Here is a 230686-nt window from a genome sequence, read left to right as displayed (position 1 = left end):
TAACGCACGAGAATTGCAATCACGTTTTGCCTACCGTATCGTAAAGGCGCGTTGGGCTGGAAAAAGCCACGGCAAACAATACCCCATCACGCTGCGCATCGTCGGTCATGATGATATAGGAATTGTGACAAATATCACCTCCATTATCAATAAGGAAAACGATATCCTGCTCCGTTCCATCAGCATCGACTCGCACGACGGGCTGTTCAGCGGCATGATGACCGTAATGGTAGATGACACTTCAAAGCTGGAATCATTAGTAAAAAAGATAAAGACAGTAAAAGGAGTAAAACAGGTAAACAGAGGATAAACCCATCCCAAGCTTAAAAAAAATGAATGAACTGCATAAACGACTAAAAAGCTTTACATACGCCTGGAAAGGCGTATGTAGTTTTTTAAGTAAGGAACACAATGCCTGGATACATTGCACAGCCATCATCGCCGTAACCATTGCAGGCATCCGGTTGGAAATAACACGCACCGAATGGCTTGTCATCCTCCTGTGCTTTGCAATGGTACTGGCTGCCGAAGCATTCAACACAGCCATAGAACGCCTGGTAAACCTGGTATCCCCGGACTACCATCCTGTGGCCGGAGACGTAAAGGACATAGCAGCAGGAGCCGTACTGATTTGCGCCATATTTGCCGCCATCATAGGGTTGATAATCTTTGTCCCTTATTTTTAAAGGTGTTAATTTACCATTTATTTCACTAACAGTTAAAGACCTTTTATAAAAAAAACAGTAATTTAGCCCCGATAATTTTTAAACAGTGGAACTAATGAAGAAAATTTTGCTTTCAACATTATTGTTGATTATAGGGTTAACCACATACGCAGCCGTATGGCAATCTCAAGGAGAAGCAGAAATAACCTTTGAGAAAACAACACATAATTTCGGTTCATTTCCCGAGTCAAGCCCGAAAGTTACCTGTGTTTTCAAATTCAAAAATTCGGGAGATGGTCCCCTAGTCATCCATCAAGCGATTGCATCTTGCGGATGTACTGTTCCCCAATATCCTAAAGAGCCCATCAAACCGGGTGAAAGCGGACAGATAACAGTGACTTATAATGGAGCCGGCAAATTTCCGGGACATTTCAAGAAATCAATCACTATCCGCACAAACGGGAAAAATGAGATGACACGTCTTTATATAGAAGGTGACATGACCCCGAAAGGCACAGCTGCCGAATAGAATTCTCACATCATAAGAGAGAGGATGTATCAAAACAAAAGAAGATTCGAGTTTGATACATCCTCTTTTTATATCCGGAAAACACTGCCCCGCCTGCCTGTATGCAAGTAAAAACAAAAAAATAAGAAAAAAAGAACATTTTTCCCCAATAATAAGCCACTCTTATTCTGATTAAAATAACGTACTTTGCAGCAAATTTAAGAGAACAATGACAAACAAGCTATTATTCTTTGTCCTACTGGCCCTCTGTTTCAGTGGCTGTGACATGCTGGAAACCCATCCATACGATGTACATATTACAGGAGAAAGAGAACTGAACAACAAAAACATCCAGTTGATAGAAAACAAAATGCAAGGCAAAAAAACAATCCGCTTTGCCATGATCAGTGATACCCAACGATGGTACAACTCTACCGAGGATGTTGTAAAAGCCCTCAATGCCCGTGGTGACATAGACTTTGTCATTCACGGAGGAGACCAGTCCGACTTCGGTGTCACAAAAGAATTCATATGGATGCGGGACATATTTAACAAATTCCAGATGCCCTACGTATGCCTTTTAGGCAATCACGACTGTCTGGGTACAGGTGAAGACGCATACAGGGCCATTTATGGAGATCCCAACTTCGCCTTCACAGCCGGAAATGTACGCTTTATCTGCCTCAATACCAATGCGATGGAATATGATTATTCGGAACCGGTTCCCGATTTCAACTTTATAGAAAATGAACTGAACAACCTGTCGCCTGAAATAGAAAAAACGGTATTCGCAATGCACGTAAAACCTTTTGAATTTGTATTCAACAACAATGTAGCAAAAATCTTCCAACTATACGTCAACCAGTTCCCCAAAGTCCAGTTCTGTCTTTACGGCCATGAACACAAATTCGCAGTAGATGATCTATTCAACGACGGAGTTCTGTATTTCCAATGCCCCTGCATAGACAAACGCATCTACTTATTATTCACCATTAAAGAAGATGGAACCTACGATTATGAAACAGTTGAATTTTAAAAAGATATTTCTGAACCTATTGTGGCCACTATTGCCTTTTACGGCACAAGCCCAAGAAAATAATACACTTTACTCCATCTTATCCAAAGACAGCATACTTGTCCCCTCTCCTTCCGTTCAAAACCAAGAGGAAGATATTGTAACCCAAATGCCAAACCGGCACCATAAATACGACAAGCGCGTACACCGTTACAGGCGTGCGTGGGAAGCTTTGATCCCCACCCACACCAAATTACAGTACGCCGGTGGAATGGGCCTGTTATCCTGGGGCATAGGCTGGGATTATGGAAAAAGAGGCCAATGGGAAACCGATCTTCTTTTGGGCTTCATCCCCCGCTACTCATCCAAACATTTCAAGATGACCATGACCTTGAAACAGAATTATATCCCGTGGAGTATCTGGCTGGGCAAAGACTTCTCGCTGGAACCGCTGACTACCGGAATCTATTTCAACACCGTATTCAGCGATGATTTCTGGACAAGCGAACCCGAGCGCTATCCCCGTGGATACTACGGATTTTCCACCCGTATCCGCACCCATATCTTTCTGGGACAACGCGTCCGTTTCGACGTGCCCGAAAAGTACCGGAAGTTCTCTAAAAGTATCACCGCATTCTACGAAATCAGCACATGCGATTTATACGTTGTCAGTGCGTTCAACAACAGTTATTTGAAACCCGATGACTATCTGAGACTATCATTTGGATTGAAATTTCAGATATTCTAATCAAATCATGAGGATGTTTCTCTATTTTTTCACTATTTTTGGGCATTTATTATGATAAATTTCAAAAATAATAACATAGAGAAACATGAAACAAGAAGAAGAAAAATCGGTTGGATTGCCCGATAACGCGTTCCGACCTCTGAAACCGGGGGAACAATATCACCCCATCATGTCACCAAACAAAAAATATCCCGAAGTAAACCTATGGTCTGTGCTATGGGGTATCGCCATGGCGGTATTATTCTCGGCGGCCGCAGCTTACCTGGGATTAAAAGTGGGACAGGTTTTTGAAGCCGCCATCCCTATCGCCATCATCGCCGTAGGTGTATCGGGAGCCGCCAAGCGTAAAAACGCGTTAGGTGAGAATGTCATCATCCAATCCATCGGTGCCTGTTCGGGAGTCATAGTGGCAGGAGCCATCTTCACATTGCCCGCCCTTTATATATTGCAGGACAAATACCCCGAAATGACAGTCAACTTCTTTCAGATGTTTGTCAGCTCACTGCTGGGAGGTATTCTGGGAATCCTGTTCCTCATCCCCTTCCGTAAATATTTCGTCAGCGACAAACATGGCGAATATCCCTTCCCCGAAGCCACTGCCAGTACGCAAGTGCTTGTTTCCGGCGAGAAAGGCGGAAGCCAGGCAAAGCCATTGCTTTTTGCAGGGCTAATAGGAGGTCTGTATGATTTCATTGTAGCCACATTCGGCTGGTGGAATGAAAACTTCACCACCCGCGTATGCGGCTGGGGTGAGATGGTTGCCGAAAAAGCCAAACTGGTGATGAAAATAAACACCGGTGCGGCAGTATTAGGCTTAGGCTATATTGTCGGCTTGAAATACGCGGCTATCATTTGTGCCGGTTCATTAGTGGTATGGCTGGTTATTGTTCCGGGTATGGCCCTGTTGTTCGGCGATCAAGTGCTGAATGCATGGAATCCGGCCTTGACACAAACCATTAGCGAAATGTCACCCGAACTTATATTCAAGGAATATGCCAAAAGTATCGGTATCGGTGGTATCGCCATGGCCGGTGTGATCGGTATCGTGCGCTCATGGGGCATTATAAAGAGTGCTGTGGGACTGGCCGCCAAAGAGATGGGCGGCAAGAAGGTGGAAGCAAACGTCATCCGCACGCAAAAAGACCTTTCCATGAAAGTGATCGCCTTCGGTTCCATCTTCACCATCCTGCTGATCTTACTGTTCTTCTTTTTTGATGTGATGCATGGAAATGTATTACACAGCATTGTAGCCATCCTGCTCGTAGCCGGCATTGCATTCCTGTTCACCACCGTAGCCGCCAACGCTATCGCCATAGTCGGCACTAACCCAGTATCGGGAATGACACTGATGACACTGATACTTGCCTCGGTAGTAATGGTTGCCGTTGGACTAAAAGGCGCTACCGGCATGGTTGCCGCACTGGTTATGGGTGGTGTGGTTTGTACGGCACTCTCTATGGCAGGCGGGTTCATCACAGACTTGAAAATAGGTTACTGGCTGGGCAGTACTCCTGCCAAACAGGAAACATGGAAATTCCTCGGCACACTGGTATCGGCAGCAACTGTGGGCGGCGTCATCATGATCCTGAACAAGACCTACGGCTTCTCCACCGGCGCATTGGCAGCTCCGCAGGCCAACGCGATGGCAGCCGTAATAGACCCGTTGATGAACGGTGTAGGCGCTCCCTGGCTGCTTTACGGAATAGGCGCCGTACTGGCATTGGTGCTGACCTACTTCAAAGTACCCGCACTGGCTTTTGCGCTGGGTATGTTCATTCCACTGGAATTGAACCTGCCGTTGCTGGTAGGCGGAGCGGTGAACTGGTATGTCACTACCCGCAGCAAAGACGAGGCGGTGAACGCCGAACGTGGCGAGAAGGGAACTTTGCTGGCATCCGGATTCATAGCCGGAGGCGCATTGATGGGGGTTGTCAGTGCCGCCATGCGCTTTGGCGGTATCAATCTGGTCAATGAAGAATGGCTGAGCAACCCGTTGAGCGAAGTACTGTCAATAGTCGCCTATATCCTCCTGATCATATGGCTGGTTAAAGCCAGTATGCATATCAAGAAAAAATAACCCTTTTTCAAATACCGTGAAAATAAAAGCTATATGAAACGAATCTTACTAATGAGTTTACTTGCAATCTCTACCGCATTGTCTGCCCAGAAACCTGTAGAGTTGGAATTATGGCCCGATGGCGTCCCCAACTCCAACGGCATCACCACCCCCGAGCAGAAATTAGAGAACAACCGGATTTCCAATGTCAGCGAGCCTACCCTTACCGTTTATCCGGCAGCCAAACCGAACGGACTGGCCGTCGTGGCTTGTCCCGGAGGGGGATACATACGCCTGGCAATGAATCACGAAGGGCACGATATGGCAGACTGGTTCAACGCACAAGGCATCACATACGCCGTATTGAAATACCGTATGCCAAACGGACACCATGATGTACCGTTGAGCGACGCCCATCAGGCTATCCGGCTGATGAGAGAACACGCCAACGAATGGCATATTCAAAAAGTGGGTATCATGGGGGCCTCTGCAGGCGGACATCTGGCCAGTACGGCAGCCACCCACTATACAGCCGGAACGCGTCCGGATTTTCAGATCCTGTTTTATCCCGTCATAAGCATGGATCTGTCCAACTGCCATAAGGGCTCACGTGACAATCTTTTAGGAAAAAGCCCGTCAGAAGAGCTAGTGAGACTTTACTCCAATGAACTGCAAGTAACAGGCGACACTCCTCCCGCCTTCATCATGCATAGCAGCGATGACGGAGCTGTACCCGTCAGCAACAGCGTGAGCTATTACCTGGCGCTGGTAAAGAATAAAGTCCCTGCTTCCCTCCACACCTATCCTATCGGCGGCCACGGCTGGGGCTTCCGCGACAGCTTTACCTATAAGCGCCAATGGACGGGAGAATTAGAAAAATGGCTGAGAGAAATACTGTAAAAAAGCAAGGAGGCGTGTCAAAACAAAAATGACTGCTCCTAAAAGTTACAGATAGTAATTATAACACTTAAAAGGGTCGTATCAAGCTCTGTATGGAGTAATGATACGACCCTTTCTTTAGTCTTTTAGGATGCTCAATTTTCAGATTATAAGTTCATATTTCCAAAAACTGAATTGGGACACACCCACTTTCTATTTCCAATAAACACCTGCATCTTTATCTGCAAAAGACAAAAAAACAGGCATTCGTTTCTCTTATCGCTTATTTTCTTGCGCCAAGCTGAATATCCAAGTGATACAAAGCCACATCACCACCCAGCTTGATCTTGTCCAAAATACCTTGAACGGTAGCTTCCTCTTCCACCTGCTCGCGTACAAATCCCCACAAGAAATCCTGAGAAGCCTTGTCCTTTTCAGCAGAAGCAACATCTACCAGTTTGTCAATCAATTCGGAAACATGGCATTCATGCTTGTATACATGCTCGAACACATCCAGCGGAGAGGCCCATTCCTGAGGAACAGCATCCACAGCCCCCACCTTGGCTTGTCCGCCACGTTTCATCACATATTGCGCCAACATATCAGCGTGATCATTCTCCTCATGAGCCTGCGCTTTCATCCATGAAGCAAAACCTTCATAGCCTTTCGCAGCGAAAAAATAAGACATGGAAAGATAAAGATTGGCCGACCACATTTCGGCTACAATCTGAGCATTAATTGCGTCTTGTAATTTTTGTGAAATCATAATTCTTTTATTTTTAGTTAAATTGTAACTGTTGCAAATATATAATTTTTCTAGCGATTAACACTATGTCTGTCCACCTTTTTATAAAAATTATATTTTATCTCATCCAAATCTTTGCGGTTCAAAAGAAAAGTCTTACCTTTGCACCCGCTAATACGGGTTATTAGCATTAATTCAAATCATTAATTATAAAAACATTATTTAGAAATGGCAACTAAAATCAGATTGCAAAGAAACGGACGCAAAAGCTATGCGTTTTATTCAATCGTTATCGCAGACGTAAGAGCTCCACGTGATGGTAAATTTACTGAAAAAATTGGTACTTATAACCCTAATACCAATCCTGCCACAGTAGATTTGAATTTTGAACGCGCACTTCATTGGGTAATGTGCGGTGCACAGCCTACTGATACAGTACGTAACATCCTGTCAAAAGAAGGTGTTTACATGAAAAAGCACTTGCTGGGGGGTGTTGCCAAAGGCGCATTCACAGAAGCAGAAGCTGAAGCTAAATTCGAAGCTTGGAAAAACAACAAACAATCCGGTCTGGCTACTTTGAAGGCTAAACTGGACGAAGCAAAGAAAGCTGAAGAAAAAGCTCGTTTGGAAGCTGAAAAGAAAGTAAATGAAGAAATTGCCAAGAAAGTAGCTGAAAAGAAAGCTGCTGAAGCTGCTGCCAAGGCTGAAGCAGAAGCCGCTAACGCTCCTGCTGAAGAAGCACCTGCTGCTGAAACTACTGAAGCTCCTGCTGAAGCATAACTCATTTTACTTCAAAAAGAACAGCTCCTCTGATTATATCAGAGGAGTTTTTTTATGCTCTTATCCGAAGAATCAAAGGGAGTTTATCTCATCTTCCGAAAGTCCGGTAACTTTTGCGATTTCAGCTATGGAAAGCCCGGCATTCTTTAAATTTCCTGCAATAGTTTGGGCTTTCATCCATTCACCTTTCGCAATGCCTTCCTCCATCCCTCTCGCAATGCCTTTCTGAATAGCTGTATCAATCACATTGTTCCAATCTCTATATACTTTCAAACTCTCCTCATAGGCATAAAGGTTCTCTTTTGAGAACTGAGCAATTTCGGCAGCCTCAAACAGCCGGTTGAACACACGTTCCTGAAGGGCAGTGGGGCGTTCCATCAAACGGGCCAGATTCTTGAGCACAAACATCCATTTATCAAACAACGTATCCAACTCCTGCTCGGTTTTATGGAATTTGGGCATTTCCAGATACACAAAAGTCAGTTTGTCAAAAAACACTTCATGAGTAGTTGTATCCATCAGCTTCACTTCATGGCGGAAGCTGGAAGACGAAACATCATCCAAGGCAAAATTCAAAATACCGATCACATACACCGCTTTCAGTTCATAGTCCCAGATTTCCCCTTTAATAGCCTGTTCCCTGATAGGATAGGTAGCATAGTAAATACTCCGGTCCTTGAAAAACTGTTGCTCCCCTCTCTGCATTTCTATCAGAATCTTTTCTCCTTTTTCATTTTCACAATAGACATCAAAGACAGCCCGGCGGTCAGTCTCTTTGCTGCCCAGATGCTCTGTGTTCAAGTAGGTGACATCCTCAATGACCTGCTTGCCGTCGAACAAGGCATTCAGGAAGCCAATAAGAATTTCTTTGTTCAAGTCGGTTCCAAACAATAATTTGAATGCAAAGTCCGTATAGGGATTTACATATCTTTCACGCAATCCTTCACTACACATAAGCGTTTGATATTTAAAGTTGTTTTAACTCTGTTGAAAGCAGTTCAATACAAAGGAACGAAAAAAAAGCGGATTTCAAGAAAGTTATCTGCTAATAAATTGTTAATGTTCCAATATGTCACTCACCTCTATAGGGGGAAAGCGTTTATACAAAGACGGAAATAACTGTATAAAGAGTTTCGTAATAAAAAAGAAAAAGGGCTGTTCCGCCGGTCAACTCCTTATGTTTTTAACTTACAGTCTGTAAATATTCAAAGAAATATCATTCAACAGATTTAAGATCATTACTTTTCTACCCCCCAAAATGAGTTCACATTCTCTACTTATAAACTGTAAGCAACAATAAAGAAACGTGTCCAAAAACTAGAATGACTGCTCCGAAAAGTTACAGATAGTAACTATAACACTTAAAAGGGTCGTATCAAACTCTGTATGGAGTAATGATACGACCCTTTCTTTAGTCTTTTAGGATGCTCAAATTTCAGATTATAAGTTCATATTTTCAAAAACTGAGTTTTTGACACCCACTTTATTTATCTTCAAGTTTAAAACCTTATTTTGTTACTTCAGGTTCACCTTGCAGTTCAAATTTAGCATTTCCTAAACCTTTGAAAGTATAAGTATAAGTAAATGTTTCAAGCCCATTATACACTTTTGCAGAAATGACATAGAAACAATCAACCCCACTTACTTGCGCGCCGGCTGTAGGATACTCTGTTGCCAAGATCAGTTCAATACCCTCCTGAACCATAGACAACAAATAAGTCTCAGCCTCTTTATCATCTGCCGGAACCACCCCGTCGGGGTCATTCGAACGGCGTTTAGCCAACTGGATATTGAAGTTTACATAATAAGAGCTGCCACCGAACCAGTATTCCGAGTTTCCATATTTGGCATCCATATACCCGGCATCCTTATTCGCTTTCACCCAATTTTCCAAAATCAAATAATCTTCGGAAGCCAATGATTTCGTTACCGTCGGATCAAACAACCACTCGGTTCCATTATGTACAAAATTCACTTTTTCTTTCAGTTCAATATTGTTATTCAGAACCCATGTACCCTCCTTGAACAAATACTCGTCCACCTCCATCGTCGTTACCTTATTATAATATTTGTACATGACGGCTTTTGAATCCCCTTCCTGGGCATATGGAAATTTCTGAGCCAGGAACTGGGGCAGATAATTCTCCGGAGCATCCGAAGTGCTGAAGTTATCATGACTGCCCGGGCTTCCCATAGCGTCATAATCGGCAGGAGTCACTACAACCAATCTGCTATCTTCTTTAACCTTCCAATCCGTTCCGTCAAACTGATACAATGCATTATAAGGCTTTTCATTCGTCGGAGCCAATACAGCCGATGAAATACTTACATTATCGAGCTGAACAGTCGTGGTTTTCGCCTTGGGCCCCTCGCCTACATAGCGGAACGCAACATAAACGCTTTTGCCATTGTATGCCTCCAGACCGGCTTTCCCTACATTCACAAAATTATCATTGTAACCGTTGGCAGGTCCTTCAGGGAAAGTAAACTGGTCTTTCACGCTAGTCCACTGTGCCATATCAATCGAACCATTTCCCGCATATGTATCGGAAACCAATACATCCAGACAATCCGCATTATAGTATCCGAACTTTATGTCGAAAGACAGTCCGGCATCTTTGCTCGTCACTGCTACTGCCGGAGAAACAAGCCAAGTATCCACCTCACCCTCAAAGCCATTGGCCGAGAATTGTGCGTAACCATTACTACTATAGTTTTTTCCCTGCCATTTTCTATCGCCTTTCAGAGTCACCTGCTCCCAGCCTTCCAACACGATATCCTCATTGGCCGTAACCGACTCAAAGTCCTGAGAGTACAAGTCCTCCCCTGTAAATTCAGGATCAACATCGTCATATTTGTAATCTACCAGCACAAGATCACCTTTTGCCGCATCCTTATACTGACCGGCCAGCCACTCGGGCAATACGGTAGCCGGAGCATGTGCCGGAGCCAGGAACTTCACGGGAGAGCCTTCGCCCCACAGGGCCTCATAATCCTTATCACCCAAAGAAGTATTAGTTACTGTCCTATACTCCAGTACGTAATCGGAAGGAGTATTCTGATAGTTATAGGTCACTCCTACCGAAGAGCCTTTCCCCCATGAAGGCAACATCTTCGCGATGATGGAAGGAACATACTTCTCGGCCGATGCAAACTCGTTCAAAGCCTTATCCGTCTTGACGGCATTCGCCAATGCTTTTTCAGCATCCGAAGTGGCAGCCTTCGCCGCCGCAGAGCTGATCGTTTCGTAATCGGCATCAGTCAGTACATATTCCGCCATCGTCTGGGTGTTCGTTGTACCTTCCGCATCGATTTCATTATAAATATCGTCCATGGGATCACATGCCGCAGCAAAGAATCCCAACAGAGACCATGCAATTAAATTATATTTTAACTTCATATTTATTGACTATTTTAGAGATTAAAAGATTACTTTAAAACCGGCAGACCATGTAGTACCGAAGCCGTAATATACCAATGCAGTTTTCCAGTCATGGTTCGTACCGTCCTTGGCATCGGCTATATATTCCGTATTAGTCAAATTATATACATTACTGTATACGATGGCACGGATATCTTTGGTGATATTGAAACGATAGTTCATACCCAAATCAATCGTACCATAATCCGGCAACTTCCAGGAGTCAATACCGGCGTCTGCTTCATTCACCCGGTTCTGAGGATCGAAGTCTGCATAGTTCTTGCCGAAGAAGTTGTAGTCGGCCGAGATTTTAAATCCTTTGAACGGTTCCCAAGAGGCGCTCAATGCGGAAGTGAGCTGTGCGGAGTTACCCACATGGACATCTTTCAGATAAGCGTCGTATGTTCCGATAGGATTATTCGCTTCATCATACATAGTGAAATGAATATCATCTTTCCATTTCCAATCGCCTAAAGAGAACATACCTTTCAATTCAAAGGACTTGACAGGACGGTAAGTCGCTTCCAGTTCCACACCCATGTGGACTGCGTCCAATCCTGTAAGGTTGGCATATTCCTGACCGATCTTACGGCGCAAGGACTTATCCATCCATTGAGTGTAATAACCATTCAATGCAATATTGACCTGTTCCGTGCTAAATCCATAACCCAATTCGAACGTAGTAATCTTTTCGTAGGGTACATCCTTTTCGGGAGCTGCCGTATTGCTTGCAAAGACAGAGTTGAAGAAAGGCGCGCGGGTAAAATATCCTGCATTGACAAATACATTGTGGTTGTCATTGAACTTATAGTTAAAACCACCCTTCACGCTCCAAGGCAGAAAATTCTGAAGGCTGGACACTCTGTCCAGTTTATCCGCACCCGTGGCAGAGTATCTTGAATCCGTACCACCACGGTCATCGTATCTATAAGCCTCTTCGGTCAATGATGCCGACAGGAATCCCGACCACTTATCGGTATTATATTCAGCCTGTGCAAAAACACCGCCCCAGAATATCTCTCCAATGCTATAGTAATTGAACTTGTCACCCACTTTCAGCAGCTGGTTCTTGGTTTGGAATGCCAGCGGCGAGGTCTGCAGATAGAACTCACCACCCAGCAAATCATCAATTTCCTCTGTATGATACCCTTTATAGTAACGTAAGTCAATACCTCCCGTAAGAGTCAGGTTCTCAGTCAGATGATTCTTATAGGAACTCAGCATGCCATACCAGTCATGGTCATTGACAGCATTGGTAAAGATCACCTGCGACCCGTTCTGAGAAGCCGCATTGGCAGCCATAGCACGCTCGTAATCAAACAATCCGTCCGGAGTCATCATCGCACCGTCTTTAGGGCGGCCGGTGTTGTTATCAATAGTCAGCCAATTGCTCATCGCACCACGGGCACGGCGTCCTCCACCTGTAGCCATAGAGCCATATAGAGAAGTGGTCAGTGTCGATTTCTCGTCGATAGTCCAGTAATGGTTCAAAGAAACCTGAGGTTTATGGTAATAGTTGTATCCGTATCCCCCACCTATCAATTCACCGTTGATGTAACCGTATCCATTATTGAAGCGTCCGCCATCGGGGCTGTTCTTGTAATCCTCGATATAGTGCATGGTGGAACGTTGGTTATGCCACTGGGGAGCTCCGAAAGCTGTCAATGACAATTTATGATGATCGTTGATTACCTTCGAGATATTTCCAAAATAAGTCCATCCTTCATAATTGGTACCTTTCACGTAACCATCTCCCGTATTCAGCGACCCCATGAATGTAATAGCCCATCCGTTGTCCATCAATCCGGTAGAGAAAGAAACCGAATACTTGCGGAAACCGTCGTTACCGATACCGAAATAAGCTGATCCGCCTTTCTGGGCTTCGGTACTTTTAGTAACCATATTCATGGTTCCTCCCACAGAAGAAATACCTAAAGCTGACGCACCCAAACCACGCTGTACCTGGATAAACTGGCTCACATCAGACAAACCGGACCAGTTAGACCAATAAACCTTACCGTTTTCCATGCCGTTGATGGGCACACCATTGATCAGCACGCCCAGGTTGGACGAATCAAAACCACGCATATTGATACGGGAATCACCATAACCACCGCTTTCACGGGTTACATACACCGAAGGAACTGATTTCAGCAATTCGGGGAATTCCAGATTACCTATTTTCTCCTCTATCTTGGCCAGTTTCACGTTAGAAATAGGAATAGGGGTCTGACGGTCACTCTTTATAATAGAGGCAATAACACTGACCTCACCCAAACCAATAGCATCAGGAGACATCTTGACCTCACCCAAGTCTATCGTATTGCTTCCTTTTACTTGATGCGTAATTTCGTTGTACCCCAAGTACTTGAATATAAGAGTAGCCTTGGAAGAGGTAAGTTTCAACACAAAGTTACCGTCCATATCCGTTACAGTACCCAGTGTCGTACCGCTGACCGATACAGTGGCACCAATCAATGGCTCATTGTTCTCGGCATCTACTACTTTACCTTTTACTGTTCCTTGCGCAACAGCCGTAGCAGTGAAACAGATTGTCAGAACTGCCAACAGGAGGAAATGCTTTAGATGATTTCTCATAATTTTGTCTTTGATTTAAATTAATTAGTTAGTATTTCATTCCCAATAGGAAAGACAAAGATAAAACTTTAATTCATATAAATTGCATTTATATTAGACTATTTAAACGAAAAGGGTACTTTTTAGGCGGAATATGACAATTATGTTAAGAAAGGGACAAAAAGCCGCCTCAGGAGAGGGGAAAACTGCCCGGAAGTTCCAGAGCAACTGCCACATGATTACTGTAGGGGGCAAATGGGCCGTGACCGGCCGGTCCGGACAAATCAGGCCCGCCCCCTACAGCAAGACAACAGGTCATTTTCATTCAGACTCTCTCACTTCCCCAATGACAGAGCAAAAAGAAAACGAAAAAAACAGCCTTACAGGATATCCTTATGCTGCTTCATCCTCTCCCTCAGCGCCTCCAGCTTCTCGGCCTGTTTCTTCAGCTCGTACGCCTTTTCCTCGGCTGCCTCTTTCCGCTTCCAGTTATTGATATAGGCATCCACTCCCTCCTGCACTACGCGGCGGAACACCTCCTCGCCCTTCGCTTTCAGCAGATGGTCGGCAAAATGAATATAATAACTCACTTTCAAATCCACCCCCTTTTTAGGGAGGCGTAAGTATCCGGCCCCACATGCTCATCTCCGAGAACACGCACCTTCGTTATCTTCAACCGATTCATCAATAACTCTAAAAACTCTCCCAATTTGGGGAAACTGCACTCTGCATTAGACATTTTAAATTTGTTTTAAGTTGTAAAATATTAAATAAACCTCTTTTTTTTCACGTTACTTCACAATGGGACTGAAAGAAGAAAAAGCAGGATGCCTTTACAAGAGGTTACGGGCACGTTTCCACGATGCAACCCATTAACACGGCCCGTGCATAAGCTACTGATTGCCAATGCCGGAATCTTTATAAAAACGGTATTCCCCACGATAAAAAGTCTTTTGTCATACTACCTTTCCGGCCTCTCGCAGCCGTTACACCTTCCATCCCGTCATTTAATCCGTTCTTCCTACCTTCGGGAAGAAATTCAGAGGACGCAAAAAAAATGCGGATGCAAAATTAATACTTTTTTAATAAAACGAATCATGAATCAAGAACGTAAACTATCTTTTTTCCTTCCCCCCATCTCGCCGGTGAAGGACGCTAACGGGAAAAACGTGACGCCTACCACGCTCGTCCCTCACAAGGAACTGACCTTGGAGGAAGTATGGAACATAGTCACCGGCAGCCCGCGGCTGAAGAAACTGACCGAAGCCGCAGCCGCCGCATACGGTGACGAGAAGGAGTACCGCAGGCTGAAACAGAGCACCCTGCCATACGTCACCCCCTGCGGAACTTTCAGCTACCGCCGGAGCGACCGGCTGCTGGCTCCTTCGGGATTGAGCATACTGGATCTGGATCATCTGGACAGCCGCGAGGAGGCCGAAAGGATGCGCCGGCAGTTGTTCGACGACCCTTTCCTGCTGCCCGAACTGGTGTTCGTAAGCCCCGGAGGACACGGCGTGAAGGCTTTCGTGCCCTACGATCTCGGCCGGACAAGCGACGTGAAACAGAATGCGGCCGAGAACATCTACTGGCTGATGGAGTACGCCCGCCTGAGGTATGGCGACTGCTCGGACAAAGACAAGGGCAAAGGAGTGGACTACTCGGGCAAAGACCTGGTGCGGGCCTGCTTCCTGTCGCATGACGAAAGGGCCTTGATGAGAGTCAAGACGCCCATGGGCTAATGTGCCAATCCCCATGCGGAACAGAGCGCGGCCAACGGGCATAGCAGCACACGGGCCAACGGGCCGCTTATTCAGAATCATTCAGAAACGAGGTATTCTTATACCGAAACCAAATTAACATAAAAAGGAATATGAATCATTACAAAAACAATCTTTTGGAAGAACTGCACCGCCTGACGGAGGCGGTACAGGCATCACACGCGGACATCGCGCCCACCTATCTGGAATACACCCAACTGGCATTTGCCATCGCCACGGACTGCGGCGAGGCGGGCCGTGCGGATTTCATGAGCCTGTGCAGCCTCTCGCCCAAGTATGACAGTGCGGCGGCGGAGAAACTGTTCAGCAACGCCCTGCACACCTGCAAGGGCGACATCCACCTGGGAAGCGTGTTCCACCTGGCGGAAATGTGCGGAGTGAGAGTCGCCCCCTCTCACAAAAACGCAGACGCAGACGCAGCAGACGCAGGTCCTTTTTTCTCACACACGTGCGCGCGATATAATAAGGTGGAGAATGAAGAAAAAGAAACAGGAAAAAAGAAGCACGAGGAAGAGGAAAAGGAAATGAAGGGAACGGAACCCCTCTCTCCCCTACCCTACTTTCCGCAAGATCACGACTGGCCCGAACCGCTGAAGAGCATCCTCTCCTTTGCCAAGACCCCGGCACAGCATGATGTGCTCCTGCTGGGAGCAATGACGGTGCTGGGCGCCTCACTGTCGCACATCGTACGCTGCAAGTACGGGGACAAATGGCAGTATCCCTGCCTGCAGACCTTCATCACGGGCCATGCCGCCGCAGGGAAGAGTGTACTGGTATGGGTACGCAAACTCATAGAGCCCATACACGAGGAAATACGCCGGCAGGTGGCGGAGAGCATGAAAGCTTACCGCAAGGAGCTAAGAGCCTACGAAGCGCTGGGGAAGGCACGCAAGGACAAGGAGCCGCCCGTGGCGCCGCCCAACCGCATGTTCATCATCCCCGGCAACAACACGGGCACGGGACTGCTGCAAAACCTGATAGACTCGGACGGAACGGGGATTATCTGCGAGAGCGAGGCGGACACCGTATCGACGGCCATAGGGACGGAATTCGGCAACTGGAGCGACACGCTGCGCAAGGCGTTCGACCACGACCGCCTGTCCTACAACCGCCGCACAGACCGGGAATACAAGGAAACCACCGCCTGTTACCTGTCCGTACTCCTCTCGGGCACGCCCGCACAGATAAAGCCGCTCATCTCCTCGCCGGAGAACGGACAGTTCTCGCGAAACATATTCTATTACATGCCCCGTGTAGGCGAATGGAAAGACCAGTTCGGCGAAGATGAACTGGACGTGGAAGCAGAGTTCATCCGGATGGGACACGAATGGAAGGCCAGCAGGGACGAGCTGAAGAAGAAAGGACTGTTCACCCTGAAATTCACCCAGCAGCAGAAAGATGAGTTCAACGGGCACTTCAGCGCCCTGTTCTACCGCTCTTCTCTAGTGACGGGCGAAGAGATGTCTGCTTCGGTGATGCGTATGGGGACCATCCTGTGCCGCATGATGTGTATCACGGCGCTGCTGCGCAGTCTGGAAATTCCCTCGCTGGCCGTACCGGATCCCACTATAAACCCCGAAAACCTGAAGGACGGTATCATCACCCGGCATAACCTGTCCATCACCGATGAGGACTTCCGTGCCGTGCTGGCTTTGTGCGAGCCCCTGTACCTTCATGCCACGCACATACTTTCGTTCCTGGACAAAAGTACGGAACTGAACAGCCGGGGAATAGCGGACCGTGAGATGCTGTATGCGGCCCTGCCGCAAGAATTCACCAAACAGATGGTGATGGAGCAAGCGGAGAAGCTGAATATCCCGGTCAACACCGCACGCAGCTGGATACAGCGCCTGAGGGAAAAAGGCGCGCTGAATATGGTGATGGTGAAAGGGAAAGGAGTCTACTCAAAAAAACAAAGGTAACAAAGAAAACATGCGCACATGCATATATAAGGTACGTGCGCGTGTGTGAGAAAAAAGGACCTGCGTCTGCTGCGTCTGCGTCTGCGTTTCGCATCTCCGGTTGTGATGCCGGTATTCCCGTGGATCTTCCAGTGCTCCCGGAGAATCCCCGGCATTCCCGTGGATCTTCCAGCATCCTCAGGGCTCCCCCAACGCCTCTACGATAAGTTTCACCTCAAGGGGCAGGAAAGTGTGTGACAGCTCATTGTATCCGGCAGCCCGCATCGCCCCCATCAGTCCCGGCTTGCGGTCTATCCAGCGCATCAGTTTGCGCCGTGCGGCACTCTCGGTAATATCGGGACTGTAGCACAGGGCCAGTTCGCTTTTCCCGTAACTTCTTATCTGAAAATTCTCCATGTATGTTCGTTTTGTTTTGATACAAATATACCCTTTTTCCGGCAGACCGTCAAACATTATGAACAGCGAATCGCGTCAAATCGCGTCAAATCGGACCATTCCGCACCCTATCGCACCTTATCGCGTCATTGCCCTTTCCGCACATCGTATCTTTGTAATGTCGGGACGATGAAGGCGAAAGATCTATAATCTTACAGCCGTAAGATATAGCATCTTACACGTGAAAGATAGGGTTCTTTCAGCGGTCGGTGACCAGTGGCTGACTTCATCCTCCGGCAATCGTGTTTCTTAATTCTCAATTATCAACTTTTAATTTTAACAAACTATGGTAAATTACAGTATCGTTATGCGTAACAATCCGATGGATGCGGATGCCGCAAAAAAGGCTTACGCCAGTGCACAGTATGCTGAAGTGATGGACATCAACCGCTTTGCCGAGCACATCGCCAGCCACGGCTGTGTGTACAAGCGTGCGGACATCGTGGCCATCCTCACCATGGCAGTGGACTGTATGCGCGAACAGCTTCTGGCAGGGCAGAAGATACAGCTGGGCGACTTGGGGGATTTCTCCATCAGCATCAACAGTATAGGTGCCGAAAGCTCAGCCGCCTACAACCCTGCCATCCACGCCAGAAAGCTGAATGTGAACTGGAGTGCCGGAACACGTTTCCGGAATCTGCTGGAAGATGCCGTGTTCAATCTGGTGGCCACACGCAAGGCGGCCCGACTGGTGGTGAAGGCGCTGAAAGCCGGAAAGACCAATGTGGACCTTACCGGAGAGGCGAAAGAGCCGGAAAACGGAGGACAACAGGCCTGACGGCCCCCCACCAGTACGACGGAAGCAAGGCACGATGCTAAAGGGCTGAATGTGCCCTAATGACAAGCTGTTTTCATTGGGGCACAGGCCCTTGGCTTCCATTGTAATTCATTTATTATCAACCCACTAAAACAAAAATCCCATGAACTTGAAAACAAAGAAAAACACCTGGACACTGATTCTGAAAGTAATCATCACCGTAGCCACCGCCCTTGCCGGCGCGCTCGGACTGAACGCCTGCATCTGATGATCATGAGAACCATCACCTTGATTATTATCCACTGCTCCGCCACCCCTGAGGGGCGGAGGCTGGATTTTGAGACCTGCCGCCGGGACCACATCCGCCACCGGGGCTTCACGGACATAGGATATCATTTCTATATCACCCGCGACGGAGAGATTCACCGCGGACGCCCCTTGGAAAAGGTGGGAGCGCATTGCAGGAACCACAACCGGCATTCTATCGGCATCTGCTATGAGGGCGGACTCTTGGCGGACTGCACACCTGCCGATACGCGTACTCTGATGCAGAAAGGGAGTCTGCTGGCATTGCTGCGCGAGCTGCGCCTCCTGTTCCCCAAAGCATTGATAGTGGGGCATCATGACCTGAATCCCGTGAAACCGTGCCCCTGTTTTGATGCTGTGAAGGAGTACCGCTTTTAAGGGAAGCTTTTACCAAAGATAGGATTTCTAATGAGAACTGTTTGTTTTCAAAGAGGCTTCTTCAAAGATAGCGTATCCAAGGATGATTTTACCAAAGATAGCGTTTCTTTCCTCCGCTTTGATTTCCTGCTTCTCCATTCAACTAATCTTTTCATTTAACAATAATAAAAATGAACCATCTGATAAACCAACTCATGACCGTGGACAAAGCCTTCTACCGTCATTATCTGGAAATGCTGCTCACCCTGAACCGCATCCAAGCCCTCACCCCCTGGCAGATGTCCATGCTGCTATGGAGAGCCAAGATTTTTCATATACAGGTGCTCTATCCCGAACTGCTGCGCATCAGCCTGTGCACGGAGCAGGAAAAGGACGAGATACGCTTTATGAAGGGATGGAAACTGAAAGAGCTGGAGAAAATAATGCCTGCATGGCAACGACGGCAGTGCGAGGAGATCAGAAGAGAACGGTGGAGAGGCTTTTAGTGGTCAGTGTATATCCGGAACGCAATGCCACGCAAAATGCTCTTGTTTACGAGCATTTTACGTGGCATTGACGTATGTCCTTAATTCAATCGGTTGTAATATCAAAGTTCCTCAAATATCTGATATTGAATATTACATTTTGTAATATTATTATCTAATGTACTACATCCATTATCGGGTTCTAAATTATCAAACAGAGATTGTGATGCTTCATCTTTCTTCTTTCGCTGTGAAACATAATCCCCAAGAGGTTTAGTCCCATTCTCAAATCGATTTTGAATAATTTTTATCGCTTCTTCCCCAATATCAACACCTATCCATTGTCTGCCAAGTTCTTCAGCAGCTACTAAAGTAGTGCCAGAACCAGCAAAACAATCAAGTACAATATCTCCGGGATTTGAGGACGAATTGATAATTCGCTTCAACATATCAATATTTTTCTCTGTAGGATAACCAGTCAAATGAGTATTTTGATTATTCACATCTAAAAAGTCCAACCAAATGTCCTGAACAGCTATCCCCTTACTTTGATCCAGATAAACTTTTCTTCTAGGATTACCATTTGAAGACCAATAAATTTCACCTCTAGCATCCATCTCATCAAGTTTATCAGGTGTATATTGCCAATGCTTTCCTTCAGGTGGCATCATTCCACGCCAAGGGCCACCCGTAGCTCCATTACGAGTACCAGGTGCATGACATGGAACTCTTTTGTGGCGTCGTCCTGTTCCTTCTTCTATAAATGGATATTCTTTAAGTATTTTCTCGTCATCCCACTGCTCATAAGGTCTATTCCATTTTGCGGAATCGGATTTTGTGTAGAAGAGTATATAGTCAGATATGTTCCCATAAGTCGTTCTTGTGAAATTTTTCGACTTACACTTCTTACGGGTTATCATCCCCCTAAAATTCTTCTCGCCAAAAATTGAATCCATCAAGATTTTTATATGAAATACCATATTGCTATCTAAATGAACATAAATTGAGCCCGAAGGAGATAATAATTTATGCATCAGAATAAGTCTGACTTCCATAAATTTTATATACCCCTCGGTGGTAAAATTATCGTTATATGCATGTTTTGAATCTCTCGTTTCAAAAGCACCACCTGTATTATATGGAGGGTCTATATATATCAAGTCAATTTTACCACATACACTTTCATCTTTAATAAGACTATTAAGTACATCTAAATTATCAGCATGATATAGCCTTTTGATTAAATCTCCACTATAATCAGTTGTGCACCTAAACCGAATTTGGTCTTGTGGAACAAGTGATATAGATGATATCGTTGAACACGTATTTGATGTTATACCGACTGCCATTCTTTAAAAGAATTAAAAATTCAACCATTCTTCTGTTAAACGCTCATCAAGCATTCGAAGAGTCAAAACCATTATTCTATCTGAATTGATTTTTTCTAATTTTGAATAATCATCCCACATAGAACCTAGTAATAAACCAGGTCCATCATTTAGAAATATAACTTTTGTTTTAAGTCCTTTTGAGGATGTGTATGCTAAAATTTCTTTAGCACAATTATTATATCCACCTGTTCTGTCATCTTCTTGTGCGCCACCTCGGTCACTATCATATCTAGCTAAACCAATAGCTAAAACATTTTTATTATTATCTCTAATAACAAAATCAACAGGTCTTGTAGGGTTTGGATAATCAGAAAAAACATTTTTCAACTGAACATCAGCTCCTGCTCTTTTGGGACCCTCTATGGTATAATTTGGAAATTTTGACTGAAACATATCGAAAAAAGTTTCTGTCAATGAATATCCTTTTTGTCCTCTATCTCTATATTCCCAAAGTATTGCACATAACGCTTCGTCTGGTAGCGGCCTTTCATTAAATTTCTTCTGCACAACATTAATTGGTCTAAAATCTTTCCCGAAAGTTACGCAAACCATCGGAATCTTATTCTTTGATTTAAGCATCTCAACAGAAGTATCAGGAGAAACGTATTTTCTGAATACGCGAAGTAATTGAATTCTCATCCAAGTTTGTGTTAGCTTTGTTATCTCTTTAAGAAGCATCTCTGAAGAAGGAGAAACTTTAAGAAGTTGACCAAAATATACTAACACCGGCTTATATAGTTCACATGCTTGAACTAAAATATCAGGATAAAATGCACCATTTGCCATAGTGATTTGATTTGGTGCGTCATTTTTATAATCTTCAAACAATTTCATTGTGCTAATTATTATTTACTATGAGACGAGAAAGAAAATTGAAGCAGGAGAACCTATCTTCTATACTTCTTCAAACGCCATGATTTAGTTTATTTTTTAGAAGGAACTAATAATTCTCTTACATCCACTGTTAATATGCTGGCAATGTCATATAATACAGGTATAGGAGGTTGCACCTTATTGGTTGCATATAGATCAACCATATTGAAACTTTTTCCCAGCATATGTGCTAATGGCTAATGCCTTTCACTTCTAAAAACTCCTTGATTCTATTCATGAGATTCTTTTTTGCTATCGTTTTGCAAAGTTACACAATTTTATTGGGTAAACGGCAGAAAAGGAATAGAAACTATGCCGAAGCCACCGATTTTTGGAGTCATTTGTATCTATATTGGCTCTCAAAACGTATATTGTGCTGATTTTAAGGTATAGCAAGCTATTCCTTGACAAGTGCTTTGTGGTTTTAGCCATATTCCGAAAAGACAGTTCAAACCCATAAAAATGTCTGTATTCTGTTAAGTTTCTGTTAAATCTTCACAATGGCTTGCAGCATGGGCTTGTCATATTCGTCTACCAGAATGGCAACCATCTGCCCCGTCTGCTCGTAAGCACGTTTTATCACGCCTTTGAAACGGAGGGCGAGGGTACTTAATTTATTCTTAATTCCAAGTTTTTTCAAAACAAGGAAGAATACGCATACAAAAGAGGCGCACCTTCATGGGTACGCCTCTCTATCCTGTTCCTGTATTGTCTGATACAGGCTATTTCACTTAGTTAAAGATATAACGGACACTGAACTGTATGGAATACGTAGAATTGAAACTGTTCAGATTGGAATACGTATCAGTCAGTTTCTTTCCTCCGTTCTTCTGGAACTGGTAAGCACCACTCTTATAACTCAACAAGGAAGTATTGTTCACCGTCTTATAAATTCCCCAGTCGCTGTTCAGCAAGTTCAGGAAGTTCTTGATATCCACTCCGAACTGCAAGGTATTGCGCTTGCCCCCTACATTGAGGAAGAAATCCTGATTGAACTTCAAATCCAGCTGATGATGCCAGGGCATGATGGCTCCTCCGCGTTCGGCATACTTGCCTTTACGGCCTTTCAGGTAACTGTCCTCATTAATGTAAGCCCAGAAATCATCGCGCTGCTCCTTGGCGGAATAAGTCACCTCACCCGTCTTGCTGTCAGTATAATCGGCGAAGTTCCACTTATCCAGCGCCTCACGGGATGCCGGAATGTACAGCAAGTTGTTTGAGCCGTAATCGCCTACAATGTTTCCGGTGAATGTATAGGAATAACGGGCGGCGGAATATCCTCCGGCATAGCCCATGTTCATACCCTCATAAATCAAAGACAAGGAGGAAGCGAAATTCTTGGCGTATTTAATACGGTAAGCGGCGGAAGCCAGCACACGGTTGGGCGATACATACGTACCATAGCCGGTCTCCGTGTCATTGTTTCCGTTGACAGAGTAACGGTTGTTGTAATAAGCCGAGTTCACCTGGTCGCCGATGCCGTCGCCATACGACTTGGCATAAGAACGGGTGTAGGAAGCGGAAAGATGCAGGCCGAAATCAAATGTCTTGGCCAGTGAGGCGGTGAGTGAGTAATAATAAGCGCTGTTTCCCGCATTGGTGATATAATAAGCGTCCGTCTTGTTCGAATTGGAGTACTCAAACATTCTGCGGACATCACCCGGAGCTATCTCCTGCTCTCCTTTAAACTTACGTCCCAGGTTGGTCACAGTAGCCGGATTGAACTCTTTGCTGAAAATACCTTCCAACGTAAAGTCAATATCTCCGGGAAGTTTTGCATCCAAAGCCAGTGAAGACTTCCAGGTGGCGTTCATCTTCAGGTCGCGGTCAATGATGGTGGCTCCGGAAGGTGCGGCGGGATCAGTAGCTGCCGGCAGGTTCAAGTTAGGATCTTTCAACATATCGGCCACGCTGGTGTGGAAGCCCGGCTGTCCGTACTTGGCATCCTTCTGCTCGTTATAATAATAAGTGCTTTGTCCGCAATTGGCATTACCTACTGCCGAAACCAGCCATACGAACGGCAGACGGCCGATGAAGTAACCGCTACCGCCGCGCAATACATACTTACGCTCGCCTGTAAGGTCCCAGTTGAAACCGATACGGGGGGAGGCGGTCAGCTGGTAGGATGAAGGCAGCTGGTCTGTGGCGTAATGATATCCGTCAAAGTCAATCTGTGCAAAATTTTTGTTATAGTTGTTCTTCAGCTCCGGATAAATGGGCAGTTCGAAACGCACCCCGGCAGTCAGTCTGAAGTTGTCCGTGATATTCATCTGGTCCTGCAGATAGAAAGAAAGCTGCTGGTACTTCATGTTCGCCAGGAACTGGGAACCGTCCCCGGTGTTGGAATACGTGATACCGAAAGCAGCCGGAGCTCTGTTGTTCACAAAATCATCCCAGGAGGAATAGACATAATAACCGCTTCCCGCCTGCATGAATCCGTTCACTGCCTTATTGGACTCAAACTGGATACCGCCCATAAAGTTATGGATACCGCTGGAGAAATTGAACTCATCGGTAATGACAAAAGTCTTCACCTGGCGCAAGTTCCCTTCTGTAAAGGGGTCCGGACCGAATGAGGTGTACAGCGAGCCTTGGTCAAGGATGTCCACCGTAGGGAATGTCCCCCCTTCGTATGTACGCGGTTCGTTCTGATAAGAATAAGTGAAACGCAGGGCGTTATTGATAGCCCCCCACTTTGAGTTCCATTCGGAAGCGATGGAGGTGAAGTTCTGTTCCTGCATATAGCGTGAGCTTTCAAAGTACAGACCGGTGTTTGATGTACGTCCCGAACTGCTCTTGCCCGCGCTGCCGTCTACTCCGCCCGGATAAATGATTGAATCTTTAAACGGGGTGGTGGAAGAGGAAGGGCTGGAGGAATACTTGGAATGGGTATGGGTGAAACGGAAATTAATCTTATTGTTGTTGTTGATGTTCCAGTCCAGACGGCCCATGATCTTGTAAGAAGGGGTTTCCAGAGAGTATCCCTGATAACGTCCCGGATTGTAGTTGTATTTTTCCGACAGGTATTGGCTGATGTTGTTCATCCCTACGAAGGTACGGTCGCCTACCGTTGTGGTGTTCTCGAACGGACGGTGCACAATGCCGTTGGTGCTCCATTCGTCATTGGCGCCGCTACGCGCTATGCCCGACGGGCCTGCCTGCACATTATCCTGATATTCGCCGTTCACGAAGAAGAACAATTTGTTTTTAATGATCGCACCTCCCAGAGAAGCTCCGTAGGTGGTGCTGTGGTCACGGTTGCGGGTCAGTTCATAGTCCTCTACCTTGTTTCCGGTGAGGTGGGTATTGGAAGTGTACATATAGGCTGTACCTTTGAACTCATTCGTACCACTCTTTGTCACGGCGTTGATGGCACCTCCTGTAAATCCGCTCTGACGGACATCAAAGGGGGTGGTGGAAACGGAAATCTGTTCCAAAGCATCCAGAGAGATAGGCGAACCGCCTGCCGGCAAGTTCGAGCCGATACCGAAGGCATTGTTGAAAGCGGCTCCGTCCACAGTGACATAAGACTGGCGGTAGTTACCTCCACCCACTGAGAAACCGCTACCGATATTGGCTCCCTGAGGGGTCAGACGCATGATATCGTTCATGCTGCGGCTCACTGTAGGCACTTCCGACATTCTGGCCGCATCGACATTGGTTACCGCTCCGGCGCGGTCTGATTTCATGTTGCTGCTTTTGGAAGCGGTAATCACCACTTCATCCAATAATTCGGTAGATTCCTTCAAGTTCGCATCCAATACGTAATTCTCTCCCAACTGGAGGTTGATGCTCTTGTAAACCACTGATTGATAACCTACATAAGAAACTTCTACTTTGTAAGGGCCGCCGGCACGCATGCCCTGGATGGAATAACGGCCGTCCACATTGGTAATGGCCCCATAATGGGTGCCGGACGGTTCGTGAATAGCCTGAATCGTTGCGCCGATAATGGCTTCATTGCTTTGATCAACCACCTTACCACTCATTGACGAAGTGGTGACCTGGGCGTTAACAGCAGCAGCGATTACCAACATAACCACCGCAAAAAAAGATCGCATTCTTTTTACCATAAACTTTTTAATTAATTAATATTATAATTAATGTCTTAAAAGACGTTGCAAAGATAGCTAATAGAAACGATATACAAGCTACAAATCGGTTACAATTTACAGTGACTGGTCTGGTTTCTTCCGCTATCCGCGCCCCAGAGAGAGTACACAACCCAAGAGGGTTCAAAACTTAATTCTAGCCAAGAAAGAGGTTTTGATTTGAAACTTGAACCTCCTTAAAGGCAAAAAAAAGAGTCGTATCATTACTCAAAACGGAGCTTGATACGACTCTTTCAGGTCTTGTAATTACAATCTGTTACTTTTCGGAATGGTCATTTTAGTTTGGACCTTATCAGAACAGGGAGACCCCCATCAGTCTTCCATCAGCTTGCGGTAGCGCACCCGTTTCGGCTCCTCATTGCCCAGACGCTTCATCTTGTTCTCTTCGTATTCCGAATAAGATCCTTCAAAGAAGAATACCTCGCTGTTTCCTTCGAAAGCCAGGATATGGGTACAGATACGGTCCAGGAACCAACGGTCGTGGCTGATCACCACCGCACAACCTGCAAAATCGTCCAGACCTTCCTCCAGCGCGCGCAGCGTGTTCACGTCAATATCATTGGTAGGCTCGTCCAGCAGCAGCACGTTGCCTTCTTCCTTCAGTGCCATAGCCAGATGCAGGCGGTTGCGCTCACCACCCGAAAGCATTCCGCAAAGTTTCTCCTGATCGGCTCCCGAGAAATTGAAACGGCTGAGGTAAGCACGCGCGTTGATATCCCTGTTGCCCAGACGGATCAGCTCGTTTCCACCGCTGATTACCTGATAAACAGATTTTTCCGGGTCAATATCCTTATGCTGCTGGTCTACGTATGCCAGTTTCACGGTCTCTCCTACCTCGAAAGTACCTTTATCTACGGTTTCCAGTCCCATAATCAAGCGGAACAAAGTAGTCTTACCGGCGCCGTTAGGACCGATTACGCCGACAATGCCGTTAGGGGGCAGCATGAAATTCAGGTTATCGAACAACAGCTTGTCACCGTAAGCTTTCGCCACTCCTTTGGCCTCAATCACCTTGTTGCCCAGACGGGGACCGTTCGGAATAAAGATTTCCAGTTTCTCTTCCTTTTCCTTCACATCCTCGTTCAGCAGCTTGTCATAAGAGTTCAGACGGGCCTTTCCTTTCGCCTGACGGGCTTTGGGAGCCATGCGCACCCAGTCCAGCTCGCGTTCCAAGGTCTTGCGGCGTTTGCTTGCCACTTTCTCTTCCATCTCCATACGTTTGGTCTTCTGTTCCAGCCAGCTGGAGTAATTTCCCTTCCAGGGGATTCCTTCGCCACGGTCCAGTTCCAGAATCCATCCGGCTACGTGGTCCAGGAAGTAACGGTCGTGGGTTACGGCAATCACCGTACCTTCATATTGCTGCAAATGCTGTTCCAGCCAGTCGATACTTTCCGCGTCCAAGTGGTTGGTAGGCTCGTCCAGCAACAGGATATCCGGCTTCTGCAACAGCAGGCGGCACAAGGCCACACGGCGGCGCTCACCTCCCGAGAGGTTCTTCACCGGCTGGTCTTCGGGCGGACAGCGCAACGCATCCATGGCGCGTTCCAGTTTGCTGTCCAGATTCCATGCGTCCGTAGCGTCAATGATGTCTTGCAACTCAGCCTGACGGGCAAAGAGTGCATCCATCTTCTCTGGGTCCTCATAGTATTCGGGAAGCCCGAACTTGTTGTTTATTTCTTCGTATTCCGCCAAAGTGTCCACAATGCTCTGCACACCTTCCATCACTACCTCTTTCACTGTCTTTTCATTATCCAGATGCGGTTCCTGTGCCAGATAGCCTACAGAGTAGCCCGGCGAGAACACCACTTCTCCCTGATAACTTTTTTCCAGTCCGGCGATGATTTTCATCAGCGTTGACTTACCTGAACCGTTCAGACCGATGATACCGATCTTAGCACCGTAAAAAAAGGATAGGTAGATGTCTTTCAATACCTGTTTGTTCGCCTGGAAGGCTTTGCTTACGCCTACCATCGAAAAGATAATCTTTTTGTCGTCTGCCATATTCTTTATATTATTAATTTATTTAAGTTGCTATATTTTTACTCCGACAGCTGGATAAACCAACATTTGAAATCATCATCCTACTGTTTTTCCTCCATTTTTCTGTAATACCACGGATGTGTAAAGAACTCATACATCAGCAAAAGAGTGACACAGATACCGATACATATCCAATAAATAGTATCAGGATGACTTTCGGTCCACATATTCTCAAACAGAAAACCACTCAGCATACCTACTTCCCACATCAGCTGATAAGTATTGTTTCCCGTACCCCGTTCGCAATGCATCGGCAGACTAATCATCTTTATAAAAAACCGTGACACGGTAGTACCGATCCCCGTGCCCAGTAATACACCGGCTATATAACTGTTCATCAAGCTGTTGGAAAAAGCAAGCAACAACAGTCCGCCTATCATCGCGGCCTGCCCCAGCTCCACCTCCGAACGGCCGGAAGCATAGGAAAGCACATAACGCAAAAGCAACAGGGAGATGATAAAACCGATCAGGATGCAAATGTAAAACAACTCATTGTAAATGTGTGCTATCAAAATGCCGAAAACAGCGGAAAACATCATCATATTCAGTGCCGGCCACAGAGTACGAGGCAACAGAAAACGGTCCAACGAGAACCATGAGGTGCGCAGCGGAGCACGGAAAGGGACATCCACCGCCAGAATCAGAAGCAAAGCCAGTGTGCCCAAAGCGACACAGGTATAAACAACATGGTGAAAATTCCAGTAAGGATAAATGTAAATTCCCAACGCAAGACCTGCCACCATTCCAAAACGCCCCACCCACGAAAAGGCGATATTCGCATCCGTGCGGCGGCGTGAGGCGGTGACGTCAATCACCAGCGTGCTACCCGTAGTCATGGTAATGACACTGAACAGCCCCCCCTGGACAGCCCGGACCAAGGCTATGAACCCTACAGTCGCAACGTATGGATACAGCAGGCTGGACGCCACGAACAGAAGCATCGCGACCAGACAAACACTTTTACGCTTGAACGTATCGATAAGATAGCTGTTGAACGCTCCCGGAAGAAACATGGCCAGTCCGAAAACAGCCACAGCCGCTCCTGCTTCCGCATAGCTGCAATACCAGTGCCGCACCATCCATAAAGGCAGTGCGGGAAGCATCATGTATAGCGAGGCATAAAGCAAAAAGTTCGAAAGGGATAGCAGAACCATATTCCCGGTCCACAGTTTTGCTTTCTCATACGGAAAGAAGAAGTCATCATACATATCAGCAGAAACTTTGTTAATATTGTTCGTCTTCGTTAGGAAAATCACCTTTTTTCACATCATCCACGTATTGCTGTATGGCTCCTGTCATAACAGTATGCAAATCGGCATAACGACGGAGGAAACGGGGACTGAAACCGTTGGTCATACCCAGCATGTCGGATACAACCAGCACCTGTCCGTCCACAGCGCCTCCGGCTCCGATGCCGATAACGGGGATAGTCAGTTCCTTGGCCACACGTTCCGCCAATGATGCGGGGATTTTTTCGAGCACCAACGCAAAACATCCCGCCTCTTCCAGCAGATGCGCGTCACTCAGCAGCTTTTCGGCCTCTTCCTCGTCCTTGGCACGTACAGTATAAGTTCCGTATTTATTGATAGACTGCGGCATCAGTCCCAAATGTCCCATGATGGGAATACCCGCAGCGATGATTTTCTTTACCGCATCAATGATTTCTACGCCACCTTCCAGCTTCAATGCATCGGCATGTGTGATCTTCATCACTTTGATCGCATTGGTCACCGCTTCGTACTCGGAAGTCTGGTAAGTACCGAAAGGCAAATCGACCACAACGAGCGCGCGTTTCACTCCACGAACCACGGATTTCCCGTGATAAATCATCTGGTCAAGGGTGATGGGAAGTGTGGTCACATTCCCCGCCATGACATTCGAAGCGGAGTCTCCTACCAGTATGACGTCGATGCCTGCGCCGTCTACAATCTGCGCTGTCGTGTAATCATACGAAGTAAGCATAGAAATCTTCTCGCCTCTCTGCTTCATTTCCACCAAACGGTGTGTCGTTACTTTGCGTGTATCGCCTGAAATATATCCTGCCATATTTACTTTAATTTATAAAAAACGGCTGCAAAGGTAGATGTTTTAGTTGACATTACCTCATTATATCCTTCATTTTTTCGAAACTAAATCCATTAAAGTCCTGAATAACAGCCTTTGCCTTATCGCGTATCTGCTCTTCAGGGTTGGTAGTAGCCAATCCTATCACGGTCATTCCTGCCCGATTTCCTGCCTCAAGCCCGTGAAATGAATCCTCGAAAACCACACAGTTCTCGGGCACGGTATCAAAGACAGTGGCTCCTAATAAGAAACATTCGGGGTCTGGTTTGGAACGAGTGAACATTTCGGCTGTGAGGATACGGTCCACACTTTGTTTCAGTTCCGGATGTGCTTTATATGCGTTGTTCATCTTCATTTCATTTGAGCTTGTGACTATCGCTATCTTTACCCCGTTGGCTCTCAGCTCCTTCATAAAGCCCTCTACGCCCGGGATATAATTAAATAACATATTTTCTTCAAATTTGTTCAAATCTTCTGTAATTTCACGCTGAACGTCTTCCATTCCAGCGAAATATTTGTTATAAATTTGTGTCAATGTCTGCCCTTTTATCATCCGGCCGAACTCGGGTATCTCAGGATGGTATTTCCGTCCTTGTTCATTCCAGAATATACTATACTGAGGTTCCGTATCTACCACCACCCCGTCAAAATCGAATAAAGCTGCAATGCTTTTTGTTGAATTCATATTACTTTTAGTTTGATTTAACGCCGCAAAGGTCTGAATAATCCTCCATATTCCTAACTTTGCAAAGCTTAAAAATAATAAAAACGCGAATGAAAGAAAACAACCCGCACATACTGGGTACAGAAAAGGTAGGAAAGCTGCTTTTAGAGTACTCTATCCCTGCTATCATCGGAATGACACTGACGTCACTGTATAATATTATTGATAGCGTATTTATCGGGCACGGTGTGGGGGCCATGGCTATCTCGGGACTGGCTATCTCCTTTCCGCTGATGAACCTGCTGGTGGCATTCTGCACATTGGTCGGAGTGGGTGGGGCTACCATATCGTCCATCCGTCTGGGACAGAAGGATACGGACGGCGCCGAGAAGGTGCTGGGAAACGTAACGGTGCTCTGTGTGATAAATTCTATTTTCTACGGAGGCATCACCTTGCTGTTTCTAGACCAGATTCTGTTCTTCTTCGGGGCAAGCCATGACACGTTGCCATACGCCCGCGACTTTATGCAGATTATATTAATAGGAAGTCCTGTCACCTATGTAATGATCGGGCTGAACAATATCATGCGTGCCACCGGTTATCCCCGAAAAGCGATGCTGTCCTCCATGCTGACAGTGGGGTGCAACATCATTTTGGCTCCTGTCTTTATATTCTGGCTCGGCTGGGGAATCCGCGGAGCAGCCACGGCAACCATCCTTTCACAGTTTGCCGGCATGATATGGGTGCTGAGCCATTTCATGCAGGAAAAAAGTTATATCCGTTTCAAGAAAGGGATATTCAAATTAAGAAAACGGATCGTAGAGAATATTTTCAGTATCGGCATGTCGCCGTTCCTGATGAATGTCTGCGCTTCGGCCATTGTCATTATATTCAACAAGAGCCTGCTGCTCTACGGGGGCGATCTGGCTATCGGAGCATACGGCATATTAAACCGTCTGCTGATGTTGTTTGTAATGGTTATCATGGGACTGACTATGGGGATGCAACCGATTGTGGGCTATAATCATGGGGCACACAAATTCGGCCGGGTGAAGCAGACGTTGAAATATTGCATGATTGCAGGGGGGTGCATCACTTCGCTGGGATTTGTTTTCAGCGAACTTTTCCCTAATTTGGTTGTTAATATGTTTACAGACGATAAAGAACTTACAGCATTGGCACGCACTGGGTTGCAAATCGGAGTCCTGATGTTTCCTTTCGTGGGAATACAAATTGTGATTTCCAGTTTCTTCCAATCTATCGGGAAAGCGAAAATTTCTATCTTCCTCTCCTTGTCCCGCCAACTGTTGTATTTATTGCCCTGCCTGCTGTTGCTGCCTCATTGGTGGGGACTGAACGGCATTTGGCTCAGTATGCCTGTATCCGATCTTTTAGCATTTATCACAGCCTGCCTGATGCTGGCACATCATATTAAAAAATTAAACAAGATCACAGAAGTATGATATTTAATGCAGAAAACATTCTCTTGATAGGTTCTATCCTATTGTTCGTAAGTATTGTAGTGAGCAAGACCGGCTACCGGTTCGGAATCCCTACGTTACTTGTTTTTTTATTGGTCGGCATGCTGTTCGGAAGCGACGGCCTGGGACTCCAATTCCATGATGCGGGCGAGGCACAGTTCATCGGCATGATGGCCCTTAGCATCATTCTGTTCTCAGGGGGTATGGATACCAAATATTCGGATATCAAGCCTGTATTGCCACAAGGCATACTGCTTTCCACCTTCGGCGTGTTGCTTACTACTATTTTCACCGGATTCTTTATTTATTGGATTTCCGGATTCTCGAATGTCAGCATTACCATGTCCCTGATGACGGCCATGTTGCTGGCGGCTACCATGTCCTCTACGGACTCTGCTTCCGTGTTCAATATCCTGCGCTCGCAAAGCATGAACCTGAAACATAACCTCCGCCCGATGCTGGAACTGGAAAGCGGAAGTAATGACCCTATGGCGTATATGCTTACTATCGTCCTGATACAATTCATCACATCGGCAGGCATGGGGGCAGACGATATTCTGATTTCATTCCTGATTCAGTTTGCTGTGGGTGGCGCCTCAGGATTCCTGCTGGGAAAACTGGCGGTAGTAATCATCAACAAGATTGACTTGAAGAACCAGTCGCTCTATCCTATCTTGCTGCTGAGCTTTATTTTCTTCACATTCACCATGACCGACCTGTGTAAAGGAAACGGCTATCTGGCTGTCTATATAGCAGGAATGATGGTGGGTAACGCACGCATTGTAAACCGTAAGGAGATCGCTACTTTTATGAACGGCATGACCTGGCTCTTCCAAATTATCATGTTCCTGAGCCTGGGATTGCTGGTGAATCCCCATGAAATGTTGTCCATCGCCATACCGGCAACCTTGATCGGCATTTTCATGATTGTACTCGCCCGCCCGCTCAGTGTCCTGCTCTGTCTTCTTCCCTTTAAAAAGATGAACATCAGCTCACGGCTGTTTATTTCCTGGGTGGGATTACGCGGAGCAGTACCTATCATATTCGCCACTTATCCGGTAGTGGCTGATGTGCCGGGATCTACCCAGATTTTCAATATCGTATTTTTCATTACCATATTGTCTTTAGTGGTTCAAGGAACGACCATTTCATGGATGGCCAAATTACTCCATCTGGATACACCACTGGAAAAAACAGGAAATGATTTCGGAGTAGAGATACCGGAGGAAATCAATACAGACCTCCGCGATATCGTACTGACGGAGGAAATGCTGGCAAAGGGAGACAGGCTGATGGATATGAATCTGCCTAAAGGTATGCTGGTGATGCTGGTAAAAAGGGGGAACGAATTCATGATCCCCAATGGCTCTCTGCAACTGCATGCCGGTGACAAACTGCTGATTATCTCGGAAAGCAAAACGAAATAAAAAATTTGCCCATGTGCCCACGTGCTGCGCTATGGTCCCGCATGGCAATTGGCACATGGGCAAATTCGCACATTATTCAACTGAGCAACAGCATGATATTCAATGCGGAGACAATCACCGCAATGGTATAAAGCACGAATGAACTCCACCGGGAGTTGGCATATTTGCCCATCACCCGTTTGGAAGAGGTCAGTCCTACTTGCAGGAACACCGTGAAAGGTAGCTGGATACTCAGAATCATCTGAGAGATGATAAGTCCGTAAAAGGGATTCTCAATAAAGAAAATAAGAACCAATGCTATCCCCAAAGAAATCAAAATACCTACCTTGGAGTGGATATCCTTGATATGATAAGACTCACCGAAAATACCCGCAAAGATAGAACCTGCCGCCATTCCACTGGTTATGGTGGAGGAAATCCCCGCCATCAGCAATGCCAGGGCAAAAATGATTCCGGCATGGCTGCCCAGCAATGGGTCAAGCAACGACTTCGCCTGCTGCAACTCTTCCACCGGAGTCCGGGTACGGAAGAAAGTAGCGGCTGCCAGTAAGATCATGGCACTATTGATAGCCCATCCCACAATCATGGAGAACAAAGTATCATAGAACTCATATTTCAATACTTTACGAATGGAACTCTCGTCCTGCTTGTTGTACTCGTGGCTCTGTATCACCTCTGAATGCAAGAAAAGATTATGCGGCATAACCACTGCCCCAAGCACACTCATGATAATCAGCATACTGCCTTGGGGTATGTCGGGAACCACCCAGGAACGGACCGCCACAGGCCAGTCAATATCTACCAAAAACAACTCATACAGAAACGAAAGGCCGATTACGGATACAAAAGCAATGATGGCTCTTTCTATCTTTTTATATGAATTGGAAAAAAGCATAATGACGACAAACATCGTAGTAAGAACAGATCCCCAGGCTATGGGAATTCCTAAAAGCATCTGCAAGGCAATGGCTCCTCCCAATATCTCCGCCAGCGAAGTGGATATGGAGGCCAGTACCGCGCTGCCCAAAATGGGACGGGATATCCACTTGGGACAATACTGCGTGGCTGCTTCACTCAGGCACAATCCCGTCACAATGCCCAGGTGGGCCACATTGTGCTGCAACACAATCAACATAATGGTAGACAGGGTCACCACCCACAACAACGCGTAACCAAATTCGGAACCGGCTGCAAAATTCGAGGCCCAGTTTCCCGGATCAATAAAACCTACAGTAACCAGTAATCCGGGACCAATATATTTAAAGAAATCAAGACCACCCAGATAACGCTTGTGGTCCGTACGTTTTAATTCATCTATAATGCGAGACATGTTTTACTTTTTTTGTTTGCACAAACTTACTAATAAAAAACAAAAATCCATTTGCTTTGTTCAAACTTATAGTTTACTTTCGCTTCAAAATACCGATTTATAATGAAAAGAGAAACAGTTATAATAGCGGCCCTAGGCATCCTTACTTTGGCAGGATGTAATAATAACCACCGTTCACAAGTCCGTAAATTCAAACAGACAGCCGAAAAGACCAACCGGTCCTGCCCCACACGTATGAACGAAACGATTACACTGGACAGCACCCGTTATAATGAGAAAGATAATAGTGTGAGCTATTTCTACAGTGTTACAGGAGAACTGGACAACGCCACTTATATGAACACCCATTATGCCGCCTTTAAACAAGCCCTGCAGAATGCAGTAGACAACTCGGTGGAAATGGAAGAATACCGGAAATTCGGTACTTCCATCCGCTATATCTATTATTCGGGATCAAGTAAAAAGCAACTGGCTGCATTCTCCTTCAATTCCCCCAAATAGATTCCGTTTCAGCCCATCCGGATGCATGATACCACGCTATGGAAGACTTGAAATAATTGTTCCAAAGCAAATATTTGGGAGTGGTGAATGAATTGGGGATATACATACCCATTCCACTGTAGCTATCCCCATCTATTCTGTACAAGGATGAGGTGGGATCATGAGTATAATCTGTATAAATGACCGTCTTCTTTAATTGTTGCGTAAAATCGTCTGGAGCCATTCCTCCACACAATTTTTCAATAAACTGTAACATATCATAGGCATATCCTTTGAAGTTGCTGCTGCCTTTGCCATATTGCTGCAAATCAGCTATATCCACGTTCTTCAGGCTATCCTGATTGGACAAAATCACACTTCTGACCGCTTCCGCCAAACCTTCCATCTGATTGCAATCCACTGCCGAAATGGTTCCCCAACCATTATAGTTATAATAATCTATATAATCTTTACAGATTGGCTTCAAATACTCCTTGATCGCATTTTCATACAAATAAGGCATCACACTTGCATAAGGAAATCCGGCTGCCGGTATATCAAGTACAGAAGCGATGCAATATTTGGCAGCATCCTTCAGCTCATAATACACTTCGGCACACCCCATCATACACGCATCAAACAAGACAAAATCAAACTTTTGAGGATTTACCGTACGCAGCACTTCCGCCAATTCCGGTATCAACGCTGTGTCACTGGAATACCGGCCGCCATCTTGACCTATAGAACGGGTGCCGGTAATAGTGGGCAACCATCCTGAACCGTGAGAACCAAAGATTATTCCATAACTTTCCGACGGATAAACACTCATCATATCACCTATCACTGTCTGCATGACGGTTTTCTCCGTCGATGTCTGAGGGGAATATTTTTTTCTGATATTGCCAATACTTATCAAGTCGTGAACCGACATGTCCTGATCCGCGATCATCGCATTGACCGCTTCTTTGGACATACTGTTGATCCCCCCTTGACCATTAGTCACATATTCAACGATACAAGGCTCCGGCCAACTGATATCCGAAGCCTCACCATCCCAATATACCAACAAAGCAGCCGAATCCTTCATAGCCTGAAGCCCCTGCATCATCGTCCGAATATTATTACGCAAATTGGAATTCAAGCTGTTATCCGCCCAAAAGAAAGCCAGGACCGTTCTTCCGGCATGTTGCTGAGGAATCACGATTGTTTCCTTCTCGCAAGAGAAGAAAAAGCAGGCTGTTAAAAATATAAATAGAATCTTTTTCATAAGAAAAGGATCACTCTTCCGGTTTCTTGAACTTGAATGCATTGGGGTTCACTTCGCGAATCAGCAAGGTCTTTCCTTTTTGATACTTGATCTTCATCTTATTGATGGTCTTCTGCAGTTTCTTTCTGCTGTTCGAGAAATAAACAAAGCAAGTGCGGTTCGTCAGCCCTTCCTCGTTTTCCAAATAATTTTTCAGCTGATAACTGTATTGTGAGCGTTCCGGCAACATCTTATTCTTATCCAGCCTTACACTGTCCAGCAATTGGATTTCCGTGAAATAAACCAATGAATCTGTAAACGATGCGGATACACCTACTATATAAACGGATTTACCTTTACTTCCTTTCAATGAGAATGCCGAGCATACCATCAGTACCAATAATAAAGAGCACAGAATCTTTATGGATTTCATAATTCTAATTTTATAATTTTATTAGAGGACAAAAATAGTTATTTACGGACAAATACGAAAAAGTAATAGATTAATTAACTATAATAATTTGCTGATGTGCCCATTACCATGTGGCACATAGCGCAGCCAATGGGCATTATTGGTATATTATGAACAAAAGCACAAGACGGGAGTAACCTTCCATCTTGTGCTTTGTTTTCTTTTCGGAAACCGAATCTTTCTTACCCTAAATAAGACTTAAGCAGCTTGCTACGCGAATTTTGTCTCAATCTTCTAATGGCTTTCTCTTTAATCTGGCGTACGCGCTCACGAGTGAGGCCGAATTTATCGCCGATTTCTTCCAACGTCATTTCCTGCGTATTAATACCGAAAAACATCTGGATAATATCCTTCTCCCTTTCGGTCAGCGTAGAGAGTGCTCTATCAATTTCCCTCGCAAGTGACTCATTAACCAAGGAACGGTCTGCCATAGGCGAGTCGTCGTTCACAAGCACATCCAACAAACTGTTGTCTTCTCCTTCCACAAAAGGAGCGTCTACAGAAATGTGGCGTCCTGAAACCTTCAACGTGTCCGAGATTTTGTCTACAGGTATTTCCAGTTCATCGGCCAGTTCTTCCGGAGAAGGACGACGCTCGTTTTCCTGTTCGAATTTAGAGAAGGCTTTGCTGATCTTGTTCAACGAGCCTACCTGATTCAACGGCAAACGGACAATACGTGACTGTTCTGCCAATGCCTGGAGAATAGACTGACGAATCCACCATACGGCGTAACTGATAAACTTGAAGCCTCGGGTCTCATCGAACTTTTCAGCTGCTTTAATCAATCCCAGGTTGCCTTCATTAATCAAGTCAGGAAGACTTAACCCCTGATTTTGATACTGCTTGGCTACAGACACGACGAAACGCAAGTTGGCACGTGTCAGTTTTTCCAATGCTACCCGGTCGCCTTTACGGATACGCTGAGCGAGCTCTACCTCTTCCTCTACAGTAATCAGGTCTTCACGGCCTATTTCCTGTAAATACTTATCCAGAGATGCGCTCTCTCGGTTAGTGATACTTTTGGTAATCTTTAATTGTCTCATTCTCTATAAAACAAATTTGGGATGCAAATTTACAACATTAAATGGAATACATCCATTTTTGTTTGAAAAATATTAGCTAATAAATCAAAAAAGACTATCTTTGTCCTTCTTTTCCTAAATATTTTGCGAAAATAGGGTTATATCTTTCTCTTTATTGATCTTATCAGCTTACTTAATAGAGATTATTCCATGATATAGCGTAAGGATGGATCCTGTCAACAGCTCTTATCTTATCGTGAAACAGAATTGATTTATGTCCTCCGTTTTCCGGCCGGACGGGAACGCAAACACCTATGACGCAAATTAATAGTTACACGACTCTACTATCGGATAAAAACATACTAAAAATCAAACTTGTGTTCCCATCATCCCCGAAATTCCGTTTACAATGCTTCTTTCCAGCATATCAATCCTGTTTGACTATAAAATCAGGATGCACGGAAGTGTCCCTTACCGTGCATCCTCTAAACTTTACCTATTGAAACTTTCTACCTTAAAAATATCCTTATTCCTGTATCAAATCTACTGCATAGTTCGCACGTTTACCTGACGGGAACATACCGCTCAAGAACAATACCTGATCCGGTGACTGGGTAGCAGCTTTCAGCACATCTTCCAAATCATTTACTGATTTGACAGGTTGTCCATTTGCCTTCAGGATGATGAAGCCTTTACGGATACCGGCAGCTTTCATTTTACCGTCTGTCACACCTGTGACTTCCACACCATATCCCAAGTTCAATTGTCTCTTCAATTCCTGAGGAACTTCACGGAACGCTGCGCCCAAGATATCCATGCCCGCACTCTTCACCACTTTCGTTGTTCCCTGTGCATTTTTCAAAGTCATCTCGATATCCTTTTCTTTCTTGTCACGCAACACCTTGACGGTTACTTTGTCACCCGGACGGTGTTTAGCCAACCCTTCCTGCAACTCTGCAAAGTTCTTCACACGTTTTCCGTCAATACCGATAATGACATCGTCCACTTCCAAGTTACCAGCCGCAGAACCTCCATCAATCACCTCAGCTATCAGCACACCATCGGTAGCACCCAGTTCCTTCACTTTCTTCTTGATTTCTTCCGGCATCATCTGCTGGTCATCATTAATCGGAGTACCCTTGATACCCAATACCGCACGCTGAACGGTTCCGTATTCTTTCAAATCGGCTATTACCTTTTTCATAATACTGGTAGGGATGGCAAAACCGTATCCGGAATAAGCTCCTGTCGGTGAATAAAGCACCGAGTTGATACCTACCAACTCTCCTTTTGCATTGACCAATGCCCCACCACTGTTACCTTGGTTAATAGCTGCATCCGTCTGGATGAATGATTCCACACCTTGATTATATACGCCCAAAGAACGTGCCTTGGCACTCACAATACCGGCGGTTACTGTAGATGTCATATTAAACGGATTACCTACAGCCAATACCCACTCGCCCACTTTCAAAGCCTCCGAATCGCCTACGGGAATAGTGGGAAGTTCATCCGCTTCAATTTTAACCAACGCTAAATCCGTGCTGGGATCTGTGCCGATTACACGTCCTTTATATTCACGTCCGTCATTCAGTTTGACACTGATCACATCAGCATTATCAATTACATGGTTATTCGTTACAATATATCCATCTTTCGAGATGATCACTCCGGAACCGAATCCCACTCTTTCAGGAGTCTGCACCTGACGCTGCTGACCGCCGCCTCTGCCATTCCCAAAAATATCACCAAAGAAATCATAGAACGGATCACGAACGGTAACTGTCTGAGTTTTTGATTCTTGAGTTGACTTTATATGAACTACTGCATGCACTGAATTTTCCGCTGCCTGAGTCAAATCCACCGGTTGCATTTGGGTGGCGTCCAGCGCGGCAAGTCTTGTATTCGGATTTTGTTGGAACACATCATTAAAGGCCACGCTTTTGTTTGGCTCGGGTTTCAACATAGAATAAGTCGTTACTCCTGCTACACCTGCGCTGACTGCTACAATTGCTGCTGCGCCTAGTACCATTTTAGTTGCTTGTTTCATAACTTAATATCTATTAATTTGTTAATTTCAAGTTTGGTTTAACATTTCTGACGCTAATGTAATGACAAATATTGTACGGTTGTACCGTTTGTCAGAGATTTTTTTCCTCTTTTAACACAGATAGATAAGCACTTAACAGGGGTTAACCGCAGAATCTGCCAAATTTGCATTCATTATCAATAGCTGACAGACAGCAAGATGACACAGGATACAACTTGCCTCATAGATAGTTATGTCTTGCAGGAAATACTTGCCTCCCGCTGGAATACATCCATATACACCCCTATAAAAGGGCATGTCCGTGACCGGTCTTTCTAACTTTACTTTTTCAACTGGTTCAATACCCTTCTCGCACTATCCGAAAGAACAACAACAGCTCCTGCCAAAATAGCAGTATCTTTAATGACCAGACGGCCGGCGCCCGTCAGCAGAGGGAACCCCTGTTCGCCACTTCCCAAATCGGGGACCCACACCTCAGGCGTTGTCACAAGGAAAGACAAAGTGCCCAGTGTCATGACAATAGCCAGTCCGGCCCCTACCAAACCGATTTTTGGAGAGAAGATACCTAAAAACGTCAAGATACCGATTCCCATAATCAAAATACCCAATCCATGAGAAAACCCATAAGTATTGTTCTCTTCATGCCACTGGTGCTTCGCTTCATCGAATTCGCCTTCTTTCAGCTTATATTCTTTATATTCAGGAGCGTCCTTGGTATAAAAGAAACTCATAAAGGGACTGTTCGCCACAAAAGGCACAATTCCTTCGGCTTCATAATTCCAGAATTTCAGACCGCCAATCCATACAAAAATTACAAGGATTGCCACACGGATAAGATTGATACCCAGTTTTTGGGCAGATGCTGCTATTGTTAAAAACGCAACAAACAGAGATTTTAATTTTGTCATCATTGCTTTCATTATTAAAAGATTTAACTTCCTGGTGCAAAGGTCGGCAGTTTTCCCTCTCCAGTAAATGGCAATTCCCCCATATAGGTTGGCAATTATTCCCGTTTCTCTCTTTTCCGGTATTCCGAAAGGCTCTCCTTGTTCATTTTCTTAAAGAACCGGCTAAATGTAGCCAAATCCTCAAATCCCAGAATCTCACTGATTTCCTTCGCACTCTTGCCCGTATAAAGCAACAGGCGCTTGGCTTCCGCATCCACGCGTTCATGAATGACACGCAAAGGAGAAGAAAGCCTGTAAAGGGAAAAGAGATTGGAAATGGTCTTGGGAGAACGACACAACATATCAGCATAATCCTGCACTTGCTTCTTCTCCTTAAAATGACTGTCAACCAGCACATAAAACTGACGAATCACATCAAACGTGTTCTCACGCCCCGGGTCTACATCAAACATTTCACGGGCTATGCGGGTACAAGTGATAATGAAACGTTTCAGAATAATACGCAACATTTCTTCCTGCAAGTTGTCTTGTATTTCACACTCCCCTCTGAAAATATCGACAATACTGTCAAGACGGGCCGACTGGGAAGGCGAAAGCTTCAAACGCATGACACGGGAAGAACCGTTAAACAGGAATCCGTTACAAGACACCTCGCTGTCATGCCCGTAAATACAATAAAAGTTACTATTGAATAAAAAAGTGAGGTATTCACCGTCCACTCCCCTTATCTGCACATGATGCAAAGGAGTGAGCGAAATCATTTCCTCTTTTTCCAGATGCATCACCACATGATCCACTTCCACATCCAGCGTTCCATGCCGCACCCATATAAATTTATAAAGACTCCCGTCACGTTGCAAAAAGGAGTTTTCATGGAAACAGGAAGTCATTGCTATATTTCCATTCAATTTAGTACTTAAGTGATATTCCATAACTACCTTAAAATAAGATGAGGGGATAAATATAAAGCTATTTCTTCAGATATAAAAGAGATAACGCAAAAGATATTTCTCATCCTCCCTCTTTTCCTGCCTTTCACCGGCATTTTAAATCATTGCCATATAAGTTGGCCAAAGTTCCCGTTTAAAATGTTCACACCTGGACATACAGGAAGTTCCCCACTTCAGTGCGTTTCTTTTAATATTTGTTAAACATTTATTTTTCTTCGTCCACTCCCTGATTTAATAGTACATTTGTTTCATCACAAGCATCAGAGCGATATATTTAAAGAAGAGTAGAAAACAATAATGGATAAAAATCGTAGGAGAATCCGTATAGGCTATATTCAATGGCTGCTGATATATACCTATATATGTACCATCTTCTCATTCACCTGTGAAGCTGCCAATGCACAGGATCGTACCGGGAACGAAGAATATGTGCTGATTTTAAACAGCTATAACGAATCTTCTCCATGGAGCAACAGCATTACCACCCCCATTGTCCATAAACTAGCCGGAACCAAAAATATAGACGCCTACATAGAACATCTGAATTTATTCATGGTAGGCGATTCTGCTAAAATAGAAAAGTTTTCAGAAACACTTTCCTCAAGATATGGCTCCACCCCTCCCCGTCTATTGGTATTTGTAGGAAGCATGAGTCTGATTTTCAGAGAAGAGATACAAGCTTTATGGGGTACCGTACCTACTATTGTCTGCGGGGCAGACCCCTATGTGTATCCTGAAATATTCTACAGGCAGAGAGATACAGTCACTCCCAAAGAAAAGACACACATGAGCGAACTGGCCCAAGAATACAATTTCACCTACATGCATACCCCTATCTATCTGGAAGAAAGTGTGGAACTGATGCTGCAAATGATTCCCGGCATGAAAAGACTCATCTTTTTGGGAGACGGGATTTATCCAAATCCCGAATATGACCAACGACTGCGGGAATTGATCCAAACAAAATATCCGCAACTGGAATATAAATACATCTCTTCACGCACCAATACTCTGCACCAGTTATATAATGCTGTACGTAAGGCAGACAAGACTACAGGCATTCTGGTATCCACTTGGTTCACCGAATCCTTCACCTCGGACAGCTTTCTGATAAACGCTTACAGAAGCATTTCCAGCATCTCCGCCCCTCTTTTCACCATCCGCTATGCAGGTATGGACGACGGAGGTATGGTAGGAGGATACATGTACAATGAACAAGCCTTCACCAAGCAATTATTGAAAACAATTGACGACATCCTCGGTGGAAAAAGAGCCAGTGACATTCCTTTCTATGAGCCTCAGGAAGCACACCCCACCTTCAACTATACCAGACTCATAAATAAAGGGCTCGACCCCAAGCGATGCCCCGATGACACCATTTTCTATGACAAGCCTGTCCACTTTCTGAACAAATACAAATGGTTTATCCTGATTGTGCTCATGGCCTTCGCACTGATGGCTGTAACACAACAAAAACGCATTCAGATGCTGAAAGTCCTGAGACGAGCCCAACAAAATGAAATAGAAACAAACGCACAATATATCAACCTGGTGGATAATATGCCGATTCTTTACATGAAGGAACAAGTAATATGGGATAAAGAAGGAAATATTATAGACAGCATTTATCAGGATGTCAACCGTTATTTCGAACGATGTTTTTTTAAAAAATCCGATATAATAGGGAAAAGGGCCTCCGAAATCTTTCCCGAATCTTTACCGGAATTCACCCATTTCATGAGTATCACCTTGAAAGAAAAGAAATCGATCACATTCCCATATTATTTTAAAACCGTCAACACCTTCTATGATGTTGTCCTGAATTGCTCCACCGAACCGGATATGGTCGATGTGTTCTGCATGGACAGCACCGAGTTGCACAATGCACAGCAAATGCTAAGCGCCACGAACCATAAACTTTCCATGGCACTGGAAGTAGCCAACATTGTACCTTGGAAATGGAACTTGAAAGACCATACCATCTTGTGCGACCTTAACCGCCCCATTGCCATGGCAGCCATGCCGGGCAGCATCAGCGAAGATCAGTTGAGCGTATCGGACAAACAATATTTCGCCAAAATTATCAAAGAAGACCGTCCACGCGTGATACAGGCCTACCGCGACCTGGCAGACGGAAAAATAGAGAAAGTGAAAGAAGAGTACCGTGTACTGGCCAATGATGGAAAACATTGGAAAATAGACTGGGTAGAAGCACAAGCAGCCGTAGAAACAAGAGACAAAAACGGAAAGCCGCTGACTTTAGTCGGTTCCTCACTGATTATCAACGAACGGAAAACAATGGAAAACGAACTGCTTTCAGCCAAGGACCGCGCGGAAGAATCCAACCGGCTGAAGTCCGCTTTCCTTGCCAATATGAGCCACGAAATACGCACTCCGCTAAATGCTATCATCGGTTTCTCAAACATCCTTGCTACTGCAGAAGAGGAACAGGAAAAACAGGAATATATCAATATCATTGAAAGTAACAATACGTTACTGCTGCAATTAATCAGCGACATACTGGACTTATCGAAAATAGAGGCCGGCACACTGGATTTCAGTTATTCCAACGTGGAACTGAATGATATCCTTTCCGAAATAGAGAGCGTGGTCCGTTACCGGACGGAAACCTGTGGCATTCAACTGATTGCACACAAAGGACTCCCCTCTTGCCCCATAAAGACAGAAAAGAACCGCCTGATGCAAGTTTTGAATAATTTGCTGAACAACGCCAGCAAGTTTACCTCACAAGGAAGCATCACCTTCGGCTACAAACTATGCGGCAGAGAACTTTATTTCTATGTTAAAGATACCGGTTGCGGCATTCCAGCCGACAAAGTGAACTCCATATTCGGACGTTTCGTCAAACTGAACTCTTTTGTACAGGGTACAGGACTGGGATTATCCATTTGCCAGACGATTGTAGAGCACATGGGAGGACACATAGGCGTAGAATCAGAGGAAGAAAAAGGATCCACTTTCTGGTTCACCATTCCCTACCAGCCCGCTGATGTGGATAACAAAAAGGAAGACAAACATCAGCCCATCTCCGTGCAGAAAGACAAGCTGACCATTCTAGTTGCCGAAGACAATGAGAGTAATTACCGGCTGTTCCAATCTATCTTGAAACGAGAATATAACCTGGTTCATGCTTGGGATGGAAAAGAGGCGGTCAATTTGTATAAACTCCATAATCCTCAGATAATTCTGATGGATATCAATATGCCGGTGATGGATGGCTATGAGGCCACCCGAGAAATACGAAAACTATCCTTGGATGTGCCTATCATCGCCGTTACCGCTTTCGCCTATGCCAGTGATGAACAACGGGTTATGGAAAATGGCTTCGACGGCTATATGGCCAAGCCCATCAGCGCCCCACAACTGAGACAACAGATTGCTGCCATATTACAGAAACGCATTATCTTATTATAACCTCCGCTTCTTCCATTATATCCGGCTGAAATCCAATGTAGAAACCGGTTTGAATCCGCAACTATAAACAAGAAAACGACCGAAAGCGCCACAAGGATGGGGAATTAAAGATGATTATAACATAAATGCAGAGTTAATTCATCGCTTCAGCTCCATTAAGTCTTTTTTTCAGTACCATTAAAGCATTTCTTACGGTTACCTTTTACAGACTACGACAGTAGTCCGTATGTTTCACTACGGCAGACCGTACAGTCCACTGTAGCAGACTGTACGGTCCACTGCCGAAGACTATAGTAACAGTCCGCACAAAAAGACTTAACAGTCCGCATGACAAGACCTGATATACCCGACAAAAAGTATTAACCCCCATACCTAAAAAAAACTCCCCCTTGCTCACCTTCACAGGCTATGCAAGAGGGAGATTCTACACTAACTCTTAACCTAATAAATAAACGACAAAATCATTCTTTATATCTTAAGGCTCCGGCTGGCAGTTTCTCACCTTTCTCACCAAAGCTCTTCAATGCGTTTTCCGATTCAATGGTTACTTTACTTTCATCCAGCATTCTCCGGTCAAGGCCGAACACGTCTATAAAGAAATCATAAACCGCATTCCGCTTGTTCGGACCGAAATCATGACGTTCTTGCGGCAAATGTACATTGCTCACCTTGTCCGTCGCACCATAAAAACCGTAGATGCGTTGCAAGTAAGGATATTCCAAACGAGGAACCGTGGCTGTCCAGTCTCCTCCGTCGGAAACCACCAGCATGGGACGCGGAGCAAACAGGGCGGCCAGTTCCGCATTGCAAGTTCCTCCACCTGCCAGCTGGATGGGCTTGCCACTTTCACACGGGCAACCGCCATCAAAGTGAGAAGCCAGACTGACCACAGGGGCAGCAGCTGTAAAACGGTCGTCCAAAACGGTAAGCAACACCGTCTGCGTTCCTCCGCCGGAACCACCGTTCACGCCGATGCGTGCAGGATCTATATCTTTACGATTTGCCAGCATATCATCCAGTATCAGCAATCCGTTCATAGCCTGAATGGTGTGCGCATCACTGGTATGGTGCGCTTCCGCACCCACCTGCAAGGCGGATTCACCCCATCCATACAAGTCATAATCCACACAAATAGCCCCCATACGCGCCAATGTAGCCATACGTTGCTGTTGGTCCTTCCGGTAACGTCCCTGTCCAAAATGGCCATTGGGGCAAATAATAAGTGCATGTTTACCTTTGGAACGCGGTGCATAAACCGAACCGCAAACATAAAGCCCCGGCAAGGTCTCCAATGCAAAATTCTGCACGGTATATCCATCGAATTTCCGTACTTTCGAGAGAATAGGCTTTGCATCCTTCACTGTTCCTTTCAGCATATCATCCAATCCCAGACGTTGGCGCACTTCCTTTCGGAGTATCTCCCTGCGCTGTTCCCACTGATCTTTATCAGTATACAAGCCACTAAGATATGACAACATTTTTTCTCCATCAACATCCGTGCGGCGTGCATACTCGTATGGTTTCAACTTGTACACGGTATCACTTTGCTTCACGAATTTATAATCGAAAGGAGAAAGCACATTGGTCAAGGTTTCTTCCAATGAATAGGGACGGATACGGAAATCGGCATACGGAAGGATACGCCCCACCGTATCAATATCATACTTCAAGCGGACCTGGAAACGGGCGGCAACGTCATTCAACACATCGGATAACGGACGTGCGAACCGGGTTTCATAAGTTTGTGCAGACACAGCGGAAAAAGAGAGTGCCGCCATGCACAAAAGCATCTGTTTTTTCATCGGGCAGTCTATTTTATTTCTTTACCATCCACATACACATCATCCAGCACCAAGTCCTTACAATCTTCAAAGACACAGCGTTGCTTGGCATTCTGAATATACACATCACGCATCACAATACCGGTAATAGGCGCTTCGGGCAGGCCCACCACCATAATGGGGGTATTCACATCACGGACCGTCACACCCGAAACATAGATGTTACGAAATTCCGGAGTGCGGTCACTCTTCGGTTCGGCAGGCATCTTGCTATATTTCAGATTGAGAACAATAGCTTCTTTCTTGATATTACTCATCACAATATTGCTTACACGGATATCCTCCACAATGCCTCCGCGGCCACGAGTGGATTTCAGACGAATCCCTCGGTCTGTACCATCAAAGACACAATTGCTGATGGTCACTTTCTTCACTCCCCCACTCATCTCGCTGCCGATAACCACACCACCGTGTCCGCTCAACATGGTGCAATTGGTAATGGTGATATTCTCGCAAGGAACGCCCAGTTTACGCGCTTGCAAGTCACGTCCGGATTTGATGGTGATGCAGTCATCGCCTACCGAAATGTGGCAGTCACTGATGTGTACATTCTTACAAGACTCGGGGTTGATGCCATCCGTGTTGGGGGAAGGCACATTGTGGATGGTAATGCCTTTAATAGTCACATTGTCGCAAAATTCAGGATTTACAGTCCAGAAGGGAGAGTTGATAATCTTCACGCCCTCTACCCGTACATTCTTACAACGGATGGGATGTATGAAAGGAGGACGGAAAAAGCGACGGTCCAGTGTGCCATGCCAGTCTTCATTGGTTTCAGCGTAAAGGGCTTTCAGGTCGTTTTCCTTCTCGAACATGGGCTGGTACTTGTTGATGTTTCTCTTGCCGTTATCTCTAAGGTCTACCAGTACACGGAAAAATTCAGTCCACCATGCCTTACCTTGTCCATCCAGAGTTCCTTCTCCCTTGATGGTAATATTTTCTGCATCCACGGCGTAAATCAACGGTTGGAAACTTTTCATCATGATTCCCTCGTGACGCACTTCCACATAAGGGAGGAAGTCGTCAAAGTTCTCCGAGAATTTCAAGGTGGCTCCTGCTTCCAATTCTAATGTAATATTACTTTTCATGTGGATGGAACCGGTGAGATAAGTTCCTGCGGGGAAAAAGAGTGTTCCGCCACCATTGGCATTCAAGCGGTCGATGGTAGAATTAATCAATGCCGTGTTTAATTTCCGGCCTTGTATATCGGCACCGGCTTGCTGCATATCCACACGCTCGGCATGCAGAAAAGACAAACTGCAAACACATAGCAACAGACTTAAAAAGGTACGTTTATTCATATCGTTCATTAGTTGATTTTAGTTTTACCAAACACCCCAGGGGGCTTTTCCTATGAAAGCTGCGTTTATTTCTTAAAAGAATAAGTTCCGCTTTCCACTATCTTCGGCTCTTTCTCATCGGGAAGGAATACGCGTGCCGTACACCCTACAGGTATCGTTACTTTCAATGTAAAGACTCCATTCTCGCGTGTCCAGTCTACTGCAACCTTTCCATAGAGAGTTTCAGTCGAAGCCCGGACGTATGTCAAATCGCCTACCGGACGGGGACGTATTTCTATTTCCTTCATTCCCGGTTTTCCCTCAACGGTGCGGATACCCGCCAGCGAGTTGAAGAACCATTCATCAATCTGCCCCATCATAAAGTGATTCCACGAAGAACCTTGTCGCGGATCCCATTGCTCGGTCAGCGTGGTAGCTCCAAATTTCAGTTGGAAACCATACCCCGGGGCCTCTTCATGGTTATGCATGGTGTACATCAGCTCATTCAGTCCGTTACGGGCTAGTGTCTGGAACAAATAACGATTTCCCACATCACCAGTAGTCAGCCGGTTACCATGACGTTTTATATCCGCTACCAAGTTATCAAGTACCGCCTGTTTATCTTCGGCAGGAACCATTCCGAGAAACAACGGCAGGGCATTACTGCACTGACTTCCCGTACCATACTGACGAGTATCCTTATGATAAAACTCCCGATGGAATGCTTTATTAATTTCTTCACCCAAATGAGTGTAATATGCTACATCATACCTATTATCCAGCATACGTGCCGCCTCCACCAAATAGCGAACAACCATATAATAATGGGCGGTAGCTACTAAAGGAACAGGCGTATTACGAGAAAATCCGGCCCGGAAATCTCCATAATCATACCAATCGCCCAGTCCGAAAGAAACGATTCCATCATTGGCACGGGTAGTCATATAATCAATGTAACGGCGCATTCCGTTATAGTATTTTCTAATCAATGAATCATCCCCATACGTTTCATAATACATGAAAGGCAATACCACAAAGGTACATCCCCATTCGGGAGATTCGGCAAAAGCATCCATACCGGGACCCTCGAACACCACATATTCCGGAGCAGTGGTAGGAACCGCGCCATTGGCATGCTGTGCATCGGCTATGTTCTGAAGAGTCTGAGGAAGAAAGCCTGTCAAATCATAATTGTAAAGCAAACCGGGACCACACAAATGATCTTGTTCCAACCAACCCAGTTTCTCGCGATGAGGACAATCGGTAAACACGGACTGCATATTGCTTCGCACCGCCTTCTCTATCAGCCGATGGGCCTCATTGAATATACGATTGGAACATTGGAATGTGGATACCTTAGGAGCCGAATTATAAACAAAGCACGATTGTATCTTCTGGATCACCGGAAGATGCAAGGTGTTTTTTTGCCCTTTCAGCACAGCGCCTTCCACCTGAATATACCGGAAACCATAGTAAGAAAAACGAGGATGCCAAGTTTCCACTCCTTCCCCTTTCAGGGTATATTCATAATAATGTTGTCTGCCGGTCTGACGCTGATTGCAAGCTCCTTCATCCGTCAGGGATTCGGATACAAGCAGAGTTATTTTCTGCCCTTTCTTTCCACGGACGGTAATTTCGGGGAAACCGGCCAGGTTCTGTCCCATATCCAGCACAAAGGCAGACGGATCTACTGTCCGTTTGGTTGACTTGCAGGCAGCTGTTATCTGTTCAGCGGTGAGCTTGGTCACTTTCCGGATATCATAACGCTCCATAATCTTCACCGGTTGCGCTATCTGCGGACGAAGCACCCCTTTGGGGGCTTCCTGAATCACGACAGGACGCCAATCCTGCTCTTTAAAACCGAACATGTTCCAGCCTTTCTGCTCACGGCGAGCGTCATAATCTTCTCCGCCATAGATGCAATTGAACAGTACGGGACTGAAATCGTACTTCCAGTCCTTTCCGGAAACAATCGTTTCACTGGTTCCGTCTTCATAATTCACCACCATCCGGAAACGAAGCGTGGGAGCGCCGAAACTGATTTGCAGTTTACGATAGCGGCCGCCTTGCACATTGTAAAATCCATTTCCCAGCAGGACTCCGATAGCGTTACCGCCTTTCTTCACTTGCGAGGTGACATCATAAGTATTATAATAGACACTTTTGTCATAGTCGCTCCAAAGGGGGGCAAATTCGCTGTCTCCCACTTTTTCTCCATTCAGCGAAAATTCATAAAAGCCCAAGCCACATACATACGCTGTGGCGTCTTTCACTTTCTTTGCCACATGGAACTCGCGACGCAGATAAATACTTTTCTTTGCCAAAGTATCCACAGCAGCCCAAGCGGCCTTTGCCTCAGGCTTTTTCAGCTCACTGCCATGATATTTCCGGCCTTCGGGTATGCGGGCATCCTTACGGGTAATGGCCCCAATCCATTCACTGCCGGCGAAAGCTGCTTCGGAAGTCAGGATACTGAAATCAGAGGGGGCACTCCATGCCGAAGGCGTATCAGCCTCATCCCAGACACGGACACGCCAAGTATAATGCCTGTCCTTCTCCAAGGCCGCATCCGCACAAGAAACCAACTGGCTTCGAGCGGATTTTACTTTGCCGCTGTTCCAGACTACTTTTCCTGCCCATACATCCCGAACCTCTATCTCATAAGCAGTCTGCCGCGTGCCATTTTCCGGCGAACTCATCTGCCATCCCAAACGAGGGGCATCAGAGATGGTCACTCTTCCTTCGCGCATCTCACACGTCAGGCGAGTAATAGTTATGTCTTTCGCCTGCACGGAGAAAGACATAACTAACAAAGCGGCTATTAAGAATTTTCTGTAATTCATTTTTCTTTCAACAGTCTATTTATTATCTTAAGACATCCCCTTTATTCAAAATTATAGCACATTCTCACAAAGAACACGGGTCAATGTATCGGCATGTCCTACTTCCTTTCCATCCACATAGATATGCAGACCTTTTCCACGCTGGTAACGGCTGCCGTCCTTATCCCACAAAATAGTGAGGTTACGGCCATGATACAACACATTATCCAAACAGAAATAATCCCATTTTCCTTCGGGAATCAACGGATTCACCTCCACTGTGTTATCCATGCGCGGACGGAGTCCTATCAAACCGGTAATCATCAAATCATTAAAAGTAGAATGATTGTAATAACGGCTGCGTTCCTGATCCCCTTTCAACCAATAACCGGTTACCTCATCCAGATACTCGCCGATGTAGGGACGCCCACGATGATGTTGCGACTCCACATAGCGTTCCATTTGATGGAAATACACGCTGTCTGTCAATACAGTCTGAGGATAATTATTCATGAAATTGGCCATTGCAGTCAAAGTCTGTGCAGATGCAAACGGCCAGATGGCCCCATCCCATTCACACTTACCTACGCCATGCGTACGGAACTCAGGATGACGGCGCTCGGCAGTGGTAAGTCCGTAAGGTGCGGAAAAACCTTTCTCGTCCATCACTTCCTTCCATGCCACATCGTATTGGGAAGAAGCATCCGGCAAATTGAAATACCAAGGGATATAGCCGATAGCCTCGCGTACCTCGGCGGACGCATCTCCACGCATCGTTTCAAAGAAATGGTGGTCTGTGTTCCACAACTTATCCTGTACCAACGTTTTAATGGAGTCGGCTTTCAATCCATATTTCATGGCCATGCCCTCATCTCCTGTCATGATGCCGATAAGAGAGAGCGCTTTGGCGTTGCCATACATATAACTGTTGATAGTAGGACGGGCATATTGCTTACGACGACCTCCACTGATAGATTCCTCCATGCCATCCTGCACATCTCCCTGCCAGTAAAGTCCATTGGACAGGCGGTTTGTCTTTTCCCAACGGGCATATTCCGCTTCCAAATCCTTTACCATATCCAACAAGAATTCCTTGTTTCCATCGACCATGTAACGTCCCAGTACCGCATCCGCATTCCACGAGCTAAACTTGGTCATTTTGGCCATCGGGCCTCCTTCGTTACCCCGATACCAAGTATGGATAATCTGATTCAAGTATTCCGGGTTACGCAACCAGCGGCTCTCATAAATATGATGACCGATGGCACAAGCTATCAGATTGTATTTATCGGCATACGAACGGTTTACCAAGAATTCGGTCATACCATAGCCCACCGGAGTTTCCTTGATGTGCTTGCGCAGCGTCCACCAACGATAATAATACATTTCCTCGAAGTTCTTTTGAGAGCACTCGAAAAGAGGTATGTTTTCTTCCATCCATTGAGATGCGCGGGCATTGGGAACAGCCTGGGCTATATTCTCATCCTCCATGCTGTTGAAATAATCCACGTAGGGCTTGAAATCCTTATATTTCAAGAAAGCCGCACCGGCATCCTTATCAGCAGAAGTCGTCTTGAAATTGGCTATACGATAGGTGCACAAAGGTTCTTGCTCACCTGCATTCGGCAGAATGCCATACCAGTCTGCCGGGGTATCCACCGTAGGATAAGTCCGTTGCGCTCCGGTGCGGAACATCACTCTTTCAATGGCCGGAACGGGAGCAAAGAACATACGTTGTCCTGCTTTCTTTCCATCCACGTAAACGGTTACCATACGGTTAGCAACAGAAAGCTCCACTTCTACCTTATACGTCTTGCCCGGTTCATACTTCAACAAATTACCAAACCGCGCACCTCCTTTGGCACGGAAAAGTCCGTCGGAAGTCAATTCCAAACGAGAACAGGCAATACCGTTTTCATCTAGGAATTCTATTTGCAAAAGGCCCTTATCGTTCTGCTCCGCCATCAGTTCGAAAGAAACTTTAAGCTCTTTTGTAGCAGGTATCTTACGCTCCACACGGGCATAATCGAACAAATCCTTATCTTGCAGCACCAACCATTTTCCATCCAATGATACGGGAGCCCACTGCAAAGAATACAAATTCCAGTCGGTCAGTTCATTCAAATCTTTATAGTTGGCAAAATTATCGTCAGCATGTGCACTGGCATGTGCGCGGACGGGCACAGGGATATGAGAAACCCACATGTCCTCCTTGTTCACACTGTAAGTCACCCACAAATCACCATCGGGAGGAGTTCCGTTACCTTCCTGAATACCCCGTACATACTGAGGCCCGAATGATTTATAATTACCTCCGTAACGCATCGGTGTAATTTCGCCATGCACCAAATTCAAGGTCGTATATTCCAGCCCGTCCTTACTGAGCGAGATAGCCAGCGGCCAACGGAACTCGGAAGGATTATACACCGTGGCGTATGTACCGTCACTCAAACGCTGCCCCCAAATCTTCGCATTACTGTTAACAAAGCCTTTCGCACGTTCCACCGGTTGCGCCCACGTATTTCCACCATCCTCGCTGATGGAAGTCAGGGCATGTTTCCACAAGCTTACCAAACGACCGTCGGGCAAAGTATAGTCACAATACGCTTTGTATTCTTTGTGTAAAGGAATCAACGGGTCATTACGATCAGCTTCCTCCACCCACTGCATACGGTAACGAGGATTGTCCAGAATCTCCTGACAGGCTTTTACAAATTCCTTGTCTTTGCTGCGTTTAAAATAAGGATAGGATGTATTCTTTTCATTAAACGCATGGTTATAGTAAATGAAATAAATGGGACCGAACGAACCGTCTTTCTTAATCTCGCGAACCACACGGCCTATTCCGTTCCCGTCATTCGGGTCATCTTTCTTGTCCAGAGCTACGCCATAGTTTCCCATAGCTATCAATCTGCCGCTTTTTGATACATAGAAGCCTACACGCTGATGCATGATGGCATCCAGATCTTTCGCCTTGTCTGTGCGTCCGGGCTTGGTATAGCCATCGGGAACCCGGTAGATAGGGAAAAGAGTCACCGGATTTGTCCAGTGGTATCCATCTTTTGAAGTCATCAGGAAAGTCTGTGAGGGAGGAATATGCTCGTCTGATGGATCGGAAAGATAATGCATATAGAATTGTCCGTTCCAATAAGCCAACATGGACTGATGATTGTATGTCCATCCATTGCCGTTATCGGGTGCAGGATGTTCCCGGTTGGCGCGCATCACCTGAATATTGTGTACTCCTACCACAGGTGATAATTGTCCGTCATGATAGGTAGGGTTAGACAGCTCTGTGCCTGTATAGTGTACTCTATCTTGAGCCGACACCGAAAGTGCCAGCGAACAGGCTGCTGCAAAGGTAAAAAGTTGTTTCAGTTCCATTTATTTACTTCTATGTTGTTTTTCCATCTATTAAAATGAGGTTTCTCTTCAGCTTGATTGGCCTGCAAACAAGCAAAGCTCTACAAAATTACGAATTTCTTCGTTTCCCGATAAAAGCTCCGGGCTTTAAAAAAAGACGAAAGCACAAAGCAAATGTACTCTATAAAATAATGCTATTTATAAAAAACGTCTTTTTGTTAAGGAATTTGCATAAAAGAAGCTTTTTTACTATCTTAGCAGCATGAAGTTAACAGTTTGATAACTTTTCTACGAGAAATATGTTATTTATAGTATTCACTTTTTTAACAACCGTTTGCTTATGAAACAAAAGAATAAGATGTTATCCACCCATGGCATTAAAACACTATTCGAAACCCGATTAACCCAACTCACTTCATTGGCTTCAGAAAGCCAGGATGAAACAGCTTTCAAAAACAAGCTGAACGATTATCTATTATCTGGTCCTATTTACAATCCTGCTGCCGCAAGGCAAATTAAAAGACTGATAGATAACGATGGAAAAACCATTTACGAAGCCTCTACAGAACAGGAGATTAAAATAGAAACCATCTCACTGCTTTGGAAGTTTTTAACGAATAGTATCATCAATGAAGAGATTTCCGTTGATTTATGGATTGACCTGTATCACCAGTTTGACCGGCTTTATCACGAAGAGGAGGAACTACCTGATGAAAAACAAGTGCAACAATGGATGAAACGCTGGCCCAGCGGACTGAATGAGGATGTCCGGGCTATCCGCCGACAAAACAAAGAGCGTATTATCTCCCTTCTTATCCAGAAAATAGAAAACAGACACACGCCCTCCAGCCGCTATCTTTTTCCCGAAGGAAGCACGGAAGAGGACAAACGCCAGCTGGTCTGCCAATGGTGGAACGAAGCCCGTTTTCATCTGGCAATGGCCATAAAAAGCCCTACCGAACTGAACCGAATGCTAGGCAACTCCCTATCCGAAGAGACCTTGCAGCTTTATCACAAAGCACGCAAGAAAGGAATGCCTGTCTTTATCACCCCTTACTATCTGTCTTTGTTGAATCCTACGGGGAAAGGATATGATGATACAGCCATACGAAGCTATATTCTGTACTCTCCCCAACTGGTGGAAACATACGGTAACATCCACGCATGGGAAAAAGAAGATGCTGTGGAGGACGGAAAGCCTAACGCTGCAGGATGGCTGCTGCCGGACGGACACAACATTCACCGCCGTTATCCCGATGTGGCCATTCTTATCCCCGACTCGATGGGACGTGCATGCGGCGGCCTGTGTGCATCCTGCCAGCGCATGTACGACTTCCAAAGTGAACGTCTGAACTTCAACTTCGAGGAATTGAAACCGAAAGAGAGCTGGGACAAGAGGTTGAGAAAACTGATGGAATATTTCGAGAACGACACTCAGCTCAGGGATATCCTGATTACGGGAGGCGATGCATTGATGAGCCAGAACAAGACCTTGCGCAATATATTGGAAGCCGTCTACAAAATGGCTGTCCGCAAACGAAACGCAAACCTGCACCGCGCCGAAGGAGAGAAATATGCGGAACTGCAACGAGTACGCCTGGGCAGCCGGCTCCCGGTATATCTGCCCATGCGAATCAATGACGAACTATTGGATATCTTACGTGAGTTCAAAGAAAAGGCATCTGCCGTAGGGGTCAGACAATTTCTGATTCAAACGCATTTCCAGACTCCACTGGAAGTAACACCCGAAGCGCGTGAAGCTATCCGCAAGATACTGGCAGCCGGGTGGACTATCACCAACCAGCTAGTATATAATGTGGCGGCTTCCCGTCGCGGACATACCGCCAAGCTGCGCAAAGTATTGAACGGATTGGGTGTATTGTGTTACTACACTTTCTCGGTAAAAGGTTTTGAAGAGAACTATGCGGTATTCACACCGAACAGCCGTTCCTTACAGGAGAAAGAAGAGGAAAAAAGATGGGGAAAACTTTCCGCAGAGCAAGAAAAGGAGTTTTTGAACCTGTTGAGAAACTGTAAAGACCGTGCGGCAGCCGTACAGCGTTTCTGCACCTTCCATCAGATTCCTTTCGTAGCAACAGACCGCAGCGTACTGAACCTGCCGGGTATAGGCAAGAGCATGACTTTCGTAACTATCGGTATGACAAAAGAGGGAAAACGGATACTGGAATTTGACCATGACCCAACCCGCCAGCATAGTCCGATTATTCATCAGATGGAAAAAATATACATCAAGGAAAACAAGTCTATCTGGCAATATATGCTGCAATTGCAGGAAATGGGCGAGAAGAAAGAAGAATATGCCAGTCTGTGGAAATATATGGAAGGAGAAACAGAACACCGCTTTCCCTTATATAATTATCCCGATCCGGGATTCCGGATTACAGAAAAGTATAGTCACTTGTCAGTAGTTGGTAATAAATCAATCTGTTAATTTGTCAATGTGACAATGTGCTAATGTGCCATGCGGAACAAAGCGTACCCCATTGACATATTAGCACATTGACAAATCAGCAGATTATTCAATTCGTAATCTTGATCCCCACAAAATACGTTCTAGGCTGTGTAGGCCCATAAAAATAACCCGAGTCACGATAACCACCTTTGTCCAAATCCTTTTGGAAAGCATTAAAAATATTCTGTACTCCACCGTTTAACTGCAATTTGATATGGTCATTCAATACAAATGTGTAATTCAGTTTCACATTCAAATCAAAGAAATCAGGAGTATGCACCATTTCATCTTTAGCGATATATTGTCCTATATATTCCTCGGGCAACTCTGTCGGTGCGAAATGCGGCACATGCATCCGGCCTGTGTACACACCGGACAAGGAGCAGTCGAAATTCTTGAACGGAGCAGATGTCAATGTGAAATAACCGTAATAGTCAGGAGTACGGGGCATCCGCTTCACCGGCGCTACCTCAGGATTCTCACTCCATGCCTCCAGCTCGGTATATTCGCTGCGCTGCACCGTGAAGCCCACCTGTAAAGCCGCATCACGTCCATGTGCAATCTTTCCGTCCAGATTCACGCCATACACACGTGCCCCGTTACCGTTGCGACGCTCCTTCACCTTGTTACCGTTCTCGTCATGGCCCATATCCTCCAGAACAAACACGTCATCCAATCCGGTATAGAACCCTTCCAATAACAAATTGGTCTGGAAATGACCGATATTCGCCGTCCAGTCAATGGAGCCGCTGATGCTGTTGGAATGCTCCGGTTTCAGCCCTTCCGCCAACTTGATAAGCACGCCCTCACCTCCTACTGCGGTAACATGCAAATCCTCATCGTATGCCTGCGGCGCACGGAAACCGGTAGACCAGGTAATACGTGCCTGTAGTTTGTCACTCGGTTTGTAGAGCAGGTTCAGACGGGGGCTGAAGATAGGATTGTCAATCAGGTTATGGTCATCCAGACGGAACCCGGCCAGGAATACAAACTGATTCATTTTCCATTCGTTCTGCACAAAAGCGCTGGCAATACGCACATCCTGTTTCATATCACGGTGATAACCGGTCATAACATCGTGCAGGGAGTTGTTCTGATACTCCAACCCGGCGGTAAAAGTAGCAGGAGAGAATAAAACTTTCTCAAAATTACCCACATACATGCCACCTGCCACCCAAGTCAGGTCTTTCGTCTTTCCGTATGCATTCGCATCCTGTTGCGCACCATAATAACTGTTACGGTCGGTATGCTGGATGGAAGAATAGAAAGAAAGCTTATGCTTGTATTCTTTCCAAAACAGATCATAACTCAATCCGCCACTATTGATGACATGCTTAGTCTGTTCGGTGATATCCGTTTCGTGCGGCTGCAAATCAAATTTATTCCCTCCGCGACGGAACTCATTCGTGGTATGATATTCCAGACTGATACGGCTGAACTGCGTAGGACGGTAATAGGTACGCAGCCCGAACGTATTCATGTTCAGCTTTCCCAACTCCGAGAAACCGTCCCCGTCCGCATCATACGGATTACGGTTCCGATAAGACTGATACAAAGCGATGCCATATGTATTGTCTTTTGACACCAAAGAGGCGTTGGCTCCCATATACTGTTCCCACACCTTGCCGTTCATATTGGACATTGTTGAAGAAACTTGAAATGAATTGTTGATGGGGTCTTTCGTGATGATATTGATGGTTCCGCCCACTGCATTAGCACCAAACAAGGCCGACCCTCCTCCGCGGACAACCTCTACACGCTCTATCATATTCACCGGAATCTGCTCCAAGCCATATACACCGGACAGAGCACTGACTACCGGACGGCTATTGATAAGAATTTGCGAATAAGGTCCTTCCAGCCCATTGATACGTACTTGAGGGAAGCCGCAGTTCTGGCAGTTGTTCTCCACACGCAGCCCCGACTGGTAATTCAAGGATTTAGCCAAATCGGTAGAGTTCACCGATTCGAACAGCTTGGCATTCATCACATTGACTACCACCGGAGCCACCTTGCGACTTGTCTCATTGCGATTGGCCGATACAACCACCTCGTCCGTCATAATACTTTCATCACTCATCAAAAAATGAACATCTACCGTGAAGTCGTTACTGACGGTCACTTTCTTTTCCTGTGTCTCATAGCCCAGTAGCTGAACCCTCAATGTGTACTTTCCTGCCGGAACCTTCTTGAAACGGAACTCACCGTCCTCGTTACTCACCGTACCCTGCCCGGTTTCCACAATCAATATGGCAGCATACGGAAGGCTGTTCTCCGTGCCTTTTTCCACTACATGACCTGAAATCACATTGCCTTCCTTCACAGGATTTACATCTTCTGCATACGCATTGATACCCGCACTCATCACCATGAGCACGAGTAACAGAATATATTGTTTCATCTATTTTTTTTCTATTACTAAAATGTTTCGGTTTATTCAATAAAGAATGTGTGTAGCCCTATGGCAAAAACACATTCCCATCTGTTAAAGGGATTGCCCGAATGTATTCCATCAACAGATATACCTTTGTTTCAGCAATGAAAAGGAGGAGCGCGCAAATGGATACATTGCGCGCAAAGCGCTTTCGCGCGGAAAGTATTTATCTTATATTCCAAAACATACAACAAAGGACGGAATACAGTCATCTCGGCCTGAACCTCGGCCTCCAAAGTATGAATAGTGCTCAGATGAGCAATAGAAATAACCTGTCCTGTGGTATGCGTATGGTGTTTGCCGGACGAAGGATGAGAGTGCACAATCATCACCCCGTTCACAATATGAACGTGGGTAAACAAGGTGATGCTTACCTGATACGTTAAAAACAGCGTCAGCAGTAATAACGGGGCTATTATGTACCTTCTCTTGCTCAACTATTATTTCTTTTCCTCGCCAAACAGCAATTGATAGTCTTTTTTTGCGGCAGGCACAGTCCATTCCTCCGGAATAAACTTCCACTGGTGCATGGCATGAGGATGCAGCACTTTTTCCTGCTCAATATATTGCATCAGATAATAACGCAAATCCTTATCGGTTGCAAAAATAATACGTTTTGCCAAATCTTCCTTGGAAATTCCTGCTCCAAGGGTCAATAAATCTCCGCCACCGTTCCCACGGTAAGAATTCAAAGCCACTTTATAAACCTTATCCATACTGAAGGGAGTCCCGTCCGACATGCTTTGAATCGTGATTTTCTCTCCTGCCGGCTTGGTCACGTCCACCGTATAATTAATACCTGCGGCAGAATCAAAGTTAAAGCTGAAATTCTTGAAATTAGCACGCTTTCCCTCCTCTACCGGCTCCTTGAAAAGCATCAGGTGGTCCTCGGGACTCTTCATCTGATTAGTCCAGATGGCGTATGCCATTTCCAGGAAATCTTTAATTTCCTTGCCCGAGAGTTCCATCACATACAGCATGTTCTCGTACTTGTACAAATTAAACATATCACTCACATAGATGTCTCCTTCTTTAATCTCTGCCCGGAAGGACAACGGAGCACAGAAGGACACTTCAGCACCCGAAATTTCCAATTGCAACTGATGAATCAGGTCTATGAAAGGAGAAGAACCGAAATAAGCATCCTTCGCTGTGATGGTACGTGAAATAGTACCGATTTTACGGGATACGAAGTCATTTACAGCCTTATATTGAGGAGCGAATTTATCCATAAACTCCTGGCTGACAGGATACTTATTCATATCCGCCAATCTGCCCTCCACCGACTTCGCCACCACTTTCCCGTCTTTCTTTGTTACGGTCAGGGTCACATCCGAAACCACATTGGCATTGTTTGCCGGATCAATGACCAACACACTGTCTCCTGCCACATTCTGCACCTTTACACATTCCCTTGTATGGTCGTGCCCCATCAGCACCACATCAAAGCCCGGGACCCGTTTGGCAACATCCATAGAGGCATCTTCCACCACCTGTCCCAACACGTTGCCCGACTTTCCGGCATGAAACAATCCCACAATGACATCGGGGTTCTCTTTTTCCTTTATAATCTTCACCCACTTACGTGCGCAGGGCTCCATTTCCTCAAAATGCAGGCCACTCCATAACTTCTCCGGCAACCATGAAGGAATGGCCGGAGTAATCATACCCAGAACCGCTATCCTCACTCCGTCACGCTCCAACACCTCGTAGGGTTTCAGATAAGGTTTTCCGGTGGCATTGTCTATAATGTTAGCCCCCAGTACCGGAAAATCGCACTGTTTTATCCAACGGTCGTACACCGCATGCCCGGTCTCTACGTCATGATTACCCATATTGCCTACCACACATCCCATATAATTCATCATATCCGCCGCCACATGGGTAGACACGGTATCCATAAAATTATAATAGTAAGCTGTAGGCTGACCTTGCAGGATATCCCCATTATCCATCAACAGGCAATTATCCCCATATTTCTCACGCTGCTCTTTCACAAAGGAATGAACACGGGCAAGACTTCCACTCCATTCTTTCCGTTCGATAAAGTTATACGGAAAGAAATTCCCGTGCACATCACTGGTTTCTATAATCTTGATAACCACTTCTTTCTGATTATTGGATGCAGACACCTGCATACCCGCCCACAACAGCAGGGCGCTGATACATATTCTATATTTCATATCTCTATTCTTTTTCTTTTTTAGTTAAAGGATGCGTGAATACAAACCGGGCGCCTTCGGTATAATCCTTGTCCACCCATATCTTACCTCCCAAATTCTCGACTATCAGCCTGCTGATGGCCAATCCCAGCCCCGTACCTTGGGAATATTCATTCAATTTCTCGAAACGTTCAAAAACCCTGTCGCTCTTATCGGACGGAATACCGCAACCGGTATCCGACACAGACAATTCCAACTGTTGATGCTGTTTGTCTATGGCAATCGCCAATTTAATAGAACCGGACGGGGTAAATTTAGCGGCATTGGACAACAAATTAATCAATACTTGCTTCAGGCGCTGGGCATCCGTCTTGATAACCAGCGAAGCTACAGGAGTTTCGAACAGAAACAAAGCGCTGGTCTTGCGTCCATACTCCGCTGTAGACAAAGCCGTCTGACACAACTCTACTACATCACATTCCTCCCATACGAATTTTATTTTTCCGGATTCCATGCGCGAGATGTCCAGAATATCATTTATGAGGTGCAACAACAAATCGGAATTCTTCTGAATGATATCACAATACTGCGCCTTCTCGGCAGGAGAGGAATCATCACTGACCAACACGCTGGAAAATCCCACAATAGCATTCAACGGAGTGCGTATCTCGTGGCTCATATTGGCCAGAAAAGCTGTCTTCAGCCTGTTGGATTCTTCCGCTTTCTCCTTGGCTACCAACAACTCCTCGCCAGACACTTCTAGATGATGTTTCAAGTGGTTGATACGGATAATATAATATATGGCTATCAAGAAACAGACTATCAGGAACATGAACGCCGAAACAACCCCTATGACCCAATATTTATACTGCTCATAAAGCGAAGGAGTCTTGTTCACCAACACCGCTCCCTGAGGAAGATTCAATGAATCCAATTTGAATTCATGCAAACGCTTTATATCAAAAGTATAGTTTCCGGGAATAGTCACCAAGTCCACCCCTTCTCTATCTCCTTTATCCAAAAAATCATAAGTAACCGCGCCTATATTCTTTCCTACCGCATGGTATTCGGGAGTATATCCTCCCAATGCCCAATGTCCCAATCCCACAGATGCGATAGTAAACACAGGCAGGGTAGGATTCGCATCACGCAGCATATAAGTCGTATTACCAATAACATAACTCTCCGTACAGTCCACACGCCATGTTCCCAACAATACACACGTATTTTGAGGCAATCTGCGCATCCTTTCACTCACTTCCATAAAGGTTTCCGTACGACCGTCCAGCCAAATCGTCTCTAAATCAGGGTACTTCTCCATCTCCTTTTTAACCAAGGCTTGCATAGACAGCCCGCCATAGGTATTATCCGATATAAATGCCACACGGCGCATATCAGGATAAAAGCGACGCATCAACTCTATGTTTTTATCGACATCATATTCATATACATAACCGGCAACAATATTATAATCGCCGAAATCCGTATAAATATTCTTACTTTCAGGTTCCCATACCCGTGTGTCGATACTATCATCAGGCAATACCAGTCCGTTGACACTGACCATACCACAGATGGACGGAGTCTTTTTAGCTATCTCCGTGTCTTGTGAAATATAAGCCGACCATGCCTCCTGCCCCAGCAATATAACCAGTGACGGACGGTTTTTCCCTTTATACTTACCAAGGATGGAGGCCATACGCGATTTCCACAGATAAGCCTCGGACAAATTCTTGCAGTTCATACTCTCTATGATCGGAGTATACTTGCCGCCACGCTGTCGGTATTCATCCATAAGAGCAGACAGGTTGTCAGAAATACTACGAGTTTCGGGGTTATAAGAAGTGACAATAAGGATAGGCCCTTCCAGAGTTGTTTCCGCCTTCACAGGACACAGAGCAACCACAGGAAGCAGCAGGACTAATAGCATAAAAAACCTGAATATGATTGCCAATCCCCTCATTTCCTTTAGAATAATTTCTAAAAATTCGCTGCAAAGATAATAAAATAAAAACAGAACACAACCAATTGGCATGTATTTTGTTTCCCTTAAAGCAGATGAAATTTAACAAATATATAATATGGCTTACATAGACTATTACAAAGTATTGGGAGTGGACAAAAGCGCCACCCAAGATGATATCAAGAAGGCTTTCCGTAAGCTGGCCCGCAAATACCATCCTGACCTGAATCCGAATGACCCTGGGGCCAAAGATAAGTTTCAGGAGATAAATGAAGCCAACGAAGTACTGAGTGACCCGGAAAAACGTAAGAAATACGACGAATACGGTGAACACTGGAAACATGCCGACGAATTTGAAAAACAAAAGCAACAATATGGAGGAGCCGGTGGATTCGGAGGATTTGGCGGAGCCGGAAGCGGATTCGGTACGGACGGTAACGGCAGTTACTGGTATTCCGGCAATGGAGGAGAAGAATTCAGCGGTGCACATTTCGGTGGCAGCACAGGTGGCTTCTCTGATTTTTTTGAAGAACTGTTCGGACATCGTGGCGGTGCAAACGGCAGACGAAGTGCCGGATTCCGTGGACAGGACTATAATGCTGAATTACAACTTTCATTGCGTGAAGCCGCCGAAACACACAAACAAGTGCTTAATGTAAACGGAAAGAACATACGTATCACTGTTCCGGCAGGTATAGCCAACGGACAGACTATCAAATTGCGTGGTCATGGTGCACCGGGAGTAAACGGTGGTCCTGCAGGCGATCTGTACATCACCTTTGTCATTCCAGACGATCCTGTATTCAAACGTCTGGGGAATGATTTATATATCGATGCTCCGCTTAGCCTCTACACCGCCGTACTGGGTGGTGAAGAAACCGTGGACACACTGAACGGCAAGGTAAAACTGAAAGTAAAACCTGAAACCCAGAACGGAACCAAAGTCCGTTTGAAAGGCAAAGGCTTTCCTGTTTACAAGGAAGAAGGCAAATTTGGCGATCTGATAGTAACTTATAATGTCACCATTCCTAGCAACCTTACCGAACATCAGAAAGAGTTGTTCCGCCAATTAAAAGATAGTAGCAATTAAAAAAAGAGAAGGATTATGCAGAGCGATTTAATTATTATCAACGATTTTTGCGACCGTTGCCATGTGGACCCGTCGTTCATTACGGAACTGGAAGAAGACGGACTGATCGAAGTCCGGGTGATTGACGAGGAACGCTACCTCCCCGCATCCCAACTAGCGGAGCTGGAGCGTTACACGCATTTATATTATGACTTGTCCATCAATATTGCAGGAATCGACGCCATCCACCACATGCTGGAACGTATAGAACTTTTGCAACAGGAAGTGCGTTCATTGAGAAACGAATTGGGATTCTACCGCTAAATTCCGTGTCCGGAGAGGGAAAGTGAAAACAGCACCCACTTCTCTTTCCGGCACAGTTCATTTATTTTAAATATTCTTCCTGTTTTTACCGTTGTTTCTATACAATAAGCAGGAGTGCCGAACCGAGCATCACTGATTTTCTCCTCTTTTATTATATATACCAAGAAAAAGTAATGGGCTGTTCCGCTCTTTCTTTGTTTTTTCATTTATTTTCTTACTTTTTTCCGCTTTATTATCCTACGTTTAACCTAAAATCGCTATCTTTGTAAACTTAAAAGCAGCCGGCCGGTCTGCCGCTGACGCCGCAAGGCGAAAGAGGAAAGTCCGGGCAACGCAGAGCATCCTACTTCCTAACAGAAAGCCATCTGCGAAGGTGGAGTAACGTAGAAGAAAACAACCGCCACAATTCCTACGGGAAACGGGGTAAGGGTGAGAAGGTGGGGTAAGAGCCCACCAGCCGCATGGTGACATGACGGGCTGTACGTCTTAGGAGTTGTAAGGTCATGTAAACCGACATTATGAGGGTTGCTCGCCCCACGTCGGAGGGTAGACCGCTAGAGCCTGTTGGTGACAACAGGCGTAGATAAATGGCAGGCACTTCGCCGCAAGGCGAGGAACAGAACCCGGCTTACAGGCCGGCTGCTTTTTTTCATATATCCTAATAAAGAGCTTATGAGTACCATGAACAAGGAAAAACTGAAAGGTCTGCAATCGTTTCTCAAAGATGATATATGGCGAGTGACAGAAGACGAGGTTAGCAAATCCCGAGGAATACTCTATAATGCAATAAAAATCGCCACTCTTTCTATTCGTGAGTTCACTCAGGGACGTATTTTGAATAAAGCATCCGCACTGACATACAGCACCCTGCTTTCTATCATTCCCATTCTGGCCATTCTATTCGCCATCGCACGTGGATTTGGTTTCTCCAACCTGCTGGAAACCCAGTTCCGTAGCGGTCTTGAAGGACAGAGTGCGGCTGCCGAAACCATTCTCGGCCTGATTGACTCTTATCTGGTGCACGCCAAAAGCGGGGTTTTTATCGGAGTGGGTCTGGTAATGTTGTTCTGGACCATTTTGAGCCTAACCTATAACATAGAACGTACCTTCAATTATATATGGCAAGTGAAGAAACCCCGTACGCTGTATCGCAAAATGACGGATTATTTCTCCATCCTGCTCTTGTTACCCCTACTTATCGTACTTTCCAGTGGTCTTACCATCTTTATGTCCACCATGGTGAAAAACATGGAGGACTTCGTATTACTGGCACCCCTGATGAAATTTCTGGTACGCCTGGTTCCTTTCATCCTGACTTGGGCCATGTTCACGGGGCTGTTCGTCTTTATGCCCAATACTAAAGTGAAACTGAAATATGCCATCATTCCGGGTATCATCGCAGGCACTGCCTTTCAGGCTTTTCAATACTTGTATATCGGCAGTCAGATATGGGTATCAAGATACAATGCAATCTATGGTAGTTTCGCCGCTATTCCAATGTTCTTGTTATGGGCGCAAATTTCATGGGGAATCTGCCTGTATGGCGCAGAGCTTTGCTATGTGGCACAGAATCTTCGCAACTACAGTTTCAGCAAAGAGACGGCAAATATCAGCCGCCGTTATCACGACTTTCTGTGCATCCTCATCATGTCTCTGATATGCAAACGATTTGAAACGGAAGAGACTCCTTATACCGCCGAGACACTCAGCGACGAACATAAAATCCCGATAAGACTCACTAAGAAAATCCTATACGAACTACAAGACATGCACATGGTTTACGAAACTTCTATGGACGGTGACGATGAAAGCATAGGCTATTTGCCGTCAGTAGATATCAACCGGATGAACGTGGCTATGCTGCTGAACAGACTGGACATAGCCGGAACAGAAGCCTTCAAAATAGACCGGGAACGATATAGCGGTCCTTGGGAGGCATTGACCAATGCCCGCGAAGAATATTATAAAAGCACCAGTAAGATATTGCTAAAAGATTTATAACTCTGATATTTGTTTTACCACAGATTGCACAGATTCTTTTTTTGTTCAAAAGCCGATGCAGATAATTCCGGATTTCCACAAAGAACCTTTTTTTCATCTTTAACAATCATCTGTGCAACCTGCGGTGAAAGAATCAGGAGAACTGCATCATGCGGCTTAAATATTTGCCGATGATATCAAACTCTATATTCACAATGCTTCCCACTTTAAAAGTATGGAAATTGGTATGTTCGTAAGTATAAGGAATAATGGCAACCTGGAAAGTATCCTCCGTAGGGTTACAAACGGTCAGACTCACACCGTTCACCGTAACCGAGCCTTTGTCCACCGTGATGTAACCGCGCTTCGCCATTTCCTTGTCAAACGCATATCTGAAAGTAAAATACCAGCTCCCTTCAGCATCCTTTATATCCATACATTCGGCAGTCTGATCCACATGCCCTTGCACAATATGACCGTCCAGCCGCCCGTTCATCATCATGCTGCGTTCCACATTCACTTTATCTCCCACTTTCAACAAGCCGATGTTGGAACGCTCTATCGTTTCTTTCATGGCGGTAACCGTGTACGTGCCATCCTGCAAACTGACAACAGTCAGGCACACGCCGTTATGAGAGATACTCTGGTCTATTTTCAGTTCGTCCACAAACGAACATTTCAAGGTGAGGTGCAGATTTTCCTGCTCCTTTACAATACGCACCACCTCCGCATATTCTTCTACAATCCCTGAGAACATAAGTTTTAGTCTTTAATTAAGTTTCGAGAACAAAGATAGAACAAAAAACACAAATATTCGAAACTTACCGACTATTAATGATAAATGACCGGCAATTCGTCACTAACTTACCTTTTTTACATATTCAGAACAAAAATAGACTGTCCAATTCTTTTTTATTATATATTTGCACTTTATACTTTGCAAACTTATTAAAAACAAACCATGGACAGCACAAAGATTGTTGGTGAAAAAATAAAATCACTACGTGAAACAAAAGAAATCAGTGTAGCCGAACTGGCCGTACGCTCAGGCCTTGCCGAAGAACAAATAGAACGAATAGAGAATAATGTAGATCTTCCTTCATTGGCTCCCCTCATCAAGATAGCCCGTGCGTTAGGGGTACGTCTGGGCACTTTTCTGGACGACCAGGAAGAACAAGGAGCAGTAATCTGCCGGAAACAAGAGAGTGAGGATACCATCAGTTTCTCGAACAATGCAATGGACCTGCGTACACATATGCGCTACCACTCACTGTCAAAATCAAAAGCGGACAGGCATATGGAACCATTCATCGTGGACGTAGAACCGACAGAGGAAACCCACTTCTCGCTCTCCTCGCATGAAGGCGAAGAGTTTATCTATGTCATGGAAGGCACCATCGAAGTATGCCACGGTAAAAAATGCCATCTGATCAAAGCCGGAGACAGTATTTATTATGATTCTATTGTTCCGCACCACGTACACGGATATCAAGGACAAGCCGCCAAAATATTGGCCGTTATCTATACCCCTATTTGATTTATGATGGAATTAAGCACAAGAACCCTTGGTGACTGGCTTGAACATTGGGCCCTCACCACCCCCAATAAAGAATATATCGTATATTCCGACCGTAATCTGCGCTTCACCTGGAAACAATTTAACGAACGTGTAGACCACATGGCCAAAGGACTGCTAGCCATCGGCGTGAAGCGGGGAACCCATGTAGGAATCTGGGCGGGTAATGTGCCCGACTGGCTGACCTTTCTGTACGCTTGCGCCAAAATCGGTGCCGTGGCCGTAACAGTAAATACCAACTACAAACAGGCAGAACTGGAATACCTCTGCCAGAACTCGGACATGCACACGCTGTGTATCGTAAACGGAGACCGTGGCAATGACGACTATGTAAATATGGTCTACGCCATGCTGCCCGAACTAAAGACCAGCCAGCGCGGATATCTGAAGAGCAAACGCTTCCCCTGCATGAAGAACGTGATTTACATCGGCCCCGAGAAATACCGGGGTATGTACAACACCGCCGAGATTCTGCTTCTGGGATGCAACATAGACGATGACGAGCTGCTGGAAGCGAAAGCGAAGGTGGACTGCCACGACACAGTGAACATGCAGTACACTTCGGGCACGACCGGTTTCCCCAAAGGAGTCATGCTCACCCATTACAACATCAGCAATAACGGTTTCCTGACGGGCGAGCACATGAAATTCACTTCCGATGACAAACTATGTGTCTGCGTACCCCTGTTCCATTGCTTCGGAGTGGTGTTAGCCACCATGAACTGCCTTACACACGGGTGTACGCAGGTAATGGTGGAACGCTTTGACCCACTGCTGGTACTTGCCTCCGTCCACAAGGAACGCTGCACGGCCTTATACGGGGTTCCTACCATGTTCATTGCCGAGCTGAACCATCCCATGTTTGATATGTTCGATATGTCCAGTCTGCGTACCGGCATTATGGCAGGCTCACTCTGTCCGGTAGAACTGATGAAACGTGTAGAAGAGAAAATGTTTATGAAGGTCACCAGTGTATACGGGCTTACAGAAGCTTCTCCCGGCATGACAGCCTCCCGCATCGACGATTCGTTTGATGTACGCTGCAACACAGTGGGCCGTGATTTCGAGTTTACGGAAGTAAAAGTGATCGATCCGGAAACAGGCGAAGAATGTCCCATAGGCGTACAAGGCGAGATGTGCAACAAAGGGTATAACACCATGAAGGGGTATTACAAAAACCCCGAAGCAACCGCCGAAGTGATAGACCGGAACGGCTTTCTCCACTCAGGGGATTTGGGAGTGAAAGACGAAGAAGGTAATTATCGTATCACAGGAAGAATAAAAGACATGATTATCCGTGGCGGAGAGAATATCTATCCACGGGAAATAGAAGAGTTCCTGTATCAGATGGAAGGAATAAAAGATGTACAGGTAGCCGGTATCCCCTCCAAGAAATACGGAGAAGCGGTAGGCGCATTCATCATCTTGCACGAAGGGGTGGAAATGAACGAATTCGATGTACGTGACTTTTGCGATGGCAAGATAGCCCGTTACAAAATTCCTAAATATATCTTCTTTGTTGATGAGTTCCCTATGACGGGCAGCGGAAAGATACAGAAATTCAAGTTAAAGGATGTGGGATTGGAGTTATGCCGGAAGCAAGGCATCGAGATTATTTAATTCAGCCTTCTCCTTGCATTAAAGAGCAGAATTAAGTTACACAGTCACGGAGAGGAATACATTGCACGGATTCTTCTCTGTGGTTCTGTATTGGGTATCGGAACCGGACAGCAGATGTAAGCCTCACGTTATTCCATAAAAAAAGGAGCAACGCCTTGCTCCAACCTTTTGTTAACCTTAAATCTAATACTATGAAAAACACACATACAAATATACGCACTTTCCTGCTATCTGCAAATTTAAGGAAGCGTTAAGGAAAAATTATAGTATTGTTTAATAAAAGCAACAAATCCTTTAACATTTCAAGTTAATGCGAATGGTTTCTTTTAACAAAACAAAAAGGCTGTCCCGTAAGGAACAACCTTTCTATATTTTTTATAGTAGACGCTTCTACTTCAGATGCAACTACTTCTCTCAAGCCGATTGCAATCTTCAACCTTTAATCTAATACTATGAAAAACACATTTATATAACACGGCGGCAACAAGAATTGTTCAACCGCAAGTCATTAATAAATGTTTAAATCCCTAACTATACCTTTTCTTCCTTTGGCAAGACCGAATGCCAAGGAATTCCGTCTACAGTAGAAAGGTCCTTGCCAGACTCTATCAAACCACTGATTACATAATCTCTGGCAGTAGGATTCTGGAACGGATACAATCCAAACTCGGGAAGAACAGAAACAAAATGCTCCATGATTTCCGCCTGGATAGATTCATAACTAGGCCAGTTCTTATTGGCCGAGAAACAATAAATTTGTACAGGCAGACCATTCTCCGTAGGAGCCAACGTGCGTACCATCAGCAACAGGTCCTTACTGATAAAAGGATGGCGCTTCAGATAGAGAGTCATATAAGCACGAAGCAGCCCTACATTCGTATCAATGGTTCCATTTACCAATCCGGCCGGATTGTCAGTATTCGCTACCTTTCCTTCGGCCGCCTGTTTCTGCTTTTCTGTGATAAAGTCGGCCAAATCAGCATCAAACTTCTTCATTTTCTCCAAAAATTCAGGAGTACAGGGTTGTATGTAATCCAGTTTCAACGCATACTCGCGCATAATACGCCGTCCGCCCGATTCAGTCATCCCACGCCAATTGATAAATGAACCGGAAACTAATGAATAAGGAGGTATAGTGACAATAGTATTATCGAAATTCTGAACCTTCACAATGTTCAGAGTGATATCCATCACCACCCCATTCACATTATTCTGAGGCATCTCAATCCAATCGCCGATATGCACCATATCATTCTCGGAAAGCAGCACCCCCGCCACAAAGCCAAGGATGGTATCTTTGAAAATCAACATCAGCACGGCAGCAAAAGCACCCAGTCCGGTAATCAGATTGAGAGGCGACTTATTAATCAATATAGAAATGATGACAATGATGGCAATACACGAAAAAATCACTTGAAAGATTTGTATGAAACCTTTCATCGGACGATTCTGTAACTGCTCCTTGTTCATCAGCACATTACCCACCGAATTTAACACGGCATTGACCGAAAACAACAAAGCGATAAAGAAATAAATCCAAGTGATTTTTTCACTGGCAGTAAACCAAGTAGAACGATAATCGAACGCAAACGGCAACAAAGCGGATATAATAAGCGGCGGAATGACCGCAGACATTTTCCGCAAAGCATTGTATTCTATCAACGAACTTAAAAAACTGATATTTTTATATTTCAACACCTTCCGTGTGAAACGCACAGATAAATAATGAAATACAGCTCCTACAGCAAAAGCAATAACTACAATCAGGATCAAGAAAATAATCTCATCCAGTTCATTCAACCTATCGCGCGGGATGCCTATCCATGATAGAAAACTCTTAATCCAAGTCAATAAAATTCGGGCAAATTCATTTGTATTCATAATTATCGTCTTTTTTACTTATAGAACCATCTATAAAAACATTTGTTTAGCTGAGGGATGAAAAATCCTCCCCAGTCTGTCCGAAAACAGTTTCCTGCTTTCCTTTTACTCTGTCATTCCAGCGTAACAAGACTTTCTCAAGGAATCGGCGAAGTGAACCAAGAAGTCAAACAAATCTATTTATTGAATATACCATCTTTCGCACTGGCTGTAGACGGCACCCCAACATAACCTCCCAAATTACAATTAGAAACCCCAATTGTCTTCGTATTCGAAAAACTAAGACCTATCCCTGCTTTATCCACATCCACGTTATCAAAAGTCACATTATAAATAGGCTTTGCCTCTGTACCTTGAAGCACCAATGCAGCTACATTCACCTTTTTGCATTTCAAATCCTTTACATAAATATCATGCACCTCAGTAAAATGATGGTTATCCATCCCCTCGCCTGCATACATGGAAGTTACATAAAAAAGATCCTCCACTTCACCAAACTCACAATTATTCACATAAATATCACGAATAAAACCTCCGCGGTCCGGATTCGTCTTGATAAAAATACCTCGTTTACAATAGCCTCCGTAAGTGCAATTCTCTACGAAAACATGCTGTATTCCCGATGACATCTCACTGCCCAACACCACACCATGAAGCCCTTTGAACTTACAGTTACGAATAATAATATTTTCCGAAGGACAACTGGTTTTCCATCCGTCATTATCCCGTCCGCATTTAATGGCCACATTGTCATCTCCATTATTAAATTCAATATTTTCAATCAGCAAATTACGGGTGTACTCAGGGTCGATGCCATCATTGTTGACCAATTTTGCATCATAACGTATGCCACGGCAGATAATATTCTCCGATTTCAGTAAATGAATACACCAGAAAGGCGCATTCGTAATAAACACATCCTCAATTGTAATATTCTTACAATCAAAGAATTGCACCAGATGCGGACGCAACCAATACCCCTCACCGAAGTTCCGTTCGGCTACCGGCACTTCTTTATGATTCATTTCACGACTAAGCTGCTGCCCTATCTTCTGCTTACTTTTCCAAGTGGCAAAAGTAGTCCCCGCATTTCCATCTATCACTCCTTTGCCGATGATGGAAACATTTTCCAACTGATATCCATAAATAAAAGGACTGTAATTCTGAAGGAAAGTTCCTTCCCAACTGGTTTTCACCAGAGGGAGATAAAAAGCCGGTTCAGATGAAAATTTCAAGGTCGCCCCTTCCTGAAGTTCCAAACATACATTACTTACAAAATGAATAGGACCATTCAAAAGATATTCCCCTGCGGGAACCACAATATGTGCTCCTCCCATATGGGCAGCACGCTTCATCGCTTTATCAAATGCAGGTTTACAATCTTTTTTCCCATCTCCTTTCGCACCAAACGAAATAAGTGAAATCTGCTTTTTCGGACGAACGGCTCCTGTAATTTGTGCTAAAATAGCATCACGTTTGGCTGTACGGAGCACATCGTCAATAGCCAAACAAGGATGAAAAGCCCATAGTGCCCATATTATCACCAATAGGCTTTTGTACTTTTGTGTTGTCATAGTCGGTAGTTGTTTTATTTATGATTTTCAGACAAGCCTGACAAAGAAAATGTTCTTTCCTTGGGGCATCCGGACCAAAAGTACAAATATATTCTGATGTAAAAGAGGAAAATATGACGAATGAGTGGGATTTTTTGTTCAGAAAAGAAGAAAGTTCCGTTTCTAAGGGATAGTAGAAATTTAACGGGAACTACTTCTTATTTTCCGGTTCATACCTTTCTTTAGATTCAGTATATACATCTTCTGCATGCAAAAAGGGTTAACATGACTTTTTAACCGGTTCAATCTTTCCGCTGCCGTGAGGTCCAAAGGACGAAGAAACTGAGAAAAAGTAATAACCCGCCATCGGAATTAAACAACAATGTATTGCATCCGTCCCTGTTGCATAAGCCTTTTCTCTTTCCAGGTTAAACCTTTTTATACGGATGTATTCTATCTCCATAGCCCTTGGAGTTATCTCCATAAGCTTTGGAGTTATCTCCATAAGCTTTGGAGTTATCTCCATAAGCTTTGGAGTTATCTCCATAAGCTTTGGAGTTATCTCCATAAGCTTTGGAGTTATCTCCATAAGCTTTGGAGTTATCTCCAAAGGCTATGGAGTTAACTCCAAAGGCTTGCGGAGATAGAACAAGCAGGAAGAAAACCCTTAACTATCCAATGGGAAAGGTTTAGAGATATGGACAAGATCTTTTCCATAGCCCCGCTTTTAGATGAATCCTTTTTAAATATTTCCATAAAAAAAAGCTGTACCCCCGAAAGAGATACAGTTTCTTTATGTGATTCCGTTGCGATTCGAACGCAAGACCCACGCCTTAGAAGGGCGTTGCTCTATCCAGCTGAGCTACGGAACCATCCTTAATTGCGAGTGCAAAGGTACGGTTTTTATTGAAATTACCAAAAGAATCCGTAACTTTTTTTGCATTAACAACCTATTTTTTTCTATTCAACATCCAAGCGAAAGGTAAATAGCAACAAATATGAAAAACGTAAGACACTATATATGAATCTATTCCAACCCATTCCACCAAATTCGTATACATCAATGAGGAAAAGAACTGAACTATAAAAAAAAGCACCACAAAGTAATCGGCAAAACGAGAAAAGAGACAGGACATCCCTCTTATTATATCCTTATCATCCCGAAAACGTCCCGATGCATAGCCGAAAGCCATACCCGATAATCCCACACCAAACGAAATGAGATAATAAATCCCTTTTTGAAACGGAGAATTCGTGAGAGATCCCGTCACGCTACGCAACATAGTCCATGGGGCAAAAGTGGTGCCAATAATCATTATGATATAAACAAGCAGCATACAACCTGCCAATATCAACGCACGCTTTTCCTTACGGGAAATGGGCTTTCCTCTTTTCACTATTCTCCCCAACGTGCCCCATACCCCGGAATGAACCGTAATGCCGAACCCTAAAAAAAGCATCATTACTATGCCCAATGCCGGTGTCTGGACAAAATTCCCCATAGCATGCCTCAATTCCCACCGGATTCCTTCGGGGCTGAGCAGGCTTTGCACCTTCCCCAGCCCATAAATACTTCCTATCCATGAGAACAAGGCTACAGCTACTGTCAGCAGAAAAAATACAGTAGCGGTATGAGGGAAATAATATTTACTCTTCATCCGGTTCCAAATTATCAATATCAAGAATCCGCAACTCGAAAGCACGGGTCACCAAGCGACAGGCATTGACACCATTTCTTTCATCCAATGTGAACAAACGGTTTATTAATTCATTCTGACGTTTCTCTATGGACTTGACCCCGAAAGGCATCCCTTTCAGATTAGTAATCATTTCTTTGGTATACCCCAAGGCCAGATGGCGAAGCAAACGCTCATCATATTCATCAATATCATAATCGATGACAGCTTCCTGCCTACGCTGCTCCTGAGCCACCGACTGCTTGAAACGTGCCACTATTTTCTCCAGAATGGGATAATTGAAAACCAGTCTCTTACCATCCATCACCGCCTGTACATCTGTGGCAGTCAGCAACTCTCCCGTCTTCAGGATTATACCATCCGCACCCGCATTCAGCGCATCCACCCATAACTTTTCGTTCAACACCTCACCAGTGAAAATCAGCACCTTCATATCCGGATAGTTCTTCCGTAAAGAAGAACAGATTTCCACACCGATGGTAGTCGATCCCCCCAAGCCCAAGTCCAATAAAACCATATCGGGCAACTGCACTTTCAGCAATTCCCAAAACTCATTCTCAGTCATGGCCGTTCCGATGACTTCCGCATTTGGAATTTCGTGTCTGAATATCTCTTCCGTTCCTTTTAATTCCAGTTTGACATCCTCTACAATGATGACTTTAAATCTATTATTCTCCATAATATGCATTGTTTTTTTACATTCTACATTCAACGGGCAGGCAGGGTGAACCATACGGTGAACCCTCCCTCAGCGGCAGGCTGCGCATTGATACGGCAACCGCGTCTTCCGGCAAATTCATCATGGTCACGAATCACCTGCTTACAAATAAGGTATTCCGTACCGGTCAGAACTCCTTCCTGCCCCTGCTTCATACGAGACAGATGTGGGTAGAACAACAAGTTCAACTCTTCCTGCGACTTTTCGCGACGCGTATCGCGGAAATCAAACCGCACAAAATCCTTATCCTTATAAATACACAATTCCAAAAGGCCATCCACCTCGTATGATAGCGCTTCATCTATCAGATTCTCCAACATAAACTTCAGCTGAATGACATCTCCCAGTACGGAAACATGTTCCACCTCCGTCCTCAGTTCTACCCGATGCGGCATACGTTTTCCAGCACGTTTTATATACCGTGCCGCATAATCGGCCAGCTCGCCGGCTTTCATAACACCTCTGCGGAAAGTAATTTCTTCCAACTGACGTGCGGCGCATGAACTCAGCAAAGTAAATATATCCTTATAATAACTGATCAACTCACCAATCGTCTCTACTTGCACAGCTTCGTTTTCTCCTGCCTGACGGGTGTTCAACCTGTCGATAATCTGTTTTATCCGGTTAGGATAATAGATTGTCTCATGCTTAATGGTTGACAAGCAATTGTCCAATACCAAATTTTGCACATGCAACTGGTTTTCCTCCCGTATAGCTCGGCGCGCATCATCCTGCGCACTTTCTATATCCCGATATTTCTGTGCCATCAGTACCACTGCATTATATACAATGATGGCTACATATCCGGCCACAAGCTCCAACATCAAGCGGTCGTCCTCACGCTCCACAGGCAAAGCGATTTTCAATGCCAGCACACCCGTGCAACGATTCTCGTTACCTGCTTCCACCCACAAGGGCAAACACTTTAACCTATCTTTCTCACGCCAATAAGATGTCTTCGCGTCAAAGCTACGGGCCATCATCTCACGCATTTCTTCGTTCTCATCCTCCACCGGTGAAAAAGCATAATTCAAGCTATGGTTGTCTTCACTATAAACCGCTACGCCCAACACATCAATGGGCAGCAACTCATTCACCGTCTCAAACATATCATTGACCAGACTTGCAGCAATATCCCGGTCGGTTCTTCCGTCAAGCAAAGAGGCCGAAAACACCTGCTTGTTGATTTCCAACACCTGTTCCAAGTTATAACGATAAATCAAACGGTGGCGGAAATACAGAATATAATAACCCACCAGCAATACCAACAGAATAACCACACAAAGAATGATAGCCACCGTCTTATTATTGGCAGAAAGCTGCATCTGACGGCAATATTGCTCCAATGAGGTGTCCTCACTGATTTGTTTGTACAGCGCCGTATAAGCATTATTGTTATAACGATAAGCCTCCAGATTACCTAAAGCCAAAAAAGCGACTGCTGCCTCGTTGCGAACATCCAGCAAGGCATAGTAATCGGTATCAAAATGCCGGTTGAACCAATCTAAATCCGCTGCAGCCCCCTCTCCTTCCAATTCCAACAAAGGCCCTTTGCTGCCCGAATACATAATATAATGCTTATTCAAACAATGTAGAGCACTATCCGCATAACACAATGCCTGTTGGTATAGTCCATCAATGTTACAATTGTAAACATCGTATGCATATTCATTCGCAACAGCCAATAATTTATCATATCGCTGAATGGAATCATTAAGAGTGAGTTGTTCCGCTTTCCCGTCTTTCTCCCTCCTCTCATCACATCCAGTCAAGACAGGAAGAAAGGCAATTAGTACCAACATCAACACTTTACGTACTCCCTTAGGCAGACGGAAATAGAAACGGCTGCCTTTTCCCAATTCACTTTCTATTCGGAACAGGCAGACACGGAAGATTTCATTGGTCTTCTTATATTTATCAATAATACCTTTGCAATTCATCAAACCGAAACCATGGCCTTTATTCTTCTGCAATTCGCTGATATCTTCACTGGTCTGCAATCCTATTTTACCCGAATCATAGACTTTCTCACTCAGAATACGCTCCACATCTTCCTGCGAAAGGCCCGGACCGTCATCTTTCACCGAAATTTCCACGTAAGTTTCTGTTTCCTGCGCATAAACGGAAATATGTCCTCCCGGTTGCGTATATTTACGGGCATTTTCCGTTAATGTATTTATCATGAAAAGCGTCAGTGCCTTATCCGCTTTTACAATGGCGGTAGTCGGCTCTATGGTCAGGGTTTGTTGTTTCATCTCGAAAGTCTTACGCCCTTTTACCAGTACATCGAAAAGGGAATTTAAATCAAAATTCTCTATATTCAAGCTCAGTGTTCCCTGCCTCATTTTAATCCACAAGGCCAGAATATCATTATACTCATTGATACGGGTAATCAGTTCGTCGATATAACGGTATTTGCTTTTTTTTATTTCTTCGTTCTGAATATAGTTGTGTGCGGTTAGTTTATGCACTTCATTCATGATGCGGTCTATATAAGGCATAATGCCCGTGACAATGAACAGACAGGCTTTTTTCACCAGATTCTGTCGTTTATTCTCCGCCAAATGCTGCTCATGGACATAGTGCTCCTTTTCCAACCGTTTCCGTTCATCACCCAGCGAAATGAAAGCCAGTCCGTTCTCCAGTGTCCACGAAATATAGGGCGCAATGACCTGCATCAGTGCTTTATCATCTTTCTTCATTTTATGCTCCGAATATAGATGCACCTTACCCAAAGGTTGTTCCCTGCCCGGAATATTCAAGATAAAACTTGTACAAATCCCTTCACCCGGTGTCCCTTTCTCTTCTCCATTCTCAGTCACAATACGGAAGTCCGTCGCTCCCACCAATGAAAGAATATCTTCTTTCACTGAGGTTACTACCGCTTTTGTCACATCCTCTATCTCCTCTGCATCAATCGGCACGGAAGCTGTTATCTTACGGCATATTTCCAAAGTACGTTTCAACTTATCAATGTAAAGAGCATTCCGCACACGCCATCTTTTATTCAATATCCAAAATAGAATGATAAGAACAGCGATACCAATCACCACTACCACCAGAAGTCCGTTCAAGGCTTCCGATTCTTTCTCCAACGCATTATAACGGCTCTCCAATTCTTTGTCCTGGCGAGTGTAGTCCAGAATATCCAGATAAATATTACGATTGTAATCCGACTGGGGTTTCATTCCTAACGCCGCATATGTTACACTCAATTGTTCACGGAAACGGGCAATCCATTCGGGGACACTTTTTATACCGTCATCATTAATCCATTCCAGTTCAATGGAAGTGGTAGCCATGGGAACATACGGACGAAGTCTATCCGTAGTATCCGTACAATGGTAATATTTCTCGTGATGCCGGTTGACGTACCCCAGTGCTTCCGACAAATAATGCAGCGCGTCTTCATACCTGCCTTGCTCGTTGCTGCACGATGCCAGAGTGCGGTATGTACCCGAAATCTGATACAAATCTCCATATTGTTTGAACAAATCCAAAGCCTGCCAGGCAAAACGCATGATCAGTTCCTCCCACGGCAAATCCTCACTATTGATGGCACGCATCACATTGGGACGCCTTTCCATAATCAAATCGAAGTTTTTCCTCTCTTTCAGCAATTCCGCCATTGCCTGAGATGCATTCGCCTCGAAATAGATATACCCGTGTTCCCTGCTGATACCCAGACATTCTATCAGATAGTTAAACTCACCCAATACCACATCCTGCGGTGTATCCGCTTCATACATACCGCCAGACCCTTTCATATAATAATAATAGAGCAATTGGGCAGTATCACTTTCCAGCGCCTCGTCTACTTTTATTTCATTAATCGCCTCCAAGGACTGCTGTTCCTGCTGCAAATAATAGTAATAAATGGCAGAAGCAATGGAAAACTCAGAACGGGCATAATTAAGCCGTTCCAGCTCTCCGGGATCAGTTATAGCAGAACGATCATCGCTGATACGTTTCATACGCCGTAACGCACTGTTACGATAATCATAGAACTCCTTGTTCATGGCGGTACGCTGACAAATTTTCATCATACCGATATCTGCTATCAGACATTCCAATTCATTGTTTGACTCCTCATATACGCGAAGAAAAAGATCTTCGGCTTTTTCAAAGTCCATGTGGATAAAGGCGCAGAAACCCTGATTATTCAATGCCCCGGCACGCAGGGAGGGGAATCCATCCGCCAGTTTGTAGGCGTCATGCGCTGCTTTACACGCTGTGTCCAAATTCTTATAGCGCATATGATAAGAAAGCAAGTTCAAAGAATCCGCCTGACGGTATATAGCCATATCCTTCTTCTTTTCACAAGAAAAGAAAGTCCCTGCTATAATCAATAAAACCGCCCATACAGGCAATAGACACATATTCTTCATAAACATCCCTTCTCCTTTAGGTTAACCACCCACCAATAAAAATACAAAAATATCAATTATCCCCCGAAATAAAAGCAAAACTTAGTAGAAAATAAGAAAGCCACCCCGAAGGATGGCTTATAAAAATCTTTAAAAGACGAATAAAAGATTACTTAGAAGCTTCCAAAGATGCTTTTCTAAATTCTTTCATCAGTTTTTCCAATTCCAATGATGCTTTACGCGCACGTGTTCCTGCAGCTTTGTTACCTTTTTCAATCTGCAATGCAGCATCAGACATAAAAGCTTCGTTCAATTCTTTGATTTTAGCAATTAATTCGTTCATGTTCTTTTTTTTTATAAATTATAAAACTGTTCAAATTAAATTCTTTTTTGGCAATAAATCTCCTATCTATCTCTTTTTTTACGATTTTTCAACAGTTTATCCCTGGTTGCAGCATATTTCAGCAGATTTGGAAGTGTCTTAAATGCTAAATTAGTGCTATAATTCCCAATTTACGGACTATTTTTATTCCTAATACCCAAAAACATCGTATCTTTATTCCCTATAATCAAGGAGGTTTAAATGGATTTACGTACAGTTAATGTCACTCGCTACATTATGCCCCTGCGTGAGGGAGGTTCCTTGCCCGCATTGGCCGAAGCGGATGATGATTTTAAATATGTCGTCAAATTTAGGGGAGCAGGCCACGGAACCAAGGCGCTTATCGCTGAACTGATAGGTGGAGAAATAGCCCGTGCCCTTCATTTCCGCGTACCCGAAATCGTCTTTCTGCAACTGGACGAAGCATTTGGCCGGACAGAAGCAGATGAAGAGATACAAGACTTGTTGCAATGGAGCCGTGGGCTGAATCTAGGACTTCATTTCTTGTCGGGCGCACTGACTTTTGACCCCATCGTACATCAGGTAGACGTACAAACCGCTTCACAAGTAGTATGGCTGGACGCTCTGCTCACCAACGTAGACCGTACCATCAAGAATACCAATATGCTGATGTGGCATAAAGAACTGTGGCTGATAGATCACGGCGCAGCACTTTACTTTCATCATTCATGGGAAAACTGGCAGAAACAGGCTGTCAATCCTTTTCTAAGAATAAAAGACCATGTACTTCTGCCTTATGCCAGCCAGTTGGAAGAAGCGGATAACCGGTTCAAACAAATACTGACCGAAGAAAAACTACAGGAAATAACAGATGCCATACCCGATGACTGGCTTACTTGGGCAGAAGAAGGAGAAACAATACAAGATCTGAGAGAGGTATATTTTCATTTTTTAAAAGAAAGGGTTCACCATTCCGAACTATTTGTAAAAGAAGCACAAAATGCCAGAAAAGCACTTATATGAATATGCAGTAATCCGCTTTGTCCCCAAAGTAGAGCGTGAGGAGTTTCTTAATATAGGAATAGTCTTGTTCTCCAAACAAGCCAGATACCTGAATGCAATCTATGTACTGAATGAACAGAAGTTGCGAGTATTTTCTACGGAAGTAGATATGGAATGCCTAAAGAATGCACTACAGGTATTTGATAAGGTATGCCAAGGAAAGAAAGAGGGAGGAAGCATAGCACAAATGGAAATTCCGGACCGGTTCCGTTGGCTGACCGCTGTACGTAGTGCCTGTATACAGACTTCACGGCCTCATCCCGGATTTTCCATGAACCTGGATGCTACCTTACAACAGTTGTTCAAGGAATTGGTACTATAAGCTATCGTCCGGCGCACCCTATGTACCGGAAAAGATTAGCTGAAAATATAAACAATCACTCCGGTTATTACCACATACGCCAGTGCATATGGAATGGCGGATTTTAGGATTTCCCCTTCTTTTCCCTGTTGGTTTCCGGCAGAAGTGGCAATAGCGATGCTTTGCGGAGAAATTATTTTTCCACCTGTCGCCCCCACCGTATTGGCTGCCGACAACCAGTCGGGACTTACTTGAATATGCCCGGCCACATTAGCCTGTAATTTGCCGAACAAAATATTTGAAGAAGTATCACTGCCCGTAATAAAGGTACCCAGGCAACCAATAACAGGGGCAAACAACGGATAAAGGCTTCCTGTAGCAACCGCCAAAGCAGTGGCTATAACTGAAATCATACCTGCCGTATCCATGATAGTGGACAAACTCACCAGACAAATTACCGTGATAAAAGTTTTCTTTAACTGCTTTACCGTATTCCAGAGTACAGCAAACAGCTCCCATATCTTGGCTCCTTGTATCAGCCCACCGACAAACGTGCCCACAAAAAGTAAAACTCCCGCATGGGTCAGCCAAGAAACCGTATAATTCATAGTTGAATCATTAATCGGAAGACTGATACGGGTCACCCAATTATTTTCAAGTGTTGTACGCAAACCGGGAAACAACGGACTAGTCAGAATAATCAAGAACAAGATAAGAAGATAGATACTCCACGCGTTCAGTACCTCGAGCCCTTTCAATGTGCTTTTCCTTGCTTTTTCCTCTTTAGAAGCAGTCAGTTTGCCATAGGCTACAATAACAATGATAGATAAAATACTTCCAATAATAGCCGGAGACTCCGCCCCCATATAGCGGGCGGCAATATACTGGCTGCCTAATGAGACACCACCGACCAACAAAGACAGGAAAATATTTTTAGGTAAGGATTTTAATTTCGAATCGGTCAGGAACAGCAATACGAAAGGAATGAGAAACATCAGTACCGAAAGCTGCAACACGACATTGGCGCTTAGCACCAATACATCCAGATTCGTTTCTTTCGCCAATACCAAGACCGGTGTACCAATAGCCCCAAAAGCAGTAGCCACACTATTGGCAATCAAACTGACTGTTGCCGAAAATACCGGTTTGAATCCGAGGCTGATAAGAATCGCCGCCGGTATAGCCACTGCCGTACCAAATCCTGCCATAGCTTCAAGCAAGCCACCAAATCCCCATGTCAACAGCAATACCTGAATACTTTTATCGGTAGAAATAGAAGAAAACTGTTGCTTGATAATCTCCATTTTTTCAGTCTTCAATAAAACATTATAGCTGAATATCGCCATCAAAATAATAATCAGAATAGGAGAAACAGCTTTCAATGCACCGTACAGAAAAGAAAACAGCAAATCATCTACCGGAAAATGAAAGCCGAAAAAAGCAATCAGCATAGTAACGACAAGGGAAATCACACTACTTTTGTCACCGGACATTTTAAAAAACGCCATCAGGATAATTAATAGCAATACCGGAATAATAGCAAGGACTAGATTCATAACCATTGTATTTAAGTTAAAGAAACGGTATCCATAAACTCTTAAATTAAGCCTTTGAAACCCCACTTCCGCAAAGATTCTTTTTTTAATAACAAAAAAGAATCCTATTTGGATTAATGATCTATCCTTTTTTATTAGTAAAAATAAAGTAATGCCAGAAGCATGTATAATGTATCTTTACACAAACCTCCGGCATACACTTCTTATCCATATATTGATTTTATATTGTAGTAATATTCCTTATTCTATTAATATATCTTATTAAATTCCAGCTAATGCCTGATCCAAATCGGCCAGCAAATCATCTATATGTTCCGTACCTATTGATAAACGCACTGTCCCCGGATAAATACCCTGTTCCGCCAATTCTTCCGCATTCAACTGAGAGTGAGTGGTACTGGCAGGATGGATAACCAATGACTTCACATCAGCGACATTGGCCAACAAAGAAAAAATTTCCAGACTATCGATAAAACGATGTGCTTCTTCCTGACCACCTTTCACCTCGATAGTGAAAATAGAACTGGCTCCATTGGGGAAATAACGCTGATACAGAGCATGGTCAGGATGTTCCGGCAAGGAAGGATGATTTACTTTCTTGATCTTCGGATGATTTTTCAAATGCTCCACCACTTTCAACGCATTCTCTACATGACGTTCCACACGCAATGAAAGTGTCTCCAATCCCTGCAACAGAATAAAAGCATTAAACGGACTGATAGTCGCGCCAGTATCACGCAATAAAATAGCACGAATACGGACAGCATAAGCGGCCGGACCTGCCGCCTCTACAAAACGCACCCCATGATAGCAAGGATCTGGTTCTGTCAGTTGAGGAAATTTACCTGATGCCACCCAGTCAAATTTACCTGAATCAACAATCACGCCACCCAGTGAAGTTCCATGACCACCAATAAATTTTGTAGCGGAATGTACCACAATATCCGCTCCATGCTCAATGGGACGAATTAGATAAGGAGTACCAAAAGTGTTATCAATAATCAAAGGTATGTGATGGCGATGTGCTATTTCCGCCACAGCCTCTATATCTATAATATTCGAATTAGGATTCCCTAAAGTCTCGATAAACACCGCCTTTGTATTCTCTTGAATAGCTTTCTCAAAATTAGAAAGATCACTAGGGTCCACAAATGTAGCAGTCACACCATAAGTCGGCAACGTATGAGCCAGCAGGTTATAAGTACCTCCGTAAATAGTCTTTGCAGCTACAACATGATCACCTGCACGAGTAATGTTCTGAAACGCATAAGTAATGGCAGCAGCCCCGGAAGCTACGGCAAGTCCTGCCACTCCTCCTTCCAATGCAGCCACACGCTGTTCAAAAACAGCTTGAGTGGAATTAGTCAGACGCCCATAAATATTACCCGGATCTTGTAAACCAAAACGTGCGGCTGCATGTGCCGAGTTATGAAATACATAAGATGTAGTCTGATAAATAGGAACTGCACGAGCATCCGTAGCCGAGTCTGGTTGTTCCTGTCCTACGTGAAGTTGTAATGTTTCGAAATGTAATTTTTTTGTAGCCATAATCTTTATCTTTTTAGAGTTATATATTTCTGTTTTTACCTGTTGCAAAGGTATTAAAGGTAGTTATATCAAACAAGATATACTAAAAATAAAGAAAATAGAGCTACAATCATCACTATTTACAGAACAAATATTCTATTTACAAACGGATTACTACCTCCTGGAAGAAAATTATTCTTTGGCGACATCCAACAAAATAAAGTGACGGCCGATTCACATCGACCGCCATCAGACAATTAATACACACAATACGATTGATACAAAAGATCACTCATGGTCATGATCATGTTCCGTTTCAGTACCTCCGTCCGCACTCAAGACAATATTACGAGCCACTTCTGTCTGATTGCCCGCCGCATCGGTACACCATACCATCAGATGATAATCTCCGGGAGCAGCATCAGCCGGAATAACAATATCATGATGATGTACTTTTGTATTCTTCAAACCGGAAACATCATATACCTTGTCAAAAGTAAAAGCTATGTTTTTCTGTCCGGCTGCCCGGGAATCATGTCCGTGGTGGTCAAAATTATTATGAATATTGATTTTATACGATTTCAACATCACATCATCTGACAAATTCATTTCAAAATGTACCCCTTTCTCATTACCAATTTTCAACACCGCTCCCTCTTCGGGTTCTACCAAATCGATCACGGGCTTTGTTACATCCCCTTTTTCATCATTATCACACGCAGGCAGACAAACAGAGCATATAGCCAATAGGCTGATTACAAGAAAATAAAATTTTGTTTTCATTTTAATAATTGTTTAAATGGTACTTTAATCGAAATCTGAAAGTTTCTTCCCGGTTCAGGGATTTCCACTTTCCTATAAAAACTCAAATGATTGTAATATTTCACATCCGACAAATTACGAATACCCAAAGATATTTCAATATCCGCCTTGGCCATAGGTATATGAATACTCCCACCCAGATGAATCAAACAAGCTCCGGATGTGCGGTCTTCATTTCTCGCTATACGGTTCTGTGAAGCTATACTTTGAAATTCAGCATACAACTGAAAATCCTTTTTATTCCATGTTAGAATGTTCCGCATGGATACAGGAGGTGAAAAACTTAAAGCCGTATGTTCGTCACGATTATAAGTATAGACATACTCACCAACCAAACGATAATTAAAATGACGTAGAAAATCCATATTGAAATTTATCTCACCACCCATGAACAAAGCACGTGCGCCACTATATTGATAAATCTGTCCGGCATGGGGCAATACAGACCATTCTCCCGTAGGACGCAAATAAATATAATTATCAAACCAACCGGCAAAAGATGAAACAACCAGTTCCATTTTTTTATAAGCCAAGGTATAGGAAGCATCAATCTGCCATCCTTGTTCCGAAGAAAGAGTGGCATCTCCTTTTTCATGACGGAAAGTTCCGTGATGTACTCCGTTGGATGCTAATTCATTGCCCCCCGGCAAACGGAAGCTACGTCCCACATTCATCTTCAGAAGATGACCGGCAGCGGGTGTCCACACTACTCCCGCCGAACAGGAGTAATTACCATAAGCCCTGTCCACCGGATAACTTCGCCAACGATATGCCTGTATTACCTCTTCTTCATATCCTTGTCTGTGTAGATACTCCACCAAATAAGGATCTTCGAATGCTGTTATATCAATCCTTCCCCGATCATAACGTATCCCACCAGTTACAGACAACTGATTATCCAGTCGGAAAGTCGTCAGCCAAAAAGCTCCGGTAATAAAACGCTTGTATTCCGGTAGCAGAAAAGAATATCCGCCAATCGCATTTTTCTGTATCTGCATATTCCACCCTGCCATATGCTCCCAGGAAGAGGAATTGAACAACCGCAGCTTCAGAGAGGAGCTGAATGTATGCAGTTTGAACACCAGTTCCCTATCCGGATCCTTTGCAGGCATCACCTGAGTGTCATAGTGGGTATGGAAAGCACTCCATTCCTCCCGATGATTGAACTGATAGCCGAAATCACCTGAAAGTTGTACCCCATTCCAAAGATACTGTTGATGCGTGGTTACTTTAAGATGGTTCACTTTGCTATAAGGCAAGTCAATATTACGGCTGTTCCCATCATCCTCCAAACGGGAAATATCAGGAATGCCATGAGCACCAGGAAAGAAGCCCATCTTCTGATAAACATTGCTCACAGCAATATTCATCTGATAAAACTTCTTTCTATAATCTCCCATGGCAGAAACATTGCGCTCGAACCCAGCGGTGTTTTTCAGCTTATGACCGTAAACAGGCACCAACTGGGTAAGATATACAATGGTATCTGCCGGTACATGATAATCTCCATAGTGCTGTTCTGAGAAACGTACTCTGACCAGCCATGCATTCTTCTCAATACCTAGCATCAGTGAACCGCCCACAGTGCCGTTCACTGATTTTCCCAATAAGGCAGCCTCACCAAAAAACCGGTTCTCTTTTTGTGGCAGCAAAGGAAGGATTTCGATGACACCTCCCATCGCATCACTACCGTAGAACAGTGAAGACGGACCTTTCAGAATCCGTACCTCGTCCACATTAAAAGCATCAATTTCCAGCCCATGATCGGCTCCCCATTGTTGCCCCTCTTGTTTTATTCCATTTTCGGATACGGCAATACGGTTGAATCCCAAACCACGAATCATAGGTTTGGAGAACCCCGCACCGATATCCATCGAGTGTACACCGGGAACATTTTTCAAAGTCTGTACCAAATTACCGGTAAAATGCCGGTTCAAATAATCTTTCTGAAACAACTCAAGTGTCAGGGTAGTCTTTTTCTCCTGAGCATGTCGGTAAGATCCCGTCACCACCACTTCGGATAAATCTACACTTTTAATCGTATCAGAAACTACCTGTGCATTTGAATACAAGGCAAAAAACATTCCCAGCGTACCCGAAACATATCTGATACGCATAAATTACAATCATTTGATGTTGTGAATAAATAAAAGATACTATGTAAATCAGCAAACGGGAGGCGCACGTAGATAATAAGGATAAGATTTAACCTGGCAAACCTTATCCACCGTTATTTCCGGCTGATAATCAAAAACCGGAAGAACAATATGAAGTTGTAATGTTTCAACTTGCGTAAAAGGTGAAAGTGTGAAGTTACACACGGGACACTGATGAGAGGAGTCATGAGAATTTCCACTATCAGAATGGCAAACAGCATCTTCTTCATGGTAGTGAAAAGTCTTCACCATGAAAAATGGCATAAGCGTCATAAACAACAGCCATGCTATAAAAATCCTGCCTTTTGCGTTTTCTCTCATTTTTGTGTTCAGTAAGTCCACTGCAAAAATAGAAACAAATAACAAAATCACAATAACATTTTATATTTATTATCTGTTTCATCCACTTTTTACCTACAAATAGGTACATATACAAAACCGAGGTAGCTTCCCAGTCACCTCGGTCACGGCAGATCTTTATTTTCTAGAACAGCCTACAATCCGGTCATCCTAAAAAGAGACCAACCACTCCGTAAATGGCAGCGGCCAATATTCCACTGACAGGAATAGTCAACACCCAAGCCGTCATCAGGCTTCTTGTTATTCCCCACCGGACGGCTGAAAGACGCTTAGTAGCGCCCACCCCGATAATAGCTCCTGTAATGGTGTGGGTCGTACTTACAGGTATTTTCAGATATTCTGTCAGATACAATGTAAATGCTCCAGCAGTTTCCGCAATAACCCCCTCCAAAGGAGTTACTTTGGTAATCTTAGTTCCCATGGTTTTCACAATCTTCCATCCACCTGACATCGTTCCTAAAGAAATGGCAGTAAAACAAGAAAATGCCACCCAATCCGGCAAATCATTGATACTATTTATCCCCATTCCTAACCCTTCCGAATGAGCGGCGATCATGGCAGCAGCAATAATACCCATTACCTTCTGGGAATCATTCAACCCATGACCAATACTGAACAAAGCCGAAGAAACAAGCTGCAATTTCTTAAACCACATCTCAGCCGTATGCGGATGTGCACGACGACAAATGTGGAGGACAAGCAACGTGAATCCAAAGGCAACAACCATCCCTATAAATGGTGCCAAAAAGATAAAAGCAGCAATCTTCAATATAATATTGAGCTGAATGGCATCAAAACCATGAGCCATAATAGCAGCACCAGCAAAACCTCCAATCAGCGTATGCGAAGAAGAAGAAGGAATCCCCTTCCACCATGTAAACAGATTCCATACAATAGCTGCAATAACCCCTGAAAGAATAATCGGCAAGGAAATATACTGTTCCACTACTGTCTTGGATACAGTATTGGCTATTCCGAACCCTCCGATTATACATTTAGCAATAAAGAACGCAACAAAATTAAAAAATGCCGCCCATATCACCGCTTGGAACGGAGTAAGAACCTTGGTTGACACAATGGTGGCTATTGAATTGGCTGCATCATGAAATCCGTTAATATAGTCAAAAATCAAAGCCAACGTAATAATAATCACTAATAATTCCATGTTGTACTTTCTGCTTTTATGCGTATTTCACAATCAGGTTTCTCAAGATTTTCCCTACCCGTTCTGCCGCATCGGTCGTTTTCTCCAATTCATGCATTATCTCCTTGATCTTAATCAGTTCTATGCAATCCTTTTCTTCCTCAAATAGTTTCTTAACAAAGAGTTCATATACATCATCCGCTTGATTCTCAATATCATGCAATTTTGTACAACATGCTCTTAATTCAGTAGGCTTTTTACGGAAAATTTCCAATTCATCCATTGCCTTACTTATATAAACAGCCGCTTGCTGTATCAACAAACTCAACTCTTTTCCACTATTAGCAATGGGATGGGGATTATAGATCGTTATGCGTTTGGCGCAACTGTTAATCCCGTCTATTACATCATCCATAGTCGATGCCAAATCGTGAATATCCTCACGATCAAAAGGGGTTATGAAAGTTTTTCCCAATTCGTCAAAAATTAAATGAGTCTGCTTGTCACCTTCACGTTCCATATCTTTGATGCGTTTATAATAGTTCGCTCTCTCTTCCGGCTTATCATGCTGCATGCTTTCTACCAATAAATCCGATGATGAGGTCAGGATTTCAGACAAACGTTTCAACATAGGGAAAAACTTAGGTTCCTGAGGTGTGAATCGACTAAAAAAAGAATTTTTCATAAATGTAATTTGAATAAATTGTTTTTGATATGTTTGATTTTAGTAATTGCGAGTTTTCCACTTATTCCTGCCTACTTCTATGACGGCAGGCAATATAGAAACGACAATAATAGCCACAATCAGCAATTTCAGATTCTTCTGTACAAATGGAAGATCGCCGAAAAAATAACCGGCATAACAGAAAATACCGACCCACAAAGTTCCCCCTATCAGATTATACACCATAAAATAATAATAATGCATTTTACCCATACCCGCAACAAAAGGAGCAAATGTACGGACTATAGGTACAAAACGGGCAATAATGATTGTCTTTCCTCCGTATTTTTTATAAAATTCATGTGTCTTTTCCAAATGACTTTGCCTAAATATACGGGAATCGGGATTATTGAAAAGTTTACGTCCAAAAAAGTGTCCTATCATATAATTACAGGAATCGCCCAGCACAGCCGAAATAAATAAAACCAAAGCGAGAATATTAACCTCCAAAGGCATATCGGGCAAAGCCGAAATAGCTCCCGCGACAAAAAGCAAAGAATCTCCGGGGAGGAATGGAGTGACAACCAATCCCGTTTCGCAAAAAATGATTATAAACAGTATGACATAAGCCCAAGTATGATATTCTTGAACAATATCTATCATATATTGGTCAATGTGAAGTATAAAGTCCAATAAAAATTCCATTATACATTAGTTATTAATACATTAACATATAACACCATTCATAAAAGGAACAAGCATCCACCCCAGTTCCCATTATGAAAATATAAAAACAAAAGAAATATAAGGCATAAAAAAATAGGCCTTGCCGAAAAGAAAAATAAGCTAAATAAGAATACGCCTCAACTGATAAATATAGTATTCACTGGAATATTGGGTAAAATAAAGAATAGGTGAAAAAGAAATTTGTTTTTCTTCAGGAAGAAGTACTTTCAAGAATCTAGCCAACTTGGCTATGACGGAAGCAGAGGAATGAGTTCGCAGAATTTTGGAGGAGCACAAGGTGCGAAAAGAAAAAGAAGTAGCTGCACCGCCGATACCGACTTTATAAAAATGGTAGCTTTCATTATTTATCTCTTTTTTTTCCTGCCCGTTATTGCTTTCAGATATGTTGCACAACGCCACCGCACTGTTTTCCAAATCAACTGTACGAACTACATCGTGCTCCTGTCCGCTACCAAATGCGGAACCAAAGCCCGCCAACAGACATACACCTAACAAGATATAAAAAAAATATATATACTTTGTCATAGCGGCTGCAAAGATAAAAAGTATTTTTGAGAGATAAAATCATTCTGCCTTTTTCTTGCATTCTCTGGCAAAAAAAGAATATAACTCTGTACTACATTTCCCGAAAAATTCTCCGGAATCTAAGATAAATGCAATATATTTGTATTGACAGATATGAAAATAATATCAACCTCTTGAAAGAATATTATTCTATGAGTACTTTAGAGAAACTTGACAAAGTAGATTTGCAGATACTACGTACCTTGCAAGAAAATGCCCGACTGACCACCAAAGAACTGGCTGCACGGGTAAGCCTTTCCTCCACTCCGGTGTTCGAACGCCTCAAACGATTGGAAAATGGAGGATATATAAAAAAATATATCGCCGTATTGGACGCTGAGAAACTAAACCAAGGCTTCGTGGTATTTTGCAGTGTCAAACTAAGAAGACTGAATCGGGACATTGCTGCGGAATTTACACGAATAATTCAGGATATCCCTGAAGTAACAGAGTGCTACAACATATCAGGCAGTTATGACTATTTGCTTAAAATACACTCCCCTAATATGAAGTATTATCAGGAATTTATCCTCAATGTCTTGGGTACGATTGACAGTTTGGGCTCACTGGAAAGCACCTTTGTAATGAATGAAGTAAAACATGAATATGGGATTCACATTTAAGTAAATCCCATCCATCCTCTCCCATCAATACCATTTTTTACGCTTAAAATAGAAGTAGATAACTGCTACTAGTATTAACATCAATGTCCATGCAAATACATAGCCATACCGCCACCCCAGTTCAGGCATCCATTGGAAGTTCATTCCCCAGATTCCTGCTAGAAAAGTCAACGGAATAAATATAGTAGAAACAACAGTCAACTGTTTCATGATGCTGTTCATCCGCCAGTCATTATTGGAAAGGTAAATATCTACCAAAGCTGAAATCATGTCACGGCAACCATCTAAAGTTTGCAATACAAACTGCAAATGATCATTGACATCATTAAAGAAAGGACGGCTTGCTTTGTGCAACAGATCATTATCAGTAGTATGCAACAACTTGCTGATTTCCTCCTTTAATGGTAAAATACATTTCTTTATTACACGAAAATTACGGCGGTATTGCTGTATATTTTCAATACCAGGCATATCAGTCTGTTCCGGTGAAAGCAATTGCTCTTCTAAATCCTCTAATCCATCTTCCAATTCCGAAATGATGGATATAAAGCTGGCCATCACACTGTTTAGAATAACACTGAGCAGGAAATCAGACTGCCGGTTACGTATTTTCAACACATTCTTTTCCAATGCCGTATTTATATCATTCAGAAAGTCTGTTTCCTTCTCCATAAAGGTCAACAGATAATTTCCACCTTGCACAATGGCTATTTGTTGTGGCACATAGCCATCATCATTAGAAAAAAGTAACTTCAAAATCACTACATTATATGTATCATGCTGTTCTATCTTAGTCTGATGGTTGGAGTTCAAAATATCTTGTATCGTCAAAAAGTCGACATTAAAATTCTGACAGACATGCTGTATGACCTCCGTATTCTGAAAACCATGAATTTGTATCCAGTTTATAGCATTCTTATTCAAATAAGGGATTAAACTATCTATATCTTTCCCATCCTGCATACAAATACTTTCAGCATTATAACTGCACAAATGCAGATGCGTAGGAGTACAACTGACACCAATATAAGCAAGTTGCTCACTTAGTAAATTATTCTTTGCCATAGTTTCGGTAATGAGTAGTACAAATATAATTCTTTTTTAAAAATTCAACCGTGCTCCTAACCCAAAAAAGAAAAAATTTTCCCCGACAGTCCTCAACGTTTTTTCAAACTAACAGCATAGATTTGGAAAACTAATACCGTAATTTCCAGGAGTTATACCGTTTACGCTTGCAGACTATACCATATCCTTTTGCGTAATATGACTTATTCCTAATTATACTGCATCAGATGAACATACAAGGATCGAAATGGTTCAATATTTCAAGTCCTTCTTCAAGACAAATTACAATACGGTAAAAATTAAATAAAAAGAAGGCAAGTATACCCTATTTCTCAGATTATACCAGTCCGACTCCTAGAAAGACATGATCTACTGAAGCAAGAGAGATGATTATCAATCTTAGCAACAGGAAATAGGGCAAAATAGTATATTCAACTATTATTATTTAATTAAATGAATTGCATAAATAAAATTGTTAAGAATTATGGCAACTGTAAAAGTAAAATTACGTCCGTCAACTGTTCCAGGTAAGGCCGGAACTATCTATTATCAACTGACACATCTTCGTCAGGTTAAACAAATCACTACGAAGATACATCTTCATCCACAAGATTGGGATAGCAATAAAGCACAAATCATTTTCACAGACTCAACCTCATACTTACTTCAGTGTAAAATAGACAGGGATTTAGACCGGCTAAAAAAAATCATCTACAAAATAGATGCTGAATGTGCAAACTATACAGTTAATGAAATAATTGAAAAATTCTATCAAACAACCGCCGATTACAGTATTACTGATTTTTTCACCCAACAAATTCAAAAGCTGAAAAATGACAATCGACGAGGAACCGCTCGTAATTACAGCAAAACCTTAAAAAGCCTGAAGGCATTTATGAAAAATACAGATTCAACGTTCAATATTGTAACTGAACAATTTGTGGAAAGTTACAACACCTTTTTAATTCAACGGGGTGTTGTACGAAACACCATTTCATTCTACATGCGCATATTCCGTTCTGTATATAACAAAGCTGTAACCCAAAAAATCATAGAACAAACTTTTCCATTCAAAAACGTCTATACAGGAGTGGATAGAACCCGAAAACGTGCTGTTACAGAAACGGTGATCTCTCAGCTTCTCTCCATAGACCTAAAAAAGTCCAAGGCTCTGCAATTTGCACGAGATTTGTTCATTTTCAGTTTTTATGCTCGTGGAATGGCTTTTGTCGATATCGTCTACTTAAAAAAATCAAATATACAGAATGGATATATTACCTACGTCAGACATAAAACTGGTCAAGAATTAACTATAAGGATTGAAACCAGACTACAAAATATAATCAACCAGTATGAAAAAAAAGACTCACCATATTTGTTCCCGATATTAAATACAGAAGATGAGAATAAAGCCTACTCACAATATGAAATAGCGCTCAATTACTATAATCGCCAACTGAAACGTCTTTCCAAACTTTTAGAACCGAATATTAATTTATCCTCTTATACTCCAAGACATACCTGGGCTACAACCGCACGCAATAAAAATGTACCTTTGTCAATCATCAGTGCAGGCATGGGACATAGTTCGGAAAAAACCACACTGATTTATTTGACAAAGATAGACAATTCAATTATAGATGAAGTAAATAAAGCTATTATCGATTCGATAAAACAGTAGTTCTAAGTAAGAGACGGTATAAATTCGATGCAAAGATACTTGTTTTTTATTGATTAACAAAATAGATAACATTTTTTTTCTCTATCTATATATAATAATTATGCTTGTGTCTAATATTTAATACTTTACGATACTATGATAGAAAAATTGTTAAATACAATAACATTACAAAATAAAAATAAAAAATAAGTTGTTAAAAATAAAAAACGAAGGGCTAAAGACAAGTTACAAAAGTTTGAAAAATCAGCTTGGTAGGTATATCCTATCATGCTGATTATATTCACATTATAATATTATACCATCTCTTACTTAGAGACAGTATGAATTTGGAGTTACAGTTTATTTTTCTTGGATCAGGAAAAATGCTGCGTGCTAAAGTTTTCAAATTATAGAAAAAAGTTAGTTTAACTCTGATTACTGTGTGTTATATAACATGCAGGAATGGAAGGAATGTCCTTCCATTTTTAAAGTATTAAAGATAAAAATGACATCAAACAATAATTCGAAAAAACACTGGTTTGCATTAAAAGTATTCTATAATAAGGTTTTTGCCATTGAAGAACTTCTTTTGAAGAAAAAGATAAAATGTTATATTCCCTGCGAAACCGTAAAGGTTTTAAAACAAGATGGAACAAAAAAAAACGTACGAAAACCAGTTATCAATTCATTGCTTTTCTTCCATTCGGAAACTTACATAGCAAAAGAGATACAGAAGATCTTGACCGATAAAGTAATTCTCTATACTCGGCAAATAGATTTTAAAAAAATTCCTTTAGCCATTCCCGAGAGAGAGATGAACATCTTCATGCTCGTTACCTCGTCAGGCGAAAAAGGTCTAGAATATTTTGACACAGATAATCCTAAATTTTATCAAGGAGACCACGTAAAAGTCATTGACGGAACATTCAAAGGTGCAGAAGGGTATATCTGCCGCATTAAAAAGAACCACCGGCTTATTATAACAGTCCATGGTGTATGTGCTGTAGCCACCTCTTATATTCCGCAAGCCTTCTTGAAAAAAATACCTTAACGACCTATGCTTTCCCTATTAAAGAATAAAATACGCAATAAATTTTTGCAGACAGATTATATACATCCCTATATAATATGGTGTATCGATGTTTTTTTATCTGTCATATCCTCATTTTCTATCTTTTTATTTTTCCACTATTTGATTAATATCAGCATCCATTTCAACCAGCAGCGTTATATTCTGCTGATAGCGGTCATTTCCAGTATCGTATGGACTGGAATTTGTAAGACCTACGAGGGAATTATACGTTATTCCACCTTAGTAGAACTGACACGTATCATTTATGCCATGCTGCTGAAAGCTCTCACATTTGTTTTGTTTGCATATATAACACTGGATTACATCGGATTGTTCATTTATTCCATCATTATAACAGATTTTATCAGTTCCGTTTTCCTGCTCATGTGTACACGGATATTAACCGTCAATTTCTACTATCATTTATTACAGCTTTTAAAAAAACCTAGACAAGCAACTTTAATATATGGTATCTCCGAAAGGGGAATCAGTCTGGCTAATTATCTACGAAGTGAAAACAATCCTTATAATGTTTTCGGATTTATCACCCGAAAACCCGAAAACAAGAAATACCGGCTTGTGGGATATCAGATATATTTAATTGACGAAGAAAATAGTCTGCGAAAATTATTCAGCACCTTAAAAGTCAATTGTATATTATTTCTAAGCCACACAGATCTCCGTAACGATGAAGAAATAGTGCAATACGGTCTGGAGAACCACATCTGCCTGCGCATTGCACCATTTTTGACAGAACAAACACAATGGAGTAAAATACAATTACGCAATATACAGATAGAAGATCTTTTAAGCCGGGAAGAAATAAACATCGACTTGGATAATATCCGCAATGAATTGTCCGGAAGTGTTATCATGGTGACCGGAGCGGCAGGAAGTATCGGGAGCGAATTGTGCCGACAATTATGTTGTTTCAACCTGAAGCAGCTCATCTTGTTTGATTTTTCGGAAACCGCCACTTACGAAGTAGATATGGAGTTGAAGAAAAGATTTCCAGACCGCTCCATCCTGCCTATCATAGGTGATGTACGCAACCGTGACCGTGTGGAGTCGCAGACAAGACTCTACCACCCCGACATCATCTTTCATGCAGCCGCATACAAACATGTACCCATGATGGAAAAATATCCATGCGAGGCGGTACGTACCAATGTCCTGGGTACAAGCATCATGGCAGATACGGCATTGAAATATGGCGTAAAGAAATTCATCATGATCTCCACAGACAAAGCTGTAAATCCCAGCAGTGTGATGGGTGCTACCAAACGACTGGCAGAGATGTACGTACAAAGCCTCGGGAGTGCTATCCAAGAAGGAAATATAATTGGTAAAACCTCTTTTATAACCACCCGTTTCGGCAATGTGCTGGGCAGCAACGGCAGTGTAATCCCCCTTTTCCGCCAACAGATTATGGAAGGGGGGCCTGTAACAGTCACGCATCCGGACATCATCCGTTATTTCATGACTATTCCCGAAGCTTGCCGACTGGTTCTAGAGGCCGCTTTTATGGGACAAGGAAACGATATCTTTATTTTCGACATGGGTAAACCCGTAAAAATAACCGACATGGCATGCCGGATGATAAAACTGGCAGGTTTACAACCGGACAAAGACATTGAAATCGTCTATACCGGTCTGCGACCAGGCGAGAAACTATATGAGGAATTACTCTATAATGAAGAGAACTCTACTCCTACCCTTAATCCGAAAATATTCAAAGGTATCAGTTTAAAACAAGATTACGATAAAATAAAGCCCGCCCTGCAACAATTGGTTGAGGTTGCCCAGACGGACAATAAAAAAGAGACCGTATATCAGTTGAAGCAAATTGTACCGGAGTTCAAAAGTATGAACTCCGTATATGAGGCGCTGGATGAAAAAACATATATATCCAAAAAAATGAAATCCAATATAATGTTTAACTAAAATGAATCGCAAAATGAAAAAACATTTCATTGCGTTTATGATGCCATTTCTAACCTTGGCTACGGGATTTGCACAAGAAGCGGCTCAAGATGTTCCTGTCAAACAGGATACAAAGGAGATCTCTTATTGGACAGACCCTGCAAGCGGGGACAAACGGCTCTTAAACAAGTCTAAATTCAGAGACAACTGGTTTGTCGGATTGCAGGCCGGCGCCTTTTATTCCTGGGGGACCCATACTTCCAGTTCTGGATTCTTCGACCAGTTCCGTCCCGCCGGTGCGTTGTCCATAGGCAAGTGGATCGCTCCTGCCGGAGGTATCCGCCTCCAAGGTTTCTATGGAAGCAATGCCGGACGAGCAAGCAACGACAAGCCCTACTATTGGGACGCCATGGGGGTAGGCCTAGACGGATTGTTCAACTTCACCAACCTCTTTTGCGGGTATGAAGAAGACCGGACCTTCAACCTGATCGGTATCTTGGGAGCCGGTTACGAACACACCGCCAACTTCAGCAAGCGTACCTGGAACGACGGAATATACAATACCGAATCGCAAGACCTGCTGTCCATCCGCCTGGGTCTGATGGCGAAATTCCGCCTCGGTAAAGCGTGGGACTTTAATCTTGAAATCACGAACAGTTTGCTTGACGACTCATTCGACGGTTGGGAAGGCGAAGGTTCAAACGACCGCTGGGATGGCCATGTCAACATATTGGCAGGTGTCAGCTACCGTTTCAAAAATCATAACGGCTCACGGCAATTCACCTACGCCCGCCGCGACATGTCGAAATATGACGAAGCAAACGCCGAAATCAACCGCCTGCGTGAAGCCAACAAAGCGGCAGCTCCTCCTGTCACAAAGATTGAGACAGAAGTGGTGGAAAGCAATCATATCCGTTCGTTTATCTCGTTTGACAATGCTTCCGCCGCAATCAACAAACTACAGGAAGTAAACGTTTACACAGCAGCAGAAAATATAAAGAAGCTAGCCGATGGCGACCTCTATATCACTTCAACCAAAGAAGTAAGAGACACCGAATTGTTCATGGCACGGGCACAATCCATCCGCAATGTGCTAGCCAACACATACGACATTCCGGCCGGACGTATTTTTATAGAGAAAAACCCTGCTGTCATTGCATCGCTCGATCCACAAAAGAGCTGCGTCATAGTGTACATCAATGAATAAACGACCCATTTTAAAAGTATAATTTGGCATGAAAAAAATAGCTATATTATTTGTGGTCTTCTTTTGTTCTGTATCTTTATGGGCACAAACAATAGAAGACGATGCAACTTGGAAATTAAAGACCGACACTGTACGGGCGCTAAAGCATTACAAGGCCGGTGACAACTGGTTCATCGGAATTCAGGCCGGCGCCAATCATTCGCTGTCCGAGAACAGCCGCTTCGGATCTTTCGGCGCCATGACCAGACCAAGCATAGCCCTCTCGGTCGGTAAATACTTCTCACCCGCCATCGGAGCACGTGTGCAACTCGCTTATTTGAAACAAATGTCACGCGCCAACAGCGAAGTGATTGAAGCCTTTCCCGAGGTGTATGGCAAAGGGAACTACGGTTTCAATATGTTCAACGGTTATTTGGACGGATTGTTCAACCTGCACAATATTTTCGCCCAATATGACGAAGATATCCGTTTCAATGTAGTAGGTATCTTGGGTATGGGATTCAACTCCAGTTTCGGATTCGATGATAAAGTCAAAGAGTGGGACAAATCCCCCAGTGAGGAGTTTGCCCCCTACCAAATCAGCACTGACAACAAAACGTTTTTCTCTCTACGCGCAGGCCTCCAGTTCAATTATATGTTGAGCAATGCGCTTGACATCAATCTGGAAGCGACCTTCAACGCAACGGACGATGCTTTCAACGGTACGCGTTACGACCGCAAATGGGATTCATACGCCAACGTCATGTTAGGTCTCACCTATCATTTCAAGGACCAGTACGGCGATCGCCGCTTCCGCTACACAGAGGTGAACGACCAGGCATGGGTTGACGAATTGAACCGCAAGATCAATGAAGAGCGTAACAAGCCGGTACCGGCACCAGTCGTCACAGAAGTGAAGAAAGAGGTAGTGAAGAACGAAATGTTGGGTATGACCGTATCATTCATTATCGACAAGTACAATATTACCGATATCCAGAAAAAGAATGTGGCAGAAGCTGCCAAGTATTTGGAAGACCATCCGGAAGTCAACCTGATCATAACAGGTTATGCCGACGTACAGACTGGTAATCCGGCCTACAATTTGAAATTGAGCCAGCGCCGTGCCGAAGCTGTCTGCAACATGATGGTGAAAGAGTTCGGTGTGGATCCAAGCCGCATCCGGGTGGATTACAAAGGTGATAGCCTGCAACCATACCAGCTGAAGAACGAGTGGAACCGTGTTGTAGTGTTCATCACCGAAGCACGCAACAAATAATTTTTTGTTCATAACTGAAAATGAGTAAGATTTGGTTGTCATTGGCACACATGGGCGGATCCGAACAAGAGTTCGTCCGTGAGGCTTTCGAAACCAATTGGGTAGTTCCCTTAGGGCCGAATGTAGATGGCTTCGAGCATGACTTGTCACAGTGGCTTTCAACGCATTGCGACCAGGAGGTACACGCCGTGGCATTATCATCAGGTACGGCAGCCATCCACTTGGCATTGATCATGCTGGGCGTAAGCAAAGGAGACGAAGTGATCTGCCAAAGTTTCACCTTTGCTGCGTCAGCCAACCCCATTTGTTATCAGGGTGCTACCCCCATTTTCGTGGACAGTGAGCCTGATACTTGGAATATGGATCCTATACTGCTTGAACAGGCCATCTGCGACCGTATGAAACAGACCGGCCTCAAGCCCAAAGCCATTCTTCCAGTACACCTTTACGGCACGCCTGCCCGCATGAACGAAATCTGTGACATTGCCTCCCGCTACGGCATCCCCGTGGTGGAAGACGCTGCCGAAGCAATGGGGGCCGTTTACAACGGACGCTATTGCGGGACCTTCGGTCAATATGGGATTTTCTCTTTTAACGGCAACAAGATGATCACCACCAGCGGTGGCGGCGCCTTATTATGCCATACGGAAGAGGAAGCCCAGAGAGTGAAGTTCTATGCTACCCAGGCACGTGAACCGTTCCCCTGGTACCAGCACGAACAGATCGGATACAATTACCGGCTCAGCAATGTGTCGGCTGGTATCGGACGCGGGCAGATGCGTGTAGTGGACAACCATATCGCACACCGCCGTGCCATCCATCGGCTATACACCGAGCTGCTGGCAGGACTTCCGGGTATCACTGTGGTAGAACCCAAGAAATCTACCATATTTCTACCCAATTATTGGCTGACTACAATTAAAGTGGACAGTAACGAAACCAGTTTCAGCGCCTTGCAGCTGATGCAGCACTTGGCAAAAGCCGACATCGAGACCCGTCCGCTTTGGAAACCGTTACACCTGCAACCCGTATTCTCATCCTCCCCCACCTACGTCAACGGAGTATCGGAAGCCCTGTTCAACTGTGGACTCTGTCTGCCTTCGGGATCAATGATGACGTGCGAGGATGTGATGCGTGTAGCGGATGCGATACGGAGTATGAGATAGATAATTTATTTAATAACAGACAGAGTTCTGCAAGAACTTGGCTATATGAAAGTTTCATAGTAAAGAGAAAATTGTAAGATGTTAGGAATTTGGAGATGTAACGTGAACAAGCCGAAAGCGACATGTCACATCCGGATATTTATCTCCGTAAATCGGTAAAGACTGTAAATCACAGTCGTTTCATCCTTTTTATTCTTGATTCTTATTGATTGAGTTCTTGCAGAACTCGGTCATGTTTTTCTCTTTTCAAACTTTTGCCCTCTTACAGAATAAGAAGTCTGGCAAAATAAGAAAAAAAAGATGACAAAGAAAGTTTATACAAAGCCGGAGCTGAAAAGCGAGGCTTTCGTGCCGCAAACGCATGTGGCTGCTTGTGGAGATAGTGGAACTGTTTATAAGTTTACTTGTGATGCACCAAGAGGAACGTTGTATTATTTTAGAGATAAGCCTGCTTCTGGTTCACAACCCACTACAGGAAATCGAGGTATTTGGCTAGGAAACTATCATCCATGTAGTGCATTTCATGAAGCCGAAGCCCAATCTGGTTTTTATTGGGGATATGTTGATTACAACCATAATCAGAAATTTGAGAAAAGTGAATTAGTCATTGTTTGGAGAGGACAAAAGGGCTGGGAGGGTCACGCCACCAAGAACCTTGACATAAATTCTTGGGAAACTGCTAAATCCTAATCGGTAAATAAAACAGTAAATCGCAATCTTATTCATTTATTTCAATCTTGATTCCTAACGCTTAGATAAATTTATTGATTCTCATTAATAGAAATAGAGATTAAATAATATATGATCAGACTACTGGAGGAACTAAGTCAGAATATCGTTTGAGCTGCAAAGAATTAGTGTAATGAAAAGGAAAATGAAAGGATCATATTGTAGATGGTAAATCGCAATATATCAATTATTTCAAAATTCTTTCACACCGGAGTTTCTCCGGGACCCAATCACTATTTCGCTTCAAACCTTTTCTGATTTCCTTTCCTCCGAAACAGGAATCAAAAAAGAAAAAAATAGTATGAAGAAAGATTATCAAAAACCGATGCTTATTAGCGAAGAGTTCATTCCGAACGAATATGTAGCTGCATGCTATAACTTTAAAGCACTATTTCATTGTCATTATGGAGAAAACAATACAAACAATCATGGAAAACCATGCGCTACAACCTATGTAGATATTAATGGTATCCATGCTACAGGGCACGAAGGGACTATAGAAAAATGGGGTATACCTATTCTCAATATTGATTGGAATGGATTCGATTTAAGTGACGCAAAAGTAGGTGACAAGATTAGAAGCATCAAGTGGACTAGCTATGATACAGTAAATAACACTGGAGAATACAATCATCAAGGTTGGGGTGAAATCAAATCTGCTGTTGAAGAAATACCAGGTCGTCCTAACCACTCTTAAGACATTCCCCTATTTATGAAATTCGCATCAAATAACAGTATAGACTTGGACCTTAAAAGTAAAGTCTATACTGTAAACCTCTCAAATTAGGGTTCTAAAATATCTATCTTCGCTGCGAATCAAAATTTACGAATTATGCAAAGCAATGAAGACCTTGAAAGATTCTACTTTCCCTATCTTTGGGTCTATCATCGTAAAATATAGACTTGGTTGTATGCCAATAGTTAAAAATCAATCGAATTTGATAATATCTTTTTGTGAGATGCCAATTCTGGTGCCTTATAAAAAGGATATGCTCTAAATTAAGTATTAACTTTTGTTGGGCTTCAAAAAGGGAAGATAATCTATATATTTTCCATCGAGACAAATTTCGGTAACATATACGACCACGGAAGTAAATGAAATCCAATACACTAGACTCAAAAACTTTTCTTTGAAAAAAAATCATTATCCTAGTGGAATCCCTGCAAGACATAAACCCTGTGGAACGGGCATTGGTGAACAAAGCGACGGCAAACCGTACTCCGATCAATGCCACTATTGAATTGACACCGACGTGCAATTTCCGTTGTGATATGTGCTATATCCGCATGGAGAAGTCACAAGCCGAGAAAAGAGGAGGATTACGGAGCATAGAGGAATGGCTGCACATTGCCGACCAGCTACAGGAAATAGGAACCCTCTTCATCTTACTGACAGGAGGCGAGCCCCTACTCTATCCTGATTTCAAAGAATTATATATCCGGCTGAAAGAAAAAGGATTCATCCTCACCATCAATACAAACGCGACTTTGATAGATGACGAAACAGTACGTCTGTTTCAACGTTTGAAACCCCGGAGGGTGAATGTCTCGTTATATGGTGTGACCAACGGAACTTATCTCAATCTGTGCCACGCGACAAACGGTTTCGACCGTTGCCTGGAAGGACTGAAACGATTAAAAGAATATGGCATAGATACCAAACTGAACCTCACCTTGACACGACAAAATATAAAAGAACACCGGCAAATGCTGGAACTAGCTGACGAATGGGACTTACCTATGCTGACCAACAGTTACATTTCAGTCTATTCACGGCCGGGATGCGCCACCACGCTACCCCTTGATACGTGCCGCCCCGTACCGGATGAAGTGGCACATGCCGAGGTTGAGGCACTGGAACATAAATATGGCAAGGAATACACATCATACGCCACTCATGTCCTCCAGCAATTGGAACGTGGAGAATCTCCCGTACCTGCTGAAGGCATCGGACTTGCCTGCCGGGCAGGTAAAAGTTCCGCATGGATCAACTGGCAGGGCGTCATGACTCCGTGCGTCGATATGGAAACACCAGCCGTTTCGCTACTTTCCACAACCGTAAGCGATGCCTGGAAACAAATAGTAACCAAATGCGAACAACTTCCGTTCCATAAAGAATGCGCAGGTTGTACCTTACGCTCTATCTGTGATGTCTGCTATGCCAATGCCCGCAATGAAAAAGGGCAATGCGGCGGCATCGGCTACCTTTGCCGCATTGCAAAAAGTAAAAAGAAACAAATGAAAGGAAGTCTATAAAGACTTTTCTCATAAATACATATACATTCCAAGTTATGGATCATCTTCACGATGCCAACCTTTTAGAACGGGCATTGGTGGACAAAGCCAATCAGAGCCGTGTCCCGATCACTACCAACTTCGAGCTGACTCCCACCTGTACGCTCAACTGCGACATGTGCTTCATACGCACCGAACGCAGCGTGGTGGAACGGCACGGAGGTTTATCGCCTTTGCAACAATGGCTCGACTGGGCAGAACAACTTCAAGACATGGGTACACTCTTCATCCTTCTCACCGGAGGTGAACCGATGCTCTATCCACACTTCAAGGAGCTGTACACCCGGCTGCGCGAAATGGGATTCATCCTGACTCTCAATACGAACGGCACACTCATCGACAACGAAATGGTACGCATCTTGCAGACCCACAAGCCGCGGCGGATAAACGTCACCCTGTATGGAGACAGCAGAGAAACTTACGGACGCTTGTGCCACAATCCGCAAGGATACACCCTGTGCATGGAAGCCCTGAAACGGTTGAAAAAGGCAGACATTGATGTGAAACTGAACGTAAGTATCGTACGAAAGAATGAAAAAGATTACGACGAGATCATCCGTCTGGCCCAGCATCTGGACATTCCGGCAGAAGTAAACTCATACATGTTTCCTCTCTCACGCCCCGAATGCGGAAGTCTGCGTAACATTCTAACTGAAAGACTGGATGCCGACGAGGCGGCCCGCATCGAGATGCAATATATGGAGTACAAAAAAGGGAATGACATGGCACGATACATGCACGACTTGAAATATACGCTTGCCCATGTGGAAGGAACACGAGCCTGCTCTTTGGAGTGCAGAGCTGCCAAGAGTTCATGCTGGATCAACTGGCAAGGCATCCTCACCCCCTGTGTGATGCTGGATCAACCGGCCGTTGACCTGAAAAAGATTCCGATGACAACTGCATGGCAACAACTTTTAGAAGAAGCCAAGGAACTGGTATCCCATACCGAATGCGAGGGTTGCCACCTTCGTCCCGTATGCAACGTATGCTATGCCGCCGCACACTGTGAAAAAACAATCACCGGAAGCATGGACTATCTTTGCCAGATGGCGAAAGCCAAAGAACGGATCATTACGAATTATCCCCCCGTAATACATTAAAAACTGAAGATTGTGAGACTGAATATCGGCCCGCTAACGATTGAATTGTCAGGAGTGACAGAACAGGAGATTCCTGTTAACAGCCGTTTGTTTCTCGACCATAAACCCGCTACCAAAGAAGCGGACCGGTACTATACATTCTATTTTGTCAACCGTCTGCCTTTGCCGTCCAACGACTGGCAGATCACATTCCAACGCAACGACATCGTAGTTTTCCGGAAGGAAGAACAAGAAACACGCCTGCTGGCTGTAGGAAACCTGAATGCCTGCTATGCTCTCTATCAGGAAAGAAACGAAAGAGATGCCAACATCTATTTCATCGAAGGTCTGAAAAGAGAACTGCAAACAGATACCCTGTTCATTTCCTGCCTGTGCCTGGAACGTCCTTTATCTGTCCAGGGATGTTACATACTACATTGTACTTTTCTGGATTATCGTGGGCAAGCCATCTTATTCAGTGGTCCTAGCGGCATTGGCAAATCGACGCATGCCAACCTGTGGTGCCGGCATATTCCCGGCACCCAGGTACTCAATGGCGACCGTGCCCTGCTCTGTCCACTTCCAAACGGCGACTACGAGATAACGGGATGGCCTGTATGCGGTTCCAGCGGTATCTGTCACAATGAACGCCGCCCGTTGGAGGCCATTGTATTCATCGAACAGGCATCTGATAACACCATCCGTCCCCAGACAGCCATGAAGCATTTCAAAGCTCTCTGCTCGCAGGTTACAATCAACTGGTGGAATCCAAAGCTCACCGGCAAAGCACTCGACGATCTGCAGGTTTTGACCAGACAGACAAGCATCAGCACCTATGCATGCAACATGAATCCGGAAGCAGCCTTCACCCTGCACAGGTATCTGACCAAACTGGAAATTATCCGATAATGTGAAATACGCCCCATTATGAAGACTGTCGATACGAAAGAATATATATCCATGCTGCGTACCCTCATTGAGGAAGGAAAGCAGGTGAGCATGATCATCTCGGGCAGCAGCATGGCTCCATTCCTGATCCACGCAAGAGACCACATCTACCTGAAAAGCCCCTCCGGTGAACTTCGGAAAGGAGATATGGTGTTCTATCAGCGAAGCAACGGTGAATATGTCATGCACCGTATTTATAATGTTAAAAATGAAGAATATTATCTTATCGGTGACGCCCAGACTGTCATCGAAGGTCCAATTCAAAGAGAACAGATTTTCGCCATCATTATCAAGGTGAAGCGAAAAGGGAAATGGATAGTTCCAGAAGATTTCCAGTGGAAATTCTTCGCCCACATATGGCCGAACATAATTCCTTTACGCAGGACCATCATTAAAACATATCGTTTTTTCAAAAGATGAAAAGAACCAAAGAATTTATCAAACGAAACATAGCCGGAGAAATCGTACTGGTTCCTTCCGGACAGACCGCCCGAGAGTTCAACGGAATGGTCACCCTGACCGAAACCGGAGAATTTATCTGGGAGCATATCGAAGAAGCAGAAAGCTTCAACCATCTAGTACTGTTGATTCTGGAGGAATACGAAGTGGATAAAGACACCGCATCGCAAGATGCCGCAGGATTTATCATGCAACTGCTGCAAGCCGGCATGATCCGTCCCACAGGTATAAACTGGTAAACAGTAATCTGTTCAATTCAGATATGACAAACAATACAATAAGAAATGTTAGAAGAGAGATTCGTTTTCTTCGCGAGAAGCGCCGGATCTGTAAAAAATGTTAGATCAGGTAAGTTCAAGACCCTATGTTATCAGCGGATAATAGAATGAACTTACATTTTATTCCCCATTACATCTGCCTGTGAAGGTCGATGTAATTTTAACTATAAATAGGATAATGCAATAATATAAAGACAATGAGACTCAATTCTAATTTAATTCTTCGCCAAGTAGGTGGAGAATATATGATTGTCAATCCGTTTTCTGAAACCATGGATATGGCACAGGTCTATTCCTTGAATGAAACAGCCGCCTGGTTATGGAAACAATTGGAAAACAAGGAATTCACGGTAGATGAAGCCGGAGCACTGCTGTGCAATGAATATGAAGTAAATAAAGATACAGCCCGAAACGATGCCAACGAGCTGTGCCGACAATGGTTAGAAACTGGGTTAGCCATAGAATAAGACAAAAAGATGATCTCAGCCCCATTACAAAAGGCTTTCATGCTTTTGCTAAGGCAAGGACTGTGGGACCGGCAGGAAGACTGTTCCGCCCTTTTTCCTCTAGATGAAAAGGAATGGAATGAAATTCACAGCATGGCAAGAAAACAAACCGTACAAGGCATTATTTACGATGGCATCCGCCTGTTGCCGACTGAAGCCGTACCTCCCCGGAAGGTATTGCTTGGCTGGATGGTGGAAGTTGACACCTTGGAACGGGTGAACCGGCAACACCGGGAAACGATTAAAGCCCTCCAACAGATTTATGTACAATCACCTTCTATCCCTTTCCTGCTGCTAAAAGGGATAGGGACAGCTGACTTCTACCCTCATCCGGAACATCGCATAGCCGGAGACATCGACCTGTGGTTCGGAAACAAGACACAAACCGAACAAGCCAACCAACGGATGGAAAAATTAGGATTACCGGTAAAAAGAGGAACCAATGGTGAGGCTTCCTGTCTGATAAACAGAGTTCTGATTGAACATCACAGCAGGCTGATAGAGTTGCACAACCCTTTCCTCCAAAAAGAAATCCGCCAATGGGAAGCGGGGGTCTTTACCAACAGCCAAGGCAAACTTCCGAACGAAGCGAATCATCTATTACTTTCCACCCACATATTGAAGCATCTTATCAATGAAGGGATCGGACTACGACAATTGTGTGATATAGCCATGGCTTTTAACGCATTACATTCTGTTACAAACAAAAACGAATTAGAGTGTATCTGTCGCAAATGGCACATTCACCGGTGGAACCGGTTACTTTATGCCCTATTGATAAAATATCTTGGCGTGCCGGCCGACCTTTTACCATTCAGTACCAGTCTCTGTCCGGACAAGTTAATGCAAGAGATTTGGGAAAGTGGCAATTTTGGACATGGAGACGAACGTTACGGTGAACGTCCCACCGGGAAATGGGCGAACAAACGATACACGTTGAAGCGGATCTTTCACAAAATGCACTTATCGTTAGGTTATGCTTTCGACGAAACTTTCTGGTGGCTGGCCGGATTAGCCCTCTTACGTTTCAAGGAAATGATAAAAAAGAAATGAAAGAATTGCTGAAAAAGTTTTTGCAGAAGCTCACACGGGAGAATCTGAGCAATACATGTCAGTTAGGATGGAAAGCTTTCAAATGGGTTATGCAGGTAACAGAAGGATACCATTGGCTCATCACCTTCTCTATCTTTTCGGGTATTTTCGGAGTGGTCATGTCATTGGTCAATGTGGCCATGTCCAAATGGATCATCGATGTAGCTACCGGAGCACAGGAAGGGAATATTTACCTGGTAGCCACAATAGTAGCCTTATCCTTCCTGCTGGGTATGGGGATAAAACTTGTATCTCCCTGGATTTTTGGCAAGATCAACATGCGCATCAGTATCCGCATGCAAAATTCGCTGTCCGACGCCCTAATGATGTGTTCATGGAAAGGAGCAGGGAAATGGCACACAGGCGACCTGCTGACCCGTATCAGCAGTGACGCTTCCGAAGTGTTGGGAATGGGAATGGGCATTCTACCCAACCTGCTGGTTACCGGCTTGCAATTGGCAAGCTCTTTTATCTACTTGTGGATTCTTGACGCGCGTTTAGCTTGGTTCATACTGGGAGTCACCCCTCTTGTTTTATTGTCAAAGATTTATTTCAGAAAGGTCCGGGAACTGAGCTGTGCCCAAAAAAAGATGAACAGCGAGATGGGTACCGTCATGCAAGAAAATCTGTCCAAACGGATTCTAGTCCGCTCGCTCGGAGCCACCAACTACCGGAAACAGAAATTACATGAAACACAAGAGAAGTTGTTCAAATTGGGAATGGAACAAATCAAATTTTCCACTTTTACGCAAGGGGTCATGGGATTTACATTTGGAGGAGGGTACTTATGTGCATTCCTTTGGGGTATTTTCCAACTGCATAACCACGAGATAACATTCGGAACAATGACAGCCTTTCTTCAACTGGTCGGACAGGTACAGGGACCTTTTTTAGGGTTAATATCCATCCCTCCCAGTCTGATACGGGGATGGACCTCCGTGGAACGGTTAATGGCCCTCTTTGAAGATGTAGAACCGGACGAACACCCGGTCTACATAGACCAACCACTGACACTGAACTTTCGGAAAGTGTCTTTTGGCTATGAAGAGGGACAGCCGGTACTCGACCGGTTTACAGCTGCCTTTCATCCGGGAAGTTCCACCGCCATAGCCGGACCTACCGGAACAGGAAAAACGACCATTATCCGGCTGATACTGGCTTTGGTTTATCCGGAAAAGGGACGCATCGATTTGACAACTGATGACGGACGGACACTCAGTGTGACCCCCGATTTACGCATCAACTTCGTCTATGTGCCCCAAGGAAATACGTTGCTGAGCGGTACCATCCGGGAGAATTTATGGCTGGGTAGTCCGGGAGCAGACGAAGAGGCTCTGCATAAAGTCATCCGGCTGGCCTGTGCTGAATTTGTGTTCAGTCTGCCGGAAGGACTAGATACCAAGATAGGGGAACATGGATATGGCTTGTCTGAAGGACAAGCCCAACGGATTGCAATAGCCCGCGCACTGTTGCGTCCCGGGCGGATCTGGCTGTTTGATGAAGCATCATCGGCACTTGACACCGAGACCACCACACACCTCATGGACAATTTGTTGCAATGGGGAAAGAATAACACATTAATATTTGTGACACACGATTCACGACTGATGGAACGATGTGACCAAGTGATTCATATAAAGGAATAAAAAACAATTAATTATAAAACAATGGATAAAACAATCAAACTGGCCTGTCTGTTGGCAATAATCATTTTTAGTTCGTGCGCTTCACGCAAAGATTTTGTCTATTTACAAGATATGGATGAACTACAGGAATATCCTATGGTTCAAAAATATGAAGCCATCATCCATAGGGATGACAGATTGAGTATTATTGTGAACAGCAAAAACCCAGAACTGTCCCTGCCTTTCAATATGTCCGGAAGCAGAAGCTATTCTGTAGAAGCAGACGGAAGCATTTCCAACAATGAAGTGGGGGTATTAAGTGATGAAAAAGAAAAAGGTTATTTAGTGGATATCAACGGGAATATAGACTTTCCTGTGCTGGGACAACTGCATGTGGAAGGACTGACCCGCCGACAATTAACCGAACTGATAAAAAAACGACTGATCAACGAAGAATTGCTGAAAGATCCTATGGTCACCGTCAATTTCTTGAACTTCAAATTCTCCGTGCTAGGAGAAGTTGGACATGTAGGAACCTTTGAAGTGAAAGGCGACCGCATCACTCTTTTAGAGGCTCTTGCCATGGCTGGAGACCTGACCCCCCGATCCCGTCTGGACCGTATCGCCGTCATCCGCGAATATGGGAACAAGCGACGAATCCTGTTCCACGACATCCGCAGCAAAGACATCTTCACGTCGCCTTACTATTACCTGCAACAGAATGACATTGTCTACGTAGAACCTACCAACATGAAGGCCACCGAACAAGCCCAGAGAAAACTGAGCACATGGAGTATGATCCTGTCCTTCATCACCACAATCACCTCGCTGGTATTGCTGACTACTAAATAAAAAAGAAACGACATGATAAGAATGAGTGAACAAAAAGATATGTCGGGAGATAAGACCTTAAGCGGGGGAGGATTCAATATCAACCCCGTTGACATCATCATGTACCTGTTGTCCAAATGGTACTGGTTTGTATTGTCGGTCAGTCTGTTCGGCGGATATGCATGGTATCAATATGCCAAACTTCCCTTTATCTATTCACGGTCAGCCACCGTCATGATAAAGGACGCCTATTCAAACAACATCGGTCGCGGGCTGGACCGTTTTAACACCTATTCATATACCAATGTATCCAATGAGATCCTGCAATTCCAGTCACACAAACTCATGCGCGATGTGGTGAACCGTCTTCACGCCAATGTATGCTACCTCATCATGGATGACTTGCGTGAGGAGGAACTTTATACGCAAGCCCCTGTCAAGGTTTCATTCCCGGAAGAAGAGGATCATCTTGATTTCAGCCTGACAGTCAGAATCCTGAACAGGAAGCAAGTCCGGTTATCCGATTTCTCGACAGACGCCACAAGTATAACGCTAACAGCCAATCTGGGTGACACCATCCAATCGCCCATAGGAAAAATAGTGGTCTCACCCACCTTATATTATACAGACAAGTGGTTCAATACACCAATTACGATACGCCGGCAGAGTACGGACACAATGGCCAGCCTGTTCAGAAGCAACCTGAACATCAGTCAGGCCGAGAATGATGCCTCCATCCTCTACCTGTCACTCCGTGATTACTCCACCGCCCGTGCCGAAGATGTACTCAATATGCTGATTACAGTGTATAATGAAGAGACTATCAAAGATAAGAACCAGATAGCCATCAATACCTCCAACTTCATCAACGAGCGTTTGGTCATCATCGAAAAAGAACTAGGAGGCGTGGAAAACGAACTTCAGTCTTACAAACAAAACAATGATATTATTGATATCGGTTCGGCCGCTTCCATGTCCATGTCAGACAAACGGCAGTACAGCTCGACCACTCAGGAACTGGAATTGCAGGCACGCATGGCACGCTACATCAAGGGCTACCTAGTGGACCCATCCAAAGAGACTGAGCTTATCCCTTCAAACACCGGCATAGCCGACATCAACATTGAAACCCAGATAGCGGCCTACAACGCCAACAAGTTGAAACGGGACAAACTGATAGAAGGAAGCAGTGACAAAAACCCCATCGTCCAGGAACTGAACAAGAATCTGATTGCCATGCGACAGAATATCATCCGGGCCATCGACAACATGATTGTCAGCATCGATGTGAAACTGAACGAGGCCCGAAGCAGGGCCGGAGAAGCCCAGTGGCGGGTGACCAACATACCCAGACAACAGCAACAGATGCTTTCTATCGAACGTCAGCAACGCATCAAAGAGGAACTTTACCTCTATCTATTGAACAAACGTGAAGAAAATGCGCTGGGCCAGGCCACCACCGAAACCGACGCCCGTGTACTCGACCCTGCCGGAGGAGGGGATACTCCGATTTCTCCCAACGGACGCAGCATGATCATGGCAGGTATCATGAAAGGAATCGCCCTGCCGGCAATTGTCCTGCTATTGTTCCTGTTCTTCGATACCCGCATACGCAACCGCAAGGACATCGAGGATGCTGTAACCGTTCCTTTCTTAGGCGAAATACCCAAGGATTCATCCAAAAGGAAGATAGAGAATAAAAAAACAGCGCATGGCATCGCTGTCCGTGCCCAGGGGCGTGACATTGTATCGGAAGCCTTCCGTATAATACGCACCAATATGGATTTTATGCGTGTCAAGTCAAAGAACATGCAAGTCGTCACTTTCAGTTCGTTCGGACCGGGTGCCGGCAAGACATACGTATCCAGCAATCTGGCGGCCAGTTTCGCGCAAACCGACAAGAAAGTCATCCTGATTGACATGGATATCCGTAAAGGGACTTTGACTTCACATACCCGCCTTCATACAGAAGAAAAAGGAATGACCTCCTTCCTGGCAGGCAAGGCCACGACGGATGAAATCATCAAGCACAACGAAATCTGTGAAAACCTAGATTTCATTCCGGCCGGTCCCATCGCACCCAACCCATCAGAGCTATTGCTCAGCGAACAATTGGAAGTGATGATTGCCGAACTGCGTAACCGTTATGACTATATCTTTGTCGACAATGTGCCTGTAGGAGTAGTGGCCGATGCCGCCATCACCAACCGCATAGCCGACTTGACCATCTTCGTGGTACGGGTTGGCAAGCTAGACCGCCGCATGTTGCCGGAGTTGGAAAAAATATACCGTAGCGGACAATTGAACAATATGTCGTTAGTACTTAACGGTGCTATAGTAAAAACAAGCGGATACGGAGGATACGGCTACGGTTACGGATATGGCTACGGTTATGTGGATGGTTCCGAATCAAGCTGGAAACGATTGTTCAAAAAGAAATCCTGAAACCTTAAGAAGAAAGATGTTTGGTATATTCAAGTCCAAATACAATTTGATTAATTCTGGTTTAATGAAGGGTATGACCGATATCCACTCCCATGTTCTTCCCGGAGTGGATGACGGTTCACCCGACATAAATACCAGTCTGTCCCTGCTACGCTATATGGAATCCATAGGGTTACGGGAAGTGTGGCTCACTCCCCATATCATGGAGGATTATCCCACGCTGAACAAGAAGCTGCAGCAACAGTTCGACGTGTTGAAGGCAGCCTATTCCGGCCCGTTGAATCTGCGGCTGTCTTCTGAATATATGATGGATGCCGCTTTTACAAACAAGTTGGATGGAGAAGTGCTACCTTTGGGCAGCAGCCACCTGCTGGTCGAAACATCCTACATGTACCCTCCTCCCGGTTTGCTGGATATCCTGATGAAAGTATGGAATGCCGGTTACCAACCGGTCATCGCCCATCCGGAGCGTTACCTGTACATGGGAGAAAAAGATTACCTCCAGTTGAAAGAAAAAGGTTACAGCTTTCAACTTAATTTGATGTCACTGAGCGGCTATTATGGTCCGCACCCCAAAGTGGTCAGCGAGAAGCTGTTAAAACAGAGAATGTACGATTTTGTGGGTACAGATCTGCACCATTTGGAACGTTACCGGCCCATGCTTGACCAATTGAGGTTAACCCGAAAACAACTCGAAGCTTTAGAAGGTCTGATTGCCAACAATGCGCGTATTTAACTGTCTGTCGGGAAGTATCCTGTGCGGTCTGACACTGCTGTTGATATTTCTCCCCTGCTTCACTCCCGAGTGGGCCGGAAATTTTATCCTCATCAGTCTATCGGCAATTCCTATATGCATAGCCGATGGAATTATTTTCGCGATTCTGCTCTGGAAACATAATCGTTGGTGGATGCTTTACTTGCTTTTGCTATTAGGTAGTTCACCTATTCTATCCGGTTACTTTCCGCTTCATTTCCTACATAGAGAAGAAGTGCCAGATTCCAATCAGCTAAAACTGGTTTGCTGGAATGCCGAAGGGTTCAGACTGAACAAAGACACCCTGGCGAAAGCCGCCCATAGCATTCGTATCCTGCAGCCCGGCATCGTCTGTCTGCAGGAACGTCCCCATACCAATCTTCTGGCATGGGACACCATCCAGGCTGCTTTTCCCGATTACCCCTATTGCATCATCAACTCGCGGGAGGATGAAATTCTTAATCTGGCCGTCTTCAGCCGCTGGCCTGTCGGAAACGTTCAAGAGTACTACTTCCCGGACAGCTACAATAAGATGCTTCAAGCGGATATCCGGATGATAGGGCAAACTTTCCGGTTATTCAACGTCCATCTGCAAACTACCGGCATGAATGAATCATCCTCAATGAAAGACAGACTCCAGACGATGCGCCACCACGCCATCCGGCGTAACCGGCAAGCCGATCTCTTGGCAAACGCCATTGCCGAGAGTCCTTACCCGGTCATCGTGTGCGGTGATTTCAACGATATACCGGCTTCGTATGTTTACCGGAAAATCAGCCGGTCACTGCAGGATTGCTTCCTCCAGGCCGGCCGGACATGGAAAGGCAGCTACCAACGCTGGGGCGATTTTTTACGAATAGATTATACGCTCTGTTCACCTGCATTCCAAGTGAATTGTTACCAACTGGTTTCCAATCCCTGGAGCGACCACAAACAGCAGCACTGTGTGCTCTATCTGGACAAACGCTCCTAAAAAACAAGATTTCAAAAAATGACTAAAGAAAACTGGACAATAGAAATAAAGCCAAAGAAAAAATGGCTGGATATAGATCTGAAAGGTATATGGCGGTACCGTGACCTATACTATATGTACGTGAAACGCGACATTGTCACCGTGTACAAACAAACTATTCTGGGTCCTCTCTGGTTCCTCATCCAACCGATCTTCACTACCGTGATGTATATGTTCATATTCGGTGGCCTGGCAGGTATCTCGACGGACGGAGTACCACAGCCTTTATTCTACATGGCAGGTATCATGCTGTGGAATTATTTCAGTTCCGCGTTCAACGTATCCTCCAATGTGTTCACGGCCAATGCGGGCGTGTTCGGCAAAGTCTACTTCCCCCGTCTGGTCGTGCCGTTGTCCGGCATCACCTCCAACCTGATCAAGTTCGGAATACAATTGTTGTTGTTCATTGCCATGTATCTCTATTTTTATGTGAAAGGAGCTTCACTGCATGTCAATGCCGCCCTGCTGTTGTTTCCGTTCCTGACATTTCTGATTGCATTCCATGCCATGTCGTGGGGGTTGATCGTATCGGCGCTGACCACCAAATACCGTGACCTCACCCAGTTGGTCACCTTCGGCCTGCAACTGTTCATGTATGCCACTCCGGTCATTTATCCGCTAAACGCAGCTCCGGAAAAATACCGTGACATCATCGCGCTCAACCCGTTGACCCCCATATTCGAGACCTTTAAATACAGCTGCATGGGGTGTGGTTCACTTGATTGGGGCGGATTGGCATATAGCACTTTGTTTATGCTCTCCACCCTGTTCTGCGCAGTAGTCATCTTCAGCCGGGTGGAACGCAATTTTATGGATACAGTGTAAGCAGCAGAATTAAAAAAAGAGAATAAGAATGAACGATATAGCAATCCGGTTTGACCATGTAGGCAAACTCTACAAACTCGGTCTGGTCGGCACCGGCACACTGAGCCACGACCTCAACCGCTGGTGGAAAACGACCATTCTCCGCCAGGAAGACCCCTATCTGAAGATAGGCGAAACCAACGACCGCAGCAAGAAAGGCGCGTCGGAATATGTCTGGGCGTTGAAAGACATCACCTTCGATGTGCATCAAGGCGATGTAGTAGGCATTATCGGAAAAAACGGTGCCGGGAAGTCCACCTTGTTGAAACTTCTGTCGCGTGTCACCTCCCCTACCACCGGAGCCATCCGTGCCCGTGGCCGCATTGCCTCTCTCTTGGAAGTCGGTACCGGTTTCCATCCGGAGCTGACCGGCCGTGAGAACATCTACATGAACGGCTCCATCATGGGCATGACTCGCCACGAAATCTCCCACAAGTTGGACGAGATAGTCGACTTTGCCGGTGTGGAACGCTATGTAGATACCCCCGTAAAACGCTATTCCAGCGGCATGACCGTCCGTCTGGGCTTTGCCGTAGCCGCTTTTCTGGAACCGGAAATACTGGTAGTAGATGAGGTACTTGCCGTAGGTGATGCCGAATTCCAGAAGAAAGCTATCGGCAAGATGCAGGACGTGTCGAAAGGCGAAGGGAGGACGGTGTTGTTTGTGAGTCATAATATGGCGGCGGTACGAGTTCTTTGCAAACAAGGGATAGTACTCAACAACGGAACTGTAGCCTATACGGGAAGTATAGAGGACTGCGTTAATTATTATATAGGTAATAATATATCTTCTTTCAACACACATACTATCATCAATGATAAACAAAGAAGGGAGAAAGGAGCATTTTTAAGAGAAATTGAATTTTTGGAAGCTCGCTTATTTAATGATCCAAAAACTGTAGGCAACAACGAACCAATAGAACTGGAAATTAAGCTTAAAAAAAACATTACTAATATAGATGTCTGCCAATATACCGTAAATTTCACAGATGATGCTGATGTATTGGTAGAATCATTCATAACTGCACCGATCCCTGTTCCAAAAGACAAAGATGAATATACAGTTCGTCTGAAAGTTTCCAGCCATGGATTAACCAAACGCTGCTACCACATCTCGTTCGTTGCAGGATTGAAAGACTTCTCAATAGGTGCAAGAAACTTTGATATTGTGAGAGACGTATTGTCATTCGAAGTAAGTTACTACCAAAAGAATCCCGACAAAAAATATCTTATATGGTACAGAGATTGGGGAGCTGTAGTACACAGCAATGAAAACATTGCTGTAGAAGTTATCTGATAATCAAAAATAATATAGCCACTTTATGATCAGCATTATAGATAAGGAAAAATGTTGTGGATGTAATGCATGTGGTGATATATGCAATCAACATGCCATAACATTTCACCTCGATCGGGAAGGATTTTGGTACCCTCGTGTTGACCCTAATCTATGCACGAACTGTGGTATGTGCGAACGTACCTGTCCACAATTGGTTAAATACGATCAAAAACACTACCATTTACAAACTCCACGAGTTTTTGCTGCATACAGCAAAGATGAAGATATTAGAATGGATAGTACATCGGGGGGGATACATTCAATGTTGGCTTTAAATATATACAAAAAACAAGGATACGTAGGAGGCGCTATTTATAATAGCGACCATACCGTATCGCAAACTATAAGCTATGATAAAGAACTTTTATCACAAATACGCAGTTCCAAATATTTGCAAAGCAATGCAGAAGGCATTTATCGCCATATACAATCATTATTAAAGCAAGATAAATTAGTGTTTTTTTGTGGCACACCTTGCCAAATAAAAGCTCTTCATTTATTCCTTCGAAAAGATTATGAAAACCTCATCACATGCGATTTTGTTTGTAGAGGCGTTAACTCGCCCAAAGTGTTTCTATCTTATATGAAAATGCTCGAAAAAGAGTTTAAATCGACTGCTACAAACATCAAATTTAAAGCGAAAGATGAAGGGTGGCACAACTTTTCAATGCGTGTAAAATTTGCCAATGGAAAAGAGTATTGCAAAAATCGATGGCAGGATTTATTCTTTATAGGTTACCTTCAAAATGGAGTATTCACTCGTCCCTCTTGTTTTGCTTGCCGATTTAAAGGCTTTCCAAGGACATCAGACATTACGTTGGCTGATTTTTGGGGTATAGAAAACATTGACCCGTCTATGGACCAAGATAAAGGTACATCGTTAGTTATGATTAATTCCCCAAAAGGCATGAAGTTATTTGAATCTATCAAAGAGCAAATTGAATGGAAGGAGTTTTCTTACGAAGAAGCACTTAAAGAGAATCCTGCTATTGAAAATTCCTTAAATAGACCCGATACCAATCGAGAAATCTTCTTTAATGACATTGATAAACTACCATATTATAAAGTTGCACAAAAATATTTCGTTCAACAGTCTACAAAAGAAAGTATATTAAAACGAATCAAACTCAAACTCGGATATATGTACTACATGGCTCAAAAATTTAAAAAAGGCATAAAACCATTACACTATTCTTATTCCGACATTAAAACCTTTAAATTCATTAATCTTTCGTCTGATCAAGTGGTACGGGCTTTTGACTATCCTTTTCAAAACTACAAATACAGTCTTGTACAAATAGACAAAGGAGCACAATTAGTATTAAACTCCAAGTTTGAAATGGGAGTAAAACAAGTCGAGATGTCACGAATAGAGACAAGAATCCTGCTTGAGAACAACTCAAAAATGATTGTTAATGGACTTTTCCGAATGTATGCAGGTTCGTATATTCGTGTCATCGAGAGTGGAACATTGATTATTCATGGAGGATTTATCAATGAAAATGTACAGATAATTTGTGGAGATACGATTGAAATCGGAAAAGATTGTACCATTGGGAGAGATGTCGTAATTCGCTCTTATGATGCACATAAAATCATCAAAGAGGAATATCAGATTTCGGAACCGATTCACATCGGCGAACATGTGTGGATAGGCCAAGGTGCAACCATATTGAAAGGTGTAACGATTGGCAATGGTGCTATCATAGCTGCTGGAGCTATCGTTACAAGAGATGTGCCTGCTCATGCGATAGTAGCTGGTATTCCAGCCAAAATAGTTGAAACAAACGTAAATTGGGAATAGTATGAAGATAGCAATATTAACATTACCGCTTCATACAAACTATGGAGGGCTGTTGCAGGCATATGCATTACAATCAGCCTTAGAGCGTATGGGATATGAAGTTTCTGTCTTAGATAAAATACGCAAGCCAAAGGTTCAAATACCGTTCAGCGTGTCTGTTAAGAGATTGATAATGAAGTTCATCCTGCGTAAGAATGTTGCTCCTATAGGTCAATTAGAGGATTACAAGCGAAGAAAAAAGCGAAATACGAATACTTGGAAATTTGCCGACAAGTATATTCACAGACACGAGTTGGACAACCTTGGTTCAATAAAGGAGGATGATTATGATGTTTTTGTCGTGGGTAGTGACCAGATATGGCGAAGAGAGTATATTTTGAATAGTTTCAAGTGTGTCGAAGATGCGTTCTTGGGCTTTGCGAAGACATGGAATGTTAAAAGAATAGCTTATGCACCATCTTTCGGTCATGATGTCTGGGATTATACGCCAGAAGAAACTGTAAGTATTAGGGCATTGCTCCGGCTGTTTGATTATTTGTCTGTACGTGAGGAATCTGGCGTGGAACTCTGCATGCGAGAACTGGGGTTAACCACAAAGCATGTGGCTGATCCGACTATGCTCCTAACTGCAGAGGATTACAAAGTGCTGATAAAGAATACAAGTAAGTCAAGTGGCAATCTATTGTGCTACGTGCTGGATATGACAGAAGAGAAGCAACAGGAAATCAATGCTATTCTCAAAGAATACAATCTGAAGCCTTTTACCGTTAATGCTAATGTGGAAGCTGAGTGGGACTCTGACAAAGTCAGTGTGCAGCCACCTGTAGAACAATGGTTGCGAGGCTTTATGGATGCTGACTTGGTTATTACAGACTCGTTCCATGCTTGCGTATTCTCCATCATATTTAATAAGAAATTCATCGTAATGGGAAACTCCCACAGAGGTACAGCCCGAATAAACTCCTTGCTTCGCACTTTTGGCAGCGAACCTAGTTCTGAAAGGTTGGCAAAGCTGAACGAATTGAGAGTAGAAGGACTCATTTTTTTATCGAATGCATTATGCCAAAGATAATATATAGTATAGTCATACCACACTACAATATACCCGATTTGTTGGAACGCGCTTTGAATTCCATTCCACAGCGAGAGGACATCGAGATAATAGTCGTTGATGATAACAGCGATCCTGCGAAAGTTGATTTCGAACATTTTCCTGGTCTCGACCGCCCCAACACCCATTGCGTGCTCCTGAAGAAAAATGGTGGAGCGGGCATAGCTCGGAATACAGCTATCTCTATGGCAAAAGGACGATGGATTTTGTGTGTAGATGCGGATGACTTCCTTATGAATGATGCTTTCGATAAGATAGATAAGTACCGCTATTCAGATTCGGATGTGGTGGTATTTAAAGCTGATAGCTGTATGTCTGACGAGGTAGCCAAGAAGGGAGAACGTCATCATGCATCACAGTTGTGTAGTTTTATAGACGAATGTCTCAGTGGTAAGCGTGAGGTTCGGAATCTGTTGTTCTCTATCTGGTCACCATGGTGTAAACTGGTTAAACGTGAATTTTTGATTGACAATCAAATAACTTTTGCCACCACACCCATTTCGGAGGATGTAATTTGGTGTACAAGAATCGCTGTTCATAGTAAGAAAGCAGAAGTCTCAGGCGATTGCATCTACTGTCTGACAGAACGGAAAGGAAGTCTGACAAGCGATGTCAGTGTGAAGAAATTCACAATATGGTGTAATGTGCTAAAGGAACGTAATACATATTTGCACAAATATCATTATGATGAATACTACTTCTATTTCGGTTACGATGAGCTGATATTCTTACGAAAGAAGGGAGCATTCACTTATATCAAGTTCTGCACAAAATGTCTCCGTTATGGCATTATGAAACCATGTGCAATGTATGGTATAGAGGCGAAGCTTCATTTCCGCTACCCTTATCTGTATTTACTGTTAAATCTTTGGGATTTCCAAAAAATCAGTAAATCATCCATGTTATGTAAACTTTGGAAGAAACTACGATGAAAATACTTTTCGATTTCTTAGCGATATATCAGAAAAATGGTGCTGCAGAATATACTCGTAGAGTGTTTTATGCATTGTTGGATAGGATAGAACATGCGGCTCATACTGATGACATAACCATCACTTGCTTATTTGATAGTCATCATCTGCCTGCATATACTGAAATGCGTCCGGATAGCTTGCGCCATAAATACGTGGATTTTGTCGACATACAAAATGGCATCTCTGCAATCAATGCACAGAATTATGATGTATTCTTCTTCGGGTGTGCGCAAAATGCAGGATGGAATCCTCAGTTGGAAGAACTGACCTGCAAGTCAATCCTTGTATTTCATGATTGTGTTTGGGAGGAATTCTACAACAATGATATAAACCTCTATCTTGCTCATAACGCCAATGATATGTTTCATTACAGAGCGACAGGACCAAGGGGTAAGAAAGTTTATTGGGACATAAAAAGCCCTACTATCAGATTTTGCAGATGGTTGTTGCACGTTCGTCGGCATGGTGTTTTGGAGGACGGTTATAACATGTTACAGCCAGCATTGGCTTTACTCCGTAAAAGAGAGGATAATGTCATTATGACGGTATCAAACTACTCGAAGAGTTCTATCATGTATAATTTCAATGTAAAAGAGGATAAGATACATGTCAAGTATAGTCCTGAGCGAATTTATACCGAGAAAAAGTCTGATGCGAAGGGGAGAATCAATGAAAAGTTGAAACGTTTGGTGGATGGCAAGGTAAAGTACTACTTGATGGTAAGTGCTAACAGAGATGCCAAGAATGCCAAGAAGGCATTGCATGCATTCGAGTCCTTCACTAAAATAAAACCTGATATGTATGCTGTCACGGTTGGCTATGGTAAGACTTTATTCAAGAACCATATAGATTTGCCTTTTTTGAATGATATAGATTTGCGAGAGGCGTACAAGAATTGCTATGCGTTGTTGTACCCATCGCTGTTCGAGGGATTTGGCTATCCACCATTGGAGGCAATGAAATATGGCAAACCTATATTGGCATCCAATGTTTGCTCTATACCTGAGGTGTTGGGTGATGCACCTGTTTATTTCTCTCCTATTTATGAAACGGCCATATTCAATGCCCTAATGGTGCTCAATGATGATAACTATTCAGAGTTTGCAGAAAAATCTCTCCAACGCTATCAGCAGATACATGAGAAACAGGAGAGTGATTTGACAGATCTTGTGAATATGATATTGGGGGTAGATAACAAATAACAGAACATATATGTGGAACATTAATTTTAATAACAATGGAAAATAAAAGGATAGAGTATATAGATATAATGAAAGACTTTGCTATTATGCTTGTTGTAATGGGGCATGTTTTGTTAGGGTGTAAAAGCGAAAGTATGCCTGCCAAGATGACATGTTAACGTTTGAATTTATCTATTCTTTCCACATGCTCCCGTTTATGTTTGTGGCAAGATTTGTTTGTTTCAATCCGAAGAAGAGCTATTCGTTGATGAACATAGAAAGCGTTGTACATCTTATTTTATCCCATCCTTTATGGGAGCTGTGTTAATTGTAATTTTACAAAATGAAATTTCCTTGATGGAAGTTTATTTATTATAAAATTTAAATATAATGAGTAATTCGCATAGAATTGTTGTTTTATTAACAGCATGTGTTAATCCTAACGGGATGTCGAAAACAGTATTACAAGATGTGGAATTGCGAAGGAAACAATATGTGAATGCTTTGAACTTTTATCTGCAAGAAACATCACTACCAATCTGTTTCGTTGAGAATACAGGGTTTGATATGAGTTGTGAGTTTCACTCTTATATTGATTCTGGTAGATTGGAATACTTGTGCTTTAAAGGGAATAACTATGATAAAAGCCTCGGAAAGGGATATGGAGAGGCTGTAATTATATTGTATACAACTGAAAATTCTGTTTTTTTAAAAAGATGTAAATATCTTATAAAGGTTACGGGGCGTGTAATAGTGCCAGCAATAGAAAAAATAGCAAATTCATTGACTCTTAAGTTACCTAATGTATTTAGATCGGATTTGTTATCACAAGATTTTGTTAGAAGTGTGGTGTTTGTGGCGGCTCCTCTAACACTGGAAAGAATGTTATCTTCTCGAATTGGAGACTTTATTGAGGATGAAGGTGGACTTTTTGAGAATATTTTGGCTCAGGAATTGATAACCCATAAAGAGGTTATAATATTACCATTTTTTCAGACGGTCAAGATTATTGGCATATTTGCAACGAAGAATACTCCTTATATGAACATTCCTAGCATTATAACACTTCGTGACAATTTGTTCTTTTTATGTGATTTGGAAAAATCAAGAGGTCGTATATTATCTGCTTTATTTATTAAAATATTTTATTATTTAACGCTTATATATCCATTCAGATGAAACAAGATATCAGTTTATTTGCATACTATCTTCCTCAATATTATGAGATTGAGTTTAATAATAAATACTGGGGGCAGGGACATACGGAATGGACGGTAGCAGAAAATGCAAAGCCATTGTTCAAAGGCCATTACCAGCCTCATGTTCCTGCTGATTTAGGGTTCTATAATCTATTAATGCCTAGAGCTCGTAAAGCGCAGGCGGATATGGCTAAGGAATATGGAGTGGACGGATTTTGTTATTGGCATTACTGGTTTGGAGATGGAAAAACCATCATGGAAAAACCCTTTAATGCAGTAGTGGAAAGTAAAGAACCTGATTTTCCGTTTTGCCTCTGTTGGGCTAATCACAGTTGGCAGAATCCACAGACAAAGGAAATAATGATTAGCCAACAATATTTAGGGGAAGAAGATCATAAAAAACATTTCTATAATTTGCTGGGAGCTTTCAAAGACGAGCGCTATGCCAAAATAGGCGGAAAACCTATATTCGGCATTTTTAGTCCTGATTCGCTTCCTTTGATTGACCAATTTATTGATTTATGGAATGGATTTGCTCAAAAAGAAGGATTCGCAGGGATTTATTTCATAGGTTTGGCGCAGACTCCGGAGGAGTATCAAGCAATTTGTCATTATAAGTTGGATGCCATTAATGTGATACGCTTAAAGGACTTCCTGTTATATCAAAACAAATGGAAAGAGTTTTTTAAGCACAAATTGGGAGCTTTACATACTTATAAATATGAAGATGCACTAAGATATTTTGTTTCTCAGGAAGATAAAGCAGAAAATATTATTCCGACTATTATATCTGGTTGGGATCATAGCCCAAGAGCAGGGGAAAATTCTTTGATATTGACAAATTATACTCCTGCATTGTTTCAAAAGCATCTGGAAAATGTTTTTGATATTCTTGTTCAAAAAGAGAATAAAATATGTTTTATTAAAGCATGGAACGAATGGGGAGAAGGCAATCATCTGGAACCGGATTTGAAATACGGACTAGACTTTTTGAAGACTTTGAAACAAGTAAAAGAATCATATTTCAAGAAATGAAGAATAAAATATCTATCATTGTCCCTATATTCAATTCAGAAAAATACCTTACTCGCTGTCTGGCTTCTTTGCAAAATCAGACTTTAGGAGATTATGAAGTGATTTTAATAAACGATGGATCTATAGACCATTCTGCATGTATATGTAATGAATTTGTACAAAAAGACAACCGATTTAGGGTTATTCATAAAAAGAATGGAGGGGTTTCTTCTGCTAGAAATATCGGATTGGCCGTCACTCAGGGTGAATATGTCTTATTTGTAGATAGTGATGATTATATTGACCGTCACCTGTTGGAGAATTTATTACAGGTTGGTTCTTATGATTTGGTCTTAACAGGGTTAAGTTGCATGAAAGATGATACTTGCGTAAAGACTAAGCATGTTGAAGCGGGAGAATGGACTTTAGATGATTTACGTGATGATAAATTCTATTATATAGATTATACGACTGCCCTTCATGGAAAGCTTTATAGAAAGACGGTAATTGATAATTATCAGCTACGTTTTAATGAGAATTTATCGTACGCGGAAGATAGGGATTTTAACATTAAATTCATTAGTCATGCAAATCAAGTTTGTAATGTTGACTATGCCGGCTACTACTATCAAATAGATATCGTAACGGGCTTGTCCCATAAAATATATGATTATAATTTGCAAAATGATATAGAATACTGGAATCAACTCTATCAATTACTTTGTATAAACCAAGCAAACGGAAATTTCCCAATAAAAAAATATATGGTGAATAAGTTGTTTAATTATTTGGTTGACAATCTTTACCAGATATCAAAAGTCAGAAATTTGAGAGAAACTTTTAAATTGATGAGTTCCGTTCACCCTGTGGTTAATTGGAATTTTTTGAAACAAAATAAAGAAATAATTGATTGTCCCGAATGGATGAAAAAAATGTTGTTTTTACCTTCTGCAATTCTAATTTTGTTATTAAAGTATTATACATGATTTTTTGAATTATGAGGCATATTCTTTTCTTTATTGAATCATTTTCAGGGGGTGGCGCAGAGAAGGTGCTGCTCACCATTTTGCGCCATTTGAATTATCATCGGTTTGAGGTAACGGTATTGGTGATGAATGATGTGGGTGCTTTATATTGTGATTTTCATCGATTGCCTGTAAGGATTGTTTCGGTGATTCCTATTGGTGATGGATTGTGGGCTAAGTTGAAATATAAACTAATCTATCGGTGGCTGCCTATATGGTTAGTGGCTAAATGGGTGGTTCCGCAACTTGGTATTGATATGTATGTAGCGTTTGTGGAGGGGGTCTGTACTAAGTTGTTGGCATCTTTGCATAGAGTTAAAAAGGTAGCTTGGGTACATAGTGATTTGATACAGTTGCCATGGACGCTTGAAAAAGGAATTTATCAAAATCGTGAAAAAGAGATTAAGGCTTATAAACAGTTCGATAAGGTGATTTGTGTATCGCATTCTGTGGAACGTATGATGTGTGAACATTATGGATTAGAAAAAGTTTGTACGATTTATAATCCGATAGACGAATCTGATATAGAGAAAAAGAAAGAGTTGCCCTGTACGATAGAAGTTGATGAAAATGTTTTTAATATTGTGGCAATAGGTCGTCTTACACGTCCAAAAGGTTTCGACCATTTGTTGCCTATTGTGAAAAAATTGATGCAGGAAGAGGTGAAGTTTAAGGTTTATATATTGGGAGAAGGTGAAGAACGTAAGGCTTTGGAGCGGCAACAACATGAATTAAGGTTGGATGACGTGGTTTCTATGCCCGGTTTCATTGCCAATCCTTATAGTATATTAAAAAATATGCAGTTGTTAGTGTGTCCTTCTATTGCCGAAGGTTATAGCTTGGTTATAGCAGAGGCTCTTTATTTGGGGGTACCGGTTATTAGTATGGATTGTTCTGGCCCAAGTGAATTGTTGGAGAAGGAGCGCTTTGGTGAACTTTGTTCGGATTGGGAACATTTTTATTCGGCTATTAAACGAGCAATGGTAGAAAAGAATTATTTTATAGATTTACAGCAACGTGCAGTTCAACGAAAGTCATTTTTTAGCACATTACAAACTGTAAAAGAAATAGAAAATTTATTGGGGTGAAATATAGAATAGACATGAAACCTTATGTTACGATTGTTGTTCCATTCTGGAATGCAGCCACTACATTAAGTAATTGTATAGATTCTGTCTTGAATCAGACGAGGAATGATTGGGAATTGATTTTGGTGGATGATGGGTCTGTCGACGATGGTTACAAGATCTGTGCCCAGTATGCGGAGAAAGATAATAGAATTCGTTTGTTGTGTCGTGACCACGAAGGTGTAGGAGCTGCACGCAATGCTGCTATGGATGAGACACAGGGGAAATTTATCTGCTTTGTGGATGCAGATGATTTTGTTGAGCCCAATTATTTGGAAAAACTTTGTTCTTGTCCGGATGTAGACCTTGTAGTTTGCGGATATATGGTAGATGAGTATAATAGTAAGGGACAATTGCTTTCTTCGACAGATCACATCGAACAAAATCTTACTGTGGTGGAGTTCAAGAATAGAGTGCAGTTGGAAATGGCATTTGCATCTGGTATCATGAATATAAATTGTAACAAGCTTTATAAAATTGATATTATCCGAAAATACAATATTAAATATGGAAATTACTCTATAAATGAGGATTTCATTTTTATGATTGGATACTTGAAATATGCTCAAAATATTAGATTCATTCCTCATGCTTTATATCATTGGATACGAGTGCAGGGAGTAGCAACAGGAGTATCATCTATTCCAGAGAATTTGTTGCAAATATATGAACTTTCTCATAGAATGCTGTCGGATTATCTGAATAACGCACAGGTCGTCAATCGTATAGCCTATCAATCTTACGAAATGCTTATATACAAATATATGAATCAATTGATGCAAGGCTTAATTACTAAACAATATTGTTTTGAAGGATTAAAATCACTGCATAAAAGTCCTTGGGTACGTCAAGCTTTTTTAGCTTATACACCGCATCATATGGGTGAGCGTTTCTTTTACTGGCTGCACCGTATAGGCTGGTTTTGTTTGTCTTATAGGATTTATAAAAAAGTTTTGCAATGAATTTACTGACCATATTCACTCCTACTTATAATCGCGAACATACATTACCACGATTGTATGAGTCATTGAAACGGCAGACCAACATGAACTTTGAATGGTTGGTTATCAATGACGGCTCAACGGACGATACGGTTTCGCTGTTGAAGCAATGGCAAGCAGAGGAGACTGGTTTTGATAAACGGTTCTATACGATTGATAATGGAGGAAAGAACCGGGCGATTAACCGAGCCTTAGATTTGACAAAGGCACAGTATTTTATGATATTGGATAGCGATGACTTACTGACTGATGATGCTGTCGAGCAGATTATCTCGGCTTTTGATGGAATTACGGATGAACACATCATAGGTATATCCAAAAAAAGAGGGGATTTGAACAGAAAACCGTTGAAACAAACATATAATATTCCGAATTCTATAGGATATGTAGAGTGCAGTAATTTGGAGCGGACGCATTATGGTTTAGATGTGGATATGGCAGAGGTGTTTTACACCGAGAAACTGAATCGTTATCGTTTTCCTGTTTGGCAGGGGGAAAATTTTACTCCGGAAGAAGTTATCTGGAATCGTATAGCATTAGATGGATATAAATTAAGATGGTATAATCAAGTGGTTTATCTTTGCGAGTACCAACAAGGAGGGCTAAGCGACAGTACTTGGCGTTTGCTAAGAGATAATCCGATGGGTTATGCTATGATGTATCGACAGCGGATCATAATTTCAAAAAAAATGTGTGAAAAGAGATACAATGCTGCTCAAATGGTGGCACTTTCTTTATTAGGAGGGCATCTTGCTTATGCACTGAAAGCTATTTCATATGATTTTTTGCTCTATGTCAGTATCCCGATGGGGATTGTAATTGCGTGCAGAAGATGGTTTCAATTTAAGCGATTATCATAATGAAACAAGATTCTAAATTCGACCTCCTCCGCCTTTTAGCCTGTCTCATGGTCATCGCCATGCACGCTCCGCTACCCGATAGTGCGGAGGGGAACGGATTGTTCCTGTCTACATTGAGCTATTTGACTGCTCCTTGTATCGGACTGTTCTTTATGGTATCAGGGGCATTATTGCTTCCTGTCCGTACAGGAGCAAGTATTTTCTTGAAAAGGAGATTCGGGAAAATATTGTTCCCTACTCTGTTTTGGAGCTTGTTCTATTTAGGTTGTAACACGCTGATGAGAGACGAATCTATTGACTGGCTGCGAACCTTGGGATCTTTACCTTTTTCACCACAAGGCAATCCGGTCTTGTGGTTCATGTACACTTTGATAGGATTATACTTATTGGCTCCTGTTTTGAGTCGATGGTTGAACTATGCGAGTCGGACAGAAATCGAGTTTTATTTGGGACTATGGGGAATCAGCCTATGTTTCCCCATAGTCCGTCCAGTAGTAAATATCAATACCGGAGATACTGGAATTCTTTATTACTTTACGGGTTATGCAGGTTATTTTGTCTTGGGATATTATTTGAAACAATATCCTAAAAGAATTCCATGGAAAGCATTGTTTCCTTTGCTGACGGTCGCCATGGCAGCACCAGTCGTATGCAAAACAGCCGGATGGAAAGTCGATTTCTATGATCTGTTTTGGTATCTGTCTGTTTTTGTAGCAATTCAATGTGTGAGCTGGTATCGTATGGCAGAATGCATAGAACATTGGCAGATCTGGCTACGGATGAGAAAGACACTTACCCAGCTTTCCTCACTCTCGTTCGGCATTTATCTGATACATATTTTCATCATGCGTTACCTACTTTGGCAATGGGAGTTCATTCGTGTCATCGACTCATACATTGTACAAACAACCATTGTCTCGTTATTGACATTTGCCGGTTCTGTCCTAGCTAGTTACCTGATCAGTTTTCTACCTGGCGCACAATACATTATCGGTCATACACATTATGAAAGCACACGGCTCAAGTGAACAAAAAAAGTAAGATATCTTCGCGGACAAAGTTAGATATGTTCGTGGAGCAAATAAGATATCTTACTTGCCTCACGAACATATCTAACTTTTTCCACTAAAGCTCTTATACCAAGAACATGAGGGAAAAGGTATGGCTATTCAATTCCATCAAGAGATGAAAGACAGAGATTATCCCACAAAGGAGCCGGTGAGGAATCCCCAGCAAAGCAATGAACAAGCGAATCCAATGGGACAACTGGAAAAAGAAAATCCGTTTCCGGATCCTATAGGATTGACTCCGAGACAGCGATCCGCTCTGCTGCGGCGCCACGCGCTTCATCAGAAATACGACAAGGCAGTTGCCCTTTATGCGGAGACAAACATGCCACTGAAAACGATAGCTATGGAATGTCACGTCTCAGCGGGAGGACTCGGCAGTTACTTGCGCCGCTACTGGCGCGAATTGGTATTACACCGCCATCGCATTCCTTTGGAAGGAGAAAATCCCCATGCCGTCAAGATCATGTCCGAAGGAAAGCCCAATGTGGTGTCGCATGCCAGATATAAAAAGGCTATAGATGCATGCTTGTCTCTGGAGGATATCGAATTGAATGTGTCGCAGATAGCCCGCAAACATGGAGTGGAGGGAACGGGACTAGCCAACTTCATGCGCATCCATGAACCGGAAGTCATTCCTTGGCGCGAGAAAGTACGCCACTGGTTGGGCATAAATGACAACACCCATCGTGGGGCGACCCCGGCTTGCACCAAACAATACGCCGAAGCAGTTGAGCTTTATAAAAAGACAGACATGACGATCCCTGAAATAGCCGGGGCATGCCATGTCTCACCAAGCGGTTTCAAACAGCATCTGAGGTTCTATCACAAAAATATACTGGAACAAAAGAGAAAGAAACGTTCGGAAGCACAGGCCAGACCAGAGAAGAAGAGAGGCGAACTATCCGGCAACGGAAGGACCTACAAACCCTCTCTCCGTACAGAAGATAAATATGCGAAAGCCTTGTCTCTTTATAAGGACACGGCTCTCACGCTAAAAGAAATCGCAGAAAGAACACACGTCACAGCGGAAGGACTTCGTTCTTATCTGCACAAATGGCATATCGACTTAGTGAGGGAACGGGCAGGACTTTCCGGCAAGGCAGAAGGGGGTCTTGATTTGCGGAAATCGAAAAAGCGGATGAAAACCGTAGCCGCCAAATACGAGAAAGCCATCGGGAGCCTGAGAAAACACCCCCGCCCGATAGCCCACGCCGCCAAAGAGTTCGGGCTCCATCCCGAGACATTCAGAGAGTACCTGCACAAACATGAACCGGAGTTGGCAAACCGACAGGGTATGGTACAGACCTCTGAGGGGAAACGGATGTCCAGACAAAGCAAAGAAAAATATGCTGAAGCGATCCGCCTGTATGGGACGACCACCGAAACACTGAAAGACATTGCCACCCGGCTGGGATTGACATACAACAGTATAGGGGGATATATCCGCCGAAACCATCCAGAGGTGATCAATGCACACTCTACATTATTAATAGAGAAAGATGAAAAATCAGTCATCACATCAAAATAGACAGCCAATCAAACATGGCACAACGCCTCCCCGTATTTTCATCGCCATCCAATACCTGGAGATAGGCGGGGCAGAACGCTCGCTGATCGGCTTGCTCAATGCCCTAGACTATTCGCGTTGCCAAGTGGATCTGTTTGTCTACCGGCATAGCGGGGAATTTATGAACCTCATACCCAAGGAAGTGAATCTTCTGCCCGAAGTAAAAAAGTACACCACCCTCACCCGCCCTATCCGGAAAATTATCCGCGAAGGGTATTGGGACATTGCTGCCGGGCGCATCGCAGCACACCTTTTGGACTGGTGTTACAGGAAACGGAGGAAGGCAAAAGAAAGTCAGGCCATATTTCAATATGTAGCAGACTGTACTACTCCATTCCTGCCCTCCATCAACGAAGGCCGGACGTATGACCTGGCCATCAGTTTCCTTACACCGCACAACATTGTGCGCGACAAAGTAAAGGCACAGCAAAAATGGGCATGGATTCATACCGACTATTCCTTTATTGACATCAATACCCGCCGGGAATTGCCGGTATGGGGAGCTTTCGGCCGCATCATCTCCATTTCTGAATCGGTTTCCAAAGGTTTTCTTTCAAAATTCCCTTCATTAGAATGCAAGTTGATACTGATGGAAAATATCCTGTCCGAAACTTTTATACGTGAACAGGCGGAACTGCCCTTCGACACTTCTTTCCTACAAGCATTCGAAGGACGAGAAGGACAAACAAAACATCCTGTTCTGCTCTGTACCGTAGGACGGTTCTCTTATCCTAAAGCCATCGACCGGGCAGTGTACATCTGCCGTCAATTGGTGCAACAGGGCATTGACGTTTGTTGGTATGTCGTAGGGTATGGCGGAGATAAACCGTTGATACGGAAAGCGATTGCGGAAACGGGGATGGAAAAACATTTCGTTTTGGCTGGCAAGCAAATGAATCCCTACCCTTACATCAAGGCATGTGACATTTATGTACAGCCTTCGCGTTACGAAGGCAAAGCAGTAACGGTGCGTGAAGCGCAGATATTGGGAAAACCGGTGGTCATTACCCGTTTTCCTACCTCCTCAAGCCAACTGGAAGAAGGGGTGGACGGCATTATCATCCCAAACAATGTGGAAGGAGCGGCTGAAGGATTGGCACAGTTCATTGCCGACAAACGACAACAAGAAGCCATCAAGGCACAACTACGAATCCGCCATTATGGGAACGAAAAAGAAGTCGGTAAAATTTATTCAGCAATAGAAGGATAAAAAGAGGAAACACATGATCCCGAGAACAATACACTATTGTTGGTTTGGAGATAAGGAAAAGCCTGCTGAAGTACTCCGCATGATAGCGAACTGGCAGAAACATTGTCCCGGTTACGAAATAAAGGAGTGGAACGAAAATAACTTCGACATCCGTCTGAACCGCTATTGCGAAGAGGCATACGCTACCAAGAAATGGGCTTTTGTGAGCGATGTGGCACGTTTGTGGGCATTGGTACACGAAGGAGGTGTCTATATGGACACGGATGTAGAATTGGTACGTCCCTTGGATAGGTTACTGACGAATAAGGCCTTTTTAGGATTCGAAGGAACTCAATGGGTAGGAACGAACCTGATAGGAGCAGAACCCTCCCACTCTTTCTTCATTGAATTATTAAAGTCATACGATCATCGCTGTTTCATCACCCCGGATGGGAAACCGGACCAGACCACCAACGTAGAAGAGCTGACCCGCAAACTGGAAAAGGTTTACGGATTCAGAAAGGACGGCAGTTTTCAGCAGCTCGGAGACATCACTCTCTATCCTACGGATTATTTCTGTCCGTATGATTACATCGACGGGCAGTTACACCGCACCGAAAATACATATTCCATCCATTGGTATAGCCAGACATGGATCAAACGAAGCCGATGGATAAACAAGCTCAGCCAATGGATGCATCGGCTGACAGGAAATCGAATGAAATAAATGTCACAATGGAAGAACCTATCAGAATATTGATGCTTTTCACCATCATGAACCGGGGAGGTGCCGAAACGATGGTCATGAACTACTACCGTCACATAGACCGCAACCGGGTTCAGTTTGATTTCATGGTACACCGGCAGGAACGGGGCGCATACGATGATGAAATAGAGGCAATGGGTGGCAAGATCTACCGTATGATCCCCCTCCATCCGTTCACCTTCAATACATACAGAAAACAAATTTCCGACTTTTTCGACCAACATCCGGAGTATCGGATTATCCATGGGCATTGTTCGGAATCGGGATATTTCGTTTACCGGGAAGCAGCAGGGCGAAGAGTACCCGTAATTATTGCGCACGCACACAACGCACACGCTTTATTCGATACTAAATGGCTTTTCCGCACCTATTTCAAGCATACCATGCGCCCTTACCTGACCCAAGGGTTTACCTGTGGGAAAGAAGCCGCCCGATGGTTGTTTGGAAACGAGTTGGGGAAAAAAGCGATTTTGCAACGCAATGCCATCGACACGTTCCTATACAGGTTTGATGAAGCGGTGCGGCTGGAGGTTCGTCAAGAACTTCACTTGTCCAAAGATGTTACGGTCGTGGGACACGTCGGACGTTTCAACCGACAGAAGAACCATGAGTTCCTCTTGGAGGTGTTTCATAAATATGTGCAGGAGTTTAATCCCACAGCACACCTGCTGCTGGTTGGTACGGGGGAATTGCAAAAAGCCATTCAAAAAAAGGTACAACAGTTCCGTTTGACAGACCAAGTACATTTGTTGGGGGGACGTCCGGATGTAAACCGCCTGTTGCAAGCGATGGATCTGTTTTTGTTCCCCTCTTTTATGGAAGGCCTTTCCGTTTCTATGGTTGAGGCGCAATGTGCCGGCCTGCCCTGCGTTGTGTCCGATCGCATTCCCCGCGAAGCGGCTTTGACCGACCAAGTCTCCTTCCTCTCATTGGAAACAGCTCCTCGACAATGGGCATGCGAAATAGAGAGAGTGCGCTGTATGGCAAGCCGACGCACTGGTTATTACCAACAAATAGCCGATGCCGGTTACGACATTGTGAAAAACGCCGAATGGCTTCAGAATTATTATTTAGGACAATGGAACAAAACAAGATAGAAACAGATAAGAAGACGCTGACCATCTTCACGCCGACATATAACCGTGCCTATACTCTGCATTTAGGTTACGAAGCCCTGTCACGGCAGACCTGCAAAGATTTCATCTGGCTGATTGTGGATGACGGTTCGACCGACGATACCCTTGAATGGGTGGAAAAATGGATAGCAGAGAGGAAAATAGACATCCGCTACCATTATCAGGAGAACCAAGGAATGCATGCTGCACACAATACGGCTTATCGGTTGATCGACACAGAGTTGAACACTTGCGTCGACTCGGATGATTATATGCCCGATGATGCAGTGGAGAAGATTATCACATTCTGGAACGCACACGGTTCAAAAGAAGTAGCAGGAATCATCGGACTGGATGCTGATTTCCAAGGAAATTTAATCGGTACGCCTTTTCCTTATGAATGCAGGCGGACTACTTTAGGCGGATTCTATGCACAAGGCGGGCGGGGAGACAAAAAACTGGTGTATCGCACGGATGTCATCAAACAATATCCCGAATATCCCATTTTTGAAGGAGAGAAATATGTATCACTCGGTTATAAATACCAATTGATAGATCAGGATTACCCTTTACTGGCCTTGAACGAAGTGTTGGTAAACGTAGAATACCGCCCCGACGGTTCAAGCTTGAACATGTACCGCCAATACATACGTAACCCGCGAGGCTTTGCTTTTATCCGCAAAAGTTCCATGCAACTGGCTCCTACCTCACAACGACGTTTCATCGAAGCGATGCACTATGTGGCAGACAGTTTGTTGGCACGAAATCCCCATTTTCTATCGGAGTCACCACGCAAATGGCTGACCCTATCCGCTTTGCTTCCGGGAATAACCTGGTATGGATATATACGGTATAAAGCACGAAAATTATCATGATCAGTATCATTGTACCGGTTTATAATACAGCCCCTTACCTGCCCCAATGTCTGGATTCGTTAGTGAACCAGACTTATCGGGACATTGAGATTATTTGTGTAAATGACGGATCGACGGATAATTCACCGGATATTCTGAAAGCATACGCGGAAAGGGACAGCCGGATCCTTGTTATCCATCAGGAGAACCTAGGACTATCAGGCGCTCGTAACAAAGGTCTGGAGAGTGCCCGTGGAGAATGGGTGATGTTTGTGGACAGCGATGACTGGATAGGAACAGACTGCTGCAAAACACTTCTTTCACACACCGACAAACAAACGGATGTCTGTCTTTTCTCTTACATTCGTGAATTTGCCAACCAGTCCTTTCCTCAATATCTGTTCAGCGACAAAAAGATGGTTTATCAAGGATCTTCAATCCACTGGCTCTATGCGCGACTTATAGCTCCTAACGATCAAGAATTGCGTTTGCCCGGAAAGATAGACAGTTTGTCTACAGCTTGGGGAAAACTATATAAGACATCACTCATCAAAGAACATGGCCTTCGGTTTGTTCCTGTCAGACAAATCGGTACAGAGGACTTACTCTTCAATGTGTATTATTTCACTTGGGTAAAAAAAGCCATCTATCTGCCTGACTTGTTCTACCATTATCGAAAAAACAACATCACCTCGCTAACCAAACTGTATAAACCCCATCTGACTGAACAGTGGAACCTGTTATTCCGGTTAATAGAAGAATGGATAACTCCCTTACACCGGGAAGACCTTGAAAAGGCTTTAACATATCGCCGGGCATTAAGCCTGATAGGACAAGGATTGAACATCACCTTTTCACCGGTCAGCTTCATGAAACAACACGGTGCATTGTCCGCAATTTTGAGTTCACATGAATATAGGACAAGTATCCGGCAGTTACCGATGAACTATTTTCCGATACACTGGAGGCTATTTTTTGAAATGGCACGATTCCGGTCTACCACAGGAGTTTTGTGCCTATTGAAACTTATAAAATTTATTATAGAACGATGAAAATAGCATATTGTACAGATAGTATTTGCTATGCAGGAGGGATTCAAAGAGTCACAATAGCCAAAGCAAATAAATTAGCTCTAAAGAATGAGGTTTGGATTATTGTGACCGACAATAAAGACAAACCAGTATTCCCCCTTTCCACTAAGGTACATTTGGTAAATTGTGACATAAATTATTTTGAAGATGACTGGAAATCCCGTTTTTATATATTGAAAGGTATTATCTATAAAAGGAAACAACATAAAAAACGGTTGAAAGAGATACTGAACCAAATACAGCCGGATATTGTCATATCTACCGGAACAAGTGAGAAAAACTTTTTACCTTACCTGTCGGTCAGCTCCCATCCGGTTTTTATCAGAGAGATACATAGCAATAAAAATTACAGGTCATTACATGCCCAAAGTGTATTCGACAAACTCCTTGCCATTTTGGGAGACTTCATTGATTATCGCATACACCTTAAAAAATATGACCGGACGGTGGTACTTACAAAAGAAGATAAAGTTGTCCATTGGGGAAAAAATACAGAAGTGGATGTGTGTGTCATTCCTAATCCTATTATTTCATTTGGTTCGAAAAAAGCTTCATTAATAAATAAAAAAGTAATTGCTGTAGGAAGATTGGCATTTCCTAAAAATTTCAGCTCGTTAATTTCCGCATGGAAGTATGTAATAGAAAGGCATGCTGACTGGACTTTAGAAATATGGGGTGAAGGAGAATTAAGAACTGAATTGGAAGAACAAATAAGAAACAATCAATTGACAAACAATATTTTCTTAAAAGGATATACTTATGATATATTTTCCCCATTATATGAAGCGTCAATTTTCACATTAACTTCGCTTTTTGAAGGTCTCCCATTGGTTATCATCGAAGCCATGTCTTGTGGAGTTCCTGTCGTCTCATACGCTTGCCCCTGCGGACCGCAGGACATCATAGCCGACGGGCATGATGGATTTCTCGTACCCGTTAATAACGAGAAGGTATTGGCTGACAGAATCTGCCGGTTGATAGAGGATAAAGAACTTCGTAAGGAAATGGGAAAAGCCGCCCGTTTGAAAGCAGAACAGTATGATATAAAAAATATCATCCCTATGTGGATGGAATTATTTAATCAGCTTATCAATGAAAAAAGAAAATGAAAAAAGATATAGAAACGGATTTAATAAGCGTCATCGTTCCTATTTTTAATGTAGAAGCCTATCTCCGCCCATGCATCGAAAGCATATTGGCATCAACTTATACAACCTTGCAAATCATATTAGTGAATGACGGTTCCACCGACCATTCCGGAGAAATTTGCGATGAATATACCCGGAAAGACACCCGCATTGAAGTGATTCATCAGAAAAACGCAGGATTGTCTCCGGCTAGAAATAGCGGGATGAAAGCTGCCAAAGGAAAATACATCTCTTTCATTGACGGTGATGATTATATCCATCCGCAAATGTATGAAGTGCTGTTGGAAGCATTACAGGAAGGTAATTATAGCTTTTCCATGATTTTAGGAAAACAGGTATATGACAATGACAAATCTTATTCAATTCCTTCCGCTTACACAAAAAGCATTCTTACACAAGAAATAATGATAAAAAGTTTATTCAACCATTCCACCCCACAGCAAGGAATAAAAGAAGTTCAAGCGCAAGTAGTATGGAACAAACTTTATAAACGGGAGTTGTTGGATAATGAGTTTTTCCAAGAGACCGGTACAGAAGATACTGAGTTCAACTGCCGGATCTATCAAAAATCTTGTCAAGCTGTCATAATAGATATCCCCATGTACTACTGGGTACAACGACCTACGAGTATCACACATCAAAAGGTAAATCCCCGTTACATAGACCGTGCCGATTCCTACTATCTCTGCTTGCAAAACATTCCAAAAGAAAATACAGTTTACCGGGGATGTTGTTTGGAAAAGCTTTTCAAGATGATAATCAACGTGAGGTATCATGCGTCAAACACGCCTTACCGGCATCTGGCACACCTTACAGCGAAAAGACTAAAAAAGCAAACAGCCAACGAGTTCCTGAAAAACAGACATATCCCCTTTCATATAAAACTTTCACTCCTCAGTTTCTATTACATTCCGCCCCTGTACAGCGGATTCATGAAACTGTGCGAGACAAAAGCACGAAAAAAATAACATAACGAAAAAACATCCATAAATATGATAGACTTTATCCCCGTAAGTGAATATGCCCATTATTTCGATGTCACCGTATTGTGCATGGTACTGACAGCCGTATGGCAGTGCCACACAGGAAGCGTATTGAAAAAAGAGACCGTGTCGCTCAACGCCATGTGGGGCGTATTATTTACACTAATCCTGATCTTGTATATGGGGCTACGTCCTGTCAGCGTTTATTTCGGAGACACGGTAAACTACGCCAAAGGATTTTATACTGCAGCCAACTCACGCGATCCCTTTTCCTGGCAATGGGAAGGCGAATGGTTGTTTTACAACCTTATGCAATGGTTTGCCAGATACAGCGACATCCATACTTTTTTCCTGCTATGTGCCACTGTTTATATCGGTTCATTGTGGCTGGCTATGCAACGTATCTTCAAAGGGTATTACTATATTCCTTTCTTAGTCATACTCAGCATGTTTACTTTCTGGAGTTACGGAGTAAACGGTATCCGGAATGGCATGGGAGCCTCCTTGTTCATCTTGGCAATGACGTATGTCAACCGTCCACCCGTAATGATCGGGTTATGCGTGTTGGCAGCCGGAATCCACAAATCCATCTATCTGATGGTTGGAGCAGGCACACTGACCTGGTTCATCAAGAATAGCTATTGGTATCTGGCAGGATGGATGGCATGTGTAGGCGTATCGTATGCCATAGGCGGACGTATCCAGGCATATTTGGCGGCAACAAATCTGATGGGGGGAGACGACCGCTTTTCCGGCTATCTGACAGGTGACAACATGGTGGGCGAGATCGTTCAGATGAGTATGACTTTCCGCTGGGACTTTCTGTTATATAGTGCCATGGGGGTAGCGGTGGGGTACTATTTCATCTTCCGCCGCAACTTCAAGGACGAGTATTACCATTGGATATATAATACGTTCCTTGTCACCAATGCTTTCTGGGTGCTGGTGATCCGTGCCGCCTATTCCAACCGTTTCGCCCAGATTTCGTGGTTCATCATGCCGGTGGTATTGATTTATCCGTTCATGAAGGAACGTTTTTGGGTCAATCATGAAAAAATGTTGGGCTATGCGTTGTTAACGTTCTATGCGTTTACGTTTTATTTTAATATTTGGAAATAAATTAATACATTCATATAACCATGATTTCAATTATCATCCCAATTTGCAACACCGAACAATACATAGCACAATATATTCGGATGACTGGCTGGTGAATAAAAAAAATACTTACAACAATATACGAAACGGCAGAAAAAACTGGAGTAGACTATGTGGAAATGGGAATGCAACGAGTCATGGATCGCTATGGGGTGGTAAAAAAACGGGACTCAGTCCTGTTAACGGACTAATACAACAACCAAAACTATTTAACAAATACTATATTTCTTTTTTTGGAATCAACATTTTATCCGTTAATATGTGGGGAAAACTCTATCGAAAATCTTCATTAAATGCAGCCAATATACAGCCAACAGGTATCACTACAGGGGAAGACCTTGCCTTTAATCTCCAATTATTTCCATATTTATCTAAAATTTACATACTCAAAGAATGTGGATATAACTATCGATTCGGTGGTATGACAACTCGATATAACACCTGTTTGTTGCCTGATTTGAAAAAACTTTATTACATAAAAAAGGCTTTAATTGACAAATATCAATATCATAAGGCTTCTGATTATATCCGAATAGAACTGAAAAATGTGCTAAAATCAGATATTTGCCAAATGATAGCTTTTAAAGTCAGGTCTCCTAAAGAAATAAAAAACAGAATCTCGGAAGAGTTAAAGGACCCTATATACAAGGATATCATGCAAGTACAAAATCATCCTGCATTTTTAGAAGATCCTTTTATAAAAGCAATTGCCGCCTACGATTCCAACATGCGATATGATCTATGTAAGAAACAAGTTAAAAAAGAAATTCCAATTAGATTACTTAAAAAAATAATTTCATTCATTCTTATACATATATAAAAAATCTCATGGTTATTTCACTTGCTATCAATCCAACAACCTATATCGTTATTTTTCTTCTCTTAGGGGTGGTCCTAAAATCTAAACGATGGAAAAGGCTCTGTCTCACTTTGTCAGCCTTGCTTTTTCTCTTATTCTCCAACGGTGCACTCTATCAATGGATTGCCGAACAATGGTACAAGGAATATGACCGCCCCCTACCTGAAAGGAAACAATATACATACGGCATCGTGCTGGGCGGCTACAGCTATTGGGACTGGAAACGAAGCCGACCCGAATTTAGCGAGATTGCCGACCGGTTATTAGAAGGCATCCGGCTGTACAAGCATGGATGCATCCGGAAACTGGTGTTAGCTTCAGACGGTTCGATCATCGAAAGCAAAGACGGAAAAGGTTTGCAAGGAAATGCCGCGGACATGAAACAATATCTGGCAGATTTGGGCATGCCGTTGGAAGATGTCATCTTGGAAACCCGCGCAAACAACACGTGGGAAAACGCAACGTTCACGTTAGAGCTGATCGGTAACAGTATGAAAACGGAATCGACCCTGCTGATTACCTCCGCGACCCACATGCGCAGGTCGCTATGGACCTTCCATGCAGCGGGGCTGAATCCGGACACATATATCACCGATACGTTTCCCGAAATAAAGGGGGAAAAAACGAATTTCCTGCCATCTTGGCACGTCTTGGCTTCCTGGCCAGAACTAACGCACGAATGGGTGGGGTATCTTTATTATCGTTTACGACACAAACCATCTGTATGAAACCCAAAGTAATACGCATATCCACCGTTCCCCTTTCGCTCCATCTCCTGCTGCAAGGACAGTTGAAGATGTTGGCAGAAACTTATGAAGTATTAGCTGTCTCTTCGTCCGGAGAGGAATTACACAAAGTAGCGGAAAGAGAAGGCGTCAGAACTTGCGCTATCCCGATGGAGCGCCACATTGCCCCTTTGAAAGACTTGATTGCACTGATCAGGCTCATCATCCTGTTCCGCAAAGAAAAACCGCAGATAGTCCACTCGCTGACACCCAAGGCGGGGCTGTTGGCCATGATGGCCGCCCGAATATGCAGGGTTCCCATCCGGATCCACACTTTCACAGGACTAGTATTCCCTTCAACTACAGGTTGGAAACAGCAGTTATTAATTGCTACAGACAAACTCACTTGTGCCTGTGCGACCTACCTCAATCCGGAAGGGAAAGGTGTGAGGAGAGATCTGGAACGTTTCCATATCACCAGCCGGGCATTGCATCTTATCGGAAACGGTAACATCAACGGAATTGACCTTGCTTATTTTGACCGGACACCGGAGGTAATGAGACAAGCGGAAATCTATCGCCGGAACCCCTGTTTCACTTTTTGCTTCGTCGGACGATTGGTGCGGGATAAAGGTATCAACGAACTGGTTTCAGCTTTTGTCCGCCTGCAACAGGAATTTACAAACTGTCGTCTTTGCCTAGTGGGAGACTTTGAAGCGGAACTGGATCCGGTAACTCCTGAAACAGCAGAACATATACACAAACATCCCGCCATAAAATTTATGGGATGGCAAGAGGATATCCGCCCTTTTTTAGCCGCTGCGGATGCCTTCGTATTCCCCAGTTACCGGGAAGGATTCCCCAATGTAATATTACAAGCCGGAGCGATGGGATTACCTTGCATCGTAACGAACATCAACGGATGTAACGAAATCATTGAAAACGGAAAGAACGGTATCATTATTCCTCCTCATGACAGCGAATACCTATATCGCACCATGTGCGGATTTCTCTCTTCTCCACGGCTCGTAGAACAATTGGCCTCGGCTGCCCGCCCACAGATTGTTCAAAAATACGACCGCCGGACGCTATGGGAAGCCTTACGAAAGGTCTATCAAGAACAGATTTCAAATCTAACAAAATAAAGACTGACAATATGTATTTATACGGAGCCGGCGGACACGCCAAAGTGATCATGGATATACTGAAAGAAAACAGCACTGAACTGACGGGCATCATAGATGATAATCCCCACATACAGGAATGGATGGAATATCATGTTCTTTCCTACGATCCAAAACGAATGTTCCCGATACTTATCAGTATCGGAAACAACAGCATCCGAAAAAATATAGCGGAACAATTGTATAAAAAAAACGCTGTATTCGGTACGGTCATCTCTATCCATGCCATTGTTTCCCCCTATACAAAAATAGGAGAAGGCAGTGTTGTCATGCAAGGAAGTATATTGCAAAGTTGCTGCCAAACAGGTAAACATTGCATTGTCAACACTGGCGCCGCTATTGATCATGAATGTATATTGGAAGACTATGTACATGTCTCGCCACACGCCACATTATGTGGCAATGTGGAAGTGGGGGAAGGCTCATGGATAGGTGCCGGAGCAGTGATCAACCCCGGAGTTAAAATAGGCAAATGGACCATTATCGGATCAGGATCAGTAGTGTGCAAAGACATACCTGACGGAGTGACAGCCTGTGGTTCACCGTGCCGGATTATAAAAAATAATCCACAACCATGAAGAAGAGCAGATATACCCGTTATTTCAAATATCCGCTGGACTGTCTTATAGCCGCCTTTCTGATATTATTGACCTCTCCTGTCCTATTGTCAACCATCTTGTTACTTGCCATAGCCAACAGGGGTAGCGGCATTTTTTTCCTTCAGGAACGTCCGGGAAAGAACGGAAAAATATTCAGGATCATCAAGTTTAAAACCATGAATGACCGGAAAGACTGTCGCGGAAACTTTTTACCCGACAGCTTACGAATGACCCCCATAGGGAAAATAGTCCGTGCCACCTCCGTTGACGAACTGCCTCAACTTTTCAACGTATTGAAAGGAGACATGGCTCTGATCGGCCCCCGTCCATTATTGGTACAATACCTGCCTCTATACAATGAAGAGCAAGCAAGAAGACATGAAGTGCGCCCCGGCATTACTGGATGGGCACAAGTAAATGGAAGAAACGCAATCAGCTGGAAAAAGAAATTCGAACTGGATATCTGGTACGTAGACCATGTTTGCTTCATGACAGACATGATGATATTTTACAAAACACTCAAATGCGTTATCAGCCGCAAAGGCATATCCCAAAAGGGAGAGGCAACCACGAAACCATTTGACGGAAACAATTAGGGAGGAGTTGAATTTTAATGGGACTTTTTATCCGTAAGGAATGTGTAAGAGACTTTGGAATCAGACTCGCCCTAAAAAGATCTTATTCGTATCCCTAAACCTTTCCTGCCGTATGGTTAAGGTCTTTTTTCCTGTTTGTTTTATCTCCGCAAGTCTTTGGAGTTATCTCCATAAGCTTTGGAGTTAACTCCAAAGCTTATGGAGATAGAAGGTATCCGTATAAAAAGGTTTAATCTGGAGAAAGAAAAGACTTAGGCTATAAGAATGGAATGTGATATGCATTCATTTTATTCCGCCGGTGGGGTTGTTACTTTTTTAAGAATCTCTGTCCCTTGGATTTCATGGTAACGGAAAGATTAAACTTATTGAAAAGCTCTTGTCGGCTCCTTTCACACAACTCTGTATGTGTGTATAAATCTAAAGAAAGGTATGGACGGGGAAAATCCCTATCCACACTTCATTTCTACTGCCCCCCCCAATTAAGGGTCAACGTAAAATCCTGAGGGGTATATCCGATAAAATCCTATCTTTGTGTGAAACAAACGAATCATCAGCGATTATGGAAACTAACGGTTACCGTCTCCTTCTTCCCGAAGGTACCTTGGATTATTTCAACATTTCCGATGTAAAGGAAAGCAGTAGTGAAATCGTGATTTACCTGGAAGAGAAAAATGAGCTTCCCGGTGAATATTCGACTGTCAAAGTGGAAAGCAAAGGCTTCTACGACCCTGTAGTAGTCCGGGACTTCCCCATCCGTGGCAAGAATCTTTTCCTGAATATCCGCCGGCGCCGGTGGATTTTGAAAGACGAGGGGCGTTACGTAAGCCGTAACTGGAAACTGGTAGCGGAAGGCAGCCGTATGACGCATGAGTTTGCGTCTTTTTTAAAAGAATTATATTGATACGCTTCCTGTCAGTTGTAAGCTGCTGGGAACCCTGTTCGGTGTGGACGGTGAGCTTCTTGAACGTCAATACCGCAACCACTTGAGCGGTTATCTGAAATGGGAGTCTCTTCCTCATGCCGGGGACTGGCTTCTCTTTGAGAAGAATATAGGGGCCTATGTGGGTATAGATGAAGTCTGCCTTTCGCGTGGTGAGCTCTATACTATCCTCATAAACAAGGAAAAGACAGGCCGTTCAGGCAGCATCATCGCCATTGTAAAAGGTACAGATGTAAGGAGTGTCACCTCCGTATTGCTCCGTCTCTCCCGGCGCAGACGGTTTCAGGTAAGGGAAATCACTATGGATATGGCTCCTAATATGGAACAGATCGCCCGTGTCTGCTTTCCTGCGGCACGCCGTGTTACTGACCGTTTCCATGTGCAGAAGCTGGCTTTTGAAGCTTTACAGGAAATGCGCGTGAAGGCACGCTGGGAGGCTTTGGACAAGGAATCAATACAGATCGCATACGCAAAGGCGTGCGGGAAGATATACCATGCCCCGACCTTTGAGAACGGGGATTCGCGCAAGCAATTGCTCGCCCGCAGTATCTATCTGCTGTATAAAAAAGAGTCATTATGGACTGAATCCCAACGCATACGTGCCGGTATCCTCTTCAGGGAATATCCCGACCTGAAGAAGGCATACTATCTTTCCATGAGGCTCGGGTTGATATATCACCAGTGCAAGCACAAGGACACCGCTCTGACAAGACTTGCCAGATGGTATGACGAAGTTGAAAAGTCCGGCTTTCTTGCGTTCGGAAGGGTAATACGTTCCATACAGACACATTATCTGGAAATCGTCAACTTTTTCGACAGGCGTTCCACCAACGCAGCTTCCGAATCGTTCAATGCCAAAATCAAGGACTTCAGAACACAGTTCAGAGGAGTAAAGGACAGGACTTTCTTTCTATTCAGACTGACTAAAATTTATGCTTAATCTATGAATCCCTCAGGTTTTTACGTTGACCCCCAATTAACATCTACATGTTTACATGGAGCAGGTAAACTAGCGTAATAAACATAAAGTCAGAGAATTACTTTGATGTAACTCCCTGACCTTCTAGTGATCCGCTTGGGGCTCGAACCCAAGACCCCAACATTAAAAGTGTTGTGCTCTACCTGCTGAGCTAGCGAATCAATCCTTTGTTATTGCTATTCTTCCGAATTGCGAGTGCAAAGGTATGGTTTATTTTTGTATTTGCAAACATTTCTAGAACTTTTTTCTAAAAAAATACATTTTATCCATTTTTCATTCATTGCGATTAAAATTTCCATGTACTTCCGTCAACAGCTTCCCCCCCACACTATTTCACAATAATCTCTTCTATAGGTTGTTTCAACTCCTTATCCAATGGATACGACTGATATTTCACTTTATCAAAATCAATCTTCTTCATATTAATACAACGAATATTGTTATTATATGCCGTTTTATAATACACTTTCCTGTTTGTCAAATCAATAGCCGAAGTCCATTGTGTAGCACTGGGAATATCAGGTGCTTTTCCTGACGCATGTTCTATACCGACAGGAATATCAAAATTATTCAGAATATGAAAACTTTGTAATATAGCGTCATACGCTGTAGGGCACGCCGAAGCTGTTGCCTTATAAAACGCTACACGAACAAAACGGGATGGAGGAGTCACATCCCCCGGAATGCCATGGAATCCAGCACCTGCGCCAAAAGGGAAAATAGTCACCCCACCCCATTGCTGTGGAGTGACAGCCCCCGGATACAAATTTACATAATTATTCAAGTTAGTCACCTGCCATGGAAAATCGGGAGAATTGGTGAGTACTCCTACCCTGTTTTCATAAAAATGAGGAACACCATCCACAAACTCCAATACCACTTGATTTCCTTTAGCATCGCCAATGCGCCAATGTACCGTAGAACTTTTACCAGGTTTATCAAGAGACACCACCTTCACCCCTTCTATAGCTGCTTTCACTTCGTCTATAGTAGCAAACTGGGAAAGCATCCAGTTCACCACCTGCAAATCCGACAAAGTAGTTGCATTTTGAGCCTCATCATATTCTTCATACTTCCCATAATGAGGAAAATAAAACAATCCAGCCGAAAGTCCTACTTCATTCAGTCCTTCAGCCACAAAGTCTTTCTGAATGATAGCCAGTCCTACCATACCATATTTAGCCCGAAATCTCAAGCCATTTACACCCGTTGGAGTATAAGATACCAATTCTTGTCCTCTGGGAACAACAACATACTCACTCGGAAGGTAACTATTCCCCCACTCTATGGTACGTGCCTGCACATATCCACCATCTTCGGCCAGGAACGAAATACCGGTACATGCCGATCCGCTTGCAATGCCAGTCAGCAACAAGGCCAAAGCTATTAAAATCTTTTTCATAACCATTTTGAATCTATTTATGATATTAAGAACAAAACATCGGATATTTTGGTTCTTGTTTTACGCAACAAAGGCAATCAAAGCCGTCAAACAATGTTCCGACACTGATTGCCATACAAATAAACAAGAATGGAAAAACGAAAGGAGTGACAAGTTCTGAATTTGATTATATTTAAAGAAAAAGGAGATGAATCTAAAAGAAACTCATCTCCTTAACCCTAAATTATTTATTCAGTAAACAATTTACCACATCTTTTTCCCGTTCTTTAGGTTGTACGGTCAAGCTAACCACTGCACCCTCTTTCAGAGTAGCTTCTACAGTGGTTTGCCCTGTAGCATGCAATTTGAAATGCACATTCCAATCTTTTGGCCACGCAGGAAACAATAAAATCTTTCCATCGGCTTCCTGCAACAGCATTTCCTGCATACCTATCATGCCACTGCCTCCCCAGTTATGATCAGGCGTCCAGTCATAGCCTGGTCCCCAAAAAGCGGGAAAACGATGAGGGCCGTTTGCCATTTTCTCTAAGGTAAGTTGTGCAGCCTCCTCTGTCATTCCCAGACAGGCTGCCCAAATATTATCTTGCTTCCACCCGGTATGGGAACGGAATTTCTGGGCATCAGGATCATATAAATAGGTATTACGAGCTATTTCCAGACCTTCCCTGCCCACTCCGTAAATACGCCAGGGAAACACGGGATAAAGTTGAGGGGTTTCAATATTATTCACCCGTTCCCAAACCTGTGCCGGAGCAATCATTTCCTTCCCATCCACTATGCGCAAAGGAATCTCAGGAATACGTGCCAGCATATCCGGTTTACGCCTATAAGTTTGTAAAACAGAGCGCAGTGCAGCAATGGTTGAGGATGGATTGTAGGCCATCTTATAAGTTTCACAAGCCGATCCTGGATAAATCACTAGTTTACCGCTACCATCCAAATCCTTACGGCCACGTTGTAACGCAAGCTGACGATAATGTTCATCAAAGAAACTAAGCGAACTTTCTATTAAAGGAGTATAACAGCTGATATCCAAACTGTCATAACGTGCTGTTTCCAATATCATCTGACAGAACTCAAGAACGGTATCCCATTCGTATTCTAACCATGCATTATATTCCAAGCCTTTATCAAAACTCGCAGGACGCTTAAAACCATACTCTGCAGGGTTAGGAAGACCAAAGTTCTCCATTTGCTCAGTGAAACAAGCGCCAGCATGTCCCCAATAGGCACGAGTACGCGCTTCGGCTGTCGGCAACAAACGCAGATAAAAGTCAAATTGTGATTTCATCAAGTCAAAGTCACCGCTTTTCAACATAGGCCAATAAACCAAACGCTGATTCTGTGCAGTCATGGTTCCTCCTCCCCATTTCCGGAAATCAGGGGTGAATTCCATTATCTGATCCACATACATAGGATCAAAAGTAAACAGTCCCCCGTTAAACTTTGTAGGCCACTGGCTATAGGCGTTACATCCCAACATATAGCGGAACAGTGTATAGTTACGGATAGCATCTCCCGCTTCACCTTCCCCCTCAATAAAGCTACGTTTCCAAAAATCATTCCACCAACGACGGGTAGCCTGTTTGTCTTTGGATACATTTATTTCCTTCTCAGTACGGGCCAATGATGCTTCCCATGCAGGAACCGTACCTTGTTCCGTATTCAAGGCAATGTGCACAGATTGCTTATATACAGGTTTTTTACTTTTATACATCCATGCCAGATATTCAGTTCCCGCATAATGCCCACGACGTGTACCGGTATAAACCAGATTATCACCGGATAACCGACCGCCAAATATTAGATTTTTCAGAGGATTATATAATTGTTCCTTAACCTCATTCATACCTTGTTGGTCTACTACCACATCAAAAATAGTCCGATCAGGATTCCGATGAAAGAAAGTAAAATTATCTTCTTCCACACAGACAGAGTCACGCTTAGTCATCAATCCATCAGGAATGGCCCATTTGTAAGAGCATTGCTGCCCTTCCCCTTTACGCACCGGACGATCTTCATAACGCCAGCTTTCAAAGTTTACACGCATAGAAGTCAGTTCCTTCGTCTTCACCTCAACATGTACCACAGGATGAAACACATCCACCCAAATAATAAGAGTAGCATTATCACTACTTACGCTGACATAACCATCATTAAGATGCAGAGTCTGCCGAAAAGAAGCCGTTCCGGCAAAAGGGTTCGGAGTGAGCCTCACACGAAACCGTCCCTGCTTCAACAGACAGTTATTCTCGTCAAAAGAACCGCTACGACTAAGGTAGAACAGAACATCATCATTCTCTACCCATACATTCATACCGATATCCCCACCTCCGCAAGGCATGGACTCCGAAGCATTCCGGCTTTGAGTATTCCAAACCAAATTGGCAGGCTGTCCCCACAGAAACTGCCCGCCAATAAATACTAATAATAAAAACGTAAAGATATTCTTCATTTTTTTCTGTTTTTACCAGTCATCGGAACGGAAAGACGACACAGGTAAATCTTCACCAAACAAATCTCCTTCCACATAATTTTCGAAACCATAACGAACTGCCACCGGATGAGGTACTCTTTCGCTCTTTACAAGCATTTTACTTCTCTGTATCCACGCTTTAGCAGGATAAAAAACCCGATCTTTGCCTGCAACCTGAAAGTTATATGATTCAAAACGGTCTTTACAATTTATCCACATCGGCGCCCGATCAAAACTGACTATTACCGTATCATTCTTTACTTCCATTCCTGCATAGTAAGGACTTTCGGCCGTAACACCTTTCATTCCGTAAGTTTTTACTAATGCCAAACGCCCCAGACGTTCTCCTGCTACCCTCTTTTTACCCGGATGAATCCCCGTTTTCATTCCTGCGTCCAACAATACAGCCATACCACTATTGCCCACCCGGTGTTCTACCATAGCTTGTTGTTCGCGAAGATAAGCAGAATTTATCACATTCTTGCCAGGCTCAGTAATAATTCCATAATCATAAGGTGCAATTTGACAATAATAGAAGGGAAATTCCCCTTGCTGCCATTCTTCGCGCCACCCGCGTATCAGTGCACTGAACATATCGGCATAAGTAGAAGCCCGGTTATAGTTATCTTCCCCCTGATACCAGATAACTCCACGCATGGCTAATCCGATGAGCGGATGAAGCATACCGTTATAGAGTACAGTCGGAGTACGGTTCTTTGACTTGATATCGGCTTCCGATTGGGGAATCTTTGCTTCGGGAAATGCCTTCAACCAATCCGGATGCATCCAGGCTTCACAGGCAGAGCCTCCCCAAGAAGCCACAATCAAACCCACAGGTATATTCAACTGCTGTTGTATCATCCGACCGAAGTAATAAGCAGTAGCACTAAATTCACGCACGGTTGCCGGAACAGCTTCCTGCCAGGTTCCTACCACATCTGTTTTCGGAGTAAAAGAGGAAGCCCGCTTTACGGTGAACAGGCGGAGTTGCGGATTACGGCTGTTCATCACATCTGTATTGCTATTCTCCACCGGCTGGTTTTTAAAACCTTTCATGGGCATTTCCATATTACTTTGACCGGAGCATAACCATAATTCCCCCATCAGGATATCACGTATTTCAGTCAACTTTCCATCATCAAAAGTAATCGTGTAAGGACCTCCGGCAGAGGGGGTGGATAAAGCAAGTTTCCACGCGCCTTTTGCATCGGCAGTAATTTTATAGGTTTGTTTATCCCAACTTGTTGTAATTTTCACCGATGCATTGGGAGTAGCTGTTCCCCATAAATTGGCACGAGTCTGCTGCTGCATCACCATGCCATCTGAAAAGAAAGCGGGCAATTTCACTTCCGCATTTGCCGACAGGCAAATCAACCATGCCCAAGCAATTCCCAGTAGTAGTTTCTTATTTTTCATATTATGTGTGATTACCATTATTCTTTAGTTTTAAAAAACTCGCAAGGTCCCATCCATCCGGCAGGCAACAAATCATCTCCGGGCAGACGGAATTTTGCATTCGTCCATATCCCCTCAAAAGGCGCTTTATCCAAATCAGCCCCACGGAGCGCATTCGCCCAAGTATTCACTACCTCCACTTCCAATACATTGGTTCCGTTACGAAGCGCATCGGTAATATCCACTTCATAGGGAGCTGTCCAAGCTGTACCGCATGCAATGCTGTTGACACGTACAGTCGCCACATTGGCCACTTTTCCCAAGCGAAGAATGATTCTTCCGTCCTGTTCATTCTTCCATCTGAATAACCCTCTGTAAGTAGCATGTCCGGCATAATATCTTATTTTTTCATCCTCTTCCTTACTCCAGTCAAATAATGCCGGACGAGTGACAGTCTTACGCACAGAGGGGAATGTTACTGTCCATTCCTTGATCAATATGGATACAGGTTCCCTTTCGGTCTGTTCCGGAGAAACTTCTGAATATTCTTTGGGGAATACTACAAATACAGATCCATTGGCAGGCAAAGACAAAGCGACTTCGGTACGACCGTTCGCTTCTTTCCATTGTGCTGGACGAGTTATGGTTCCTGTTACCGCATTCCACAATTCAGGCGTGCGTCCCGCAATGCGGAAAGAAGCATTGAATGTACGCAAACTGTCCACCTGATTGGCTACAAAATAAATCTCATACTCTTCCCCACTCCGATGAGTATATGCCACATCAGCAGGAAGAAGTACATCCCGTTCCACACCGAAAGAAGAAAAATCATCTTCCCGATAAGGCAATTTCGGAATAATGACACCTGCCACACGGAGTTCCTCTACTTTTGCCTGTGCCTCAGGAGACAACGGCAGGTTATCAGGATTCATAGGACGGGCTGTAGGAAGCACCAATACTTTATAAGAAGCTCCTCCCGGAAGTACCATTCTTCCATTCTCCGCTTTTGCCAAACGTAACAGAGCATCTTTGTTGAAAGAATCGTAGGCATAGCCACGCATCGGGTTCACCCAGTCTTCGGGATCGGCCATGTTTGCCGAATGGGTAACACCGACAGGACGCACACGGGTAGGTTGACCTTCATTAGCCAGCCGAATCCGTTCGCTTTCCACCCGTTCGGCTCCATAGATACCGGGAAGCATCGAAACTAACCGTTCGGGTAAAATGGAACGTCGTGGCATTTCTTCACCGGTAAAGACGGCGATATCAGCCACCGGATGACCGTATTGCAACAAAGTCTGGCAACGGGTGATGTAATCTACAAAAGATTTTCCTTCCTCCCACCAGGTCTGGTCGCGCTGGAAGAAGAGTCCGATGCCGTCCAATGTCATACCAGGCCGGTGGTTCATCCAGGGATTATGGGTATAGACATGAAAAAAGAGCTTATTGATACCCAGTGCATAGTTACGGTCCAGCAAAGGTTTCAGCATGGCAGGGTCTTCATCCCATACGCCACGAATTTCAGTAAAGCCTTCGGCCTGGATAATATTCTTTCCATAAATATGCGCACCGCTGATGGCATCCAGCATATCATTGGGTTTATCATGCGTAGGACTGTTCAACCAAAATTCCCCCATAGGCAAATCCACTTTCTGATAATGCATCAATCCGTCACTGACCATAGTAGGAGCTACGCACTCGGCAGAAAAACGACAATCATATTGACGGGCACAATCAGCCAATACGGTGTAGAACACATCAGTCACCAGTTCTCCGATGGTGGTACGGACATCCCGCAATATCTGCTCACTGCGAGCGGCGCTTTCCATCGGAATACCTGCCAGCAAAGGAAGATAAGGCATCAAATCATATCCACGACGTTTCTTAAATTCCGCCGCGAAGTTATCACTCCAGTTCTGACTGCCACACTCCCAACTGTCTACGTGCATATATTTCAACACACGGCGTGCCACGGCTTCATCCGTCTTTTTGAACATTTCCGCAAACCAGTTCGAGAACTGTTTCTGAACAGCCTTGGTACTGAACTTGTCGCATTCCAATCCTTTACCACCTCCGGCAGTAGCATTTACATGTCCGGTTGCCGTATGTCCCATGCGGAGAATACGCCATTTACCTTCGGGTAAACGGGCGGTCAGCCTGCCCTGATACAAAGGGAGATTGATCAATTCATCCGGCTGCACACATGCCGCATCAGGTATTTCCGTCGAAGTAGTAGCAGTAGCTACACGCCACACCAGTCCTGCTTTTCCCTCCCATTGATGAATACGTGGAGCCGCATGAAGGACTATATCATTGATTTTCAAATTCGGTTTCCATTTGGCTGCATCCAAATCTTCACTACCCGGTTCACTTCCCACGGGAGTCCACTCAAAACGGAAGTAACGGGCGGTAACAGGAGGGATAGCATGAGTGGACTGGAAATCCGTATTCTGCCATCCCTGCCGGGCAGGAACCAGTTGCTTCACTGTTTTGAATGTCCGTCCATCCTCACTGGCCAATACTTTCAGGCGATGTGCCTGGTAGTTATTTCCTCCCAAAATAATTTCCACATTACTGCAAGTCACAGGTTCTGCATATTCATACTGAATCCAACAAGGATAAGAGGAACGGAAAACTCCTTTTTCATCTCTGTTCACAGCTTTGGATTCATCTTTAATAACGACCGATTTCAAATTGCCGAAAGTTACCTTCGGCTTCAATGAAGTATCCTCAGGCTGACGCTCCAATGGAATGGCGTAGGTAACGATATCTTCATAATAGCCATCCAGTGCTTCGGGCATGGGCAAAGTCAAATTACGAATATTCCCACCGTTCACTATAGTATCACTCCATACCACTTTTTGCATCGACTCTTCGGAAGTTATCCAAGGACCTCCCGCCAAGGCAAAGCCATCACAGATATGCATTCCCAACTGCATGCCTAGCCTATCAGCCTCTCTCATACTATGAGTGACCATACGCCACCATTCAGGGGTAAGCTGCTGGGCTTTTCCCTCGTATTGAGGTCCTTGCTCTACTCCCTTAATAGGCATCAGATAGGCCCCACCCAAACCTATACGATGCATGGCCTCCAAATCTGCAGTAATCCCTTCGGGAGTTACAGCGCCAAACATCCAATACCAGAAAGTCCAAGGACGAGCTTCCTGTACGGGTGAATTTACAAACTGTTGCCGTAAAGCGGATTGTGCTATCATCGGTTGGAATCCGGTTACCAGCAATATGGATACAAACAGATGTTTTATCTTCATAAGTTATTTATTCTATATTTAATAATAAACGAACAAAGTTGTAATTTGTACTCAATTTCTCAAATATAGAGAGTTCAAGTCAAATAAAAAAAGAAAAGGGAAGAATAAACAAAGTTTCTCTTCCCTTTACAATCTATTTTTTCACTGTTATTCAAATTTTAACGTGATACCTCCTCCATATTCTCCATCAGCCCAAAATGCTTGTGAAGACGGACCTATCAAATCTGTCGTATTCACTTTATTACGAACCGGAGGAATTACTTTCATCAGACTGATACCGGTAACAGGAAAAGTATAAAGCAAGCCGTCACGACCGTCGCGAGGCTGATAAACCCCTACATAATTCTGAGGAGTACGGTTACAAATACTTATCATTCCTTCCTGTGTTTCCAAAGTCATCCATTGCACATTAGCGAAGTACCCTTTAAATTCGGGATAAGTAAAACTTTCAGCAGGAATGGGATCATTATACTCATTTTCCCATACGCCCAACTGCGGGCCATGCAGACGGTTCTGCCATACACGGTAAGGGCCGTCACCTACCCAACGCTTGCTCAACACTTTATCTTCCGGATAATCAAACATCACCCCCATCAAATCCACAACACCACTAAAGTTGTATGTAAAGTCTATAGCAGCGGTACCGTCAGGGGAGATAGTCCATACAGCCTGATCAAAACATCCCAGTTTGTAGTTAGCGGTAACTACTACGTTATTGCCTTCTTCACGCACGCTAAAGCCCGTGAAACAACCAGCATCCTCAAATGTTGTATATTGGGTTTTCTTCTTTTCAGCCTCTTTGTCATCATGGTTGTAAAACTGGTCCATAGAACGGTCCGAACGCTTCGCAGCAATAAAACGAGGTCCATTTGTCAGGCTGATGGTACGGCTTCCAATCTTCACCCCTTTCAGTTGTCCGTCTTTCTGAGAGAAAGTAAATGTACGTCCTCCAGCATCAACCGTCAATGCATCGGCAGTTTCTTTATAAGAAGGCTTGTTTCCGGCAGAAACCTGTTGCAATCCGGCAATGTCTTCCAGTTTATAGCTCCATGTAAAAAGGTCATTCCCATTTTTATCCGTAACGGTCAGCAGTAGAGCATTGGCTCCCTTCATAGCCGCAGGAATAGTCAGTGTACCCACACCGTGAGCAGGAATGTCGGGACAGTTCACCTCTCCCTGTTTCATCACTTTCATTCCCCCCCTATCGGTCACAGAAGGCAATTGTACATATTTATAGGTGAAACGGCAAGTATTCGCATTCAAAAAATCGTACCGGTTCTCTATTCTCAGTTTGCCGTCAAACTGACTGTCAAGGCTATCAACCCTGATTTGAATAGGACACCACACCTGCTTGATGGTAAAATAACTTCCCTCTTTTTCGTGGTGCGGTCCTACAATACCATCAGCTCCATAATTGCCGCAGTTGTCAATGAATCCATTCATATCCACACGCTTCACGCCCTCGTCAGCCAGCACCCAAAGAAAACCTCCGGCACAACGAGGATGTTTACGCATCATTTCCCAATAATCATACAATCCTGCTCCATGGCCCCCATCATACAACCCGTGCAAGAATTCGGTCGGCATAAATATTTCTGGCAGACGCATATAGTTCTGGCTTTCTCCATAAGAACGATAGTGCATAGTTTCATATCCGCTGAAGTTGCCTTGCGGATGAAGCACCGGACGTTTCTGAGGATCATATTTATGAAATTCACCATCCAATTCAGTATTCCAGCCTTTTTCATTACCATTGCTCCACCAGATAATACACGGATGGTTTACATCACGGGTAATCATTTCTTTTACCAGCTTCTGCCCGTTGATAGTTTCGTGCTTGCCATGCCAGCCACTCAATTCATCCATTACATAAAGTCCCAAAGAGTCACAAGCTTCAAAGAATTCGGGATCAGCAGGATAATGACTTAGACGAACAGCATTCATGTTCATGCTTTTGATAAGCAATACATCTTCAATATTCTTTGCCTTGCTCAGTGTACGTCCGCTTTCAGGACGGAAGCTATGCCGGTTCACTCCTTTAATCATCACACGCTGACCATTGATATACAATCCGTCACTTTCACGTGTTTCAATCGTACGGAAACCAAATTTCTGATTTTCAACATGCAGGGTTTTACCGGCTTTATCAAGCAAAGTAAACGTAGCCTGATACATAGTCGGAGTTTCAGCTGTCCATAATTCAGGAGATTTTACAGTGAAATTAATCGAAGCATGATCGCTACCTGTACGGACATCCGAAGTATTTTCGGCCACTTTTTTCCCTTTAACATCTGTTATGACAGTATGTATCCTAGCACCTTCTACTGCCATATTCAGAAAACAATCAGCATAGAAATTCCCATCCGCCTTCGCATCTATTGCCAGACGATCGATATTTTGAGCTGGTTTCGCCACGATAAACACAGGACGGAAAATACCTCCAAAATTCCAATAATCAGCACGGCGTTCTGCCAAATTAACCCCTGCATTCGCACTTTCCTTGCTTACAGTTACTTCAAGTACATTCTTTTTTTTCGATCCGAAGAATACCCGGTCACTCACATTATAAATAAAGCGGTAAAAAGCTCCCTGATGCATGGAGCCAGCTTTACGACCATTTATCTTTACCTGCGTATCAGTCATAGAGCCTTCAAATACCAGCTCTATCTGTTTACCATTCCATTCGGCAGGCAACTCAAATTCATATTTATACAAACCTTGTTCATCAGCTACTCCTTCAGGAAAAGCCTTACCATAGAATTTCATGCCATACTGATAAGTACCGAATCCTTGCAGCTCCCAACAAGAAGGTACTCCGATTTTCGTCCATTTTCCGGAATTATTACCACCGGTACACATGAAATCCCATTGTACCATATCATCACAGCCACGTCCTGACAAGTATTGGCGTTCTGTTTTTACGGAAGATTGCGCCAACAAACCTGCCGATAAAGCAAGGAGTGATAAAAAAGTTGTTGTTCTTTTCATTTTGATATTTGATTTTTAATTTAATTCTATTTTTCCGACTGCTTCCCGAAAAGATGTGTCGCTCATTCACACCTTTTGCCATATGTCATTTAATAAGACTGAAACGTACCCGCAAAGTATGAGGTTTCTGCTTATCAATGGCATACTTCTTCAGCACTCCCGGACCACAACTACTGTTTCCTAAACCTAAAACCGCAGCATCCAGGCTGAGAATAATCTCCTTTCGTGGTTTCAAGTCACAATCATGAGTTGCTTTATAAATATCATCCACAGTATAATATAAGGCCGAAAATGAAAATGGCCGGTCTATGGCTGTCACACGGATACCTTTCCCTTCTTTATTGGTAAGGGTCACCTCTGTGACATCCTCGTGATTGCCACTGTCCTGAGGACGGGGGTAATGTGTATATTGACTGCTCACCTTGCTGCTCCATCTGCCTATCAAACAGGACGTCTTACGGTCGGGATAATTTTCCCACGGGCCACGACCGTACCAGGAAAGATTCTCGTATTCTTCTCCCAATACAAATGCACTACCCAGACGAGGCAATTCCGGCAATTCTCCTTGTGGCAGATAAGTCTGTTCCAAATCCACCGTTCCATCCACATATATTTTATAATGGGAAGAGACACGGATGCTACCTTTGGCATAACGATATTTCACAACCGATTTCCTCGATACGGTGCCATTCGTTTCCTGAGTTTCCGTTTCGGGAGTAATCACCTCTACTTGAGGAGCATCCAATCTCTGATTCTTCCAATCTTTGGCCAACCAGTTACCGAAACTTTTATCATTATCCGTCGGAGCACGGAAAGCCTGAAAATAACTATCTTTCCATAAATCCAAAACAGAAAACTTATTTTTACGTTTACCCGGTTGTACACCGTTAGCCACCGCCATCAAATGATCATTCAAGGCAAACTGTTCCTTTAAAATCTCATGCCCGGCTTTCGCCCATAAAGCATCTTCTTTCAATACTATACTTACATTCAATCGAACATCAGCCTGCTTATTAATCTTGACATCGGGCAAAGCCATCGTTCCCGTTTCACCGGGTGCCACCAATGGAAGCGCCAGTTCCCCTTGTTCCATCTTCTTCCCATTCTCTATCAAAGTCCACAGACAGCGATATCCTTCCAGACCAATGTGGTGATTGCGGTTCGTAACTCTTAATCCTTTGGGCAAAACATCTTGTTCTTTTACTAAAAGATCTTGTTCTTTTGGAAAAACCTGAAGATCTTTTTCCATTTCCAATTTAACCGGGGCATATACTTTCTTCACCTCCCAATATTTGGGCGTAGTTTCGCGGTCACTCATCACCACACCATTAAAACAAAAAGCCTTTAAATTAGGCTGATCACCAAAATCACCGCCATACGCCACCATCTGGCGGCCATCCGGCAATATCTTATAAATACCTTGATCCACCCAGTCCCATATAAAGCCGCCCAGCATACGTGAGTTACTATAAATCTCATCCCAATATTCCTTGAAATTACCTAAAGCATTTCCCATGCAATGTGCATATTCGCTGGTCATCACAGGACGGTTATCATTCGTGCGTTCCGCTATTTCCAACAGGCGTTCCCAACGTGCGTTCTCCGCCCGTTCCTTGTCTTCCCCTTCGGGAATGCCGGGATTCAGATACTCCTGTTTCACACGGGTATAGAAACGGCTGATTACATCCACCGTTTTCGGATCGGGTTCTCCGTTCACTCCCTGAGCTCCTTCATAGTGTACGGGACGTGTAGGATCAAAATCATGTAGCCAAGCCGAAATAGCAGCAAAATTAGGTCCGTAACCACTTTCATTTCCCATGCTCCACATCACTACCGAAGGATGATTTTTATCGCGTTCCGCCATACGTACCGCACGATCCAGAAAAGCGGCGTACCAATCGGGTGTACTGGCCAATGTTCCACGCAATCCGTGCTCTTCTATATCCGCCTCATCCATCACATACAGTCCCAAGCTGTCACACAGTTCGTACCAACGGCTCACATTGGGATAGTGACTGGTACGGACTGCATTCACATTGGCTTGTTTCATCAATAATATATCCTGCAACATTCTCTCCTCACTCATCACGCGTGCCGTATACGGATCGTGTTCATGACGGTTTACCCCACGAAAGCGGACAGAATTACCGTTAACCAACATTTGTCCGTCTTTTATTTCAATACAACGAAAACCTACCGGCTGTTCCACTTGCTCTATGGTCTGTCCGTTTACATTCTGTAAACGAAGCTCCAACTTATATAAATAAGGAGTTTCGGCTGTCCAACGTTGTGGAGATTTTATAACGGCGGACATACGTCCCATCTTACGTGGACCACGTTGCGGATACCATTCATTCATCCGTGCCGCCTTATGCTCCAAATCCAAGATATCTTCCACATTGCCAACCATATTCACTATTTCTCTTCCATCCGCATCCTTCAGCACTGCCTGCAACGTATAGCCTTTACCGTCCATTCCCTGATAAACGCTGAACTGCGGATCAATCAGCAGTCTGAAATCTTGATAATTCCCCTGAACAGCAGGGAGGGTACGCACTACATAGTCACGGATACGGATATCTGGAGTATGCACCAAATGAATACTGCGATGAATACCTCCAAAACGCCAAAAATCCTGATCTTCCAAATAAGATCCGTCACTATACCGATAAACCTCTAAAGCTATTTGGTTCTCTCCCGGTTTCAACCAACGGGTGATATTGAACTCACTAGGTTCCATACTTCCCTGGCTATACCCTATACGTTCACCGTTTATCCATACATAAAAAGCGCTCATCACTCCTTCAAAACGAAGAAAAGTCTGCCCATCCGCTTTCCACCCAGCCGGTAAAATAAAAGTACGCCGGTATTGTCCCACCGGATTACGTTCCTTGTAGGTGGTATACGAAGCTTTAGGCTCCCCCATTACCCGTGGAGGATCTATTTTAAACGGATATCCTGCCGATACATAAATAGGTGTTCCGTATCCGTTGATTTCCCAATTGGCAGGAACCGGAAAACTTTTCCAATCCTCGTCATTAAAGTCCGTACGGTAGAAATCCGCTATCCGTTCGGAAGGCACAGGAGTCCACCGGAATTTCCACATTCCGTCCAGACTCATCGAACAATCCCCCTTCTGCTTGGCAAAAGGCACAAAAGCAGCCCTTGCCGGTTCCCGATTAATCTGTAATACATGATGATTCTCCCAATCATGTATTTGTTGGGCCTGTAAGGATACCGTCATCCATCCGCACAGTAACAATCCATATATTCTCATATTTTTGCTCTTTCTTTTCAAATGAAGACGGACGAAATATGATTTTGTACCATATAAATTGTAAAAAGAAAACCCTTCTCTCCGATATCATCATCGAAAAGAAGGGCAAACTTAACATGGACAAAACAATTATCTAGGATTTTGAACTATATTCGGATTAGCATCAATTTCAGTTTGTGGAATAGGAAGTGCCACCCTAGGGTCTGAAGGAGTAATGACACGAGCATCTTCAGGCATAGTCAGATGCCAGCCTCCTGAACGGTCCACTGACTTGCCATTACGCATATAATCAAAGAAAGCATGACCTTCACCTACCAGTTCTTTACGTCTTTCTTTCAAAATGCGCTCCAAGCTGAGATCAGCAGATGTTACGGATTTCGCTGGATTGGCACGGGTAACTATCGCATTCAGATATGTCAATGCTTTTTCCGTATTGCCGATTTTAAAAGCAGCTTCCGCAGCATTCAAATAGACCTCGGATAAACGGAGAATACAAAGATCATTATCCTGTGGATTGACTGTAGAAACAGCATCGGTCACACTGCCCGATTTCCCCGGATATTTAATCAGATATTTCGGTTGACCTTTGGCAGCTACAGGCAATGTATCTGCAACTGCATTTTCCGGCAAATGAGGAAATACATGGCGCACATCTTCAGGGTCTTCATTCAGCAAATCCAAATAAGCCTTTGTCAGAATCAGGTTATTCCAATCTTTCACATTATCGGCATACACCATCGGCGCCCCTTCTCCTCCCGAACCGCCTGAAGGTTCAGACATCGTAAAATAGAATTCAAACAAAGACTCTGAGTTGAAGTCTTTTCCCCATACAGAAGGATATTCATCATGAGTAAAAAGCCGGTAAATTCCCCCATTGTCATTGATTACTTCTTCTGCACATTTCAATGCATTTTCATTGTCATTCATATACAGATACACCCGGGAAAGTAAAGCTTTCACACTCCAATAATTCATATAGGCATCATGTTTTTCTTTTGTCAGTCCTCCCAACGCATCGTTCAAGTCCTTTAGCACTTGTTCGTAACATTGTGCCACTGTGTTACGTTCCGGAGCATGATCCTCCAAGGTGGTCTGAATCTCAATAGGAACTCCCAAAGAAGCCCCATTATCCAAAGTATAAGGCATACCAAATAAACGGGTCAGATCAAATAAAGCCAGTCCTCTCATTGCCAGTGCCTCCGATTTAATCCGTGCCACTTCTTCCGGCTTGGCATTCCCCGCATTCCCCGCATCCAACTTTTCTATCAGACTGTTAGCCTGATGGATCACTTTATAGGGTTGGTTCCAGACAAGGGTTATATTAAAATTATCATCCGCCGTAACATCAAAGAAATAGTAAGGAGAAACCCTGCGGCCTGCTCCTTTATTAATACGTGCCTGCACATCTTCTCCACGACAATCAGCATAATAAAGATAATTATCACCATAATAACTATGTGCGGATGCTAATCGGTATATACCATTCAATGCCACCTGTGCATCATCTATATTTTTAATGGCATCATCACTAGGAACTGCCGTAGAAGGATCTGTATTCAGCCAATCAGCAGTACACGAAACAAACATCAATGATACAGCCGCAACAATCGATAAATATATTTTTTTCATTTCGTTCTAATTTAAAGGAAATTCATTAAAAAGAGACTTCTATTCCAAAACTGTAAGTACGCATAGGAGGTGTTTCACAAAATACTTCACCGGAAACAGGCACTTCCGGATCATACTGGTCCCACTTTGCCCACGTCAACAAGTTACTGCCTGAGAAATACAATCTTGCTTTACTGACACCCAGTTTGGTCAACCACTGATCTGGCAATGTAAAGCCCAAAGTCAAGTTCTTTACACGTAAATGATCCGTGCTATGTACATAACGGGATGAATTCTGCGGTCCTGCTGCTTGGCCAAGTACAAATCGGGGTACATCTGTCACATCACCCGGCTTTTGCCAACGATCCAATTCATAAATGGGCAAGTTATAGTTCTGCTCTTTTGCACCGTCGGTTTCATTATAAGTTCCGGTTTTGTCAAAAGAATATCCTCCTAAAGAATAAGTCAATGTCAATGCTAAATCAAACCATTTGTAATTCACGATATTGGTAAAACCTCCTGAAATTTTCGGATCCACAGACTTATAAGGAATTGCCTGTGCTGCAGAAGCGTCAGTAGTAACTGTTTTGTCATAATTGCCATTTGCATCCTGTGTATTCATATAGTACAAAGCTTTTCCTGTTTGAGGATCAACCCCCGCATATTCTTTCACATAGAAGGTAGAATACGGCAACCCCACTTTATGGATAAACCAGCTTCCCTCGATAGACTGTTCCAATTTACCATCCAATGATACAATCTTATTTTTATTGTGGGTCATATTCAAAACAGAAGTCCAATTAAAGTTGCTACCGGCAAAGTTTATGGTACGCAGTTCCAGTTCCCAACCTCTATTATTCAGTTGTCCCAAGTTCCCCAAATAATTTTGGAAACCGGTAGTGCTACTGATAGGACGATTGTAAAGCAAATCTTTCGTATCGCGATTATAATATTCCAAGCTGACAAAAATACGATTGATAAATGCCAGGTCGAGTCCCAAATTCAAGTTATAGTTCTTTTCCCATTTAAGGTTCGGGTTCGGTAATGCCGATTCATAAGATCCACCACCTCCCATATAATTCTGCCCGTAGGAATAAAGTCCCATATATCCGTAAAGAGCACCCGGTTGATTACCATTCACACCATACGAGGCACGTATCTTTAAATCACTCAGCACACTCTTTATAGATTGCATAAATTTTTCCGCACCTACATTCCACATACCGGATACAGACCAAAAATTTCCCCAACGGTTCTCGGGTGACAGGCGTGAACTGCCGTCACGACGAAAGCTACCAGCAATATAGTAACGGTCATCATAATCATAGTTGATACGGGATACATAAGAAATCATTCTTGAATCCTGAGTAGAAGACACAAAGCTGTTCAATGATGCTGCATTATCCGGTTCCACCAAATAATCTGAAGGAAGTTTGGATTTATCCCCCATTGCTTTGTCAGTCTGATAATTTTCAATTTCATAAGCTATCAATGCGTCCACATGGTGCAACTGTGCTATAGTCGTATTGTATCCCAATGAAGTGGAAGAAATCAATTTACTATATTCTATAAATCCCTTTGCCGTCTGTGCATCACTACCACTTTTAGCTCCGGCTCCACTCAACGGATTCCAATAACGGGAATCTTTCTGAATATTATAATCATAGCTAAGCGTTTCTTTTAATTTCAACCCTTTGATAATATCTATCGAAGCATAGCCTGTAGAAAACATACGTGTCATGCGGGTACGGTTATAATCTGTACGGATATCACGCAACGGATTCACATTGCTACTGGGATATGACCCTACATAATTCCCTTCAGCGTCACGTACCGGAAAAGACGGAGTGGTGTTCAAAGCCACACAAAGGAAAGGATTAATAGATGATCCACGCTCCTCATTCATTTCCTGATTCAATTGAGAGAACATCACATTGGCACCCACTTCCCCACGGGAACCTACCTTCTGGGTTACATTCAAACGCGCTGTATATCTATCTAGATTAGAATTTTCCACCAAACCCTCCTGACGGTTAAAACCCAATGAAGAATAGAACGTAGTCTTGTCATTACCTCCCGATACGGACGCTTCATAACTTTGATGATGTGCCGTACGCATTAATTCCTTTCTCCAGTCAGTATATCCCAGTTCCGGAATGGAGGCATAATCATTGATATGTAAATCAGCATACTCTGTGGGCGACGCCAATCCCGCCTCCGGATTCTTGGCTATCTCATCTTGCTGAAAGTTCATCAAACCTTCATAAATTAGCTCTCTACGCTGCTCCCCATTCAACGTTGGACGGAATTCCACAGCAGCATTAGAAAAGCCACCATCAATTTTTAATGTAGCCTTAGCACGTCCCTTTGTACCTTTTTTAGTGGTTATCAGAATCACACCGTTTGCCGCACGTGAACCATATAAAGAAGCCGCCGCCGCATCCTTTATGACTGTTATATTTTCAATATCCGAAGGGTTCAGCGTACTCATTATATTCGTTTTAGAATTATTCATGTAAGCGGCATCTGCCGAGCCACCACTCAAGCTTCCGGAAGTCACCGGTACTCCGTCAATGACAAACAAAGGTTCTTTCGATGCATTGAATGACCCCATACCGCGAATACGTATACTTTGATTAGCACCCGGCTGACCGGAATTTCCCGAAATGGACACACCCGGAGTCATACCCTGCAACTTCTGTTCTACCGATACAACCGGAACGTTCTTCAACAAGTCCCCCCGTAATGTATTTGCCGAACCGGTAAATGAGGATTTGGAAAAATTACCATAGCCTGTCACCACAACCTCGTCCAATCGTTGTGTATCCGGACGTAAAGATACATTCAGTACCCCATTGGCAGGTATCTTCGCCGTTAGTGTACTCATACCTAAAAACTCAATCACTAATGTTTTGTCTTTGTTGGGAACTTCCAGAGAGAAATTGCCATCTATATCTGTCACCACACCGATAGATGTACCGGGTATTTTGACAGTAGCTCCAATTAATGGTTCTTTATCCTCTGCTGAGAGAACACGTCCTTTCACTGTTCTATTCTGAGCTTGCACGTACAAACCGAATAAACAAGCCAAAATGAAAAAAACATACCTAGATTTATTCATGATTTATATTTATATAATTATATAATAATTTATCATGTTCCGGTCAAAAGATATGCCAACAACAATAACCGCCCGTCAAATCACTGTATATTAACTAAATAAGCAAACAGAACATCTGTAAAACTGTAGAATAAATCCACATGAATGTAGAATTTGTCCACACAAAAAAAGGGTGTGATACCACACCCTCTCATTTAATAATTATTTAAAATTAATTTTTAGTATATCCCGGATTCTGCTCCATATCAGGACTAAATGTAAACTGGTCTGTTGGAATCGGTAAAACACATTTATAATAATCCCAGTCTATTTCCTCCACGATACCCGGTAAATGATATCCTCCCTTACGAACAATGGTCTTTCCATTTCTCAACATATCAAAGAAACGATGCCCCTCACCTATCAATTCTTTACTTCTTTCTTCCAACACCCTATCCAATGTATATTCAGCCGCCGTTACTTCTTTTACAGGATTAGCACGCTGCACAATTGCATTCAGATAATTCAAACCCTTTACGGCAGATGCCCCACCTATTTTCACTCCGGCTTCCGCCGCATTCAAATAGACTTCAGACAAACGGAAAATAACATAATTATTTTCAAAAGATGGAGTCGTAGCATCTGTTCCCGGCCATTTTTTCAACCACCATACATCATTTTTATTATAAACATTCTTTTCCAGCAACAGACAGCGAATATCATCCGGATCACTCAATAACTCATCCACAAATTTCTGAGTAGCAAAAATCTCACGATACCCATTCCAATGCATTAGATATGCCAATGAACTTCGTCCTCCATTATCATCTGTACTATTAGCAATTTCAAATAATGATTCCGTACCAAACGTATTTTTCAGATCCCATGCCGGAATATATTCATCACGTGTATAAAGACGGTACATTCCATTTCCTTCCACTTCTTCAATCAAGTTGCTTGCCATTTGAAACGCCTTCTCGTTATCATCATGATACAGATAAATACGAGACAACAATGCTCTTGCAGCATACGCATTCATCCGGCTGTTATTTTTAGAAGTACTCATTAAAGGTATAGCCTCCTCCAATGTATTGATTATGAACTCATAATCCTTTGCTACAGTGCTGCGTGGCGGATTTTCATCTAATGTAATTGCATGATCTACAATTGGAGCTCCCCAACCGGCCCCTTTATCCTTAGTATAAGGATAACCGAAACAACGGGTCAAGTCAAACTGGCAAAGTGCCATGATAGTCATCGCCTCACCTTTTAATTCCTTTAATCTTTGCTCTGAACCTTGCACTTTTCCATCATCAATCGCATTGATCACATTCCATGCATTACGGATAATATAAAAAGGACGTCCCCATAAATATCCGGCATTTAAGCTTGTAGAGCGATGATCATATAAATAACACCGGTTACAAGTTCTCCCGCTATTATAAGAACTCTGCATATCATCCCCTTTCATATCCCCATAAAAAAACATGGTTCCGCCATAATAGCCATAGCTGGACATCAAATCATACAATCCATTCACAGCATTATCTATATCCTGCTCTGTACTCAGTGCCAAATCCGTAGAAACGCTATCACCAGGATGAGTGGTTAAAAAATCATCCCCGCACGATACGGCCAATAAAGAAATCAAGCCTAATATAATTATATTTTTTTTCATAAACAGTTCGGTGTTAATTGATTAGAATTTAAGTTCAAGTCCAAATGCGAATGTTTTAAGAGGAGGAGTAAAATAACTTACAATTCCATTCAACTCCGGATCATATTGATCGTATGCAGCCCATGTCAACAAGTTGGTACCCGAAAAATAAATACGGGCAGAATTAATACCTATGGTTCTTAACCAAGACTGAGGAGCAGAAACGCCAACAATCAAACTTTTCAAGCGCAAATGATCTGTACTATGAATACCACGTGATGAGTTCCACCAGCCACCATACTCTTGTCCATACACATATCGGGGAACATCTGTTATATCTCCCGGCTGTTTCCAACGGCGGCGTAACTCTGTACTCTTATTGTATTGTGCCGTATAGCCGTCATCTTGCAAAGCATACATGGCACCATCGTAAGAATATCCACCTAAATGAAACGACAAATTAAAAGATAAATCAATAAACTTATAATTAAACGTATTCATCAATCCACCGGTTAATTTAGGATATATATCTTTCAACTCCACACGGTCGGCATCATTGGGATCATACACAATATTCCTGCTTCTATTGCCATTTTCGTCTTCTTTATTGTCATAATACATCGGGCGTCCGTCATTAGGATCCACTCCGGCATATTCTCTCAAATAAATTGTCGCATACGAACAGCCTTCCTTTCTGATATAATTTCCATCTATAAATTCCGGAAGATCCGCCAGTTTTACAATCTTATTTTTATTATGTGACAAGTTTAAAGAAGTTGTCCAACTAAAATCTTTGGTTTGAATATTACTTGAGCGTACTTCTATTTCAAAACCGGTATTTTTCATTTCACCCACATTCGTAAGAATACTGCCAAAACCACTAATAGAATTCAATTGCTTACTCATCAATAAATCCTTAGTCGTTCTGGTATACCAATCGAAAGTCAAATTAACCCGTCTGAACAGACTTAAATCAACCCCCAGATTCAATGCATAGTTCTTTTCCCAAGTCAAATCAGGATTAGCAATAGCATCTTCCCACGGAGCAGGTTTCCCATTATAAAATGCTCCGGTAGTATAAGTTCCATGATAACCATAATAACCGGTCGGCAGATTACCGTTCACACCATACGATGCTCTTAATTTCATATCCGACACAACATTCTCCCACGGTTTCATGAAGTTTTCCTGAGAGAGTCTCCATGAAGCGGAAACAGCCCAAAAGTTTCCCCAACGGGTATCAGGTGCCAATCGGGAAGAGCCATCACGACGGAAACTGAAACCTGCATAATATTTATCATTATATCCATAATTCAAGCTTCCCACATACGACACCATAGCATCTTCCTGCCTTGTATTAGTAAGATCAGCAGGTTTGGCACCATTATCCAACGACGGATTAAGTGTTTGCCCGTAAACCTGTTTCTCACCATACATATCCTCATAATCGTACTTCATAACCTCATACGCTAAGACCGCATTAATGTTATGTTTACCAAACGTTTTATTATATGCCAGATTCGTTTGTGAAGTATAACTCATTCTCTCAATCATCATCATCTGTCCGGATCCCTGTGTAGCTTCCCCATCTTTACCGTCAGGCGAGTAAAAGAAAAAGTCTTTATTTAAAGAATAGTCTACTGTAAAGATAGTAGATAACTTCAACCCATCCAAGATATGATAGGCAGCCTTGGCAGATGCCATTGTACGTGCCAGACGTGCATAATTTGAATCTACAGAATTCTCATACAGCGGGTTAATGCCTCCATTATTCTGGAAACCCGTATGATAGCTGCCATCCTCATTATAAATAGGTATAGAAGGGGTCAATTGATATTTTGAAGAATAAAGCGCACTGGCATAATACTGTCCCTCCGGCGTATGTTTATTACGAGTCCATGAAAAGGTAGCATTCATTCCATACTCAAATTTATTCCATTTACTGTTTGCATCAATACGACCGGTAAAACGTTCCATTCCTGAATTTATGCTTATACCTGTCTGATTGGTATATCCTAACGTACCAATAAAATTCGACTTTTCATTACCTCCGCTTACAGACAAACTATAGTCTTGCTGATGTCCTTTTTTCAATAAAGCATCTTCCCAATCAGCATATCCGTTGACCGGGCGTGCCGCATAATTGTCAATTTGTCCATCCGCATAAGCCTTTGCCTCGGCTTCCGAGTCCCCCTGATTCAAACGATAATTAACAAATCCCTCATAAATCAATTCCCTACGCTCTTCACCACCCATTATCGGACGATAATTGTAAGCAATATCCGTAATACCGTAAGTAGCCTGCATACTCACTCTCATTTTACCTTCCTTACCTTTTTTAGTAGTAATAAGGATTACACCGTTAGATCCTTTTGCTCCATATAATGAAGCAGAAGCGGCATCTTTCAATACGGTTATACTTTCAATATCCGCAGGATTTAATGTCTCGATCAAACCAAGTCCTCCCGCGCTGGCATTGGCACTTAGACCACTCATATCCCTAGACGCTACCGGCACACCGTCCAATACATAAAGAGGTTCTGTAGAAGCATTCATAGAAGCAATTCCACGCACCCGCACTGTAGCTTTAGAACCCGGCTGGGAAGAACTGGCTACTGAACTTAACCCCGGAATATTAGCCTCCATCATCTGTGCTACAGACACAACAGGCAATGACTCCAATTTATCCGTATTCAAAACAGAAGCAGACCCCGTATAAGTAGCCTTCTTAAAATCACCATAACCAGTCACTACCACTTCATCCATCAACTGAGAATCCTCCTTCAGCATCACTCTTATTTGCCCGTTAGCAGGCACTTTCACCTCCGCCGATTTCATACCGATGTAACTGATTACGATAATATCACCCTGTTTAGCATCAAGAGCGAAATTACCTTCAATATCGGTAATCATACCGGTATTGGTTCCCTTGATAATTACGGACGCCCCGATTAAAGGCATTCCGTTAGCATCCTGCACATTACCTGAAACATGTTTTTTCTGCTGTACGCTTTCCACACGATCTGAAACCGGAGAAGATAGTGCATGGTTTTCCACTGCGAGCACGGAGCTCAATCCTGTAATAGACATTGCCGAATAGGCAACTACAAACAAACATCTGCATTTGTCTGTAATTCGAGTGTGTGTGTCTTTATTCCTCATAAAATTGAGTATATTTATAAATACCATATATGAGTTCAGCTTATTCATACATATTCCAATCGTCATTCTGTCACCGAATAAGCCTAATCTTTCTCCGTATTATATTAAGGTTGTGACAAATATATAAATTAAAATCTATAAAAGAAACAAAATGAATATTTTTTTCTCCTCATATCGATAAATAAAAATACAACATTCATCCAAATAAAAAATGTGCCAAAAGTATTTACTACCTTTGGCACATACCCACCCGGCTGTTTGATATATCAATAAACTGCCGAAGCGATCACTTGTATAAACAAAATAAGGAACACCATTGCAATCGGATACACCGTAGCGTATGCAACACTCGGAATATTACTATCTACCATGGAATCGGCTGCCGCAAGACCGGGCGTACTGGTCATACCACCAGTGATGGTGCCCAGCAAATCCAACAAACTGATTTTAAAGACCAACCTGCCAACCACAACAGCAACCAGCATAGGCACAACAGTAATGGCCGCCCCCACTCCGAACAATAACAATCCGCTCTCCTGAAAAGTAGCCACCAGATTCTTACCGGCAGAAGTACCGACCTCAGCCAAAAACAGCAATAAGCCCAACTGACGTAACAACTGATTGGCAGGACCGGACATAGACCACAATATGGGTCCTGTCTTTCCCACGGCACTCAGCAACAATGCCACCATCAATACTCCTCCGGTCAATCCGGGTGAAAATGAAACGCTGTCTGAAAATGAAATATTTATTTTACCGAACAATACACCTAATACAATCCCCATAGCTATCGGGAAGAAATCAGTATCAGACAACTGTTTGGCATTATTCCCCAACAAACGAGCAACGCCTCTGAGTCCTTCCCGTTCACCGACCACCATCAACTTATCACCGAATTTCAAGGCCAAATCCGGAGAAGGTGACAAGTCTATGCCACTTCGACGGATACGGGTTACCGTACAACCAAAGTTACGTTGTAAATTCAGATCTCCCAATTGCTTGTTTATCATATCTTTCTTTGTCAGCAATAAAGATTCAATCTCCTGTGTCTGGTCCAGAGGCAATTCGCCTTCCTCCCGTTCTCCAACCAATACGGCAAACTGATTCAGCGCTTCCTCACTTCCCACCGCCTGCACATAGTCCCCTTCCAGCAACATGGTATTCGCTTTAGGCATCAATATAGAATCCTCATGCTTTACCCGCGAAATAACGGCTCCCGTCATGGCACGCGCATTTATTTGCGCCAAAGTACGTCCGAATACCGCTTGATTGGTCACTCTGAAAATGCAAGTTGTCAGTTCCGGAAAACCGCTGCGCCGTTCCAGTTCCAACCTGCGCGCTTCTTTATCCAGATCCACCCGCATAATCTTGGGTAACAGCTTCACAAACAAAATCACCCCTATCACTCCAAACGGGTAAGCAATACCGTATGCAATGGAAGCCAACGGTGAATTTGTACTGTCTATAGCTACCGCCAGACCAGGCGTACTGGTCAATGCCCCTGCTATCAATCCCACCACACTGGGCGTATCAATGTCGAAAGCATACTTCAGTCCTACCGCCGTCAGACAGGCAGAGCAAATAATAAGCATAGTAATAAGAATCAGTGTCTTTCCTTTACTCCTGAAAGAATCAAAAAATCCGGGACCGGCCTGAATACCGATGGTAAAGATAAAGAGCACCAAACCGAAGTTCCCCAATTCTTTAGGAATGATCACACCGAAATGTCCGAAAAGCAAGGCAATGAAGATAACGGCCGACACATCCAGCGACAAGCCCTTTATCTTAATCCTCCCTAGCATAAAGCCCAACGCTACAATAAGAAAGAGCGAGAAATAAGAAGAATGCAGTAAATCAATTAACATATTTTTAAGAGGTTAGTTTCAGAGCACAAAGATAGTAAAAAATGCCAAATGCTGAAACCTTCCCCTTATGATTCCATTTTATATTTTCAGATCGCCCATTTAATGATACATATAGATTTCAGATCTCCTCTTTCGGTGGTCTGATAAAACATTCATTTAATATCAGAACTTCATTATATCCCAATACTTTAACCTTATGAGTATATAAACATTCCAACAAATCATCTTGGGTATTCTGAAAAGCAGTAAACGGTGCCCTATGGGAATGTTCAGGTATAGATATATTTAAGTAAATCCGATGTGATTTATAATCTACAATGTTCAATTCCACCAATTTGTTCAATGTTTCATACAATTGTTTAAAAGCATCTCCTGCATTCCTCTCTATGTTCTTTTCCAAACAATATTTAAGTTCAACCAAGCAAACCCATCCCTTACTGCTTGCCCTACTGGAAACAAACATACATTCACACTGATCAGAACCTTTCAACACAGCCGGATTCTCCTCAAAATTCACTGCCCAATAAGTCGTTTTTCTTGGATTAATCAAATGAAAAGAAGCTATATCATCAGGATCTTCTTCCTTTATACATACTTTCCGTTTACCGGCTGTCGCTTGTGTATAATCCATGACATAGGCGTCACCTGTCATCTCATTATATCTTGTAAAAGCTTCAATCCTCATCACAATAATCCATTAAGGCAGCAAAGTCTGTCATGATATTCTTCATTATCCGATCAAAATAGTTATTGCGAATCAATCCTCTTTCATCTTGAATAGTATAGTTCGGATTCTCTTTATAAGGAAAAAATTTTCCATTTTTAATCTCCCATACAGAAACATCCTCCGGCTTGACAAACGAATCCTTCATCTTTTGTAATCCCTCCTCTTCTTCCGGTATATTTTCTTGTACCAAAGCCCCCAGCATGCAATTATTCAGTGCATAAAGCAGATAAGGGCTGTGGGTAGTCATCAGTAAATGATCCCGTCCGCTATTGATCATCTCCAACAGATCATAGATAAGATCTTTTTGAGTTTCGGGAAACAAATTCAACTCCGGCTCTTCCACTATAATGTTGGAGTAATGAGGATGAGAAATATTCTCTTCAAGTTCCAAAACGGTTTCCAACAAATTATCCAAAGAATCATTACCCGCTTTTTTCAAGGTCTTTGCTGTTCCTAATATCTTTTTGAACCCTGGAGAAAGCTTTGCTTCTTTTACTGCCTGATTCAAGAATTCCTCATCCATAACAACATTCATTTGTTTGGAAAACATTTTAATATACTCCCTGGACAATGCCCCTTCTATTCTGTCTTTCTTTTCAAAAGAAATATCTTCCTGATGATCATATATCCAATGGGTTAAATAATATACATAAACATACAACGGCACAACCGACTGCAACCCGCTGGAAGCCTCCTCCAATCCTATTTCTTTTCCATCTTCCAGCACAATCATATCCTTTTGGGATGATTCGTCATAATAATACTTCAATTTCAGTTTCAGCAAATCGACAGCATTTTTCTTTTGGAACTTTTGATGAACTTCCAACCAGTCAAAAATAAAGCTTCTTGTATTATATTCAGGCATCTTCAATGACGCAATATTGGGTAACGTAACAGCATTTCTTTCAGCGGGTATATAAGCGACTTTGCCAATTTTGCACCTTTCAAACCCGTCTTTTAATTTAGCGAAGCACATATCTTTTGTATAACAAAAATCAATAGCATCACCCACAAAGAATATAGCATATCCTTCATTCAGATAGTTTTTCAATTTATGAAACTCTAGCAACTGTTTTTCCACAAAGCTCCAACTTACATAATCAGTGTTACGACGCATCAGCACATCCTTTTCCAACCATAGACAGAAACTGATAACCTTAGCTATTGTACTTTTCCCACTGCTTTGCGGACCAATCAGCATGTTCACTTTATTCAAAGTAAAATCAACATGCTCTATCGGACCTATCTTATCTATTATAAATTTTGGCATAAACTCTGTTCTGACGAATTCAAACTTTTTAAGAGAACAAAGATAAACTATTTATTCCTACCGGCAAATAAAAAAATACTTTATTGCACATCCAGCGCATCCAATGCCAGTCCCTCCATATCCGGTGCGGAAAGCACCACCTTATAATAGCCTGCATTGATATACGTACCCGTCGTTGTACTCAGCATACGCCACTTTCCGGGAGTTTCGGCAAAAGTCAGATTATCTTCCTTCAGTACCACCCCTTTGGAATCAATGAACTGCATACGCACCTTCATAGGCTTCCCTGTAACATTCATGTATTTAAAACGAAGAGCATAGACTTGTGCCAGACCGGTAGAAATGTTCCAAGTAATACTGCTTTGTGTACCTTTACCAAAGAAAACCCCGGTTTGTTTCTTAACCTCTTTCTTTATGAACTTACCTTTCAGCACAGCATCCTCCGCTTGATAAGTCACATTGGCACGTGCGTTTTTATCTTCAGGCAATAATTCTTTGGGAGTCTTTTCCATCACCTCCTTGTCTTGTGCAGCCCAGCTGAAGCTATGGGCAGAAAAAGAGCGAACGGAATCCAAGTCGCCTTTACAAGCTATCGCAATGCCACAAATCAAAGCTTGCCCCGCTTTCACCTCCGGAAAATTAATCTTCAAGACTCCCCCTTTCACGATAGCATTCACCACCTTTTTGCAAGCGCCGTCATGACCCGCTTCAGCCCATACATCCAAGTCGTCCAGAAGTACTTTATCATTTACCGCTACATCAAAAATACGCAAGCCTTCACAATCCGTCTGTACGCCGCCTCCTGTACCATGCCAGGGTTCTGTAAAATAAAGTTCCACACGATACTCGCCATCCGGAACGGGAAAGCGGAAGTTCAGCTTATGGCGTCCGAAGCGGAAAGTCTGGAACAGTTCCCAGTCCCTAGTGCCATGAATGGGATCATTCGTGGTACGCTGGCTCGCCTGATAAGGGCTCAACAACTGTACACTATCCGACGGATGAACAAACGATTCCGCCCACGAATGAGAATAACGGCTGTTATCCTGCGCCCAGACCTGACCATACGTATCCGTATAAGCGTCTCCTCCGCAATTCAAACGATAAAGATACGTATATCCCTCAGCTCCTTTCAACAAATCAGTTCCGTTCAACCGGTCGGCAGCAACAGGCACTATAGCAGAACCACGGTAAAGAGCTTCAAAATGAGGAGCTTTTTCCAGACCGTTCAGCACCAGCACATCTTCCGCTGCCGGTTTTCCTTTAAAGTACCCCACAGCACGAAGCACATTGTAACGGATATCGCGGTTTTCCCACATGAAATGAGTCCCCACCCCATGATTCAATTTCCGTCCCAAGTATTCAGCATCCACCGCATCATTGTACAGCAACACACTGTCACAATTGCTGTACGCCTCAATGGTAGCCCGTCTGCGGCCTGTCGCAAAACGGTCCTCCCATGTATGAGATGCCAGATAAACCATCGGATCTTCGGAAGCCGGCACATAGTTCGCGCGATACATATAATATACATCCAGCGGCTCCTCCCACGGAGTCACCAATCCTTTATAATTAAATGGTCCCACCTTATCTATCCGGCGATACGCTTCATCCGGCTGGCGGCGTCCCGGATTATCATGACTGCTGAATATCCATTGGAATTGTCCGCACACACTGTCCTTTGCCTGTTCCGCCAGTCGTATCTTGGTTTCCATCAGCTGGCACATACGCTCCTCGCTCCATACACCATTCACATCAAAAGCTGCCGGTTCCGTATGCAATCCGATGCTGCGCCATGCCCCATATTCACCGTTCAACAACTGATTCTTCTGTGACAATTCACGGCCATACTTATTCACATCACCACCATAGGTTCCACTCCAGTTCTGAATAACATTCCAATCTGTCCCATCACCACCGTTACACGTAGTAATCACACGCATGGTACGGGCCGTAGGATCCATTTCCCGGATAATCTCACTACACTCTTCGGCAAACTCCTTAGGCAGCGTGCTTTCGTTCTGCAATCCCCACATCACCACACTGGGCGAGTTACGACGCTCTTTCACCCACTGGCGGAGCAGTTTCTTGAAATTCTCACGAAACTCCGGAGTATCATACCACACGTGGGCCGAAAACTGAGTCCACCACAAGACTCCTTCCTTGTCCCAATATTTCTGATAATCCAGGTGATGGGGCTGGTGAGCGTCACGGAAAGCGTTGAAGCCCGCCGCACGGATCTGTTTCACACGGGCTGCCACCTGCTCACGGCTGAAAGCATGGCTTTGTCCGAACTGATGTTCATATTCACACACTCCATTGATAAAGACAGGCTGTCCGTTCAGATAGAACCGTCCGTCACCATCCTCCCGTTTCACCGGCCAACTGATGGTACGGATACCAAAGGGTGTACTAATCTCATCCGTAGTACTCTTACCACGCTTTATCATACTGGCCAGTTTATACAAATAAGGATTCTCCGTACTCCATAAAACAGGATTCTGCACTGGCGATTGTTGCTTCACCACCTTCTTTTCACCCGGCTGCAAAGTCACCTTCTCCGTCAGGCGGAACACCTGCTTGCCATCCGCATTACTGAATTTATTAACCACTTCCACCGTCTCAGCAGTCTTTCCGTAATTTTTCACCTCCGTTTCCACAAAGACAGTTCCCGCCTTATCATCATTCCAGATATGCACTCCGAAAGGCTCAATGCGGATCTCATCCGTAGCCTCCAGCACCACGGGACGGAAAATTCCCAAAGGCTGGGAACCTTCGCTGAATCCCCATTCCGAGGAACAGCCACCGCACACCCAAGGCATGTCGGCTATCATTTCAGGATGTTCCGCTTTCACTACCAGCTTATTCTCTCCCAGCTTCAACGCATCCGTCACATCCAATGTCAGCGTAGTACGCCCTACGGGATGACGGCCGAAATCCTTTCCATTCAACGTTATAGTGGCATACGTCCCCACTCCCTCAAAACGAAGAAAATAACGTTTTCCGAATGAAGAGTTGGAAATTAGAAACTGAGAATCATCCAATGTGAAGGTCTTTTCGTATATGGCAGTACCGTGCAAATTACCATGTGTCAGTTGGCGGTAGCCATAATAATCATCCCAGTTATGAGGAATATTTACTTCTATTGCCTTTTGAGCAAACAACCCTTTCAGATGAGTTGCTTCCGTCAGCCATGTTTTCCATCCTTTATCCAATTCCATCACCATCCGGCGATTCTTCACCTCCCGTTCCGGGAAATGCACTTGTGAACGTCCCATCGGTTTGCTGGTAGCAATGGCTATACCACGTTGTTCCGCGTCATTCACGGCACAATAGAAATGATACACCACCCCATTGTATTTCACCACATAACTCTTATGAGCGAACAATTCATCATAGTCTTTAGAAGGGATAATCAAATCCGCCCCTTTCCAATCCGTCCAATGTACTAGGTCATAACTGGCAGCAAATGTATTAAATGCCTTGTATTTGCGGCTCGGTTCAAAAGCCGAGAAATAGAACATGACATACACATCGCCCATTTTCTGGATATGCGCATCCCCCGTAATGGTTCCGTCCGCTTCGTGTGCAAAGACCGGATTGCCCGGATATCGTTTCCATTTCTTCATATCTTTGGACAAGGCGATACCCACCCGTTCCGCTTTCAAATCCGTTTCCGGATGCCGTCCTGCCGCGTTATAGAACATGACGAAAGGTGCGCCCAATGTTTTCTCCTTATCCCAATAGACCACACTCTTATATTGAGTCAGCTTTTCCCACCATTGCGCGTCTTTATCATGGATACTCATCACGGGCTGGTCCTGTGCCTGCCATTCATGGGCGGAACCCAAAGGCCGGTCTGTCCAGGCCAAACCAATATACAGCGGCTTGTTCACCGATTCATATCCGGTCCCTTCCCCACCCAGATAAGTCATCCAATGCTTGCCTTTATACGTCTGCAGGGCATAGCTTCCTCCCCACTCCATATCCGGCAATGCAGGGAAACCACCACGCTGGTTGCAATCCCAGAATCCGTCACGATAAGACAAGACACGTCCCAATGTACGCCATTCCAACAGATTATCACTTTCGGCTATCCATGTCTCGTATCCACGTCCGTCCAGTCCGCTCTTACCATTATAAACCACGTAGGTCATATACCACTTATCCCCTTCGCGGAACACGGTAGGGCAGTCTATTTTATGCTTGTTGTCGGCCGGAGCTACAGCCAGCCCATATTTATAAGGAGTCTTGGCTTCCTCATAAATCTGCTCCATGCGCGATTGCGGAACTTCACGTTGGGCGTATGTTCCCAATGACAACAGTGAAAATGCCAGTATCAATATCTTCTTCATAATTATCTTTTTATCTATTGGCAAGACGGACAAAAGAAGAAAATGTACCCATTCAGAAAACTTTTATCTCATTCTCTATTTTTACCATCACATAGCAGGGGTCAGCTCAACATTCAATCCCAAAGCAGAAGCAATACGATAAAAAGTAGAAACCTTAGGCTCTGTTTTTCCTGTTTCCACACGGGAAATATAAGACTTATTAGTCCCTATCTTTTCGGCAAGTTTCGCCTGTGTCATATTTGCTTTCTTCCTTGCCTCTTCAATTATTTGCCCGGTAAAGAAAGCATTCATTGAACAATATAACAATATGCCCTTCATCATAACAGAAGAAAATCCTATAGATATTACCTTGCCACTCTATTCTTAACTCATACAGACCCTCTTTAAGAAACTTCACATACTTTGCCGGTAGTCCATCTTGAGTCTTTAATAAGAGTAATCCATATAGGACTTTTTCTTGCGTACCTTTATCCAGAGCATCAAAAAAATCTTTAATAGTAGTTTTCGTATGCTATTATCTTTCTGCTCATACGCCAAAAATAAAAAAAAGTTTATCAGTTAAGCAACTTTTCCTTATAAAAATCTTAAAACTATGTACAAAAATAGCGTAAAATTCTCAAGATATACTTGAAAATTTTACGCTATACTACGATTCCAGCCTCTGGAACTACGGCTACTAATAGAACATCCAGTCCATCGTTTCCTCCGCACCGGCCAGTCCCGCATTACGCGGAGTTACCTGCGCGTCTGTAAATCCCAGCACCATCGTATATCCTTTCGGCAGCAACAAGGTATGCTTTCCAGCCTCAAAATGATAAGCATGTACATTCGCCAGCGGCATACCCGCTATGCGTACGGCATTGGTCAGTTTCGGTTCCGCCTGACCGTAATCATTGGCAGAAGCATCCGTTTCCAGTTTCGGAGCTTTCGCATACTTCTTCTGGTCATCACGGAAATAACCTACCAACAAGTTCACCGGAGCAGCCGCTTCAAACTCTATTGTCGTACCTTCCTTGCGCTGCACATCCCCGTTCATTCTATAAGCAGTCAGCCCTTCCAACTCGGCGGCCAACGCATCTACCTTGCCCGGCACATTGGAAAACAGGCTTGCACCCGTCGCCAGTTTCACCGGAGTCAGTCCGTTCAGAATCTTCACATTTGCGGCGGACAAAGGTTTTATCTCAGCTGCACTTTCTGTCACCTTACCTGCCGCCTTATCTTTCAGCAACTGCAAGTTCGCCTTGAAATTAGCCAGTTCATTTTCATAATGCACCAGCATCTCTTTCCAGGTCTTGTTCTTGCCACCGTCACCACCGATAGGAATACGGCGTTGCGCGGTCTGCATACTGTTGGCATAATAATAAGTACTATCCGTCAATGCCACCAGCTTGCGGTAATGATCCAGACTTTGTTCCATCAATGGAATAGCAGCGTCCAATTCGTTCAGATCCTTTCCCCACTGATAGTTTAAGACACGCTGCGCAGCTTTCACTTTCAGGTTAAACGCGTATGCAAATTCACGATAGCAATGCATGTCATTCTGCAAACGTCCGAACTCCTCTTTATTACGAGTCACCGCTGCGGCAGCCTTATCAATGGCCGCCACCGCCTTGTCACCGTGTTCCACCACCTGCGCCACAATATCCAACGGCAATTCGCCCACATGTGGCTGTTTTTTCCATTCTTTCTCCACATATTCTATCAGCTTCTCGCCCTCCGGCCCGCAACTCTCATAAAATCCCGGATAGATAGTATATTTATAAGGATTCACCAACTGACTCATAAACATACCCAGCAACAAAGTCTGCCGGTTCCCTTCCGTGATGCCGAAACGGCGGAGCAACTTCGGAGCAATCTCTCCACTCTGCTCGTATGCCTCCAGAATATCTCCGGCTTCGGCAGAAGTCGTACCATAATAATCGCCCAACTGCTTGTCCCAATATTCCACTTCAGATGAACGGTCCCGATGACAGTTCCATGCATAGCGTCCCCAGGTTTTGTACCATATCCAGTCACGGTCCAGCTGATACTCCCGTTTGCCATCCGGCAACTTATCAGCCGTGTACGGCCAGTCCCAATAAGAAGCCTGCGGATACAGATGCAGGGCATTGGCTCCATGTACATTGTGCATGGCATTCACCGCTTTCTGTACAAAGTCGGGAGATCCCCAACGCCACGGTTCCAAGTTTGCCAGAATATGCACATTACTGATATGAATACTTCCCAAAGCACTCAGATCCGAATGTATCTTGGACCAAGGACCTCGCGGTTCGTAAGTAGTCAGTGACTCACCATTGTATTTATGCATGGTATAGAGGTTCTTGTATAACGGCAGCGCGGCATCCATCACCATCTTGCAGTCCGTATCGTGCGCACGCAGCAAGATGGGCGGCTCATCCGTACGCCCCAGTGCCTTCAACCCGTCCTTCACTCCCGGAATAATGGTTTTGGTAAACCACTCCACATCATCCTCATAGGTATCCATCGCTTCCCCCAAGCATACCAGCAAACCCACATTGGGATATTTTTCTATAAACGCGGCCACCGACTTACGTGTATAATCACTGATCAGCGGAGTAATAGGACGGTTACGATCCTGTGTTTTCAACCCGTAATGCTCGGCAAAAGGCTTGCTTAACAATATATTATAAAACATCTGGATCACAAAAATACCTCTCTTGTCCGCTTCGGCAGTCAGAAACGAGAACATTTCCTCATTTTTCTTGAAAGTTTCCTCATCCACTTCTACGGCAAAAGGATACTCTTCCAGCTTCACCAAGGAAGCAAACGGATGCCCGTTCCACAGATACAAGGAATTCATACGGTTTTCCACCAGCATATCCAGATATTTTATCCATTGTTCCTTATCATAAAACCAAGGGAAGCTCTCCGGCGTATAGGGATACTCATACACCCCTCTTCCGGGCAGGTATTCCATTTTCTGAATCCCTACACAACCTCCGCGAAGCACCATTTCAGGAGCATCCGTCAGTTGTGCCGGAAACTTCAAATCCTTGTATTGTCCTACATGATCTATCAATTCACGACAGCCGTAAATCACACCGTTTCCGTCGTTTCCTGTCACTGTAGTCATGTTTCCACGGGTAGAAATGGTAAATCCCTCCTTTTTCAGTCCGGCTGTATCAGTAGCCTGTTCCAGACGGATGCAGACCTCATCTTTATCTATACCGGCAGTATCCGACAACATAACAGACGAATACCCCGCATCTTCCAGCGCTTTTTTCAAATGTTCTCCAGCAAACAGCACCCGGTTCGACGCTTCCTGCGGCATCACAATATTCACATTGGGTTTCTCGCACCCCCATAACACGCACATACATGCGACAAGTGTTCCTAGCCTGATATTTTTCATTCTTTTCATATAAATTATTTACAGTTAGACGAAAAAAACAACAAGACGTACTCACAAGACCTCCGCCAATCGTCAAAAAGCGAGGAAAAAGCACAAGCTATCACAAAAAGAAATAAAACGATGAACAAATAAACTCATCCGGACTTTTAAGATTAACTCAGAGAATGCGCATTTAAACTGAGAAATATACAGTATCTAAATTTTAAAAATGAAAGAACAATGAAAGAAAAATCTAACCTGACCCTATTTATGGAACAACTTATCCGGTCGCTAAAAGAAGAAGAGCGTTTCAGTACCGCCCACATCTACCAAAGCACATTGAACGCCTTCATGCTCTTCTGCAAGACCGACACCATCCGGTTCAACCAGATGGAACGTTCATACCTGAAACAATTTGAGAACCACCTGCGTAACAAGGGATGCACCTGGAACACTGTTTCCACTTATATGCGTACCTTGCGAAGCATCTACAACAAAGCCGTGGACGATGGTCTGACAGAAGAAAAGCCCCGTCTTTTCCGTCACGTATATACTGGTGTAAAAGCCAATACCAAACGCGCCCTCGATGCCAAAGACATGAGCAAATTATTAAGTGCCTCCCTTCCACGCCCCTTGCCGCAAAGTATGGAAGAGAGCCGGGCATGGATTACCCTAATGTTCCTGTTACGCGGGATGCCCTTTGTGGATCTGGCACACCTGCGCAAAACAGACCTGCAAGATTCCGTTATCTCCTACCGCCGCCACAAAACAGGAACCCTGCTCACCGTAGAGATTCCTCCCGCTGCCATGAACCTTATCAAACGGTATCAAAATACAGATTCCAACTCCCCCTACCTGCTTCCCATTCTCAGTGGAAACCGGAAAAGCGAAGAAGAATATGCAGAATACCAACATGCCTTGCGGAAACTGAACTATGACCTGAAACAACTGGCGGTATACTGCGGAATCAAACTCAATGTCAGTTCCTACACCAGCCGCCACACTTGGGCCACTTTGGCTAAATACTGCCACTTTTCGGAACAATTGATTTGTGATGCCCTAGGGCACTCCTCCACAAAGGTGACCGAAACCTATTTGAAAAGTTTTAAAAACGATGAATTAGACAAAGCAAATAAAGTAATAATTAATCACATTAACATTTCTATATAATCAATTTTAAAACTTCACATTACATTATAAAACAGTAAATTACAAGACTGTTACTTTAGAAGTAACGGAACAGATTTTGGAAGCAAAAGTATACAAACTTTAGATACAGTGCAAGATTTCTACACTTTTTTTTCGTTTTTATTTCAAAAAATTTTTTTATTCCGCATATAGCCCTCCCTGCCCATACTCTGATCGTCAATATGAGTTAAGCTACATTCCCAGTCTTTTATCTTCTCTAACAGCCACTAAATCTTTATTTTACTGCTGTTTTCATGTTTTTTTCCCTCCCTCCTTCCCTTCCGTTACTTCTAAAGTAACAGAAAAAAAACAAAACAAAAATATTGACAATGCGACATTCTTACTTATTTATAATAGCAATCATGCTAGCAGTTATGACTCCGCGTATAGCCTCGGCTCAAAGTATCGCTGTAAAAAGCAATGTTCTTTATGACCTTACCGGCACTTTCAACCTGGGAGGAGAAATAAGGTGTGATGACACCCATTCATTCAATCTGAGCGTCAACTATAATCCCTGGAATCTGGGAGAAAACAAAAAAATGAAACATATTCTGATCCAGCCCGAATATCGTTGGTGGCTCAATGAAACATTCATAGGAAGTTTTTTCGGGGTGCAAGCCCATTTCGCCCAATACAATTTCGGTGGAACCACTCCTTTTACAACAGTAAAGAACAACCGTTATCAGGGTAATCTGATAGGTTGCGGCATTACCTATGGACACCAATGGTTGCTCAGCACATTCTGGAGTCTTGAAGCAAGCATATCTGTCGGATACGCCCATCTCACCTATGATAAATACGGTCCCGCCAAAGGAGACGCACTTATTAAGAAATCCCACTCCAACTATGTCGGACCTACCCAGCTAGGCATATCATTCATTTATTTCATTCAATAAATATAAAAGCAAATATACCCTATCAGTCATGAAACTCAAGACAAACATACTATTCAGTCTTTTATTATGCGGCACCTTTGCCACTGCACAAAACCTGAAACTTGATATCCTGCCTCCCTCCGTTACTCTCGGACAGGACTCTGCCATAGTGTCCATGAAAATGACTCTCAATGTTCCCCAGATGGACACCAAAAGCCATATCCGTCTCACCCCTGTCCTCACAGACGGAACCCACACTGCAGAATTACCTCAAATTCTGCTCAACGGAGAACGTGCACATCGGCTATACCGCCGCACCCTGGCGCTCAACAAACGAAGAGGCAAAGCGAATGTAACTCCCGTATTTACCGCTATCCCCTTGACAGACAGCGATCAGACTATCCACTACCGTGCTTCCCTCCCGGCAGCCGACTGGGTACAGTTCGCCACATTGAACCTCAAGAAAGAAGTCATCAACGGCAACGGAGAGAAAGTACAAAGTGAAAATATCCCCATTCCGGACAAAGCAACCCATATAGCAAAAGTAACAGATAATTTCGTTCCCCAACAGGACAGGAACCGGGAAGCTCCTATGGCAGCAGCCTCACCCTCTGCCCCCGTTGTTCCGGAACACCGTCCTGTTTCCCCTGCCCCGTCTGCACCATCTGCCAAACCATATTTCAAAGGAAGCTATGTATCTCCCGAAAGCGACGCAACCGATGAACGCAACCAGAAAGAGCTGAACTTCAGTCTGGACGAAGCGCGTGTCATAGCCGAAATCAATCCGCAGATGCTTTCGTTACGCGAGCTTTACACCGTAGCCATCAGCTACAAGAACATTCCGGAACAGTTCTACAAAATCATAGATATTAGTGTCAAGATATATCCGGCAAGCCCCGTTGCCAACCTCAACGCCGCTGCTGCCGCCATCGAACGGGGCAACACACAGGCAGCCGGCCGCTATCTGCAAATGGCTTCCCATGAAACGCTTGCCTACAAGAACTGCCGTGGCGCCTACGAACTGTTGTGCAACAACACCTACGAAGGCATCCGCCTGCTGAAAGCAGCCAAAGCCGAAGGCTCGGAAGAAGCCACCTATAACCTGAAAATATTCTTTGAATCCAATCAAACCAATATACAATAAAATATGAAAACCCGGTATATCCTTTCTTGTCTTCTGCTCGGCGGCGCCCTTTCCGTTTCCGCACAGAAAATGGCTGTCAAAAGCAACCTGCTTTCCGCCGCCAACGGTGCGCTGAATGCCGGTGTGGAATATGCCTTCGGCTCCAAATCCACATTCGATTTGTCCGGCAGCATACGTCCGTGGAAACGCTCGGAAGGATATGTCAACAAATATTGGCTCATACAACCTGAATACCGCTACTGGACTTGCCAGAAATTCAACGGCAGTTTTTGGGGAGCCTATCTCAACGGAGCGCAGTTCAACGTAGGAGGGAAAAAGATGCCTTTCGGACTCTTCCCCTGGCTGAAAGAGCACCGATATGCAGGCTGGCTGGCCGGTGGAGGCATAAGTTATGGATACCACATCATGCTCAACCGCCACTGGAATATAGAAGTTTCCGTCGGTGTAGGGTATGAATATATCGATTATAAGAAATATAAATGCCCTGACGTGTGTGCCGAATTACTGGAAAAAGGCCATTATCACTATTTCGGCCCCTCCAAAGCATCCCTGAGTATAGTTTACATATTTAACTAAAGAGCCATGAAATATTTATTCTATTTTATATCATTTATTTTTCCTACGCTTTGCTCATCAGCGCAGCCGGCAGAACGGGACAGTTCGATTTACATCGCCTCCTCCCAGCTCTACCGGATGGGAGAAAGTCTGGTAGTGTCCATGCAAGTAGACATTACCAGACAGATTCCCTCTAACGAATCAGTCATACTGGTTCCCCAGCTCAGCGACAGCCTGGACAACTTCATCCAGCTTCCCGCCATCTATGTGAACGGTCGTAAACAACATATTTTCTTCCAACGTGAAACCGGCCGGCAGGAAAAAGACTATGAAGAGTTACGCCGCCGCAATGACCGGAAACAAAGCGTACACTACTTACGCAGCATCCCCTTCACTCACTGGATGAAACATGCCTCCTTGCATCTCATCGAAAAAGAATGCGGATGCGGAGTCCCCCGCCATACAGACTCCACCTATCTGACCCGCCTGAATATGCTTCCCGATATCCATCCGCACGTAGCGTTTATCACTCCGCAGATGGAAGAAAGGAAATTGCGTGAAGAAAGCGGACGTGCCTATCTGGACTTCCCGCTCAACGAAACAATTATCTATCCCGAATACAGAAACAATCCGGCCGAACTGGCAAAGATAAAACGCAGTATCGACTTGATAAAAAACGATACCAATGTAGTCATTTCACACATTGACATTCATGGATACGCCTCTCCCGAAGGTCCCTACTCAAACAACGAGCGTCTGGCACGGGAACGGACCCAGACCCTGAAAGACTATGTATGCAGCCAATATTCTTTCAATGATACATTGTTTACCACCCATTACACCCCCGAAGACTGGGACGGATTTATCAAGTTGCTGACCGATACCGTTATTTCCCATCGCGAGGAACTGTTACATATTGCGGAGAGCAAAAACAGCCCCGATGAGAAAGAACGGAAAATACGGAAACGTTATCCCGAAGAGTTCCGTTTCATCCTGCAACACTGGTTCCCGGGTCTCCGTCATTCAGACTACACCATCCACTATGTGGTACGTCCGTTTACGGTAGAGCAGGCCAAGCAGGTTTTCGAAAGCAACCCCAAGAATCTGAGTATTGAAGAGATGTTCCGCATAGCCCAGACCTACCCTGCCGGCAGTCCGGAATACAATAAGATTTTCATGACGGCCGTTCTGCTTAATCCGGAACATCCCGTTGCCAATCTCAATGCAGCTTGCATCCTGCTCTCACAGGGAGATACAAAAGGCGCCTCACTCTATTTGGACAAAGCCGGTGAGACTCCCGAAAAGACCCTTTTGCAAGGTATCATGCAAATGCTGAATGGGAATTATACCGAAGCAGAAAACCTGCTGCGTAAAGCGAAAGAAGCAGGACTGCCCCAAGCAGATGAAAACCTGAAGATATTACATGAGATTTACTAATCACATTTTTTTACTAAAACATTTTTACATTATGAACAAAAAATTATTATTATCCTTCGCTCTTGCAGCTGCAATGGCAGGATGTATTAATGATGCAGATGTCCCCTCAGGAAATGGAGACAATCCGATTCCCGGAGCCAAAGGAGGCAACATGGAGATTTCATTTGTAGTCCCTAACTCTTCTAACGGCAGCCGTGCCGCTTCCGCCGAAGACTCTGGAGTCTATGAAGACGGTACTGCCGAAGAATACAAAGTGAGCAATGTGAAACTCTATCTGTTTGATTCTTCCAGCAAGAATTTGGTTACTACCCTCGACGTAGATCAAAATGAATTGGGTATCTCCAGCAAAGAGAACAGCCAAGAAGGACAAACCATCATCTATTCTTGCAACAAGGAAATCATATTGGAACCGGGCAACTATGACATCCTTGCCGTAGCGAACGGTACACAAAACCTTGACATCGAAAAAGAAATAGGCCAGGAATCAACATTATTGGGACAGATTGACGCCACCACTTATGGAAACGGTATGATAACCAGCGTACCCGGAAAGGGATTCATCATGTCCAACCGTGGCTCGGCCAATCTGAACATTGCCGTAGAATCTCCCGAAAAGAGCGACACCAGAGCACACGTCAGAATCAATTTGGAACGTGCCGTTGCCAAACTGATGGTTAGAAATGACAGCAAGGAAATCTACACGTTGAAGAATCCTAAGGGAGTGACTTACGCCACAGTCCGGCTGAACAACTACAAATTCATCAATCTGGCAAACAAGTTCTACACTTTCCGTCATGTCGCTACACTGGATGCCGCATCTGAAACTCCTTCCGCTCCGTCATCTTACAGCGTGGAAGCAGGAAATTTCGGTAACATAGCCGACAACAACGGTTATCTTATCGATCCCTATTTCTTCGACAAGACCGTAGCAGGAGCTACTACCAGTTTCACAGGCGGTTCATTCTACACTAACCACCTGTCAAAACAAACAGACAGCAATTGGTCCGGTCTGGCCGATGCAGGAAAGTACGTTTCCATGTATTGTCTTGAAAACTGTATGTTCCGTCCGGTACAGAACACGGTGTACACCACCGGCATCATGCTGAAAGGTACATTCACTCCGGAAGCCTCACAGACCATCGGCACTGACGGCCAGCCGGTAGAAGACCCGCTCGTGTTCAAGACACTGTATTATTTCAACTATAAATTCTACACCACGCTGGCGGCTGTGGGTGAACATGGTGATGCCAATATTGATGGTTTGACAGAAGCATCCAGCGATGCAGACCTGGCAGCCAAGCAGATTACCCGTTTCACCAAGAATGAAGGTAATTTCTCCACCTTCTACAACTATTGGATCAAACATCTTGATAACGGCGATCCTACCACAATGGGCGTAATGGAATTCGGTATTGTACGTAACAATATTTATTCTGTCAATATTACCAGCATCAAGAACCTGGGTCCCGGCACTCCGGATACCAAACCCGATCCGGACGAATACAAAGCATACTTGGACGTAGAATTCGGAGTATATCCGTGGATTGTCCGTGACCAAGATGCCGACCTTGAATAAAACAGTCTCAAAATAGAAAAACAATGAGTAAAACTGCTACTATCCTCTTCGCCCTATGTACTCTTTTCTGTAGTGCATGTTCCTGGGTAGACGATGACCAATCCGATTGTCCCACAGGCTGTTGGTTAAAGTTATCCTATACCTATAATATGCTGAATGTAGATGCCGTGACCACCCAGGTAAAAGATGTCACGCTATTTATTCTCGATCAGGAAGGAAACTATATAGACCGGGAGGAAGTAGACAGTCTTACATTCCATCAAAATGAATGTATAATCCAAGTCCCCTCCCTGCCTCAGGGAGATTATACCTTTCTGGTTTGGGCAGGTTTGTCGGACTCGCATTATCAACATACTCCCACTTCACTGACACTATTACGCAATGAGGCGGGAGAACAATCCGAAAAACTTTCATCTCTATTCCACGGGCGGCTGGACAACGTGCATATCAGCGGCGAATATCAGGTTTTGGCTCTCTCTCTTACTAAAAACACGAATATTCTGAGCTGCATATTGCAAAGTCAGTCGGCCGTCCCGCTGGATACAGATGATTTCCGTCTGGAACTGACTGCCGGCAACGGATGCATGGATCATTGGAACACTCCGATAGACTCCGTTTCCACCTGTTATCTCCCCTTTATGCAAGAAAGCGCCAATTTGGAAGACATACAGGTAGTGCATGCCGGAATGAATACATTGAGACTGATGGAAAATGACGATACCCGTCTACGGTTAATCTATCAACCTAGTGGAAAAGAGATTTTCGATATTCCGCTTACACAATATCTGCTCCTGTCACGTAATGTCGAGACAACCTATATGCCTCCACAAGAATATCTTGACAGGCAAGACCGCTATAATCTGATATTTTTTCTTGACTCAACAAATGATCCGCAGCAACCTTATATATGTTTACAAATGAAAGTAAACGGATGGATGATACGTATAAATAATGCAGAATTAGATAAATAACCTTTCTAATTCGAACATTTCAACCTATATTCGATTCCGTTAAGAAAACAACTTATTTTGTAAAATCTATAAAACGGAACATTATGAGAAATAAAAAAAAATTCAACGAGTTTATGAACAAAACGATTGATGAACTGAAAGACGAGAAACGTTATGGTACGGCTCACATTTATCAAAGCACCTTGAACGCATTCAGTGAATTCTGTGGATGTGAGGTTATTTACTTTCACCAGCTCAACAGAGCCAATCTGAAAGAATTTGAAACCTACCTGCGTGACAAGCAACTAAGTTGGAATACTGTTTCCACCTATATGCGGACATTGCGTGCAACTTATAACAAAGCAGTGGATAAAAAAATAATAACCGAGAATTCCCGTTTATTTCATCATGTCTACACCGGCGTGAAAAACGACATAAAACGCGCATTGGAAGTAGAAGAGATAAACAAGTTACTAAACGAGGTTCCTCTAAAGAAACTACCGGAAGATTTGATACGATGCAGAGTTTGGGCTAATTTAATGTTTCAATTACGCGGAATGCCCTTTGTTGATCTGGCCCATCTTCACAAAAGCGACTTGAAAGGCAACACACTTTCTTATCGCCGATATAAAACAGGTGGGCAAATGATTGTTGATATTCCGACAACAGCAATGAAGCTGATAAACAAATATCAAAATACCAATCAGGACTCTCCCTACCTTTTTCCCATCCTCAGTGGAACAAAAACCGGAGAGGATCTATATACAGAGTATCAGCAGGCACTACGAACCATGAATTACAATTTAGGCAGATTGGCGAAAAAATGCGGAGTGGCAACCAAGGTCAGTTCATACACTACCCGGCATACCTGGGCCACCCTTGCCAAATATTGTAATTTCTCCGAACAATTAATATGTGAGGCTTTTGGACACTCGTCAGTGAAAGTTACAGAAACATATTTGAAAAATTTCAAGAATGAAGAAATAAAGAAAGCTAATGATGCGATAATTCTATACGTTTCAAATAATGGGAAAAAGAGAGTATAAATATATAAAATTCTAATTATCAATAGATTTATATTGTGTTACTTCGTAAGTAACAGATCTTATTTGGAGGGCAAAAATAGACAATTAACTGATAGCAAACAAATAAAGGCACAGCTTTTTTCTAGATTTTAATTAAAAAGGTTATATAATAGATAAAAAGTAATAATAATATGAACAATTATCAAATCGAAGGAGAACAAAGAAATACAACAACACACATTGCGCTTTTTACTATTAACGCAATGCAATAAATTCACTATATTTCACATAGTTATCTCTTATATATATTTATAAAACGACAGAATATTAATTATACAACTAATCCATTAATTCACGTTCTGTTACTTACGAAGTAACAGAAGGATATTAAAAAGAAAAAAAGTGACATATTTAAAACACACCTTTTAAAAACATAATATAGATCTGACATCTAAAAAATTTAACCTATGATACAAGTTCAGAGATTTAATAAAGCACTTAAATTAGCAGTCATTCTAGGAGATTTAGTCATTCTGAATGTACTTTTCATCTCATTTAATTCAATATGGAACGAGTTGTTTGGGGAGAGGGCCTACAGTGGCACTTTACCCCAAATTCTAACTCTATTCAGCGTATGCTATTTTGCGTGCACTATCTCAGGAGGTGTCATATTACATCGACGAGGAGCCCGTGCCGATCAAATTGTATTCCGGGCACTCCGTAACGTTTTTTATTTCTCCCTATTGTCAACAAGCTTAATTGTACTATCAGAACTTGAAATATACTCCAATCGCTTTTTTGTCTATTATTTCATTCTACTTTTCCTCTGCATCACTTTCTATCGTCTGCTTTTCCGTTTCTGCATACAGCTATACAGAAGCCGTGGAGGTAATTTCCGTACCGTCCTTTATTTGGGAAGCACCGAAAATATAGCCGAACTTTATCATGAAATGACCTCCGACGCCACTACCGGATACCGGGTACTGGGATACTTCGACACAACCCCCAATGCCAAGTTCCCTGCCAGTTGTACTTATTTGGGAAAGCCGGAGCAAACCATTGATTACCTGACAAAAAACAAAGTGAACCAACTTTATTGTTGCCTGCCCTCGGCATTAAGCGAATGTATCGTGCCGGTCATTAATTATTGCGAAAACAACCTGATACATTTCTACAGTGTGCCCAATGTGCGCAACTACCTGCGCCACCGTATGTACTTTGAAATGATAGGCAGTGTCCCTATTCTCAGCATCCGCAAGGAACCTTTGGGAAAAATAGAAAACAGGCTGATAAAACGCATATTCGATGTAGCCTTCTCATTACTCTTTTTATGCACATTGTTCCCCATTATATTCCTTATTGTAGGAGTGACCATTAAAATCACTTCTCCGGGCCCCATATTCTTCCGTCAGAAACGTAATGGATTGAATAATAAAGAATTCTGGTGTTATAAATTCCGTTCTATGAAAGTGAACAAGGAATCGGACACCTTACAGGCCACCCTCAATGATCCTAGAAAAACCAAATTCGGCGATTTCATGCGCCGGACCAATATTGACGAACTTCCGCAATTCATCAATGTATTGCTGGGAGATATGTCCATTGTGGGACCACGCCCTCACATGTTGAAACACACGGAAGAATATTCCAAGATAATCAATAAATATATGGTCCGCCATTTCATCAAACCCGGTATCACGGGATGGGCGCAAGTGACCGGTTTCCGTGGCGAAACCCGTGAGCTGGAAGACATGGAAGGACGTGTGAAAGCCGATATATGGTATATGGAGCACTGGTCTTTCCTGCTCGACCTTTATATCATGTACAAAACCGTGGCAAATGTGCTACGCAAAGACAAGCAAGCTTATTAAGTTCAAAATAGAGAATTAAAATTAATAGAGAGCCAAAAAATGAGAAGATTGAAACTTACCCTATTCGCGCTGGTTTCACTACTACTATGTAGTTGCAGCGCCTACAAAAAAGTACCTTACCTGCAAGGGTCCGAGTATCTGGACATGGCAAATGTCAAAACACCCTTGTATGATGCACACATCATGCCTAAAGATTTGCTGACTATCACGGTGAATACCAGCGATCCCGATGCCGCCATTCCCTTTAATCTGACGGTAGCCACCCCTATCACGGCAAACAGCAAAAACCTTACCAGCCAACCATCTTTACAACAGTATCTGGTAGACAATAACGGAAACATTGATTTCCCTGTTTTGGGAACATTGCACATCGGCGGCCTTACCAAAAGCCAGGCGGAAAATATGATAAAGGAGAAACTGAAGACCTATATCAAAGAAGACCCTATTGTAAATGTACGCATGGCAAACTACAAAATCTCTGTGATGGGAGAAGTTGCCAGCCCCGGTACATTCACCATCACCAATGAAAAAGTAAATATCATGGAAGCACTGGCTATGGCAGGGGACATGACTGTATACGGACAACGCGACAAAGTGAAACTGATCCGTGAAGACGCGCAAGGCAACCGCCAAATTATCCCGCTGAACCTGAACGATGCCGACATCATCGTATCTCCTTACTACTACCTCCAGCAGAATGATGTAGTGTATGTCACTCCCAATAAGACCAAAGCCAAAAATGCAGGAATCAGCAACAGTACTACAATCTGGTTCTCTGTAGTGGGAACCCTTGTCTCACTCGTCAGCCTGATAGTAACCATTGCCAAATAAACAGAATTATGAAAGAAGATTTATACGACGACCTCTATCTGGAAGAAAAAGAAGAAAAGACTGATTTTAAAGCGGTTCTTTTTAAATATACCATTCATTGGCCTTGGTTCGTGGCATGCATTCTGTTATGCATGGCAGGAGCCTGGCTTTATTTGCGTTACACCCCGCCGGTATACAACATCTCGGCGTCCGTCATCATCAAAGACAATGACAAAAACAGCAAAGCAAGCAGCGGCATGGCCGACTTGGAAGACTTGGGATTTTATTCTTCCATCAACAATTTTGACAATGAGGTAGAAATCCTGCAATCGCGCACGCTTATCAAGAAAGTAGTGGAAGAACTGGATCTTTACATCAGCTATGCGGCAAAAAGTAGTTTTCATGATATAGAACTTTACAAAAGTTCCCCTGTCAAAGTATGGATTACCCCTGAAGAAGCTCAGAAACTCCCTGCTCCGGCATATATCAACCTGACTTTGCAACCGGGCAATAAACTGAATGTGAAGATCACAATAGGAGAACAGGAATACAGCAAGCAATTCGACAAACTGCCTGCCTTGCTGACCACTCCGTCGGGGACTTTCAGCTTCACCCCGGCTGATTCGACAATCGCAAAAAGCGAGCAAAAAATCATGGCTACCGTTTCTTCCCCCCGCAGTGTGGCCGGCAGCTACCGGGGAGCATTGAGCATAGAGCCTACTTCCAAATCCACCACTATCGCACAGATCTCTGTAAAGAGCACGCATACGCAACGTGGTATGGATTTTATCAACAAACTGGTGGAAATCTACAACCGGGATGCCAACGACGATAAAAACGAAGTGGCCACCAAGACCGCAGAATTTATTGATGAACGTATTAATATCATCAACGGTGAATTGGGAACTACGGAACAAGAACTGGAAACCTTCAAGCGCGATGCCGGGCTGACCGACTTGAAAAGCGACGCCCAACTGGCATTGAGTGAAAACTCGGAATACGAAAAAAAACGTGCTGAAAACAGCACCCAGCTCCGGCTGGTACAATTCCTGGCCAGCTATGCCAACAATCCGGATCATGCCTACGAAGTACTTCCTGTCAATGTAGGCCTGACAGATACCGGACTGACCGAACTGATCAACCGCTACAATGAGATGCTGCTGGAACGCAAGCGCCTGCTCCGCTCCTCTCAGGAAAACAACCCGGTGGTAGTCAATCTGGATGCCAGCATCCGCGCCATGCGCAGCAATGTGCTGACCACCATCAACAGCGTGCAAAGAGGCTTGGCCATCACCCAGGCGGATCTGGAACGCCAGGCAGGCAAATATGCCGGACGCATCACCAATGCTCCGGGACAGGAACGCCAGCTAGTCAGCATCTCGCGCCAACAGGAAATCAAAGCAGGACTTTACCTGATGCTGCTGCAAAAGCGTGAAGAAAATGCCATCACTCTGGCATCTACCGCCAACAATGCCCGCATAGTAGACGAAGCGCTGGCAGATGCCATCCCCGTATCTCCCAAAGGAAAGATGATTTATCTGGTAGCACTGATTCTAGGCGTCGCTCTGCCGGTTGCCGTGATCTATATCATCGAGCTTTTTAAATACAAGATAGAAGGACGTGCCGATGTGGAAAAAATCACATCCCTTCCTATAGTCGGTGACGTACCTTTCTCTGAAAATAAATCTTCGGAGGGAGCCATTGTAGTACACGAAAACCAAAACGACCTGATGGCCGAAACTTTCCGTAATGTACGCACCAATGTACTTTATATGATGAAGAGTAACGAGAAAGTTATATTGGTTACCTCCACCACTACAGGAGAAGGCAAAACCTTTATCGCTTCCAATCTGGCTGTCAGCCTGGCTTTATTAGGAAAGAAAATCGTGATTGTGGGGCTTGACATCCGCAAGCCGGGTCTGAACAAAGCTTTCCAATTGTCACGCAAGGAACAAGGCATCAGCCAGTTCCTCGCTAATCCGGAACATACCGACCTGATGTCGCTGGTACAAGTTTCAAACATCAATCCTAACTTGTCCATTCTGCCCGGAGGTCCTATCCCTCCCAACCCGACCGAATTGGTGGCATGTGAATCTTTGCCTCAGGCTATCGACATACTGAAAAAGCATTTTGACTATATCATTCTGGATACCGCCCCCATCGGCATGGTGACCGACACCCAACTGATTTCGCGAGTAGCCAATGCCAGCATCTATGTGTGCCGGGCAGACTACACCCACAAGGCAGATTATACTTTAATCAACGAACTGGGCGAACAGAAAAAACTGCCCAACCTATGTACCATTATCAACGGACTGGACATGAAGAAAAAAAAGTACGGATATTACTATGGATACGGCAAGTATGGCAAGTATTACGGATATGGTAAAAAATACGGTTACGGCTATGGATACGGCGCAGAAAATGTAAACAAAAAGTAATTTCAAAATTAATTACATAATAAAATAAGACTAATCCTCTTTCTAGAACGTTAATATTTTAACAAATTCAGAAGAGAATTAGTCTTATTATGTTTTAATATATAAATATTATTTACTATACTTTTCTTTTGAAACATCAAAACAGGGACACTGTTTCACCCATTCCTCAGGCTCTATCTCACCATTTCCGTTCAAATCCGGACTTAAATCCCGATGACCGCAAACCTTGCAACCGGGATAATCCACCAGCAACGCCCTGACCAGTACACGCAATGAATGTTTCTGCCACACCGTCCGCGTATCCGCCGGCCTGCCCCGCTCGCTGACTCCCCCCTCATAGCATATCCCGATACTCTGCGCATTATACCCACGCGCATGCGCCCCGATTTTCTCTATGGGACGGGTTGTTTTTATATCCCCGTTCTTACGGATATAAAAATGATATCCGGGTCCGTTCATTCCACGCCTGCGGTGGCACACCTCCAAATCCTGTTCGGTAAAGTCCCTGTCCGCCTTTGTGGCGGAACAGTGGACAACAATCAGATTAATCACTCTCATCCTCCTATGCACGAGCTGATTCCTACTACACCCGCAATAGCCGTAGCTACTGCAATCACCACTTTCAAAATAGTGCTCCAAACAGATTTACCTTTCATTCTACAGTTTTTTTTTAAATTAAACACTTGTCCGCCACCTACTTAAGCAGGTTTTTGCTCCTCCTTCGTTTTCACCGGCAATTTATCCACTTTCGTATATTTCAGTGCTGCCAGAATACCGCTTAGCGCAATACCCGGACGGAAATTGATACGCGCTTTTCTAATCATCGACACATCATACGTATCCTCCGTTTCCGCACCTCTTCCGCTCAGACCTATCTGGAAAGTGCCCAGATCGGCAAGCCTTACAATCTCACCCCCTTCCAGAGCCTCCATAATCACATCCTCCAAAGCAACAAGCACAGCCATTACATCCGCACGCGTCACCGTACAGGTCTTCTGAATACGATCCGCCATTTCGCGAATCTCTACATGGCCATTGGCCTGAGCTTGTGCATAAAACTTAGGCACCGCATCCTGATCAAGCGGATTATTACGCTTTACTACCGAATAAGAAACTGTTCTTCCCATACTTTTAAAATTAAAAATTAAAACTTTTAAATTAAGAAACACACTGACAATCAACTATTAATCACTAAGCCGGCTATGATTGACTTTTGATTACACTACAAAGATACGATGAAGCGGAAGCCCTGTGTCGACATTGGTAGAGAGCCGTAGAACATTGTCGAGAAATGTCGAGAATAACTTACAGGCAGAGTAGGAAAACAAGGACATTTTGTGTATCTTTACTCTATAATCAAAACAGATAAAAGAACATGAACCAAGAAGAAAAAGCATTCATTATCAGAGCGTATGACAAAGCGGAACTGGCAGAATTATATAGCCCCGGACGGACCGCTGCGGCAGCCCTGCAAACCCTATATCGCTGGATGCGGAGAAATATGCTGCTGCAGGAAGAATTAAACGAAGCGGGCTACAACAAATTCCGCCACAGCTTTCTGAAGCATGAAGTGGCAATCATAGTGAGGCATCTGGGAGAGCCTTAGGACATACGCTTCCCAAAGGACCTGTTGTTTACTTCGAAAGACCTTGTTGTTTTTTTTAAATCCCCTGTTGTTTTACCGGAAAGGTCCTGTTGTTTTTTGAAAACAACAGGACCTTTTTTACCAGTATTTTAGGCTCACAAGGCTCAGGGCTCACTTAGGCGGTAATTTAGGCCAAGACTTACCGGTCTTTCTATACTTACCATCCTCTTTCTCAACGATTTGATAATACACCAAACGCAACAAATAACGTTTCACGGATGCTGTAGGCAACCCTGCTTCATTGGCAGCCGCCATCAGCTCCGAATATGTAAACTCACGCGGCATTGTTCTCAAGATGGGACGCAGTTTGAAAAAAGCCTTTACCGGCCTGATTCTTCCGGCAGTATCATCCATGGAAGTGGAAAGCAGCAAACTGTGTTCCAGCAACACATCCACTATCTGCATGGCCGTACGGAAATCCTCATCCGAACATTTCCACTCCGATGTATTCCATTGCGGCTCGCACTTACGCAATGCAGTCAGCACCATGGCAATACGAGACATCATCAGTCCGTGGCGCAGCACAATAGCACCCGGAGAATCATCATCTTCCGCCACTACCTCACGCAGATACGTTCTGAAACGCTCCGTATGCTCTTTCCATTGTTCCTCGGTGAAAATCACCTCGGTAGACGATCCGGAGAGAAAGATAAACATACGCAGCAGCTCCTCGCCCATCCCTTTGAAATAAGCGCGCATATCCAGCCGGACTTTGCCGGGATTGGCAGACTTATACTCCCAGGGGGCCTGTCCCACATAGAAAGCCACACGGCTGTACATCCCATTCTCCAGCGAAGAAATAAATTTATGCAACTGGGCGGGAGTGCCCGAAGCACATAATGCCAGATGAGGATCACTCACAATAACAAGCCGGTGATCCGTCTTGAAATAAGAAGACACCTCCTCGTGCTGGGAGGCGGCACGCATCACATCATCATGTTTTCCATACTCCTGGTGCATGGCAGAACTTATCATATCCAGCTCGGAGGCATTCATCACCAAGCCGACCGATCCACCCGCCTCCAAAGCCAATATCAACTGGCTTTTCGAAATATTGGGAGCCACCTTCAGGATGCGTTCTACCGGCATCTCCGGGCATTGGTCCAAATCGGGAACCCTCTTTTCCTGAGCGGCAAGCCGTTCCTCCAGATTCCACTTCAGCAATTTCTGCCGGTACTCACGCTCATCCTTCCTGTTCAGTTCATCGTAATACCCCTGAATGGCTGCGGGCAGAATTGCCGCCAGTTGCATCACCCCTTTTCCTCTGCCCGAACCGGCTAAAGCCACCAGGTAGAGATCGGCGGAATAAACCATTCCTCCATAATTCATCCTCACCCCCGGCAGACAACCGCTGATGTTGGTAATCATGGAGAGCAACAGAATATCCCTCTCGCGCTTGTTGCGGACGTGTGTCAAACCACGCTTCAAAAAGTCGGGCAAACGGTCGAACAGTTCATCCGGAAGACACGGAACATTGCGGCGCAATTTGTCAGCCTCAAGTTTCTCTATTTCAGCCTCTTCACCCTCTTCGCCGGAATCAGAATACCGCCTAAGTGAGCCTTGAGCCTTGTGAGCCCTGGAAGCAGGTGTTTCGGAACCCTTGTTCATGTCGGCATACCGGTATCCGGAGTCTATGCGCGGAGGTATATCCCCGGCGGCACACCCCATACCCGCCAGCCTTTCCACCGCCAGCGTTTTCAGCCGGACCAACTCTTCTTCCCCCACTCCTTTATAGCGGGCGATACGTCCCAGCTTCAACAAAAACTCATTCTTTTTGCCATCCACAAAGGGATTCTGCGCCAAGAACTCGTTGAAGAATGTGTGCAGCATGCCCGAAGCCGCAACGAGAGGCTTGGATGCACTTGCCGGGGTCTTCACTTTCAACTCTGCCAGAATCTCCCCCACCCTGTCGGGATGCTCCGTCACAAAGCGGCGCCAGGGAAAAACTTCGGTATCCGGACGAAAAAAAGCTTCCGGATCATACGACGCAAAGCAAGGACGGGTGGGATTTTTGCAACTCATGTCACAGGGAAAGGCAAGAAGCTGCGCCACGTGCCATGCCACCAACGCGTATGCCAGACGATACTCGTCCACACTCTCTGCTTCCACACGCACCACCAGCTTCAGCCCGTCGTACGAAACGCTGCGCCATGCCGCCTTCACCCAAGGAGTGTCCTTCAAGACCTGCAAGAACTCAGACACACGGCCGTTACATTTATCCACATCCAGCATGGCGTCCCCGCTCCACTGCTTCAGATTAGTTTCGGCATGGCTCCCTTCGCAACGCCCGGCTATCACCAGCGCGGCCAGTTTTCTCTTTAATTTCTTGGCCTCTGTCTCCCGGCCCGAAGCCTTCAGGCGCTGATACTCTTCCACTTGCGCTTTCCAACGTTCGCCACGCAGAAGTTCCACAAACTCTTTCAATGTCATATCCACGGCATGTTCATCAAACACCGAGAAATAGAAAGAGCATAAATCGGTATAAACCATTCATGTATGAATTTAAATTATCAAAAGGAGGGCATTTCCCTCCACCATGAAAACAAAAGTATATTGCAAACCCATACAATCAAAAGTTAAAATTGTACACTAACCAAACATAAAGTATTGATTTACAACACCCATTCATTACACAAGTGTACAAATAACCGGGAGACTTCCTTTTAGTGTTTTTTACATTTTATTCCTATTTCCTTTCTTTCCTCTTTTTCTTCTCTTTCCGTTCTTTCTTCTTCTTTTCCTCCTTTTTCCGCATAAACTCGTTTATATCAGCCAGTGTATCCTTACACATGTGTTTCAAAACCCTCATTTCCTCATCGGTGTATCCTTCACCGGACAGGCGATATTTCACCATTACTATCTCCAGTTCCTGAAAGAACTGCAATCTGCCATTATTTTTCTTATAAATCTTGATTTTTCCATGATGTTAATATGATTTAAAATATAAAAAGTACAAAAGTAGGAATAAATGTATTATTCTTGTTAATTTTTTCATTTTTTGCGAACAAATAGCTTGTTATCGTAAAATATTGTCTATATTTGCATCAGAATTTAACGACAAGCTTACCTGGGAATGACACAGGTAACAGCGTAGCGTGCTTAAGAGGCATCATTTCTTTCAATTTTTATAACATCTAACATTACTTTTCCTTCCTCCGAATATGAAAAAATGGCTAGTGGCGTATGTCCGCCTTCACCACGAAAAGAAGACGGCCGAACGGCTGACTGCAATGAATATAGAAAACTTCCTGCCTGTACAAGAAGAAATCCGCCAATGGACTTACCGGAAAAAGAAAATAGAACGGGTGGTTATCCCTATGATGATTTTTGTCCATGTGGATGTGGCGGAACGTTCGCAGGTGCTCACGCTGTCGGCCATCAGCCGGTATATGGTGCTGCATGGCGAACATACTCCGGCGGTGATTCCGGACGAGCAAATGGAACGGTTCAAATTTATGCTGGATTATTCGGACGAGGCGGTGGAGATGTGTGCCGCACCATTGGTTCCGGGAGAATTGATACGAGTGGTCAAAGGTCCGCTAAAGGGACTGGAAGGAGAACTGGTGGAAGTGGATGGAAAGGCGAAAGTGGTGGTGAGACTGGATTTGTTGGGATGTGCGGGGGTTGATATGCCGGTGGGGTTTGTGGAGAAGATGAAATAAAAGTTTCCGATTATCTGGAAGTCCACATATTCCGACTATTAAGAAAATAGAGATATATCATTTCCAGTTCTTCACATTAGTTTTTCCGTATGGAAAGAATGAAAAAGAATATTACAAAAATAAATACATTTTTTTGTCATACACTTTGAATGAGATTTTCTCTGTCATCTAGCAATTTATAAAAAAAACGTTTGATCCATAATAGTAATAAGAGAACAGGAGGTAACGCTCACACTTAGAATATAAAACTCTAAGAAAAGAATGACTAATGTTAAACAATATCCATTAGTTGATAAACAGTTTTTTTCACCTCATAATTAAAGAATATATACAAGTAAATATTAATAGTTTCATATTCAATAAAAATAATGAATCTTAAGACCCCTATCAGAAAAAACTTTCTTGCAAGTGGATTTGGATTTAGTGTACAATTATGTAATCAAATCCTTATTGTTCCATTTTTTCTTACCCTTTGGGGTGTTGAAGAATATGGAGATTGGATATTACTGACGGCGATAGCTAACATTTTTGGAATGACAGATGCAGGATTAAATTCTGTTACACAAAATAGATTTTCTATAGACTATGCTCAAAAAAAATACGAAACTTGTCGCTCGTTATTAACAAATAATTTATTACTAATCTTTTTTGTTGGAATCCTAAGTCTATTGGGTTGTATTACTTATCTATTTTTATGGAATATAAAAACGGGATTAGGATTACATACCGTTAGCGAAGCAATAGCACAAGGTGTATTTTTATTAATGACATTAAGTGTATTCATAAAAATGATTGGTACCGTTTTAGATTCTATATATCGTGCAACCTCCCAAGCATATAAAGCAATATTGATTGGACAGATTAATATAATATTAAATCTAATAGCTATTATATCTGGTATAGTAATATTTCACTCTATGATTTATATTGCATATATGTTTGTCATATCAGACATTTGTATTGTACTCTACAAATTCATCAAAATTCAGTCTTTATTTCCATATACCCCTAAATGGAAATATCATGATACAAAATTATTTAAAGAATTACTTTTTCCATCATTAGCATTTATGGGATATCCAATTTCCAATATTATGATTTATCAGGGTTTTACCATTCTTGTCAACAAATTTCTAGGAGTTGAAGCTATGGTAGGCTATAATACAATCCGAACACTTACATCTTTTGTAAGAAAGATTATTAATATTATACAATCCTCTATTTGGCCTGAATATTCAATAGCTTATGGAAAAAATGATATTAATAGAATGCGTAATTTACATCGAAAGGCTTTCTCCATAGCTTTTCCGCTCACAATAATCATAACGATATTTATCATGATCTTTGGAAAGACTATTTATGAAATTTGGACTAATAATAAAATAGCATTTGACTATTCTCTAGCTTTTTCATTTTGCTTTTTAACCATTATTCGCAACTTATGGGACACAAGTAATGTTGTTATGATTGCTACCAATAAACATGTACAATTTTGCAGTTATCTTTTTTCAAGTTCAATATTAGCACTAGTACTATCTATAACATTAATACAATTTTATAAAGATATTGAAGTGTTCGTTTATTCTCAATTAGCATTAGACTTACTTTTATGCTATCATGTCATAAAAAGAGCAATGATACTTACTAATGACACAGCCTCCTCTTTCTTTTATTCCCCTATATCACTAGCAAAGCAACAAATAAATAAAATCATCTTCCACAAATAAAAGAATTACACTTATTACTATAAATAAAAAGTTGTTTAAATTATCATACTACAAACAATAAATCTATTACATTATATACTGACAATATATAAAATATCAACCAAAGAAAACCGTAAAACAATATGATAAAAAGTATTTTTTTTTGGGGAGGGGTAACCACCCATTGCTACGAACTAGCTAAATCAATTTCAAGATATTATGAAGTTTGGGCCATTATTCTTCCAACTAAGCAAAAAAGAGAAGAACGCATTCCTTCAGACCTATCAGCCAACGTTAACCTTATTAAATGCGAAAATATAGATGACATTTATAAAATCATTTCCAAAAGAAAAACTGAAAATTCTCTTCACATTAATTCAGCACTAAAACAAGGAAGCCTAAATAACAAAGCCCTAAAAATTCTATGCCAAAAAGGATATAATGTATTTTCTTTGCCACAAGAATCTTTCCAAACTCAAGGTTTAAAAGGTAAAATAAATGCTATAAAATGGTTCTTATATCTACATTTTACATACAGAAAAAAGATTAAAGGTTATGGACTAACAGGACTTAATGCCCAAAGAACATTCAAAAGAATGTTAGTTTCACCACACAAATTATTCCAATTTTCCTACATAACATTTCCTACAAAATTAGAAGTCACAAAAAAAAATAACACTATAAGATTTATTTACGTTGGTGCCATTGATAAAAGAAAAAACATAATTCCTTTTGTAGAATACATGCAAAATTATTCTAGCCAACAGTTTATTTTTGATATTTACGGTTCTTGGACATTAGATAAATTACTTATAAAAAAAATATCAAATTCCACTAATATACATTATCACGGTAAAAGAGATTATAAAGAGGTTCGGAATGCAATGTTAAATGCAGACTACCTAATATTACCTTCATTATACGATGGCTGGGGAGCTGTAGTTAACGAAGGACTGCAATCTGGATGCAAAGTTCTTGTAAGCAAAGACTGTGGTGCATCTATTTTTCCACTAATAGATTCACACTTAGGATATGTTTTTGATGGATCTAAATTGAGTTCATTAAATGGAATTATGAAACAAATTTTTATTGAAGGTCCATTATCTATTGAAAATAGACAAAGCATACAAAAATGGGCGAATAATAAAATTCATCCAGACATAATTGGAGATTATCTCAATCATATCATTCAGTATTACTTCTCCTCTGCTCCACATGCAATAGCACCGTGGCTCGACACAAGTCATTAACTTCATTATCGTACAATATGGGTGTTTGGTTCTATTTATATCTTATAATTAATATAATAATATTAATTTATTATTACAAGAAGAAACTTGGCATTTTCCAAGCTCCTTTCTTGATGGCCTATACTAGCATATTTGTTTTACTTCCTCAACTATCCTCTATATATATTTCTCCTTTTTACGAGAAATATCTTATCCGAGATTTGGGAATAATAATGGCCACATGTAACCTTACTTTTATTTTAGGATTTGAAATTGCAAAAAAGCAAAAAATTACATCTAGTTTCTTTTCAAGCATAAATTATAGAAAGTCTAAATATATATTATTTATTTTCACTATACTTGGTTTGTATTCAATGACCCTATGGAATGACACTTTTCAAGGTAGTGATAATGTAATACAAGCAAATCTAAAGAATTTTTCTCAATATGCATTTTGTGCTATTGTTACTTTCATCTTTCGCAAAAATAAAAGCAAATATCTATATCTACTCATTATCTGCACTTTAGTTCCTCTTATTTACTTTGCATTCTTCATAAAAGGTTCACGAGGAGAAAGCCTGTTTCTTCTCATTACCATTTCTTTTATCCTTAGTATGAAATATCCTCAAAAACACAAACTTATTTCTAAATCTATATTTACAATACTAATAATTGGAGCAATGCTAAATGCTAGTATAACAGTCATAAGACATATCTTAGTAGGAAATTCCAACAATGAAAATAATCCCACCCAAGAACTAGTTTTATGGGAAGCATTCAAAACTTCTTTTATACAAAAAGACATCACAGTCGGAATGGATTTAGGAAATGCAGCAAAGGGAATAAGGTATCTAAAAGAAACAGGACAAATGGATTATGGTACAAGTATATGGGATACTTTTATACAAAACTATATTCCCCGAAGATTAGTAGGGGAAGAAGCTAAAGAGAATTTAAAGTTAAACATAGTAAATGATAAATCTACAATTCAAAAATTAACATACAACATTACAACCATGACAGGGTATTATTCAGCCTTCAAATGTTTCTCCTATTTAGGGTTCTTCCTATTTGGAATTATCGGATATTTATATGGATATTTTTGGCGAAGAATATGTAAGTCTCAAATATGTCTATTCATTTATCTGTCAATTATAGCTACCGTACCACTAATTTTTACTCATGGAGTAGACTATTTATATACACGATTAATTTTTATTTTCCTTATTATTTATCCACTAAGCTACTATTCTATTGAACGTAAAAAAATAAAAGCAAGTACCAAATTCATTGTTTAATCTTTTTATATTATGGCAAAAAATATAATAGTATCACAGATTGGCGCTAGGCACCGATATACAATCCCTAAAACCTTCTACGAAAATAATATACTGAAGGCCTTATTCACTGATTCATATAGATATACTTTTTTAGGCAAACTATCCTACTTATTCATAAGACTAGGTATCAAAAAAACAATTTTTAAGCGTTTATGTTTAAGACTCCCTCAAATACCCCAGTCATATATCAAAGCATCAGACAAACCAACCTTAAAACTATTATTAAAAAAAAATGTAAATACTGAATTACTAAATGAAATTTTATATTTCACATTAGATCATTTTTTTTGCAAACACAAAAAAATCATAAATGAAGCCGATTGCATTTATAATATGTATTATGAAAATTTAGGGTTTATCAAATACGCTAAAAAACAAGGCAAAACTGTTGTTGTAGACATATACGAAAATCCTATTTCTTTCAATTTCCTATTAAATGAAGTAAACAAATATCCAGAATACTCTTGCATACGTGGAATAAAGAAACAATATGAGGATCGTATTGCCATAAGAGAAAAATATGTAAGCCAAATGTTACAAACTGCCGATTATTATACAGTTCCATCAAAATACGTATTAAAGGCAATGATGGCATATCCCGAATTTAATCCTAAAAAAGCATTCTTATTACCCTATCCTACCAGTATCCAAGAAACAAATTATAATTATCGTCCTATAAAACATAAAATTATTTGGGTTGGTAATGATCCTGTAAGGAAAGGATTAATATATTGTGCAAAAGCAGCGACAATATTAAAACAAAAATATACAGATTTAGATTTTAGAATTATAGGTTCTATTGATAATAAATACAAAGACATAGCAGTTTTCAAAGATTTAAATTTTATAGGTACTCTTACAAGTTCTGAATTAAAAGAAGAATATAGAACAGCGGAAGCCTATGTATTTCCTACACTTTCAGAAGGTTTTGCAGGAACTGTTATTGAAGCTGCAAGTTGTGGTTGCCCCATTATTACAACAGAATGCGCCGGAACTGACTTAGAAGCTTTCCCTGCTATATACATACCAATACAAAATGTTAATGCTATTGTAGATAGTGTTACCTCTATTTTAGAGAACAGCAAATATAGAGACCAACTTTCACTAAAAACTTTTCAATATTCTCAAGCATTAACACCTGAAACATATGAGAAACGCTTAATTTCTATTTTTAAATCTATCTAAATATTTCTATGCCAACATTATGTTCTTATAAAGAATGTACAGGATGTGCAACTTGTTTTGCTGTATGTCCACAGCATGCAATCACAATGGAAAAAGATATATATGGATTTTTATATCCTAAAATAGATCATAATAAGTGTATTGAATGCAATTTGTGTGAAAAAAAATGTCCTTTGCTACATAAACAAGAATACAAAATTCCCGAAAAAATAATAGCTTGCTATTGGAAAGATGAAAAAAAACGAATAGAAAGCACTTCTGGTGGAATAGGTACTTTATTAGCTCAAGAATTCATTAAAAACAATGGTATAATTTACGGATGCGCTTTTACTCCTCCTTTCAACATCTGCCACATTAGATGTACAACTATTGAAAATATTCTTCGTTTAAGAGGGTCTAAATATGTTCAAAGCGAAATTCATGAAACATATACCAAAATAGATGAAGATTTAAAAACTCAAAAGAATGTACTTTTTATTGGCACTCCTTGCCAAATAGCTGGCATAAAAGCACGTTTTTCCAAACATCCTAATTTATTTACTGTAGAGTTAATATGCCATGGAGTTCCTTCATGCAAATTTTTAAAGGAAAGTATTCCTTCAAATATCCTCAAAAAACGTATCAAACAAATTAATTTTCGCAGCAATTCACAATACAATTTCTCACTAATAGAAGATAATCAAATATTACCTAGCTATCAGCGTCCTCTTAGTAATGATCTCTATATGAAGGGTTTTTTTAACGGAATTACGTACCGACCTTCTTGTCTTTCTTGTCATTTTGCAAGAAAAGAAAGGAATGCAGATATGACCATCGGAGATTTTTGGGGATTAAAATCAACTAAAATTACAGATATAAATAAAGGGGTGTCATTGGTATTAATCAATACAAATGCAGGTAATACACTTTTTAATTTATGTTCTGATTCTCTATATTCGGAAGAACGCCCTTATAAAGAAGCACTTGATGCTAATGAGCCACTAAATCATCCTATCAAAAAAAGCATAAGATACAATGTATTTAGAACATTATATCCACATTTTGGATACAAATATTCTTTATTTTTTGCTTTACCTGATAAAATATTAGCAATGAAAATCAAATATTATCTCAAACATAACAAATAATGAAAATCAAAACAATTACTTGTCATAATGTCTATAATTTCGGAGCTTCATTACAAGCATATGCCTTAATGACATATCTTACATCTCAAGGACACCAAGTAGAAATTATAGATTATATGCCTGATTACATCAGAAAAAACCTTAGTCTTTGGGCAATCGGTCCAAAATGGAATCGCAATATATTTATAAAATGTGCTTTTTATTGTTATGTCATTCCCATAAGAATCATGCAATCAAAAAGCCGCAAAAAATTTGACAAATACACACGTAAATATTTACATTTAACACAACGATATAATTCCTTTCAAGAACTTCTAAACAATCCACCAGAAGCTGACATATATTTTTGTGGTAGTGACCAAATTTGGAATACACAAATAAAAAATGGATTAGATCCAGCTTTTTATTGCGATTTTGCTCCCATGAAAGCAACACGTGCATCATACGCAGCCAGTTTTTCTATTTCTCAAATTCCTAAAGAACATGAATCATTTGTCAAATCACAAATTAATAAGTTGAACTATATTTCAGTAAGAGAAAACAGTGGATTAAAAATATTATATAATTTAGGTATCAAGAAAGGGGTACATGTCGTTGATCCTGTTTTTCTCCTATCATCAAATCAATGGATGCAACTTGCTACTTTACCTATTTATAACAACTATATTTTGGTTTATGACCAAGAAAACAATGCAACAATAAAAAAAATAGCATTATATCTTTCTAAAAAAAGTGGGAAAAAAATTGTTGCTTTTAAAGACTTATACCCTAGAACTTATGCTGATTACCAAGAAAGATACGCAGGTCCTACAGAATTTATCGGGCTCATAGCTAAAGCAGACATAGTAATAACAAACTCTTTCCACTGCTCAGCATTTTCAATAATTATGAACCGACAATTCTATGTAGTACCTAGAACACATCAAAAAGTAAACTCAAGAATGGAAAACTTATTATCCTCATTAGAGATAAGAAATAGATTTATAACAAGTATAGAAGACATCAATAATGCCACTGAAATAAACTACAATAAAGTTACACCACTTATTGAATCTATAAAAGAACAATCGTATAAATATATAAGTAACGTTTTAGCTTCACAATCTAATTCATAAATGAACATTTTAATTTGTACATATTCTATAACCCGGACAGCTGGAGGGGTATTTGATGCTGTAAAAGATTTATTTACAAACAAAACTTTTCATAAGCACAACTTAAAAATAATATCTTTTTCAGACAAACACATTGATGAAGATATTTCATCATGGAAAAATATTCCCATACAATTATTTAAAGCTGGTCCTTTGCTATATTCACGTCAAATGAAACGTTATATGATAGCAACCAATGCTGATATCTTGCATATGGAAGCACTTTGGCGTTATCCACATATATTAATGGGAATATGGAGTAAATATCATACCGCCCCTATAATTTGCTCTCCTCATGGAATGCTAGACCCTTATATTATATCTACCCAAGGAAAAATTAAAAGGATCATTTCTCATCTATTTTTCCAAAAGGGTCTAGAATCAGTCAATTGTTATCATGCTTTATGCCAAAAAGAATTGGAAGATATTCGTGCTTATGGTTTAAAACAACCCATAGCTATTATACCTAATGGAATAAATCTTCCTAAAACCACAAAGAAATACGTAAAGCCAGATTCAAATTATCATTTACTATATTTAGGAAGATTGCATCCTAAAAAAGGAATCGATATTTTACTACAAGCAATAGCCACCTTAAAAAAAGAAAATCCTAATATCTTTAACAATTGGATCATTGATATAGTAGGTTGGGATCATGAAAATTGCCAAACAAAACTGGAGCATATAGTTCATTCCAACAATTTAAAAGAGATTGTAACATTCCATGGAGGATTATTTGGAGAAGATAAAATAAAGATGTACGCAAACGCAGATGCTTACATCTTGCCTTCACATGGAGAAGGGCTTCCTATGACTATACTTGAAGCATGGTCATGGAAACTTCCTGTAGTAATGACTCCACAATGCAATATACCTGAAGGTTTTGAAGCAAATGCAGCCATCAGAATAGAAGATAATGTATCATCTATTAAACAAGGGCTTCAAACTCTTTTTAATATGAGTGACGAAGAACGTATTAGCATGGGAAATAGAGGATATAAATTAGTAAGTGAAAACTTTACATGGGATGCATCAGCTCAAAAAATGATAATGCTATATAAATGGTTAACTAATCAAGGAGAAAAACCCGATTTTGTATATGAATAGTAAAACAGAGCTGAATATAGCAGAAAACCGTAACCACCTAAACTACTCCAAATGGATCTACGTAAAACGTATACTGTGGACATTCGGAAAATTCTTTTTCCGTAATTCTCCCCGTATAGCTTTCGGATACAGAAATACGATACTACGCCTATTCGGAGCTAAAATAGGAAGACATGTCCATATCTACTCCTCCACCGTCATCTGGTTCCCATGGAATCTGGAAATAGGCGATTGGAGTGCCATTGGAGAAGAAACCCTAATCTATAATTTAGGTAAAGTAACAATAGGAAAAAAAGCTACTGTCAGCCATCGGGTCCATGTATGTGCAGGCACACATGACTATACCGATCCAGCTCTTCCTCTACTACGCCCCGAAATCCGTATAGGTAATCAAACATGGATTTGCGCTAATACATTCATCGGTCCTGATATAAAGATTGGGGAAGGTGCTGTGATAGGCGCAGGTACAGTAATGGTAAAAGACGCAGAGCCGTGGGGAGTTTATGCAGGAAATCCAGCTAAATATATAAAAAAAAGAATACTGAAACATTAATCGAATATGTCTGTTCACAAGCCCAAAATATGTCTTGCCTGCTCAGCAGGAGGACATTTAAGAGAGTTACAATTAGCTATTGGAGATATTCCCAATAATTGGAATTGTTATTGGCTCACTTTAAAAACAACTTCTACAAAAGCATTCATGAAAGACAAAGAACATGTGTTCCTAGTAAATTTTCAACCTGCTAAGAAATGGAGTTTAATCATAAATTGCATACAGGCCATATTTTGGGTATTAATAAAACGCCCAAATGTAATCATAACAACGGGAGCAGGAGTAGCTGTACCTACTGTTTTCTTTGCAAAAAAGCTACTAAAATCCAAAGTGATCTTTATCAACTCAGCTGCAGATGTAACGCACGCATCCAAAACCCCTATATGGATAGAAAAATATACAGATCTATTTCTCGTTCAATGGGAAGAAATGAAAACTATATTTCCTAACGCTATTTGTTGTGGTGTATTATGATATTTGCTAGTTTAGGAACAATGGACATGGCTTTTGTTCGCATGGCCGAAGCCATAGACGAGTGGGCTGCTACCACTCAAGAAGAAGTGATAGTACAGACAGGATATACTCATTTTAATTATCGCCATGCAAAAGCTTTTGACTTCTGTACTAAAGATGAAATGCAGCAATATATTAAATCTGCAGATATTCTAATATTGCAAGGTGGATGGGGAGCAATATCTGAAGCTATGGAACAAAAAAAACGAATTGTAGTTATTCCTCGGCACGACAAAACAGAACATATCCACGACCAATTTCAACTTATCAGAAAACTGGATAAACTGGGGTGTGTAATCGGTGTTTTTGATGAAAAAGATTTACCACAAAAAATAAAAGAAGCCTATTCTTTTGACTTCCAACAAATAAAAAAAGGAAATGCTGAAAAGCTGATTAATCAAAAATTAAAAGAATGGTTTTCTTCCATCTGAAATTTTTAATCCAAATATAAAATCTATGAAAGTTTCAATTATCACTTCCTGCTACAACCGGGAAGCCACCATTCGTGGAGCAATAGAAAGTGTGCTGGAACAGGATTATCCCTACATAGAATACATTGTGGTGGACGGAGCTTCGAAAGATAACTCGTTGGCTGTCATCAATGAATATAAAAACGGGATAGATACAATTATTTCCGAACCGGATAAAGGTATGTATGAAGCGATCAACAAAGGAATACGTGCAGCAACAGGAGATATTATCGGTCTGATTCACTCCGACGATTTCCTGTTTTCATCTCACACCATCTCCGACATAGTGAAAACATTCGAGGAACAAGATGCGGATATGATATATGGCAACGGAGTCTTTGTAGATTATGACGACACCAACCAGATGATACGAAACTGGATAAGCGGACGGTACAGTAAAGAGAATGTAAAAAACGGATGGCTCCCACTCCACCCCACTGTCTATATAAAGAAGGAGTGCATGGATAAATGGGGACTTTACGACGAAAGTTATAAGATAGCCGCCGACTCGGATTTGCTGGTGCGCTATCTGTATGAAGCCAACCTGAAAGTATATTACCTGAACAAATACATCGTGAAAATGAGAATGGGGGGACTTTCTACTGATGCAGGAAAAAGCAAACTGAAATGGGCGGAGGACTTGAGAATGTATAAAAGTCACGGAATAAAACCCATCTCGGCGCTGAAAGGCAAAATTCTTTCAAAGATTCCACAGTTTATTGAAGCCAGACTGCCATGGAGTGAAATACCGGAAGCAGAGGAAGAAAGCCTGATACAACCTGCCGCCGCAAATAAAAAAGAATGAAAATACGTTTACTAGTTCTAACCTTGCTGATTATCGGAGTTCATCAGCATATACAAGCACAATATATGCTGGGAACTACCGGTATGATGAATATTCCTACCGCCGACAGGCAGAAGCCGGGAACAGTGATGTTGGGAGGAAATTATCTGCCCAAACAGATGATGCCTGCACGATTCGACTACAACACAGGAAATTACTTTGTGAGCATCAGTTTCTTTTCCTTTCTGGAGCTTGCCTATCGGGAAACTTTAATAAAAGGGGACTATATATCATCCAAGCCTAAATACAATCAGCAGGATCGTTCCTACTCCATCCGGCTGTGTGTGTGGAAAGAAGGAAAGTTTCTGCCGGGAATAGCACTGGGAGCCAATGATCCGATAGCGGATAAAGGAGCCAACACTTTTCAATCTTACTATGGAGTGATAACGAAAGGATTCCATCTGGGAGGAGAGCATTATCTCTCAGCTTCTTTGGGATATTATCTGGAAGGTGGGAAGAACAGTAATACCAAATGGTTCGGCAATAAATACAAAGGTGTATTCGGAGGGATAAGCTATATACCCGCTTTCTGCAAAGAGTTGAAGATGATGGCCGAATATGACTCGGACGGGGTGAATGTGGGAGCAGCTGTCAGGCTGTGGAAACATTTGTCCATGCATGCTTTTACCCACGATTTTACTTGCGTATCGGGTGGTATACGCTATGAGTGTACCCTAATACATTGACGCAATGAGCAAATATTTAATAGCAATCCTCCTTTCGGCATGGAGCATCTCCCTCCGGGCACAAGTGGCCGAGAAACTACAGCAACTGGGAATGGAGAACATACAAACGGTAACGGAGGTGAACGGCAACACAACGATTGCTTTTGAAGACAATGTATATAGAGGTACTTACCGGGGAATAGGCAAAGCCATCGAAGCAGCCATGGAAGGAATGTACGGGGGAAATCTGCAAATGGTGGTGTTGGAGCACAGTATCCCCCAGCTATGCATTACGCTGAGCGATAAGGTGATAACCGAATATAAAGAGAAACAGATTACCATAGGGGAAGTGTACCGACAGATGGGAATCAGTTATGATACCGATGAAGCGATGGAGGTACTGAAAAAGACACACCGGACACTCAATTCATCGGCAGGGAAAGTAGACATTGTGGTCTATCCGGAAGTAAAACTGGAAAACTCCAGCTTTGACCGACTTTATACTTACTATGTCAACCTGGCTCCAGCCGTAGAAATGGCTTTATGGAAAGGGGCGGAACTGACAGCGCAAGTGGTATTCCCGGTAGCGACCAACCTAAAAGGACAATATAAGAAGATACGTCCCGGAGTGATTGCACTGTCGCAAGAGTTTTGCTTCGGCAAAGGATTTTTGGGGCGAGTAACCGCAGGAAACTTTACCAACAACCGCATGGGGGCACAAGCGGAGATGAAATACCGCACAGCGAATGGCAGACTGGAACTGGAAGCTATGGCAGGAGCTACCGTGCAATCTGTGCTGACCGACGACGAAGGATGGTATATCAGCCGGAAACTGCGGATGAATGCCGCACTGAAAGCATCTGTGTATGAACCTCGCTTCAATTTGCAATTTGATTTGCAAGCTGCACGTTATCTATATGGGGATTATGGAGTAAGAGGCGACTGCACCCGCCATTTCGGAGAATATGCCATCGGCGTGTATGGAATGTATACCGATGGGGAAATAAACGGAGGATTCCATTTTGCCATCCCTCTGCCCGGCAAGAAGTGGAGCCGTAACCGGGGGGTGCGTGTCAGGCAAGCGGATTATTTTGCCATGGAATACAGTATGGAATCCTGGGGCAGATATGCGGATGAAAAAATGGGGGAAACTTATCGCACCCGACCTGATGAGAACCGGAGTAACCGGTTTTTCCAACCGGAATATATACGCTATTTCCTGATAAAGGAAGCAAATAAATAGATTACTAATTTTTAAAAACGAAGAAAAATGAGAACAAGCAAGTTTTTTAAAACAGGTTTGCTGCTGTTTGTAGCAAGTTTGGGGTTAATAAGCTGCGGGGATGACGACAAAGAACCGGAAATTGTAGTTGACCCTGTAAGCGAAAATGTGGAATATTACATTGAAGGTAAAGTAGTAGCGGATAATGCCGCACTGGACGGGGTCAGCGTAACAGCGGGAGAGGCTACCGCAACCACAGACGAAAACGGTCAATATTCACTGACGGTAAAAGATAAGAAAACTTATACGGTGAGCTTTGCCAAGGAGGGATATAGAACTGTTTCTGACGCATCAGTAGAAATAGCTAACAACGCTACCAACAGAAGTCTAGTAACACTGAACGTGACTATGAGCAAGGAAGGCGTGGCTGTAGCTGTTGATCCTGAAAGTGATAAAGTGATTACAGAAAAAGGAGAAGGGGAAACAGAAGATGCCCAGACCGTATTGACTATTCCCGCCGGTGCCGTATCAACCGCTACCGATGTAACTCTTACTCCGTATCTGGAAGCTGTTGCAACCGATGTGACTCCGGGCAGTAAGGAAGAAGCGATTCCCATGACTAATATTGCTATCAGTTCCAGCCAGGATGCAGCCTTAAATCAGGATGTTACCTTGTCTGTAGCCAATGCTAGTTCCAGCGATTATTATTTTGACGAAGTAGAGGTATACGAAAAGACTAACGCACGTGCTATCGGTGACTGGAAGAAATATGCCGACGCCGCTTTTGATAAAGCGACCAACAGCTACATAGCTGCCATCAAAAAGGGAAGTTCACTGAATAAGGATTATTCTATCCGTGTAAAGAGTGAAAAGAATGTCAGCGAAACCAAGAACGATGAAATATTGAAAGAAGACAGCTACAGTAACGCAGGAAATATGAGCGCTACTACTTATGATATTCCTTATACTGCCAAATTAGGATGGGAAATCTCTGCATCCGGACTGGATGAAGGCGCTCTTTCATTGGTGAAAGCTGCCATAGCCGCACAAGAAGGTGGATCGGAAGGTGTATACACCGTAAACAAGACCTTTACAGCCCACGTAAGCGGTGACTATATTCTGTATTTCTCTTGCAAAGCCAAATATGTAGAAAAAGAGTACACTTTCTCTATTGCCGGTAAAAAGGTTACTGTAAAAGTTAAACATTATCTGGGAGTGGAATTTGTTTATACCAACCAAAGTTCAAGTATGCATGGTGGTGGCTCTATAGGCTAAAACAGTCTTTTCAATTAATACAAAATATGAGTAAAAAAGTAGCATTGATTTCAGGTATCACAGGTCAGGACGGTTCGTTCCTGGCCGAGTTCCTGATAGAAAAAGGATACGAAGTACATGGTATTCTGAGACGTTCTTCTTCATTCAACACCGCACGTATAGAACATCTGTATCTGGACGAATGGGTGCGGGATATGAAGCAGAACCGACTGGTGAACCTGCATTGGGGGGATATGACGGACAGCAGCTCACTGATACGCATCATACAGTCTGTACAACCTGACGAGATTTATAATCTGGCCGCACAAAGCCATGTAAAAGTAAGCTTCGATGTGCCCGAATACACAGCGGAAGCGGATGCGGTAGGTACGCTGCGTATGCTGGAGGCGGTACGTATATTGGGACTGGAAAAGAAAACCAAGATTTATCAGGCATCTACTTCGGAACTTTTCGGACTGGTACAGGAAGTTCCTCAGAAAGAGACAACTCCTTTCTATCCCCGTTCTCCATACGGAGTAGCCAAGCAATATGGTTTCTGGATAACCAAGAATTACCGCGAAAGCTATGGCATGTTTGCCGTAAACGGCATTTTGTTCAATCACGAAAGTGAACGCCGGGGCGAAACTTTTGTTACCCGGAAAATTACCCTGGCGGCAGCACGCATCGCACAAGGATTCCAAGATAAACTGTACTTGGGAAATCTGAATTCCCTGCGCGACTGGGGATACGCCAAAGACTATGTGGAATGTATGTGGCTGATTCTGCAACACGATACGCCCGAAGACTTTGTTATCGCCACCGGAGAATATCACACTGTACGCGAATTTGCCACCCTTGCTTTCAAGGAAGTGGGCATCGACTTGCACTGGGAAGGTGAAGGTGTGAACGAGAAGGGTATTGACACAGCTACAGGCAAGGTGCTGGTAGAGGTGGATCCCAAATATTTCCGCCCGGCAGAGGTGGAACAATTACTGGGAGATCCTACCAAAGCCAAAACGTTACTGGGATGGAATCCCCGCAAGACTTCATTTGAGGAACTGGTGGGAATCATGGTGAAACACGATATGAAATTCGTGAAGAAACTCCATCTTAAAGCAAGCTGTTAAATCATTAGTTAAAATTTCAATGGAGAAATCAGCCAAAATTTATATAGCAGGGCACCACGGACTCGTGGGCTCCGCTATTTGGCGTAACCTGCAAGAAAAAGGCTACACCAACCTGACCGGCAGAAGTCACAAGGAACTGGACTTACTGGACGGGGTTGCCGTAAAGGACTTCTTTGACCAAGAAAGACCGGACTATGTAATCCTTGCCGCCGCCCACGTGGGAGGTATCATGGCAAACAGTACATACAGGGCGGACTTTATCTATAAGAACCTGCAAATACAACAGAACGTGATAGGAGAAAGCTTCCGTCACGGAGTGAAGAAATTATTGTTTCTGGGAAGTACCTGCATTTATCCCAGAAACGCACAACAGCCTATGAAGGAGGATGCTCTCCTCACCTCCCCGCTGGAATATACGAATGAGCCATACGCCATCGCCAAAATAGCGGGTCTGAAAATGTGCGAGAGTTTCAACTTGCAATATGGTACTAACTATATCGCTGTTATGCCTACGAACCTGTATGGTCCCAATGATAATTTCAATCTGGAACGCAGCCATGTGCTACCTGCCATGATCCGGAAAATACATCTTGCCAAATGCTTGAACGAAGATAACTGGGAGAACATACGCTATGATCTGGACATGCGTCCGGTGGAAGGTATAAACGGAGAGAGCAGAACAGAGGAGATACTGGCTATCCTGAAAAGCTACGGTATCAGCAAGGACGGGGTGGAACTGTGGGGAACAGGCACGCCACTGCGCGAATTCTTATGGAGTGAGGAAATGGCGGATGCCAGTGTATTCATCATGGAGCATGTGGACTTTAAAGATACTTACCGTCCCGGCACAAAAGAGATACGCAACTGCCACATCAACATCGGTACGGGAAAAGAAATCTCCATCGCCAGCCTAGCTCATCTGATAGTAAAGGAGACGGGATATAAAGGCAACATTACATTCAATCCGGAGAAACCGGACGGCACCATGCGCAAACTGACTGATGTGACCAAATTGCACGAATTGGGATGGCATCACAAAATAGACATAGAGGAAGGGGTGCACAAGATGTACCAATGGTATCTGGAATATAAAAAGAAATAAAGAACATACGCGTTATGGAAACTCATATCGTTATCATGGCAGGCGGCATAGGAAGCCGCTTCTGGCCCATGAGTACGCCGGAATGTCCCAAACAGTTCATTGATGTAACGGGATGTGGCAAAAGCCTGATCCAACTGACAGTGGAACGCTTTCAAGGGTTGTGCATTCCGGATAATATATGGATAGTGACTTCGGAAAAGTACAAGGAGACAGTAAGGAAACAATTGCCATCTGTGCCGCCTCATCATATACTGACGGAGCCGGTTGCACGTAACACGGCACCCTGCATCACATACGCTTGCTGGAAAATCAAAAAACACCACCCTGACGCCAATATTGTAGTGACTCCTGCGGATGCATTGGTTATCAATACGGATGAATTCCGCCGGGCGATAGCCAAGGCACTGCTGATGACAGATCAAAGCAAGGCCATTGTAACCATAGGTATCAAACCTTGCCGCCCGGAAACAGGATACGGATATATAGCCGCAGGAGAAGAGGTGGATCAGGATATACGGAAAGTGGATGAATTCAAAGAGAAACCGGATTTGAAAACGGCACAGCAATATGTGGACGCCGGGAATTATTTCTGGAATGCAGGGATTTTTGTATGGAATGTAAAAACCATAGAAGAGGCTATACGCCGTTATGCACCGGGCATCGCCGAGGTGTTCGACAGGATTTATCCGGAGTTCTATACCGAAAGGGAAAAAGAAACCATAGAAAAGCTGTTCCCTACTTGTGAAAGTATATCCATAGATTATGCCGTAATGGAAAAAGCGGAACGGATTTATGTATTGCCGGCAGAGTTCGGATGGTCTGATCTGGGCAGTTGGGGCTCATTACATTCCTTGCTGCCCAAAGATAACCGGAACAATGCCATCGTAGGCGAAAATATCCGATTGTATGAATGTAATAACTGCATTGTACACACACCGCATTTAAAACAAGCGGTAATACAAGGACTGGACGGATATATCATAGCCGAGAAAGAGGGAACCCTGCTGATATGCAAACTGGCAGAGGAGCAGCGTATTAAAGAATTTTCGAAAGCATAAGGAATGATTATAGCAGTTGATTTTGACGGCACAATAGTGGAGCATAAATATCCCGAAATAGGCAGGGAACTACCCTTTGCCATAGAAACGCTGAAAAAACTACAACAGGAACGACACCGCCTTATTCTGTGGAGTGTACGGGAAGGTAAATTATTACAGGAGGCCGTGGATTTCTGCCGGGAGCGTGGATTGGAATTTTATGCCGTAAACAGCAATTATGCGGAAGAAACCCTGGAAAGTGATCATTATTCCAGAAAACTGAAGGCGGATTTGTTTATTGATGACCGCAATCTGGGAGGACTGCCCGAATGGGGGATAATTTACAGAATGATCCATGACAAATGGGGATACGAAGATATTTATCAAAGTTCAGATAATAAAGAAGAGAATAAAAAGCGAAGCTTTTGGAAGATACTTTTTTCCAAGATGTAGAATCCCCGCTTCCGAATGTAGTGATACAGGGGGAAGCCCATAAGAAAACTAATGTTAGATCAGAGGTAAGTACTGTTATCAGCGGATAACGGAAACTTACGAAGTAGTGTTGGTGATACCCGCCTGGGAAGGTAGGTATCACCTTTTTTTGATCTATACCATTAGTATTTGAATACTTGTTCTTTTCCGGGTTCTATGGTCATGGCTTTCATTCCTTTCCGGGTTGGAATGTTCAGTATTCCCTTTCCGCCGTCGGACTTGATACGGATTACTTTCTTATCCATATAGATATGGATATTGCCGTATGGAGTAGGTACTGTTCCTTCCATCCATTTCAACCCGCCCAGACAAGGGGTGACGGAGTATTCCTCGTAACCGGGTTTGGTGGGTTTTACTCCCAGATAGTATTTGCCCAACAAATAGATGGGGCTGGCTCCCCATGCATGGCAGAGGCTCTTGCCGTATGGACGTCCGTACATGGCCAAATGCTGGGTACCTGTTTCTTCGGGATTGTATTTCTCCCAAAAACTGGTAGCTCCTTCTTTCAACATACCGCCCCAATAGGCTTTCATTTCTTTCATTACCGATTCTTGTTCGCCCAAGGCGCACAGCGCTTCCAGTTCATAGAAACGCATATAAGGAGTGGTGATTTTCAAAATACTGTCATTCTGCAATACGGAGTGTTTGATGGCCTGCTGTTTATCGGCATTCAGATAATTGAAGAAGACAGAGAACATATTGGCGTAACGGGTAACGGACTCACTCTGCTTTCCCTGAATACGGTTGTGTACCATCGCTTGTTTCTGCTCATTCCAGAAAGCGGGTTCCAGCTTGGAACGTAAAGCGGAAGCCAGTTTCTCATACTTGGTTTTGTCTGCCGTATTGCCGGCCAGACTGGCACAAAGCGCCATGGTTTCCAAACTTTTGCAGAACAAGACTTGCTCAAAGGAGAGTTCGCCCTTCTTGTCCAGATAACCGTCTGCCCAGTCTACGAATACCCAGTCACCGGTCATACCTTCCACCATACCGTTGGCGTTGGTACGTCCCAATACATAGTCCATCATGCTTTGCATACGCGGATAGAGTTGGGTTACAAAGTCTTTGTCACCAGAATACATATAATAATCGTAAATACTGAGAAACCAATAGAAGGTGTAGTCCATAATGGTATTGCTGTGGCTGGTCACAGGGTCTTTTCCACGAAGCAGCCAAATGGTACGTTTCACGGTTTCATTATCGAAGAACAGATAGTAGTTCATCAGATAACTCTGGATGGCATCGCCACTCCATACCCAACGGTCGCGCTTGATGCCGTCGATAAAGAATTCACGGGTAGTAAGGTGCATGGTGTACGCTCCTACTTCCCAAATGCGGTTCAGCTCTTCGTCATTACATTTGAATGAGCCCCGGTACTCTTCGGGCAAGTATTCGTATTGCATGGAAACGTCCTGCATCGTTACTCCCGGATCGCAAGTGACATAGACATAACGGAAAGCCTTGCTATTGTCTAAAGTATATTCATCGTATAGTTTCCGTGTATTCCGGATGGCCAGATCGGTTATTTGCCCCGGCTCTGCCAGCAATTTGTCCAATGTTTCGCAATATTCCGTATCCAAGGCTTCTTCAGGACTTTCACCGTAATAGATATGGATCGTTCCTTTTCCCTTTACATCTTTCAGAGTGATATAACCAAAGGTTTCTTTTCCGAAGTCGTACAATACCCCCTCTTTCCGGGGAGTGGAGGAAACTGCTTTCATCGGTTTTCTAACCAATGAAAACTTGGAAGGCAGTTGGGTGGCTCCGTCAAAGTTCCAACACCCTGCATCCATATAAACGGTAGCAGAAGTATCACTGGCTTTTCCGCTTTCGTCTATCCATTCTTTATCCTCGTAGGTTACTTTCCAAGTTTTGTCCGTATTTACGGTTTTTCCTTTCACATAAATAGTGGGGGGAGTGGACTGATTCCACACTTTGATGTTCAGACTGTGTTTTCCTGCGGGGAGTTTCAAGGTGGAGGGCATACCGAATTGCAGTTTACCGTCCAATTTCACATTGTATTTTCCTTCGGCGGCAATGAAGATCTCTTCAGGTTCCGCCAGGTCCAATTTCTTGCTGAATTCCACTACCACATAATGGCTGTCTGTTTTCCAGAAGGGAGGGAAAAAAGCACCGCGTTCCGTACGGCGGTTGTTCATCTGGTTGCCCAGCCATATTTCATAATCACCCGGATACCAGATCCAGGTCTGGGCGGAGGCGGCAGCACTCAATGCAAGTGCTCCGACTAAAGTGGCAAGTCTGTTTTTCATAATGGTATCACGTTTTATTTTTCCTTCAAATAGCTATATTCCTTTGTCAGTCCGGCATTTGCCTTGATACTGTCGTTCACCATCGGACCATTGTTTTCCCATGTATTACCCGGACCATTGGCGTTCTTCAGAAACTTCTCTCCTTCCGTCCAGTTGTCCTTGACGGTGATAAATGAAGATCCTTCGTCGGTGTAAAGATAGAACCAATGATTGGGATCGTGTGCATAACCGGGTGAAAAAATGTTAGAAACGCAATTTTCCGTAATCCAGCTATGAGGTTGTGAACCTAATGTATAAATACCGGCTACATCATACATGTGCTTGGCATAGTGATGAATCAGATTGGCGTGCACGCGGTTATTGCGCATACAGTTTACTGTACGTGTCCATCCCCATCCCAAACTGATGCCCGAATAGGATACATCACTGATTTCATTGTGTTCGATATTGATATCACTTACATAACCGGCGCAAATGCCCAAGGTACCCCAGTCTTCATTGGTCACATCATTGATATAATTGTTGGAAATGGTCAGTCCGGTACAGACCTCACGACGGTCGGCAGGATCGTATGGAAGATGTGTTTCGTGAGCGGCAGGACTGAAACTACCCGCCACAATACCGTTTCCGGCAATATCACGGAAAAGACAACCGTTTATACGTCCTCCACCGGTGGCCCATTCATAATCAATACCTGTAGAGCCCAAATGCTGGAAACGGCACTTCTCGAAATCAATATCCTGGGCAGCCTTGACTACGACTGCCGATGCCGGACGTCCCAACCAACCTTGATTATCCAGCTTATGATTGTTCTTACGAATCATAGAAGGACGGATTTTATACCCGTCTGTCATGTACATACCTGCCTGAAGAGGAACATGACCTTGCAAAGAGGGACGCATCCAGGTGGTATATTGGAAAGTAACATTGTCAAAACGAATGTGCTTTACCGGACGGTCTATAGTTCCTTCCACCCATACTAAAGTTTCGATGCCGGGAACTACGGCTTTGCTTATCTTCTCTCCTTTCCGAGGATAATAATATATTTTACGGCTTTCAATGTCATGATACCACTCGCCGGGTTCATCCAGCAATTCCATGGCATTGGTCAGATAGAAAGCCGAGTTGTGACCATCCTTAGTCACCATAGGACGCGGCCACGGATGTTCAAACTGGATGCGGCTTTCAGGATTATGGAAACGCACGGCGGCACTGTCTCCCTGTATTTCGACCGACTTGATACGGAGATTTGCCACACACCACATTTCATGAAGGACCATTTCGGCATATCGGGCCTTCTGTATTTTCTTTACAGCAGCGGCAGGTACCCACAGTATTTCGTTTTGGGGATCGTTATTGATGATGCGATACATCTTTTCAAAGTCTGCCACATCCCTTGCACGAACAGCCTTTTGTCCATTGATCCACAGTTGCCGGAAATCCAGCGGACGTCCGTTAAACATAGGGACATCGGCTACCCACAACTTTCCTTGCTTCTTCCAGTTTCTGATTTCCACCCCACCATTCAGAATGGCATTTCCATCCGAAGTGATGACTGTAGGTGAAGCTTCCGTCCCGCTGTCCTCGGGACGAATAAAGACGGGTTCGTACAGATGGTAATCACCTGCCTCCATATGAATGGTGATGCCACCTTTTACACTCTCATCATTAAGACGACGAAGTTCCCTTGCCTGACGCAATGCGGCTGTAAGGGTGGCCTTCGGAGAGTCTTTGGTACCCGGATTCCGGTCATTACCTTTCGGAGATACGAACAAATCGGCTGCTGATAGTGTACAAGCTATCAGCAGCGCAGTAGTGGTTATGAATATTTTTTTCATTTGTAAATCATTAGGAGTAAGTGGTTAGTGATTAGTCCGCGCCAAAGGCATCCATACCGTCATTTCAGCCTTTCCGCGATTTCCCCATGCATAATAAGGAATCAGACGGATATTGACCGGTTTGTCGGCCTTTCCTACCTCGCGGTACAATGTATCTTTCCACGATACCTCATCAACCAGACGGGCAGTACCATCCAACGCGACAATCGGACTGCCTTCAATGATTATTTTTTTCGGGGTCAACCGGATATCGGCAGGTATCAGCACATTATCTATCTTATGTCCGCCTTCTATATCCATACTTTCCAAACAATATACCAACGGGCCACGTTTTACCACTACCTGGTTACGGATTTCTTCGGCCAACGGATTTGCTTCCAGCAATTTTACAGGCATATCCATCACCCATTCCACACAGTCCCCTTTCTTCCAGATGCGGTTTACCTCGGCGTATGTATTCGCTTTCCAAGTTCCTTGCACCGGTTCACCATTTACCTTCAAAGTTGCTTTCTCGCACCAGTCCGGAACACGGAGGAACAAAGAGAATGCTTTCTTTTTTGATGGTTTCGGAGCTTCGGTAACAGTCAGCTTCACAGCACCTTCCCACGGATACTCCGTTTCTTGCATCAGCCCGATCTTTCCCACTTCCTTCAAAGCTGTCGCCAGTGTATTCGCTCCATATAAATTGCAATATACCGCATTCGGAGTCACCGTATAAGCATAGTTCTGGGCTTGACAAACGGTGCGCAGCGTATTAGGCGGACAACAGAAGCAACTGATATACTCGGTACGTTCTTTAGGCCAGCGAAGTGTGTATGGCAAATCCGCACTGATGCGCAACGGGTTGGTATAGAAATATTTCTTTCCATCCAGACTGACACCACTCAACACACTGTTATAGAGGGCAGTTTCCACAATATCCGCATATTTGGCATCGCCCGTCACTTCCAGCATACGCCAGTTGAAAAGCATATTGCCGATATTGGCGCAGGTCTCGTTATGCGCCGTACTATTAGGCAACTGATAAGGACGGCCATAGCTTTGGTGTACTTTCTGAATACTGTCCGGCTCATAGCAGGTACCATCCGGCGAAGTACCGTCATACAGCGCACCGCACGCTCCTGTAACATACATCTTGCGGGTCACAATGTCTTTCCAGATGCTGGTCAGGTTTTTCATCAGTTGGTCTTCTCCTGTTTCGGCATACACATCGGTCACACCGGCATACAGGTAATTGGAACGCACGGCATGTCCCATCGCATTGTATTGCTGACGGAACGGAATACGGTCCTGATTATCATCGGTGCCATTTTCCACCATTCCACGGATATCAATCAGATTCTTGGAAAGTTCCAGATAACGGGGATTCCCTGTAGCACGGTACATTTCCACCACGCCCATATAATGGGAGGGACAAATAGCATTTCTTGCCAGTTCCGCAGAAGCGGTTTCATAAAAATGACAGAGGAAGTCTGTCGCTTTTACGGCAGCATCGAATAAAGTAGTCTTTCCGGTGGCACGGCGATGAATAATACCTGCCATCATCAGATGTCCCAAATTGTAGGTTTCAAAATTCAGACGATTGGCAAATGCACCTTTCTCGTCCTCACCGCCTACTTTGGTACCAATTACCGTCTGTTGCTGTTTTTCCGAATGAGTGTCAATCCCCTTATTCTTTTCCTCAATGATGACAGGGGTATGGATGTAACCGTCCGCACGCTGGGCTTTCACCACATGTTCAATGAAGTGGTCCATCAGTTTATCCAATTCGGGATCTTTCGTGACGGCATACACGGAAGCCACTCCCTCCATCCATTTATACATATCACCATCATGAAAGGGAGGTCCCCAATGTTCGCCTTCGCAAACACCGGCAGCTATTTCAAAGTTACGGAAACCATGCGAAACATCGGGATTGTTCCATGTATCCCACATATTTTGCAAGGAGGTATGGCTATATACATTGAAACGGTCGCCCCAAAAGCCATCTGTCCAATGCACAGCACCTAATTCCGTATTGGCCATCTTGGCAAAACGACTTTGGCTCATATCCGTCAGCCCGCCCGATTGGGCAAATGCTCCCGTAGTTACTCCGGAAGCCAGTAAAAGTAGTAGTCTAATGCTCTTCATAATAATCTGTCACTTATTCTTTTCTTTATAAAGAGAGGACGATAATAAGAAACGTTTGTACTCTATTTATAATTATTTCATATTCTGTATCTTTAGAAAGAGCTTTCATTGGCAGATAATGAAAGTCTGTTTTCAAAAAACGGGTTTCTGATTTTTATTTCAGACACCCGTTTTTTTCAAGTTCTCCAATACTTTCTATCAAAGAACTCCTTTATCCACAATCGTATTATTTCAGTTTGCTCAAATCCAACTCTTTATAAGCCACACGCTGACGGCGCCAGGTATATACGGCATGGAGTTTGCCATCCTTGCCCTGAATGATGGACGGATAAGAATATTGGCTGATAGGGCTGTCTTCCAATGTCATTACATTCTTCCAGTGAATACCATCATCCGAAACCGCCACACACAACGGTGTACGCGGCCCTTTCGGAGTGCCCGGCAATGTACTGAAATCATTATAAATCAATACGTGACGACCATCTTTCATTGTTACGGCATCCGTACCCGAATTATTATTGGGAACATCAAGCAAGGTAACTTTACTCCATGTTTCACCGTTGTCACTGCTCCATGAAGTAGCAATCTGTGCGTTACGTGTACGGCAAAGCACCTGCAAACGCCCATCCTTATGACGCAAAATGCTGGGCTGGATAGCATAAATAGGCTTCTCGCCTTCTCCTTTTATGGCTTCACCGCCTTCCTGATCGTCTACATTGGCTGCATTTGCCTTACGCAAAGCAGTAGGCACACTCATTTCCGCCTCTACAGGACCTACCATCTTCCAAGTCTTTCCTTTATCATCCGAAATTTCAAAATGGATACGCCATCCTCCATCACCTTCTGTACTGGAAGGACAAATAATACGGCCATCCACATACTCCGGCTTATTTTTAATAGGACCTAAGAAACCTTTTGGCAACGGTTCACGTTGGCTCCAAGTTTTTCCACCATCTTTAGAACGTACCAGCCAACCACTCCAATCGGCTACTTTCAATCCTATTTTATAGAACAGGATTAAATCTCCGCCGGGTATTTGGAAAAGCACAGGATTCCAACAAGCCTTGCGGCGTGCCCGGGACTTATCCCCTTTAAACGTAGAAGCCACGGGGCCGGCATCCGCCGGAGTGGATTCTGCTGTAATGCCCGCCAAAACAGCTTGCGGATCATCCAGACTAAACACCCCGTCGGCAGCCAGATAAGGTGCGCTCCATTCCGTCGCACCCTTCGGCTTGCGACATACCCAGATACAACAATCCGGATTACGCTCTTTAGTACCTCCAAAGAAAGAAGCTACCAGGTCTCCGTTCTTCAATTCCACAATAGTAGCGCCATGACATTCGGGAAAAGAAGCTTGCTCGTATAAAAACTGATCTTCCACGATACCTGCACGGTTTTTACCTAAAGATGGATCCATACTAACCGAAAAATGATAGTTTCCCGAAGGAACACTCCATACGGTAGAGTTGCCTTCCCGACGTACAAAGGTAACGTCCTTATCCTTTACCGCCTTCTCGTCCAAGGTAGGAAGATAAACCAATGCAGTAGTATTACAAGGAATCGTGATATCCCATTCCAGATGCGTAAGAGTTTTCTTCCAATTACTAATCATCTTACCATATAAAGTGTTATGCGAAGCTTTGACATAACTCAACTCTTGGATGGAAAAATCCGGTTTAAAGATGATTTGTTTGTAAGCGGGCTGTGCCGGATTAAATCCGGCTAAATCACGGAAATACCAAGTCAATAGATCACCCAATATCATCACATGGTTACAACTGTTCATCCAACGATTGGCGGTATCACCGTTCCACAATTCCCAAATGGCAGTAGCTCCCTTTTCTATCATATAGCCATAACTGGGATAAGTTTTGTTGCTTGCCAACAAGAAAGCAACATCGCCACGCCCCATACGGGTAAGCTCACGCATCATCCAGTTCATACCTATCACCCCACTGCTGATGTGACCTTTATTCCGGGTAATAATGCCTGTTATTACATTTTTTTCCACTTCTTCCCTATAGGCTTCAGGCACCATATCGAAAGCCAGTGGCAGGATATTAGCCGTCACTGTATTGTTACCATAGAATATGCTGTCGGGATAAAGAACATGGGGCATTTGTACCGGAGAAGTTCCCTTCTTAACTGTAAGGAAACGGGCGTTGAAGCAGTCTTTAATTTTTGCTGCATCCTTCTCGAATTCCTTCGCCTCATCTTCCAGACCTTGCAAACGGGCGAACTTGGCCAGCATTTGCGATACCTTATAATAGTAGGCTGTAGCAATCAGCGCTCCATCCGTCTTGCGGGCAGGGTCCTGACTGTGAATCAATTCCGGTGATTCGGGAGGCATACACCAGTCACCGTATTTATCGGCGTTAATCACTCCATCCTCTGTAGTGAACTCACTGCGTATATGGTGCATCCATTTCTTGATAGCGGCATAATTTTTACGAATAGGTTCGATATTGCCGAACTGTTCATAAACCATATCACAGATTACCGGAAATGTGGATGACCACGTCATTTCCGATGTATAATAATTGTAATAAGCCGGACAAATATCAGGAATACAACCGTCTTCACGCTGCGCTTCACGGATGTCATCCGCCCATTTGGCATAGGTGTTTCCATTATTGAACATGAAACTTTCCCCCCACGTTCCCATAGCATGGTCGCCAAGCCAGGGCTGGCGCTCGTCACGCTGGGGACAATCCAAAGGCACTCCTTTATAATTACTGGAAATCCCCCACCAGGCATTCCGATAAACCCGATTCATGATATCATTGGAACATTCGAAAGTACCGTTATCTTCCAAGTCATCATATACTACTTCAGCAACCAAATCTTCCGCTTTCAGATTTTTATAACCTGTCACTTCTACATATTGGAATCCATGATAAGAAAAACGAGAACTCCAGGAAGTGTTGTTTTCTTTACCGTTGCAGATATAATAATCCGTACTCTGGCTATGGCGGAGATTTTCCACATCCAGTTCCGTACCGTCATTCTTTACCCGTTCGGCATAACGTATGCAAATCGTATCTCCCGCAGCGGCTTTCGCTATGTTAATACGCACCCATCCTGCCATATTCTGACCGAAATCAATCATATAACGGTTACCATATTGCTTGAAGACAGCCGGCTTCAGCGTTTTCATCACTTTCATGTTGGGAGCGGTATTGCCACGAAGTGTACCGTACGGCAATGAAACACGTTGCGCTTTCAGCCATTTGGAATCATCATAACCGGGCTGTGTCCAGTTTCCCAATTCCATACGGGCATCGTAAATTTCACCATCGTATTCATTATTGCTACGTATAGGCCCTTGAGCCGTCAAACGCCATTTCTCATCACTGTTGATGCGCTGTATACTGCCATCGGTATATTCTATAATCAGATTCAAACGTAACTTGGGGTAACCAAAAGTAGGAATCTTATAAGGTTTGTAATTTTGACGCATAGTGTAGAAACGTCCGTTGCCCAGGGTCACTCCGATGGCATTGTCGGCATTTCCTCCGGCAACCTGTTTGGTGACATCAAAAGAATTGTAAAGCACAGTACGACGATAATCACTTGGAGCCGGCGCCAATACCTGATCACCTATCCGCTGGCCGTTAATGAACAGTTCGTACATACCCAAACCGCACAAATGAAGGGTAGCATACTTTATCTCCTTGGCTTGCGTTTTAAATTCCGTGCGTAAATAACGAGAGCTCAAACGGCTGTGTGAATCTTCCCGGTCCCATGCAAACGCAGCGTCCCAACCTATCCATCGTCCTCCCCAATGAATCTCACCTAAAGGTCCCATCCCCCATCGGGCAGGCTCGCTCCATTCTGTCTCACCTCGATTGGTATAGCTTCTCACTTTCCAGTAAACACGCTGATTGCTTTTCAAACGCTTCCCTTCATAAGGAATCCATACGGACGCATCGGATTCCATTTTTCCGGAATCCCACAAATCCCCTTTATCCTGTGCTAAAAGTTCAGGAGAAGAGGCAACCAAAATCCGGTAGGCGGTCTGCATCACATTTCTTTGAGAAGATTCCAGCCGCCAGCTCATACGAGGGACAGCAGTATCCAGCCCCATGGGATCTACCATCTGCTCGGTACGCAGGCCGGTAACCGAAACATCCGCTGCTTTCAACCACAACGGAAGTGCCAAAAGAATGATTAATAATACTTGTTTTTTCATGATATGCATATTTCTTACTTATTCCATTTCTGTATGGCATCCGGCAAGGCTGTCCAAGCTTTCTGCACATAATCCTTTGCAGAATCCACAACAATCAGAACCTGATCATTACCGCTCAGATAACCGCTATCATGCTGGAAAGAAGTGACTTTACTGTCAAACTCACCGATATATTCCAACTTACCGTCCTTTGCGCTATACCACCATGCATTCTTTTTCGCACCGCTGATTTTGCTCAAATCGATCTGCATAGGACGTCCTGAGTAATTGTAAACCAACAAATAGTCATTTCCACGGGTAGCGATGGCACGGTCATAGCGTTCGCCGTTAGTTCCCGCAATAACACTCTGATCGGGCACACGTTCAAAGAAAGGAAAAGTCAACATCAAGTTCTTCAGATATTTCATCTGATTGAAGCCGGGATCTTCCAAAGCATCCCACCATGCTTTCTTGCGTCCGTCGGCACCAAAAGAGGCTCCATATCCCGGACGGATAAATTGCATGATATCATTATGACCGTATGAGTGCCCGAATGATCCGGCGAATACCGACCAATAGGCATAACGACGCACATCGTGCTGATTCCAACGGGTTTCATTGGGATCATGCAGTCCCTGTGGAATGTCTTCATAAATAGGTTCATCATCAATTACCGGTTTCAACGGAGTCTTTGCCTGACTGGCTTCCACAAAACGCCAGTTATCTTCTTCCGTATTCTCTTCGATAGGATAGTCACCATCACCATTACGCTGCCCGTAACGACGGTGTCCGCTTTGGAACATATTGAAATCCAGCCATTCGCGGTCATTAAACCAAGTAGCCGACGTGGTACGTCCACGCGGATGGAAAGTCATCAGATGACCTTTGTCTATGCTACGGATACTGTTTGCCAACGCATCCCATACCTCCGTCTTATTATCACCACGGATATCCCCTCCTATCATCCAAATAATATT

Annotated in this window: 180 protein-coding genes, 2 tRNA genes, 1 other RNA gene and 3 pseudogenes (2 of these 186 only partly in view); 108 read left to right on the top strand and 78 right to left on the bottom strand. The window is 43.3% G+C overall.

Going from position 1 to position 230686, the window contains the following annotated elements; translation table 11 throughout:
• The 7 genes from GKD17_RS08355 to GKD17_RS08325 form a co-directional block, all read left to right on the top strand.
• Nucleotides 1-310, top strand: partial view of a RelA/SpoT family protein gene (locus GKD17_RS08355; RefSeq protein ID WP_005843316.1) — the 3' end only. Its footprint begins 1904 nt before the window's first position; 310 of the gene's 2214 nt are visible here — the last part of the coding sequence; its start codon lies off the left edge, out of view; the stop codon is at nt 308-310.
• Between the two features lie 22 nt (nt 311-332).
• Nucleotides 333-686 (top strand): diacylglycerol kinase family protein, encoded by a 354-nt coding sequence (locus tag GKD17_RS08350; protein ID WP_007838259.1) that lies wholly within the window; start codon nt 333-335, stop codon nt 684-686.
• A gap of 94 nt (nt 687-780) precedes the next feature.
• Nucleotides 781-1194, top strand: coding sequence for a DUF1573 domain-containing protein (locus GKD17_RS08345; protein ID WP_007838258.1), 414 nt, complete (start codon nt 781-783; stop codon nt 1192-1194).
• 208 nt (nt 1195-1402) lie between these two features.
• Nucleotides 1403-2209 (top strand): metallophosphoesterase family protein, encoded by an 807-nt coding sequence (locus GKD17_RS08340; RefSeq protein ID WP_007838256.1) that lies wholly within the window; start codon nt 1403-1405, stop codon nt 2207-2209.
• Nucleotides 2175-2936, top strand: coding sequence for a hypothetical protein (locus tag GKD17_RS08335; protein ID WP_007843891.1), 762 nt, complete (start codon nt 2175-2177; stop codon nt 2934-2936). Before GKD17_RS08340 ends, GKD17_RS08335 begins: the two co-directional genes overlap by 35 nt.
• A gap of 85 nt (nt 2937-3021) precedes the next feature.
• Nucleotides 3022-5013, top strand: a complete 1992-nt coding sequence (locus tag GKD17_RS08330) for an OPT family oligopeptide transporter (RefSeq protein WP_007838254.1) — start codon at nt 3022-3024, stop codon at nt 5011-5013.
• A gap of 33 nt (nt 5014-5046) precedes the next feature.
• On the top strand, nt 5047-5892 hold the full coding sequence (locus tag GKD17_RS08325) for an alpha/beta hydrolase (RefSeq protein WP_007838253.1): 846 nt from the start codon (nt 5047-5049) through the stop codon (nt 5890-5892).
• Nucleotides 5893-6154: 262 nt separating this feature from the next.
• Here the strand turns inward: GKD17_RS08325 and GKD17_RS08320 are convergent, their stop codons facing one another.
• Nucleotides 6155-6637 carry a ferritin gene (locus tag GKD17_RS08320; RefSeq protein WP_007838252.1) on the bottom strand — a complete coding sequence of 161 codons (483 nt, stop codon included), beginning with the start codon at nt 6635-6637 and terminating at the stop codon, nt 6155-6157.
• Nucleotides 6638-6844: 207 nt separating this feature from the next.
• On the opposite strand from GKD17_RS08320, the gene GKD17_RS08315 reads away from it, so the two are divergent.
• A complete protein-coding gene (locus GKD17_RS08315) occupies nt 6845-7396 on the top strand; it encodes a 30S ribosomal protein S16 (RefSeq protein WP_007838250.1) in 552 nt (183 codons plus the stop codon).
• A gap of 72 nt (nt 7397-7468) precedes the next feature.
• On the opposite strand, the gene GKD17_RS08310 is transcribed toward GKD17_RS08315, so the two are convergent.
• The 4 genes from GKD17_RS08310 to GKD17_RS08295 form a co-directional block, all read right to left on the bottom strand.
• A complete protein-coding gene (locus tag GKD17_RS08310) occupies nt 7469-8350 on the bottom strand; it encodes an Rpn family recombination-promoting nuclease/putative transposase (RefSeq protein ID WP_007838249.1) in 882 nt (293 codons plus the stop codon).
• A gap of 553 nt (nt 8351-8903) precedes the next feature.
• Complete coding sequence (locus GKD17_RS08305; RefSeq protein ID WP_007838245.1) at nt 8904-10796, bottom strand: choice-of-anchor J domain-containing protein; 1893 nt, start codon at nt 10794-10796, stop codon at nt 8904-8906.
• A gap of 21 nt (nt 10797-10817) precedes the next feature.
• A complete protein-coding gene (locus GKD17_RS08300) occupies nt 10818-13415 on the bottom strand; it encodes a TonB-dependent receptor (RefSeq protein ID WP_007838243.1) in 2598 nt (865 codons plus the stop codon).
• Between the two features lie 359 nt (nt 13416-13774).
• Nucleotides 13775-13984, bottom strand: coding sequence for a hypothetical protein (locus tag GKD17_RS08295; protein ID WP_227216268.1), 210 nt, complete (start codon nt 13982-13984; stop codon nt 13775-13777).
• 507 nt (nt 13985-14491) lie between these two features.
• Here GKD17_RS08295 and GKD17_RS08290 point away from each other — a divergent pair.
• Both GKD17_RS08290 and GKD17_RS08285 read left to right on the top strand, forming a co-directional pair.
• Nucleotides 14492-15133, top strand: a complete 642-nt coding sequence (locus GKD17_RS08290) for a BT4734/BF3469 family protein (RefSeq protein ID WP_032936537.1) — start codon at nt 14492-14494, stop codon at nt 15131-15133.
• A gap of 131 nt (nt 15134-15264) precedes the next feature.
• Complete coding sequence (locus tag GKD17_RS08285; protein WP_007838236.1) at nt 15265-17094, top strand: YfjI family protein; 1830 nt, start codon at nt 15265-15267, stop codon at nt 17092-17094.
• A 177-nt stretch (nt 17095-17271) separates the two neighbouring features.
• Here the strand turns inward: GKD17_RS08285 and GKD17_RS08280 are convergent, their stop codons facing one another.
• Nucleotides 17272-17490 carry a DUF4248 domain-containing protein gene (locus GKD17_RS08280; protein WP_007843883.1) on the bottom strand — a complete coding sequence of 73 codons (219 nt, stop codon included), beginning with the start codon at nt 17488-17490 and terminating at the stop codon, nt 17272-17274.
• Nucleotides 17491-17815: 325 nt separating this feature from the next.
• On the opposite strand from GKD17_RS08280, the gene GKD17_RS08275 reads away from it, so the two are divergent.
• The 4 genes from GKD17_RS08275 (at nt 17816) to GKD17_RS08260 (ending at nt 19455) form a co-directional block, all read left to right on the top strand.
• Nucleotides 17816-18307 (top strand): HU family DNA-binding protein, encoded by a 492-nt coding sequence (locus GKD17_RS08275; protein ID WP_007838234.1) that lies wholly within the window; start codon nt 17816-17818, stop codon nt 18305-18307.
• A 142-nt stretch (nt 18308-18449) separates the two neighbouring features.
• Nucleotides 18450-18554 (top strand): smalltalk protein, encoded by a 105-nt coding sequence (locus tag GKD17_RS23700; RefSeq protein ID WP_007843882.1) that lies wholly within the window; start codon nt 18450-18452, stop codon nt 18552-18554.
• A complete protein-coding gene (locus GKD17_RS08265) occupies nt 18554-18970 on the top strand; it encodes an N-acetylmuramoyl-L-alanine amidase (protein ID WP_007838233.1) in 417 nt (138 codons plus the stop codon). The genes GKD17_RS23700 and GKD17_RS08265 overlap by 1 nt, the downstream gene beginning before the upstream one ends.
• A gap of 170 nt (nt 18971-19140) precedes the next feature.
• Nucleotides 19141-19455, top strand: a complete 315-nt coding sequence (locus GKD17_RS08260) for a hypothetical protein (protein ID WP_007838232.1) — start codon at nt 19141-19143, stop codon at nt 19453-19455.
• 101 nt (nt 19456-19556) lie between these two features.
• Here the strand turns inward: GKD17_RS08260 and GKD17_RS08255 are convergent, their stop codons facing one another.
• The 9 genes and pseudogenes from GKD17_RS08255 to GKD17_RS08220 form a co-directional block, all read right to left on the bottom strand.
• Entirely contained in the window at nt 19557-20783 is a 1227-nt protein-coding gene (locus GKD17_RS08255; RefSeq protein WP_007838230.1) for a site-specific DNA-methyltransferase, read from the bottom strand.
• A 12-nt stretch (nt 20784-20795) separates the two neighbouring features.
• Nucleotides 20796-21659, bottom strand: coding sequence for a hypothetical protein (locus tag GKD17_RS08250; RefSeq protein ID WP_007838229.1), 864 nt, complete (start codon nt 21657-21659; stop codon nt 20796-20798).
• 89 nt (nt 21660-21748) lie between these two features.
• A pseudogene (locus tag GKD17_RS23190) lies at nt 21749-21936 on the bottom strand (transcriptional regulator).
• A 261-nt stretch (nt 21937-22197) separates the two neighbouring features.
• Nucleotides 22198-22308, bottom strand: a pseudogene (locus GKD17_RS08245) (AAA family ATPase); the annotation flags it as partial.
• Between the two features lie 121 nt (nt 22309-22429).
• Nucleotides 22430-25771 carry a TonB-dependent receptor gene (locus GKD17_RS08240; protein ID WP_007838225.1) on the bottom strand — a complete coding sequence of 1114 codons (3342 nt, stop codon included), beginning with the start codon at nt 25769-25771 and terminating at the stop codon, nt 22430-22432.
• Between the two features lie 351 nt (nt 25772-26122).
• Nucleotides 26123-27811, bottom strand: coding sequence for an energy-dependent translational throttle protein EttA (ettA, locus tag GKD17_RS08235; RefSeq protein ID WP_007838223.1), 1689 nt, complete (start codon nt 27809-27811; stop codon nt 26123-26125).
• Between the two features lie 80 nt (nt 27812-27891).
• Nucleotides 27892-29058 carry an MFS transporter gene (locus GKD17_RS08230; RefSeq protein WP_032936533.1) on the bottom strand — a complete coding sequence of 389 codons (1167 nt, stop codon included), beginning with the start codon at nt 29056-29058 and terminating at the stop codon, nt 27892-27894.
• A 16-nt stretch (nt 29059-29074) separates the two neighbouring features.
• The gene (panB, locus tag GKD17_RS08225) at nt 29075-29896 is read right to left on the bottom strand and encodes a 3-methyl-2-oxobutanoate hydroxymethyltransferase (RefSeq protein ID WP_007838213.1); all 822 of its coding nucleotides are present in this window, start codon (nt 29894-29896) and stop codon (nt 29075-29077) included.
• Between the two features lie 52 nt (nt 29897-29948).
• Nucleotides 29949-30599: an HAD family hydrolase gene (locus GKD17_RS08220; protein WP_007838210.1), complete on the bottom strand. Its 651-nt coding sequence runs from the start codon at nt 30597-30599 to the stop codon at nt 29949-29951.
• 89 nt (nt 30600-30688) lie between these two features.
• Between GKD17_RS08220 and GKD17_RS08215 the strand changes: the two genes are divergently transcribed.
• Together GKD17_RS08215 and GKD17_RS08210 are read left to right on the top strand one after the other, a co-directional pair.
• Complete coding sequence (locus tag GKD17_RS08215) at nt 30689-32041, top strand: MATE family efflux transporter (RefSeq protein WP_007838208.1); 1353 nt, start codon at nt 30689-30691, stop codon at nt 32039-32041.
• The gene (locus tag GKD17_RS08210; RefSeq protein ID WP_007838207.1) at nt 32038-33486 is read left to right on the top strand and encodes a potassium/proton antiporter; all 1449 of its coding nucleotides are present in this window, start codon (nt 32038-32040) and stop codon (nt 33484-33486) included. Before GKD17_RS08215 ends, GKD17_RS08210 begins: the two co-directional genes overlap by 4 nt.
• Nucleotides 33487-33562: 76 nt before the next feature.
• On the opposite strand, the gene GKD17_RS08205 is transcribed toward GKD17_RS08210, so the two are convergent.
• On the bottom strand, nt 33563-34816 hold the full coding sequence (locus GKD17_RS08205; protein WP_007838205.1) for an Nramp family divalent metal transporter: 1254 nt from the start codon (nt 34814-34816) through the stop codon (nt 33563-33565).
• 102 nt (nt 34817-34918) lie between these two features.
• Between GKD17_RS08205 and GKD17_RS08200 the strand changes: the two genes are divergently transcribed.
• Nucleotides 34919-35317 (top strand): hypothetical protein, encoded by a 399-nt coding sequence (locus GKD17_RS08200; protein ID WP_007838202.1) that lies wholly within the window; start codon nt 34919-34921, stop codon nt 35315-35317.
• Here the strand turns inward: GKD17_RS08200 and GKD17_RS08195 are convergent.
• From GKD17_RS08195 to GKD17_RS08170, 6 genes are all read right to left on the bottom strand, one after another.
• Nucleotides 35301-36563 (bottom strand): clostripain-related cysteine peptidase, encoded by a 1263-nt coding sequence (locus tag GKD17_RS08195; protein ID WP_007838201.1) that lies wholly within the window; start codon nt 36561-36563, stop codon nt 35301-35303. The genes GKD17_RS08200 and GKD17_RS08195 overlap by 17 nt on opposite strands.
• Before the next feature lie 10 nt (nt 36564-36573).
• Nucleotides 36574-36975, bottom strand: coding sequence for a hypothetical protein (locus GKD17_RS08190; protein WP_007838198.1), 402 nt, complete (start codon nt 36973-36975; stop codon nt 36574-36576).
• Between the two features lie 221 nt (nt 36976-37196).
• Nucleotides 37197-38057 carry a sigma-70 family RNA polymerase sigma factor gene (locus tag GKD17_RS08185; protein ID WP_005843258.1) on the bottom strand — a complete coding sequence of 287 codons (861 nt, stop codon included), beginning with the start codon at nt 38055-38057 and terminating at the stop codon, nt 37197-37199.
• Between the two features lie 505 nt (nt 38058-38562).
• Nucleotides 38563-40086, bottom strand: a complete 1524-nt coding sequence (locus GKD17_RS08180) for a Do family serine endopeptidase (RefSeq protein WP_007838197.1) — start codon at nt 40084-40086, stop codon at nt 38563-38565.
• A gap of 320 nt (nt 40087-40406) precedes the next feature.
• A complete protein-coding gene (locus GKD17_RS08175; RefSeq protein WP_007844979.1) occupies nt 40407-40997 on the bottom strand; it encodes a DUF417 family protein in 591 nt (196 codons plus the stop codon).
• Between the two features lie 92 nt (nt 40998-41089).
• Nucleotides 41090-41926 (bottom strand): AraC family transcriptional regulator, encoded by an 837-nt coding sequence (locus tag GKD17_RS08170; protein WP_007838194.1) that lies wholly within the window; start codon nt 41924-41926, stop codon nt 41090-41092.
• Between the two features lie 315 nt (nt 41927-42241).
• Here GKD17_RS08170 and GKD17_RS08165 point away from each other — a divergent pair, with 315 nt between their 5' ends.
• Nucleotides 42242-45379, top strand: a complete 3138-nt coding sequence (locus GKD17_RS08165) for an ATP-binding protein (protein ID WP_007838193.1) — start codon at nt 42242-42244, stop codon at nt 45377-45379.
• 461 nt (nt 45380-45840) lie between these two features.
• Here the strand turns inward: GKD17_RS08165 and GKD17_RS08160 are convergent, their stop codons facing one another.
• From GKD17_RS08160 to GKD17_RS08145, 4 genes are read right to left on the bottom strand one after another with little or no spacing between them, the layout of a single operon-like run.
• A complete protein-coding gene (locus tag GKD17_RS08160) occupies nt 45841-47181 on the bottom strand; it encodes an alpha/beta hydrolase family protein (protein WP_007838191.1) in 1341 nt (446 codons plus the stop codon).
• An 8-nt stretch (nt 47182-47189) separates the two neighbouring features.
• Complete coding sequence (locus GKD17_RS08155; protein WP_007838190.1) at nt 47190-48530, bottom strand: glycoside hydrolase family 28 protein; 1341 nt, start codon at nt 48528-48530, stop codon at nt 47190-47192.
• Nucleotides 48531-48586: 56 nt separating this feature from the next.
• Nucleotides 48587-51343 (bottom strand): glycoside hydrolase family 78 protein, encoded by a 2757-nt coding sequence (locus GKD17_RS08150; protein WP_007838189.1) that lies wholly within the window; start codon nt 51341-51343, stop codon nt 48587-48589.
• A 51-nt stretch (nt 51344-51394) separates the two neighbouring features.
• Nucleotides 51395-54706 carry an MGH1-like glycoside hydrolase domain-containing protein gene (locus tag GKD17_RS08145; RefSeq protein ID WP_007838188.1) on the bottom strand — a complete coding sequence of 1104 codons (3312 nt, stop codon included), beginning with the start codon at nt 54704-54706 and terminating at the stop codon, nt 51395-51397.
• A 319-nt stretch (nt 54707-55025) separates the two neighbouring features.
• On the opposite strand from GKD17_RS08145, the gene GKD17_RS08140 reads away from it, so the two are divergent.
• Nucleotides 55026-57137, top strand: coding sequence for a KamA family radical SAM protein (locus tag GKD17_RS08140; protein WP_007838186.1), 2112 nt, complete (start codon nt 55026-55028; stop codon nt 57135-57137).
• 88 nt (nt 57138-57225) lie between these two features.
• On the opposite strand, the gene GKD17_RS08135 is transcribed toward GKD17_RS08140, so the two are convergent.
• The 4 genes from GKD17_RS08135 to GKD17_RS08120 form a co-directional block, all read right to left on the bottom strand.
• Complete coding sequence (locus tag GKD17_RS08135; RefSeq protein WP_007838185.1) at nt 57226-59559, bottom strand: TonB-dependent receptor; 2334 nt, start codon at nt 59557-59559, stop codon at nt 57226-57228.
• Between the two features lie 131 nt (nt 59560-59690).
• A complete protein-coding gene (locus tag GKD17_RS08130) occupies nt 59691-60029 on the bottom strand; it encodes a hypothetical protein (RefSeq protein ID WP_007838183.1) in 339 nt (112 codons plus the stop codon).
• Nucleotides 60030-60032: 3 nt separating this feature from the next.
• The gene (locus GKD17_RS08125) at nt 60033-61775 is read right to left on the bottom strand and encodes a bifunctional metallophosphatase/5'-nucleotidase (RefSeq protein ID WP_007838181.1); all 1743 of its coding nucleotides are present in this window, start codon (nt 61773-61775) and stop codon (nt 60033-60035) included.
• Nucleotides 61776-61779: 4 nt separating this feature from the next.
• The gene (locus GKD17_RS08120; RefSeq protein WP_007838180.1) at nt 61780-63789 is read right to left on the bottom strand and encodes a sensor histidine kinase; all 2010 of its coding nucleotides are present in this window, start codon (nt 63787-63789) and stop codon (nt 61780-61782) included.
• Between the two features lie 46 nt (nt 63790-63835).
• On the opposite strand from GKD17_RS08120, the gene GKD17_RS08115 reads away from it, so the two are divergent.
• Together GKD17_RS08115 and GKD17_RS08110 are read left to right on the top strand one after the other, a co-directional pair.
• Nucleotides 63836-64807 (top strand): DnaJ C-terminal domain-containing protein, encoded by a 972-nt coding sequence (locus GKD17_RS08115; RefSeq protein WP_007838179.1) that lies wholly within the window; start codon nt 63836-63838, stop codon nt 64805-64807.
• A 15-nt stretch (nt 64808-64822) separates the two neighbouring features.
• Nucleotides 64823-65110, top strand: a complete 288-nt coding sequence (locus GKD17_RS08110) for a chaperone modulator CbpM (RefSeq protein ID WP_007838178.1) — start codon at nt 64823-64825, stop codon at nt 65108-65110.
• Here GKD17_RS08110 and GKD17_RS08105 read toward each other — a convergent pair.
• The gene (locus tag GKD17_RS08105) at nt 65107-65316 is read right to left on the bottom strand and encodes a hypothetical protein (RefSeq protein ID WP_007838177.1); all 210 of its coding nucleotides are present in this window, start codon (nt 65314-65316) and stop codon (nt 65107-65109) included. The genes GKD17_RS08110 and GKD17_RS08105 overlap by 4 nt on opposite strands.
• 71 nt (nt 65317-65387) lie before the next feature.
• On the opposite strand from GKD17_RS08105, the gene rnpB reads away from it, so the two are divergent.
• Together rnpB and GKD17_RS08095 are read left to right on the top strand one after the other, a co-directional pair.
• An RNA gene (gene rnpB / locus GKD17_RS08100) (RNase P RNA component class A) lies at nt 65388-65757 on the top strand.
• A 25-nt stretch (nt 65758-65782) separates the two neighbouring features.
• On the top strand, nt 65783-67111 hold the full coding sequence (locus tag GKD17_RS08095; RefSeq protein ID WP_007838176.1) for a YihY/virulence factor BrkB family protein: 1329 nt from the start codon (nt 65783-65785) through the stop codon (nt 67109-67111).
• A gap of 133 nt (nt 67112-67244) precedes the next feature.
• On the opposite strand, the gene GKD17_RS08090 is transcribed toward GKD17_RS08095, so the two are convergent.
• Nucleotides 67245-67847: a riboflavin synthase gene (locus GKD17_RS08090; RefSeq protein ID WP_005843829.1), complete on the bottom strand. Its 603-nt coding sequence runs from the start codon at nt 67845-67847 to the stop codon at nt 67245-67247.
• 204 nt (nt 67848-68051) lie between these two features.
• On the opposite strand from GKD17_RS08090, the gene GKD17_RS08085 reads away from it, so the two are divergent.
• Complete coding sequence (locus GKD17_RS08085) at nt 68052-68627, top strand: helix-turn-helix domain-containing protein (RefSeq protein WP_007838175.1); 576 nt, start codon at nt 68052-68054, stop codon at nt 68625-68627.
• A gap of 6 nt (nt 68628-68633) precedes the next feature.
• On the top strand, nt 68634-70286 hold the full coding sequence (locus GKD17_RS08080; RefSeq protein ID WP_008652358.1) for an AMP-binding protein: 1653 nt from the start codon (nt 68634-68636) through the stop codon (nt 70284-70286).
• Nucleotides 70287-70817: 531 nt separating this feature from the next.
• Here GKD17_RS08080 and GKD17_RS08075 read toward each other — a convergent pair.
• From GKD17_RS08075 to GKD17_RS08035, 8 genes are all read right to left on the bottom strand, one after another.
• Nucleotides 70818-72167, bottom strand: coding sequence for a mechanosensitive ion channel family protein (locus tag GKD17_RS08075; RefSeq protein ID WP_007838168.1), 1350 nt, complete (start codon nt 72165-72167; stop codon nt 70818-70820).
• A gap of 176 nt (nt 72168-72343) precedes the next feature.
• Nucleotides 72344-73741: a glycoside hydrolase family 28 protein gene (locus tag GKD17_RS08070; protein WP_007838166.1), complete on the bottom strand. Its 1398-nt coding sequence runs from the start codon at nt 73739-73741 to the stop codon at nt 72344-72346.
• Nucleotides 73742-74000: 259 nt separating this feature from the next.
• Nucleotides 74001-74309 carry a hypothetical protein gene (locus GKD17_RS08065; protein ID WP_007838164.1) on the bottom strand — a complete coding sequence of 103 codons (309 nt, stop codon included), beginning with the start codon at nt 74307-74309 and terminating at the stop codon, nt 74001-74003.
• 209 nt (nt 74310-74518) lie between these two features.
• Nucleotides 74519-74592 (bottom strand) — tRNA-Arg (locus GKD17_RS08055).
• A gap of 78 nt (nt 74593-74670) precedes the next feature.
• The gene (locus GKD17_RS08050; protein ID WP_007838162.1) at nt 74671-75378 is read right to left on the bottom strand and encodes an AbgT family transporter; all 708 of its coding nucleotides are present in this window, start codon (nt 75376-75378) and stop codon (nt 74671-74673) included.
• Nucleotides 75368-76096, bottom strand: coding sequence for a DUF5932 domain-containing protein (locus tag GKD17_RS08045; RefSeq protein ID WP_007843833.1), 729 nt, complete (start codon nt 76094-76096; stop codon nt 75368-75370). Before GKD17_RS08045 ends, GKD17_RS08050 begins: the two co-directional genes overlap by 11 nt.
• Before the next feature lie 29 nt (nt 76097-76125).
• On the bottom strand, nt 76126-80523 hold the full coding sequence (locus tag GKD17_RS08040) for a DUF5113 domain-containing protein (RefSeq protein WP_032936715.1): 4398 nt from the start codon (nt 80521-80523) through the stop codon (nt 76126-76128).
• A 148-nt stretch (nt 80524-80671) separates the two neighbouring features.
• A complete protein-coding gene (locus tag GKD17_RS08035; RefSeq protein ID WP_005843810.1) occupies nt 80672-80845 on the bottom strand; it encodes a histone H1 in 174 nt (57 codons plus the stop codon).
• 240 nt (nt 80846-81085) lie between these two features.
• Here GKD17_RS08035 and GKD17_RS08030 point away from each other — a divergent pair, with 240 nt between their 5' ends.
• On the top strand, nt 81086-81868 hold the full coding sequence (locus GKD17_RS08030) for a HipA family kinase (RefSeq protein ID WP_007843829.1): 783 nt from the start codon (nt 81086-81088) through the stop codon (nt 81866-81868).
• On the top strand, nt 81846-82229 hold the full coding sequence (locus GKD17_RS08025; protein ID WP_007838147.1) for a DUF3037 domain-containing protein: 384 nt from the start codon (nt 81846-81848) through the stop codon (nt 82227-82229). Before GKD17_RS08030 ends, GKD17_RS08025 begins: the two co-directional genes overlap by 23 nt.
• A gap of 35 nt (nt 82230-82264) precedes the next feature.
• Here GKD17_RS08025 and GKD17_RS08020 read toward each other — a convergent pair whose 3' ends face one another.
• The 9 genes from GKD17_RS08020 to GKD17_RS07980 all read right to left on the bottom strand — a co-directional run bounded on the left by GKD17_RS08020 (nt 82265) and on the right by GKD17_RS07980 (nt 91709).
• Nucleotides 82265-83764 (bottom strand): L-lactate permease, encoded by a 1500-nt coding sequence (locus GKD17_RS08020; RefSeq protein WP_007845005.1) that lies wholly within the window; start codon nt 83762-83764, stop codon nt 82265-82267.
• A 261-nt stretch (nt 83765-84025) separates the two neighbouring features.
• Nucleotides 84026-85312: an O-acetylhomoserine aminocarboxypropyltransferase/cysteine synthase family protein gene (locus GKD17_RS08015; protein ID WP_007843825.1), complete on the bottom strand. Its 1287-nt coding sequence runs from the start codon at nt 85310-85312 to the stop codon at nt 84026-84028.
• 267 nt (nt 85313-85579) lie between these two features.
• Entirely contained in the window at nt 85580-86074 is a 495-nt protein-coding gene (locus GKD17_RS08010) for a DUF4625 domain-containing protein (RefSeq protein ID WP_007838141.1), read from the bottom strand.
• Nucleotides 86071-88230, bottom strand: coding sequence for a TonB-dependent receptor (locus GKD17_RS08005; protein WP_007838140.1), 2160 nt, complete (start codon nt 88228-88230; stop codon nt 86071-86073). The genes GKD17_RS08010 and GKD17_RS08005 overlap by 4 nt, the downstream gene beginning before the upstream one ends.
• 48 nt (nt 88231-88278) lie before the next feature.
• Entirely contained in the window at nt 88279-88641 is a 363-nt protein-coding gene (locus GKD17_RS08000) for a hypothetical protein (RefSeq protein WP_007843819.1), read from the bottom strand.
• Nucleotides 88642-88774: 133 nt separating this feature from the next.
• The gene (locus GKD17_RS07995; protein ID WP_007838138.1) at nt 88775-89794 is read right to left on the bottom strand and encodes an inorganic phosphate transporter; all 1020 of its coding nucleotides are present in this window, start codon (nt 89792-89794) and stop codon (nt 88775-88777) included.
• Between the two features lie 16 nt (nt 89795-89810).
• Nucleotides 89811-90458, bottom strand: coding sequence for a DUF47 domain-containing protein (locus tag GKD17_RS07990; protein ID WP_007838136.1), 648 nt, complete (start codon nt 90456-90458; stop codon nt 89811-89813).
• Between the two features lie 39 nt (nt 90459-90497).
• Nucleotides 90498-91142 carry a DedA family protein gene (locus GKD17_RS07985; RefSeq protein WP_007838133.1) on the bottom strand — a complete coding sequence of 215 codons (645 nt, stop codon included), beginning with the start codon at nt 91140-91142 and terminating at the stop codon, nt 90498-90500.
• Nucleotides 91143-91283: 141 nt separating this feature from the next.
• Nucleotides 91284-91709: a hypothetical protein gene (locus GKD17_RS07980; protein WP_007838131.1), complete on the bottom strand. Its 426-nt coding sequence runs from the start codon at nt 91707-91709 to the stop codon at nt 91284-91286.
• 191 nt (nt 91710-91900) lie between these two features.
• Here GKD17_RS07980 and GKD17_RS07975 point away from each other — a divergent pair, with 191 nt between their 5' ends.
• Nucleotides 91901-92371, top strand: a complete 471-nt coding sequence (locus tag GKD17_RS07975; protein ID WP_008652383.1) for an Lrp/AsnC family transcriptional regulator — start codon at nt 91901-91903, stop codon at nt 92369-92371.
• Between the two features lie 24 nt (nt 92372-92395).
• Here GKD17_RS07975 and corA read toward each other — a convergent pair whose 3' ends face one another.
• On the bottom strand, nt 92396-93436 hold the full coding sequence (gene corA, locus GKD17_RS07970) for a magnesium/cobalt transporter CorA (protein ID WP_007838128.1): 1041 nt from the start codon (nt 93434-93436) through the stop codon (nt 92396-92398).
• 484 nt (nt 93437-93920) lie between these two features.
• On the opposite strand from corA, the gene GKD17_RS07965 reads away from it, so the two are divergent.
• The 49 genes from GKD17_RS07965 to GKD17_RS07725 all read left to right on the top strand — a co-directional run bounded on the left by GKD17_RS07965 (nt 93921) and on the right by GKD17_RS07725 (nt 146058).
• Entirely contained in the window at nt 93921-95117 is a 1197-nt protein-coding gene (locus GKD17_RS07965; protein ID WP_007838127.1) for a site-specific integrase, read from the top strand.
• 484 nt (nt 95118-95601) lie between these two features.
• Complete coding sequence (locus tag GKD17_RS07960; protein ID WP_007843813.1) at nt 95602-96147, top strand: UpxY family transcription antiterminator; 546 nt, start codon at nt 95602-95604, stop codon at nt 96145-96147.
• A 141-nt stretch (nt 96148-96288) separates the two neighbouring features.
• Nucleotides 96289-98112: a polysaccharide biosynthesis protein gene (locus tag GKD17_RS07955; protein ID WP_227191546.1), complete on the top strand. Its 1824-nt coding sequence runs from the start codon at nt 96289-96291 to the stop codon at nt 98110-98112.
• Nucleotides 98113-98125: 13 nt separating this feature from the next.
• Nucleotides 98126-99298 (top strand): hypothetical protein, encoded by a 1173-nt coding sequence (locus GKD17_RS07950; protein WP_007845014.1) that lies wholly within the window; start codon nt 98126-98128, stop codon nt 99296-99298.
• A gap of 28 nt (nt 99299-99326) precedes the next feature.
• Nucleotides 99327-100553: an OmpA family protein gene (locus GKD17_RS07945; RefSeq protein ID WP_007838117.1), complete on the top strand. Its 1227-nt coding sequence runs from the start codon at nt 99327-99329 to the stop codon at nt 100551-100553.
• A 20-nt stretch (nt 100554-100573) separates the two neighbouring features.
• Nucleotides 100574-101719 carry a DegT/DnrJ/EryC1/StrS family aminotransferase gene (locus GKD17_RS07940; protein WP_007838116.1) on the top strand — a complete coding sequence of 382 codons (1146 nt, stop codon included), beginning with the start codon at nt 100574-100576 and terminating at the stop codon, nt 101717-101719.
• A 300-nt stretch (nt 101720-102019) separates the two neighbouring features.
• Nucleotides 102020-102409: a hypothetical protein gene (locus GKD17_RS07935; RefSeq protein WP_007838115.1), complete on the top strand. Its 390-nt coding sequence runs from the start codon at nt 102020-102022 to the stop codon at nt 102407-102409.
• 340 nt (nt 102410-102749) lie between these two features.
• Nucleotides 102750-103145, top strand: a complete 396-nt coding sequence (locus tag GKD17_RS07930; protein ID WP_007838114.1) for a hypothetical protein — start codon at nt 102750-102752, stop codon at nt 103143-103145.
• A gap of 455 nt (nt 103146-103600) precedes the next feature.
• Complete coding sequence (locus GKD17_RS07925) at nt 103601-104704, top strand: radical SAM protein (protein ID WP_032936523.1); 1104 nt, start codon at nt 103601-103603, stop codon at nt 104702-104704.
• A gap of 35 nt (nt 104705-104739) precedes the next feature.
• Complete coding sequence (locus GKD17_RS07920; protein WP_007838112.1) at nt 104740-105846, top strand: radical SAM protein; 1107 nt, start codon at nt 104740-104742, stop codon at nt 105844-105846.
• Between the two features lie 12 nt (nt 105847-105858).
• On the top strand, nt 105859-106734 hold the full coding sequence (locus tag GKD17_RS07915) for a hypothetical protein (protein ID WP_007852523.1): 876 nt from the start codon (nt 105859-105861) through the stop codon (nt 106732-106734).
• A gap of 18 nt (nt 106735-106752) precedes the next feature.
• Complete coding sequence (locus GKD17_RS07910) at nt 106753-107193, top strand: S24/S26 family peptidase (RefSeq protein WP_007845024.1); 441 nt, start codon at nt 106753-106755, stop codon at nt 107191-107193.
• The gene (locus tag GKD17_RS07905; RefSeq protein ID WP_007838109.1) at nt 107190-107471 is read left to right on the top strand and encodes a PqqD family protein; all 282 of its coding nucleotides are present in this window, start codon (nt 107190-107192) and stop codon (nt 107469-107471) included. Before GKD17_RS07910 ends, GKD17_RS07905 begins: the two co-directional genes overlap by 4 nt.
• 236 nt (nt 107472-107707) lie before the next feature.
• Nucleotides 107708-107977, top strand: a complete 270-nt coding sequence (locus GKD17_RS07900) for a PqqD family protein (protein WP_007838108.1) — start codon at nt 107708-107710, stop codon at nt 107975-107977.
• A 132-nt stretch (nt 107978-108109) separates the two neighbouring features.
• A complete protein-coding gene (locus GKD17_RS07895; protein WP_234219234.1) occupies nt 108110-109069 on the top strand; it encodes a nucleotidyltransferase family protein in 960 nt (319 codons plus the stop codon).
• Entirely contained in the window at nt 109066-110754 is a 1689-nt protein-coding gene (locus tag GKD17_RS07890) for an ABC transporter ATP-binding protein (protein ID WP_007838106.1), read from the top strand. The genes GKD17_RS07895 and GKD17_RS07890 overlap by 4 nt, the downstream gene beginning before the upstream one ends.
• A gap of 21 nt (nt 110755-110775) precedes the next feature.
• The gene (locus tag GKD17_RS07885) at nt 110776-111585 is read left to right on the top strand and encodes a polysaccharide biosynthesis/export family protein (protein ID WP_007838105.1); all 810 of its coding nucleotides are present in this window, start codon (nt 110776-110778) and stop codon (nt 111583-111585) included.
• A 12-nt stretch (nt 111586-111597) separates the two neighbouring features.
• Entirely contained in the window at nt 111598-114009 is a 2412-nt protein-coding gene (locus GKD17_RS07880) for a GumC family protein (protein ID WP_007838103.1), read from the top strand.
• Nucleotides 114010-114025: 16 nt separating this feature from the next.
• Entirely contained in the window at nt 114026-114745 is a 720-nt protein-coding gene (locus GKD17_RS07875) for a tyrosine-protein phosphatase (protein WP_007838101.1), read from the top strand.
• Nucleotides 114732-115736: an endonuclease/exonuclease/phosphatase family protein gene (locus tag GKD17_RS07870; RefSeq protein ID WP_007838098.1), complete on the top strand. Its 1005-nt coding sequence runs from the start codon at nt 114732-114734 to the stop codon at nt 115734-115736. Before GKD17_RS07875 ends, GKD17_RS07870 begins: the two co-directional genes overlap by 14 nt.
• A gap of 18 nt (nt 115737-115754) precedes the next feature.
• Entirely contained in the window at nt 115755-116600 is an 846-nt protein-coding gene (locus GKD17_RS07865) for an ABC transporter permease (protein WP_007838093.1), read from the top strand.
• 28 nt (nt 116601-116628) lie between these two features.
• Entirely contained in the window at nt 116629-117936 is a 1308-nt protein-coding gene (locus GKD17_RS07860) for an ABC transporter ATP-binding protein (protein WP_007838091.1), read from the top strand.
• 25 nt (nt 117937-117961) lie between these two features.
• The gene (locus GKD17_RS07855; protein ID WP_007838089.1) at nt 117962-119782 is read left to right on the top strand and encodes a Coenzyme F420 hydrogenase/dehydrogenase, beta subunit C-terminal domain; all 1821 of its coding nucleotides are present in this window, start codon (nt 117962-117964) and stop codon (nt 119780-119782) included.
• Between the two features lies 1 nt (nt 119783).
• Nucleotides 119784-120854 (top strand): polysaccharide pyruvyl transferase family protein, encoded by a 1071-nt coding sequence (locus GKD17_RS07850; protein ID WP_007838087.1) that lies wholly within the window; start codon nt 119784-119786, stop codon nt 120852-120854.
• Entirely contained in the window at nt 120842-121825 is a 984-nt protein-coding gene (locus tag GKD17_RS07845; RefSeq protein WP_007838085.1) for a glycosyltransferase family 2 protein, read from the top strand. The genes GKD17_RS07850 and GKD17_RS07845 overlap by 13 nt, the downstream gene beginning before the upstream one ends.
• Entirely contained in the window at nt 121822-123069 is a 1248-nt protein-coding gene (locus GKD17_RS23550; protein WP_007838083.1) for a glycosyltransferase, read from the top strand. Before GKD17_RS07845 ends, GKD17_RS23550 begins: the two co-directional genes overlap by 4 nt.
• A 369-nt stretch (nt 123070-123438) precedes the next feature.
• Entirely contained in the window at nt 123439-124227 is a 789-nt protein-coding gene (locus GKD17_RS07835) for a hypothetical protein (RefSeq protein WP_032936519.1), read from the top strand.
• Nucleotides 124224-125282, top strand: coding sequence for a glycosyltransferase WbsX family protein (locus GKD17_RS07830; protein WP_007838076.1), 1059 nt, complete (start codon nt 124224-124226; stop codon nt 125280-125282). The genes GKD17_RS07835 and GKD17_RS07830 overlap by 4 nt, the downstream gene beginning before the upstream one ends.
• Nucleotides 125279-126247, top strand: a complete 969-nt coding sequence (locus tag GKD17_RS07825) for a glycosyltransferase family 2 protein (RefSeq protein ID WP_007838075.1) — start codon at nt 125279-125281, stop codon at nt 126245-126247. Before GKD17_RS07830 ends, GKD17_RS07825 begins: the two co-directional genes overlap by 4 nt.
• Before the next feature lie 11 nt (nt 126248-126258).
• Complete coding sequence (locus GKD17_RS07820) at nt 126259-127374, top strand: glycosyltransferase (RefSeq protein WP_007838073.1); 1116 nt, start codon at nt 126259-126261, stop codon at nt 127372-127374.
• Nucleotides 127375-127388: 14 nt separating this feature from the next.
• Nucleotides 127389-128375: a glycosyltransferase family 2 protein gene (locus GKD17_RS07815; protein ID WP_022185936.1), complete on the top strand. Its 987-nt coding sequence runs from the start codon at nt 127389-127391 to the stop codon at nt 128373-128375.
• Entirely contained in the window at nt 128372-129274 is a 903-nt protein-coding gene (locus GKD17_RS07810) for a glycosyltransferase family 2 protein (protein WP_007838067.1), read from the top strand. Before GKD17_RS07815 ends, GKD17_RS07810 begins: the two co-directional genes overlap by 4 nt.
• The gene (locus tag GKD17_RS07805; RefSeq protein ID WP_007838065.1) at nt 129274-130302 is read left to right on the top strand and encodes an acyltransferase; all 1029 of its coding nucleotides are present in this window, start codon (nt 129274-129276) and stop codon (nt 130300-130302) included. Before GKD17_RS07810 ends, GKD17_RS07805 begins: the two co-directional genes overlap by 1 nt.
• A 133-nt stretch (nt 130303-130435) precedes the next feature.
• Nucleotides 130436-131872: a hypothetical protein gene (locus tag GKD17_RS07800; protein ID WP_007838063.1), complete on the top strand. Its 1437-nt coding sequence runs from the start codon at nt 130436-130438 to the stop codon at nt 131870-131872.
• Nucleotides 131844-133121 carry a glycosyltransferase gene (locus GKD17_RS07795; RefSeq protein WP_007838061.1) on the top strand — a complete coding sequence of 426 codons (1278 nt, stop codon included), beginning with the start codon at nt 131844-131846 and terminating at the stop codon, nt 133119-133121. The genes GKD17_RS07800 and GKD17_RS07795 overlap by 29 nt, the downstream gene beginning before the upstream one ends.
• 13 nt (nt 133122-133134) lie before the next feature.
• Nucleotides 133135-133827 (top strand): glycosyltransferase family 32 protein, encoded by a 693-nt coding sequence (locus tag GKD17_RS07790; protein ID WP_007838059.1) that lies wholly within the window; start codon nt 133135-133137, stop codon nt 133825-133827.
• Complete coding sequence (locus tag GKD17_RS07785) at nt 133770-134963, top strand: glycosyltransferase family 1 protein (RefSeq protein ID WP_227191512.1); 1194 nt, start codon at nt 133770-133772, stop codon at nt 134961-134963. Before GKD17_RS07790 ends, GKD17_RS07785 begins: the two co-directional genes overlap by 58 nt.
• Nucleotides 134945-135856, top strand: a complete 912-nt coding sequence (locus GKD17_RS07780) for a glycosyltransferase family 2 protein (protein WP_007838055.1) — start codon at nt 134945-134947, stop codon at nt 135854-135856. Before GKD17_RS07785 ends, GKD17_RS07780 begins: the two co-directional genes overlap by 19 nt.
• Entirely contained in the window at nt 135853-136887 is a 1035-nt protein-coding gene (locus GKD17_RS07775; RefSeq protein WP_007838053.1) for a glycosyltransferase family 2 protein, read from the top strand. Before GKD17_RS07780 ends, GKD17_RS07775 begins: the two co-directional genes overlap by 4 nt.
• Nucleotides 136884-138035 (top strand): glycosyltransferase family 4 protein, encoded by a 1152-nt coding sequence (locus GKD17_RS07770; RefSeq protein WP_007838051.1) that lies wholly within the window; start codon nt 136884-136886, stop codon nt 138033-138035. The genes GKD17_RS07775 and GKD17_RS07770 overlap by 4 nt, the downstream gene beginning before the upstream one ends.
• Nucleotides 138032-139042, top strand: coding sequence for a glycosyltransferase family 2 protein (locus GKD17_RS07765; RefSeq protein ID WP_007838049.1), 1011 nt, complete (start codon nt 138032-138034; stop codon nt 139040-139042). The genes GKD17_RS07770 and GKD17_RS07765 overlap by 4 nt, the downstream gene beginning before the upstream one ends.
• A 24-nt stretch (nt 139043-139066) precedes the next feature.
• Entirely contained in the window at nt 139067-140176 is a 1110-nt protein-coding gene (locus GKD17_RS07760; RefSeq protein WP_007838047.1) for an EpsG family protein, read from the top strand.
• Nucleotides 140142-141035 carry a hypothetical protein gene (locus tag GKD17_RS07755; protein ID WP_007838045.1) on the top strand — a complete coding sequence of 298 codons (894 nt, stop codon included), beginning with the start codon at nt 140142-140144 and terminating at the stop codon, nt 141033-141035. The genes GKD17_RS07760 and GKD17_RS07755 overlap by 35 nt, the downstream gene beginning before the upstream one ends.
• Before the next feature lie 8 nt (nt 141036-141043).
• Entirely contained in the window at nt 141044-141802 is a 759-nt protein-coding gene (locus GKD17_RS07750) for a YdcF family protein (RefSeq protein ID WP_007838043.1), read from the top strand.
• Entirely contained in the window at nt 141799-142944 is a 1146-nt protein-coding gene (locus tag GKD17_RS07745) for a glycosyltransferase family 4 protein (RefSeq protein WP_007838041.1), read from the top strand. The genes GKD17_RS07750 and GKD17_RS07745 overlap by 4 nt, the downstream gene beginning before the upstream one ends.
• 11 nt (nt 142945-142955) lie before the next feature.
• Nucleotides 142956-143561: an acetyltransferase gene (locus GKD17_RS07740; protein WP_007838039.1), complete on the top strand. Its 606-nt coding sequence runs from the start codon at nt 142956-142958 to the stop codon at nt 143559-143561.
• Nucleotides 143558-144178 (top strand): sugar transferase, encoded by a 621-nt coding sequence (locus GKD17_RS07735; protein ID WP_007838037.1) that lies wholly within the window; start codon nt 143558-143560, stop codon nt 144176-144178. The genes GKD17_RS07740 and GKD17_RS07735 overlap by 4 nt, the downstream gene beginning before the upstream one ends.
• Before the next feature lie 559 nt (nt 144179-144737).
• Nucleotides 144738-145079 carry an ISAon1 family transposase N-terminal region protein gene (locus tag GKD17_RS07730; RefSeq protein ID WP_007843962.1) on the top strand — a complete coding sequence of 114 codons (342 nt, stop codon included), beginning with the start codon at nt 144738-144740 and terminating at the stop codon, nt 145077-145079.
• 25 nt (nt 145080-145104) lie between these two features.
• Nucleotides 145105-146058 (top strand): ISAon1 family transposase, encoded by a 954-nt coding sequence (locus GKD17_RS07725; protein ID WP_229103367.1) that lies wholly within the window; start codon nt 145105-145107, stop codon nt 146056-146058.
• 127 nt (nt 146059-146185) lie between these two features.
• Here GKD17_RS07725 and GKD17_RS07720 read toward each other — a convergent pair.
• The 18 genes and pseudogenes from GKD17_RS07720 to GKD17_RS07635 form a co-directional block, all read right to left on the bottom strand.
• Nucleotides 146186-146258, bottom strand: a tRNA-Lys gene (locus GKD17_RS07720).
• Nucleotides 146259-146425: 167 nt separating this feature from the next.
• Complete coding sequence (locus tag GKD17_RS07715) at nt 146426-147505, bottom strand: linear amide C-N hydrolase (RefSeq protein WP_007838035.1); 1080 nt, start codon at nt 147503-147505, stop codon at nt 146426-146428.
• Nucleotides 147506-147722: 217 nt separating this feature from the next.
• A complete protein-coding gene (locus tag GKD17_RS07710) occupies nt 147723-149954 on the bottom strand; it encodes a DUF5703 domain-containing protein (protein ID WP_007838028.1) in 2232 nt (743 codons plus the stop codon).
• Nucleotides 149955-149966: 12 nt separating this feature from the next.
• Nucleotides 149967-151391 carry a sialate O-acetylesterase gene (locus GKD17_RS07705; RefSeq protein ID WP_085959341.1) on the bottom strand — a complete coding sequence of 475 codons (1425 nt, stop codon included), beginning with the start codon at nt 151389-151391 and terminating at the stop codon, nt 149967-149969.
• A 17-nt stretch (nt 151392-151408) separates the two neighbouring features.
• Nucleotides 151409-154639, bottom strand: a complete 3231-nt coding sequence (locus GKD17_RS07700) for a glycosyl hydrolase (protein ID WP_007838026.1) — start codon at nt 154637-154639, stop codon at nt 151409-151411.
• A gap of 147 nt (nt 154640-154786) precedes the next feature.
• Nucleotides 154787-157627, bottom strand: coding sequence for a glycoside hydrolase family 2 protein (locus GKD17_RS07695; protein WP_007838025.1), 2841 nt, complete (start codon nt 157625-157627; stop codon nt 154787-154789).
• A gap of 85 nt (nt 157628-157712) precedes the next feature.
• On the bottom strand, nt 157713-160904 hold the full coding sequence (locus GKD17_RS07690; RefSeq protein ID WP_007852566.1) for a glycoside hydrolase family 2 TIM barrel-domain containing protein: 3192 nt from the start codon (nt 160902-160904) through the stop codon (nt 157713-157715).
• A gap of 129 nt (nt 160905-161033) precedes the next feature.
• Nucleotides 161034-162533: a RagB/SusD family nutrient uptake outer membrane protein gene (locus GKD17_RS07685; protein ID WP_007838023.1), complete on the bottom strand. Its 1500-nt coding sequence runs from the start codon at nt 162531-162533 to the stop codon at nt 161034-161036.
• A 25-nt stretch (nt 162534-162558) separates the two neighbouring features.
• A complete protein-coding gene (locus tag GKD17_RS07680; RefSeq protein WP_007838022.1) occupies nt 162559-165633 on the bottom strand; it encodes a SusC/RagA family TonB-linked outer membrane protein in 3075 nt (1024 codons plus the stop codon).
• Between the two features lie 211 nt (nt 165634-165844).
• Nucleotides 165845-167290, bottom strand: coding sequence for a RagB/SusD family nutrient uptake outer membrane protein (locus tag GKD17_RS07675; RefSeq protein WP_007838021.1), 1446 nt, complete (start codon nt 167288-167290; stop codon nt 165845-165847).
• Between the two features lie 21 nt (nt 167291-167311).
• Nucleotides 167312-170431 carry a SusC/RagA family TonB-linked outer membrane protein gene (locus tag GKD17_RS07670; RefSeq protein WP_007843718.1) on the bottom strand — a complete coding sequence of 1040 codons (3120 nt, stop codon included), beginning with the start codon at nt 170429-170431 and terminating at the stop codon, nt 167312-167314.
• A 266-nt stretch (nt 170432-170697) separates the two neighbouring features.
• Nucleotides 170698-172296, bottom strand: coding sequence for an aspartate:alanine exchanger family transporter (locus GKD17_RS07665; RefSeq protein ID WP_005843762.1), 1599 nt, complete (start codon nt 172294-172296; stop codon nt 170698-170700).
• A gap of 118 nt (nt 172297-172414) precedes the next feature.
• Nucleotides 172415-172981 carry a hypothetical protein gene (locus GKD17_RS07660; protein ID WP_007838017.1) on the bottom strand — a complete coding sequence of 189 codons (567 nt, stop codon included), beginning with the start codon at nt 172979-172981 and terminating at the stop codon, nt 172415-172417.
• The gene (locus GKD17_RS07655) at nt 172971-174293 is read right to left on the bottom strand and encodes an AAA family ATPase (protein WP_007838015.1); all 1323 of its coding nucleotides are present in this window, start codon (nt 174291-174293) and stop codon (nt 172971-172973) included. Before GKD17_RS07655 ends, GKD17_RS07660 begins: the two co-directional genes overlap by 11 nt.
• An 80-nt stretch (nt 174294-174373) precedes the next feature.
• On the bottom strand, nt 174374-178645 hold the full coding sequence (locus tag GKD17_RS07650) for a beta-d-glucuronidase/beta-L-arabinofuranosidase (RefSeq protein ID WP_007838014.1): 4272 nt from the start codon (nt 178643-178645) through the stop codon (nt 174374-174376).
• Between the two features lie 87 nt (nt 178646-178732).
• The gene (locus GKD17_RS23545; RefSeq protein ID WP_007843715.1) at nt 178733-178966 is read right to left on the bottom strand and encodes a helix-turn-helix domain-containing protein; all 234 of its coding nucleotides are present in this window, start codon (nt 178964-178966) and stop codon (nt 178733-178735) included.
• Nucleotides 178905-179175, bottom strand: a pseudogene (locus GKD17_RS07640) (type II toxin-antitoxin system RelE/ParE family toxin). Before GKD17_RS07640 ends, GKD17_RS23545 begins: the two are co-directional and overlap by 62 nt.
• A 146-nt stretch (nt 179176-179321) precedes the next feature.
• A complete protein-coding gene (locus GKD17_RS07635; RefSeq protein WP_032936512.1) occupies nt 179322-182018 on the bottom strand; it encodes an alpha-d-galacturonidase in 2697 nt (898 codons plus the stop codon).
• Between the two features lie 219 nt (nt 182019-182237).
• Between GKD17_RS07635 and GKD17_RS07630 the strand changes: the two genes are divergently transcribed.
• The 11 genes from GKD17_RS07630 (at nt 182238) to GKD17_RS07580 (ending at nt 195869) form a co-directional block, all read left to right on the top strand.
• Nucleotides 182238-183167 carry a tyrosine-type recombinase/integrase gene (locus tag GKD17_RS07630; protein WP_007838011.1) on the top strand — a complete coding sequence of 310 codons (930 nt, stop codon included), beginning with the start codon at nt 182238-182240 and terminating at the stop codon, nt 183165-183167.
• A 347-nt stretch (nt 183168-183514) separates the two neighbouring features.
• Entirely contained in the window at nt 183515-184081 is a 567-nt protein-coding gene (locus GKD17_RS07625; protein WP_008652473.1) for a DUF3575 domain-containing protein, read from the top strand.
• Nucleotides 184082-184109: 28 nt separating this feature from the next.
• Nucleotides 184110-185204: a DUF3868 domain-containing protein gene (locus tag GKD17_RS07620; protein ID WP_007838009.1), complete on the top strand. Its 1095-nt coding sequence runs from the start codon at nt 184110-184112 to the stop codon at nt 185202-185204.
• A gap of 3 nt (nt 185205-185207) precedes the next feature.
• Complete coding sequence (locus GKD17_RS07615) at nt 185208-185780, top strand: DUF3575 domain-containing protein (RefSeq protein ID WP_007838008.1); 573 nt, start codon at nt 185208-185210, stop codon at nt 185778-185780.
• Between the two features lie 6 nt (nt 185781-185786).
• Nucleotides 185787-187196, top strand: a complete 1410-nt coding sequence (locus tag GKD17_RS07610) for a DUF3868 domain-containing protein (protein WP_007843707.1) — start codon at nt 185787-185789, stop codon at nt 187194-187196.
• A 31-nt stretch (nt 187197-187227) separates the two neighbouring features.
• On the top strand, nt 187228-188772 hold the full coding sequence (locus GKD17_RS07605; RefSeq protein WP_032936711.1) for an Mfa1 family fimbria major subunit: 1545 nt from the start codon (nt 187228-187230) through the stop codon (nt 188770-188772).
• Nucleotides 188773-188795: 23 nt separating this feature from the next.
• Complete coding sequence (locus tag GKD17_RS07600; RefSeq protein WP_007843703.1) at nt 188796-189743, top strand: FimB/Mfa2 family fimbrial subunit; 948 nt, start codon at nt 188796-188798, stop codon at nt 189741-189743.
• A gap of 83 nt (nt 189744-189826) precedes the next feature.
• Nucleotides 189827-190768: a tyrosine-type recombinase/integrase gene (locus tag GKD17_RS07595; protein WP_007838002.1), complete on the top strand. Its 942-nt coding sequence runs from the start codon at nt 189827-189829 to the stop codon at nt 190766-190768.
• A gap of 446 nt (nt 190769-191214) precedes the next feature.
• On the top strand, nt 191215-192618 hold the full coding sequence (locus GKD17_RS07590; protein ID WP_007838000.1) for an undecaprenyl-phosphate glucose phosphotransferase: 1404 nt from the start codon (nt 191215-191217) through the stop codon (nt 192616-192618).
• Between the two features lie 39 nt (nt 192619-192657).
• Nucleotides 192658-193449 (top strand): polysaccharide biosynthesis/export family protein, encoded by a 792-nt coding sequence (locus tag GKD17_RS07585; protein ID WP_007837999.1) that lies wholly within the window; start codon nt 192658-192660, stop codon nt 193447-193449.
• Between the two features lie 8 nt (nt 193450-193457).
• Nucleotides 193458-195869 (top strand): GumC family protein, encoded by a 2412-nt coding sequence (locus tag GKD17_RS07580; protein ID WP_007837994.1) that lies wholly within the window; start codon nt 193458-193460, stop codon nt 195867-195869.
• A 108-nt stretch (nt 195870-195977) separates the two neighbouring features.
• Here the strand turns inward: GKD17_RS07580 and GKD17_RS07575 are convergent, their stop codons facing one another.
• From GKD17_RS07575 to GKD17_RS07565, 3 genes are read right to left on the bottom strand one after another with little or no spacing between them, the layout of a single operon-like run.
• Entirely contained in the window at nt 195978-196427 is a 450-nt protein-coding gene (locus tag GKD17_RS07575; RefSeq protein ID WP_007837992.1) for an N-acetylmuramoyl-L-alanine amidase, read from the bottom strand.
• Nucleotides 196424-196525 (bottom strand): smalltalk protein, encoded by a 102-nt coding sequence (locus tag GKD17_RS07570; protein WP_005848116.1) that lies wholly within the window; start codon nt 196523-196525, stop codon nt 196424-196426. Before GKD17_RS07570 ends, GKD17_RS07575 begins: the two co-directional genes overlap by 4 nt.
• Nucleotides 196526-196567: 42 nt before the next feature.
• On the bottom strand, nt 196568-196996 hold the full coding sequence (locus GKD17_RS07565) for an HU family DNA-binding protein (protein WP_007843691.1): 429 nt from the start codon (nt 196994-196996) through the stop codon (nt 196568-196570).
• Between the two features lie 248 nt (nt 196997-197244).
• On the opposite strand from GKD17_RS07565, the gene GKD17_RS07560 reads away from it, so the two are divergent.
• A complete protein-coding gene (locus GKD17_RS07560; protein ID WP_005843735.1) occupies nt 197245-197475 on the top strand; it encodes a DUF4248 domain-containing protein in 231 nt (76 codons plus the stop codon).
• Nucleotides 197476-197625: 150 nt separating this feature from the next.
• Here the strand turns inward: GKD17_RS07560 and GKD17_RS07555 are convergent, their stop codons facing one another.
• Both GKD17_RS07555 and GKD17_RS07550 read right to left on the bottom strand, forming a co-directional pair.
• Nucleotides 197626-200004 carry a DUF3987 domain-containing protein gene (locus GKD17_RS07555; protein WP_007837989.1) on the bottom strand — a complete coding sequence of 793 codons (2379 nt, stop codon included), beginning with the start codon at nt 200002-200004 and terminating at the stop codon, nt 197626-197628.
• A 196-nt stretch (nt 200005-200200) separates the two neighbouring features.
• Nucleotides 200201-200398, bottom strand: a complete 198-nt coding sequence (locus GKD17_RS07550) for a hypothetical protein (protein ID WP_007837988.1) — start codon at nt 200396-200398, stop codon at nt 200201-200203.
• Nucleotides 200399-200675: 277 nt separating this feature from the next.
• Here GKD17_RS07550 and GKD17_RS07545 point away from each other — a divergent pair, with 277 nt between their 5' ends.
• The 19 genes from GKD17_RS07545 to GKD17_RS07455 all read left to right on the top strand — a co-directional run bounded on the left by GKD17_RS07545 (nt 200676) and on the right by GKD17_RS07455 (nt 219264).
• Nucleotides 200676-201176 carry a UpxY family transcription antiterminator gene (locus tag GKD17_RS07545; protein WP_007837986.1) on the top strand — a complete coding sequence of 167 codons (501 nt, stop codon included), beginning with the start codon at nt 200676-200678 and terminating at the stop codon, nt 201174-201176.
• A gap of 368 nt (nt 201177-201544) precedes the next feature.
• Nucleotides 201545-202903, top strand: a complete 1359-nt coding sequence (locus GKD17_RS07540; protein ID WP_007837984.1) for a lipopolysaccharide biosynthesis protein — start codon at nt 201545-201547, stop codon at nt 202901-202903.
• A gap of 122 nt (nt 202904-203025) precedes the next feature.
• On the top strand, nt 203026-204132 hold the full coding sequence (locus GKD17_RS07535) for a glycosyltransferase (RefSeq protein ID WP_007837977.1): 1107 nt from the start codon (nt 203026-203028) through the stop codon (nt 204130-204132).
• 17 nt (nt 204133-204149) lie between these two features.
• A complete protein-coding gene (locus GKD17_RS07530) occupies nt 204150-205409 on the top strand; it encodes a hypothetical protein (RefSeq protein ID WP_007837975.1) in 1260 nt (419 codons plus the stop codon).
• A gap of 12 nt (nt 205410-205421) precedes the next feature.
• The gene (locus GKD17_RS07525; RefSeq protein ID WP_007837973.1) at nt 205422-206636 is read left to right on the top strand and encodes a glycosyltransferase; all 1215 of its coding nucleotides are present in this window, start codon (nt 205422-205424) and stop codon (nt 206634-206636) included.
• A gap of 86 nt (nt 206637-206722) precedes the next feature.
• On the top strand, nt 206723-207763 hold the full coding sequence (locus tag GKD17_RS07520) for a Coenzyme F420 hydrogenase/dehydrogenase, beta subunit C-terminal domain (protein WP_007837971.1): 1041 nt from the start codon (nt 206723-206725) through the stop codon (nt 207761-207763).
• On the top strand, nt 207763-208878 hold the full coding sequence (locus GKD17_RS07515; RefSeq protein ID WP_007837963.1) for a polysaccharide pyruvyl transferase family protein: 1116 nt from the start codon (nt 207763-207765) through the stop codon (nt 208876-208878). Before GKD17_RS07520 ends, GKD17_RS07515 begins: the two co-directional genes overlap by 1 nt.
• Nucleotides 208879-210024 carry a glycosyltransferase gene (locus tag GKD17_RS07510; protein ID WP_007837961.1) on the top strand — a complete coding sequence of 382 codons (1146 nt, stop codon included), beginning with the start codon at nt 208879-208881 and terminating at the stop codon, nt 210022-210024.
• Nucleotides 210017-210577: a putative colanic acid biosynthesis acetyltransferase gene (locus GKD17_RS07505; RefSeq protein WP_007837959.1), complete on the top strand. Its 561-nt coding sequence runs from the start codon at nt 210017-210019 to the stop codon at nt 210575-210577. Before GKD17_RS07510 ends, GKD17_RS07505 begins: the two co-directional genes overlap by 8 nt.
• Nucleotides 210578-210583: 6 nt before the next feature.
• The gene (locus GKD17_RS07500) at nt 210584-211051 is read left to right on the top strand and encodes a glycosyltransferase family protein (RefSeq protein WP_007837958.1); all 468 of its coding nucleotides are present in this window, start codon (nt 210584-210586) and stop codon (nt 211049-211051) included.
• Nucleotides 211052-211092: 41 nt separating this feature from the next.
• The gene (locus tag GKD17_RS07495; protein WP_233525389.1) at nt 211093-211521 is read left to right on the top strand and encodes a glycosyltransferase; all 429 of its coding nucleotides are present in this window, start codon (nt 211093-211095) and stop codon (nt 211519-211521) included.
• 25 nt (nt 211522-211546) lie between these two features.
• Nucleotides 211547-212365, top strand: coding sequence for a glycosyltransferase family 2 protein (locus tag GKD17_RS07490; RefSeq protein WP_007837956.1), 819 nt, complete (start codon nt 211547-211549; stop codon nt 212363-212365).
• The gene (locus GKD17_RS07485; protein ID WP_007837955.1) at nt 212362-213090 is read left to right on the top strand and encodes a YjbH domain-containing protein; all 729 of its coding nucleotides are present in this window, start codon (nt 212362-212364) and stop codon (nt 213088-213090) included. Before GKD17_RS07490 ends, GKD17_RS07485 begins: the two co-directional genes overlap by 4 nt.
• 4 nt (nt 213091-213094) lie before the next feature.
• Nucleotides 213095-214312, top strand: coding sequence for a YjbH domain-containing protein (locus GKD17_RS07480; RefSeq protein WP_007837954.1), 1218 nt, complete (start codon nt 213095-213097; stop codon nt 214310-214312).
• 27 nt (nt 214313-214339) lie between these two features.
• Nucleotides 214340-215566 carry a carboxypeptidase-like regulatory domain-containing protein gene (locus GKD17_RS07475; protein WP_007837953.1) on the top strand — a complete coding sequence of 409 codons (1227 nt, stop codon included), beginning with the start codon at nt 214340-214342 and terminating at the stop codon, nt 215564-215566.
• Nucleotides 215567-215592: 26 nt separating this feature from the next.
• A complete protein-coding gene (gene gmd, locus GKD17_RS07470; protein ID WP_007837952.1) occupies nt 215593-216672 on the top strand; it encodes a GDP-mannose 4,6-dehydratase in 1080 nt (359 codons plus the stop codon).
• 19 nt (nt 216673-216691) lie between these two features.
• Nucleotides 216692-217774 (top strand): GDP-L-fucose synthase family protein, encoded by a 1083-nt coding sequence (locus tag GKD17_RS07465; protein WP_007837951.1) that lies wholly within the window; start codon nt 216692-216694, stop codon nt 217772-217774.
• 14 nt (nt 217775-217788) lie between these two features.
• A complete protein-coding gene (locus tag GKD17_RS07460) occupies nt 217789-218832 on the top strand; it encodes a mannose-1-phosphate guanylyltransferase (RefSeq protein ID WP_007837949.1) in 1044 nt (347 codons plus the stop codon).
• Between the two features lie 3 nt (nt 218833-218835).
• A complete protein-coding gene (locus GKD17_RS07455) occupies nt 218836-219264 on the top strand; it encodes a BT0820 family HAD-type phosphatase (protein ID WP_007837947.1) in 429 nt (142 codons plus the stop codon).
• A 161-nt stretch (nt 219265-219425) separates the two neighbouring features.
• Here the strand turns inward: GKD17_RS07455 and GKD17_RS07450 are convergent, their stop codons facing one another.
• The 5 genes from GKD17_RS07450 to GKD17_RS07430 all read right to left on the bottom strand — a co-directional run.
• The gene (locus GKD17_RS07450; protein ID WP_007837944.1) at nt 219426-221570 is read right to left on the bottom strand and encodes an alpha-L-rhamnosidase-related protein; all 2145 of its coding nucleotides are present in this window, start codon (nt 221568-221570) and stop codon (nt 219426-219428) included.
• Nucleotides 221571-221584: 14 nt separating this feature from the next.
• Complete coding sequence (locus GKD17_RS07445) at nt 221585-223408, bottom strand: right-handed parallel beta-helix repeat-containing protein (RefSeq protein WP_007837942.1); 1824 nt, start codon at nt 223406-223408, stop codon at nt 221585-221587.
• A gap of 24 nt (nt 223409-223432) precedes the next feature.
• Entirely contained in the window at nt 223433-225538 is a 2106-nt protein-coding gene (locus GKD17_RS07440; RefSeq protein WP_007837941.1) for an aceric acid hydrolase, read from the bottom strand.
• A 226-nt stretch (nt 225539-225764) separates the two neighbouring features.
• Nucleotides 225765-229730, bottom strand: a complete 3966-nt coding sequence (locus GKD17_RS07435; RefSeq protein WP_032936706.1) for a family 78 glycoside hydrolase catalytic domain — start codon at nt 229728-229730, stop codon at nt 225765-225767.
• Nucleotides 229731-229744: 14 nt separating this feature from the next.
• Nucleotides 229745-230686: the 3' portion of a glycoside hydrolase family 140 protein gene (locus GKD17_RS07430; RefSeq protein WP_007852656.1), read on the bottom strand. The gene runs 528 nt beyond the window's last position; the window shows 942 of its 1470 coding nt (coding positions 529-1470); its start codon lies beyond the right edge, outside the window; it ends in the stop codon at nt 229745-229747.

It is taken from the genome of Phocaeicola dorei, assembly GCF_013009555.1.
GTDB lineage: Bacteria > Bacteroidota > Bacteroidia > Bacteroidales > Bacteroidaceae > Phocaeicola > Phocaeicola dorei.
Note: the sequence above shows the minus strand (reverse complement) of the source record. Positions and strands in the feature narration are given on the sequence as shown.

Excerpts from the sequence above, each read along its gene's own strand:
- GKD17_RS08350 (WP_007838259.1), top strand. The coding sequence starts at position 333 with ATGAATGAACTGCATAAACGACTAAAAAGCTTTACATACGCCTGGAAA.
- GKD17_RS08345 (WP_007838258.1), top strand. The coding sequence starts at position 781 with ATGAAGAAAATTTTGCTTTCAACATTATTGTTGATTATAGGGTTAACC.
- GKD17_RS08340 (WP_007838256.1), top strand. The coding sequence starts at position 1,403 with ATGACAAACAAGCTATTATTCTTTGTCCTACTGGCCCTCTGTTTCAGT.
- GKD17_RS08335 (WP_007843891.1), top strand. The coding sequence starts at position 2,175 with ATGGAACCTACGATTATGAAACAGTTGAATTTTAAAAAGATATTTCTG.
- GKD17_RS08330 (WP_007838254.1), top strand. The coding sequence starts at position 3,022 with ATGAAACAAGAAGAAGAAAAATCGGTTGGATTGCCCGATAACGCGTTC.
- GKD17_RS08325 (WP_007838253.1), top strand. The coding sequence starts at position 5,047 with ATGAAACGAATCTTACTAATGAGTTTACTTGCAATCTCTACCGCATTG.
- GKD17_RS08320 (WP_007838252.1), bottom strand. The coding sequence starts at position 6,637 with ATGATTTCACAAAAATTACAAGACGCAATTAATGCTCAGATTGTAGCC.
- GKD17_RS08315 (WP_007838250.1), top strand. The coding sequence starts at position 6,845 with ATGGCAACTAAAATCAGATTGCAAAGAAACGGACGCAAAAGCTATGCG.
- GKD17_RS08310 (WP_007838249.1), bottom strand. The coding sequence starts at position 8,350 with ATGTGTAGTGAAGGATTGCGTGAAAGATATGTAAATCCCTATACGGAC.
- GKD17_RS08305 (WP_007838245.1), bottom strand. The coding sequence starts at position 10,796 with ATGAAGTTAAAATATAATTTAATTGCATGGTCTCTGTTGGGATTCTTT.
- GKD17_RS08300 (WP_007838243.1), bottom strand. The coding sequence starts at position 13,415 with ATGAGAAATCATCTAAAGCATTTCCTCCTGTTGGCAGTTCTGACAATC.
- GKD17_RS08290 (WP_032936537.1), top strand. The coding sequence starts at position 14,492 with ATGAATCAAGAACGTAAACTATCTTTTTTCCTTCCCCCCATCTCGCCG.
- GKD17_RS08285 (WP_007838236.1), top strand. The coding sequence starts at position 15,265 with ATGAATCATTACAAAAACAATCTTTTGGAAGAACTGCACCGCCTGACG.
- GKD17_RS08280 (WP_007843883.1), bottom strand. The coding sequence starts at position 17,490 with ATGGAGAATTTTCAGATAAGAAGTTACGGGAAAAGCGAACTGGCCCTG.
- GKD17_RS08275 (WP_007838234.1), top strand. The coding sequence starts at position 17,816 with ATGGTAAATTACAGTATCGTTATGCGTAACAATCCGATGGATGCGGAT.
- GKD17_RS23700 (WP_007843882.1), top strand. The coding sequence starts at position 18,450 with ATGAACTTGAAAACAAAGAAAAACACCTGGACACTGATTCTGAAAGTA.
- GKD17_RS08265 (WP_007838233.1), top strand. The coding sequence starts at position 18,554 with ATGATCATGAGAACCATCACCTTGATTATTATCCACTGCTCCGCCACC.
- GKD17_RS08260 (WP_007838232.1), top strand. The coding sequence starts at position 19,141 with ATGAACCATCTGATAAACCAACTCATGACCGTGGACAAAGCCTTCTAC.
- GKD17_RS08255 (WP_007838230.1), bottom strand. The coding sequence starts at position 20,783 with ATGGCAGTCGGTATAACATCAAATACGTGTTCAACGATATCATCTATA.
- GKD17_RS08250 (WP_007838229.1), bottom strand. The coding sequence starts at position 21,659 with ATGAAATTGTTTGAAGATTATAAAAATGACGCACCAAATCAAATCACT.
- GKD17_RS08240 (WP_007838225.1), bottom strand. The coding sequence starts at position 25,771 with ATGGTAAAAAGAATGCGATCTTTTTTTGCGGTGGTTATGTTGGTAATC.
- ettA (WP_007838223.1), bottom strand. The coding sequence starts at position 27,811 with ATGGCAGACGACAAAAAGATTATCTTTTCGATGGTAGGCGTAAGCAAA.
- GKD17_RS08230 (WP_032936533.1), bottom strand. The coding sequence starts at position 29,058 with ATGTATGATGACTTCTTCTTTCCGTATGAGAAAGCAAAACTGTGGACC.
- panB (WP_007838213.1), bottom strand. The coding sequence starts at position 29,896 with ATGGCAGGATATATTTCAGGCGATACACGCAAAGTAACGACACACCGT.
- GKD17_RS08220 (WP_007838210.1), bottom strand. The coding sequence starts at position 30,599 with ATGAATTCAACAAAAAGCATTGCAGCTTTATTCGATTTTGACGGGGTG.
- GKD17_RS08215 (WP_007838208.1), top strand. The coding sequence starts at position 30,689 with ATGAAAGAAAACAACCCGCACATACTGGGTACAGAAAAGGTAGGAAAG.
- GKD17_RS08210 (WP_007838207.1), top strand. The coding sequence starts at position 32,038 with ATGATATTTAATGCAGAAAACATTCTCTTGATAGGTTCTATCCTATTG.
- GKD17_RS08205 (WP_007838205.1), bottom strand. The coding sequence starts at position 34,816 with ATGTCTCGCATTATAGATGAATTAAAACGTACGGACCACAAGCGTTAT.
- GKD17_RS08200 (WP_007838202.1), top strand. The coding sequence starts at position 34,919 with ATGAAAAGAGAAACAGTTATAATAGCGGCCCTAGGCATCCTTACTTTG.
- GKD17_RS08195 (WP_007838201.1), bottom strand. The coding sequence starts at position 36,563 with ATGAAAAAGATTCTATTTATATTTTTAACAGCCTGCTTTTTCTTCTCT.
- GKD17_RS08190 (WP_007838198.1), bottom strand. The coding sequence starts at position 36,975 with ATGAAATCCATAAAGATTCTGTGCTCTTTATTATTGGTACTGATGGTA.
- GKD17_RS08185 (WP_005843258.1), bottom strand. The coding sequence starts at position 38,057 with ATGAGACAATTAAAGATTACCAAAAGTATCACTAACCGAGAGAGCGCA.
- GKD17_RS08180 (WP_007838197.1), bottom strand. The coding sequence starts at position 40,086 with ATGAAACAAGCAACTAAAATGGTACTAGGCGCAGCAGCAATTGTAGCA.
- GKD17_RS08175 (WP_007844979.1), bottom strand. The coding sequence starts at position 40,997 with ATGATGACAAAATTAAAATCTCTGTTTGTTGCGTTTTTAACAATAGCA.
- GKD17_RS08170 (WP_007838194.1), bottom strand. The coding sequence starts at position 41,926 with ATGGAATATCACTTAAGTACTAAATTGAATGGAAATATAGCAATGACT.
- GKD17_RS08165 (WP_007838193.1), top strand. The coding sequence starts at position 42,242 with ATGGATAAAAATCGTAGGAGAATCCGTATAGGCTATATTCAATGGCTG.
- GKD17_RS08160 (WP_007838191.1), bottom strand. The coding sequence starts at position 47,181 with ATGAAAAAACAGATGCTTTTGTGCATGGCGGCACTCTCTTTTTCCGCT.
- GKD17_RS08155 (WP_007838190.1), bottom strand. The coding sequence starts at position 48,530 with ATGAACGATATGAATAAACGTACCTTTTTAAGTCTGTTGCTATGTGTT.
- GKD17_RS08150 (WP_007838189.1), bottom strand. The coding sequence starts at position 51,343 with ATGAATTACAGAAAATTCTTAATAGCCGCTTTGTTAGTTATGTCTTTC.
- GKD17_RS08145 (WP_007838188.1), bottom strand. The coding sequence starts at position 54,706 with ATGGAACTGAAACAACTTTTTACCTTTGCAGCAGCCTGTTCGCTGGCA.
- GKD17_RS08140 (WP_007838186.1), top strand. The coding sequence starts at position 55,026 with ATGAAACAAAAGAATAAGATGTTATCCACCCATGGCATTAAAACACTA.
- GKD17_RS08135 (WP_007838185.1), bottom strand. The coding sequence starts at position 59,559 with ATGAAACAATATATTCTGTTACTCGTGCTCATGGTGATGAGTGCGGGT.
- GKD17_RS08125 (WP_007838181.1), bottom strand. The coding sequence starts at position 61,775 with ATGAAATATAGAATATGTATCAGCGCCCTGCTGTTGTGGGCGGGTATG.
- GKD17_RS08120 (WP_007838180.1), bottom strand. The coding sequence starts at position 63,789 with ATGCCAATTGGTTGTGTTCTGTTTTTATTTTATTATCTTTGCAGCGAA.
- GKD17_RS08115 (WP_007838179.1), top strand. The coding sequence starts at position 63,836 with ATGGCTTACATAGACTATTACAAAGTATTGGGAGTGGACAAAAGCGCC.
- GKD17_RS08110 (WP_007838178.1), top strand. The coding sequence starts at position 64,823 with ATGCAGAGCGATTTAATTATTATCAACGATTTTTGCGACCGTTGCCAT.
- GKD17_RS08105 (WP_007838177.1), bottom strand. The coding sequence starts at position 65,316 with ATGAAAAAACAAAGAAAGAGCGGAACAGCCCATTACTTTTTCTTGGTA.
- GKD17_RS08095 (WP_007838176.1), top strand. The coding sequence starts at position 65,783 with ATGAGTACCATGAACAAGGAAAAACTGAAAGGTCTGCAATCGTTTCTC.
- GKD17_RS08090 (WP_005843829.1), bottom strand. The coding sequence starts at position 67,847 with ATGTTCTCAGGGATTGTAGAAGAATATGCGGAGGTGGTGCGTATTGTA.
- GKD17_RS08085 (WP_007838175.1), top strand. The coding sequence starts at position 68,052 with ATGGACAGCACAAAGATTGTTGGTGAAAAAATAAAATCACTACGTGAA.
- GKD17_RS08080 (WP_008652358.1), top strand. The coding sequence starts at position 68,634 with ATGGAATTAAGCACAAGAACCCTTGGTGACTGGCTTGAACATTGGGCC.
- GKD17_RS08075 (WP_007838168.1), bottom strand. The coding sequence starts at position 72,167 with ATGAATACAAATGAATTTGCCCGAATTTTATTGACTTGGATTAAGAGT.
- GKD17_RS08070 (WP_007838166.1), bottom strand. The coding sequence starts at position 73,741 with ATGACAACACAAAAGTACAAAAGCCTATTGGTGATAATATGGGCACTA.
- GKD17_RS08065 (WP_007838164.1), bottom strand. The coding sequence starts at position 74,309 with ATGGAGATAACTCCAAAGCTTATGGAGATAACTCCAAAGCTTATGGAG.
- GKD17_RS08050 (WP_007838162.1), bottom strand. The coding sequence starts at position 75,378 with ATGAAGAGTAAATATTATTTCCCTCATACCGCTACTGTATTTTTTCTG.
- GKD17_RS08045 (WP_007843833.1), bottom strand. The coding sequence starts at position 76,096 with ATGGAGAATAATAGATTTAAAGTCATCATTGTAGAGGATGTCAAACTG.
- GKD17_RS08040 (WP_032936715.1), bottom strand. The coding sequence starts at position 80,523 with ATGAAGAATATGTGTCTATTGCCTGTATGGGCGGTTTTATTGATTATA.
- GKD17_RS08035 (WP_005843810.1), bottom strand. The coding sequence starts at position 80,845 with ATGAACGAATTAATTGCTAAAATCAAAGAATTGAACGAAGCTTTTATG.
- GKD17_RS08030 (WP_007843829.1), top strand. The coding sequence starts at position 81,086 with ATGGATTTACGTACAGTTAATGTCACTCGCTACATTATGCCCCTGCGT.
- GKD17_RS08025 (WP_007838147.1), top strand. The coding sequence starts at position 81,846 with ATGCCAGAAAAGCACTTATATGAATATGCAGTAATCCGCTTTGTCCCC.
- GKD17_RS08020 (WP_007845005.1), bottom strand. The coding sequence starts at position 83,764 with ATGAATCTAGTCCTTGCTATTATTCCGGTATTGCTATTAATTATCCTG.
- GKD17_RS08015 (WP_007843825.1), bottom strand. The coding sequence starts at position 85,312 with ATGGCTACAAAAAAATTACATTTCGAAACATTACAACTTCACGTAGGA.
- GKD17_RS08010 (WP_007838141.1), bottom strand. The coding sequence starts at position 86,074 with ATGAAAACAAAATTTTATTTTCTTGTAATCAGCCTATTGGCTATATGC.
- GKD17_RS08005 (WP_007838140.1), bottom strand. The coding sequence starts at position 88,230 with ATGCGTATCAGATATGTTTCGGGTACGCTGGGAATGTTTTTTGCCTTG.
- GKD17_RS07995 (WP_007838138.1), bottom strand. The coding sequence starts at position 89,794 with ATGGAATTATTAGTGATTATTATTACGTTGGCTTTGATTTTTGACTAT.
- GKD17_RS07990 (WP_007838136.1), bottom strand. The coding sequence starts at position 90,458 with ATGAAAAATTCTTTTTTTAGTCGATTCACACCTCAGGAACCTAAGTTT.
- GKD17_RS07985 (WP_007838133.1), bottom strand. The coding sequence starts at position 91,142 with ATGGAATTTTTATTGGACTTTATACTTCACATTGACCAATATATGATA.
- GKD17_RS07980 (WP_007838131.1), bottom strand. The coding sequence starts at position 91,709 with ATGACAAAGTATATATATTTTTTTTATATCTTGTTAGGTGTATGTCTG.
- GKD17_RS07975 (WP_008652383.1), top strand. The coding sequence starts at position 91,901 with ATGAGTACTTTAGAGAAACTTGACAAAGTAGATTTGCAGATACTACGT.
- corA (WP_007838128.1), bottom strand. The coding sequence starts at position 93,436 with ATGGCAAAGAATAATTTACTAAGTGAGCAACTTGCTTATATTGGTGTC.
- GKD17_RS07965 (WP_007838127.1), top strand. The coding sequence starts at position 93,921 with ATGGCAACTGTAAAAGTAAAATTACGTCCGTCAACTGTTCCAGGTAAG.
- GKD17_RS07960 (WP_007843813.1), top strand. The coding sequence starts at position 95,602 with ATGACATCAAACAATAATTCGAAAAAACACTGGTTTGCATTAAAAGTA.
- GKD17_RS07950 (WP_007845014.1), top strand. The coding sequence starts at position 98,126 with ATGAAAAAACATTTCATTGCGTTTATGATGCCATTTCTAACCTTGGCT.
- GKD17_RS07945 (WP_007838117.1), top strand. The coding sequence starts at position 99,327 with ATGAAAAAAATAGCTATATTATTTGTGGTCTTCTTTTGTTCTGTATCT.
- GKD17_RS07940 (WP_007838116.1), top strand. The coding sequence starts at position 100,574 with ATGAGTAAGATTTGGTTGTCATTGGCACACATGGGCGGATCCGAACAA.
- GKD17_RS07935 (WP_007838115.1), top strand. The coding sequence starts at position 102,020 with ATGACAAAGAAAGTTTATACAAAGCCGGAGCTGAAAAGCGAGGCTTTC.
- GKD17_RS07930 (WP_007838114.1), top strand. The coding sequence starts at position 102,750 with ATGAAGAAAGATTATCAAAAACCGATGCTTATTAGCGAAGAGTTCATT.
- GKD17_RS07920 (WP_007838112.1), top strand. The coding sequence starts at position 104,740 with ATGGATCATCTTCACGATGCCAACCTTTTAGAACGGGCATTGGTGGAC.
- GKD17_RS07910 (WP_007845024.1), top strand. The coding sequence starts at position 106,753 with ATGAAGACTGTCGATACGAAAGAATATATATCCATGCTGCGTACCCTC.
- GKD17_RS07905 (WP_007838109.1), top strand. The coding sequence starts at position 107,190 with ATGAAAAGAACCAAAGAATTTATCAAACGAAACATAGCCGGAGAAATC.
- GKD17_RS07900 (WP_007838108.1), top strand. The coding sequence starts at position 107,708 with ATGAGACTCAATTCTAATTTAATTCTTCGCCAAGTAGGTGGAGAATAT.
- GKD17_RS07895 (WP_234219234.1), top strand. The coding sequence starts at position 108,110 with ATGGCAAGAAAACAAACCGTACAAGGCATTATTTACGATGGCATCCGC.
- GKD17_RS07890 (WP_007838106.1), top strand. The coding sequence starts at position 109,066 with ATGAAAGAATTGCTGAAAAAGTTTTTGCAGAAGCTCACACGGGAGAAT.
- GKD17_RS07885 (WP_007838105.1), top strand. The coding sequence starts at position 110,776 with ATGGATAAAACAATCAAACTGGCCTGTCTGTTGGCAATAATCATTTTT.
- GKD17_RS07880 (WP_007838103.1), top strand. The coding sequence starts at position 111,598 with ATGATAAGAATGAGTGAACAAAAAGATATGTCGGGAGATAAGACCTTA.
- GKD17_RS07875 (WP_007838101.1), top strand. The coding sequence starts at position 114,026 with ATGTTTGGTATATTCAAGTCCAAATACAATTTGATTAATTCTGGTTTA.
- GKD17_RS07870 (WP_007838098.1), top strand. The coding sequence starts at position 114,732 with ATGCGCGTATTTAACTGTCTGTCGGGAAGTATCCTGTGCGGTCTGACA.
- GKD17_RS07865 (WP_007838093.1), top strand. The coding sequence starts at position 115,755 with ATGACTAAAGAAAACTGGACAATAGAAATAAAGCCAAAGAAAAAATGG.
- GKD17_RS07860 (WP_007838091.1), top strand. The coding sequence starts at position 116,629 with ATGAACGATATAGCAATCCGGTTTGACCATGTAGGCAAACTCTACAAA.
- GKD17_RS07855 (WP_007838089.1), top strand. The coding sequence starts at position 117,962 with ATGATCAGCATTATAGATAAGGAAAAATGTTGTGGATGTAATGCATGT.
- GKD17_RS07850 (WP_007838087.1), top strand. The coding sequence starts at position 119,784 with ATGAAGATAGCAATATTAACATTACCGCTTCATACAAACTATGGAGGG.
- GKD17_RS07845 (WP_007838085.1), top strand. The coding sequence starts at position 120,842 with ATGCCAAAGATAATATATAGTATAGTCATACCACACTACAATATACCC.
- GKD17_RS23550 (WP_007838083.1), top strand. The coding sequence starts at position 121,822 with ATGAAAATACTTTTCGATTTCTTAGCGATATATCAGAAAAATGGTGCT.
- GKD17_RS07835 (WP_032936519.1), top strand. The coding sequence starts at position 123,439 with ATGAGTAATTCGCATAGAATTGTTGTTTTATTAACAGCATGTGTTAAT.
- GKD17_RS07830 (WP_007838076.1), top strand. The coding sequence starts at position 124,224 with ATGAAACAAGATATCAGTTTATTTGCATACTATCTTCCTCAATATTAT.
- GKD17_RS07825 (WP_007838075.1), top strand. The coding sequence starts at position 125,279 with ATGAAGAATAAAATATCTATCATTGTCCCTATATTCAATTCAGAAAAA.
- GKD17_RS07820 (WP_007838073.1), top strand. The coding sequence starts at position 126,259 with ATGAGGCATATTCTTTTCTTTATTGAATCATTTTCAGGGGGTGGCGCA.
- GKD17_RS07815 (WP_022185936.1), top strand. The coding sequence starts at position 127,389 with ATGAAACCTTATGTTACGATTGTTGTTCCATTCTGGAATGCAGCCACT.
- GKD17_RS07810 (WP_007838067.1), top strand. The coding sequence starts at position 128,372 with ATGAATTTACTGACCATATTCACTCCTACTTATAATCGCGAACATACA.
- GKD17_RS07805 (WP_007838065.1), top strand. The coding sequence starts at position 129,274 with ATGAAACAAGATTCTAAATTCGACCTCCTCCGCCTTTTAGCCTGTCTC.
- GKD17_RS07800 (WP_007838063.1), top strand. The coding sequence starts at position 130,436 with ATGGCTATTCAATTCCATCAAGAGATGAAAGACAGAGATTATCCCACA.
- GKD17_RS07795 (WP_007838061.1), top strand. The coding sequence starts at position 131,844 with ATGAAAAATCAGTCATCACATCAAAATAGACAGCCAATCAAACATGGC.
- GKD17_RS07790 (WP_007838059.1), top strand. The coding sequence starts at position 133,135 with ATGATCCCGAGAACAATACACTATTGTTGGTTTGGAGATAAGGAAAAG.
- GKD17_RS07785 (WP_227191512.1), top strand. The coding sequence starts at position 133,770 with ATGGATAAACAAGCTCAGCCAATGGATGCATCGGCTGACAGGAAATCG.
- GKD17_RS07780 (WP_007838055.1), top strand. The coding sequence starts at position 134,945 with ATGGAACAAAACAAGATAGAAACAGATAAGAAGACGCTGACCATCTTC.
- GKD17_RS07775 (WP_007838053.1), top strand. The coding sequence starts at position 135,853 with ATGATCAGTATCATTGTACCGGTTTATAATACAGCCCCTTACCTGCCC.
- GKD17_RS07770 (WP_007838051.1), top strand. The coding sequence starts at position 136,884 with ATGAAAATAGCATATTGTACAGATAGTATTTGCTATGCAGGAGGGATT.
- GKD17_RS07765 (WP_007838049.1), top strand. The coding sequence starts at position 138,032 with ATGAAAAAAGATATAGAAACGGATTTAATAAGCGTCATCGTTCCTATT.
- GKD17_RS07760 (WP_007838047.1), top strand. The coding sequence starts at position 139,067 with ATGATAGACTTTATCCCCGTAAGTGAATATGCCCATTATTTCGATGTC.
- GKD17_RS07755 (WP_007838045.1), top strand. The coding sequence starts at position 140,142 with ATGCGTTTACGTTTTATTTTAATATTTGGAAATAAATTAATACATTCA.
- GKD17_RS07750 (WP_007838043.1), top strand. The coding sequence starts at position 141,044 with ATGGTTATTTCACTTGCTATCAATCCAACAACCTATATCGTTATTTTT.
- GKD17_RS07745 (WP_007838041.1), top strand. The coding sequence starts at position 141,799 with ATGAAACCCAAAGTAATACGCATATCCACCGTTCCCCTTTCGCTCCAT.
- GKD17_RS07740 (WP_007838039.1), top strand. The coding sequence starts at position 142,956 with ATGTATTTATACGGAGCCGGCGGACACGCCAAAGTGATCATGGATATA.
- GKD17_RS07735 (WP_007838037.1), top strand. The coding sequence starts at position 143,558 with ATGAAGAAGAGCAGATATACCCGTTATTTCAAATATCCGCTGGACTGT.
- GKD17_RS07730 (WP_007843962.1), top strand. The coding sequence starts at position 144,738 with ATGGAAACTAACGGTTACCGTCTCCTTCTTCCCGAAGGTACCTTGGAT.
- GKD17_RS07715 (WP_007838035.1), bottom strand. The coding sequence starts at position 147,505 with ATGGTTATGAAAAAGATTTTAATAGCTTTGGCCTTGTTGCTGACTGGC.
- GKD17_RS07710 (WP_007838028.1), bottom strand. The coding sequence starts at position 149,954 with ATGAAGAATATCTTTACGTTTTTATTATTAGTATTTATTGGCGGGCAG.
- GKD17_RS07705 (WP_085959341.1), bottom strand. The coding sequence starts at position 151,391 with ATGAAAAATAAGAAACTACTACTGGGAATTGCTTGGGCATGGTTGATT.
- GKD17_RS07700 (WP_007838026.1), bottom strand. The coding sequence starts at position 154,639 with ATGAAGATAAAACATCTGTTTGTATCCATATTGCTGGTAACCGGATTC.
- GKD17_RS07695 (WP_007838025.1), bottom strand. The coding sequence starts at position 157,627 with ATGAAAAGAACAACAACTTTTTTATCACTCCTTGCTTTATCGGCAGGT.
- GKD17_RS07690 (WP_007852566.1), bottom strand. The coding sequence starts at position 160,904 with ATGAGAATATATGGATTGTTACTGTGCGGATGGATGACGGTATCCTTA.
- GKD17_RS07685 (WP_007838023.1), bottom strand. The coding sequence starts at position 162,533 with ATGAAAAAAATATATTTATCGATTGTTGCGGCTGTATCATTGATGTTT.
- GKD17_RS07680 (WP_007838022.1), bottom strand. The coding sequence starts at position 165,633 with ATGAATAAATCTAGGTATGTTTTTTTCATTTTGGCTTGTTTATTCGGT.
- GKD17_RS07675 (WP_007838021.1), bottom strand. The coding sequence starts at position 167,290 with ATGAAAAAAAATATAATTATATTAGGCTTGATTTCTTTATTGGCCGTA.
- GKD17_RS07670 (WP_007843718.1), bottom strand. The coding sequence starts at position 170,431 with ATGAGGAATAAAGACACACACACTCGAATTACAGACAAATGCAGATGT.
- GKD17_RS07665 (WP_005843762.1), bottom strand. The coding sequence starts at position 172,296 with ATGTTAATTGATTTACTGCATTCTTCTTATTTCTCGCTCTTTCTTATT.
- GKD17_RS07660 (WP_007838017.1), bottom strand. The coding sequence starts at position 172,981 with ATGAGGATTGAAGCTTTTACAAGATATAATGAGATGACAGGTGACGCC.
- GKD17_RS07655 (WP_007838015.1), bottom strand. The coding sequence starts at position 174,293 with ATGCCAAAATTTATAATAGATAAGATAGGTCCGATAGAGCATGTTGAT.
- GKD17_RS07650 (WP_007838014.1), bottom strand. The coding sequence starts at position 178,645 with ATGAAGAAGATATTGATACTGGCATTTTCACTGTTGTCATTGGGAACA.
- GKD17_RS23545 (WP_007843715.1), bottom strand. The coding sequence starts at position 178,966 with ATGATGAAGGGCATATTGTTATATTGTTCAATGAATGCTTTCTTTACC.
- GKD17_RS07635 (WP_032936512.1), bottom strand. The coding sequence starts at position 182,018 with ATGAAAAATATCAGGCTAGGAACACTTGTCGCATGTATGTGCGTGTTA.
- GKD17_RS07630 (WP_007838011.1), top strand. The coding sequence starts at position 182,238 with ATGAAAGAAAAATCTAACCTGACCCTATTTATGGAACAACTTATCCGG.
- GKD17_RS07625 (WP_008652473.1), top strand. The coding sequence starts at position 183,515 with ATGCGACATTCTTACTTATTTATAATAGCAATCATGCTAGCAGTTATG.
- GKD17_RS07620 (WP_007838009.1), top strand. The coding sequence starts at position 184,110 with ATGAAACTCAAGACAAACATACTATTCAGTCTTTTATTATGCGGCACC.
- GKD17_RS07615 (WP_007838008.1), top strand. The coding sequence starts at position 185,208 with ATGAAAACCCGGTATATCCTTTCTTGTCTTCTGCTCGGCGGCGCCCTT.
- GKD17_RS07610 (WP_007843707.1), top strand. The coding sequence starts at position 185,787 with ATGAAATATTTATTCTATTTTATATCATTTATTTTTCCTACGCTTTGC.
- GKD17_RS07605 (WP_032936711.1), top strand. The coding sequence starts at position 187,228 with ATGAACAAAAAATTATTATTATCCTTCGCTCTTGCAGCTGCAATGGCA.
- GKD17_RS07600 (WP_007843703.1), top strand. The coding sequence starts at position 188,796 with ATGAGTAAAACTGCTACTATCCTCTTCGCCCTATGTACTCTTTTCTGT.
- GKD17_RS07595 (WP_007838002.1), top strand. The coding sequence starts at position 189,827 with ATGAGAAATAAAAAAAAATTCAACGAGTTTATGAACAAAACGATTGAT.
- GKD17_RS07590 (WP_007838000.1), top strand. The coding sequence starts at position 191,215 with ATGATACAAGTTCAGAGATTTAATAAAGCACTTAAATTAGCAGTCATT.
- GKD17_RS07585 (WP_007837999.1), top strand. The coding sequence starts at position 192,658 with ATGAGAAGATTGAAACTTACCCTATTCGCGCTGGTTTCACTACTACTA.
- GKD17_RS07580 (WP_007837994.1), top strand. The coding sequence starts at position 193,458 with ATGAAAGAAGATTTATACGACGACCTCTATCTGGAAGAAAAAGAAGAA.
- GKD17_RS07575 (WP_007837992.1), bottom strand. The coding sequence starts at position 196,427 with ATGAGAGTGATTAATCTGATTGTTGTCCACTGTTCCGCCACAAAGGCG.
- GKD17_RS07570 (WP_005848116.1), bottom strand. The coding sequence starts at position 196,525 with ATGAAAGGTAAATCTGTTTGGAGCACTATTTTGAAAGTGGTGATTGCA.
- GKD17_RS07565 (WP_007843691.1), bottom strand. The coding sequence starts at position 196,996 with ATGGGAAGAACAGTTTCTTATTCGGTAGTAAAGCGTAATAATCCGCTT.
- GKD17_RS07560 (WP_005843735.1), top strand. The coding sequence starts at position 197,245 with ATGAACCAAGAAGAAAAAGCATTCATTATCAGAGCGTATGACAAAGCG.
- GKD17_RS07555 (WP_007837989.1), bottom strand. The coding sequence starts at position 200,004 with ATGGTTTATACCGATTTATGCTCTTTCTATTTCTCGGTGTTTGATGAA.
- GKD17_RS07545 (WP_007837986.1), top strand. The coding sequence starts at position 200,676 with ATGAAAAAATGGCTAGTGGCGTATGTCCGCCTTCACCACGAAAAGAAG.
- GKD17_RS07540 (WP_007837984.1), top strand. The coding sequence starts at position 201,545 with ATGAATCTTAAGACCCCTATCAGAAAAAACTTTCTTGCAAGTGGATTT.
- GKD17_RS07535 (WP_007837977.1), top strand. The coding sequence starts at position 203,026 with ATGATAAAAAGTATTTTTTTTTGGGGAGGGGTAACCACCCATTGCTAC.
- GKD17_RS07530 (WP_007837975.1), top strand. The coding sequence starts at position 204,150 with ATGGGTGTTTGGTTCTATTTATATCTTATAATTAATATAATAATATTA.
- GKD17_RS07525 (WP_007837973.1), top strand. The coding sequence starts at position 205,422 with ATGGCAAAAAATATAATAGTATCACAGATTGGCGCTAGGCACCGATAT.
- GKD17_RS07520 (WP_007837971.1), top strand. The coding sequence starts at position 206,723 with ATGGAAAAAGATATATATGGATTTTTATATCCTAAAATAGATCATAAT.
- GKD17_RS07515 (WP_007837963.1), top strand. The coding sequence starts at position 207,763 with ATGAAAATCAAAACAATTACTTGTCATAATGTCTATAATTTCGGAGCT.
- GKD17_RS07510 (WP_007837961.1), top strand. The coding sequence starts at position 208,879 with ATGAACATTTTAATTTGTACATATTCTATAACCCGGACAGCTGGAGGG.
- GKD17_RS07505 (WP_007837959.1), top strand. The coding sequence starts at position 210,017 with ATGAATAGTAAAACAGAGCTGAATATAGCAGAAAACCGTAACCACCTA.
- GKD17_RS07500 (WP_007837958.1), top strand. The coding sequence starts at position 210,584 with ATGTCTGTTCACAAGCCCAAAATATGTCTTGCCTGCTCAGCAGGAGGA.
- GKD17_RS07495 (WP_233525389.1), top strand. The coding sequence starts at position 211,093 with ATGGCCGAAGCCATAGACGAGTGGGCTGCTACCACTCAAGAAGAAGTG.
- GKD17_RS07490 (WP_007837956.1), top strand. The coding sequence starts at position 211,547 with ATGAAAGTTTCAATTATCACTTCCTGCTACAACCGGGAAGCCACCATT.
- GKD17_RS07485 (WP_007837955.1), top strand. The coding sequence starts at position 212,362 with ATGAAAATACGTTTACTAGTTCTAACCTTGCTGATTATCGGAGTTCAT.
- GKD17_RS07480 (WP_007837954.1), top strand. The coding sequence starts at position 213,095 with ATGAGCAAATATTTAATAGCAATCCTCCTTTCGGCATGGAGCATCTCC.
- GKD17_RS07475 (WP_007837953.1), top strand. The coding sequence starts at position 214,340 with ATGAGAACAAGCAAGTTTTTTAAAACAGGTTTGCTGCTGTTTGTAGCA.
- gmd (WP_007837952.1), top strand. The coding sequence starts at position 215,593 with ATGAGTAAAAAAGTAGCATTGATTTCAGGTATCACAGGTCAGGACGGT.
- GKD17_RS07465 (WP_007837951.1), top strand. The coding sequence starts at position 216,692 with ATGGAGAAATCAGCCAAAATTTATATAGCAGGGCACCACGGACTCGTG.
- GKD17_RS07460 (WP_007837949.1), top strand. The coding sequence starts at position 217,789 with ATGGAAACTCATATCGTTATCATGGCAGGCGGCATAGGAAGCCGCTTC.
- GKD17_RS07455 (WP_007837947.1), top strand. The coding sequence starts at position 218,836 with ATGATTATAGCAGTTGATTTTGACGGCACAATAGTGGAGCATAAATAT.
- GKD17_RS07450 (WP_007837944.1), bottom strand. The coding sequence starts at position 221,570 with ATGAAAAACAGACTTGCCACTTTAGTCGGAGCACTTGCATTGAGTGCT.
- GKD17_RS07445 (WP_007837942.1), bottom strand. The coding sequence starts at position 223,408 with ATGAAAAAAATATTCATAACCACTACTGCGCTGCTGATAGCTTGTACA.
- GKD17_RS07440 (WP_007837941.1), bottom strand. The coding sequence starts at position 225,538 with ATGAAGAGCATTAGACTACTACTTTTACTGGCTTCCGGAGTAACTACG.
- GKD17_RS07435 (WP_032936706.1), bottom strand. The coding sequence starts at position 229,730 with ATGAAAAAACAAGTATTATTAATCATTCTTTTGGCACTTCCGTTGTGG.